Source organism: Rossellomorea aquimaris TF-12, assembly GCF_001648555.1.
Classification (GTDB): domain Bacteria; phylum Bacillota; class Bacilli; order Bacillales; family Bacillaceae_B; genus Rossellomorea; species Rossellomorea aquimaris.
Genome location: NZ_LQXM01000002.1, coordinates 1 through 164707 on the forward strand (window position 1 = coordinate 1; position 164707 = coordinate 164707).

Below are 164707 nucleotides of genomic sequence, written 5' to 3' on the forward strand. Positions count from 1 at the left end.
CTAGACATCTAGAAAAGCGAAGGCGGCTGGTTCAGAGGCGACAAGCACTTCCTAGAACTCTCAAAAGCGTACTTTGCCATATGGTAGGTTTAGGAAGTGACCTCGAGTCTCTGGCGCCGTAGCTATACAAATATAAAACGGAGCTGACCAGTGATCCAGCCCGACAAAGAACTCAATGAATAACTAGTTATATAGGAGGTAAGAGATATGGCAGAGAATCGTCATGAAGAATTAGGGCTTTCCAATGAGAAAGTATTAGAAATGTATGAAACAATGCTACTTGCAAGAAAGATTGATGAGCGTATGTGGTTACTAAATCGTTCAGGGAAAATTCCTTTCGTTATATCTTGTCAAGGACAAGAAGCTGCTCAAATAGGAGCTGCCTTTGCATTGGATAAAGAAAAGGATTATGTTCTTCCATACTATCGAGATATGGGTGTAGTGTTAACGTTTGGAATGACTGCAAAAGAATTAATGCTATCTGGCTTTGCTAAGTCGGAAGATCCAAACTCTGGTGGTCGTCAAATGCCTGGACACTTTGGTCAAAAGAAAAATAATATCGTAACGGGTTCTTCTCCAGTTACAACTCAAGTTCCTCATGCTGTTGGGATTGCACTGGCTGGGAAAATGGAGAAAAAAGATTTAGTTACTTTCGTAACATTTGGTGAAGGGTCTTCAAACCAAGGGGACTTCCATGAAGGCGCTAACTTTGCAGGTGTACATAAACTTCCTGTTATTTTCATGTGTGAAAACAACAAATACGCTATATCAGTTCCAATTGAAAAACAATTGGCGTGTGAAAATGTATCTGACCGTGCCATTGGTTATGGTATGCCAGGAGTTACCGTTGATGGTAATGACCCATTAGAAGTATACAAAGCTGTAAAAGAAGCTGCAGACCGTGGACGTCGTGGTGAAGGCCCTACGCTTGTCGAAACAGTATCTTACCGATTAACTCCTCACTCCTCTGATGACGATGACAGAAGCTATCGCTCTCCAGATGAAGTGGCTAAAGCGAAAACAAACGATCCAATTATTACATTTGGGGCTTACTTGAAAGAAACAGGTGTAATGAATGATGAGATTGAAAAAGAAATCAATGATCGTATCATGAAGCAAGTAAATGAAGCAACGGACTATGCAGAAAATGCTCCATATGCTGAAGCAGAATCAGCAATGAAGTATGTTTATGCAGAAGAGAAGTAAGGGGGAATAAAAAATGCCAGTAATTTCATATATTGACGCCGTAACAATGGCTATGAGAGAAGAAATGGAACGTGACGAAAAAGTATTTGTCCTTGGGGAAGATGTTGGTAAAAAGGGTGGCGTATTTAAAGCGACACATGGGTTGTATGACCAATTCGGTGAAGACCGTGTAATCGATACACCACTAGCTGAGTCTGCTATTGCAGGTGTTGGAATTGGTGCAGCAATGTATGGAATGAGACCTATTGCTGAAATGCAATTTGCTGATTTCATTATGCCCGCTGTTAACCAAATCATCTCAGAGGCATCTCGTATCCGCTATCGTTCTAACAATGATTGGAGCTGTCCGATGGTAATTCGTGCTCCCTACGGTGGTGGAGTTCACGGCGCTCTTTATCATTCTCAATCAGTAGAAGCTGTGTTTGCGAATCAACCTGGATTGAAAATTGTCATGCCTTCTACTCCTTATGATGTAAAGGGATTACTGAAAGCGGCGATTCGTGACGACGATCCTGTAATGTTCTTTGAACATAAACGTGCTTATCGTTTAATTAAAGGTGAAGTTCCTGAAGATGATTACACTCTGCCAATAGGAAAAGCAGATGTGAAGCGTGAAGGTGAAGATATTACTGTCATCACTTATGGACTGTGCGTCCACTTTGCTCTTCAAGCAGCAGAGAAGCTTGCTCAAGATGGAATTGAAGCTCATATCTTAGATTTACGTACAATTTATCCTTTAGATAAAGAAGCAATCATTGAAGCTGCTTCTAAAACAGGTAAAGTTCTTCTTGTTACTGAAGACAATAAAGAAGGAAGCATCATGGGAGAGGTTTCTGCCATTATTGCAGAACATTGCTTATTTGACCTGGATGCACCAATCAAGCGTCTTGCTGGTCCAGACATCCCTGCAATGCCTTATGCACCAACAATGGAGAAATATTTCATGATTAATCCAGACAAGGTAGAAAAAGCAATGCGTGAGCTGGCAGAATTTTAATCATAAGAATACTATTAATCGTAACGTAAGGAGGGGTCCTCATTGGGTATTGAAAATATGAAAATGCCTCAGCTAGGGGAAAGTGTTACAGAAGGTACAATTAGTAAATGGTTAGTGTCACCTGGTGATACTGTAAATAAATATGATCCAATTGCAGAAGTACAAACAGATAAGGTAAATGCAGAAGTTCCTTCTTCCTTTACTGGAACGATAAAAGAGTTAATCGCCGAGGAAGGGGATACTCTAGAAGTTGGAGAAATCATTTGTTCGATTGAAATTGAAGGTGGAGGCTCTGCACCTCAAGAGGAAGCTCCGAAAGAAGAGAGTAAAAAAGAATCAAGTAAACAACCAGAATCAACTCAAAAACCTGCTAAATCACCAAGCAAGGATAGCGGCAATAAGGCAAGATATTCTCCTGCTGTGTTAAAGCTATCTCAAGAACATGATATCGACCTAAATCAGGTTGAAGGTACTGGAAACGAAGGTCGTATCACTAGAAAAGATCTGAAAAAGATTATCGAATCTGGAAATATTCCTAAAGCTGGAGATGCTCCGGTAGAAAAAGCGGAAGCAGAAGCACCTCAAGCGCCTGCTCAGGATCAAGTCCCATCACAACCTGCTGCAGCAAGTAAGCAAGCTGCACCAAGCGTTCCTGTTGCACCGGGAGACATTGAAATTCCAGTTTCAGGAATTCGTAAAGCCATTGCTGCTAACATGGTGAGAAGTAAGCACGAAGCTCCTCATGCATGGACGATGATGGAAATTGATGTAACCAACCTAGTTGATTATAGAAATTCTCTTAAAACAGAGTTCAAACAGCGTGAAGGTTTCAATCTGACATTCTTTGCTTTCTTTGTAAAAGCAGTAGCTCAAGCTTTGAAGGAATATCCTCAAATTAACTCTATGTGGGCTGGAGACAAAATCGTTCAGAAGAAAGATATTAATCTTTCCATTGCTGTTGCAACAGACGATGCTTTGTATGTTCCAGTCATTAAAAATGCAGATGAAAAAACGATTAAGGGTATCGCTCGTGAAATTACAGAACTTGCTGGAAAAGTACGAAGTGGTAAACTAACTTCCCAGGATATGCAGGGGGGTACATTCACTGTAAACAACACTGGATCATTTGGATCAGTTCAATCCATGGGTATTATCAATTACCCTCAAGCAGCGATTCTTCAAGTGGAGTCTATTGTTAAACGTCCAGTTGTGATGAATAATGGAATGATTGCCGTTCGTGACATGGTAAATCTATGTATGTCACTTGACCATCGTGTATTAGACGGACTAGTTTGTGGAAGATTCCTTCAACGAGTAAAAGAGATATTAGAAAACACATCAAAAGAAACGACTTCAGTGTATTAATAATTTAATGATAAGGACTAACCAGCTGGTTAGTCCTTATTTCTTGTGATTCTGTTCAGCGGTGCTTATTCGAAAGGGAACTGGAATGCAAAACTCATATTAATCCCACTTATTCGGTTGAGAGTTTTCCTACTCATTGAAGAAGCGCCATTTTTTTTATATACTAAAATAGTATTAGTAGAAAAATTTCGAATTTTCATCACTTAGAAAATCAGGTTAATAAGTAGGGGATGGATAAGGTTTTTAAAGAGTTTTGTAAACGATTACAAAGTAAATGATAAAGGGAAAGAGGGGTATTATGAAACTTAGTGAAATGAAGAATCAATCATTTAATACTAAATCGCTAGAAGAATGGCAGGAAGTAGCAAAAGCTGCCTTAAAAGGGAAAACCTTAGATAGTTTACATACACATACTTATGAAGGTATTGAATTAAAGCCTTTATACACAAAGAACGATTCACCTTTAAATGATCGAATTCGTTCTTATATTCCAAATGTAGAATCAAAGATAGAAGGAACATCGTGGTTTATTGCACAACCCCTAAAAGGAATTTCATGGGGTGATTTAACAGATAAAGTGAGGGATTCACTTTCAAGGGGACAGAATTGTTTTTCTTTTTCAACTCAAACGTTACCGATTAACGAAGAATTCGATCAATTTTTCACAGAGCTAACCGATTCTGAAACACCCATCTTTTCTATTGAAAAAAGTTCTTCAACTTTAATCAATCGTATTTCCGCTCTATCAAAGAAGCATCAAAACATTCGAGATATTAAAGGTGTAGTAGGATTTGATTCTATTTCTGAGCAAGCGTTTCTTCATGAAAACCTTTCATTTGATAAGTACTTGGGTAGTGTGGAAGAAGCAAAAGACAATATACCTGGGGTGAAAACGATTGTCGTTAACACTGCTCCTTATCATAATAACGGAGCGAACGCCGTTCAAGAACTTGCTTACGCTCTGAGTGAAGGTGTTTCTTATATTGAAAGACTGATAGCAAAAGGATGGGTTATAGATGAAATTGCTGAAAAAATGCACTTTCACTTTTCAGTAGGCAGCCATTTCTTTATGGAAGTATCAAAGATTAGAGCGTTTAAGAAATTGTGGCAGGAGATTTTATCTTCCTATGGGTTAGCAAATGAAGTTGTTTCTCGTTCAATCAGCACAAGTGCAGAAACATCCAAATTCAATAAATCTACCCTTGATTCATATGTCAATATGCTACGTTCAGGTGGCGAAGCATTTTCGGCTATTCTATCAGGTGTTGATTATCTTGTTGTCCTGCCTTTTAACGATGTAAGTGGTGAAACGAATGCACTTTCTGAAAGGGTTGCCCGCAATACGCAGCTTATCCTTGCAGAAGAAGCACATTTAAATAAAGTGGTGGATCCTAGTGGTGGTTCTTATTATGTAGAATGGTTATCTGAAGAAATCGGTAAGAAAGCTTGGAAGGAGTTTCAAGAAATCGATGCAAAAGGCGGTATTTTAGCTGAGTTAGAAAATGGATCGATTCAAGAAAGGGTTAGAGAAGTAAAAGAAGCTCGAATCCATGATTTGTCTACGAGAAAGCAGTCTATGATTGGAACAAATATCTATGCAAACCTTGGAGATCGGATTCCAACTCCCCATACTTCTGAGCGTATGTCACTACCATTTGAAAAGCTAAGGTATAGAGCTCAAAGATTAACTGAAAATGGCTCAAAACCTGTAGCTGGAATAATTGGACTGGGATTACTAAAGTCACACAAACCACGTGCTGATTTTGTAAGTGGTTTTCTAGCTACGGGTGGAATTCAATCAACTATTAGTCCAGAGTGCTTTTCAAAGGAGGATGTTCTTCAGTTTGTGGAAGAAACAAAACTTCCTTATTACATTGTTTGCGGGAAAGATGAAGCATATGATGAACTTGTTCCAATGATAGTAGAAAGTATTAAGAATATAGATTCCAAAATCGTTATTGATTTGGCCGGGAAAGTCAAAGAATCATCTTCGAAACATTTTAAGGAACTTGGACTAAACGGATCTGTTTACGCGAAGCAAAATATTTTAGAAAAATTAGAGGAGCTCTTAACCATTTGGGAGGAGGGAAAAGACCATGACAAAGCCTAATTGGCAAAATATTGACCCTTATTCAAACAAAGGATCAGTACAGAATAACATTCTATCTGGAACCACGTATGAAACCAATGAGAAACTAAAGATTAAATCGCTATATGCAGAGGAAGATTCAAAAAATATCTCCCATGGAGAAGATCTACCGGGTTTGCCTCCGTATACACGAGGTCCATATCCAACTATGTATGTCAATCGCCCTTGGACAGTCAGGCAATATGCTGGATTTTCTACTGCGGAAGAGAGCAATGCTTTCTATAGAAGAAATTTAAGTATGGGACAAAAAGGCTTATCTGTCGCATTTGATTTGGCCACTCATCGTGGCTATGACTCGGATCATCCACGAGTGGTAGGAGATGTAGGAAAAGCAGGTGTAGCCATCGACTCAATATTAGATATGAAGATTCTTTTTGATGGAATACCTTTAGACCAAATGTCTGTTTCCATGACAATGAACGGTGCAGTTTTGCCAATATTGGCTTTTTATATCGTCACTGCTGAAGAACAAGGAGTTTCAAAAGAAAAGCTTTCAGGAACAATTCAAAATGATATTTTAAAAGAGTATATGGTACGTAACACATATATTTATCCTCCAGAAACATCAATGAAGATCATTGCGGATATATTCGAGTATACATCCAAGTATATGCCGAAATTTAATAGTATCAGTATTTCAGGATATCATATGCAGGAAGCGGGAGCTCCTGCGGACATAGAGTTAGCTTATACATTAGCGGATGGACTTGAGTATGTAAGAACGGGGCTTCAGGCAGGGATTGATATCGACTCCTTTGCACCAAGACTCTCATTTTTCTGGGCAATCGGTATGAATTATTTTATGGAAGTAGCAAAAATGAGGGCAGCTAGAAGAATTTGGGCTAAAATGATGAAAACGTTTGACCCTAAAAACCCTAAATCAATGGCGTTGAGAACTCATTCTCAAACGTCTGGTTGGAGCTTAACAGAGCAGGATCCTTATAATAACGTCATTCGTACATTATTAGAAGCCCATGCTGCTGCAATGGGGCATACGCAATCTCTTCATACGAATGCCCTGGATGAGGCGATCGCCTTGCCAACGGATTTTTCAGCACGTATTGCTCGAAATACTCAGTTGTACCTTCAAGATGAGACAGGGATTACGAAGGTGATCGATCCATGGGCTGGCTCTCATTATGTAGAATCGTTAACAAATCAATTGATGGATAAAGCATGGAAGCATATTGAAGAAATCGAAGAGCTTGGTGGTATGACGAAAGCGATTGAAACAGGCTTACCGAAGATGCGAATTGAAGAAGCGGCTGCGAGAAGACAAGCGATGATTGACTCAGGAGAAGAATCAATCATTGGTGTAAATAAATATCGTCTGGAAAAGGAAGACCCTATTGATACATTAGATATTGACAATACTGTCGTAAGACAAAAACAATTGGAGCGAATTCAAAAGCTGAAGGAAGAAAGAAATGAAGAGGTCGTAGTAGAAGCACTGCATGCACTTACTCTTGCAGCTGAGACCGGTGAAAGAAATCTCCTTGAAAAAGCTGTGGACGCAGCAAGAGCTCGTGCGACACTTGGTGAAATTTCAGATGCGATTGAAAAGGTATCTGGTCGCCACAAAGCAACGATTAGAAGTATAAGCGGAGTGTATAGCTCGAATTTCTCCAATGAACAAGAAATCACGATCGTGAAGGAAATGACTGAGGAGTTTTTAGAGAATGAAGGGAGAAGACCTCGGATTCTCATTGCCAAAATGGGCCAGGATGGTCATGATCGCGGAGCGAAGGTTATCAGCACAGCATTTGCCGATCTAGGATTTGATGTGGATATCGGTCCCTTATTCCAAACACCGGAAGAAACGGCTCTTCAAGCAGTGGAAAATGATGTCCATGTGATTGGTGTTAGCTCATTAGCAGCCGGTCATAAAACCCTGCTTCCACAATTAGTAGCTGAATTAAAGAAACTGGGAAGAGAAGATATACTAGTCGTAATTGGTGGAGTTATCCCTGCTAAAGACTATGATTTCCTATTAACGAATGGAGCTTCGGCTGTATTTGGTCCAGGCACGATTATTCCAGTAGCAGCTCAAAAAGTGATTCAAGAGATTTATGAAGTGCTTGGTTACGAGGAAGTGACTGAATAATGACTGGATATGATTCGGGAGGAAAGCGGCGATTTGTGAAGAAGAGAAAGGATCCCATTTCGATTTCCGAATTAAAAGAAGGGATTCTTAAAGGAGAACGTAGTTTTTTAGCAAAAGCGATTACGTTGATTGAAAGCAATGCCGAGGAGCACTATAAAGCTGGACAACAGTTATTACAAGAGTTATTGCCTTATACAGGGAACAGCTTACGTCTGGGAATAACAGGTGTCCCAGGAGCTGGAAAAAGCACGTTCATTGAGGAATTTGGAGAGATGTTATGCAAGGAGGGACATCATGTAGCTGTCCTGGCCATTGATCCTAGCTCATCCATATCTGGTGGAAGTATATTGGGTGATAAAACAAGAATGGAGCAATTATCAAAGAATCCTAAAGCCTTTGTGAGACCTTCTCCTACTGCCGGAACATTAGGGGGAGTTCATCGTAAAACGAATGAAACCTTACTCTTATGTGAAGCAGCAGGATACGACTTAATCATCATTGAGACAGTTGGAGTCGGTCAGAGCGAAGTGATGGTCAGACAAATGGTGGACTTCTTCCTCCTTCTTGTAATTACAGGAGCAGGAGATGAGCTCCAAGGCATGAAAAAAGGAATCATGGAGCTCGCTGATGCGTTACTGGTGAATAAAGCAGATGGGGAAAATAAGCATCTTGCTGAAAAAACAAAGAGAGAATTGAATCAAATTTTACATTTTCTTATCCCGGCCACGAAGGGTTGGGGTTCAAAAGCATACACCTGTTCGGCTTTGAAAAATGAAGGTTTACAAGAAATGTGGGAAGTCATTAAAGAGTTTGAAACAATGACAAAAAAAAATGGTGTGTTTGAAGAAAGAAGAAACCTTCAAAAACAGGAATGGTTTCATACGATGTTAAAAGAAAGAGTCCTATCAGACTTCTTTTACCATCAAAACATCAAATCAACCCTGCCTCTTTTTGAAGAGAAAGTGAAGTCAGAAGATACTACGACTACTCAAGCGATAGAAGAATTGCTAAAGTTATATAAAGGAAGCATGGATTAACGATTACTTTAGATTATTTTAATTGAAAGATACAGTTAAAAATTGTTATGATGGTGATACACATCAAACTTATGATGCGAGAAAGATTGAATCAGAAATTTTATAGTAGTAAAAAGGAGAGTACAATCATGGATATAGATTTCAATTTATTTATGAACGATATCGTACGCCAAGCTCGTCAGGAAATCGAGACAGCGGGATACACTCAATTAACAACGGAAGAAGAAGTAGACCAAGCTTTCACTAAACCAGGAACAACTCTTGTGATGATTAATTCCGTTTGTGGATGTGCAGGAGGAATTGCTCGTCCGGCTGCTGCCCATGCTATCCATTATGATAAGAGACCAGACCAATTAGTAACTGTATTTGCTGGACAAGATAAAGAAGCGACAGCGAAAGCTCGTAGTTACTTTACTGGTTATCCACCATCCTCTCCATCCTTTGCCCTTTTAAAAGATGGAAAGCTTTTGACAATGGTTGAACGACATGAAATTGAAGGTCATGATCCAATGTCTGTTGTAAATAAAATTCAATCCTATTTCGATCAGTATTGTGAAGAAGTATAAGTAGATTTTAGAAAAAGCCTGCCAGAAATCATGGCAGGCTTTTTTTTTAGGCTCTTTTAAGAAAAGAGAATTCTTTTTTATAACGAGATATAGAATATACATAAATATGAATAAATAATTATAATAACTCATAAAATTTTCAGAAAATATAAACATTAATGAATAATTATAAAAAGTATTGAATAAAAATTAATTCGTGCTAGAATACGAATATAGTAATTAATATACAAAAATAATTATATTTATACAATTTGAGGAGGAACAAACTATGAAAAAGCTATTATTTATGTTACTACTATCTCTTGTTTCAATTAGTTTAATTGCTTGTGGTTCGAATGAAGAAAAGGCCGAAACGGCATCAGGAGAGTCTACTAAATTAATCATGGGTACTTCAGCAGATTACAAGCCTTTTGAATATGTCGATACTGCAAACAGTGATGAAATTATTGGATACGATATTGATTTAGCGAATATGTTGGCAGATGAACTTGGTTATAGCATTGAAGTGAAGGATATGGAATTCAGTGGACTAATCTCCGCACTAAAAACAGGTCAGGTAGATTTTGTCCTCTCTGCAATGACACCTACTCCTGAACGTGAAAAAAATGTGGACTTTAGTGACACATATTACACGGCGAAAGATATGATCATTTCAACGAAAGAGAGCGGTATAAAAAGTGAAAAGGATTTAAACGGAAAAACAGTTGGGGTTCAATTAGGATCTATTCAACAGGATGCAGCAGAAGAACTTACAACATCGATTGATCTAAAAGTGGAAACACGAGATCGTATTCCTGAATTAATCCAAGATCTCCAAAATGGTAGATTCGATGCTATCATCATTGAGAACACCGTAGCAGATGGTTATTTAACAAAAAATAAAGAGCTACAAGGAAACACCATGAAAGTCAAAGAAGAGGAAACGGGATCTGCCGTTGCTTTTCCAAAGAATAGTGAGCTTACAAAAGAATTTAATGACGCCTTGAAAAAGTTAGAAGAGAATGGTGAATTAGACAAACTGGCAGAAAAATGGTTTGACGGAGAACAATCATAAACGAGATTGAAAGAGAGGCTAACCTACTTTTCGGTTAGCCTTTTGATTTAAAAAGCTAAATGGGCAGTCTTATAGCTTTTATGATTTATTTGGAGGAGATACAATGCCACTTGATTTTGAACAATTAATTCCTTCCATCCCTTTTATATTGGAAGGATTGAAGGTCACACTAAAAATTGTAGGTTTATCAGGTATTTTTGGATTTATATTTGGAATATTACTAGCACTCTGTAAAATTAGCTCTATTAAACCTTTAACATTTATAGCAGACATATATACGTCTATTTTTAGAGGGACACCTTTAGTTCTTCAATTAATGATTATTTTTTATGGTTCTCCACAACTTTTTGGTACTCAAATTGAACCCTATTCAGCAGCTATATTAGCCTTTTCCCTTAATTCAGCCGCTTATATTTCTGAGATTATTCGTGCTGGAATTAATGCAGTGGATAAAGGGCAAAGGGAAGCTGCCATGGCATTAGGTGTACCCTATGGAAAGATGATGAAAGATATCATTTTACCTCAAGGAATAAAAAACATCTTACCTGCACTAATGAATGAGTTTATAACATTAACAAAAGAATCAGCCATTGTGACAGTAATCGGAGCAGCCGATGTAATGAGAAGATCTTATATGGTAGGAAGTGATTTATATTCATTCTTTGAACCACTACTTTTTGCTGGACTCATTTATTATGTTCTTGTGATGATCTTAACGATATTAGGAAAGGTACTGGAAGGGAGATTGAGAGGAAATGATTAGAGGAGAAAATATTACAAAATCGTTTGGTCAACTACAAGTCTTAAAGGGGATTGATCTCTCCGTTATAAAAGGAGAGGTTTTAGCTGTCATTGGTCCTTCTGGGTCTGGAAAATCAACTCTATTAAGGTGTTTGAATTATTTAGAACAACCAAGCTCCGGGAATATTACGTTTGAAGGTGTTGCTGTAAAAGGAAAAAACATTCAGAAGGTTAGACAAGATGTAGGAATGGTTTTTCAACATTTTCATCTATTTCCTCATATGACAACATTGGAAAATGTCATTTATGCTCCCATAAAAGTAAAAGGAATGGAGCGGGGCAAAGCTGAATCGTTAGGAATCGAACTTCTAACGAAAGTAGGACTAAAGGAAAAATGTAACGAATATCCTAATCGTTTGTCAGGTGGACAAAAACAGCGTGTAGCTATTGCCAGGGCTCTTGCAATGGAACCAAAAGTGATGCTATTTGATGAGCCAACATCTGCATTGGATCCGGAAATGGTAAAAGAAGTCCTAGAAGTCATGAAATCTTTAGCTCATTCAGGTATGACCATGATGATTGTGACCCATGAAATGGGCTTCGCAAGAGAAGTAGCGGATCGAGTGCTATTTATGGATGAAGGTAAAATTGTAGAAGAAGGAAAACCAGCACAATTTTTCTCTCATCCCCAAAGTGAACGAGCAAAAGAATTTCTTGAGAAGATACTTTAATAAGAGACATTGATTAAGTATTGTAGATTTTTTCACTACGTTGATTGAATCAAAAAGTAATCATAGCTTAATGAAAAAGGGGGATTAACGTAATTTATCGTTAACCCTTCTTTTTTTTGTATAGTAGGAAATGTGGTATTCTAAAAAGGGTATGAAAAGAGAAGAGTTAGGAGAAAGATGAAATGTTTCGAATCGGGTATCGAACGTTAAAGACAGGGGTCGGCACAGCCGTCGCGATTAGCCTTGCACAATGGTTACAGCTGGATAACTTTGTATCAGCAGGAATCTTAACCATCCTTTGTATTCAAAATACAAAAAAGAAATCGATTAATGCTTCTTGGAGCCGATTCATAGCTTGTGTAATTGCTATGGTACTCTCTGCAGGTTTCTTTGAATTTCTAGCCTATCAGCCTGCGATCATTGGTTTACTTCTACTTGTGTTTATTCCAATTACCGTAGCATTAAATATTAAAGAAGGGATTGTCACAAGCTCAGTTATTATTTTACATATTTACTCTGCAGGCAATGTAACGGCAGGTGTTTTTCAAAATGAATTAGGAATTATTGTAATTGGTATAGGAATTGCTTTGATTATGAATTTATATATGCCGAGTGTTGAAAACAAACTGATCGAGTATCAAGAAGAGATAGAGAAGAATTTTTATAAAATATTTTGTGAGATGACAAATTATTTGAAAACAAATGACAGTCATTGGGACGGGAAAGAAATAACGGAAACAGAAGAATTACTGAAAAAAGCAAAGACATTGGCTTTTAAAGATGTTGAAAATCATTTTTTACGTCATGAAAACTTATATTATCTTTACTTTAAAATGAGAGAAAAGCAGTTTGAAATTCTTCAGCGAATTCTTCCTATTGCAGCTTCTATTTCCTTAACTATTGAACAGGGAAACAGAATAGCTGAATTCCTTGAAGAGCTAAGTGAACATATTCATCCGGGTAATACAGCTCTGTTCTATCTGAAAAAGTTGTATGATATGAAGGTTGAATTTGAACAAATGGAATTACCGAAAACCCGTGAAGAGTTTGAAACACGTGCTGCCCTCTATCAATTTGTTCAAGAAATGGAACAATATTTACTATTGAAAAGTTCCTTCAAGGGGATAAAGAAGAATGAGAATGAAGAAAGAGAAGTAAACTACACCTAAGATTAAATAAAGGGTGATGGTATGCGTTTACTTCTTGCAATTCTATTAGTTGCATCTCCCATTTGGCCTTTAGGAAGAAATCCTCTCCCTGGAGATCCATTTATTATTGTAAATAAAGGGAATAATCAATTGTCCTATATTGATCAAGGAATGATTCAACAAACGTTTCCAATTGCAACAGGGAAAACGACGGAATTAACTCCTGAAGGTATATTTACAGTGACGGTAAAAGCCAAGAATCCATATTATCGTAAAAAGAATATTCCTGGTGGTGACCCAAGAAACCCACTAGGAACGAGGTGGATTGGCTTTGATGCCAAGGGGACAGACGGAAGGATATATGGTATCCACGGTACAAATCAACCATCCAGTATAGGAAAATACATTTCCAATGGCTGTATTAGAATGCAAAATAAAAATGTAGAATACCTCTTCGATAAGGCTCCAATTGGAACAAAGGTATTAGTAGTAAAAACAACTAAAAGCTTTGGTGAGATAGGAAAAGAATACGGAGCATTAAAATGATTATGTTATTACAAAGGTTTTTTGATTTGCAGCATGAGTATTAAATTGATAAATACGCAGAAATTGATTACTGATTCATTAAAAGAAGTTATTCTCGTTCTTTTAGATTAGATTAACAAACTCACACAAAGTTGATTTTCGATGCAGCTCACCGCCCGCCCATCAGAAAGCGAGCATCCTGCAGCGGAAATTAACTACTACTTTTTTCCGAAACACAAGAGCGAACTTTAAAATAAAAAGAATCTCCTTTGTCTTGACAATCGACAAAGGAGATTCTTTTTATTTTTATAATAGAAAAGTCAGGCCAGCTAGAAGTGTTGATGCCAGCATTGCAAATAACATAATAAACACGATAATTTTACGAATATTTTTATTACCCATAGTACCTCTCCATTTCTAATTCATAGCACTCAGCTTATTTTCTCCTATTTTATCTTGATTAATAAGAGAATACAACCATTCCACCTAAGAAAACGCTTTAATAATTCCCCACATTAGGAGGGATTTCGACAACATTTATAGAATGGTATAAGGTGTAGAACATTTCGACAACAGGGGGATGATTTTAATGAAGAAAGTAGACCATATAGGAATAGCCGTATCATCAATAGAAAATGTTCTTCCATTTTATAATGATACACTTGGGTTGAAGCTAGTAAAAGTTGAACATGTTGAGACTCAAGGTGTCAAGGTTGCTTTTTTGGATGGAGGAAATATTAAGTTAGAATTACTAGAACCCTTACATACTCAAAGTCCAATTGCGACTTTTATTGAGAAAAAAGGGGAAGGCATTCATCATATAGCATTTGGTGTAGAAGGAATTGAAGAGCGAATTCATGAATTGCAAACAAAAGGCGTTCAAATGATTAATGAGACACCTAAACCTGGAGCAGGAGGAGCAGAAGTTGCCTTTTTACATCCTAAATCTGCACATGGTGTACTCTATGAGCTTTGTGATAAAACGAACATCAAGGGGGATAAGTCATAATGGATATTTATGAAAAAATAAATGAGCTTTACGATCGAAGAAGAGAAGTAGAACTCGGTGGTGGAGATGAAAAAATCAATAAACAACATGAAAAAGGAAAACTAACTGCAAGGGAAAGAATTGATTTATTAGTAGATCAAGGCAGCTTTGTTGAACTCAATCCCTTTATCGAACACCGTTGCTCGGACTTTGGACTTGAAGGGGTAAATGGACCAGGAGACGGGGTCGTTACTGGTTACGGGAAAGTAAATGGCAACCCCATTTACTTATTTTCACAAGACTTTACTGTGTTTGGTGGGGCTCTTGGAGAAATGCATGCAAAGAAGATCTCCCACGTAATGGACTTAGCTGTGAAAAACGGGGCTCCATTTATTGGTTTAAATGATTCGGGTGGTGCAAGGATTCAAGAAGGTGTCGTTTCATTAGATGGGTATGGTCATATCTTCTATCGAAATTCTATCTACTCAGGGGTTATCCCGCAAATTTCTGTTATTATGGGGCCATGTGCCGGTGGAGCAGTCTATTCCCCTGCCATTACAGATTTTGTTTTTATGGTAGATGATACAAGTCAGATGTTTATTACTGGACCAAAAGTAATTGAAACCGTTACGGGAGAAAAAATCAGTTCAGAAGACTTAGGTGGAGCGAAAGTACATAACTCAATCAGTGGAAATGCTCATTTTAGAGGGAAAACAGAAGAAGAAGTTCTGATGGAAGTGCGAAGATTATTAAGCTACTTGCCACAAAATAACGAGGAAAAACCTCCTCGATTAGAAGTAAATGAGGAAGACGATTATCGTGAGAATTTAACAGATCTTATTCCTTTTGATGCGATTCGTCCATATGATGTACGTATTGTTATCAATGAAATTGTGGATGAGGGAAGCTTCCTCGAGGTTCAAAAGGAATTTGCTAAAAACATTGTGGTGGGATTGGCACGAATCAAGGGAGAAGTCGTTGGACTGGTTTGTAATCAACCAAAGTTCATGGCTGGAGGATTAGATATTGATTCCTCAGATAAAGCCGCTCGATTCATCCGTTTTTGTGATTCCTTTAATATTCCCCTTATCACATTTGAAGACGTAACAGGGTTCTTCCCAGGTATTAAGCAAGAGCACGGTGGAATTATTCGTCACGGGGCAAAAATCCTTTATGCATATTCGGAAGCAACTGTCCCTAAAATGACGGTGATTCTAAGAAAAGCATATGGCGGTGCCTATGTTGCTCTTAATAGTAAATCGATTGGTGCAGACTTGGTATTTGCATGGCCAAACGCTGAAATTGCGGTAATGGGTCCTCAAGGAGCAGCCAATATTATTTTTGCAAGGGAAATCGCTAACAGTGATCATCCTGAAGAGCTTCGAGAACAAAAGATTGAAGAATATAGAGAGAAGTTTGCTAATCCATACGTGGCTGCTTCAAGAGGAATGGTTGATGATGTGATCGATCCTCGCGAAACGAGAATCAAGCTTATTCAAGGGTTAGAGATGATGAGAAACAAGAAGGAAGATAGACCAAGTAAGAAGCACGGAAATATTCCGTTGTAAGTGGTCTGGTTTGTCCGACTAACCTATTCACGCTATACTATAAGAGTGAATACATACTTTTGGAGGTCACTACTATGATTAATAAAGAGCGCTTACTTAATGAATTTTTAGAATTGGTACAAATCGACTCTGAAACAAGAGAAGAAACAGAAATTGCAAAAGTGTTAAAGCGAAAATTCACTGATCTTGGAGTAGAGGTTTTTGAAGATGACACGATGGGTGAAACGGGCCATGGTGCTGGAAACCTCATTTGTACTTTGAAAGGAAATAAAGAAGGCGTAGATACCATTTACTTTACTTCTCACATGGATACAGTTGTTCCAGCTAAAGGTGTAAAACCGACATTGAAAGAGGACGGCTTTATTTATTCTGATGGTACAACAATCTTAGGTGCAGATGATAAAGCTGGTCTTGCCACGATGCTTGAAGCTGTCCAAGTAATTAAAGAAAACCAGATTTCACATGGAGACATTCAATTTATTATTACTGTTGGGGAAGAGTCAGGATTAGTAGGAGCGAAAGCATTAGATTCCTCTCTTGTAAAAGCTAAATACGGCTTTGCATTAGATAGTGATGGAGAAGTCGGAAATATTATTGTTGCTGCTCCAACTCAAGCAAAAATTAAAGCAACCATTTATGGAAAAACAGCTCATGCAGGAGTTGCTCCAGAAAAAGGTGTTTCTGCTATTACTATTGCGGCTAAAGCCATTTCTAAAATGCCACTTGGTCGAATTGATGAAGAGACAACAGCCAATATTGGTCGTTTTGAAGGCGGTAAAGCAACAAATATCGTTTGCGAGCAGGTAGACATTTTGGCAGAAGCCCGTTCCCTTGTACCTGAAAAAATGGAAGCTCAAGTGGAAAAAATGAAAGCAGCCTTCATGACTGTTGCTGAAGAAATGGGTGGTAAGGCTGAAATTGATGTACAAATTATGTATCCAGGCTTCAAATTTAAAGACGGCGATGAAGTTGTAGAAGTAGCAAAACGTGCTGCGAAGAAAATTGGTCGTCCGAGTGAGCTCCGTACTAGCGGGGGTGGAAGTGACGCTAATGTTATCGCCGGATTTGGAGTACCAACTGTAAATTTAGCTGTTGGATATGAAGAAATTCATACTAAGAGTGAAAGAATGCCTGTTGAAGAATTAAATAAATTATCTGAAATGGTTGTAGCGATCATTCAAGATGTAGCAGGAGAATAATGTAACGTGTCCATCAACAAATGTTGATGGGCATTTCTTTTAAGTTGACACGTTTTCTATTTACCTAAGCATTCTCTAATATGGTACATTAGTTATATACATAATTGAAGTTCGAGAGGGGAAGTCATAAAAATGGCAAAAGTAGTTATTTTTCATGCAGGAAAAGAGGAGTATGCTTTACCAATTGAACACGTAGTTTCCATAGAAAAGCTGGACGAAGTAAGCCCAATTCCACATTTACCAAATTTCGTGTTAGGTATTGTGAAGGTTAGAGGAGAGTTAATTCCTGTTCTTGATTTAGCTACCATACTGTACAATAAACCTTCGAATGTGGAAACAGGACAGTTCCTCCTTGTCATCCACACAGATACTCTGCAGGTCGGGTTAGTTGTAGAAGAAGCGAAAGAAATTCTGGAAGTACCAGACCATGCAGTGAAAGATGTTGGTTTGCTTGCTTATTCTAAAACAAAATATTTCTCTGGTGTGATTAATTTAGAAAACAGATTGATTACGACCATCGACCCAGATGTTTTAGTAGAAAGCTTAGAAGGTATGAAAGAAATAAAGAAATATGTTAACGAACAGAAGGCACACCAAAACTAGACATAGAAAGTCGCGGGTAGTATGAACTCACATTATCCCAAAAATGGACGAGTAATTCTTCATGTTGATATGAATAGCTTTTATGCCTCAGTAGAAATGGCTTATGATCCGTCTCTAAGAGGTAAACCTTTAGCTATTGCAGGAAATCCACAGGAAAGAAGAGGCATTATTGTAACTTGTAGCTATGAAGCAAGGAGCTATGGAGTGAAAACAACAATGCCTCTTTGGGAAGCAAAAAAACTTTGTCCTAAACTGGTTATCATGTCACCGAATTTTGACCGTTACCGTGCTGCTTCCAAAGGAATTTTCACTATCTTACGACAATACTCCGATCTTGTTGAGCCCGTCTCTATTGATGAAGGCTATGTAGATATTACGGATTCATTTGAAAAAGGTACACCCTTAGAAATTGCCTCAGCCATACAAGCCCAAATCAAAGGACAGCTTGATCTACCATGTAGCATTGGAGTTGCCCCCAATAAATTTTTAGCTAAAACAGCCTCTGATATGAAAAAACCTATGGGTATCACAGTACTAAGAAAGCGAGATATTCCTGAAAAGCTTTGGCCACTCCCCGTCATAGAAATGCACGGAATTGGAGAAAAAACCGCCGAAAAATTGAATAGTATAGGAATTTCTACTTGTTATGATCTTGCTCATGGGAACGACATTCAAATAAAATCCAAAATAGGAATAAACGGTTTACGCTTAAAGGAGAGAGCCAATGGGGTCGATCGACGTAACGTAGACCCAGAATCTATCTATGACTATAAAAGTGTAGGGAATTCTACCACTCTCCCAAAGGATACAACGAATCAAAACGAGTTACTTTCCATCATTAAAACACTATGCGCAAAAGTCTCCACTAGACTCCAACAAAAACAAGTGTTAGGAACCACTGTTCAAATTATCATTAAAAATAAGTTCAGAAAGACTATTACCCGTAGCAAAAAAATGGAAAACCCTCTGTATAAAAAAGAAGAACTATTTCAAATCGCTAAAGAATTATTTTTAAAGCACTGGGACGGAGACCCTGTAAGACTCCTGGGAGTGACTGCCCAAGAGATAGTAGAAAAAAGTGAAGCTACGGAACAATTAGATTTGTTTTCATATGAAGTGAAAGCCAAAAATGAGCCACTATATAATGTTTTAAACCAATTGCAAGATAAGTTTGGGAAGGATTCAATTTCAAAAGGTTTCCAAGGTAAAAAGAATAGAAAAAATGCAACTTATGATCCTAAAAATGACACAAGCTTTAATAAGGATTTTTTAAGAGAATGATAAAAAGTGAAAAGGGACAAGTTAATCAAGTACCTAAAGAAACTGTTTTGTTTGCAACGCATTCGTATTCTTGTTAGATTAAAATAGATTTTAAAGTACAGAATTAACAAACGAAAGGACGTTGGTTAAATGTCTAAGCAAGAAATTGGTGTAATTGGATTAGCCGTAATGGGAAAAAACCTGGCATGGAATATTGAAAGCAGAGGGTATTCTGTTAGTGTATTTAATCGATCAAGAGAAAAAACGGATGAAATGATAAATGAATCTAAAGGGAAAAAGGTAGTTCCTACATATACAATTGAAGAATTTGTTCAATCTATAGAAAAACCTCGTAAGATTTTATTAATGGTGAAAGCAGGAAACGCTACAGACGCTACCATTGATCAATTAAAGCCATTTTTAGAAAAAGGAGATATCCTTATTGATGGCGGAAATACATTCTTTGAAGATACTCGCCGTCGAAATCATGAATTAAGTGAGTTAGGTATTCACTTCATAGGGACAGGAGTATCAGGTGGAGAAGAAGGAGCCTTAACAGGTCCATCCATTATGCCTGGAGGACAAAAAGAAGCCTATGAACTTGTCTCTCCAATCTTAAAAGATATTGCAGCCAAAGTAGATGGAGAACCGTGTACAACTTATATCGGTCCTGATGGTGCTGGTCACTATGTAAAAATGGTGCACAACGGTATAGAATACGGAGATATGCAACTCATTGCAGAATCCTATTTTCTAATGAAGAATGTTCTCGGATTCAGTGCAGAAGAATTGCATGAGGTTTTTGCAGAGTGGAATAAAGGCGAGCTTGATAGTTATTTAATTGAAATCACTGCTGACATCTTTACTAAAAAAGATGACGAAACAGGTAAGCCTATGGTAGATGTTATCCTTGACAAAGCCGGCCAAAAAGGAACTGGGAAATGGACAAGTCAAAGTGCTTTAGATTTAGGCGTGTCTTTACCGATTATTACTGAATCAGTCTTTGCCCGCTTTATTTCTGCTATTAAGGATGAACGTGTTAAGGCTAGTAATATGCTTAAAGGTCCAGACACAGAACCTTTTGCAGGAGATAAAAAAGCTATTGTTGAATCAATAAGAAAAGCATTATACATGAGTAAAATCTGTTCATATGCACAAGGGTTTGCTCAAATGCGCTCAGCATCTGATGAGTATAAATGGGATCTCCAATATGGAGATATTGCCATGATCTTCAGAGGCGGCTGTATTATCCGTGCTCAGTTCCTGCAAAAAATAAAAGAAGCATACGATCGGGAGCCAATGCTAAATAACTTACTCTTAGATACGTACTTCAAAGAAATTGTAGAAAGCTATCAATATGCTCTTCGTGAAGTGATTAGTGTAGCTGTTCAGAACGGTGTTCCAGTACCGGGATTCTCAGCCGCTTTATCCTATTACGATAGCTACCGGACAGAAACACTACCTGCCAATCTCATTCAAGCTCAACGAGACTACTTCGGTGCACATACTTATGAGCGTGTAGACAAGGAAGGTATTTTCCATACTGAATGGATGAAATAAAAATAATGTAATTCCCCCTGCTCCATATGTGAGTAGGGGGGTTTTTATATAGAATAAAAGGTGGATGTTTATTGATGCATCAAGCAATTAAGGTTATTTGTTTGACATTGAATTCAACCTGTAATATATTAATTGACGAGTCAACTATTGACCCATCAATTAAATAAGAGAAAGGTGATGCTTTGTCTCATTCGTGTCGTGAAGAAGAAAAGATAATCGTTCAATTGAACAATATATATAAGCAAATGAGCCCAAAGTTTGAGCGCTGTACGGGGATTAGTCAGTCACGCTTAGATCTTTTGCATAAATTGTTTGAAGTAGAAGAAATCAGTCAGACTGCCCTTCAAAGACAAGTCAATATTGACAGTGCGGCTGTGACAAGACATCTTAAACAGCTCGAAGGAAAAGGCATGGTATCCCGCCGTAAAAATCCTGATGACAACCGATTCACATTTGTTCGATTAACAAATGAAGGTCGTAAGAAGATAGAAGCTTACCGTGAAGAGAAAGAAATTTTTATTTCTAAGGTTTTTAAAAGCTTTACGAAAGAAGAACGTTCAGTATTATCGGAGATGCTAAACCGCATTCAGGATAATGTACAGGATATTGAAAATTAGGTATTGAACTACAACTATAGACAACACAAAAAAGGAGAATGCAATATGAATCAAACAAAAATCAATGACTTTCACGAAATTATTACAGGTCGCCGTTCGATCCGTAACTATGACCCAAATGTAAAGATCAGTAAAGAAGAAATGACTGAAATACTTAAGGAGGCAACTCTTGCACCATCTTCTGTTAACCTACAACCTTGGCGCTTTGTTGTCATCGATAGCCCAGAAGGAAAAGAAACGCTTGCACCTCTTGCTAAGTTCAATCAAACTCAAGTGCAAACCTCTTCAGCTGTGATTGCTGTTTTCGCGGACATGAACAGTCTTGATTATGCAGATGAAATTTATAATAAAGCTGTGGAAGAAGGATATATGCCTGCTGAAGTAAGAGATAGACAGCTTCCTGGAATTAAAGGGATATTAGAAAGCATGCCAGTTGAGCAGCTAAGAGAAATGAACCTGATTGATGGTGGATTAGTTTCTATGCAATTAATGCTAGCAGCTCGAGCACACGGATACGATACAAATCCAATTGGTGGGTATGAAAAGGATCAAATTGCTGAAGCGTATGGAATGGACAAGAAACGCTACTACCCAGTAATGCTCATATCAATCGGGAAAGCAGCGGAAGCAGGTTATAAATCAGTTCGTTTACCAATTGAAACGATTGCTGAGTGGAAATAAAATTTTAGAAATGAGGAATAGTCGCAATGATCATTATTCATGCAGGTTTTCATATTAATCCAGTTAAAGAAGAAGCATTTCTAAATGAGGTTCACTCATTAATAGCTGCTTCGAGAGCAGAAGAAGGAAATATTTCTTATGATCTTATGAAAGATACAGAAAAAGACAATGTTTACACCATGGTCGAAGTATGGAAGGATGAAGCTGCTGTTGAGAGTCATAATACAAGCGAGCACTTTTCCTCATTTGTAAGGAAAGCACCTGAGTATTTAGCAGCACCATTAGATGTGAAGACTTATGAAGGAAACAAGTTGGAAAAATAAATAGTTTAAAGGCTCATTATTTTTTATTGGAGAAATATCAAATGAAATCGAGTGTGAAACCGTAAAGGTTCACACTCGATTTTTTTGTTAATAAAAGTATAAGGGTCTGGATCGGTGAAATTTAATACGATTTACAGAAGTGTGATTTCATTTAAAGTTTATGTAAGAAAATACGCTAAAAAGGTAAATTATGTTAAAATTATTGATGGTAGATTAATAAAATTAAAGGGGTATCACAATAGGAGGGGATGATTTTTGAGTAAAGAAATTGTTTTCATTATCTTTCTTCCTTTTTCATGACCTGGCTATTTTCCTTGTTTTATTCAGGCATAGATGCCTGGTAGACAGTATATAAAGTAACTGAAAGGGACGAGGGCTTACTCATTGTAAAACTTTCTTTTATGAAGGTAGTGATAGGAGCTGTAGTATCATTTTTATTTTTCATTTAACACTTTTCTTTAAACAACAGTAATACAAAAAATATTAAACTAATGGGAAGCTTTTCTTGAAAAAAGATGTGTGTTATACCCGTTTTTATTTATCTATAGGGGGAACTGTTGTGAAGTATAATATCGGTTTAATACTTTATTTTATATTCGCCATGTCTACTGGATTTGTGATCAACCAGCTTTCGGTTATTCACTCTGACTTTTCACAGATTGAAACATTTGTATGGCTTTCATCATTCTTGATACTAACATTTTTCTTTAAATCAACTCGAGAGATTATCACTCCGTTAATAGATTTCAAGGTTTTAAAGAAACCATCCTCTTACTTTTATATTATTATGACACTAATCCTGTCATATACCTTACAAACGGTTTGTTTACACTACGAGATACTATTAGATGAAAATCTGGTGAATAGTTACAAGTATAGTCTATTAATAGGTGAAGATATTGTAGGAGTAATAGACAGCACGCTATTCACTCCAATTTGGGAAGAAATATTTTTTAGAGGAGTTCTGTTATTCCTATTTTTAAAATTCCTAAAACCCTCTATGGCAATAATGTTATCTTCTGCAATTTTCTCATTGTTTCATCCTATGTATTGGATCATTACTTTTCTTTCAGGGATTCTTCTAGGAGTAACCACATATAAAACGAGATCATTGATTCCATCAATAATAACTCATTCTATATGGAATCTATATACATCAAAGCTGTTTTTATATTTCTAATCTATTTGATTGAATTTTCTGTACATATGAAACTTTTTAACTTTATTTACGTAGAAATAATAAGAGGTGATGTTAAATGAACAAACTTATTGTAGGATCACTAATCTCTTCTATGGCAATTGCTTTCATCGTTTGGATAGGGAGTATGGTCTTTTCTTTTTCATATGGGGAATGGAGCTTTTTTATTGGTCTTGGATTATCTGTTGTGCTTTTCTTTTTTAACAGTAGTGGAGGAGCTTTATCAAAAGGAGCCACTTTGGAAGCAAGTGAGGCTGGATGGAAAATTCAAAAAGACAATGAATTAAAAGCAAATGTCGGAGTCTTCTTTTATGGGTCGGTTCTTTTTACGGTAATCAGTTTTATTGTCATGATGATTGCTTATTTATGATATCTTTCATTTAAAAAGCGTGAGTTGAAGATTGGTTTACTAATCTTCAGCTTTTCATTCTATATAGAGGAATAATTGTAAAAATTCAAATGAAATTGTACGTCAATTAATAAAGGAGATACATATTATGCAGAAGTTAAGTTTGGGAGTTATGGCCATTGGGTTTATTGCAGCAATAATCCTTAATTTCACATATAGCCATGATGCTACAAAGTTATGTGCCTGGTTAGGTACGGTTTTAGGAATATGTTTACTGTATATACATAGTAAAAAGGAAAAACATAAAAGAAACTTTATATTTTTTCTAGTGTGCTTCTTATTCTCTTTAACCGGTGTCTTCTTTATATAAGAAAAGTAGTTAAGTTCCTGATATTGTTGAGGATAGCTGAATGAATAACGATCTTTTCTCTTATGGAGAACACTTTAAGGTGGGATAAAATGAATATTGAAATACAAGATGATCTTTTCATTGAAGATATAGAGGGAGTGAAGGAAGTATATCACTCAGTAGGATGGATGAAGCACACGAATGATGTGATTAAGCAGGTTTTTGATGCAAGTAATGTCAAAGTGATTGTTAAATCTAATAATCGTATCGTGGGAATTGGAAGAGCGATTTCAGACGGAGTATTTAATGCAGCCATTTATGATATAGTCGTGCATAAAGAATTTCAAAAAGCAGGTATTGCCAAATATATATTAAATCATTTACTAGGAGAACTCAGCAATGTTTCCTGTGTTCACTTGATCTCCACTTCTGGTAACGAAGGATTTTACAGGAAACTGGGATTTAGAAAAGTGAAAACCGGTATGGCAAGATATTTAAGTAGTGGTCTCCATGATGAATACCTTGAATAGTAAATTAGTAATAAAAGAGGGAGTGATTAATAATGAAGCGGATATTCATCATTGTACTTGGCTTAATCTTGATTGCATGTTCCAATCAAAAAACGTTTGAGCTTCCAGTAGAGGAATATCCGAAAACATTCACTCAAGAGGTAAATGAACTACCAAAAGAAAACCAAGAAAAAATGAAAGTTCCTACCAAATTTCCATTTAAGGTAGAATATAAGAATTTTTCTAAAGATCAAATGAGAAATGGAAAGGTTCTCTTAACGGCTGTTGATTTTTCTCATGTTGATGCAAAGCATAAAGATAGGATAAATATTCATTTTACAACAATGCATACTGAAAACTTAGAAACAAATATTGATACTAATCAAATGATTGATTTAAACGATGAGATAAAAGCGAAAATCAAAAAAGATGAGGATCATTCAAAGATTATCGAGTGGACGGATAAAGACAATATTACTCATAATTTAGGTATGATGACTTCCGATTACCATGAGCCTATCAGCCTTCAGCAGTTAGTAATAATGGCGAATTCATTGATGAAAGTGTCTTTAAACAAATAATAAATGTCATAGAACGTAAGGTTCCTCCGATTCAAATAGAAAGATAGTTTGTATGATTTTGTATGATAATCGATTGATTTATTCACAGGGGTTATCAGAAATAGGATGGAGGCTCCCCTTTTTTGAAATGAATGATTAAGCGAACTGGTATTAAGTAAAAGAATAAAAGCGGATGAATCATTTGTGAAAACGTAAACGGAGGTAATATGAAAAGAAAAATAATCATTTTGGCAATGGCATTCCTTATTTGTACCTTCATTTATTCAATGTTCAATAACGGATTTTCAGAAATTGAAAGTATTGTAATACAAAAATATGATGAACCATTTGAAAAAGAAATGCAAACAGTAGATAAAGAAGAGATCGGGACTGTTAGTGGAATACTAAATCGTTCAAACCATATTGTGTTTACGCGATACGAGTTTGCAAGTGAACCAGAATATAAGATTCAATTAATCTACCTAGACAAAACCAGAGAAGAATTATATTTTCACGAAAATTTCTCCAATAATACAACATTGATCGCGAGTAACCTGGGTGAATATTACAAAATTAATAATAAACAAACCAAGATAATTTTAGACCTATTATTAAAGGAAAAATAACGATTGAAGAATGTGAAAGGCTCAGAGTTAACTCAGAGCCTTTCTGACTTTACTTTTAAATCAAGTTAAACGTGGGTGTGGACTTCTGTTCCAATCAACTTACTATTTAAATCCACAATAGGAGTTTCTTTTTCTAAAATGGATTCGTTGCCCACTGAAGAGATTGTTTAATAAAGATACGCGGGTGTAATTTTAGTTGAGAAACCATGTACTCAGCCAAATCTTCAGGCTGCATGTATTTTTCTTTGTCTACCTCATCGAGATTGTCCCCAAAGGTTAGGTTCGTTGCAACAAGACTAGGGTTAAGTGTCATTACCCGGATGTTGTTTTTACGAACTTCCTGCATCAATGCTTCTGTCATGCCTTGAATGGCAAATTTAGATCCACTGTATGCTGTACTTTTTGCTGTACCTTTTAACCCGCTGCTGGAGGATATATTGATAATATCACCTCGGTTTTTCTTGATTAACTGAGGCAACACGGCATGTGTAACATGATATGTTCCGAAAACATTCACTTCAAAGGTTTTCTTCCATTCTTCCGGTTCCATTTCTAAAAATAATCCGTACTTTCCGATTCCTGCATTATTAATCAAAATATCTGCTGGTCCAAGTTCAAATTCTAGTTTTGAAATAGCCTCATTCACTTGTTCCATATCTGAGATGTCAGTGACAGCCACACTCGCATTGACTCCCATTGCCCTTGCTTCAAGTGCAACTTCTTCCAGGGCACTCTTTGAACGGGCTATTAAGCCAACATGAACGCCTTCCTTGGCAAGCTCTAATGCTACTGCTTTTCCGATACCCCGAGAAGCACCAGTTATATAAGCGGTTTTTCCATTAATCGATTGTGCCATCATTCTTCACCCTTTCCATTCCTAATTCTATCGTAAGTGTAAGGTTATAGAGAGAGAGAAGCAAATGTTAGCGTTGAAACTTACTCACTCGGCTGAAATGAATTGAAACAAAGTATACGAAAAAGAGCTAACAAAAATTAATGATTGAGTTAATGGTAGAAATTTGAAATAATTGGTATTTAGATGAAGACAATGAAAAAAGTAGTTTAATAGTTTGGGAGATATCATCAACGTATCCCATTCATGTAAATGAAAATGGAAGTACATATAGTATCAAACTCTGAGGGGAACGGCATAGACTCCTGCGGTAATATGGACGTGCCGAGCCCCCAAAAGCTAGCTGCAAGCGGAGCAGTTCCCCTCGCCATCTTGCGCAGACTCGTTAACAGAGAGTTAGGGGATCATTGTTTTAAAACAACAATCTTTGTGAAAATAGCAAAATAAACTAGACAAATGAGGTGTCTGGATGAATAGGTTCGTGATTATAACAGTCGGTAAAACCCATAGCGGAAAAACAACATTTGCAAAAAAATTAGAAAAACAGCTGTGTAACTCTATTGTCATTGACCAGGATAACCATGCTGAATTTATCAATACCTTTTACAAAAAGCTACTTCCAAAGCATGGACCTAATACAATCAAATAGGCTGTCACTCAAACCATTGTTGATTATGCAGTAAAAGAGACAGACCATCATCTCATTATTTGCAATTCTAATAGAAATCGTAGAGGTCGTTTGAAGCTTTTAGACCAATTTTACAGCAAAGGATTTATCAGTATCCTCGTTCATTTTGATGTTCCAGATCATATTCTTAAAGCCCGAATAGCCAACAGTAACCGAAGTACAGCTGTATTTAGGACTGCATCTACTTTTGATGAAGTTCTTATTCGACAACAGGATGAGTCTTATAAAGAGAACGTGATAGACCCTGTGGCAGGGGAAGCGGACCATTTATTTGTTATTAAAAAGGAAGATGATGTTGAGTCTGTTATGCAGGAAATCATTAATATAGCTCATTGTGTTCAGAAGTAACTTAATGTAAAAATAATGTACCCCAGCTTTCATGGGCAGAAGGGGAGCTCCTCACTGCTTGAATCCAATCAATTTTTTTAGAAAATCACTTTGAAAATGGAGCATGTTTATGGAAAAGAATGAACAAACACAAATAGAAAAATTGCTTTTAATTTTATCAAAATCCTGGTCTACAGAATCAAGCTCAAAATGGAGTCATAATAACCCCGCAAAAGGACAATGCGGAGTAACTACCTTAGTGATTAATGATATTTTGGGTGGGGAAATACGGAAAACAAAGCTGTCTGCCGGATGGCATTTTTATAATATTATTAATGGTAGTCGATATGATTTTACAGCATCGCAATTTAACGAAAACATAAAGTATATGGATATCCTTTCAACCAGAGAAGAAGCTTTTTCAGATACTAATCAAAAACAATATGTTTATTTAAAAGAAAGTGTACAAAAGAAATACAAAATGAACGAAAATAATGATAGAAATAAATCACATCAAGGAGTAAAATATAAAAATCAGTATAAAAACAACTGATAATAGACATTTAGAAATAGAATCACAGTCCACTAGCTTTAAAATTCTTATTATTCACAAGATTAAAAATAAAAGGTAGAGGGAAGTTAAAAATGGATACAAATGAATTATCGATTAAAGAACAAACTATTTTTCATCACACGGGTAATAAAATTAAAACGGACGATCGAGAAGTGAACATCATTGCTAGATTTGAAGAGCCACTCATCGTCATTTTAGGAAACGTGTTAAGCCATGAAGAATGTGATGAACTTATAAGATTGTCTAAAGAACGTATGCTCCGTTCAAAAATTGGAAATACGCGTGAAGTTGATGACCTTAGATCAAGTAGTAGTATGTTTTTTAATGAAGGCGAACATGATGTTGTTGATAGGATTGAAAGAAGAATATCTCAAATTATGAATATACCTGTTGAACATGGAGAAGGTATTCAAATCCTGAATTATAAAGTTGGACAAGAGTATAAAGCTCATTTTGATTTTTTCTCTGCATCCGTTAAGCCAGTGAGTAACCCCAGAATTAGTACACTCGTCTTGTACTTAAATGATGTTGAAGAAGGTGGGGAAACGTTCTTTCCGAAACTGAATTTATCAGTGTCTCCACAAAAGGGAATGGCAGTTTATTTCGAATATTTTTATGATGATCAAACCCTAAATGAGTTAACGTTACATGGTGGTGCACCAGTTATAATAGGAGATAAATGGGCAGCAACACAATGGATGAGAAGAAAAAAATTTAAATAATATAGGGTAGTAAAGCTAAGAAGCATATCTTTCAGAAGGTAGGCTTCCTTTTTTGTTGGAATTAAGTGGAGTACTTAGTGAATGGTGGAATTTTTGAAACTTATATTCAACTAAACCCGTATGTATAGATAATAAGGTTGAAAATAACTAAACGAACAGGAGGATGACGAAATGGAAATGTTCGGTCTATTTGGAATTATCATTTCTTTCTTACCTTTTATTCTAGCAATTCTAGTGATTAGATGGATTTTTTACATTAAAAAAAATTCTGATGAACTTGTAAGGCAAAATAATGAAATGATCGCTTTACTGAAACGAAATAGATCATAATCATCGATAAGAACATATGAAACCGCAAATGTTAGTAAATATTTGGAGGATGGATGGTCTTACACGGGATTCATTCTATTTTTAAACCCAATGGAACAATTGGAACAACATGAAAATAAATATTTCTCTTTATAATTAAAGTATTAAATTAAATGGATTAATATGGTAATATTGGTTCGGATAGAGTTGTATGGTTCTAGCCTTTTTTTAAAACTCTCATATCTATTCTTTAATCGATTCTACAAAATCCGTACACTATAAATTTTTGGAATATTAAATTATTAGTATATCTTTTTTAAAAAGGAAGGAAGGCAGATATGATTACAGCAGAAACAGATCCTTTTTTGGTCAGTAAAATGAGAGAAAAGGACACTGAATCAATTATAAGTTGGTTTCAACAACATCAAAAATCCTTATATATTCTCGGAATGATGTATTTGAGGACGAATAAGGAAATAGAGGATGTTTTTTATCGTTCCATAGTAAAAATATATGATGAAAGGAAACATGTAAAAAAAGAAACCTCTTTTGATTCTTGGGTTACCTCCATTTTTATTACGATTTGTCGAGAGTATTCTAGTGATAAAAAGCCGAGTTTACTAGCTTTAAAGAAAGATGAAGAGCATCAGAACATATTTTATGCTTTAGACCAATTAGAAGCTCAACAAAAAGAAGCGATTGTATTAGCGTACCTATCAGAATTTTCGTTGGAGGAAGCAGCAAAGGTTCTTCAAATTTCAATGGATACTGTAAAAACTCAATTGTTTTCTGGTATTCAGCTGCTTAAAGAAAAAATGAAATATGATGAAATTTTGGTAGGCTGTAAGGAATATCATCCTTTTTATATCGATTATTTAAGGAGAACAATCGATAGAACACAGAAGGTTGAATTTGAGATGCATATTTATCATTGTCACGGTTGTCAAGATGATTTGGCCACTTTTCAGGAGGTAACCTTACGCCTAAGAGAAGTGCACGATGACATTAGTCTACCACCTCAATTCCTGGAAAAAGTAAAGGACAGAGTAGTTGAAACAGAAATGAAGCGGGCAAAGAAAAACAAGAAGAGAAAATCCATCGGTCTTGCATTTGCTAGCATCTTAACGTTAATGATCTGTACAGGATTTGTGACCAATAGCTTTTCAAATGTTTACTATTCATGGGTGGACTGGCGTAATCAAGAAGATGAGCAATTGCGTTTCTTTCTTCAAAATGAATTAGGAGAACGACTTAATTTGGAAGAGGTAAGCAATGGGGTGAAGGTAAGGATTAAAAGTGCCATCGCCGATGATGTTCAGACGCTGATATATTATGAAATAGAAGATACAAATGAAGATAATCGATACATGATGAGTCAATATGAAGGTTTAGAAATAGAAAATGAGATTTACGTGATGAGTAGAATAGCGCAACCTAGATACTCCCCTCCAGTGGACCAAAAAAAGGTACATAATGAAGCCAAAAATATTTATAAGGGAACAATCAGTCTCTTACCAATTGCAGAAGATAGGGACACAATCCAATTAAACCTTTCACGTCTTCAAAAATTGCCTCAGGATTTACAAAATGGGGGACCTTATGGGGAGGTTGAATTTGCTGAAGGGGAGTGGAGTTTTGATATTCCTGTAACCAAACACCCTTCAATTGAACATGAATTGGATATGGAAACTAAAATAGATGGAATTCCCATCAGATTTGAAAAACTGACCATTGCCCCAACCGTTACGCTCCTTCAATATAGCTTTCAAAGTATGGAAGCAAAGAAGAGAATTGAAATGATTAACTTTGATAGTCTTGAAACAAATAATAAAAAAGTAGAAGCTGATTTATTTGGAGGAAATAGGTATATGGATTCTTTCCAAGAAGATTGGAGGTCCCTCCAGGCCAGCTTTGAAACTTTATATTTAGAAGAGCCAGAAGAAGTTAAAGTGCGATTTGGATCTATTCATTTAACAATTGAGGACCATAAAACGATCGAGGTTAATCCTTCTAAGGATTACCCACAAACGTTTGAATATGTTGGAAATACCATTTCCATTGACAAGGTACTTACAGGGAGTCCGGGGAAAATAGTCCTAACCCATGATGTGTCCAAAGATCGTGTGTATGAATCTGTCCATTTTCAAGTAATAAACAATGACAATCAGGAAATTGTCTCAATTGGGATAAGTGGCGGAGATGGAGTGTTGATGGACAAAAACGGAAAAAAATATAAAATCGGAGAAATTCAATATCCTTTTGATCAAATTGAGCATCCGCGCTATTTTGAAACAAAACAAGAAATAGAATTATATAATGATACTACTGGAGAAGATGTCATTCCTAAGAAGCTTGAAATCCGAGGCTATAATACAACAAAGTATGTGGATGATACGGTAAATATTTTATTAGATTAATAGGTATAGATGACAATTTAGTTTCTTGATGAACGACGAACTTCTTTTTTTAAGCGAGATTCTAATTAATACGATTGAGTTTCTATGAGTTGTGGTCGTATTGTTCTGATTTCAAGTAATTTGATAGTACGAAGAAAGATGTTAATAGTTGATCTTTAATCTTGGAGGGTAATAAATGAATTTGGAGCTAAGGGAAATAGATGTTGATAATTGGAATGAGTGCGTACAATTATCAGTATCTGATCATCAAAAGGGGTTTGTAGCAGATAACTGTTACTCATTATTGCAGTCGAAATTTACTGATGGGCTATACCCACTTTCTATGATCAAGGGTCAATGATTGGATTTTTAATGTATGGTGTAGATTCAGAAACAAATCGAATGGAAATGAGTCGATTAATGATAGATCAACACTTTCAGGGGAGAGGTTATGGAAAGCAAGCTACAAAACAACTCTTAGAACATATCATCAATACATACGGTGGAATTGAATTTTACACCAGTGCAGAACCGGAAAACGTTAATGCAATAAAGTTATATGAAAGCCTGGGTTTTAAAAAAACGGGTGAAATAATGTGGGATGAGGTTGTATTGAAAATCCAACTATAGCATTAACAATTAAGTGAAGGGTTATGAGGAATATATTTGAGGTTGTAGTCGTATTAAATCTATACATATTGAATATAACCTTCATCCATTCGAAACTAAAGATCAAATAGCTGCAAAGTAATGGTAATGACTTGGGCATGATCGTTGAATATTTTGCGGAGGTTGTAACAAATGGAATTTAAAATAATTGAAGCACTTAATATAGATCAAATAAAACAACTAACTGAAATGTTTCAATTGGAATGGTGGACGAAGGGACGGAAATTTGAAGAGGTCCAATGTATGATAGACCATTCCGATGTTATTGTAGCTTTTGTTAAAGACAAAGAGCTAATAGCATTTGCACGTGTACTGACTGATTTCGTATATAAAGCATTCATTTTTGATGTTATGGTAAAGCCTTCATACCGTGATGCCGATTTAGGTAAGAAATTAATGTATCTAATGATAAACCACTCAAAATTAGTGAATGTACAGCATTTTGAGTTATATTGTCGACCTGAAATGAAACCATTTTATGAAAAGTGGGGGTTTACTAATGATTTAGGTGAGCTGTGTTTTATGAGACGTGGATAGCTCGTCGTTCTATTCATTTTAAGGGGTGCAAACATCTTCAGTAAGTAGACCTTGCAGATGAAAGGAGATTAAAGTGAAGTATCAATTAATGGCAGTTTCAATTTTCTCACTGGCAATAGCGATTGTCATTGGCAGTTGGTTCGTATCAAAAGAATTAAATCGAAATGTACAAGTGGTTATGGATAAAGGGGTAGATGAAGAAATAACCCAAGAAAAACAATTATTAACTCAGTCTGAATTAGGAAGCTACCTAGGGGTTACTGATGAGGAATTACAGATGATCCTTCCCCGTATAGACGAGAATATTACAACAAGTTCAATCCCATATATAAAAATTGGAACGGAATTTTATTTCCCTGTAAAAGCAATTGATAAATGGTTGCTGGAAACAGAAGCAATCATGTTCTCACGCTAATAGAATGTGGGCTCTCTTGTTCTAGAATATTAAGAAGGAAAACACCTCCATTTGTAGAATAATTAATGAAGAAAGATTCCATTAAGTCTATCGATCCAAAAATAGAATAAGAGGAGTGAATAGCATTGATTAATAAACTTGGACAAATTATGGTATATGTGAATAACCAGGATGAAGCAGTGAAATTTTGGACAGAAATAGTAGGGTTCAAAGTTATTTCTGAAGAGGAGAACGGTCATGGTATGAGATGGATCGAAATTGCTCCATCTCAGGATGTTGAAACGAGTATTATTCTTCACAACAAAGAATTAATAGCCAAAATGCAACCCGAATTAAATCTTGGCACCCCGTCCTTAATGTTCTTCTCTGAAAATCTTGACCAATTATATAAACATTTACTTGATAAAAATGTCACTGTTGGAGAAATTGTCAATATGCCTTCAGGGAGAGTGTTTAACTTCGCAGATAGAGAAGAGAACTATTTTGCAGTCATGGAGAAAAGTAAATAACAACTGTTTCAGAAATCATTTGGCCGGTTTCAATAGAAATCGGCTTTTTGATTGGAAGTCACCGAATTCCAGGAGGAAGAATTGATGTATCTAGACCATCCAATAGCAAATGGTAGTACTGCAAAGGTTTATCTTCATGAAAATAGGATTATTAAAGTATTTAAGGACTATTTACCGGATTCGGAAGCAAAAAATGAAGCGTACAAACAAAAGTATGCTTATTCGTGTGGACTCTCAGTGCCAGAAATAGTAGATGTCACGAAAATTGAGGGGAAGCAAGCTATAATAATGGAATATATTAAGGGAAGAACAATTGGAAATCTCGTATCTGAAAATATGGATCAAGCAGAACACTATATGAATATATCCATTGATATACAACTGAAAATACATAGGATTGAAGCTGATCATTCGATTGAGCCTATGTCAGAAAAATTATGTAGACAAATAGAATCTGTCCCTAATCTGGATAGTAAACGTAAGTCTACTTTATTAGATAAAATGAGTTCGATGACAGTCGAGAAAAGGCTCTGTCATGGAGATTTTCATTTATTCAATTTAATCTTATCAGATGAGGGTGTCACAATTATAGATTGGGTTGATTCAAGTGAAGGTGATGTCCGGGCTGATGTATATCGCACGTATCTTTTGTATTCTCAGTTTTCCTTAGAATTGGCCGAGATGTATCTTCGTCTTTATTGTAAAAAAAGCGGTTTGTCCAAAGATGATATTTTTCAATGGGCTCCCATTATCGCTGCAGCAAGATTGTCTGAGAGGGTACCATCAGAAAATACTGAACGTCTCATGGAGATTGTAGATCATTATTTACCTATTTGATATATTGTGGCTAGACTTTGGAGTAGGAAAATAAGGGGTTTAATTAGAATGTAGGAATTGGCAGTGTAATAATCTTCATCCTGCTAACATTGCAACAATAATGAGTGACAAACCAGAACTGATTAGAAGAGACATGATCCAATGTTTCTTTTCAGTCATAAGAAAGAGTATATTTAAAACCGAACTTATACCCATCGTAACTAAAAAAACAAACATTATCATAATTAGTTCCATCTGAACCAACCCTCCTTTATTTGGAAAATAGCCTTCTATGTTAATCTACCATAATTAGTAAAACTTTTCTCCTAGTTTACTAACTTTATTTATTTTCTAATCCAAAGCTGCTGTGAAAAGGTGATATTACTAAAAAATGTATTCGATCCCTCACTAATGAAAAAAATAGAGTATTCAATAATAACTAATATGATATTTATTGTATTTATATGGTAATGTTAGTGGCGAAGGCAACGCACTTTTAATATCTTTCATCTTTATTACTGTTGGACTATTCCTTATAGTAATTAAAAGGAAAACTTAATCTATTATGTAGTCGCTTATTGGACAATTTTCAATGCAGAATGGAGGACAAAATGAAATTCTATGTTGCATCAAGCTTTAAAAATATCGAATTAGTTCGGTATGTAAGTGAACAGTTGAAAAATAGAGGCCATATCCATACATACGATTGGACGATGAATGAAAGGGCCACAACATTTGACGCCTTAAAAGAAATAGGGCAAAAAGAAAAAGAAGCAGTGATAGAAGCTGATGTCATAATCGTTTTATTTCCTGCGGGAAAAGGAAGTCATATTGAATTAGGTATTGCCATTGGGCATGGCAAAAGAATTTACCTTTATTCACCGGAAGAAGAAGTAAATAACATCGAAACCACCAGCACCTTTTATCATTTGCCAGAAGTTGAAAAGTGTTGTGGAACAATTGATGAACTCATAAAACTTGTTTCATCAACAGAGTAAGGGGAAAATAGTCAAATAAAAACACCAACCCTGATCAACAGCTGTTGGTGTTTTTTTTATGCTTTAGATTAATTAATATACTTTATCTCCATTAAAAATAGAATTCTTAACTACCACATAATCCACGTGACGAATAGCGTCAAGGTTTGTACCACCTGCATAAGAAATAGAGGATTGAAGATCTTGTTCCATTTCAATTAGGGTATCCTTTAGAGAACCTTTATGTTCTACAAACATTTTCTTTCCTTCTACATTCTTCTTTTCACCTTTTTGGAATTCAGAAGCAGAACCAAAGTATTCTTTGTAGAGCTTTCCGTCTCTTTCAGTTGTTTCCCCTGGTGATTCTTCGTGCCCTGCAAATAGGGAACCAATCATGACCATTGTTGCTCCGAACCTTACAGATTTCGCTACATCACCATGGGTACGAATGCCTCCGTCAGCAATTATTGGTTTGCTGGCTGCTTTTGCACACCATCTTAAAGCAGCTAGTTGCCAGCCGCCGGTACCGAATCCGGTTTTAATTTTTGTGATGCATACCTTACCTGGGCCAATTCCAACTTTCGTTGCATCTGCACCAGCATGTTCTAATTCTCTTACGGCTTCTGGAGTTCCGACATTTCCTGCAATAACGAAGCTTGTAGGTAGGTGTTTTTTTATGAATTTGATCATTTCGATTACGGCATTGGAATGACCGTGGGCAATATCAATTGTAATGTATTCAGGTATAATTTGTTCCTCAGCTAATTGCTGAATGAATGAGTATTCTTCTTCTTTCACTCCGACACTAATCGATGCGAATAGTCCACGTGAATGCATATCTTTTGTGAAAGCCAATCTTTTTTGTGGTTCAAAACGATGCATTACATAGAAATATCCATTCTCAGCTAAGTAAATAGCAATCTTTTCATCTATAATCGTCTGCATATTTGCTGGGACAACAGGTAATTTAAACGTTCGTTCCCCTAAAGTTACACTTGTATCACACTCTGAACGACTGTTTACCACACATTTTGCAGGAATTAATTGAATATCTTCGTAATCAAATACATTTTCCATATATAACACCCCTAAAAGCGAATATTTAAATTAAGTTTTTGTTTATCGTTCGTACATTAGCTAATTTACATCATTTTACTGCGGTTGTCAAAAGGTTTATGTTCATATTAGGAAATTGTATAAAATCCAACAGGGGACTATGACAAAAAAAGCCGCTCTCTATTTTGAGAGCGGCTTTCTATCATGCTTTATCCAATCAATTCATCAAATAGTAACACGCGTGCTGGTGAAGCATCGGTGTTTTCAATTTTTAAGGGAGCAGCTACCATGAAATATTGTCCGGCTTCAATTTCTTTTAATTGAAGTCCTTCCATAATAATCACATCACTACCCATCAAACTACGGTGTGTTGGATGACCTTCTTGGGCTCTTTCGATTCCAAGAGCGTCAATTCCAACACCAGAGATGCCTTTTTCAGCTAAATAGGATGCTGCATCTTCTGCTACATAAATAAAATTGAAGTTGAATTCAGTATCCCATGAATTTTTCGTTTTAAATAAAATAAAATCATTTTTTTCAATATCTAAATCTTTAATATCTTGAAAACTTATTTTTTCATCCACATCTGTTAAATCAAATACCTTTACAGGACGTACAAGTTTCTCAATTTGAATCGTCTCGATAGTATCGCCATCGTTGATCATGTGAAGGGGAGCATCTACATGGGTTCCCGTGTGAACATCCATGGTAATACGAGACTCCGTTACATGTCCATTTGTGCTTGTTTCAATAGTTGGTTGTTTTTCTGGTTTGTTTTTGTATACGGGCATGCCGTTAAAGATTGTTGCTGTTACGTCATAAATTTTCATATTTTCACACCTCTTTTAGCATTGGTCTACGTCTAGATTTGTAATTGGCCACCAATAGAATCCATCTTTTGCAAGTAAATTATCAGCGGCTTTTGGTCCCATCGAGCCTGATTCATAGTTAGGGAATTGTTCATCACGTGTGTGCTCCCAAACCTCAGAAATCTTATCAACGAAAGCCCAAGATAATTTCACTTCATCCCAGTGAGTAAAGTTTGTAGCATCCCCACGCATACAGTCAAATAGGAGCTTCTCGTATGCCTCTGGAGTATTCATTCCATCGACACTATTATTAGCAAAGTTTAACTTAACAGGTGTTGTTTCAATATTTTGACCTGACTTTTTAGCATTGAGATGAAGGGTTATACCTTCTTCTGGCTGAATATGAATCACTAACAGGTTAGGTGCTAGAGGTTTGTCCATATTGTAATAAAGATTCATTGGAATGTCCTTAAATTGAATCACAATTTTTGTTGATTTTGCACCCATTCTTTTACCGGTACGAATGTAGAAAGGAACACCTGCCCAACGGAAATTATCAATCATAAGCTTACCAGCAACGAACGTCTCCGTATTGGAGCGATCATCTACATTTTCAGCCTCGCGATAACCACTTACCTCTTGGTTATTGGATGTACCAGGACCATATTGGCCTCTGACAAAGTAATCCTTCACTTCATCTCGTTCGAATGGTCTTAAAGAACGAAGAACGCGTACCTTTTCACTTCGAATCTCATCCGTTGTTAGTTTAATTGGTGGTTCCATAGCTAATAGAGCGACCATTTGGAGCATATGATTTTGAACCATATCCCTTAGGGCTCCACTCTTTTCATAATAGCGTCCACGATCTTCTACACCTAAATCTTCAGATGACGTTACTTGGATATTTGAAATGTATCGATTGTTCCATAACGGTTCAAATAAGGCGTTGGCAAAACGAATGACTTCAATATTTTGGACCATTTCTTTTCCGAGATAGTGGTCTATACGGTATATCTGATCTTCTGAGAATGATTCACGTATCTGACTATTTAATTTCTCTGCAGAAGGAAGATCGTGTCCAAACGGTTTTTCAATTACAAGGCGTTGAAACCCTTCCGTTTCAGTAACCCCTTGATTTTTTAATTGCTCAGTAATGGTTCCAAAAAACTCTGGCGCCATAGCCAAATAAAATATTCGATTTCCTTCAAGGTTGTAACTCTCATCTAATTCGTCACAGCGTTGTTTTAATTCCTTGTACGAATCACTATTGGATACATCGTTTGGTTGGTAATAGAAGTGAGAAACAAATTCATCAATGTTTTCATTTTCTCCAATGGCGTTATGTACGGACGTTTTAACATGCTCTTGAAATTCTTCATTTGACCAGTTCCGGCGAGCGACACCGACTACGGCAAATCGCTTTGAGATTTTCCCTTTGCGGAATAAATGATAAAGAGATGGATACAGCTTTCTTTTGGCTAAATCACCTGTTGCACCAAAAATGGTAATAAGAGACGATGGTGTATTTGAATTATTCAATGTCATGACCTCACTTTATCTTTGTTGCCTAGCTTGTAATACCTGTGTTTCTTCTTATTTAATATCCTTTACAATTATCTAATTTTAAAGATTTATAAGCCATTTAGCAAATTATTTGCAATCAGAAAGAGAATGCGACCTGAAATAAATTTTATGAAATATCCATATGTAAATATTTCATAAAATGATTGTATATGGTTTTATTTCTCGATATGATGAAGGTATCTTTAACCTTTTTTACTAACTTAAGGGGGAAAATGGATGATTGCCTTAAAAAACGTAAGTAAACAGTATCAAAGTGGTGAAATCATCGTTAAAGCATTAAAATCAGTTTCACTAGAATTGCCCCAAGGGTCCATATCCGTCATATTAGGTCCTTCCGGTTCTGGAAAATCGACCTTGGTTAATGTCATAGGGGGCATAGATACAATTGATTCGGGAGAAATGACTATTTTTTCTCAATCCCTTCATCACTTTTCTGTTAAGGAATTAACAAACTATCGTCGTCATTATGTTGGCTTTATTTTTCAATCTTATAACTTAATCCCTACATTAACTGTAAAAGAAAATGTAGAAGTAGGCTCAGAAATTAGTGATTCTCCGTTAGATATCAACGAAGTGTTAGAACGGGTAGGTATGATAGATAAACAGGGTAAGTACCCTCATCAGCTGAGTGGTGGAGAACAACAAAGGGTGGCCATTGCTCGGGCTCTAGTGAAAAATCCAAAATTGCTTCTTTGTGATGAACCTACGGGTGCATTGGATGAAGAAACCGGTAAAAATATACTACAATTACTTCAAGAAATTAATGTGAAATTTAAAACCACCATTCTTCTCATTACGCACAATCCTGGAATTGGTGAAATGGCAAATTGGGTCGTGAAGATGAAAAGTGGAGAAGTGGTCGCCCTTGAAGAAAATAAAACACCGCTCTCTGCTGAGCAGGTGAAATGGGTATGAAAAAGCTTTCTAAAAGCGTGTTTAAAGAAATGAAAAATAGTAAGCTGCAATTTGGTGGCGCAATTTTTCTTATTTTTTTAGGGGTTATGCTTTTTATAATGCTCCGCTCCTCTATTACCTCCATTGAGAAGAGCAATCTCACCTTTGCAGAAGATTATGTTCAGGAGGATTTTCAATTTTATACAAGTGAGAAGCTTACAAATGAGAAAATAACGCTCATCGAGGAGAAGCATCAAGTCGAAATGGAGAGGCGTCTAACGAGTGACGTTGAGTTGGATGATGGTAAAAAAACTCTTCGTCTTTTTAATGAAACGACTACGGTAGATAAAGCCTATGTTGAAAAAGGGCAACTTCCAAAAGAGAAAAATGAGGTGGCCATTTCAGATATTTTTGCACGTAAGAACAGTATGGAAATTGGAGATACCATACTGTTGAACGGAGAGGATAAAGAGATATCAGGTTTTATATACTTACCAGATTATATTTATCCCCTTAAAAATGAACGTGAGATCGTCAATAATGCCACAGATTTCGGCTATGGTATTTTGACTGAAGATGTATTTGAAGGGTTAGAAGATTCCGCATCCTATTACATTGGCAAGTGGAATAAAAGAGGAAGCGTTTCAGACTTAAAAGAGTCCATTTCCAAAGAGGCTCCTGTTTTAAAATGGTTGAATAGTAGTGATAATCCTAGAATTTCTTATATTAATACAGAGATTAAAGGAACCAAGTCCTTTTCAACTGTTCTTCCTTTGTTCATAGGGGTTATTTCACTTATGATGGTCGTTATTCTATTAAAACGACGTTTAGATTCTGAAAAGAAGCAAATTGGAACTCAGCTTTCACTGGGATATTTTCCAAGAGAAATTACGAAGGCGTATTTATTTTATCCTTTGTTTGTCGGGTTGTTCGGTTCCATTTTAGGTGTCATCGCAGGTGGGCTATTATCTGTGCCCATTACGAAGTTGTACACAGAATTTTTTAATGTTCCGATTATTAAACAGTTCGGAACAGACTTTATTTCGGTCCTTTTAGCAATCCTGGTTCCAACCATTTTCCTTCTTGTTACAGGTTATATTGTGATCACCAAACAAGTGTCCAAAATTCCCATTCACCTTTTAAAACCTCAGCAAATTGGAGCCTTAGAAAATAAGACGAGAACGTTTCGTTTTCAACCTAAGTCATTCCGAGCTCGTTTTCGTTTGAAAATGGTAGTAAATAATCTTGGAAGAGTGTTTTATTTAGCAATCGGTATTGTGTTTTCCACCATTCTATTAATGTATGGATTTGTAAGTATGAATTCTATGGATACATTAATGGAAGAGACATATAAGGAAGGGCTTCAATATGATTATGGCGTTTACTATCAAGGTTTGAAAACATCTGAAGCGACTGAAAACGTATTTACTTTTTCTGAAACAAATGCGGTACATGAGGGTGAAGAAGAAAAAGTTCAACTGTATGGAATCGAATCTTCTAACTCCACAATATCCTTACAGAATGAAAAAGGAGAGAACTTGATTCCAAACCTACAAGATGGAATTATCATCAACAAGGTTCTGTCTTATATATTCAACTTGAATGAAGGGGATCCGATTACCCTTAAGCTTTCTACGAATGATGAGTCGCGAACCTTTGAAATTGTCGGCGTTGCAGAATTATATACGGGTTCATTAGCCTACATGGACCGCCACACCTTGAATGAATGGAACGACTATCCTGAAAATAGTTATCTCGGGGAGTGGACTTCAGATAAGCCGGTAAAAATGGATAATATCTTTATGATAGAAAATAAGAAAGAGATGATGGAGTCTCTTGAGTCTTTAATGGGTCCAGTGAGATATTCGATTTTCATTATGTCGGGTCTTTCTTTCGTCATAGGACTGGTGATCATCACTCTAATTACCAATCTGATTGTGGAGGAGAATACGAATTCCATTTCATTATTAAAAGTCATTGGATATGATGATAAAACGATTTCTAAATGGATGATCAATATTTATACCCCTGTTGTGATCATCGCATATTGTGTTGGTGTGCCTTTAGCCATCATTAGTATCGACACATTGTTAAAATCATTAGCGTCAGAGACAAATTATGTACTGCCCGTAACCATTAATATACCTCTTTTCTTTATAGGATTTGGGATTATTCTTTCTTCTTATTTAGTGTCAGTTTCCTTATCAAAGAGAAAACTGAAAAAGGTTTCACTGCAGGAAGTATTAAAGCGTCAAGATGCTTAAGTGTATGCTATGATAGAGGCAACATTGTCGTATTAGGAGTGGGTGAAAATGGAATTGTTATTTCTGGGAACGGGTGCAGGTGTCCCTGCTAAACTCCGCAATGTCACCAGTATTGCGTTGAAATTATTAGAAGAACGAGGTGCTGTATGGCTTTTCGATTGTGGAGAAGCTACGCAGCATCAAATTTTACATACTAGCTTGAAACCGAGAAGAATAGAAAAAATCTTTATTACCCATTTACATGGTGATCACATTTATGGTCTTCCCGGACTATTAGGTAGTCGTTCCTTTCAAGGAGGAAATTCTCCTTTAACCGTCTATGGACCAAAAGGAATAAAGGAATATATCGAGGTTTCACTTTCTCTAAGCCGAACTCATCTTCAATATTCCCTAAGCATTGTTGAAATCGAAGAGGGTATTATTTTTGAAGATGAAGAATTTAAAGTAGAGGCAAAAGAACTTGAACATGCGATTCCGACATTCGGGTACAGAGTTGTAGAAAAGGATAAGCCAGGTGTCCTTGAGGTAAATGAATTGCAGGCAATCGGGCTACCACCAGGACCGGTTTATAAAAAGTTGAAATTAGGACAAACAGTTCTTCTTGAAGACGGCAGAGAAATCAATGGGAAGGATTTTATCGGCCCCTCTATTCCGGGTAGAGTTGTGACGATTCTAGGTGATACTCGTACCTGTCAAAATGCAATCAAGCTGGGAGAAGGCGCCGATGTCATGATCCATGAAGCAACGTTTAATAAAGAGCAGGAACAAATGGCTCATGAATATTACCATTCAACTACGAAGCAAGCAGGGGAAACGGCATTAGCCGCAAATGCTAAAGTCCTTTTTTTAACACATATTTCTTCAAGGTTTGCAAAAGAGTCCTGGAATGAATTGCGAGATGAAGCCCGCCAAGTGTTTCCTGAGACATTCATTGCAAAGGATTTTATGGAATATAGCATTTCTGTTAAGAAGTAGTGGAGGGAAGTACATGAAAAACATTTACATCGTACGACATGCAAAAGCAGAAGGTCAGCCTTTTCAGTCACCTTTAACGGATATTGGAATGGAGCAGGCAATACACCTGGCTTCTTTCTTAGAAAACCGTTCGATTCAAGCCGTTTACTCTAGCCCGTTTGTAAGGGCAATTGAAACTATAGCACCCTTTGCCAAGCGAGCGGGCCTGACTATTCGAGAAGATGATCGGTTAGGAGAAAGGGTCCTCAGTGATCAGGATTTTCCTGACTGGTTGGAAAAGTTAAAGAAGAGCTTTGAAGATTTCTCCTTATCATTACCTGGTGGAGAATCCAATCAAAAGGCGATGGAGCGAGCTCAGTCCTTTGTTGATGATGTCTTAACAAAAGAAGAAGACAACATTGTATGTGTTAGTCATGGGAATTTAACGACATTATTGTTGAGGTTGTTTGATGACAAGTATGGGTATGAAGAATTATTTGCTCTTTCAAATCCTGACGTTTATTTGGTAACAGTGGAGCAAAGCCAAGCTTCGGTTCAACGAATTTGGAAATAAAGGGGAGTGCGTATGCAGATAACATTTGACCTTATATATAAAGAAGGAAAAGAAGGACATGTAGTAGCAGAAAATAATCTCTATCAACACATTCATTTTCCAGAAATGTTAACAAGGTATGATAGTAATTTTCTTGAATTTAATAAACAGCCATCCCTTTCTGAATTTAAAGAAGCCGCTCATTTTTTAAGAGAATTCCATAAATCAAAAGGGCAAAAACATGTAAAATTCTATTTTCCACAGGATGTTAAACCCTCTCAGGAATTAATGGACTTTTTTGCACGTGAAAAATTTGAAGTGGGGTTTAATGAATTATATAGTATTGCACCTGATCAATTTCCACCTTTAGAAGATAATCCTGATATAGAAATTAAGGTAGTGTCTGATCAAGATCTTGATGCTTACCTTGAATTCCAGTACCAACAGGATTTAGAATTTGGAGAGGAATTTGCTCAACAAAAGATTGATTTACATAAACGACACTTTCAAGATGAGAATTTTATTCAACTTCTAGCCTATTATCGTGGAACCCCAGCAGGGTCAGTCGATGTTATTATTAAATCGGACACAGCGGAAATAGATGGGCTGATGGTTCAAGAATCTTTTCAAAAGAAGGGCATAGGGAGTAAATTGCAAGAACGTGTGATGAAAAAATTTCCTAATAAAACAGTGATTCTGTTAGCTGATGGAGAAGACACACCTAGACTTATGTATCAAAGACAAAACTACCGTTATGGTGGTTTCAAGTATGAAGTTCAGAAAGTGTATGAATAAGTGAATGAGGGGGGAATGCCAAGGCATTCCCCCTCATTTTTTTGTCCAGTGCTTCTTAGTCCTTACCAACCTCTTTGATATTGCTTGGGAGCTTCCAGTTCTACTCCTAACTCCTTCGCAGCAGTTCTAGGCCAATATGGGTCTCGAAGTAATTCACGTGCAAGTAAAACGAGATCAGCACGCTCGTTTTGAAGGATTTCTTCTGCTTGAATCCCTGTAGTAATCAGCCCGACTGCTCCTGTGTCAATATCGGCATCTCTCTTGATGGTCTCGGCAAGCTTTACCTGGTAGCCAGGGAATACAGGGATTTGTGCCGGCACAACTGCACCGGAGCTAACATCAATTAAATCAATTCCTTGTTCCTTCATCCATTTTCCGAATACTACATAATCTTCAACATCAAGACCTTCTTCATGATAATCTTTGGCAGAGACACGTACAAGTAATGGTCCTTCCCATACTTGTTGAATACCGTTAATGATTTCACGAAGGAAACGGTAGCGGTTCTCAGGAGACCCACCATATTCGTCCGTGCGTTTATTAGAAAGGGGAGAGAGGAATTCGTTAATGAGATATCCATGGGCTCCGTGAATTTCAATCACATCAAATCCTGCTTCCCTGGCTCTTTCTGCACCTTTAATGAATGCCTTAATGGTTTCATTAATATCATTCTTTGTCATTTCAACAGGTGTTTTCATGTCTTTATTAAATGGAATGGCAGATGGAGCAATAATATCACCTTCTAGAACAGCTTTCCTTCCTGCATGAGCCAGCTGAATACCTGTCTTCGCACCTTGTTCTTTCATTAATCCTACTAATTCTTTTAATCCTTCCACATGCTCATCATCCCAAATTCCTAAGTCCTGAGGAGAGATTCTTCCTTGGGGTGTAACGGCAGTTGCTTCCTGAATAATCAGCCCGACTCCACCAACAGCACGGCTCGTATAATGAGTGCGATGCCAATTTTCAACTTTCCCATCATTGTTATGGGAAGAGTACATGCACATAGGTGCCATAACAATTCGATTTTTCAGTTCAACATTTTTAAGGGTATATGGTTGAAAAAGCTTTGTATTCATCTTTCATCACCTTTCATCAAGGGTTATTTATTTCGGGTTTCTAAATAGTAATTCACAATGATTATAACAACACCTATTTTTCCAGGAAAGAAATGTGCTTCTATTTGTTTTTTTGCTTTAACTCTTTCAATGGATAAACCGTTCCCCGCCATTCGATTCCACCACGTTTGAAGGTTAAAATCGTGGCTCGGCCAATTGAATAGATAAATAGGAGAGCTGTGAGTGGTAATGAAAGAAAGAGAAAAGGAGACTCATTTGTCATGTGTTTAATGACCTTTTGATACGCCAATAAAATCATAAGAATAATAGCAGCACTCACCATCTGAATTCTCCAATCCCATGAGAAAATCGTGATAAAAGGGAGGACAGTGGAGCAGAAAACCCCAATAATGGAAAACAAGACGAGTAAGATGGAGTAATGGAGTCCTGCAAATGTATTTTTTTCTAAACCGTTAAAAGCATCTTTCAATGATTGATACCACTCAACTTCCAATGAATCCAGAGCTGTTAGAAAGAATTGTTTTTTGTGGTGTTTCTTTATTTGCACTCCAAGCTGCAAGTCATCATCAGGCATGTGCTTAATCCCTTTGTGGGTACCGATTTCTTCATAAGCCGTCCGTGAGATAAGGTTAAAAGCACCAATGCCCATTCCCGTTTTTGATGTATGGTCGTTTGCTTTCCAGGGGCGTTTATAGAAGGAGAAGCCGAATAAGAAAAAGGCAACAAAGCTTTTTAACCAAAATGTCCGTGATTTAATATGGGGTGCTAGAGTAAGATGATCCAATTCCCGTGACAGAAGAAAGGATACGGCTTTAGAAACGATCGTCGAATCTTTAAAGATGACATCAGCATCAGTGAAAAGGATAAGTTCTCCATGGGCGTGCTGATATCCTTTGTATAGAGCCTGATTTTTTCCTAGCCATCCTTTCTCCAATGAGTCTATATGGAGCGTGTTTATTCGTTTATCCATGCTCGCCAATTCTTCTAGTTTATCTGGTGTCCCGTCAGTTGAACGGTCATTTACTAATATCCATTCAAGATTGTGATAATCCTGTTGAAGTTGAGATCTGATACTGGCTGAAATGGTTTTCTCTTCATTTCTAGCTGGGACAATAATCGTTAGTAACGGACCTTTCTGTACGATTGCGTAATCATGAATGGAGGAGAGTGTAGAAATCTCTCTCCACACGTCAATGGATATAAACAACCAGACACCAAGTACCATACAAAGTAAAATGAATAGGTGAATCATAGGTACGACCTTCTTTTTTTGTTTCGATTGTACCAATGAAACAAGCAAATAGCGAGAAAAGGTAGGTTATTTAGGTGAGTTCATATTTAAAGGGATTGTGTGTTAATTTCTTTTCCAAGATTCTCAGAACGCGTTTTCGCCGAATAAATACATTGCAAAAAGGCTTCCCTAACGTGATATTCTTCCAATGCTGCAATACCTGCTTCTGTCGTACCACCTGGACTTGTAACATTTCTCCTTAATTCCTGTGCATTTAAGCCGGATTTTTCTAGCATCTCACTTGCCCCTGCAATCGTTTGAGAGATTAAATCCTTAGCCAGTTCCTGTTGCAGTCCTAACTCCACTGCAGCCTTTTCAAGTAATTCTGCCACAAAATAGATATAGGCAGGACCACTTCCAGATAGAGCAGTAATTAAGTCTAATTGCTTTTCCTCCACCTCCACTGCTATCCCAACGGATTGAAATAATTTCATTGTCCACTCCTTCTGAGAGTGCGTCAGGTGACGATTGAACGATACAGCGGTAGCTGATTTCCCCATGGATGCACTCGTATTAGGCATAGCTCTAACGATGGCTCCATTAAATGCAAGCTTATCACTTAAATGTTGTATGGTGATCCCTGCTAAAACAGAAATGACCAACGTGTGAGTGGTCAAATAAGGACGAATGGTTGCCACTGCACCGTGAAAGTCTTTTGGTTTCATTGCCAGGATCACGACATCATATGAAGCTTCATGCTCCACCTTATTAACTCCGAATTCATGCACGAATTCCTCTAAACCCTGGCGATTCGAACGGTTTGTCACATACACCTTCTCTTGCCTCAATACTTCTGCTGCTAGTGACCCTTTCATTAATGCATGCGCCATTGAACCTGCACCCATAAACAATGTCTTCATGAAGTCACTCCTCCTTATCCTATATAAAAAAGCAGACCCTCTCATCCATAAAGGACGAAAGGGTCTGCTTCCGCGGTACCACCTTGTTTCGTTCACGAACATTCAAATGCCAATGAACACACTCAACTCCAGATAACGCTGGAAACGTTCTGATTTAAGACGCTCAAAAGGTAGGTTCATAAATAGAGAGGATGACAGTGCCTTTCAGCCTAATGGAGCACTATTCTCTAACATCATCTATCTATTACTAGTCTTCTTCATCGCTTTCTATATATAGTGAATGTAATGTTCAGTTGAAAAAATAATATTATAGGTGATTATCATAAAAAAGTGGCTTGTCTGTCAAGGTTTTTTTCAGTATTTTCAAAAGATATTAAAAATGACAAGTGATAGGAAAAAATGTACACTGTAAAATGAAGCATCATTCATTTTGAGAAACGAATGTCTTGGTTGAAGACCTTATTATAGTAGAATGTGGTGAAAATATGTTAGAAAATAATATCGCAAAGATTACGCTATCTACTCCATTTGCTGTTGGAGATGTAAATATTTATTTAGTGAAAGGTGAAGCGCTAACGTTGGTAGACGTGGGTCCATTGACAAATACTGCATGGATTCAATTAACGGAGGAATTAGCTTCTTTAGGATATAAACCCGAAGACATTGAACAAATTGTCCTCACCCATCATCACCCAGATCATGCTGGCTTACTTGATCGTTTTCCTTCTTCTGTAAAAGTATATGGGCATAAATATAATCGCTTTTGGCTACATCGAGATAATTATTTTCACGATGTATACGATCGCTTTTTTTGAAGTTAGCTATTGAGTCAGGATTACCTCAAGAGTTTCTTTCTGCCATTCCTAAATTTAAAACTCCTTTAAAATTCATGGGTGATAGAAAGCTAGATGTATCAATAGGAGAAGGAGATGCTATTCCTGGGCTAGAGGAGTGGAACATTATCGAAACCCTGGGTCATGCACAAAGTCATTTGTCTTTTTATCGAGAACGTGATGGTGTATTGATTGCCGGAGATCATATCCTTGCTCATATTTCACCCAATCCTCTTATTGAACCACCATTTGATGGAGAAGAAGAACGGACAAAGCCTTTACTTCAATACAATGCTTCTTTAAGCAAGCTCCAGGACATCCCTATCTCACGTGCTTATACAGGTCATGGAGAGGATATTTCGGATGTTCATGCCCTTATTCCTAAGAGGTTAAGGAAACAAGATGAAAGGGCCCAATCTGTTTTACATATGATAAAAGGAAATCGATTTACTGTATTAGAGATTTGCCAAAAGCTGTTTCCTTCTGTTTATAAAAAAGAACTGGGTCTTACCTTGTCTGAGACGATAGGTCAATTAGATTATTTAGAATCCCTTGATTTAATAAAAAAGGAAAAGACTGATGGGGTATATTATTACTTTGTCTAACCGGAGGTGTGGAAATGAATAAACGAGTTAAAGGAAAAAACATAATCATTACAGGAGCATCTGGTGGAATTGGGGAGCAGATGGCAATCAAAGTTGCTGAAAATGGAGGAAACCTTGCTTTGATTGCTCGCCGTGTTCAGTTATTAGAGGGATTAAAGGAAAAATTGATGACTACATTCAAGGTTAAAGTAGAAGTGTATCCTTTGGATGTAACAGATTATGCTGAAATCCCTCGTGTATTCTCTACCATTTTGGAAGACTTCGGTGAAGTACATGCCATCATTAATAATGCGGGCTACGGCATATTCCAGGAAGCTCATGAAACGTCATTTAGTGATGTAAAAGGAATGATTGAAGTGAATGTACTTGGTCTTATGGCATGTACGGGCGAAATACTTCCTTATATGCGTAAACAAGGCTTTGGGCATATCCTGAATATTGCCTCTCAAGCGGGTAAATTTGCCTCGCCTAAATCAAGCGTTTATTCTGCTTCTAAGCATGCTGTTCTAGGCTATACGAATAGTCTTCGGATGGAAGCCGCCAGGTATGGCGTAGCGGTTACAGCCGTAAACCCTGGTCCTATTGCTACGGATTTCTTTTCCATTGCCGATGAGTCAGGTACATATGCAAAAAATGTGGAAAAATTTATGCTTCAACCTGATAAAGTAGCAGAAAAAGTCATAAATGCGCTTTTCACAAATACAAGAGAGATCAATTTACCTCGTTGGATGAATGCGGGAAGTGTTGTTTATCAATTATTTCCTTCACTCATTGAAAAAGTAGGAAATAAACTTTTTTTCAAAAAATAATGAAACTAACGAATACTTCCAATCGTCTAATATTATAAGGGGGGGAGTCTATGAAAAAATGTCTCACTATTCTTTTACTGTGTCTTTTACCATTAGTCACTGGCTGTGACCTTTCAACGCCTGTACAAGATTCTGAGCCAAATGAACGATTCATAGGCTTTGTTACCCAAATTGAAAGCAATGAAGTACTCATAAATGATGTTTGGTTTTCCTTTAACGATGGAACAGTGTTTAGTACGGATAAAGACAAAAAAATACATAGTGTTGATATAGAGGTTGGACAGAAAATTCAAGTGAATTTTGACGGGGAAATGGAAGAATCCTTTCCTGGCAAAGCTTTTGCAAATGAAATGGTTTTCTTAACAGATGCTCAAAGTGAAAAGGAAGGGAATGCGGTTAAATTAGTCGTAAAAGACCCCCGTTTCTCACAAGTAGCCATTCAATCCATGGAGAAAAACCCCACTGGAATGTATTCTTTACGTTTTAAGGAATTAACCATTAACAGAGATGTGCATGTATTAGTGAATCTTAATGACGAGAGAGTTATTGTTCCGATTCATACGTCAACAAAATAAAGGATTACGAAAGAGTTGGTTACCGTTATGTGAATGACTCTTTTTAAGGTGCGTATTTGTATAATGACGTTCCATTATAAATGGTTTTAGGAGGTAGTATGAATACTTTTGTATATATGGTAAGGCACGGTGACTCTCCAAAAGGAGGAGAAGAAAAAACGAGAGGATTGACTGTTAAAGGAAAGCATGATGCTCTAGTTATTGCAAATGTATTACGAGACGAAGATATTGATGTTGTCATCTCCAGCCCATACAATCGCTCAATCCTAACCGTACAAAATCTAGCAGAACAAATTGGACAAGAAGTTATTGTATTTGAAAACCTTAAAGAAAGAATTTTTCATGTTGAAGAACAGAGGATATCTGATAAGGATTTATACCCTTTATTAAAGGAATCATTTACCGATCCCGACTTTTCTTTATCCGGAGCTGAATCTAATTCCACCTGTCAGAAACGAGCAATAAAAGTATTAAAAGAATTATTGATAAACTACCAAGGACAAAAAGTTGTATTGGGGACTCATGGAGCTGTTATGACTTTAATGATGGGGTATTATGATAGGAAGTATGATTTGAATTTTTTACATAGCATATCTAAACCAGATATTTATAGGATGGAGTTTAATGAGCAGGTTTTAGTGGATGTGAAAAGGCTTTGGGAACCATCATAGTATGTGTTTTAACCTAATGCTTCTCTTATTAACCTGTAAATGATGGAGGGTAAACGATGTTTTCAAAAGGTAAAATCCTTTTAGTTTCCTTAGTATTATTCGTTTTTTCCTGTACTACTTGGCTTATCGGTCATTCTTTTGCTGCACCAGATGAAATGGATAGAGGCACTTCTGTTGCGATAATAGGTTTTCTGGGAACCATGTTCTTTCTCTTCACCACCATATCTTTGTCTTTCATTATGTTGATTTCAAAGTTGAAAAATAATAAAACGTATATTCGTTAGGTTTAAAGGGGCTTTTCTGTAAAAAGGGAAGCTTCTTTTTTTATTTCCCAAGCACCTTTTCTTCAAAAACAGAAACTCCTCCTCAATCTACATAGATTTAATCTACAGGGAATTCATATACGATATCTTCAACGATCTGGTGAATTGATGAATTCGGTTCTTCTTTAGAACGAGTTTCGATTTCCTCAACTAATGTTCATAATCCCAGTAATTAAGAGGATGTTCATTGAAGGAACATCTTTTCAATCATCGCTTTTCCATTTTGACACTTCATGGTGATTATACCGAACAAAATAAGGGTATGCATCACTGAACGGAAAATGTTTCTGTTTTTCTAGCCTATAAGGCTAAAAATTCTATTAAGTGAAAAACTATTTTTATCGATTGCAAAAAGGATGTGGAAATATGATAGGGATTTTGTTAGCCCTAATCCCCGCAGTAGCTTGGGGAAGTCTTGTGTTCGTCAGTGTAAAACTAGGAGGAAATGCTTACAGTCAAACAGTTGGAATTACAATTGGTTCCCTACTGTTTGCCATTGGCGTTTTCTTCATTAAATCCCCGGAGTTAACGCTTTTTGTTTGGGGTATCGGCTTTATTTCCGGAGTCTTCTGGGCTGTCGGCCAAGTGAATCAGTTAGCAAGCGTAAAATTTATTGGTGTTGCTAAAACAGTTCCTATCTCTACAGGAATGCAACTGATCGGTACAACACTCTTTGGGGTTTTAGTGTTTAAGGAATGGACTACAACCTTAACCATTCTAATCGGAAGTGGGGCCGTTTTTGCTCTTATTATTGGTGTAGTACTAACCTCATTTTCGCAAAAATCTGCTGGTGATGATCAGTCTCAACTAAAAAAAGGTCTATTCACTTTATTTATTTCAAGTTGTGGATACATAGCTTATGTCGTTATTTTAAGGTGGTTTAACATCGACGGATGGGAAGCCATTTTACCACAAGCAATCGGAATGTTTATCGGAGCGGTTGTGATCACCTTCAGGCATAAGCCTTTTACAAAATATACGGTTCGAAATATATTAACGGGCCTGATGTGGGCGTCGGGTAATTTAGGATTATTACTTGCTCTCCCGAGAATTGGGGTAGCAACCAGCTTCTCCTTATCTCAAACAGGTATTGTCATTTCCACCCTCGGAGGATTGTTTTTCTTAGGAGAAAAGAAATCGAAAAAACAAATTTTCCTCGTGATCCTGGGGTGTGTTCTCATTATTATTGGTGGTGTTCTTCTAGGTTTTACAAAAAGTTAAGGAGGAATATAGGATGTATACTGATCTGACAGGTAAGGTTGTTATCATTACTGGTGCCGCTACTGGGATTGGAAAGGCCATCGCAACTCGATTGGCTAATGAAGGATGTAAAGTGGTAATTAACTATTTTAAAAAAGAAGAAAATCCAGAGGCGATTGTAAAAGAGATTGAACAAGCAGGAGGGCACGCTTCCATTATTCAAGGGGATGTTTCGAAAGAAGAAGACGTGAAAGCATTTGTCCAATTTGCTCATGACACGTATGGAAGCCTTGATATTTATGTGAATAATGCAGGGGTCGAAAATGAAGTTCCTTCTGAAAATTTGTCTATTGAAGACTGGCAAACGGTCATAAATACTAATTTAACCGGTACCTTTCTCGGTTGTCGAGAAGCTGCCAAGTACATGTTAGATCATAATATCAAAGGATCCATCATTAATATTTCTTCTGTTCATGAAATTATTCCCTGGCCACACTTTGTCCATTATGCAGCCAGTAAGGGTGGGGTTAAATTATTAATGGAAAGTCTTGCTTTAGAGTTCGCTCCCGATGGAATTCGAGTAAATAATATTGCACCAGGGGCCATCGATACACCTATTAATGCTGAAAAATTTTCTGATCCTGAAAAGAAAAAGGGAGTGGAAAAGCTGATTCCAATCGGGTATATCGGAGAACCTGAGCAAGTGGCATCCTGCGCTGCATTCTTAGCTTCAGAGCAGGCAAGCTATGTAACCGGTACAACCTTAGTTGTGGACGGGGGAATGACCAAGTATCCAGGCTTTCAAGCTGGAAAAGGATGAAAAACAGGAAGGAGAAGCGGTCACTTCTCCTTCCTGTTTTTTTATTTCTTGGATGAAATGTGCGAAAAGCGGGGGTGAATGTGCGAAAACACTCTACTAATGTGCGAATTTACCTAGATAATGTGCAAAATTGTGAACAACGAGGAAATATCGCTAAATTTTTCTTGTGCGTCCTTCTAAATGGTCTGATTTATGGAGCGATTGGGCCACTTTTCATCAGAATTGGGCCAAATCGTGAATTCTCTTCTCAATCTTTGTCCATTTTGGCTTGTCTTTTCCTTTTCTTATTATTCACTCCGTTACCAATAATTTAAGTTGAAAGCGAACGTATATTCGTATACAATCATAGATATACTATATAAGAACATTTGTTCTATTTATACGGTGATGGAGGAGGATTGAATGACTGTCGATTACAGTGTGCTGCCACACCATAAGATTTTATGCATCGATATGAAGAGCTTTTATGCTAGCTGTTCGGCTGTCATGCTGGGACTAGACCCTCTTGAATGTCATTTAGCAGTTGTGGGGGATAAAGACCGTAAAGGAAGCATTGTATTGGCGGCCTCCCCTAAGATGAAAAAAGATTTTGGCATTAAGACAGGGTCCAGGATGTTTGAAATCCCTAATGATTCTCGAATTCAATTAGTAGAACCAAAAATGGCTACGTACGTCCGGATTTCAACTGAGATTACTCGGTTATTTCATCGCTATGTTCCAAAGGATGCCATTCATACTTACAGTGTAGATGAAAGCTTCATTAAGATTGATGGGGCCACCAATCTATGGGGGGACGCTACAACAATTGCTCATAAAATAAAAGATGATATGGAGAGGGAGTTTCAGCTTCCTTGTGCTATAGGAATTGGTCCTAATATGCTTTTATCAAAATTGTGCTTAGATCTTGAAGCAAAGAAAAAAGGAGTTTGTGAGTGGACTTACGAGGATATACCTGAAAAACTTTGGCCGCTCTCACCCCTAAGTGAAATGTGGGGGATTGGTCGACGCATTGAAAAGACCCTTAATCGAATGGGGATTTTCTCCGTTGGACAATTGGCGAAATATGATTTAGAGAAGCTTGAAGATAAGTTTGGAGTGATGGGAAATCAGCTATACCATCATGCGTGGGGAGTAGATTTATCCGAAATAGGTGCCCCTATCATGGATGGGCAAATTAGCTTTGGAAAGGGTCAAATTCTTCTGCGGGACTATAAAGAAAGAAAAGAAATTAAGCACGTTATATTGGAAATGTGTGAAGAAGTGGCCAGGCGGGCTCGTACCCATAAGAAAGCAGGAAGAACCGTTAGCTTTGGAATAGGATACAGTCAAGAAGAGTTTGGAGGAGGGTTTCATCGTTCAAGAACAATGGAGGAACCTACGAACATTACCATGGATTTGTATCGTGTATGTCTCGAATTATTTGAAGAGAATTACAACGGTAGGACAGTACGGAAAATTTCTATCGCCCTCTCGAATGTTGTGGACGACGAGACGTTACAAATTTCATTGTTTGATCCTAAACGTTGGGAAAAAAGAGAATTAGGATATGTGGTAGATCGAATTCGAAATAAATATGGATCGGCAGCTTTACTTCGCGCAGTCTCGTATACAGAAGCAGGAACAGCAAAGCATCGTGCTCGTCTTGTAGGCGGCCACAAATCGTAACAGCCCTGACTTCAATTTAGGAGGTGAAGAATGTGATTCGTGATCGAGGAAGAATAAAGTGGACATCTATGATGTTACCAGAGCATGTAAAATTATTGCGAGATTGGGCTAAAGAAGATACTTATGAAAAGAGAAAGGAACTCGATGAACAGGAGCTGGAGATGTTAAATGATGTGGTGTCAGAAGCCATGGAATTTGGTAAGCTAGTCTCCATTACCTATTACGTAAAACACCGCCATCAGTTATTCATTGGAACGGTGCATCATGTTGATGCCTTAGAAGAAAAGCTACACGTAGTGGATCGCTTTCAGGAAGCGCAATATATTCCACTATCGAGCGTAACCGATATTCACTTTTTTGAATGAATTTGAAAAGAGACTTCCCTTTTGGAAGTCTCTTTTCGTCATGTGTTATTCTTCGTCTAGAACCTTTTCAGCGCGTACACACGATTCGAATTTACCTTTATGTGAAGCATCACAAAACGGCATTTTAGTCGATAGACCGCAGCGGCAAAGAGTGAACACTTGCTTTGTCGGAAATACATTTCCATCTGCATCAACTAATTCTACATCTCCACTAACGCGAAAAGAACCATTATCATTTACTTTAATTTGAGCTTTTGTCATGAAAACCCACCCTTTCTAAATACATACAAAAGATTCCCCACTTTGATAGTAAAGTGAAAAAGAGAAAAATGCAATATTCTAAAGGAAACAGGTGAAATATGATAGGATAAAGTGGAGGAGGCTGAACAATGAAAATAGAAATAACAAATGAAGCAATGCAAAAAATAATAGATAAAATTGATCATCAAGAAGGGTATTTAAAGTTAAAATATGACACAGAAGGCTGCGGTTGTGTAGTCAGTGGTATCCCGACGTTATGGTATGTGAAAAAGCCAGATGAAGGTGAAGATATCGAAATAGAAACGAATTCTTACCCTATTCTAGTTGAAAAATCCAAAACAGTATTTCTTGATGAGGAATTGAAAATTGATTTCTCAACAGCAAGCAACACATTTCAATTAAAAAGCCCTGGACAAATCATAAATGGAAGAATGAACTTTGTCCTGTTCCCCAATGAATAAAATAATAGGCCCTGAAGAAGTAAAGTCTTATGTTTATGCTTTTTCAGGGCCAAATTATCTTTTAAAACACCAACCTGTATTTGTAATGCACCATTAACAGAATTAAGCGGTATAGAATTCACTCAACAATGTGTCAAATAATCGAGCTACCTCCACCCCATCCTTCCAGCAGTCAACCCCATCCTCTAAACACCAACAGGCAGATAGAATTGAGTGACAATATCCATACGAAATCAACCGCTCATATGAAAGAGAAAGAAGAGAAGCCATGGTTTTAACTCGAAATTCCAGAAGCTTTAATGGCTGAGGATGCTCTTTCCAATAGTTTAAGAGAAATTGAATGCAATCGTATTCTCGTTCACCGAGTACGCCCTTAGGATCGATAACGGTCCACCCTAAAGAATCAGAGTAAAGAATATTGTGATGGTGGAGGTCCCCATGTAGTAAATACAGATCAGAAGCGGAGGAAAATAATATTGAATACAAGTCCTCAGCCTTTGATACCATTTCTGGTGGCAAAGGACCCGTGTCACCATTGTACTGCCTTCGGAGCCGATCGATCCCATAAGACCACGCTTGAACAGTAGGGTAAGGGTGGTCACTGGACGGCTTATGCCATAATTGTTGAGCGACATAGGCAAACATCTTTACCTCTTCTTCTTCACTTTTTAACGTATGCAGGTGAGTGCCAGGCTGCAGATGTTCTAAGAGAATCCAGCCTTCTTCTCGGTTGGAGTCCAAGACCTTAACCATTCCTCTGCCTTGGAAATCTTGAAGGGCATGAAACTCATTTGAGAAATCCTTATTGGGATAGCCCACTTTTAAAACGGCAGGTTGATTTGAGTTAACTAGAACAGGCACAACAAAGTTATAGCTAAGGGAAAAGGGTTTGCCATAGGTTAAATGAAGACGGACTTTTAAAGAACCTAACAATTCTTCGACATTAGAGACCCAGTCAAGTCCTGAATTGCCGTACATCGTTTGCATCTTCTTTCGAAAGTCTTCGGGTATCATAAAGATTTCTCCTTTTCTTTAAAGACCCATTCATTTAAAAAACGTTGAATGACCTCTTCATATTGTTCAGGGTTATCATTATATGACTGAGCATGAGACCCTTTAAAGTCTAGAAATAATTCTTTTGCCCCTTGCTTCTTATTAAATAAATCCATTGTCATTTGAGGTAAGATAAAGTCATCATCTGAGCTGTGAATAAACAAAATGGGCTTTTGAATATTTTGGATCACTGAGAGGGGTGATAAATCCTTCAAAGTATAGCCCTGACGAAGCTTTAACGTACGATTGACAAGTGGCAAAAGAAATTTTGCGGGCATTTTCAATTCTAGGCTCATTCGATAGCTGAGCTGCTCACCGAAATCGGAAAACGGGCAATCAGCAATATAGAAATCGGCGCGATCTTCTACACTCCCTGCGTACAAAAGGAGAGTGGCAGCACCCATGGATTCACCATGTATACCAAAGAAAAGATCATCACCAACGCGGTGAATTAATTCGTCAACTACCGCCTTTAAGTCATACTTCTCAAAGTACCCATAGCTTGTTGTCTTTCCTCCGGACTCCCCATGACGTCTATGATCATATATCACCGCATTGAAGCCTTTTTTAATAAAGAGATTCATATATTTAATAGAGTTGTATTTATTTTCAGTTACTCCATGTGAAAAAATCATGTATTTATTATGAGGGTATGGAGTGACAAAAACAGCATGAATGTCATACCCGTAAGGAGAGGGAATGAGGACCTCATGTTTAGGAAGGGAAGCATAATCTTCTTCGATTAAGCGAATAGCCTCCACTTCTCTGGAACGAATAAATTCCTCGTCTTTTTTGGTAAGTACATAACTCGATTAGTGATGTAAAAGCCTAATCCACCTAAACCAAGTGTAGAGAGTAAACTAGTTAGGAAAAGTCTTTTTTTCATGGAGATCACCTCTGAAATAGTCTAGATTAATTGTAGCACGATAAGGAAAAAAGAGGAATTTACTGATTGGTGTAGAGGAAGATCTTCAAAGAAAAAGAGTGTCCCATAATAAAGGACACCCTCTAAAAAATTATGATTTAGCATTCTGTCCCTTGGTAGGGTGAATAGCTTTTTTTAGCTCTTCAGCAGCCATTGGATTTGAAACAGTGTCTGAACTTTTCTTTCCCTTTTGGCTAAATCCTTTTTCACGTTTTTGACTCATTCTGCTCAACTCCTTGAAATGCATTTAGCATTAGAGTGTACAAAAGAGATATGGGTTATACGCCAGATATTATTTGTTTAGTTCATACAAACGATAATATCCACTTTCAATGGGACGACTCGTATAAGGTTTAATTACATCAATGGCTTGAGCTAGCTTCTCCAGGTTCACTCCTGTTGAAATGCCAAGCTCCTCCACCATAAATACCACATCCTCTGTGGCGACATTACCAGTAGCACCAGGCGCAAAAGGACATCCCCCAAGTCCACCAGCCGAGGTATCAAAGCGATCAATCCCTGCTTGTAAAGAAGCGAAAATATTGGCTAATGCCATTTTTCTCGTGTCATGGAAATGTGCAGTTAACAGAACATCAGGCAGCTCTGTTCTTAATAAGGAAAAGAGGGTGAAAGCTTCTAAAGGATTGGCGCGTCCAATCGTATCTGCCACACTTAACTCATCTACTCCTAAATGAACAAATTTCTTACAAAGGTCTAAAGTATCTTCAGGTGAAACTTTTCCTTCATAAGGACAGTAAAAGGCAGTAGAAATACAGGCCCTGACAAAATATCCACGCTCTTTTAATTGTAGGATAAGAGGGGTTAAACCTTCTAATGCCTCTTGGGTTGATTTGTTAATGTTTTTTTGATTAAAGGTATTGCTAACGCCGACAAATACGGCTACTGATTGACAATCTGTTTCATACACTCGCTCTATCCCTTTTTTGTTAGGGGCTAAGACAATATCTCGTGAATCGATTGTTAAGCAAGAATCGACAATATCGCTGGCATCCTGCATTTGTGGAACCCATTTAGGAGATACAAAGGATGTTAGCTCCATCTCTTTTACCCCTGATTCTTTCAGCTTAAAAATAAACTCCTTTTTTACATCAGTAGGAACAAAATTCTTTTCATTTTGCAACCCATCTCTGGGACCAACTTCAATTATGGTTATGTTATTAGGTAAATTCATCATTTCGCCTCCCCTTCTTTATTGTAGGAAGATTCCGACTTATAAAGCAACAAAAAATTTTTTGACAAAATTAGAGGATTTTAAACGCTTACATAGAAAGAGTAAAAGTGGAACAGATTTTTCAAACTCCTCTTTATTGCAAGAGGATACAGGCAAATCAATCAGTCAGAAGAGAAAGGGAGGAAGAAAAATGTCGAATGAAGTCGTCATTGTTAGCGCAGTACGTACTGCTATTGGAAGCTTTAATGGCTCTTTAAAAGATATTTCAGCACCGGAACTTGGAGCGATTGTCATTAAAGATGCACTCGAAAAGGCTGGTTTAAAATCAACGGATGTGGATGAAGTGATTATGGGTAACGTCTTACAAGCAGGATTAGGACAAAATCCAGCTCGCCAAGCATCCATTAAAGCAGGGCTTCCGGAAAATGTGCCCGCTATGACTATTAACAAAGTATGTGGATCAGGATTAAAAACAGTTCACCTAGCGACGCAGGCAATTCTTGCAGGGGATGCGGATGTTATTGTTGCAGGTGGTATGGAAAATATGAGTCAGGCTCCATATTTATTACAAGGAGCAAGAAGTGGATATAAAATGGGAGATCAAAAAGTAGTCGATAGTATGATTTCCGATGGATTATGGTGTGCATTTAACGATTATCATATGGGAGTAACAGCAGAAAACCTATGCGACCGATATTCCCTTACACGTGAAGAGCAAGACGAATTTGCAGCTTGGAGTCAACAAAAAGCAAGCACAGCGATTGAAGAAGGCAGGTTCACCGATGAAATCGTACCTGTTCAAATCCCTCAAAGAAAAGGGGATCCAGTGTTCTTTAGTCAAGATGAATTCCCTCGTAAAGGGTCCACTGCCGAAAAGCTCTCTGGTCTTAGAGCCGCATTTAAAAAGGATGGTAGTGTAACAGCTGGAAATGCATCAGGAATTAATGATGGTGCAGCTGCAGTTGTCGTTATGTCAAGGAAGAAGGCGGATGAGCTTGGCATAACACCACTTGTCACCATTAAAGGGAATGCTAACGCAGGTGTTGATCCAAGTGTAATGGGAATTGGACCTGTACAAGCAGTGAAGAAAGTGTTGGAAAAAACAAAGTTAACGATGGAAGATATGCATTTAATTGAAGCAAATGAGGCATTTGCTGCACAATCCTTAGCGGTAGATAAAGAGCTTGGATTTAACAAAGATTTATTAAATGTAAATGGTGGAGCGATTGCACTTGGTCACCCGATTGGAGCAAGTGGCACCCGAATTCTTGTTACGCTGATTCATGAAATGAAAAAGCGACAAGTACAAAATGGTTTAGCCACTTTGTGTATCGGTGGAGGACAAGGAGTAGCAACGGTTGTCGAGCTACATAAATAATCATATTAAAAGTAAGAACTGAGGAGGGTAATCAATGAAGCAAGTGTTTACTTCATACGCAGAAGCAGTAGCAGATATTCATGATGGAGCCACTCTTATGGTGGGGGGATTTGGTTTATGCGGAATTCCTGAAAAGCTAATCCTTGCCCTTGTAGATAAAGGTGTAAAAAACCTTACTGTGATCTCAAATAACTGTGGTGTAGATGACTGGGGATTGGGTTTATTACTGAAAAATAAGCAAATTGATAAAATGATTGGGTCTTATGTGGGAGAAAATAAAGAGTTTGAAAGACAAGTATTATCAGGTGAACTTGAAGTAGAGCTGGTTCCTCAAGGAACGCTGGCAGAAAAAATTCGTGCTGGAGGAGCAGGGATTCCTGCCTTTTATACACCTGCAGGAGTCGGCACGCCCATTGCTGAAGGAAAAGAAACTCGTACCTTTAATGATAAAGAATATTTATTAGAAGAGGCATTTACAGCCGATTTTTCTCTTGTAAGAGCGCAGAGGGCAGATAAAATGGGGAACTTAGTTTACAACAAAACTGCTCAAAACTTTAACCCTATGATTGCAGCTGCTGGAAAAGTAACAATTGCTGAGGTAGAAGAACTTGTTGAAATTGGAGAAATCAATCCAAATGAAGTCCAAACACCAAGCATTTATGTACAGCGATTAATCCAAGCTGATCAAGAAAAACGTATTGAAAGAAGAACGGTGAAACAAGCTTAGAGGGGAGAGTGCAAAGGATATGGATCGTGCTAAAATGCGTGAAAGAATAGCAAGAAGAGCAGAAAAAGAAATAGAAGATGGTTTTTATGTGAATTTAGGAATTGGCATGCCTACATTAGTAGCCAACTATATTACGGAAAACAAGCAGGTTGTCCTGCAATCGGAAAATGGCCTACTTGGAATTGGACCATATCCAACTGAAGAGGAAGTAGATGCAGATCTGATTAATGCAGGTAAAGAGACGGTTACTGCGATTCCAGGCTCTGCCTACTTTGATAGCTCAGAGTCATTCGCTATGATTCGTGGAGGACATATTAACATCGCTATTTTAGGTGGTATGGAAGTAGCTGAAAACGGTGATCTTGCAAACTGGATGATTCCAGGAAAGATGATAAAAGGAATGGGCGGAGCAATGGACTTAGTTCATGGTGCTCAACGTATCATTGTCATCATGGAGCATGTTAATAAAAATGGGGATAGTAAGATTCTTAAAGAATGCACACTACCCCTTACTGGAAAAGGTGTCGTTCACCGTATCATAACAGACCGTGCTGTTATGGATGTAACGGAAGAAGGACTACTGCTTCGTGAAGTAGCAAATGGATTTTCAGTTGAGGATATTGTATCTTCCACAGAAGCTGCACTAAAAGTCAGTGAAGATGTAGTATTAGACGCGTATTAAATAGAGGCAAAAACCATAAGTCGTCATAAAGATGAAAGCAGGTTAATAGGACCTCCATAATTGAACTAGTCAAAAGGGAAGAACATCTACCTTTTGACTAGTTTTTTATTGGTAGTCCCTATTTTTGTCATTCAATTTATTTTAGATGAGAAAGACAGTTCCAAGACCAACTTTTGGTTCCCTCGCATCTAAGTGTCGAATTCAGTATATGATTCCTGATTATCCAATTGAGCCGTCAAAAACATTGACTAACTGTTCAATTGAAAGTTTTTTATTATAGTAATTTAAAATAGGACAAGATATATTCTCGGTAGGTTATAACGATAAACATTAACTAATAACTGATGTTTGAGCTATGCTGAGAAGCATTTTGTGTGTTTGTTATCCATATTATTAGGCCATAAGAATGTAGAATCACAGAGTGGAATGTAGCGGAAGGCACTTGACTCCTGCGGGTGATAGAGGCTCGACTTCCTCCCCGCGGAAAGCGAGCATCCTGCAGTGGAAATCAACTACTAATGTCTCCTCCAAAAAAGCAACAATCTTTAAAGGAATAGCAATTCAAAACATGATCATTTCCTTTTCTCAAAAAAAACCAACAGTAAATGCTAACAGAGTCTTTGACTAACAGACAAAAAAGATTTATAACTAATGACAGATAGGAGGAATCGTACATGTCTAAAAAGAAAAAACAGGAAGCTGAATTAACGCTGAAAAACTCCATTAATGAAAACATTTTTCAACAATTAAAGAATAAAAAGGAGGAACTGGAAAAAGAAGAAGCGGTTAAAAAAGAGGAAGAACGTGTGAAGAAAGCAGAAGAGAAAAGGATAAGAGAAAAAATAAGAGCTTTGAAGAATTGTTGAATGAAAGCAATATGAATTGGAAGAATTACAAAGAGTAATGAGAGAAGTGAAAGTAGTACCTCATCAAACCCATTGGAATGAATTGTTTCATAGAGAAAAAGAACTTTTGCAAACAATACTTCCAAAGGAAGCAATCATTCATCATATTGGATCAACGTCTGTTTCGGGTCTTTCAGCAAAACCAATTATCGATATCCTGGTAGAAGTATCTTCTTTAGATGAGATAGATGGAATGCAAAACTTCTTTCAAAGATTAGGATATATAGGAAAAGGTGAACATGGGATTCCTAACCGCCGCTTTTTTTTGAAAGATCATGAAGGCAGAAGAATAGTGAATCTACATATTTTTCTTAAGGATACTCATGAAGTCACCAGGCACTTAGCTGTGCGGGATTATTTAAAAAACATGAATTAGAAGCAAGGAAATACGGAGAGTTAAAGGAAGCGGTGGCAAAATTAAATCCTCACGATATTGAAGGATATATTCAAGGGAAAGATACTTACGTCAAACAACTTGAAAAAAGAGCGTTGGATTGGCATGAAAAGAATAGGAGTGAGTAGAAAAATATCCTGCTCGCTCCTATTCTTTTTAGTCTCTATGCTGTTCGTAATGGGAGGGTTTTGTTAATTGTTTTAATAGATCTACCTCTTCTTTGGAGAGAGGAGGATTATTTACAGCTTGTAAATTTTCTTCAAGCTGCGCAATCGAGCTTGCCCCAGGAATAACCGAAGCGACTGATGGATGTGATAAATTAAATTGCAAAGCGAGCTCATTCATACTTCGCTTATCTCCTAATTTTTCATGAATGGAATCAATGGTCTCTTCAAGCTCCTGATAGGAATAGTTCAGATAACCATTTTCTTTGATTTTTGAAGAGGCTTTTGCAAGCATTTTCTCTGATAGAAGTCCTTTCCCTAAAGGACCACGAGTAACGATACTCACATTATGCTCTTTTAATAACTCCATCCACTCTTCAGGTCGACGATCTAGCAGGTTGTATTGCATCATGACACTTACAATAGAAGATTCCTTGAGGAATTGTTTTATCACATTAGGTCGAATGGAGGATATTCCATAAAAACGAATAAGACCTTCGTCTTTTAACTCTTCGAAGGCTTCGATTGTTTCGTCAAAATGATCTTCTATTGTACCACCATGAAGCTGATAAAGATCTAAATAGTCCACGTTTAAGCGAGACAGGCTATCTTTTACAGCAGATTTAATGTACTTTTTTGAAGGATCCCAACGCCACCCATCTTCTACATCATTCCAACGATTTCCGACTTTAGTAGCAAGAATGATATCGTCACGAACCTCTCGGATAGCTTTTCCAACGATTTCTTCATTTTTTCCGAAATCATATAAATCAGCGGTATCAAGATAATTAACCCCATTTTCTAAAGCATGTTGAACGATTTTCTTCGCTTCTTCCTCATTCGTCCCAAGGGACATACAGCCTAGCCCCATTTTCGATACGAATAAATCGGAGTTTCCTAATCGTCTTTTTTCCATTGTATCCGTCCTTTCGAATTAAACCTTACTATCTTATATTAACGAAAGGTTGAATAACTAAACAAAAGAAACGAATTTTGAAAAAGAAATCTTATGTCTTTCTTTGTTGAATTGAATCAATCCATTGCTTGACTGTTTCAAAAGATTGATTATATTCCTTAAGCTTCTCTCTAATTTCCCATGCTTTCCCTATTAGGATTATTCGATCATTTTTCGTTATTATTTTCAAAATGAAGTTCACCTCGTTCTTCATATCAAATATGGTAGAATGTATGATGAAAAGATCAATGAAAGAACAAGGAGAGTCGAATAAATGAAGAAATTTGAAGAACTAACCGTTAAATCCGAAACGATTTATGAAGGGAAAATCATTGATCTGTACATTGATGAAGTGAAGCTTCCCAATGGAAAGACATCTAAAAGAGAGATTATCAAGCATCCAGGTGCTGTTGCAGTCATTGCATTGACATCAGAAGATAAAATCGTAATGGTAGAGCAGTATAGAAAAGCCCTGGAAAAATCGATTATTGAAATTCCGGCTGGGAAACTCGAGCCAGGGGAAGAACCAATGAAAACAGCTCTTCGGGAATTAGAAGAGGAAACAGGATATGGGTCTGAAAACCTGGAACATCTAATTTCTTTTTATACGTCTCCCGGGTTTGCAGATGAGCTGGTTCATCTGTTTGTAGCAAAAGACATTTATCAAATAGAAGAATCAAGAGAAACCGATGAGGATGAATTTGTAGAGTTAGTAGAAGTAAACGTAGAAGAAGCTTTGGGATTAATTAAAGAACAAAGAATATACGACGCAAAAACAGCATATGCCGTTCAATATCTTCAATTGCAAAAGTTAATGAAATAATAAAAACAGCTAATCCTTTTAGGGATTAGCTGTTTTTATGACTCCAATCATTCGGAATAACAGCATAAATACAAGTGTTACGTTTTTTTCCCTCTTCATTCACAGCCACATGTTGTAAAACTGCTTCTAATACATACCCTAATTTTTCAGGCACTTTTCTGGAAGGGGTATTTTCCTCATCACAACGAATTTCAATTCGTTGACAAGAAAGTGTGTGTAAGGCAAAAGAGGTAAGTGCTTCAACAGCCTCTGTAATATAGCCTTTTTTTGTATGATGACTATGAAGCCAGTACCCAATTTCAACCTTGGGAATCTCCCAGTCTATTCGATGAAAACCTGAAGAACCTACGAATTCCCTTGTTTCTTTTAGATAGATATGGAGGCGAATGTCTGTTTTTTTGATGAAATCTCCATAAGAGTCCCTTATTCCGGCTTCGACTTCTTGAACTGATTGTTCTTTCCTGGCAAATGGAAGCCATGACTTTAACTCATTTCTTGATTTTTCAATAGCGTCATGTACTTCGATTCCATCACCAGGCTTACATGGTCTTATGATCAGTCTAGCTGTTTCAATATATTCCGGAAACTCTATTAAGCTAATTGGTTTCATCTTATCCCTCCATTATTTTGACGTATGGTTATTAGTTTCCATGATTATACATTTCTGTGTTTGAGAATTCAATAGAATAATAGAATCTGCTGAATACAAGAGTAACCTGCATAAATAAGCCTCCCCTCTCATATAGATTAGTAATTGATACTCTAGGAGGAGCACTGTGATGCGCAAAAAAATTTCAAATTCAAATCCACTCGTACAACATGTACAAGCACATTCCTCAATCTACTTATTTATTATTACCTTGTTTTTAATGGGGGTCATATTCGGTGCCATTGTAGTTAATTCATTATCCTTTGCACAAAAGGAAGATTTGTATTTCTATTTGAGTAAATTCTTTAGTGAAATGGAAGATGGAAGAATGACTTCCTCAGAAGAATTGTTTAGACAAAGCTTTCTTCACAATGTAAAATACCTTGGATTGATGTGGATACTAGGTATTTCAATCATTGGACTTCCCTTAATATTTGTTCTGTTATTTATGAAGGGAGTAGTAGTAGGATTTTCAGTTGGATTTTTAGTAAATCAAATGGAATGGAGCGGTTTTTTGCTGTCATTTGTTAGTGTGTTACCGCAAAACATCATTATTATCCCGGCTTTTATCTTTATTGGAGCCGTTAGTGCCAGCTTTTCCTTAACTCTTATTCGTAAAATCTTTATGAAGCATGGACCATCCATACAATTTCAGATGATTCCGTTCTTATCTAGATATGTGATATTTCTAGTCTTGGCTATCGGAATTGTAACGATTGCCTCTAGCATTGAAGCGTATCTGTCTCCTTATTTAATGAAAACGGTAATTTCAAATTTTAAATAATTATTCTCATTTAATAATCGTTATACTTGTTTGATTATAATAATTTTATTTTGCTTATTCTTCCCTTTTTGATATAATAATATAGACATTGACGAGGGAGGGAAGGAAGATGGAAAGCCGTATTGAACGAATAAAAAACAACTTCATTCAGCAAGTTACAAGCTTACCCCACAACGTGAGGCAACTGTAAGAGTGTTGTTGGAACATGAAGAAGATCACCTCAGTGCCGAAGATGTATACCTCCTCGTTAAGGAAAAGTCTCCGGAAATAGGACTAGCAACCGTATATCGTACACTTGAATTGTTATCTGAATTAAAAATTGTTGATAAAATTAATTTTGGCGATGGTGTATCACGTTATGATCTTCGACAAGAAGGGGCAGCTCACTTTCATCATCATTTAGTGTGTATTGAATGTGGAGCAGTCGACGAAATTCAAGAAGATCTATTAGAAGACGTAGAGAATATTGTAGAGCGAGATTGGAAATTTAAAATAAAAGATCATCGACTAACCTTTCATGGTATCTGTTCTAGATGTCAGAAAGACTCTGATGATACAGAAGAATAATATAATGAAGAAAAGCCTTTAAAGACGCAATCGTTGTTTCATGATGAAACAGCATATACATATCTTTGGGGCTTTTTTTCATACCTGTTCATAAATATTTAGATATTCTGCTTTCATAAGGTATAAAACAGTTTAAAATCGTCATAGCTTGTATTAAGAGATATAAAGACTGTTAAAGTACTAATGAATATGGAGGCCTTCTAGTTATGAAGAACGGAATTCGAATCATATGGCATACGCTTAAGGTGTTTATTTTATTTACTGGTTCAACGATCTTGTTTTACTATGGTATTATGTGGATAAGTGAAGAATACGAAGGGTATCACAGATATGATGAACCAGAAGGGGCAGCAGTAAAGGTTTATTCATCCATAACGAATGAAGAGAGCAACTGGTATGATCGATTATTATTTTTTTATATGAACGGGGAGTAATGCAGTGTGGAAGACCATATTCAAGATTTTATGCACTTTTTAAAAGTTGAAAAAGGACTGGCGAATAATACGATAGAATCATATCAAAGAGATTTGAAAAATTATGTACTCTATCTCACCAAGGTTGAAAATGTTTCGAACATCAATGATGTTTCCAGAGTCAATATTGTACAATTTTTAGGCTATTTGAAAAAACAGGGAAAGTCTTCAAAGACGATTGCTAGACATGTTGCTTCAATCCGTTCTATCCACCAATTTTTACTAAGGGAGAAAGCGACGGACCAAGACCCTACTGTTCATATTGAGACACCTAAAACCGAAAGAACTCTCCCTAAAATTCTTAGTATTGCTGAGGTAGAAGCATTATTAGAAGCCCCAGATGAATCTTCACCGTTAGGCTTGAGAGATAAAGCAATGCTTGAACTTCTTTATGCTACTGGTATTCGAGTCAGTGAATTAATCACTCTTAAATTAGATGATGTTCATTTGACCATGGGATTTGTAAGATGTATCGGGAAAGGAAACAAAGAGCGTATTATCCCGATAGGACAGACAGCCATGAATGTTCTAGGAAAGTATTTAGAAGAAGGAAGACTTTCCTTAAGGTCAAAAAAATATAAAGATGATCACCTTTTTCTCAATCATCACGGCAAAGGGCTCACAAGGCAAGGATTCTGGAAAAACCTTAAAGCACTTGCGAGGAAAGGGAACATTGAAAAAGATCTAACACCTCATATTCTTAGGCATTCATTTGCTACTCATTTATTAGAGAATGGTGCAGATTTAAGGGCAGTCCAAGAAATGCTTGGACATGCTGATATTTCAACAACTCAAATTTATACCCATGTAACCAAAACAAGATTAAAAGATGTTTACTCACAATTTCATCCTAGAGCGTAACAAAAAGAGATTTCTTAAAGAATTTATGACACTTTAAGGGATCTCTCTTGTTTTTTTATGTAGGGAAAAGTAAAATATAGATGTCAGACTTCTGACGTGATGGTAAATTGGACTTATCTATAAAAGAAAAGGGTATGATACGATTATCGTCTGAAAATGAAACCGTTTTTCTTAAAAATGAAACCGTATTAATAGGAGGTTTACAATGAGTAACTATACATATAAACGTGTGCATTTAGTAGTAATGGATTCGGTAGGGATTGGAGAAGCTCCAGATGCTGAACTGTTTAATGATAAAGGTACTGATACCTTAGGACACATTGCTGAACGTATGAATGGGTTGAATATGCCCAATATGGCGAAGCTGGGACTTTCAAATATTAAGGAAGTAAAAGGTATTGAAAAAGCTGAAAAACCACTTGCATACTTTACTAAGATGCAAGAGTCTTCTGTTGGAAAAGATACAATGACAGGACATTGGGAGATAATGGGCCTACATATTGATACTCCATTTAAAACCTATCCAGATGGTTTTCCTGAAAAGTTAATACAAAAGTTAGAGGCTGAAACAGGAAGAACAATTATTGGAAACAAACCAGCCAGCGGCACAGAGATTATCGAAGAACTAGGGAAGGAACATATGGAAACGGGAGCATTAATTGTTTATACATCTGCAGATCCTGTTCTTCAAATTGCGGCTCATGAAGACATTATCCCTATTGAAGAGCAGTATAAAATTTGTGAAATTGCCCGTGAGATTACAAAGGATGAAGAATTCTTAGTGGGTCGTGTCATTGCTCGTCCATTTGTGGGAGAGCCAGGAGAATTCAAACGTACTTCTAATCGTCATGATTATGCATTAAAGCCTTTTAATCGTACAGTGATGAACGAGCTAAAGGATTCTGGATTTGATGTCATTGCTATCGGGAAAATTGCGGACATCTATAACGGAGAGGGAGTTACAAAGTCCATTCGTACTAAGCATAATATGGACGGAATGGATGGACTAATCAATACATTTGATGAGTCATTCACAGGATTAAGCTTTTTAAACCTTGTCGATTTTGATGCGTTATACGGTCACCGTCGTGATCCTGAAGGCTATGGCAAGGCACTAGAAGAATTTGATGCTCGTTTACCAGAAGTATTTGAGAAAATGACAGAAGATGATCTTCTCATTATTACAGCCGATCATGGTAATGATCCTACAGCTCCAGGAACAGATCATACGAGGGAATATGTTCCTCTAATTGTTTACTCTAAACGCTTTGATCAAGGAGAAGAATTACCAATAAGCGAAACCTTCGCTGATATTGGGGCGACTGTTGCCGATAACTTTAATGTTAATATGCCAAAGTTCGGTAAAAGCTTTTTATCTCGTTTAAAATAATGATATTTGGAAGAATTAGGATAAGGGGAAGAGGTGGTGTTCATGAAAATGGAACGATCTCTCTTTTCTGTTGATTTTGAAACCAAGAACAAAAGGAGCAATCTAAATGAATTACGAAAAAATTCAAAATGCAGCCAATCACTTGAAAAATCAATATACTGGACAACCGAAAGTAGGGTTAATTCTAGGGTCTGGTTTAGGAGTATTAGCTGATGAAATTCAAAATTCGGTTAAAATTCCGTATAAAGAAATACCTGATTTTCCAGTATCAACTGTAACGGGTCACGCTGGTCAGCTTGTATTTGGTCAATTAGCAGGACAAGAAGTGGTCGCTATGCAAGGACGTTTTCATTATTATGAAGGGTATGGATTTGATAAAGTCACATTCCCTGTCCGTGTAATGAAGGAATTGGGCGTGGAAATTCTAATTGTGACAAATGCCGCCGGTGGAGTGAACGAAAATTTCCAAGCAGGCGACTTGATGTTAATTTCTGACCATATTAATAATATGGGAGGCAATCCATTAATAGGAGCAAATGATTCCCGTTTGGGACCAAGGTTCCCGGATATGTCTGAAGCTTACTGTAAACAATTGCGCCAAAGTGCGAAAGAGATTGCAGAATCACTTTCTCTAAAAGTCCAAGAAGGGGTTTATGTAGGGAATACAGGTCCTACATATGAAACACCTGCTGAGGTGCGTCTTGCACGCACACTTGGAGGAGATGCTGTTGGGATGTCTACTGTGCCTGAAGTCATCGTAGCTCGCCATGCAGGTATGAAAGTTCTGGGAATATCATGTATCTCTAATATGGCAGCTGGTATTTTAGATCAACCTCTTTCCCACGATGAAGTAATCGAAACGACTGAAATGGTACGTGCTAATTTCTTATCATATGTAAAAGCAATTGTGAAATCTCTTTAAACAGTCTCTCTTCAACAAAAAAGAGAGTGACGGGAACGGAAAGTAAGGACTTTGATTGGCAGACCTATATAAACAAATATATTAAAGTTGGTGAAAACAATGAGAATGGTTGACTTAATAGAAAAGAAACGTGAAGGTAACGAATTAACAACGGAAGAAATCAGATTTATTGTGGAAGGGTACACGGATGGAACGATTCCAGATTATCAAGTAAGTGCTCTAACAATGGCGATTTTCTTTAAAGATATGAGCGACAGAGAGCGTGCAGATTTAACAATGGCTATGGTCGAGTCTGGGGATCAGATTGATCTATCTGCTATCGAAGGAATCAAAGTGGATAAACACTCAACAGGAGGAGTAGGCGATACGACAACATTGGTCCTTGGGCCACTAGTTGCTTCAGTAGGAGTGCCTGTTGCGAAGATGAGTGGTAGAGGGTTAGGGCACACTGGAGGCACAATTGATAAACTTGAAGCGGTTGAAGGATTTCATGTGGAAATTGAAAATGATGAATTCATTCGACTGGTTAACAAGAATAAATTGGCTGTTATCGGACAAAGTGGGAATCTAACGCCAGCGGATAAAAAGTTATATTCATTAAGAGATGTAACCGCAACAGTTAATAGTATTCCTCTTATTGCCAGCTCCATTATGAGCAAGAAAATTGCTGCAGGTGCTGATGCAATTGTTCTTGATGTGAAAACTGGTGCCGGAGCTTTCATGAAAACATTAGATGACTCTAAAGACCTTGCAAAAGCAATGGTGAATATCGGGAATAACGTTGGAAGAAAGACAATGGCTGTTATATCCGATATGAGCCAACCACTTGGTTTTGCCATTGGGAATGCTTTAGAGGTAAAAGAAGCAATCGATACGTTAAAAGGCGAAGGTCCAGAAGACTTAACAGAATTGTGCTTAACTTTAGGAAGTCACATGGTCTACCTTGCGGACAAGGCTACTTCTCAAGAAGAGGCAAGAGACATGCTACAAAAAGCAATCCAAGATGGGTCAGCCTTAGAAAACTTTAAGGTATTCCTTGAATCACAGGGTGGAGATGCTTCAGTTGTAGATGATCCATCTAAACTTCCTCAAGCAAAATTCAAGGTGGAGCTTGAGGCAAAAGAAGACGGATATGTATCAGAAATAGTTGCAGATGCTGTTGGCACAGCTGCAATGTGGTTAGGTGCAGGAAGAGCGACAAAAGATTCTGTTATTGACTTAGCAGTTGGATTAGAACTGCGTAAGAAAATTGGAGATTCTGTAAAAGTTGGAGAGTCTATCGTAACGATTTACAGCAATCAGGAAAACCTGGAGGATGTAAAGAATAAACTTTACGAAAGTATTGAGATAAGCAGTGAAAAAGTGGATGCTCCTATCCTCATTCATACAGAAATCACAAACTAATATTCGAAAGCCCTTGCCTGGAGGATTCTCTAGGCAAGGGCTTTTTTATGTGGCCATTTTTAAATGACTCTTTTTCTAAAATAACATCAATCTTTAAGAAAAGAGCCTAAATTTTTGTATTTATTTGTATAAAATTGGTCATGATGGAAAAAATGGGTCTATGAGTATTGAATTAAACAAGATTTGATTGGAGGACGGTATGATGAAACGTTGTGTGTATATATTAATGGCATTTTTTCTCTTAACCTCTTTATTTCCTTCTATGATGTTCGCTGAGGAAAAGAAATCTGAGCTTGCTGAAGTAGCGAAATCTGCCATTCTAATTGAAAGAGATACTGGTACGGTGCTGTATGAGAAAAATAGTCATGAAAAGCTGGCACCGGCATCCATGACAAAAATTATGACCATGCTATTAATTATGGAAGCCCTTGAAAAGGGTCAAATTAAATGGGACGACAAAGTTCGAACAAGTGAATACGCAGCTTCAATGGGAGGTTCGCAAATTTTCCTTGAGCCAGGAGAAACAATGACCGTAGAACAAATGCTTAAAGGGATTGCGATTGGATCAGCAAATGATGCTTCTGTAGCAATGGCAGAACATATTGCAGGAAGTGAAGAAAACTTTGTTAACAATATGAATAAGAAGTTAAAAGAACTTGGGTTAAAAGATACACAGTTTAAAAATACAACTGGTCTGCCTTCAAAAGAGCATTACAGTTCCGCTCATGATATGTCTATGATGGCAAAAGAACTTTTAAAATATAATGACATCACAAAATTCACGGGAAGTTATGAGTCTTACTTACGTGAAGACACCGATAAAAAGTTTTGGCTCGTAAATACCAATAAACTAGTACGTTTTTATGACGGTGTAGATGGATTGAAAACGGGTTTCACAAATGAAGCGAAATATTGCTTAACAGCTACGGCAAAGAAAGACAATATGAGAGTCATTGCAGTAGTATTTGGAGCTCCAACTCCAAAGGAACGAAATAATGAAGTAAGTAAGATGCTTGATTATGCCTTTAATCAGTATCAAACAAAGCCTTTATACAAAAAAGGGGATTCAATCGAGAAAGTAAAGGTTTCAAAAGGGAAATCGAATAAAGTTGAAGCTGTAACGGATGAGCCAGTATCTATATTGACTCATAAAGGAGAAAAATTGGATGGGGTAACGAAAGTCATTACTTTATCAAAAGACCTGAAAGCCCCAGTCAAAAAGGGAGATAAAGTTGGAACATTGACGGTTATGAATAAAGGAGAAAAAATGTTAGAAACGCCACTAGTAGCTAAGAAGGATATGGAAAGTGCAAGCTGGTGGGAGTTATACAAAAAATCCTTTGGATTGTTTACAAAGACAAATAAGTAAATGCAAATTATGACGAATTCCTTCTAGTTTTGTCATGGAGAAGGAATTTAATATAGCGATAGCGAAATGACTCACTATACGACAGAGAAGGAGGCTTTCTGATAGTGAGTCTTGCTATTAACTTAGAAGTTAAAAAAGATGTCTTGTGCATAAGATTAAGTGGAGAGTTAGATCATCACACTGCCGATGATCTGAGGGAAAAAGCTTCTACCCTAATTGAACGAGAGAATATCAAGCATATTATCATGAATTTAGAGGAACTAAGCTTTATGGACAGTTCAGGCTTGGGTGTAATTTTAGGTCGATATAAGCAGATTAAGCAAAAGCATGGAGAAATGGTTGTATGTGCGATATCCCCATCTGTAAACCGATTATTTGAAATGTCAGGATTGTTTAAGATTATTCGTCTTGAGCCATCGGAAGAAAACGCATTACAAAGATTGGGGGTCGCATAAAATGAGAAATGAAATGAATATCCAGTTTAGTTCTTTAAGTCAAAACGAGTCTTTTGCAAGAGTGACGGTTGCTTCTTTTATCGCTCAATTAGATCCTAATATGGATGAATTAACAGAAATCAAAACAGTTGTTTCAGAAGCTGTGACAAATGCTATTATTCACGGGTATGACAACAAGCCTAATGGAGTTGTGTATATTTCCGTCATATTGGAGGAAGATGGATTTATCGATATGACCATACGTGATGAAGGCATTGGCATTGGCGATGTGGAGGAAGCGCGTCAGCCATTATATACCTCTAAGCCTGAATTAGAACGTTCTGGAATGGGTTTTACCATAATGGAAAATTTCATGGATGAGGTAGAAGTGTCATCACACCCTGGTACAGGCACTACGGTAAGACTGAAGAAGCACTTGACCAATAGTAAAGCGCTATGCAATTAAGGAGTCGTGCCTATGGATGTCGAAGTGAAAAAGGATAAAGAACAGCCCTTTTTGAAAGATCATGAAGTCAAAGCCCTCATTAAACAAAGTCATGAGGGAGACCAAAGTGCTAGAGACTTAATCGTTCAAAAAAATATGCGATTAGTTTGGTCAGTTGTTCAACGATTCCTCAATAGAGGCTATGAACCAGATGATCTTTTTCAAATAGGCTGTATCGGGTTGCTGAAATCAGTGGATAAGTTTGATTTAAGCTATGACGTAAAGTTCTCTACCTATGCTGTTCCTATGATTATTGGAGAAATTCAGCGTTTTATTAGAGATGATGGAACGGTAAAGGTAAGTCGTTCTCTAAAGGAAATGGGGAATAAGATTCGCAAAGCGAAAGATGAATTATCAAAGAAATTCGGTCGAGTACCAACTGTTAGTGAGTTAGCAGAGCACCTTGAATACTCTATCGAGGAAGTGATTATGGCGCAAGAAGCGAGTCGTACTCCTTCATCGATTCACGAAACAGTCTACGAAAATGATGGAGATCCCATCACACTATTAGATCAGATTGCTGATAACACAGATCATAAATGGTTTGACAAAATTGCTTTAAAGGAAGCGATTAGGGAATTAGATGATCGTGAACGATTGATTGTTTATTTGAGATATTATAAAGATCAAACACAGTCTGAAGTGGCAGATCGATTAGGAATATCTCAAGTACAGGTATCCCGACTTGAAAAGAAAATTTTGCAAACCATGAAAGAACAAATGTACACAGAGTAGATATAATCCTGGTGTTTTTGTGTTTCTTAAACGGAAGAAACATAGAAGCATTAGGGTTATTTTTGTTTATGTAAACACCTGTTGCAAAAATCCCACAATTTGAAGTAAATCAGCCATTACATAAATTAATTCCGTTAATACATACTATTGGTACGAGGGGAAAATCATGTTTTCAGGAAGTGATTTCGCATGGAAGGAATTGTGTACATTCGATTACGGAACCGTGTTCAAGTGAAAGAAGAAAGCTTAGTGAAACTCCATCAACTTGCACAAATTATTGCACCCGAATACGTTTTAGAAGAATTGAAGCAAATTCCTATTCATCAAGTGACCGCCAAGGATAAAAATATTATCGTTATCGATGTTATGAAAGTAATAAACAGTATTTTAAACAAAAAACCCCAACTAGATATTCAAACAATTGGACCGACACAAAGTATTATTGAGGTTATTTATAAGAAAAAGGCCGTCTCCTTTCCTTTGTTCATATGTGTCTGGCTGCTTTTATTTATAGGAGCCGCCATGGCTATTATGAATTTTCACGAGGATGTCAGTATGCGTGAGGTTCATCAACGATTGTATCACTTTGTAACTGGGGAAGAGGACCCCCATCCCTTGCTCTTTCAAGTACCTTATTCATTTGGATTAGGACTAGGAATGATTTTATTTTTTAATCATGTTTTTCGAAAAAGACTTAATGAAGAACCTAGCCCTTTGGAGGTTGAAATGTTTAAATACCAGCAGGATTTAGACCAATATGTCATACTCCATGAAAATAAAGAAAGTATGAAACATATAGATGACAATTAGTGTATTACTAACGGCATTTATTGGTTTTGCAGGTGGGTTAGCTGTAGGTTCTGGATTTGTCGCTTTCTTAACTGTTTTAGGAATCATTCCAAGATTGACTCAATTAACGAAAACGATGAAAATGATTCATTTTTATGAACTTGCAGTTGTGACAGGAGCGCTGGTAGGGGGTTTCATTAGCCTAAATGAAGTAACTCTTCATTTCACTCCATTTATCTTGGTCCCTCTTGGTTTAGCTAGTGGCATTTTTGTAGGACTTCTGGCGGCAGCCCTTACTGAAGTATTAAATGTGTTTCCTATACTAGCAAAACGGATAGGAATCGAAGGGAAGATCGTTGTTTTAATAATGGCAATTGTTTTAGGGAAAATATTCGGCTCACTCTTTCATTGGATTTTCTTAGTGCATCTATAATAGATAGGCAGGGGTTACGATGGTCAAAAAAAGAAAGGTGATATTAATTACAGATGGGGATGAATATGCCAAACGCGCAATAGAGCGAGTCGCGAAGTCCTATGGCGGGCGTTGTATATCAAGCTCAAAGGGAAACCCATCTGTATTAACTGGATCAGAAGTAGTAAAGCTAATTAAAAAAGCAAAGAACGACCCCGTCTTTGTAATGTTTGATGATAGTGGATTCTTGGGTGAAGGAGCAGGGGAAAGAGCCTTAAAGCATGTGGCCAATCATCCCGATATTGACGTATTAGGGATTATAGCGGTGGCTAGTAAAACAAGACAAGCTGAATGGACAAGGATAGACGTTTGTGTCGATAAATTTGGAAATTTAACACCGTATGGGGTAGACAAATTTGGAGTGCCTGAGCTTGAAATGGGCAGATTAAATGGTGACACTGTTTATTGTTTAGATGAACTAAATGTACCTATCATTGTTGGAATCGGCGACATAGGAAAAATGGCAAAGCGAGATCATTACTCACAAGGAGCTCCCATTACAAAAAAAGCAGTTGAAATCATCTTAGAAAGGAGCGGATACAATGCATCAAAAACCTGAAAATACGCCAATATCAAAGGATTTATCAGTCACTGAAGAATACATGAAAAATCATGTAGGGCTAAAAACAAGTTTCGATATTGGTGTTAGAAAGCTAATGATATTAAAAAAGGGAGTTCAAATTTATTACATCAATGGATTAACTGATGCCGCTTATATCATACAGATTGTCGAAGAACTTGTAGAGATTAATGATCATGAGAGAGCGACAAGTCGATTGTACGAAATTGTTTACAACCGTCTCGTTCATCAATCCGTAGAGCCTGTTAAAACCATTGAAGAAGCAGTAGATGAAGTATTGTCAGGTTTGATAGCAGTATTTGTTGAAGGGTATCAAGAGGCAATTATTGTTGATGTTCGAAGTTATCCAGGAAGGCAGCCATCGGAACCAGATACTGAAAAAGTAGTAAGAGGATCACGTGATGGATATGTAGAAAATATTATTGTCAATACAGCCTTGACAAGAAGAAGGATACGAGATCCTAGACTCCGTTTTGAAATTTTTCGGATTGGGGAGAGATCGAAAACAGATATATCTATTGCCTATATTGACGATGTTGCCAATCCCAGTCTCATTGAAGTAATAAAAAAAGAGCTGAAGAGTATTAAGATTGATGGTTTAACAATGGCAGACAAAACGGTAGAAGAATTTTTAGTAAAGCAAGGCTATAACCCATATCCATTAGTAAGGTACACAGAAAGAGCAGACGTAGCAGCTACACATTTATTGGAGGGACACGTCCTAATCTTTGTAGATACGTCGCCAAGTGTCATCATTACACCCACTACTTATTTCCACCACCTTCAACATGCAGAGGAATATCGTCAGTCACCTGCAGTTGGAACTTTTGTAAGGTGGACACGGTTTATGGGAGTTCTGGCTTCACTTTTTTTACTTCCATTATGGTATTTATTCGTTTTAGACCCGTCGTTATTACCTGAAATGATAAAATTTGTAGGACCTAATGAACAAACCAATATTCCAGTCATTGTGCAGTTGTTTATTGCGGATTTCGGGGTTGAAATGTTCAGGGTCGCGGCCATTCATACTCCAACGCCTCTGTCCACTGCAATGGGTCTTATCGCAGCTGTATTAATTGGACAGATAGCCATCGATGTAGGGTTGTTTCAGCCCGAGGTCATTCTGTATGTAGCTGTTGCTTCGATTGGAACGTTCGCAACACCAAGTTATGAATTAAGTGCTGCAAATAAGATTTCAAGACTCTTTTTACTAATAGCCGTTGCCCTCTTCCATATTCCTGGACTGATGATTGGGAGCACACTTTATATTTTATTTGTGACTAGCATTAAGTCACTGAATACACCGTACCTATGGCCGTTAATGCCGTTTAGTCCGACGGATTTTGTGCAAATTCTCATTCGTCGATCTATGCCTGGTGCAAAAATAAGACCTAGTATTGTTCAGCCACGAAATAAATACAAGCAGCCTGCAAAATCTTAGAATATTGCAACACCTCTCATTCTGTGTTAAATTACTTTTAATTACTAAAGGAATAAAGAGGGGAATGAGGGTTTTCATGCATCTTCATGGATCAACAAAAATTAATGCTACAGGACATTTAACTATAGGTGGGGTAGATACTGTAGAACTTGCAGAACAGTATGGTACCCCACTTTATGTATATGATATTTCGTTAATAAGAGAGCGAGCTAAAGGGTTTAAAGAAACCTTTGAAACTCTTGGTGTAAAGGCGGAAGTTGCCTATGCAAGTAAAGCATTCTCAAGTATTGCTATATTTGAATTGATGAAGGAAGAAGGTCTCTCTCTTGATGTAGTTTCTGGAGGAGAGTTGTATACAGCCCTTAAAGCGAATTTCCCTCCAGAGAGAATACATTTTAATGGTAATAATAAATCCATTGAAGAATTAAACATGGCCGTTGAAAACAAAATTGGCTGTATTGTGGTAGATAATTTTTATGAATTGGATCTTATTAAAGAAATTTCTCAACGGATAAATCAGCCTACTAAAGTTTTGCTAAGAGTTACTCCTGGAATTGAAGCTCATACACATGATTATATATTAACTGGCCAGGAAGATTCCAAATTCGGTTTTGATTTAGGTAACGGCCAAGCTGAAAAAGCGATGAAGATGGCAATGGAAGCAGAAACAATCGACTTATTAGGGTTGCATTGTCATATTGGCTCTCAAATTTTTGAAACTACGGGCTTTATTTTAGCTTCTAAAAAAATCATGGAGAAGATTGCTGATTGGAAAGCGCGCTATCAATTCATCCCGAAAGTAATTAACTTAGGAGGAGGATTTGGGATTCGCTATACAAAAGAGGATGACCCCATTCCACCTTCTCAATATGTAGAAGAAATGATTTCGGCAGTGAAAGAGGAAGCGCTGAGACTTCATTTGGAAATGCCTGAAATTTGGATTGAGCCTGGACGTTCCCTTGTAGGGGATGCTGGAACAAGCCTTTATAAACTAGGTTCACGAAAAGAAGTGCCAAATATTAGAAAATATTTAGCTATCGATGGTGGAATGAGCGATAACATCAGACCAGCACTTTATAATGCAAAATATGAAGCAGTCCTTGCCAATAAAGCAAATGACAATCCTGAAGAGACTGTTTCAATTGCAGGTAAATGCTGTGAATCCGGGGACATGTTGATTTGGGACCTTCCTCTTCCCCAGTCTGTGGCCGGTGATATTCTAGCTGTTTTTTGTACAGGTGCCTATGGTTATTCTATGGCGAATAATTACAATCGAATTCGTAGACCAGCCGTGATTTTTGTGGAGGATGGCGAATCCAGACTCGCTGTAAGAAGAGAAACATATGAAGACATTATCGCTCTGGATGTACCTCTAATGAAATAATCTAAAGTGGCCAGACGAGTTTATTCGTCTGGCCCTCTTTCACGGCTTTTTATATTTCATACTTTAATAAATTTATATTTTACTATACAATAACAATGACTATTAAAGGTGAATATAGTGTAAGTAAAGGAGCTCGTAATGAAGATTAGCAATGTAAAACTATTCTTGTTTTTATTAGTATTCGGTCTGCTTTGGGGAATAATTTACTGGCTCTTCCTAGCAGGGAACTGATCCCTTAAGTTGATTAATAATAGTAAATTTAGTAAGATAGATAAACGTTCTGAATGATCGACAGCTACAACCAAATCGTACACATCTTATTTGTGGTAATTGATTGTTAAAGGCCGACAATAGATACAAGTGCCTTAAATTGAAATAAAATTTCTAGTTTTTGTCTATAATGTTGGTAAAAGGTTTAGGCATAAAACGTAACGAGGGGTAAATATGTTAATTCGGTATAAAAAGGCGTTTGAGAAGATTGCAATGGGGTTATTATCTTTCATGCCAAATGAAAAGGATTTGAAAAAGCTTCAACAAACAATGAAGCAATACGAAACTGAAGATAATTGGCAGCTTTTTTTATGGAAAGAAGAGGACATAGTTGGTTTAATAGGGGTATTTAAAACAGATACCACTTTGGAAATACAGCATATATCAGTCAACCCTTCCCACCGCCACGAAGGAATTGGGAAATCGATGGTAAAGCACTTAAGGGATATGTTCTCAGAACATACAGTAAAACCAAACTCTGAAACCGCATCATTTTTTGGAAAGTGTGATGAAGAAGAAGTCATTTGAAAGTGATGCAAAAAGGAGACTAGCCCATCTTGCTCAAACAGTAGATTTGAGATGGTTTAGTCTCCTTTTCTTTTTCGTAATGCATTCTTACGTTCCAAAATAACCGGAGTTCGGTCCCGAAGAGAATGCCTGTGAATGAGTTGTTTGTTGGATAAATCACTGGGAGAGCACCATGTGAACCCTTTTTGTGAGCATAGTGATTGAGCTTGATTTAACAGTGATGAATCTGTGATGGGTAGGTTAAGGCTTACATAGGGCTTATTAGATGCAAGACGTTCCTTAAGGTCACCAAGCAAATCTTGAAGTTTGGCTCCATCTAATCCTAACTGCTCTAGTTCACTCACATTATTATTGATGTTCTTTAATGCTTTATCGAGAGTTCTCGACGCCCCCGGTAAATTGTTTCTTCGGTAGTGATAAAGACTTACAGCAATCTGTATCAATCCTACCCAATGAGATGCGCGGTTTTTTGGATCAACTTCCTTCCAATATTCTTCTAGTACTTCATGGCATTCAAAGTAATCACGGCTTCCATGAAAGTAGATTAAATAAAGTAAATAAGGTTGTGGGTAATTCATCCTTAACCTCCTTTGCTATTAAAGTGTAGCATATTCTATACACACCCCAAAACAGTTAGTCTGTTGACCATCTAATACAAAAAATGTATTGGAGATTAGAGTGTCAATCTACTATACTATTAAGTAGCTACTCGAGGATGACTGCAATTAGAAATTTGGTGATAAAGTGGAATACAATGTTAAAATAGACGCTTTCGAAGGTCCTCTCGATCTTCTTCTGCATCTAATAAATTCGTTAGAGATTGATATATATGATATTCCGATGGCTCAAATTACTGAGCAATATTTATTATATGTACATACGATGAAGGATTTGCAATTAGACGTTGCAAGTGAATATTTGGTAATGGCTGCAACCCTTTTAGCAATTAAAAGTAAAATGCTTCTTCCAAAACACGATGAAGCTCTCTTAGATGATGATATTGAATTTGAAGACGATCCCCGAGATGAACTAGTAGAAAGACTGATTGAATACCGTAAATTTAAAGAGGCTGCCAATGAATTAAAGCAACGTGAAGAGGAAAGAGGACAATTTTATACAAAGGCTCCTAGTGACCTGTCTGAGTATACTGAAGAAGTAGATACAAAAAGTAATGAAATCCAAGTCTCCCTATACGATATGCTAGGTGCCTTTCATAAATTACTTAGACGTAAAAAACTCCAAAAGCCTGTTCAAACCAGAATAACAAGACAAGAAATATCCATCGAGACAAGAATGCAAGATATTCTCAATACTCTACACAAAATAGAGGGACGGACCTCATTTACAACTCTTTTTCAAGCAGAAAATAAGGAACATCTGGTTGTCACCTTTTTAGCTGTTTTAGAATTGATGAAGAGGAAGCAATTAATTGTAAGTCAAGAAACAAATTTCACAGAAATTTTCGTTGAATCATCGAAGGAGGTAGGGCTTGTTGAACATCATTAATTGGAAAGGGATACTAGAAAGTTTACTTTTTGCAGCAGGAGATGAAGGCCTTTCATTAAAACAAGTCTGCTCAGTCCTTGAAATTGAAGAAAGTAAAGCACTAGAAATTCTTGAAGAACTGAAGCAAGACTATGAAAGAATAGAAGAAAGAGGCATATACATGATTGAACTAGCTGGAACGTATCAGCTAGTGACAAAAAAATGTAATGCTGATTATTTAAAAAAGCTAGTAGAGTCACCTAATGTCAGCTCCTTATCTCAAGCGGCGTTAGAAACTTTAGCGATTATTGCCTATAAACAGCCCATAACGAGAATGGAAATTGAGCAAATTAGAGGGGTGAAAACAGAGCGCCCTATCCAGACTCTCATGGCAAAAGGCTTAGTTAAAGAAGTTGGAAGGGCTGAAGGAACCGGGCGTGCCTATCTGTTCGGAACAACAAAAGAATTCTTAGACTACTTTGGTTTAAATAATGTCGATGAACTTCCTCCTCTTCCAGAAAATATTCAAGATGAATTTATGCAGGACGAAGCAGATCTGTTTTTTGAAAAATTTCAAGAAACAATAGAGGCGAAGGAATAAAATAGTGTAATATTAGTAAATATAGGTAAATAGGCAGGGGCTACTTCTTATTCCCTGCCTCACTTATGAGTGGTTATTTCAGAAAATTCAATTAATCAAGCGCTGGGTAGGATTAGAGATGGAGGGGACTAAATGTGCAATCTTCTAATTAAATCTCAAGTTCAAGAAGTTCAAATTTTTCTCGAGGAAGAGGTAGATAGAATTGAAGGATATTTGAATGCAACGACTATTACAAGTCTATTATTAGAAAAACAGGGAGATCGCGCCTATTTTGAAGGGTTGCTTTCAAATTTAAGGAGACTACTTGTTTTTTGTGAGGAAGGACTTGATAAGTGTATCATTGTGTTACAAAGCGAGCCTTTCATGAAAAATCTAGCAGAGAAAACGCTCTATAAAATCTATCATCAATGCATAGAAGAGTTTTTTTCACCTCGTTACGACTTGTGGTTTGAAGATAGTAGAGCTGCATACTTAGAGTCCAATTCCATTCGATTCCGTCAAGAGCCCCCAAAAAGCTTTGCTCACCTAATAAATCAAGTAGAGATAGAGTTTCGTAGTATGCGTGAAGAACTGGAATACTACGAAACAGATTACAAAAGAAAAACGCTTCTTTCTAAAGGGTCATAAATTAATAAAACAACACTGAAAAGAAACTCTTTTTCAGTGTTGTTTTTTTGTACATGCATCTTAGAGGACATTGTGGATACTGTTCCAATCAACAGTTCAGTTGATCTCAGTAATAATAGAGCCAAGGTTACGTTTTATATAAGGCTCTTTTCGTAAACTTTGTTTTTTTAAAAAAAAGGAAAGAAGTGGTTGATTGCAGCGAGAGGTTCTCGCTTTCCCCCTCAGCATCTTGCGAATACTGGTTGACAGAGCCATTAAGAGACTCATGTTATAAACAACAACCTTTGCAAAAAGAACCTATATAAAAGTATGGAATGTTTTCCTTTTCAATCATAATACACCTTGTCCTGCATACACTTGTACAAATACTTATCGAAGAATTAAAGGAGTAGATGGCTGTGAATTCAAAGAGAAGGAAATTTTACATATATTATTTACTTGTGTTCACTTTGTTATTCGGTGTGGTATCAAAAGAAGTTCAAGCATCCCCTTCAGTTAGTTCAGAGCGAGCTATTCTAATGGATCAAGAAACGGGGAGAGTTCTATTTGAAAAAGACGCACATACCAAAAGCAGAATAGCGAGCATCACAAAAATAATGACAGCCATCCTTGCGATTGAGTCAGGAAAGATGGAGGAAGAAGTAACTATATCGAATAATGCAGCAGGGACTGAAGGGTCATCTCTATTTCTTAAGGCAGGAGAAAAAGTAAAATTAGAGGATTTAGTATATGGACTTATGCTACGTTCCGGGAATGATTCAGCTGTTGCTATTGCCGAATATGTAGGTGGAAGTCTTGAGGGTTTTTCTTATCTAATGAATAAAAAAGCAAGTGAAATTGGGATGAAGAATTCTCACTTTTCAAATCCTCATGGCTTGGACGACCATGAAGATCATTATTCAACGGCTTATGATATGGCTATATTGACAAGGTATTCTATGGAGAATGAATTATTTCAAAAGATATCTGGAACAAAGGTTCATACCTCTCCTAACCCGGAAGAGAAATGGGATCGAAAATGGAAAAACAAAAACAGATTGTTAACGGAGCTCTACAAACATAGTACGGGTGGAAAAACAGGGTATACAAAATTGGCGAAAAGAACTCTTGTTTCAACAGCTTCAAAGGATGGAGAGCATTTAATTGCTGTAACACTAAACGGTCCTGATGATTGGAATGATCATATCGGAATGTTTGAATATGGATTTAAACAATATGATTATAAAATTGTATTGGAAGAAGGGACAATTGATAAAATAAAAAACAGCATTTATAAAGATCATGCGTACCTCAAAAGGGAAGCAGTATTAATGTTAAAGGATGATGAAGTTGAAAACGTGAAGGTAGAATATAAAATGTTAAAACCGAAAAAAAAATGGTTGAAAAATGAGCACGTTCCAGAAGTGGTAGGGAATGCTGTAATCTATTTAGATGGTGAAAAAATAGAGACATTGCCAATCTTCTTTAAAGTAGAGAAGGAAGAAGAGGAACCAAGCTGGTGGGAATTCTGGGCCTATTCATTTCAATCTATCTTAGGGGTAGAGGGGAATGGTTAATCTAATCTGGGTAGGAATGACCTTAATTGGATTACTATTTGCCATCGTCAATGGAAGAATGGAGGAAATCAACGAGGCGATATTCAACTCAGCAAATGAAGCTGTAACACTTTGCATAGGATTAGTCAGTGTACTGGTGTTTTGGTTAGGTATTATGAGGATAGCCCAAGAGGCTGGATTATTAGATAAACTTGCCAAGTTATTTAGGCCATTTGTAAAACGGTTATTTCCTGAAGTGCCTAATGACCACCCTGCCATGGGGTATATTTTATCAAATATGATGGCGAATATGTTCGGACTTGGAAATGCCGCTACCCCTTTAGGAATAAAAGCAATGGAACAATTAAAAGAGTTGAACGGGGGAAAAGATTCAGCGAGTCGTTCGATGATTACCTTTTTAGCTATTAATACATCCAGCCTGACGATTATTCCAACGACAGTCATAGCGATTCGAATGAAATATGATTCTGCTTCTCCCACTGAAATCGTGGGACCAACTCTAATTGCCACATTATTATCAACGATCGGTGCAATTATCATAGATAGATATTTTCATTATAGGCGTTCTCGACGAGAGGTGAAGTAGATGCAGTGGATTTCAACTATTTCTTTATGGTTAATCCCAATAATGATTGGATTTATATTAGTCTATGGAACGTTTAAAAAGGTTCCTACTTACGAGGTGTTTGTAGAAGGTGGAAAAGAAGGGATTAAAATCGCTGTCTCCATTATCCCTTTTCTAATCGGGATGCTTGTAGCAATCACTGTCTTTCGAGAATCCGGTGCCTTAGAATTTTTTGTGAATCTTATTAGACCAGGATTGATCGCATTGGGTATTCCGCCTGAAATCGTTCCCTTGGCTATTATCCGACCTATTTCAGGTACTGCTGCATTAGGGATGATGAGTGATATTGTCGCTGCCTATGGACCGGATTCTTTTATTGGGAGGCTCGCATCTACTCTCCAAGGAAGTACAGATACAACTTTGTATGTTTTAACAGTTTACTTCGGAGCAGTAGGAATTCGCAAAATGGGGGATGCCTTGAAAGTAGGGTTATTAGCGGACCTTGTAGGAATTGCGGCAGCAATCATGATTGTGACAATTATGTTCTCCTAACTTCATTTGGCATAAAGAAAACGGCTATAATAGGCTGTTTTTTCTTTATGCCTTTCTATTTTGTCTGGATTATGTAATAATTCATGAAGACAAATGTATTGAAACTTAAATGAGGTGAAAGACCGTGGAACGTTTACAAAAAGTAATTGCTCATAGTGGCGTAGCTTCTAGACGTAAGGCAGAGCAATTAATAATAGAAGGTAAAGTAAAAGTAAATGGAAAAGTTATAAAGGAATTAGGAACAAAGGTTTCGAATTCAGATAAAATTGAAGTAACAGGTGTTCAAATTGAACGAGAAAACAAAGTGTATTACATGCTATACAAACCAAGAGGTGTCATTTCGGCTGTATCTGATGATAAAAACCGTCCTGTTGTAACAGAATTCTTTCCGGAAATCCAAGAGCGAATTTATCCTGTAGGACGCTTAGATTATGACACGTCAGGTATTCTAATTCTAACAAACGACGGTGAATTTGCTAACTTGCTTATGCACCCTAGTAATGAAATAGAGAAAACCTACGTAGCTAGGTTAAAGGGAATTCCTTCAAAATTTAAGATTAGAGAACTTGAAAAAGGGATCAAATTAGAGGATGGGATGACCGCTCCTGCTAAAGTTAAAATGTTAAGTATGGATAAAAAACAAGAAAAAGCGATTGTTGAAATAAGCATTCATGAAGGAAGAAACCGCCAAGTGCGTAGAATGTTTGAAGCGATTGGACATCCTGTACAGAAGCTGAAAAGAGAAAGATTTGCTTTCTTGACCTTACATGGATTAAATGCAGGAGAAGGAAGAGAATTAACTCCCCATGAAGTGAAACAACTTCGTGCCCTTGCAGAAACCGGTAACTTGAAATAAAACTTAATAGCTAAAGTGTCACACATCCTTCATATAATTTACACTATCTCTAAAGTGATAAATGGTATAATGGGAATGGAATTTTACCCCGAAAAGATGAATGGGATATTTCCTTTCTTATCATGCAGGTATGGACATAAAATACTGCAGGGACTGATCTTCTAAGAAATATCTTATGAAATCAGGCCCTTTGCTCATGTTAAGAGAGGATTTTTCCCATCTTTCTAGATCGATTTTTATTTGGGAGGCATAATGAAATGGATAAGAAGAAACGCAGATTGCTTATTCGTACGATTATTTTAATTGTACTTACTTCTGCGGTTGCATATACGTTATATGCTAACTTTACGAAGGATGAACGAGGAAAATTAAAGGTAGGAGACCAGGCACCTGATTTTGTTTTACAGGACATGGAAGGAAATGAGCATAAGTTGTCAGATTATAAAGGACAAGGTGTGTTCTTAAATTTCTGGGGGACCTGGTGCAAACCTTGTGAAAAAGAAATGCCTTATATGAATAATCAATATAAAAAATATAAGAATCAAGGTGTCCAGGTTTTAGCAATCAATGTTGGGGAATCGAATTTCCTCATTAACCGTTTTGTTTCTAAGCATAACTTAACGTTTCCCATATTAGTTGATAAAGAAGATCAAGTCCAACACGCATATGGAATTGATCCTTTACCGACGACTCTTTTAATTAACCCCGAAGGTGAAATAGAAAAAATCATTACTGGTACTATGACTGAAAATGATATAAAAGAAGACATGGAAAGCATCAAACCTTAAATGAGCGTTCGCTTAACCTGACATAAGGAGTTTTAGCATGAAAGAAATCAAATGTGAGTGTGGTCATGTAAACCCTAATGGTACAATCCTCTGTGAGTCCTGTGGACGTGCCTTAACGGAAGAAGCTCGATCAGAAAAGCTTCATGATATGCGTTACGAGGGTAGTGCAAGACGTTCTCAAACATATAATAAATCAATTATTGATAAAATATGGAACTTTTTCTCCTCTGTAAAAGTAGGGGTATGGTTAATTGTTTTGACGTTAATAGCATCGGCAGTCGGAACCATATTGCCACAAGAACAGTATATTCCGTCTGCTCAACCGGCGAGTGAATATTATAAGGACGTATACGGTTTCTTCGGTGAATTGTATTACGTTTTAGGGTTTCATGACTTATATAGCTCCTGGTGGTATTTACTTTTAATTGCTTCTATTGGAGTTTCATTAGTCATTTGTAGCTTAGACAGGGTTATTCCACTTTATCGAGCATTAAAGAATCAACGTGTATCCAGACACGAAGGGTTTTTAATGCGCCAAAGAATATTTGGAAAGACTGACATAACAGATATCGATCAACCCTTAAGTGAGATAAAGAAAAAATTAAGTGCAAAAAAATATAAAATCAGAGAAGAAAATGGGAACATCCTGGCAGAAAAAAATCGTTTCTCACGATGGGGCCCATATGTTAACCATATTGGATTAATTATCTTTCTTATCGGGGGAATGCTCCGATTTGTCCCAGGAATGTACCTGGATGAAACCGTCTGGATTCGAGAAGGGGAAACGAGAGCTGTCCCTGGAACTGATCAGGAATATTACTTAGAAAATAAAGATTTCACTTTGGAAACGTATGATAAAGATACTGATAAAGAAGTGTTTGGACAAGCAATTGACAAAGCCGGCACAATAGCGAAAAATTTTCAGTCAGATGTGATCCTTCATAAAGTCCCTGGTGAAGGCTTGCCAGGACAAACAACAGAACGAAAAAAAGTAAAGGAAGAGTCAATAAAAGTAAACCACCCACTTAAGTTTGACCATTTTGCTGTTTATCAAACAAGCTATAAATTAGATGAGTTTAAATCTATGTCATTTACTTTGGATAATAAACAATCGGGAGAAACATTTGGTGAGTTTACCATCGACTTGTTTGATCCACAAGATTCGTATACATTCGAAGATGGTTACAAAGTTGAATTAATGGGATATTATCCGGACTTCTCAGGGTTTAATGAGGCGGGAGAACCTCAAACAAAATCTCCTCTTCCGAATAACCCGGCCTTTTTAATTAAAATGTTTTCACCTGAAAAACCAGAAGGTGAAATTAGCTTTGTAGGGATTAAAAAAAATCTTGAACCTCTAGGTGAGAATCAATATAAGTTGTCATTTGCTGGAGTGGATACAAGGGATGTCTCTGCTCTAACTGTGCACAAAGATTTAACATTATGGATATTGGCAGTCGGTGGAGCCATCTTCATGATAGGGGTAATACAAGGTGCCTACTGGCATCATCGTAGAATTTGGATTAGACGCAGCGAGGGTGGAGTAATGGTCGCTGGTCATACGAATAAAAATTGGCACGGATTGAAAAATGAGATTAAATTTGTTTTAGAAGACACAGGAATAAACGAGCCTGAAGATCAACAACAAAAAGATGAAGTGGGGAGGAATGAAGATGACAACAACATCAATGGCTGAATGGAGTAGTAATCTGCTCTATATTTCTTTTATTATGTATTTAGTCGCAACGTTGTTTTTTGGAGGAAGTATTCGTCAAAAGAATACGACTGAGACAAATCAACAAAAATGGGGGTATATTGGAATTATCCTTACGATTATAGGTTTTGTTGCTCAAATTGGTTATTTTTTCTTAAGATGGGGAGCGGCAGGCCATGCACCTGTAAGTAATCTATTTGAATTTACCACCTTCTTCGGAATGATGCTTGTCGGAGCATTCATTATCATTTACTTTATGTATAAGTCGACTGTTCTTGGAGTCATTGCCTTGCCTTTCGCTTTACTGGTCATTGCGTATGCAAGTATGTTCCCTAAAGAAATCAATCCTCTTATACCAGCATTACAAAGTGATTGGTTAAAGATTCATGTAACAACAGTTTCAGCTGGAGAGGCAATATTATCAATTAGCTTTGTTGCGGGACTCATTTATTTATTGAAATCTGTTAATCATGTTAAGGGTAGCAAACAATCATTTTGGCTAGAAACAGTGATGTATGGGATGATAGTTGTATTAGGTTTTGTTGTTGCTTCAACAACATTTACCTTAACGAACTATGAAGCCCAGTTCCAATATGTAGACCAAAAAGGAGCTGAGGCAATTTCTGAGTATACATTACCAGCCATTGTCGGACCCAATGAAGGCGAATTATTAACAGGAGATGGCATGGAACCACTTGTAGAAATGCCGGCCTTAATAAATGCGAAAAAATTAAATTCGGTTATTTGGTCATTTCTTGTGGGCACAGGGATATATCTTCTCTTACGTTTAATTTTAAGAAAGCGTATTGCTGCAAAATTGCAACCATTAGTAAAAAACGTTAACTTGGATTTAATGGATGAAATTGGATATCGTTCAGTATTAATCGGTTTCCCTGTCTTTACTCTTGGTGGAATCATTTTTGCTATGATATGGGCTCAAATCGCATGGACTAGATTCTGGGGCTGGGATCCTAAAGAAGTGTGGGCTTTAATTACATTTTTATTTTATGCAGCCTTTCTTCATCTTCGTCTCTCTAAAGGATGGCATGGGGAAAAATCTGCCTGGTTAGCAGTCGTAGGTGTAGCGATTATTTTATTCAACCTAGTGGCGGTTAATTTAATCATTGCTGGTTTACATTCATATGCTTAAAGAAATATTTTAAAGAGGAGGCTGACATTCATGAGAGTAAAATTCTCTTTGAGTCAGCTTCTTTTTTCGTTTAAAATATAGGATAATATGTTTTACATAGACAAAAGGGGGATTTTTTGTGGAAGAGAATATTCGAATTCTAGTAGTAGATGATGAAGACCGTATTCGAAGACTTATAAAGATGTATCTTGAAAGAGAGAACTATGAAATTGATGAAGCGGAAAATGGAGAAGTTGCCTTAGAAATGGCACTTGAAAATAATTACGATTGTATCCTGTTAGATATTATGATGCCTGGCATGGATGGTATCGAAGTGTGTAAGAACCTTAGAGAGAAAAAATCTACCCCTGTAATCATGTTGACTGCCAAAGGGGAAGAAGTGAATAGAGTTCAAGGATTTGAAGTAGGAACGGATGATTATATCGTAAAGCCTTTTTCTCCAAGAGAAGTAGTCTTGAGAGTGAAAGCACTTTTAAGACGCTCATCAAAGGCAAGTTTAATACCAGCTGATTCTAAAGCAAAGGACCTGATTGTGTATCCTCATCTAACCATCGATAATGATGCCCATCGAGTAACGGCGGATGGAAAGGATGTTAACTTAACACCTAAAGAATACGAGCTACTCTATTTCCTTGCTAAAGCGCCAGATAAAGTGTTTGATCGTGAACATTTACTAAAAGAAGTATGGCACTATGAATTCTTCGGAGATTTAAGAACTGTTGATACGCATGTGAAACGCTTGAGAGAAAAATTAAATAAGGTTTCTGAACTAGCTGCCAAAATGATTGTAACGGTATGGGGAGTTGGGTACAAATTCGAGGTAACGAATGAATGAGGCTTTGGCGTAGTGTCGTAGGGAAGCTTTGGCTCACCATCTTACTATTGGTTTCATTTGTATTGTTTATCCTAACAATCCTTTTATTAGAGTTCTTTCAAAACTATCACGTAAATGAAGTGGAAAAAGAATTAACCAATACAGCCGAAAAAGTAGCCAGAATAATAGAAAATCATAAAGACTTAAATTTAGGAATGGAGCTTGGGAAGGAGATCATTGATGAACCAGTCAATATTATGATTTCTCTTGAACAAGATGAATCACTCTATTCAAATGATTCCTCAAGCAATCAATATAACATACGTGAGTACATACTTAATGACAAACAATTACAATCAGTAAAATCGGATGGAAAGACAGTTAAGAAAGAACTTGAATTTTCTTCAGACTTTTCGTCCAATCGTTATGAAAATATCATTATTATTGGTACTCCCTTAAAGGTTAATGAGAAGGATGGGGCTGTCTATTTATATCAATCACTCGGTGTGATTAAGGATACGACACGTCAAACAACAAAACTTATTTTGTTGGCTGCCGGAATTGCCATCATTCTCACAACCATATTTGCATTTTTCCTCTCTACAAGAATTACAGCACCACTAAGAAAAATGAGAGAAGCGGCTTTTGAAGTGGCTAAAGGAAAATTCGATACCAAAGTACCAATTTTGACAAAAGATGAAATTGGTGAGCTTGCTACTGGATTTAATCAAATGGGAAGACAACTCAAATTCCATATTAATGCGTTAAGTCAGGAAAAAGAGCAGCTTTCCAGTATCCTAAGCAGTATGGCAGATGGGGTTATCACCTTTAACCGTGATGGCACCATATTGATTACAAATCCTCCAGCGGATCGTTTTCTCCAGCATTGGTATTACGAACAAAGCGAAGCAACGGAAGAAGCCATCCCCACAACGGTGAAAGAATTACTTCAAAGTGTAGTAGTGACCGAAATGGAGCAAACGGATGAATTGAGCTTACAGGGTAGATCCTATGTTGTTATCGTCAGTCCTCTATACAACAATAACACTATTAGAGGAGCAGTGGCCGTTGTACGTGACATGACGGAGGAAAGAAGGCTGGACAAGCTTCGTAAGGACTTTATCGCGAATGTTTCCCATGAGCTTCGCACCCCCATTTCGATGCTACAAGGATACAGCGAAGCTATTGTAGATGATATCGCTGAATCAGAAGAAGAGAAAAAGGAAATAGCTCGTATCATTTATGACGAATCTTTAAGAATGGGACGCCTGGTGAATGATCTCCTTGATTTAGCGAGAATGGAAGCAGAGCAAATTACTCTTAATAAAGATGTGGTAACAGTCATGCCTTTTACAGAAAGAGTAACGAATAAATTTATCGGCTTAGCTAAGGAAAAGAAAGTAAATATTTATTTTGAAACAAATGTTGGAATTAATAGAGAAATTCTTATGGATCCTGATCGAATCGAACAAGTATTGACAAACCTTATTGATAATGCTTTACGACATACTCCTCAAGGAGGAGAGGTTACCGTTTCTTTATCCGAAAGCAATGATGGGTATCTGTTTAATGTTAAAGATACTGGTTCTGGTATACCTGATGAGGATTTACCTTTTGTATTCGAGCGCTTCTATAAAGCAGATAAGGCAAGGACTAGAGGGAAGTCAGGTACTGGTCTAGGTTTGGCGATTGCGAAGAATATTATCGACTCTCATAAAGGACATATTCAGGTTCAAAGCAAGCTTGATCAAGGAACAACCTTTACCTTTTTTCTTCCTTATCAGGCATAAATCGTGTTTTTACTACGATTCTAAAGAAAAATGATGAACTGTGACGATAAATCTTGTTACATGGGGAACAATCGTTCATTGTAAGTCAACAGATGTAACCTTAGAAGTATGAAATAGGTTAATCTGTTGACTTTTTTTATGCCATAAAGGTCTATCTTTTTTACCAAAATAATACTATATTGTTACTGTGTAACTTTTTAAACTTACATAACGACTAATATTTTGACGGGGAGGAAACCAAATGAACTCCGTTTTTGAGGAATTATACAAGAAGTATCACCAGGATGTATATCAGTTTTTGATATATATGGTTCAAAATAGGCAACAAGCTGAAGATTTAGTTCAAGAAGTGTATATCAGGGTTTTAAAATCATACAAAAATTTTGAAGGTAAGAGCTCTGAAAAAACATGGCTTTTTTCAATCGCAAAAAATGTTGCAATAGATCATTTTAGAAAACAAAAAAACTGGAAAAATCGTATTATGGAGAAATTTGATTGGAACCGAAATGATTTAAGGGATGATGAAGCCTTAATTGAAGAGATTGCCATTGCAAATGAAGATATTCGGGTATTATACCAATGTCTTAAACGTTGTTCCACGGATTATCGTATGGTGATTATTATGAGATATTTACAAGAACTTTCTATTTCAGAAACGTCAGAAGTATTAGGATGGTCTGAAAGCAAAGTGAAAACGACCCAGCATAGAGCAATAAAGTGGCTACGGATCGAAATGAACCAAATGCTGCCAAAGGAGGACCAAGACCTTGAAACAATCCGATTGGAAAGATCGTGAGATTGAAGACCTCATTAGAAAGCTCCCTAAAGTAAAAGACAATCAAAGTCCAGAGTATCTATATTCAAAAATAAAGGTGAGAAAGCAAAAAAGTTTTACCGTTTTAAGACGTTTCATACCTACATTTGCACTCATTGCAGCATTATTTATTATTGTCTTACTTTCTCCCTCCATCCTAAATCAGTCGAATGATAGTAGCTCTGGAGCAAATAAAACAGCAGATCATTCTAGTGAAGATAGAGCTGAGGAAGCAGAGATGTCTAAATCCCTTTATTCAGATGCTAAAGATACAACCTCCGCAAATGACACTCAATTAAGTATGTCAGAGGAGCAACCAGTAATGACACCTCAAGCACCCGATAGACTGTCCCTTTTTCAAGAAGACTTGACAGGGAAAGAATACTATACATTCGGTCTGATATCTAAGGATGCCATTCCCGTTCCGGTTACTGTTGTTACTAATAAAGAACCATCTTTTACTTCATTGGAACAGTTCGAAAAAATGTCTAAAAACCTACCTCAGGCTGAATGGGGCATGGATGAATACCTTCCTTTCAAAGGTGAATTTAGGGAAGGTGATAGCGAAAATGAGGTTGTATTTACTATAGCTGAAAATCATTCTTATAGTGGTAGTAGCGCAATAGAGTATGCCTTTTATCATTCGCTCCTTTATTCTTTTCGATATAAGGATGTAACGAAGATTCAAATAGTAAATAAAGATGGTAGTGTCCCTCAATTTAGTACAATGGGAGAATTGTCTACCATAGACCTGACTAATACAATACATTCTCCTTACTACCTATATACTCCTAACGGTAAAGATCGTTATCTGGTACAGGATAACATAGATAGAGGTAATGTTTCAGAAGCCATTAATGCAATGAAAAACCCTGATTCAAGTCTGTTTCAAACGGTGATTCCTGAAAACATTAACATGAGTATCACAGAATCTAATGAGTATGTAACCATTGAATTTCAAGAAGAATTAAACATGAATTCTTTAGATGCTCAATCAGCTTTGGAAATGATTGAAGGTTTACTGTTAACTGCTAAAAGTTCTGGTTATAATCAAGTTTTATTTGAAAATATTAAGGAAAAAACCTGGAATGGATTCAATTTTGAAGGACCTATTACAGCACCCGTTAGTCCAAACGTAAAAGATATTGAGGAATAATAAGTAGTAAAGCTGCCATGTGGAAAATGGCAGCTTTTTTATGTCATTCGCCACGTTTATTTGCGAAATCCACAATATATCAAGTGAATTTTAAAATAAATTTTGTAATTTCAACTATATCGAGTGAAATTTTAATTATATTTGCGAGCTATTGATTGATCGCCACATATCTATAAATCATCTCTGTCTCATAATCTTGTCATATTTATCTTAAAGTTAGGCAAACTAGTGAAAGGAAAATTATCTCAAACTCATATTATGGGGAGTTTGTACATATAATGGAAAGTGCAGAGTGTCTTACTCTGAAAACGGTATTTGTATCAGAGATGATAGGTGTACAAGCCGTATTAATTTTAACTTTACAGTCTTTGATTAGCAAAAAGAATAAGGAGGACAAGCATGATTTTAGATTATGTTAGAAGGATAATTATTGTTATAGTATTGGCCTTATGCATTAGTGTGATTTTTCTTGCGGGAAAAGAAGCAAAAGCAGAAGAGAATAGACAGGCGATTGATACAACAGGGTGGACATTTCCAGTTGAGGGGATTATTACAGACGCTTACGGGACTAGGGCAGGTACACATAAAGGGGTGGATATTGGGGGTGAGATTGGTACCCCCGTGTATTCTGTTGATAAAGGAAGGGTAATCAAGTCGTATTACTCACCTAGCTATGGAAATGTGGTGTTTGTTAGACATGACAACGGATATGAAACGGTCTATGCTCATCTTGAGAAAAGGTTAGTAGAAGTTGATCAAGACATTGATCAAGGGGAACAAATTGGACTTCTAGGAAATACAGGAAGGTCCACGGGTGCCCATCTTCATTTTGAAGTACATAATGGTGAATGGACAATTGAAAAAGAGCATGCATTTGATCCTTTTCTTATATATGGATATGGTGAAATTGGCCAATTGGTTTTTGCCAATACAACCGATCCTTATCAAACAGTGGTTGTTTCTGGAGATATTCATGAACATAAAAAATTAAGTGTGGATACGTTGGAAATTGAGCAGGTTGAACAAATTCATACAGTCAGTAAAGCAGAAACTTTATGGGCTATTTCGGAAAATTATCATGTAGCTGTTGAAGACCTAATGAAAAGAAATGAATTGAATAATACAATCGTAATCGAAAACCAAAAGTTGATTATTCCTAAAAAATCAAATTCAGATTACATTGTTAAAAAAGGTGACACACTATATTCCATTGCAAAGGCACATAGCTTAGAAATATCTACTTTACTGGAATGGAATGGGCTGGAATTGGATAAGCCTATTTTCCCTCAACAAGTGTTGAAGCTCCAAGGGGGATAAGAGTTTAAGGTGATTGATTCATTAGGTTAATATAATATTTAGCTCGAATTCAAAACATTTTTCTTCACATAATGATTCTCCTTATGTATAATGAAAATGTATAAAAAAATAATGATTCATCTTCGGGGCAGGGTGAAATTCCCTACCGGCGGTAATGAAACGAGTTTTTCTAAGCCCGCGAGCCTTTTTGGCAGGATTTGGTGTGATTCCAAAGCCGACAGTATAGTCTGGATGGGAGAAGATGAAGGTTTTAGCCAAGACGTTTTAATTTTGGGAAGTTAGACGTTTATTTGGGTATGCCTTACACTCTCCTAGATCGTATTTATCTAGGAGTTTTTTAATGCTACGCAAGGCTAGACTATCTTCTAAAGAGATGAATCTCCTAAAAGGAGAGAGGTTTATGAAGAAAATGAATACACGTATGTTTGTAACAGTCGGCATGTTAAGTGCTATTTCTTATGTATTAATGCTTTTTAACTTCCCAATTCCGCCATTTCCACAATTTTTAATGGTTGATTTTAGTGATGTTCCTGCTTTGATTGCCACCATAACATTAGGCCCAGTTGCAGGAATATTAGTTGAATTATTTAAAAATGTAATTGATTATGTTTTAACAGGGAGCGATACAGGGATACCGATAGGGCATGCAGCTAACTTTGCTGCCGGCGTTCTACTCATCCTTCCTACCTATTATATTTATTCACGTTTTCAATCAAAGAAAGGCTTATTGATTGGCCTTATTACAGGTACAGTTGTAATGAGTGTTAGTATGGGGATACTCAATTACTTTATTTTCTTACCTGCTTATAAATATTTTATGAATTTTGAGCTTCCTGCAGAAATTATTGTTACGGGAATTATACCATTTAACATATTAAAAGGAATTCTCGTATCCGTTGTTTTCATCTTATTGTTTGTTCGTTTGCAAGGATGGTTAGCTAGACAAACATCAATAAATAAAGCTGCATAATATATATAATGAAATCCAATTGGTACAAATACCAATTGGATTTTTTTATGGTGAATAAGAAAAAGCGATTGGACATTAGCCAATCGCTCGATACTTACTATTCAAATTTAAGCGCATCTCCATCAAATGGTTCGTCAGCTACTTTAATGGAATCAGTAGGGCACCCTTCAAATGCATCTACCATGTCATCTTCTAAAACATCAGGAACCTCTACTGTTCCTTGATTATCATCTAACGTCACAAATGCAATACCTTCATCATCATAGTCATAGATATCTGGAGCAGCCGCTCCACATGCACCACAGGCAATGCAAGTATCTTTATCAACGATTGTATACTTTGGCAAAGAAAAAACCTCCCGAATCAATATTCTATATAATTAATCATTATACATAGCGATAATTAGTGAAAAAATCACTCAACTTATATTTTATATAGGATTGTATAACATTTCAATAGTTAGGTACTTTCTTTTCTTTATTTTTATCCTATCTGTGTAAATCAAAACATCGATTCCGGACAAATTCATGGTACAATATTTGACAATAACCTACAAACTAAGGAGTAAGATAAGTGAAATATCTTAATTATGTTATTTTGTACTGCTTAGAGAAGGTACATGAAGAACGGTCAATATATTCGGTCTTTCATATCTTAAAAGGGAAAAAATCTTCTCAATCGATCCAGGATACTCATCTATTCGAATTGCAGCCTTTTTTTCTGTCATTACCAAAGCTAAAACGGGAATTTTTTAACGAGAAAGTAAAAGAACTTGTATCAGAAGGTTATTTGCACATATCAGAAAATGAAATAGGAACTCTAACTTTAAAAGGTGAAAAAATATTGAAAAGTGAACTACAGACGGCCTTTTTTCCTAAAGATATGAATGGGCTTCTATTTGGTGATCAATGTCAATTGTTTTGGAAAAGGTTAAGTTTACTCGTTCAAGTTCTTTCAAATGTAAAAAACAAGGAATCCATTTATTATCCAGTACAACGCTCTAGAGGGGTGCAAGACTGGGTGAAAAGATTTTTAAGAGCTCATAGCAGTGAAGAAAATATTTCTCTTACGATATATAAGGAATTGAAACAAGTCCTGAATTTACAATTAGGAAAGGATGATCCCTCAATCTTTGTTCATCGTTTAACTGGATTTGAAGACTATGGATGGACGGAATCACAAGTTGCAGAAAAATTGAAGATGCATGAAGAAGAATATCGTTTTCGATTTCTCAACTTTATACACGGAATACTTGTTGAACTGACAAAGCACCCGGAGACGTATCCAATATTGTATTCCATGAGTATAAAAAGTGATCAAACAGAAAGCCTGACGATTTCTACAGCTAAAACATTTGATCTTCTCAATCGTGGTTTTAGCTTAGAGGAAATTGCAAGGATTCGTAACCTGAAGCAAAACACGATAGAAGACCATGTAATTGAAATACTATTAACGAAGGAAAAAATTAATACTGAGAAATTTATTAAAAAAGAAGATATTCATGAAGTAAATAAAGTAATGGATTCTTTAGAAACAAAACGATTAAAAGCCATTAAAGAAAAGATACCGGAGCTATCCTATTTTCAAATAAGAGTTGCTATAACAAAGGCAGGTGATAGGAATGAATCTTAAAGAAACACTTAAATCTCATTTTGGCTACACCTCATTTAGAGCGGGACAAGAAGAGGTTATCACATCTGTCTTAAACAGAAAGAACACATTAGCCATGCTCCCAACAGGTACGGGAAAGTCATTATGTTATCAACTACCTGGATACTTGATGGAAGGGACGATCCTTATTGTTTCTCCTTTGCTTTCCTTAATGCAGGATCAAGTGGAACAAATGAAGGTGAATGGTGAAAAACGGGTAATTGCCCTAAACTCATTCCTGCCATTTCAAGAGAAATTGAGAGCAATGGAGCAAATTCACTTGTATAAGTTCATTTTTATTTCACCTGAAATGTTAGTAAGGGAACACACTTTGCAGACTATTCGAATGTTAGATATTTCATTATTAGTAATCGATGAAGCTCATTGTATTTCCCAATGGGGTCCAGACTTCAGACCTGATTATTTGAAACTAGGTGAAATTAAAGGCATTTTAAATAATCCTACAACCTTGGCTTTAACTGCCACTGCAACGCAAGAAGTAAGGGAGGATATAAAACGGGTCTTAAAAATAGAAGATGCTTATGAAAAGGTATACTCAGTTGATAGAGGGAATATTTCATTATTTGTGGCACAAGAAAAAAATCATCAAGGAAAATTAGAAACCCTTCTAAAGTTTGCAAAAGAATGGCAGGGTGCGGGAATTATCTATTTCACCAGTAAAAGAATGGCGGAGGAAGTTTCTTATTGGTTAGGTAATAATGGTGTGTCGGGTGTTGCTCATTATCACGGTGGTATGGAGCAAGAAGATCGGATATTGATACAGCAACAATTCTTATCAGGTAAACTTCGGGTTATTTGTGCTACCTCGGCCTTTGGAATGGGTGTCAACAAAGAAAATGTCCGATTTGTTATTCACTTCCACTTTCCGTCTAGTATAGAAGCCTTTCTTCAGGAGATGGGTAGAGGAGGAAGAGATGGTGAAAAAAGTATATCTTTAGTACTCTATACAGAACAGGATTTTTCTTTGCCAACACAACTTATTGAAGGTGAACTACCAGACGATTTTCAAGTAGAGAATTATGTTGAAAAACTGAAAACATTATCACCGAAAGAACTTATCGAATCGTTACAACTTACAGAAATTCAATTTCGCTTCATGGATTTTTATTGTAATCGACTTGCTTTAAATGATAAAAATAAGGTAGAACAAAATAGATTAATAGAAAAAATCAAACAAGTAAGAGACGATCGTTTACAATACAAGAAGGAAAAACTTCGATCCATGATTGAATGGTTACTTTCCCATTCATGCAGAAGACAATGGTTACTTCATTATTTTAAAGAGCCAATATTAAAGAAACCAGCATTCTGTTGTGATAACTGTGGATATACTTTATCAGGGTTCAATGATTTGATGTCACAAAAAGAACTAAATCATGATTACATTCAATGGTCAACTTGGGAAAAAAGATTAGAAAAACTATTATTGGGATAAGTGGTAATGATATGAAGAAACAAGGCGACATAATTAAACAACTTACTAAAAAAGAATTAACATTTCATTTGTATTTTACGCAAATTTTACTATTAACGATTTCCTTTGTTTTAGGTATATTTTTATATGATGAATGGACTGAGTTTTGGGGACAGTTTTATTTTTCGCAGGAAATATTGACTATCGGAATGACAAGTGGTTTGCTTGTAGTGTTGTTAGACATATTCTTAATGAGGATTTTACCTGTAAAATATTATGACGATGGTGGGGTTAATGAGCAAATATTTACAAATAGAAACACTCTCGAAATTGCTCTGTTAGCACTTATCATTAGCGTTAGTGAAGAAATTTTATTTAGAGGAGTAATCCAATTTCATTTTGGGATTATTTTGTCCAGTCTTATCTTTGCAATTATCCACATTAGGTATTGGGCTCATTGGTTCTTAATGATAAATGTCATCATACTTAGTTTTTGGATCGGTTGTGTCTATGAATATACTAATAATATCGTTGTAACGATTGTCATGCACTTTGTTATTGATTTTTTATTAGGATTATATATGCGTTCAAAGGCTGGACAAGTAAGTAAAGAAGGGATGTCTCATGAGTAAAGACCCATATAGAGATCAAGCAGCGAAACTTAAGCAGAAGATTGAAAGAGTTCAAGATGACGTAACACCTAAGAAGAGAGAACCATTACCTCCTAGGGGTGAGCTGCATAGAGAAAAGAAGAAAAAAAATAAATGGAAAATAAAATACCCAATGATTAGCATGTTGCTCTTATTTTTTATTCTGCTGCCATTAACCGTTTTTAGCATTTATTCTTACTTCGATAGCAGAACTGGCCCTTTACTTGCGTTGACTGGAGAAAACAAAGGACTTGAAGAAGTTCAATATGACGAGAGTAATGATCAAGAAGAGAATGAGCTTTCAAGTTCTGAGGAGAGTGACTCTTCCCCTACAACGACTGTAGAAAAGGAAGAAGATGTGACGACTCCTTCAAATGGTACAGAGAAGAAGCAGGAAGATTTAAAACAACCAGATAAAGGTTCATCCAGTACGAATCAAGGTAAAGATGGTGGCGAACAACCGAAAGATGATGCGCAACCTGAACCCGAAGAGAAACAAACACAAAACATTGTATATCATAAAGTTCAACCACAGGAAACACTTTTTCGCATTGCTATGAAATATTATCATTCTCAGGCTGGAATTGAGAAGATTAGACAAAGGAATAATATACAAGACAATGAGATTCAAACAGGTCAAGTATTAGAAATTCCATTAGATTAATAAAAACTCACCTCTTAGACACATTCGGAGGTGAGTTTTTTGTGCAATCTTTATTGACACCCCTTAACAATATTGAATATAAATCTTTACACTACTTTATTAGTGTAATTACAAAAGTAAAATATAATAAAAGTAAATATAAAGTGAAATGGGGTTGAATGAATGGAAAGAATGATTACTCGCTTTCAAAAAGTAGACCATCTGTTGTTTTATAAAATCAATGGGAGTAAACAACTTTATCGATCATTCTTTGGATTCGTTACACACTTGGGTGGAGCTAGATTTACAATAGGAATAATGCTTCTATTGTTATTACTAAGTATTCAGCAACCTTTATTGAATCAAACGTCCTTAGTGGCTGGTTTTTCCTTAATCTTTAGTCATGTCGTCATGTCAATAATAAAGAAGATGGTGAAACGAATTCGTCCATATCTTACTTTGCCAAATGCCATGGTTCACGGATATGCCTTTAAGGATCATTCGTTCCCCTCTGGACATTCAACGGCGATTTTTTCAATCACAACTCCATTTATGATTCAGTATCCATCGTCTATCTTGATTCTTTTACCAATAAGTTGGGTAGTGGCATATTCACGTGTGGTATTAGGTGTTCATTATCCCTCAGATGTTGTTGCGGGTGCACTGCTTGCGATTATCACTACAATTGGTGTCACCTTTATGATTTAGATGTAGCTTTGGTTTAGAGTGATCTAATACTGTATAAGGGGGAAATGAGAAATGCGAGTTGCCTTATTTTCAGATACGTATTATCCACAAGTCAATGGAGTTGCAAGAACGTTAAAGCGATTAACAAATCACTTTGAAAAAAGAAACATTGAATATAAAGTGTTTACACCCGATATACAAGAGAATAGGGAATCATACCCTAATGTATATTCTTTCACCAGTTTTCCTTTTCTTTTTTATCCAGAATGCAGAACAGCCATTGCAAATCCAAAAACCATTCAAAAACAATTAAAAGATTTTTCACCCACTATTATTCATGTGACTACACCTCTTACCATGGGTTTGTATGGAATTAGAGGAGCAAAAAAAATGAATATCCCCTTAGTTTCTTCTTATCATACTCATTTTGACTTATACCTTGACTATTATAAAATGACGTGGATTTCATCTCTTCTGTGGAAATACATGAAATGGTTCTACTCTCAGTCCGATAGAATCTTTGTCCCTTCACCTGAAACGCGAGATCATCTCCTTAACCAAGGATTTTCTGATCTATCCATTTGGGGTAGAGGGGTTGATTGCCAAGGATATTCTCCTACAAAACAAAGCAATCGGCTTAGAAAAATGTATAACATATCTAAAAAGTATATTTTTCTATATGTTGGTCGATTAGCACCCGAAAAAGACTTAGAAACCCTCGGAAAAATAATAAAAAATCTTTCACCCTCCATTAAAAACAAGGTTCAATGGGTCATAGTGGGGGACGGACCTATGAAGAATGACTTAATGGACAAAACAAAAGAAGACAAAGTCATTTTTACCGGTTATGTAACAGGGGATGACCTGGCAGAAATATATGCTTCGTCTGATTTGTTTGTATTTCCATCTGCTTCAGAAACGTTTGGTAATGTTATTTTGGAAGCTTATGCTTCAGGTTTACCAGCAGTGGTGGCAGATCAAGGCGGGGTAACCAACCTTGTAGAGCATGGAAAAACAGGAATGATTTCTAAAGCTCATCAGTATGAATCTTTTATTGAAAATATCGAAGAACTTCTCAAAAATGAAAGTGTATTTAAACAAATGAGTATGAACGCTCTTCATTTGGCTGAAAAACAATCCTGGGATAAGATTTTTGATGAATTAATTTTTGACTATGAAGATGTTTGTTCCACAGGGTTAGAACAGCAAATGTGGGGGTGAGCTCATTTGATAAGAATCAATGGATAAGGATCTTTTCAGGTCCTTTTTTTGTTTCCTAGTCTATTTAAATGGACAAGTTCATAAAATATTTGGGAAGGGAGGAGGAGTAAGATGCACAAAGTAATAAATGAGATTGGGGACTGGACAGACCTTGCTACGAAACAAATGTTACACAATTTAATAGATCGAAAACAAAAATTTGATAAAGCTAAAACAATGCATATGTATACTCTTTATCTAACTATATTTCTATCATTTTTCTTTCTATATTATTTATCGAAATATGTACTTGCACCATATTCCTATTCTTTCTCTGCTATGCTTTCTGTCTTTGTTTCGAATTCTCTTCATTTATATATATTATTAATAGTAGTAGCTCTTTTCGGTGCTACGAAAGTACTGTATGAAAAAAAAGAGAAAAAAGAAAGTGAATACCACGCATTACGGTGTGAGGTTATTGATCGAAGTAAAGATTTATGGAAAGAGGATGCCTGGAGGATGAGACATAAGGTTTTTGAGAAAATGAAAACTGAGCATGATATTAATCTATTTCATGGAAGTAAATAATAGTGCAAATCAGTTTGCCGATCTTAAACATAGAATAAGACCATCGAAACAATGGAGTATTCATACTCATAAATGTTTCGATGGTCCCAACTATTCAAAGTAAGCTATTTTTTAGTAAAATTGCTTTTTATCCCTTTCGTCCTTTAATATTTCAACAGCTTCTCTAAAGCGTTGAGAGTGAATAATTTCCCGTTCTCTAAGAAAGCGGAGACCGTCATTTAAATCAGGGTCATCACTCATGTTTATAATCCATTGATACGTTGCCCTTGCTTTTTCCTCTGCTGCGATATCTTCGTATAAATCAGCTATTGGATCCCCTTTTGCCGCAATATAAGAAGTCGTAAAAGGAACTCCGGCTGCGTTTTGATAGAAAATGGCATTATCATGGTTTACATAATGAGGATCTAATCCTGCCTCCTTCATCTGTTGGGGGGTAGCATCTTTTATTAATTTATAAACCATTGTCGCAATCATTTCTAAATGGGCAAACTCCTCTGTACCAATATCGGTTAATAGACCTATTACTTTATCAGGAATACTGTATCGTTGATTAAGATAGCGGAGTGCAGCTGCTAATTCCCCATCCGCCCCACCATATTGTTCAATTAAGAATTTTGCTAGTTTTGGATTACAAGTACTAACTCTTACGGGGTACTGTAGCTTCTTTTCGTAAACCCACATAACGTTTCTCCCCACCTTTTTATGAATGAATTATACCTGCCAGGGCCATGGAGCGTCTTTCCAATCCCAAGGGTAATTTGAATAACTGTATCCATAATGTGTTAAAGGTCCAAATTCTTTTTCGAATTTCTTTTTAATTTGTTTTCTGGTTTTGATATACATATTGTATTGAGAGATAGCGTCATAGTCGTCTGGGTGCGTATCGAGGTAAAGGGTAAGGTCTACTATGACAAAATCAACGGCTTGTAACTCCTCCATGATTTCATAATAATGAGCTGGAAGTTGATTCATGGTCATTATTCTCCCTTCATTTTTTCATAAGGGCTGTAGTAGGGGTCATAAAACACTTTCCATAGTGTCCCCTTCCGTAAAGCTTCACTTGGTGAGTATTGTTCTAAATTAGGTGGCTGAAATCCCAGATATAGATTAGGAGGTGTAGAATATACTTTTCGTGTAATGGGCTTACAAGGGTCAAATGGACTTACATAAGGATAATAAGCTTTATAAAAATCGTGCACACAAATCCCTCCTGAATAGAAAAACCTTCGTAACAACATATGAGAATGAATAGAGGAAAATGTTAATAAATTTATTTCCCTAAAATAAAAAGGGATACGGAATGAAAGTGTTGAATGTTATAAAGTGTAGGATATTAATAAAGAGGTGGTTCAAATGTTTGTAAAAAGTGCCATGATTCCGAAGCACAAATGTTATGTGGTGAATGAAAACGATTCGATTGAAAAAACATTAGAAGTATTAGAGCATCATAAAATCGATGGAGTTCCAGTTCTTTCAAATGAAGAGTATGTAGGAGTTTTAACTCGTTACAACATCTATCAAAGCTTCTTCCTTTCTGGAATGGAAAAAGATACTTTTCTAAAAGAGAAGAAGGCGAAGGATATTGCAACCTATCAAGAAAAATATTTGACGGATAGTGATGTATTTGAAAATACACTGGTAGAGTTGAAAGATTTCCCTATTCTATCAGTAGTCGATGATAATAAAAAATTTCTGGGATTAATTACTCGATATGATGTTTTAGATCAATTCAGAAGTGCTTTTGGTATGGATCAAAAAGGAATTCGAATCGCCTTTACCTCTGTTGAAACAGAGGGAAGAATTGCTCGACTTGGAGATATTATTCAACAATACTCCGAATCAGTCATTTCAATGGTAACCTTTGATGAATCTGATAAGTTATTAAGAAGAATTGTCTTGAAGGTGGAAAAGAAAGACAATATGGATAAATTTATTAACAAATTAGAAAAATCAGGATTTAGAATTCTTCACATCCAAGAAGATGAATAAGTAAATTCCATCACAATGAATCAACACGGTAAGATAAATTTCCTGTATGAAACGAAATCCCTCTCATAAGATTTATGGGAGGGATTTTTTTGATTAATTATTTCATTAAACTGATAGTTTCATTTCTAATGGGGTACTTATTTATTAAATGGTTTCCTAATGTAGAAGAGAATTCAGAAATAATTATACAATTAGTTTTAAACCCTGTTCAATTTTTTGCTGCTTCAACAGCCTTTATGATTGGGCTTATGATACAAGGCAGCTTACTAAAGATAGAAGTGTATTCCATCTTTCTATTGATGAGCGGGAAAATACATAAAGGGTTGTATATTATACCTATTCACGTGGCGATGATTTATTTGTTAACGTTTTTTGGAATATGGCAAGCGATGATTTTTTCCATTTCAGCTGTTATTTATGGTATCATTTCTATAGATTTTCACCGTCAAGGAGGCCGTCATGCTTGAATTTATCAGTGTAATGTTTCTAGGGGGAGGGATTCTCCTCCTTTTTATGTTTTATGAAGCTCATAGGAATGTGGTGAAAATAGAGAATGTAAAGCTTCCTGCATTTCCAAAAAAATCACCACCATTATCAATATTTTTTATTTCTGATATACATAAGAGAAAAGTCTCAGACAAAATCATTGATAAAGTAAAGGTAAAAGCAAATATGGTTATTATAGGGGGCGACCTTCTCGAGAAGGGAGTTTCATGGTCAAAAATAGAAGAGAATTTGGATAAGCTTTTATCAATTGGTACGGTTTACTTTATTTGGGGGAACAATGATTATGAAGTGAACGGAGCGAAGCTTAAAGAAATGTTTACAAAGAAGGGAGTCATAGAAATCATCAATGACTCTATTCAGCTCCCAAACAGCATTAATTTAATTGGAGTAGACGATGCAAGTCTAAAAAGGGCTGATTTTGCTAGAGCAATAAAAGAGGTAAACCCTAAAGACTTTAACATATTAATTAGTCACGATCCAAGACTGGTAAATCAAGTCAGAATAGAGCACGGTATTGATATTACGATGAGTGGTCATACTCATGGTGGACAGATTCGATTATTTGGTTGGGGATTGTATAAGAAAGGAAGTATTGAAAAACTTCCTCAAACGGTTTTATTAGTAAGCAATGGATACGGAACGACTGCATTACCATTAAGGTTAGGTGCACGAGCAGAAACACACTTAATCACACTTAATGCTGATTAAATGCACAACTGTTATTCATTACCTATACAAATTTTACACAAATACGTTTCTCGATTATAATTTTGGAGAATAGAGTGTTATTTGGGGGACTATTAATGAGCAATGATAATAAGGTTGAAGGCAAATATAATATAAAGGCTGTGTCAACAATTCTTGGTATACAGCCGGGAACGTTAAGGGCATGGGAAAGAAGATATAACATTATTGCTCCGGTGAGGAATGAATCTGGCCATCGCCTTTATACAGAAAAACATCTTAATATATTAAAGTGGTTAGTAGAGAAGGTTAATCAAGGTTTTACCATCAGTCAAGCAGTCGCTCTGTTGGACAAACAAGAAATAGAAGACAATGAAATGACGACTTCTGAACAAAAAGACCGAACAAAAAATATTTCAGATGATCTTATGAAAGCATTACTTAGTTTTGATGAATCAAAAGCTCATGAAATTATTAATCATTCTTTTACAATTTATACAATTGATAAAGTCGTAATTGATATTTTGGGTGGGTTACTTGTAGAGATAGGAAACCTTTGGGAAAATGGTGAAATCTCAACTGCCCACGAACATTTTGCTACTTCGATTCTAAGATCCCGCATAGGGATTATTATGCATTCATTTCCACACAATGGTATCCTGCCTAAAGTAGTGGCAGTATGCGGACCAGGTGAATGGCATGAACTTGGTTTATTAATCTTTACTCTTTATGTTAGAAGAAAGGGGTTCGAAGTGATTTATTTAGGGTCGAGTATAAAAGAAAATGATATCGATATCGTTTTAGATGAAATTGACCCTAAATTTCTATTTTTCTCCTGTACAATGAGAGAAAACATTGAACACTTACTTTCTTTAGTCTCTTCATTAAAAGAAGAAAGAGATGGATTAGAGATAGGGATTGGCGGTTTTGCTGTTGACCAGTTATCTAAAGAAAAGAAAGAGGAGTACTTTGAACACATTGTTGGACAAACGAAACCAGAGTGGGAACTATGGTTAAAAAGTAAAATATAGCACCTGCATGCACTGATTTGTGCCCCCTACATAATATGATGATAAATCGTCACTCTCATGGGGGGGTACAAATAATGAAGCTAGAAAGAATTTCAGATAATAAAATAAAGTTTTCCATTGGTGTAGAAGAACTGGAACAAAAAGGACTCTTTGAACAGGACCAGTGGAAAGATTCATATATTTGGCATGATCTTTTTGAAGAAATGCTTGATGAAGTACAAGGGAAATTTGGAATCGAAACTCAAATGGAAATCACAGTTGAAATTGAATCCTTTGATGAAAAAGAAATTTGCATGATTCTCACTCTAGAGAGCGATGAAGAATTTTTTGATTGGGAGCATGATGTTGAATCCATTTCACCACAAAAAGAACTGGATATATTAATTCAATTTAGTGAGTTTGACCCTGTAGTTGAACTATTAAAAAGATTAAGCCATTCACTTAATATTAAAGATGATTCCATCTCAATAGAACTTTATTCGTATGATGGTCATTATTATCTCCTCTTTGAAGATTTGATTGAAAAGGACTTTCTTCTCATTGACCCGTTCTCCTTTGAATATGGGGATAAACCAAGAAATACTAAATATGTTTTAAAGGAATACGGGCACCCAATCCTAATAAAAAACACCTTAAGTCAAATTCTTTTATATTTTTAATTCACCTTTCTATAACCCCTTCAAACAAAACTTTTAAGCCTATATTCTTAAATTAAGCATAGATCAAACAAAACGTTTCCTACTTACCCCTATAAAGAAATAAAAATAGTCAGACGAAATTATTATAAAATAGGTACAAAATAGTCTAAGTGGTACCAAAAAAAGAAGGGTGTGCCTTTTAGGGACCGCTTAGAACCCCTCTCTGTGAGATTCATGGTACATCGTTTTTTTATAAATGACAGCGTTTTCAAAAAAGTTTAGTTTTTTTTATTTTCTTTCTTTGCAAGAGGAAACCAAACGTGTATACTATGTCTTGAAAGCGGACAAGATTTTACGATTTACAGTGAAATATACTGGGAGGTTTACATAAATGGTAGCCGAAAAGGGGAAAGAAAATCATCAAACATCAGATAAACATGATGTGTTGAAATCTACGCAAACGGTTATTCACCTTGCGCTTGATAAATTAGGTTATCCTGAAGAAGTTTTTGAATTGTTGAAAGAACCTGTAAGAATGTTAACCGTTAAAATACCCGTGAGAATGGACGACGGTAAAGTTAAGGTATTTACAGGTTACCGTTCCCAACATAATGACGCAGTTGGGCCCACAAAAGGTGGAATTCGTTTTCATCCTAATGTGACAGAAAAGGAAGTAAAAGCACTCTCTATATGGATGAGTTTAAAATGCGGAATTGTTGATTTGCCGTATGGTGGTGGTAAAGGTGGAATCATTTGTGATCCACGGGATATGTCTTTCAGAGAATTAGAACGATTAAGTAGAGGTTATGTTCGTGCCATTAGTCAAATTGTAGGTCCATCTAAAGATATTCCAGCTCCAGATGTTTTTACCAACTCTCAAATAATGGCTTGGATGATGGATGAATATAGTCGAATAGATGAATATAATTCACCAGGATTTATCACAGGTAAGCCACTTGTTCTTGGAGGGTCCCACGGTAGGGAAACGGCAACTGCCAAAGGTGTGACGATTTGTATACGAGAAGCTGCAAAGAAAAAAGGAATAAAGCTTGAAGGAGCAAGAGTCGTTGTTCAAGGGTTTGGAAACGCAGGTAGCTTCCTAGCAAAATTCATGCATGATGCTGGTGCAAAAGTAATTGGAATTTCGGATGCCTATGGCGGTTTACATGATGTAGATGGCTTAGACATAGATTATTTACTTGATCGAAGAGACAGCTTCGGTACTGTAACGAAATTATTCAATAACACAATTTCAAATCAAGAATTATTAGAGCTTGATTGTGATATCTTAGTCCCGGCAGCCATTGAGAATCAAATTACTGAAGATAATGCACACAATATCAGGGCGAGTATCGTAGTTGAAGCTGCTAATGGACCAACTACATTAGATGCTACTAAAATCCTTACAGAAAGAGGGGTTTTATTGGTACCAGATGTTCTTGCTTCATCTGGAGGAGTTACCGTTTCATACTTCGAATGGGTACAAAACAACCAAGGATACTATTGGTCTGAAGAAGAAGTGGAAGAGAAGCTTGAAAAAATACTCATTAATTCATTTAACAACGTTTATGATACGGCTCAATCAAGAAGAGTAGATATGAGACTTGCTGCTTACATGGTAGGAGTAAGGAAAATGGCAGAGGCTTGCCGCTTCAGAGGTTGGATCTAAGAACTCCTTTAAGAATAACTGTGTTTGGACTGATTAACATAGACAAAAGCGAGAATTTTGTCAATGTGTTTAATAGTAATACAATTTACGAAAAAAGCTTCATAAATAAGCAATGGGAGAGACTAACGGTCTCTCTCATTTTATATTTTAGGCTCTTTTCGTAAACTTTGTTACTTTTATTTCAGAAGATGCTCACTTCCCAGTTCATGGGCGCAGAGTATCCTCTGCTGACGTCGGCTGAAAACGGAGCGTTGACAGAGCCTTAGGTGAAATTATGTTATAATACAACAATCTTTGCGAAAAGAGGCTTATATAAGGGATTACTTTTGACCAATAATTAAAATTATTCCATAATAATTGGTGGGAGATAATTCGAAGTTCTGAAGAAAACTAACTATATCATCTTTCAGATAGAGTAATTTGAAGGAGTGTCCAAATTTGAAAACTGAAGATTGTATTATTGTAGGTGGAGGCCCTTGTGGGTTGTCAGCTGCTATAAGTTTAAAGGATCAAGGAATAGATCCTTTAATTATTGAAAAAGGCAATATTGTAAATGCTATTTATCATTACCCTACTCACCAAACTTTTTTCTCTTCAAGTGAGAAATTAGAAATCGGTGATGTTCCTTTTGTTATTGAGGAACATAAGCCTCGTCGTAATCAGGCTCTTGTTTATTATCGTGAGGTAGCAAAAAGAAAAAAATTAAGGATTAATCGTTTTGAGCTGGTTCAAAACGTAGAAAAAAGTGAACAGGGTTTTATTATTTCTACCTCAAAGGAAACATACCAAGCGAAACATGTAATCATTGCAACTGGTTATTATGATTCTCCAAATTACTTGAACATTCCAGGTGAAAAAGAAGAAAAGGTATTTCATTACTTTAAAGAAGCACATCCCTTTTTTGACACCGATGTTGTTGTAATAGGTGGAAAGAATTCAGCAGTCGATGCTGCCTTAGAATTAAATAAAGCAGGAGCAAGAGTAACGGTGATTTATCGTGGAAGTGAATACTCAAAAAGTGTAAAGCCATGGATACTTCCTAATTTCGATGCATTAGTTCGAAGTGGTGAGATAAATATGGAATTTAATTCGTGTGTTCAAGAAATAAAGGAACAGTCTGTAATCTATGATACTCAAGGAGAACAAAAGGAGATATACAATGATTTTGTTTTTGCTATGACAGGGTATCATCCAGATCACGGTTTTCTTACTAAGATGGGAATTAGCATTGATGATGAAACAGGAAGACCATCCTTTAATCCTGACACTATGGAGACGAATGTGAATGGAGTATACATCGCAGGAGTTATAGCAGCAGGAAATAATGCCAATGAAATATTTATTGAAAACGGGAGATTACATGGAGGATTAATAGCAAGCTCTATTGTAGGTAAAGATTGATCATAAAGTAACTTCATGAATATTTTTCATATCTATAATTTACAAAACGACTCGCGGATTTCACGAGTCGTTTTAGGATATTTTTGCTAACTTTGTTGCCTATCTAACAAAGTCATTAGTTTTTAAATATCTTCTCAAGTTCGTGGAAATCGTTGGTTTGAGAAAGAGCAACCATCAATTTTATACGGGCTTTCTGTCCATTAAGGCCGTTAGAAAAAATGACTCCCTTTTCCTTTAATTGTTTTCCTCCACCACTATAACCATAAATATCTTGAACAATCCCGTTAAAGCATCTTGAAACAAGCACAACGGGAATATTTGCAGATAACAATTCATTTATACCATGGACGGCTTCAGGTGGAAGATTCCCTTGTCCAAGTGCCTCTATAATCACACCATCAAATTGTAAATCCTTAATTGCAATTAACAGGCCCGAGTCCATCCCAGCATATGCTTTGATTAAAGTAACTCGTTTTGAGATATCGCAAACTTGATAGCTCTCAGAGGAAGTAGGTTGGTGGTGAAAAAGTACGCCTCTTTTTGTAACAATTCCAATTGGTCCATATTGCGGGCTTTGGAAGGTAGAAACGTTGCTTGTGTGTGTTTTGTTACGTTTTTTGCTGAATGAATTTCATCATTTAATACAACTAATACACCTTTATTCTTTGATTTACTATCTGCTGCTACACGAACAGATGATATAAGATTATACAATCCATCTGCTCCAATTTCGTTACTCGATCTCATGGCCCCTGTAACGACAATAGAAATAGGTAAGGATATGGTAAGATCTAAGAAATAAGCTGTTTCTTCTAAAGTATCTGTTCCATGTGTAATAACTGCCCCGTCAAACGCCTTTTCCTTGTACTTCTCTTCTATTAGTTCTTTAAGTTGGTACATATGCTGTTCAGTAATGTGGGGAGAAGGTAGGTGAAATGCTTCCTCTACTGTGATATTAGCTAAGTTTGAAACAATGGAAGTTTGAACGGATAAAGGATTTTCTTTCCCTGGAATCACTTCTCCTGTACTAACATCCTCCATCATAGAAATCGTTCCACCTGTATGTATTACTAAAATATTTTTTTTCATATGGGCATTCCTCCTGTCAAATAAAATGTTATTTCCAATCTTACTTTAACATGATACGATTAAGAAAACCGAAAGAAAAGAGGACTTTTTATGCTGGTGATTTTATCAGCGGGTATAGCACCAGGATTAGCGTTGCTGAGTTATTTTTATTTGCGCGACGAATATGAATCAGAACCGATTACATTAGTGTTTAAGACATTTATTTATGGAACTATCATAACCTTCCCTATTATGTTCCTTCAATATGTATTGGGAGTTGAAGGGTTCATTCCATCAAATTTGGCCAATGCATATATTTCCTCAGGATTACTTGAAGAGTTTTTCAAATGGTTTATTTTGATGTTTGCAATTTTTCAGCACGTTAATTTCAATGACCCTTATGATGGTATTGTCTATGGTGCAAGTGTGTCTTTAGGCTTTGCTACAGTGGAAAACATATTATATTTAGTAGCAAATGGCGTTGAGTATGCATTTGGTAGAGCATTGCTTCCTGTTTCAAGTCATGCCTTATTTGGAGTTATTATGGGTTATTACTTAGGAAAAGCCAAATTTTCTTTAAAAGAAGAAAAACGAAAGTGGTTATTGATTTCCCTTTTTATTCCGATCTTTTTACACGGAACATATAATTATATTTTTCTTGCTGAAAAAAATTGGATCTATTATATGATTCCCTTCATGTTCTTTCTATGGTGGCTTGGTTTGAAAAAAGTAAAACATGCACATCGACTAACAGAAAAACAATACAACAATCAATTATATAAAGAAAAGGTTCAATAAAAGACGTTCTCAAATTGAGGACGTCTTTTTTTCTTATAACGCTTGTATAAAATGGGAGTCTCTACAAAAACTAGAGTTAATGTTAATTGAAGATATGGAGGTTAAAGCATTATGAATAGTCGCTTCAAAATATCTATTACTTCAGTCGTCATGGTGCTTATGTGTTCTCTTTTAATGATTTCATCAGAAGGAGAGAAGGCAGACGCTTTTTCAAACCAAGTCATTCAGCATGGTGCAACTGGTGAAGATGTAATAGAGCTACAAGCAAGGTTACAGTATATAGGGTACTACAATGGGGATATTGATGGAGTCTTTGGTTGGGGGACATATTGGGCTTTAAGAAACTTCCAATATGAATTTGGTCTAGAAATTGACGGTTTAGCAGGTCAAGAGACAAAAAATAAACTAGTGAAAGCTTCAAAGTATAATAAACAATTTGTCAAAGAACAGATCCAAAAAGGGAAAAACTTTAGTCATTACGGAGGTACTAATCTTAACAAACAAGCTGAGGGAGGCGGAGGAAAAGGGACTAGTGCTAAGCAGCCACAACAACAGCAAAAGCAAACCCCTTCCAAACCAACAGCGGTGAATACACCAAATGGCTTTTCTCAAAACGACATCCAATTAATGGCGAATGCTGTTTATGGTGAAGCACGAGGTGAACCATACGAAGGTCAAGTTGCAGTTGCAGCAGTTATTTTAAATCGAGTAGATAGCTCAGCATTTCCAAACACAGCTGCAGGAGTAATATTTGAACCTGGTGCGTTTACTGCTGTTGCAGATGGGCAAATTTGGCTGACACCAAACGAAAAGGCGAAGGAAGCTGTGTTGGATGCTATCAATGGTTGGGATCCATCCTCTAGTGCCATTTATTATTTTAATCCTGCAACAGCTACAAGTAAATGGATTTGGTCCCGTCCACAAATAAAGAAAATAGGAAAGCACATATTCTGTAATTAATGAGGTGAAGTAAAGTGCTACGTGTAATTCTAATCACTGTACTCGTTCTGGGCGTTGCAGGTACAGCCTTTTGGGGGTATCAAGAACACCAGGAGAAAAATGCGGTATTAATAAATGCTGAAAATAATTACCAGCGTGCGTTTCATGAATTAACTTACCAGATGGATCTTCTCCACGATAAAATAGGTTCGACTTTAGCAATGAACTCACGGAAATCTCTATCTCCTGCTCTTGCAGATGTATGGAGACTGACTTCCCAAGCTCATAGTGACGTTGGTCAACTTCCTTTGACCCTTTTACCATTTAATAAAACGGAGGAGTTTTTAAGCAATATCGGAGATTTCAGCTACCGAGTAGCCGTGAGGGACCTTGATAAAAATCCACTATCTGAAAAAGAATACAAATCATTAGAAGGATTATATAAACAAAGTGCCGATATACAGAAAGAGTTAAGAAGGGTTCAATATTTAGTTATTAAGAATAACTTAAGATGGATGGACGTGGAACTGGCTCTAGCATCAGGAAAAGAGCAGTCAGACAATACAATCATTGATGGATTTAAGACGGTTGAAAAAAATGTCTCTGGATACGATGAAGCAAATTTCGGAAACACCACTTTTGTAAATACAGAGAAAAAAGATGATAATTTCAAAAAGCTACAAGGTAAAGCAATTTCTAAAAAAGAAGCCGTTGAAGTGTTAAGAAAATATTCAGGTTTGAAGGAAACCAAGAATGCCAAGGTAGCTAAAAGTGGAAAAGGTTCTAATTACGAATTTTATAGTGTGTCAATTGGCAACGGAAAAACTGAAGCGAGTATGGATATAACTAAAAAGGGAGGATATCCTATTTGGTACATTCATAATCGAGAAGTGAAAGATACGAAAATTAGTTTAAATAAAGCTGCTGAGAAAGCTACTCAATTTTTAAAAGAAAATAAATTTGAGAAATTAGAGCTGTTTGAAAGTGCTCAATATAATAATATTGGAATCTTCACGTATGTAACGATTGTAGATGAAACAAGGATATATCCTGATTCTGTGAAAATAAAAGTAGCTTTAGACAACGGACAAATCATTGGATTTGCTGCAGAAGAATATTTGAAAAATAATCATGAACGAGAATTGCCGAAGCCTTCCATTACCAAAGAAGAAGCAAGAGCCACAACAAACCCAAATCTTAAAGTCATGGAAGAGAGAAAGGCTGTCATCGTAAATGACTTAAATGAAGAAGTACTCTGTTTTGAGTTCCTGGGTATGCTAGGTAAAGATACGTATCGAATCTTTATAAATGCAAAAACCGGAGAAGAAGAAAAAGTAGAAAGACTTAAAAATGCAGAACCAATATATGAAGAAGTAGTATAATTATTTTATGAGGGACGGACCTCCATTTGGAGGTCCGTCCCTCATTTGTTGTTTAAATTCAGAAAAGAATGAAAATGTATAAAAAAGTATGGAAAGGTAGATTGTCACATGCCATAATAAGGGTACACATAATGGAAGTAAGAAAGTGAGAGTTTTGGACTATGATTAAAGCTGGAATGACGTTGCAATTAGAGCCTTTACATAATGAGAAATTTGAAAAATATAAATGTAGAGTGGTGGAGTTAGGGCAAAATGGTATCTATATTGATTATCCGATCCATACAAAAACAGAAAAGACTGTTTTTTTAATAGATGGCACTCAGCTTAAAGCCAGTTTTATCTACAATGATCAGACAGTACTTATGTTTGAAACGGAGGTTCTTGGGAGGAAACTATCAAAGATTCCGATGATTCACATCCATTATCCTGGCGAAAACGAATTAGTAAAAATTCAACGCAGGCAATTTGTACGTGTAGATGCCAACGCTGATATTTCGTTGAAATTTAATAACCAATATCACCCCACCATCACCGAAGACATTAGTGCAGGAGGCTGTGCTGCCATAGTGAATAAGGAAATGAAGATTGAGGGTGGAACAAAACTGACGACGATCATAGTACTTCCAATGCAAAATGGTGAATGTCATTACGCTGAAATAGAAGGAAGAGTGATTCGTGTATGGGAGAAAGATGCAAGAAGTATTGCAAGTATTGAGTTTGACAAACTAACGGAAAGTCAACGACAGCTTATCCTTAGATATTGCTTCGAAAGACAATTAGAGTTAAGGAAAAAGGGACTTCTTGAATAAAAACAGTAAATTGACACATACTTTTTCTATGTAAAGAAAAAGGGTGAGCAGATGAAATTGGTAGAACGTATCCTTATTAAACTAGCGATTATTCATTTTATTTTATTATTGGGAATTCAAGTGCTATTTCATGAGTTCAATTTCCTTCCTGTATTTCATAAAATAATATTTTATGAAGGGGTAGAAAAAATGGAATATAGTGATATTGTTGAAACATTATCAAAGGGAAAAGCGGGTGATTAGACCTGCTTTTTTTATAGGTTTGCTATGTGATTTTTTACATTAGTTGATTGAAAGGAAATCGCTTGCAATGTTTAACAAAGTTTTTAGAATAAAGATTTTTTAAACGTTCTTTTTGATTTATGTTAAAATAATGGAGAAATAATTAGGAATATAAGTAGGTGGATTTTTTGGAAAAATTAAGAATCGCAATAGACGGCCCTGCTGCTGCAGGTAAAAGTACAGTGGCAAAAATTGTAGCAGAGAAATTATCTTATCTTTATATAGATACTGGAGCGATGTATCGTTCCCTAACATATAAAGCTTTGAAAATGAATGTAGACGTTCATAATGAACAGGAGCTAACGAAGTTGTTAGCAAATACAACAATTGAATTGGAACCATCAGAAAATGGACAGTTAGTATATGTAGATGGAGAAAATGTAACAGATGAGATTCGTCAATCTTCTGTTACCAACTCTGTATCTCATATTGCAGTCCATTCTTTAGTGAGAGAGGAAATGGTTCATAGACAACAACAGTTAGCAAGAGAAGGAGCTGTTGTAATGGATGGAAGAGATATAGGTACCCATGTTATACCTGATGCTGAAATCAAAGTCTTTCTACTAGCCAGTGTTGATGAACGAGCTCAAAGAAGACATGAAGAAAATGTTACTAAAGGGTACCCATCAGACTTAGAACAACTCAAGAAAGAGATTGCACTAAGAGATAAGATTGATTCTGAAAGAGAAGTGGCCCCTTTGAAAAAAGCAATAGATGCCATTGAGATTGATACCACATCCTTGTCGATTTCAGAAGTAGTGAGCCAAATTATGTTGCTAGTAGAAAGGAAGGGTTAACGTGAACTTGTATTCCTTTGCTAAAAGCTTAGTAAAAACGGTTCTTACCCCCCTTTATCGAATAGAAGTTGTTGGTTTAGAGCATTTTCCTAAAGACGGTGGGGTTTTATTATGTGCAAATCACATTGATAATTTAGACCCTCCAGTAGTAGGTATTACTGCTCCAAGACCTGTTTCTTTTATGGCGAAAGAAGAGATATTTAGTGCACCAGTACTTGGTAAGATTCTGCCTGGACTTCGCGCTTTTCCAGTTAAAAGGGGAATGAGTGATCGAGAGGCCCTGCGTAAGGGATTGAACGTCCTTAAACAGGGTGATGTTTTGGGACTGTTTCCAGAGGGTACTAGAAGTAAAACAGGGAAGATTGGAAAGGGATTAGCCGGTGCAGGATTTTTTGCTCTTCGATCCAATGCTTATGTTGTTCCTTGTGCCATTATTGGACCTTACAAGCCATTTAAAAAACTAAAGGTTGTTTACGGTCCCCCTATTCCCATGGATGAAGTAAGAGAACAGAAGTTAAATGCAGAAAAAACAACTGAAATTATCATGGGTGAAATTGAAAAACTAATAAATGAGCATGTTTAATATGAGCTTTCTTGCTTGACAAAAAGCTTTATTTATTAGAAGTTAGTAGAAAGAATATTATAAATTTTCGATTTATGGATTTAAAATTTTTGTAGTCATGGATTAAGGAGGAGTACATAATGGAAGACATGAATGGAATTGAAGTGAAAAATCTCGAAATTGGTGAAAAAGTTAAAGGAACAGTCACTAAGGTCGAAGAGAAACAAGTCCTTGTTGATGTTCAAGATAGCAAAGTGGATGGCATCATTCCAATTAGTGAACTCTCAAGCCTTCATATTGAAAAAGCTTCTGATGTAGTCAGTGAAGGAGATGTACTTGAGTTAATCGTGACGAAAGTGGAAGAAGAGCTATTGGTTCTTTCAAAACGTAAAGTAGATGCTGAAAAAGCATGGGAAGAAATGAAAGTCCGTTTTGAAAATGGAGACATTTTTGAAGCAGAAGTAAAAGATGTTGTAAAAGGTGGATTAGTTGTAGATCTTGGGGTTAGAGGATTTGTTCCTGCTTCCTTAGTAGAAGACTACTATGTTGAAGATTTCTCTGATTATAAAGATAAATCTTTAAGCTTTAAGATTGTCGAATTAGACCAAGAGAAAAATCGACTTATTTTATCTCACCGAGCAGTTGTAGAGGCGGAAAAACAACAACAAAAGAAAAAGTTATTAACAGATATAAAGTCAGGGGCTGTCCTTGAGGGTACAGTTCAGCGTATTACCGATTTTGGAGCATTTGTAGATATCGGAGGAGTAGATGGTTTAGTTCACATCTCACAACTTTCTCATGAGCATGTTGAGAAACCTTCAGATGTCGTAACAGAAGGACAAAAAGTAAATGTCAAAGTCCTTAGTGTTGATCGAGATAATGAAAGAATTTCTCTATCTATTAAAGAAACTTTACCTGGACCTTGGAGCAATATTTCAGAAAAGGCTCCAAAGGGAAGCGTGCTTGATGGAGTTGTAAAACGTTTAGTGTCCTATGGTGCATTTGTTGAAGTTCTTCCAGGAGTAGAAGGACTCGTTCATATCTCACAAATATCCCATAGCCATATTGGTACCCCTCATGAAGTATTAAAAGAGAACCAAGAGGTAAAAGTAAAAGTATTGGATGTCAACGAAGACGAACAACGCTTATCCTTAAGTATAAAAGCTCTGGAAGAAAAGGAAGAAGAAGTGACCGACTACGAAATGCCAGAAGAAAACACTGGATTCCAGTTAGGTGAAATGATCGGAGACAAACTAAAAGATCTTAAATGATGGTGATGGACAGTGACGAGAGCTCAAAGAAAACAAGACCACATTAACTATGCACTATCAACAGGTCAACAACGAAAAACGGGTTTTGATGATGTTACTTTTGTCCACCATAGCTTACCTAATATAGCGGTAGATGATGTTAATCTGCATACTCAAATTGGCGAACTTAATTGGAGTTCGCCAATTTTTATCAATGCTATGACTGGTGGCGGTGGAAAATCCACTTCTAAAATAAATGAAGAACTGGCTATATTGGCAAGAGAAACAGGTATGGCCATTGCGGTTGGTTCTCAAATGTCTGCATTGAAGGATTCAAATGAGCGTCATACATATGAAGTGGTTAGAAAAACGAATCAGAACGGAATCGTTTTTGGAAACCTTGGAAGTGAGGCAACTGTTCAGCAAGCAAAAGATGCTGTTGAAATGATAGAAGCAAATGCCTTGCAAATTCACCTTAATGTGATTCAAGAATTAACGATGCCAGAAGGGGATCGTAATTTTAGGGGTGCTTTGGAAAGGATTCAACAAATTGCTAATGGGATATCCGTTCCTGTCATCGTTAAGGAAACAGGCTTTGGAATTAGCAAGGAAGTGGCCGCATCTCTATCACATTCGAATATTGCAGCAATTGATGTTGGTGGATTTGGGGGAACGAACTTCTCTAAAATTGAGAATAAACGAAGAAGCAGGATGTTAGGATTTTTTGATGATTGGGGAATCCCAACAGCAGTATCCATCGTTGAATGTCATTCTTCCACCTCCTTGCCAATCCTTGCTTCTGGAGGTGTTCAAAGCAGCTTAGACATTGTGAAATCCTTAAGCTTAGGTGCTTCGGCCGTGGGGATGGCAGGAGTTATCTTGAAAACACTTCTTGATTCTGGACTGGATAGTACAATTGAAGAAGTAAACGAAATTCAATCAGATCTTAAATTTTTAATGTGCGCTTTAGGTTGCAAAAATCTGAGCGAGCTTCATCATGTACCAGTGGTATTGTCAGGAAATGTCTATCATTGGTTGGAGCTAAGAGGCTTGAATCCTAAAGAGCTCAGCAATCGTAATAAACAATGATTTTTAAAAAATTTCATATCTTTTAAGGAGACGAATTCTTATAGAATTCGTCTTTTTTATTGCTTTCTAATTTAATGATGCTGATACATATAGAGATAAGTACAAAATCTACAAAAAGAATGATCACTCATCACCAAAGCATGCATCATCATCAAATCAAACCAAACCATTCACATCCAGTAATTGTTCCTCGAACCAAACAAAATAATCCACTCCCCCTTAAGGAAGTGGACTTCACTTATTTATTCTCGCAAATTCATACCCATCGCATGAAGAGTTAATCCTACCTTATCTTTGTTTGTTTCTTGCTTCTTCCGGGCTTTGTAGCCCTGTTGATCCTTTATAATGCAAAGCTTGATCTCGATCAGATTCCACCTGTTTGCTTTGTTTTAATTTCTTTTCTTGTCGATCTTTACCCATTATCAACACCTCCTTCCTTTATTTTTTCTATAAGTTTTTTATTCATGCATGAATGAGATACATAAAGATTTTCCATAATGTAGATAATAAGAGGGAGTGAAACAATGTGGATGGAATTTACTATTTATGGTTCCTTTGGGGATGTTGGACATACTCAACCTTTATTATGAGTAAAAAAGACACGTTTAGATTTTATATTTCATTTTTAAGCCTGGTGTTAATCATCGTTTTTCCATATGGTGTAACGATATATTCAATGAGAATAGCAGTACCTGTACTTGTGATAATTATTGGTTGTTTTATTTATATACGTTCGCTGAGAGTAAGAGATAAATTATATTTGTTTATCACCTTATTAACAATCGGACTGACTAACTCAGGTTTAGGACTCATATCCATTTACGATCCTATTTTAATGTTTTTGGATACTGGAATAGTTGTAGCCTTTTCTTCTGTAATATTAAGTTTTCTTTTTTATCCGTCTCATTCAATGAAATACAGAGTGAGTGCTGTCGTGTTAGGCTGTATTGCCGGTGATTTTCTCTTGTGTTTTTCGTTAAATAAAATTGGTTTTTTATATTCAGTAGGTAATGGGAATTTTTTAGATTCTCTAACAATTTCTCTTTTCACTCTTATTGTCATTAAGGTATTGAATGATATCAACCATGTGGTCAATATGAAATTACAAACCAAAGGGGAAATGAATAATATATGAATGAATATGTGTACCCGGTTATTTTTGGTGTGATGGTGGGAACGTTAACTAGAATTTATATGCTTCGCACAGATTATCGCCAATACCCTACTTACTTACATGGTAAAATAATACACATCGCATTAGGGTTTATCGCTGCTGGATTAGGTACGATTGCAATACCCGCATTATTGGAAGAGAATTTCACAGCGATTACGTTTTTGACTGTTGCAGCTTCTCAATTTCGTGATGTTCGAAATATGGAAAGGAATACGTTAACAGAACTAGATGCTTATGAGCTTGTTCCAAGAGGCGCAACTTACATAGAAGGGATAGCCATTGCATTTGAAAGTCGAAATTATTTGGTCATTTTTTCTTCGCTCCTTGCGACTATTGCTTTTATTGTTTTCAATTTTTATGTTGCCTTAGTCATTGGGCTTATCTCTATGCTCATTTCTCATAAATTAATGGCTGGTGGTCGACTTCAGGACATAGTCGATATTGAGTATGTTGAGCCTCATTTTGATGGGGCAGGGCTTTATGTCGATAATATCTATATTATGAATATCGGTTTGAAAGTCAGACAAGAAGAGATTTTAAAGTATGGTATGGGCTTTGTTCTTTCTCCTAAATCATTTGATGCAAGGTCTACTATCGCAAACCTGGGGCAACGACAGGCCATTCTTCATGACATTTCCACATCCTTAGGCATTTTTAAAGATTCAGGAACTCCAGCTCTAACTCCTCTCGCTAAAAGAGATCTAGATGATGGTCGCATTGGTGTATTTGTCCTTCCACAAAGGAAGGATATCGAAAAAGCCATTGCCATTTTAGGTCAAGTGCCTACATTGGAGAATGCGATTAGAATGCCTTCAGAATCAAAAGCTAATAAGAAGGGGAGTAAGTTAGAATGAGCACAACAATCCAGAAATTCATTCTTGCAGCTGTTACTACTTCACCTGAAAGAGTACCAAGTGGGACTGCCGTATTTCATTGTAAAAGTGATTCGGAATTACAAAAGATATGTGCTAATTTAGAAGCCATTTTAGATGGTATTGCCCATGAATTAGATGAAGGACTGTTTATCATTGTGAAACATTGATTGCTAGATTATTCTTTTATTGATAAAATAGTAAAGTTAGGGGACTGTCCCATAAGGAAATAAGACCTTAAGGGCCAGTCTTTCTTATTCATAGTACTTGACATCAAGAATTGAAAAGGCTTAAAAGAGGAAATGTAAGAAAAGTAAAAAGTTTCTTACAGAAAGGGTGAAAAACGTGTCAAAACCAGTCGTAGCCATCGTAGGGCGTCCAAACGTAGGAAAGTCCACGATTTTTAATAGAATTGTTGGAGAAAGAATATCAATAGTTGAAGATGTTCCAGGAGTTACAAGAGATCGAATATATAGTTCAGCTGAATGGTTAACGCATGAGTTTAATATGATCGACACAGGTGGTATAGAATTAGGTAATGAACCATTTTTAGATCAAATTAGACAGCAGGCAGAAATTGCCATCGATGAAGCAGACGTCATTGTATTCTTAACGAATGGTCGTGAAGGTGTCACTGCTGCAGACGAGATTGTTGCTAAAATTTTATACAGATCAAAAAAACCGGTAGTGTTAGGCGTTAATAAAGTGGATAATCCTGAAATGAGAGAAATGATTTATGACTTTTACTCATTAGGTTTTGGAGAACCATACCCAATTTCGGGATCTCACGGGCTTGGTTTAGGAGATCTGCTAGATGACGTGGTTAGACATTTTAAAAAGGATGAAGAAGACGATTATGCTGAAGATGTTATTAAGTTCTCTCTCATCGGTCGACCAAACGTAGGAAAGTCTTCACTCGTTAACGCATTACTGGGTGAAGATAGAGTTATCGTAAGTAATGTAGCAGGTACAACAAGAGATGCAGTGGATTCATCTTACTCCTTTGAAGGACAAGATTATGTCATTATTGATACTGCAGGTATGAGAAAAAGGGGAAAAGTATACGAAACAACGGAGAAATATAGTGTACTTAGAGCCCTTAGAGCCATTGAACGCTCAGACGTCGTCTTAGTGGTTATTGATGGGGAAGAGGGAATTATTGAACAAGATAAGAAAATTGCTGGATACGCTCATGAGGCTGGTCGAGCAGTAGTGATCGTAGTGAATAAATGGGACGCTGTTGAAAAAGATGAAAAAACCATGAATAAATGGGAACAGAACATTCGTGACCATTTTCAATTTTTAGACTATGCTCCCATCGTATTTCTTTCAGCAATAACGAAAAAGAGAATTCACACATTACTGCCAGTCATTAATATAGCTAGTGAAAATCATGCATTACGTGTTCAATCCAGTGTACTAAATGAAGTAGTGATGGATGCAGTTGCCATGAATCCTACTCCAACAGATAATGGTAAGAGGTTAAGAATTTATTACGCTACACAGGTTGCTGTTAAGCCGCCAACCTTTGTTGTATTTGTAAATGATCCAGAATTAATGCACTTTTCGTATGAGCGTTTCTTAGAAAATAGAATACGTGATGCATTTGGATTTGAAGGTACTCCTATTCGTATTATCGCTCGTGCTAGAAAATAATTAGGTAGGTGTGAAATGTTGAAAAAATCCCAAAAGATTACGGTAATTGGAGCAGGTAGTTGGGGGACAGCACTTTCAATGGTCCTTGCAGATAATGGGCTTGAGGTAAGGTTATGGGGTCATAAAGAAGATCAAATCAATGAAATTAACCAACACCATACAAATCAAAAGTATTTAAAAGAAGTGGAACTCCCAGAGTCTATTATTGGGTATTCTAACCTTCAACAATCTATTGAGGAAATCGATACCATTATTCTAGCTGTTCCAACGAAAGCAATTCGACCAGTATTACGTCAAATACAAGAAGTTCAAAGTACTCCTTTAACCATTGTTCATGTTAGTAAAGGAATTGAACCGGATTCTCTATTAAGAATATCTGAAATGATTGAAGATGAGATGGAGTCAAAAAACTTACATGCAGTTGTTGTGCTTTCAGGACCAAGTCATGCGGAGGAAGTGAGCTTGAGACACCCAACTACTGTAACGGTATCCTCGAAGGATATGAAGGCTGCTGAGTCGGTTCAGGATATGTTTATGAATCAAAACTTTAGAGTTTACACGAATCCTGATTTACTTGGGGTAGAGATTGGCGGAGCTTTAAAAAATATTATTGCTCTAGCTGCGGGAATAACTGATGGACTTGGTTATGGCGATAATGCAAAAGCTGCCCTTATAACTAGAGGTCTAGCAGAAATCGCTCGTTTAGGAACTAAAATGGGGGCAAATCCTCTTACCTTCTCAGGGTTAACAGGAATAGGCGACCTTATTGTTACTTGTACAAGTGTTCATTCAAGAAACTGGAGAGCAGGTAATATGCTTGGTAAAGGTCGTAATCTTGAAGAGGTGCTCGATAACATGGGAATGGTTGTAGAGGGTGTTCGCACAACAAAAGCAGCTCATCAGCTGGCTGAGAAATATGAAGTGAAAATGCCGATTACGGATGCTTTGTATGAAGTGTTATTTAATAATGTAGAAGCAAAAGAAGCCGTTGATCATTTAATGGCACGTGTTAAAACCAATGAAATGGAAGACCTGGTGAATATATTAGGTGAACGTTTCATAGAAGAAGAATAAAATCCATCTATTATAGGCATTCGAGGATGCGGATAGCAGCTCTGTTGCATACACTGTGATGAATATATACAGCTTTGCCTATAGATGGGTAGGTCTCATTTATGAGCATCTCACCTGTTTTAAAACCAACTTGTAAAGTTGGTATTAAAACAGGTGAGTGCTCTTCTTTTATGTAGGTTCATTTCTTGAAGCTTGTTGCTACCTTGTATAGGAGAAGTTGACCTTCGCTTGCAGTAGGGAATGCGGTGAGCATCCTCGTCGGTGTGCTTCATCATTTAAGCAAACCTTGTTGACAAAGCCATTGACTGAACTCTTATTAAAAAGACAACAACCTTTGTGAATAGTGCCTTTATGTAGCTGTTATTTGCAGTTTATAACATTTTATTGAACAAAGAATCTTCCCTATTCTTTTAGAAAAAACTTATGATATAATACATTCGATAACAGGAGGGATGTTTCTTGAATTCGATGATGAAAATGTGGATCTCATTTGGTTCTATGGGGTTCATGTTCTTTGCGATTTTAACCATTTATTTCAGTCGATATAAAATCAAACAAAAATTTTTACGATTTATCACTGCTTTCGTGGCGTACATATTAATGATTGCCGGTGGTTTGATGATGATCTATATTGTATTTAGTGGGCCTACCAATTAAAGAGGCTCTACAAGTGAAAGGACGTTTTAGATTGAAGCGCTTTGGATTAATGGCAATACTTCTTATTTCAACAATGACGATACTGTCTGGATGCTTATACCCTGAGCAAAAACTAAATCAGAATCAAATTCCTTACGATACTCAGGTGAAAACTGTTCAGGAAGCAGTGGATCAGTACAAAAATAACAATAATGGATTACTTCCTATAAAAACAAAAGATCAAGACACTCCTATCTATCAAAAGTATCCCATAGACTTCAGAAAGCTTAGTCCTCAATTTCTGGCAGAAATTCCTGGAAACGCATTTGAAAACGGTGGTGTCTTTCAATACGTTCTAACAGATGTAGAGGAAAACCCCACAGTAAACATTTTCGATTTGCGTATGGCTGAAAAGATAAGAGAAGTAAGAATTAGAATACAGGCACAAGGATACCCTCCATTTAAAGAAGAAATATCTAAAAATGTATATACTCTGAATTACAAGGAGTTAGGATATGATGGAGAAGTGTACGTCAATAGCCCTTATTCTAATAAAAATCTTCCCTTAGTCATCAATGGTAACGGGGATATTTTTGTTGACTACTCTATGGACTTATATGAAAAAATTCAAACAGCAGAAAATATGCCCGAACCAGGCGAAGATATTAGGGGATTACTCACGAAAGACTCTGTTTTTGTACCAGCATATTCTTTACCATATACCATTAATGAAAAATCTGAACCTGTCTTTATGACAAAATAGGCATAACCCTTTTCTTACAAAATATATTGTAGGGGAAGGGTTATTATTTTTATGTCATTTTTTATAAAGGGTTTACTTTAATACAAATGATCATAAATGCTAAGACATAATAAATTTCATTTTTTTATCATAAGGAGGTAAAAAAAACATATTAATAGTCATAAGTCATTAGGACAACATCATAAATATAGAATGTGAGACAGAATACACGGATGAAACATCCCTGGAATATAAGATGGGAGGGAATCTCTTGGAAAGAGTCGATCTATTTAAGGACATTGCCGAAAGAACTGGCGGAGATATCTATTTAGGTGTGGTAGGAGCAGTACGAACGGGGAAATCTACTTTCATAAAAAAGTTCATGGAATTAGTAGTCCTTCCTAATATTGCTAGTGAGTCAGAGAGAGCTAGAGCACAGGATGAGCTTCCTCAGAGTGCAGCTGGAAGAACCATTATGACAACAGAACCAAAGTTTGTACCGAATCAAGCCATCTCAGTTCATGTAGATGAAGGCCTAGAGGTTAATGTGAGATTGGTGGACTGTGTAGGTTATACTGTACCAGGAGCTAAAGGATATGAGGATGAGAATGGTCCTAGAATGATTAATACACCTTGGTACGAAGAGCCTATACCGTTTCACGAGGCAGCTGAAATTGGTACTCGAAAAGTTATCCAGGAACACTCTACGATTGGTGTAGTCGTGACCACTGATGGTTCTATTGGGGAAATCGGAAGAGGAGACTATATTCAGGCAGAAGAACGTGTAATTGAAGAGTTAAAAGAAGTAGGAAAACCATTTATTATGGTGATTAACTCAGCTAGGCCCCATGCCCCTGAAACGGAAGACCTAAGAGTGAAGCTCCAGGATAAATATGATATTCCTGTTCTTGCTATGAGTGTTGAAAGTATGAGAGATTCAGATGTATTAAATGTACTTCGAGAAGCATTATTTGAATTCCCGGTGCTGGAAGTGAATGTAAACCTTCCTAGTTGGGTTATGGTGCTGAAAGAAGAGCATTGGTTACGTCAAAATTATCAAGAAGCAGTGAAGGAAACAGTAAAGGATATTAAACGATTAAGAGATGTCGATCGAGTTGTACATTACTTTAGTGAGTTTGATCACATCGAAAGGGCAGGACTGGCAGGAATTGATATGGGGCAAGGTATAGCAGAAATTGATTTATATGCTCCGGATGAACTATACGATGAAGTATTAAAAGAGATTGTAGGGGTAGAAATTCGTGGGAAAGATCACTTATTAGAATTAATGCAAGACTTTGCTCATGCCAAGGCTGAATATGACCAAATCTCTGATGCTCTAAGAATGGTTAAGCAAACGGGTTATGGTATTGCCGCACCGTCACTTAATGATATGAGCTTAGATGAACCTGAAATCATAAGACAAGGAGCAAGATTTGGGGTCAGTTTAAAAGCTGTAGCTCCTTCTATTCACATGATAAAGGTAGATGTACAATCAAAATTTGAACCGATCATAGGTACTGAAAAACAAAGTGAAGAGCTGGTTCGCTATTTAATGCAAGATTTCGAAGATGACCCACTATCCATTTGGAATTCAGATATATTCGGCCGAAGCTTAAGCTCAATTGTTAGAGAAGGCATACAGGCAAAGTTATCATTAATGCCGGAGAATGCTAGATATAAGTTGAAAGATACGTTAGAAAGAATCATTAATGAAGGTTCTGGTGGATTAATCGCCATTATCTTATAAGATAACAAGAAACACAAAAAGACTCTCCTCACAGGGAGTCTTTTTGTGTTTCCCATCCCTTTTGAGAGGGTGCATCCTCAAGCTACTCTAATTTACAGAGGCCCATAAAAAGTATTTCTACTATACAGGGTAATAGTAAAGATGCCGTTAAATTGACTCAATGTTGGAGATTTCTTTAAATATTATCTAGAAAAAATGTTTAGGGAAATGTATGTTTGGGAAGTAAGGTAGAGTAACTGTTAAATAAAATGATGCTTTTTTTGTAGGATCGGTGATAAAGTGATAGATTGTATTTAAGGTGAAAATCATGAAAATAAGGTGAATTTAGTCAATTTTTATCGTAAATAAGAAAAGATTCCCATTATTTCTTGAATAATTGTTGCTAAGGACAATCTATTGTGATAATCTTTTAACAGAATTGTTGTTGATTATTGATTCAACAACGTTTTCAAGCGATTTTTCTTTACATAATGTATAGAATCCGCTAAAGTTGTTTACTAATGATAATAAAGTAAATGAATCATGACTGAGACATTTCCTTGGGAGGAGGTGAATGGCATGAACAAGACAGAACTAATTAATGCTGTTGCAGAAGCTGCTGAGTTATCTAAGAAGGACGCTACAAAAGCGGTTGACGCTGTTTTTGATACAATTCAAAACTCACTTGCAAACGGTGATAAAGTACAATTAATTGGATTCGGTAACTTTGAAGTACGTGAGCGTGCAGCCCGTAAAGGTCGCAACCCACAAACTGGAGAAGAAATCGAAATCTCAGCTAGCAAAGTACCTGCTTTCAAACCAGGTAAAGCGCTTAAAGAAGCTGTAAAATAATTACATACTTTGATGAGCGTAAGAAAGGTCGCATGAAGATGCGGCCTTTTTTTCTTTTTTATAGTATGGTTGAGCCAGCTTTATTTTATGTAAAAAATTTGTGATTTTTATCGGATCTTTATATTTTCTAAACTTCTAAAGCACTAGTCTTTGATGACTTTATAGGCTTATGCTAATATTAACAATGTTACTATTTCTTTAAGTTATTTTAGGAGGACAACATAATGGCAGAAGTCAATCATGCCCAATTAGAGGAAGCAGTTCGGTTAATTTTAGAGGCAATTGGAGAAAATCCTAATAGAGAAGGTTTATTAGATACTCCAAAACGAGTTGCGAAAATGTATGCAGAGGTATTTTCAGGGTTGGATCATGATCCGAAAGAATACTTTGAAACTATATTTAGTGAAGATCATGAAGAGTTGGTACTTGTAAAGGATATTCCTTTTTACTCCATGTGTGAGCATCATCTCGTTCCTTTTTACGGAAAGGCACACGTAGCATATATTCCACGTAACGGAAGGGTTACAGGTCTAAGTAAACTTGCAAGAGCAGTAGAGTCTGTTGCGAAAAGACCGCAGCTTCAAGAAAGAATTACTTCAACAGTTGCTGATTCTATCATGGAGACATTGGAACCTTATGGTGTGATGGTAGTAGTGGAAGCTGAACATATGTGCATGACCATGAGAGGCGTGAAGAAGCCAGGGTCAAGTACGATAACAACTTCCGTAAGAGGAACATTTAAAGAGGACTCTCAAGCTCGAAACGAAGTTCTTTCTTTCATAAAGAATTAAGAAAGTAGGAGTGATCGAAGATGAATTCAAATGAATATGTGGTCATAAAAGCGACTGAAGATGGTGTGAACGTAATCGGATTAACGAGAGGTACAGACACACGATTCCATCACTCTGAAAAGCTTGATAAAGGGGAAGTGATGATTGCGCAATTTACTGATCATACTTCTGCCATCAAAGTAAGAGGTAAAGCGACAATCATGACTAGTTACGGTGAGGTTGAAAGCGAAAACAAGAAATGATTACAGGATGAGGGGTAGACAATGAAGATGATTCTTCCTAGTCGTCCCCTTTGTTATCAATTCAGATGACAAGAGAGACCCGGTAATACCTCCTCTAAATCAATCTTCGTAGATGGTCGTTCCTCCCATATCGTCAGAACAAGATGTAAAGACCCAGGGAAAGACTGATTCCCTATAAAAGCACTTTTTATGGTATAATATCTAATGCTGAAATTTTTAGACTGATACATAGTAGAAATGGGGATAAAAGGGTATGAAATTCATTGATTGTAACCATCAAGCGAATATCATTCATCAATACATAGATGAGCAGCTACACCACTCGTACTTAAAGGAGTATATCGATCAACCGACCATCGACCGTGATCGTATATTTTTTTTACTCCTTCCATTTATGAATGAGGGACGGACCTTCAATAAAGAAATTGTACAGTGGATTTCTACTGCTATGTTATTGCAGATAGCCCTTGATACCCATGAGAAGGTTACACTATCTCAACATGATTCATTAAAAGAAAGACAACTCACTGTTCTTGCCGGAGTGTACTTTAGTAGTCTTTATTATAAAATTCTTGCAGATACAGATGATGTTGACCTCATTTCTACACTGGCTAGAGCCATTAAAGAAATTAATGAAAGCAAAATATCTATATATAAAGAAGAATATAAGAATCTTGATGAATTATTGTTTAGTTTAAAAACAAGAGAGTCAGCAATCGTCTCTAACTTTTTTTCCTTTTTTCATGAGGACAATTGGGTTGAGGTTGTAGAGCAAGCACTCCTTTATAAAAAGCTTGTTCAAGAGCGAGATGGCTTACAAAGGAATCAAGATACTACCTTTTTAAAAGCTTTATCGTCGTTAATGCTGCATTCATCCAAGAGTCAATCTACCCCCTTAACGAATACGAACGAGGAGTACCAACTCTTAGAAACGACCATTGATGAGTTAATTGAAAAAACAAAAAAGACCATCCATTCACATTTGGAAAATAAAGAACCACTTTCACCATATTTTAAAAAGTTTATAGTGGAGTTACTGCCATATGCTAATCTACAACCATTGACGAAACTATATGCGGAAGAAGGGTAAAAGAATGAACGAGTCAAAAGAACAAAGAGTACACGGTGTTTTTGAAAAAATATATTCTAATTATGATAAAATGAACTCGGTCATTAGCTTCCAACAGCATAAGAAATGGCGAAAAGAGACAATGAAGTATATGGATGTCCGCCAAGGATCTGATGCATTAGATGTTTGTTGTGGGACTGCTGATTGGACTCTGGCCATTGGTGAGGAAGTTGGGGACACTGGCAAAGTGTTTGGCTTGGATTTCAGCCAAAATATGCTTTCTATCGGAAAAGAGAAAGTAAAAGAATCCCCCTTGAATAATATTGAGCTCATTCATGGGAATGCCATGGAGTTACCCTTTGAGGATAATACGTTTGATTATGTAACGATCGGATTCGGTTTACGTAATGTTCCGGACTATCTGCATGTCTTAAAAGAAATGAACCGGGTATTAAAACCTGGCGGTATGGCTGTTTGTCTTGAAACTTCTCAGCCAACAATGGTTGGTTTCAGACAGCTTTACTATATGTATTTCCGCTTTGTTATGCCTATATTTGGAAGAGTGTTCGCTAAGAGCTTCTCAGAGTATTCTTGGCTACAAGAGTCAGCAAGAGACTTCCCAGGTATGAAAGAATTAGCCAACATGTTTGAAGAAGCAGGCTTCAAGGATATACATGTGAAACCATACAGTGGTGGGGTCGCTGCCATGCATGCAGGTTATAAAAAAGCAAGTAAATCGTAAATTAGTAAACTAGGTGGAAAAACTATGAAGCTAAACAGAATGTATTCGTTTCTGAAGACGGATATAGATGAAATTGAAAAGGAACTGGAAGTTGCAATCGAATCTGAATCCCAACTTCTTCAAGAGGCGTCCCTTCATCTTCTGCAAGCAGGGGGAAAAAGAATTCGTCCTGTGTTTGTCCTGCTTTCAGCAAAATTTGGACAATATGATATCAATAGTGTGAAAAATGTTGCTGTTGCACTCGAGCTCATTCATATGGCATCCCTTGTTCATGATGATGTAATTGATGATGCTGAGTTAAGAAGAGGGAAACCAACAATTAAAGCCCAGTGGGATAACCGGATTGCTATGTATACAGGTGATTATATATTTGCAAGAGCTCTTGAGTATATGACAATTGTTAAAGCACCTGAAGCCCATCAAATTTTGTCCCAAACGATTGTAGAGGTTTGTAAGGGTGAAATTGCACAAATTAAAGATAAGTATCGTTTTGATCAAAATTTACGTGACTATCTGTTAAGAATTAAGCGCAAAACGGCTTTACTTATTGCTGTTAGCTGTCAGCTTGGTGCCATTGCTGCTGGGGCCACTGAAGAAGTACATAAACGATTATTTAGATTCGGCTATAATGTTGGAATGAGCTTTCAGATTACCGATGATATATTGGATCTCACAGCAAGCGAAGAAGAGCTGGGTAAGCCTGCTGGAAGTGACTTGTGGCAAGGGAACATAACCCTTCCGATTCTTTATGCTATGGAGGATTCGGAATTAAAGAAGAAAATTGAAAGGGTCACAGAACATACTTCTTCAGACGAAATGAAATCCATTATATCTGCTATTGTTGCTTCAGATGCAATAGAACGTTCTCACCGTATTAGTAAGCTTTATTTAGATCGGGCATTGAAAGACTTGGATGCTCTTCCTTATAACCGTGTGAAGAAAACGTTAAAGAATATTGCAAACTTTATTGGAAAAAGAAAATATTAAGAAAATTTAAAATGGAAACGTTGCCAAAATCCCTAATCAGTGTTACTATTTTTCGTGGGACGTCCTCGGACAGACTATACATACATAATTAGGAGTGGGGAAGATGGAAAAGACTTTTTTAATGGTAAAGCCAGACGGAGTACAAAGAGGGTTAATCGGTGATGTTGTATCACGTTTTGAAAAAAAGGGCTTTCAATTAGTTGGAGCTAAGCTTATGAGTATTTCTACTGAGCTTGCAGAAGAGCATTATGGTGAGCACAAAGAGAGACCATTCTTTGGAGAACTAGTTGACTTTATTACTTCTGGTCCTGTATTTGCAATGGTTTGGCAAGGTGAAAATGTTATCTCAACAGCACGTGGAATGATGGGAGCAACAAATCCTAAGGACGCTGCTACTGGGACAATCCGTGGGGACTTTGGTTTAACAGTAGGGAAAAATATTATTCACGGTTCGGATTCTTCTGAAAGCGCTGTTAGAGAAATTGGCTTATTCTTCAAAGAAGAAGAGCTTGTTGAATATTCTAAATTAATGAATGAGTGGATTTACTAATCCATCCTTATAATATGAAAAAGAAGGCAAGTCGACAAAATCGACTTGTCTTTTTTGTATAATAAACTAATTTTCATTTAACAATTTCAGCCTTTGTTCGATATATTCAATATAAACATATAAACCGTTTCATATGCAGAGAGAGTGGATACCATGTCAAAGGATTATCTGGATTTTATTGATGGAATAAAAAGAAAAACAGGAATTGATTTGTCTCTATACAAAGAGGCACAAATGAAGCGAAGACTAACAGCTTTATATGAAAAGAAAGGCTACGGGAGTTTTCAAGAATTTCTTAAGTTTATTAACCAAGATGCTGAAGAGATGGAAGGGTTTCTAGATCGGATGACAATTAATGTTTCTGAGTTTTATAGAAATTATAAGAGGTGGCAGGTTTTAGAAGAGAAAATACTACCTAGGCTTTTAAAAGGAAACAGAACCCTTAAAGTTTGGAGTGCTGCTTGCTCAACAGGTGAAGAACCTTATACCTTAGCCATGATGTTATCGAAATACATACCTTCGTCTCAAATTTCAATTCTTGCAACGGATATTGATAGAAATGCAATTCAGCGAGCGAAAAATGGTGTTTACCCTGAACGCTCCTTAAATGAAGTACCAATTGATATGAAAGAAAAATTTTTCTCTCAAGAAGGTTCATTATTTAGGGTGACAGAAGAAGTGAAAAGAACTGTTACCTTTAAAAATCAAAATTTATTAGCTGATCGGTTTGAAGATAACTTCGACTTGATTGTTTGCCGGAATGTATTGATTTATTTTACTGAAGAGGCAAAGGATTTGCTTTATAAAAAATTTAATTCTTCTTTAAAAAAAGATGGAGTGTTTTTTGTAGGGAGTACAGAGCAAATCTTTAATCCGGGTCAATATGGGTTTGAAACAGAAGATACGTTTTTTTATAAAAAAATATAATGTCTAAAAACGATGGGGGTCAATCGCAAATACACTTTGCTACCCATCGTTTTTTTAGTTTGGCTGTTCCCGCAAAGATTGTTGTTCAATAACCTGTCTTTTGAAAATTCTGTCCACCATCTATAAGGATAAAAGTGACAGAGCTAAATAAAAACAAAAAGCAAAAGTAATTCTACTATACAAGATAAAATCGATCACTCCACAATTGAAAAATGCAGGTTTCTTCACTTGAAAGGTATTTATATTAGTCTATATTTAGTAACTAATGGTTAGAAAGCTGATTTTCGCTGCAATCAACCATCACTTTCTCATCTAAAATAGCAACAATCTTTACGAAAACAGTCATTAGTTAAAAAGGTGTATGAACAGCATTTTTTTAAAATCCGAAAAAAGAGTTAGTATCTTCAAAATTTTTAAATTCAGGTACTATGAAAAAATGTAATTTCTATGTTATATTGATACATAATTCTTTAACGAGTTGAAGGGGGAAAGTAAATGAGATACTTAACATCAGGTGAATCACATGGACTACAATTAACGACAATTATTGAAGGCTTACCGGCGGGAATGCCATTAGAGTCTGAGGATATAAATGAAGATTTAGCAAGAAGACAGAAAGGTTATGGCCGTGGCCGAAGAATGCAAATAGAAAAAGACCGTGCCCAAATCGTAGGCGGGGTCAGACATGGATATACTCTAGGCTCTCCACTTGGATTGGTTGTAGAGAATAAGGATTGGACTCATTGGACAAAGGTAATGGGAATTGAACCTTTAGAACTGGGTGAAGCAGAAGAGGTAAAGAGAAAAATCTCTAGGCCGAGACCAGGTCATGCTGACTTGGTTGGTGGAATGAAATACGGACATAGGGACCTTAGAAATGTTTTGGAAAGGTCTTCTGCAAGAGAAACAACCGTAAGGGTAGCAGCAGGTGCAGTGGCAAAGAAATTATTAAAGCTTCTTGGAATTGATGTCGTTGGACATGTGCTAGAAATCGGTGGTATTAAAGCAGAGAAAGTACAATATGATTCTGTTGACCAGCTGAAAAAGAATACAGAAGAATCTCCCGTTCGGTGTCTTGATGAAGATGCGGCTCAGCGTATGATGAACTTAATAGATGAAGCAAAGTCGAATGGAGATTCTATTGGAGGAGTAGTAGAAGTTATTGTCGAGGGGATGCCTCCTGGTGTTGGCAGTTATGTTCACTATGACCGTAAGCTTGATGCAAAGATTGCCATGGCAGTGATGAGTATAAATGCTTTTAAGGGTGTCGAATTTGGTCTGGGGTTTGAAATGGCTCGAAAACCTGGAAGTGAAGTTCATGACGAAATAGCGTGGAGTGAAGAGGAAGGCTACTTCCGCAAGACGAATCGATTAGGCGGCTTCGAAGGTGGAATGACGACTGGAATGCCAATCCATGTCAAAGGAGTCATGAAGCCTATCCCAACCCTTTATAAACCTTTACAGAGCGTTGATATCGAAACGAAGGAGCCTTTTAAAGCGAGTATTGAAAGATCTGATAGCTGCGCTGTTCCTTCAGCTAGTGTTGTAGCAGAAGCTGTGGTTGCTTGGGAACTTGCATCGGCTTTGGTGGAGCAATTTCATAGCGATCAATTTGAAAAACTAAAGGAAGCAATTGATATTCAACGTCAAGACTCAAAGGAGTTTTAATGATATGAAACAGGTGACCATTCAAACTCCTTCCAAGACTTACCCTGTGAAGATTGGGGAAGAAATGACGAATGAAATCGTGATGTTCATTAAGAAACGTTTTCCGAAAGTATCCAACGTGTGGATTATTGCAGATGAAGAAGTGTTTACACTTCATGGAACCTCTCTTGCAGTAACTTTAAAAGATTTTTTTAAATTGACCATTTACAAAGCTCCTAAAGGTGAATACGCCAAAAGCTTTCGTGTTTATGAAGAGGCAATTACCCATGGCTTAGAACATAAAGTAGATCGTCACTCACTTGTATTAGCGTTTGGAGGAGGAGCGATTGGTGACCTTGCTGGATTCGTAGCATCCACGTACATGAGAGGGATACCCTTTATTGGAGTACCAACCACAATATTGGCTCATGATAGTGCTGTTGGAGGAAAAGTAGCGATCAATCACCCTTTAGGGAAAAATATGGTGGGCCAGTTTTATCAGCCTGAAGGTGTGTTTTTTGATTTGAATTATTTTAAAACCCTTCCGGAAAAAGAAGTTTTATCTGGCTTTGCAGAGGTGATTAAACACGCTTTTCTATCAAGTTCATCATTTTTAGAAGAGATCATGAGCTCGTTTCATTCTGTGAATAATCTAGACAAGAAATTTCTTATTGACTGTTTAGTTAAGGGCATAGAGGTGAAAGGAGATATTGTATCCAAGGATGAAAGAGAATCAAATATTCGTGCCTTTTTGAACTTTGGCCATACGTACGGACATGCTGTTGAAAGCTCAAGTGGCTATGGAAATAGGACTCATGGTGAATCAGTCATGATCGGAATGATTTATGCTTTATACTTAAGTAAGATCTATTATAATCTATCCTTTAATCTGAGCACCTTTATTACTTGGATCAAGTCGATTGGTTATGATTTAAAAGTTCCAGATTCAATCTCTTTTGAGGTTCTCTACCAAGGAATGCAGCATGATAAGAAGTCTCAAGACGGGGTGCCTGTATTTGTCTTATTGAGAAGTATTGGTGAACCTGAGATGGTCAAGGTTTCGAAGGAAGATCTGATTAAGGCGGATGGATTTATTAGACAAATAACATAATCTTAAAGGCTCTGAGAAGAATAGAGTTGCAAGTGCAAGGAATAAAAAAGGAGTGTGAGTAGAATGATTAGGGGAATTCGTGGTGCAACCACAGTAGATGTGGATAGTGAAAAAGAAATTCTCCATTCAACTAATGAGCTTCTTAAAGAAATGATTTTACATAATAAAATCAAAGCAGAGGAAGTAGCTTCTGTATTTATCTCGGCTACGAATGATTTAACCAGTTCTTTTCCTGCTAAGGCATTACGGAAATTTGATGAATGGAAGTATGTTCCTGTAATGTGTATGCAAGAGCTCGATGTACCTAATGGTTTATCTCGTTGTATTAGAATTATGATTCATTATAATACGTCAACACCCCAACGGGAAATTCAACATATTTATATGAAAAGGGCCATTAGCCTAAGGCCTGACTTAAAAGAAGAGTAACATTTTTCCATTGTGTTAAATAACCTTCTTATGAAAGATGATTGAAAGGAAGTTTTATGATGAAGTGGAAACCCCAGATCGAATCTCTTAAAGCATATCAACCCGGAAAAACTATGGAGGATGTACAAAAGCTTTATAAGCTTGAGAAAGTGGTGAAGCTAGCTTCAAATGAAAATCCCTTTGGGTGTTCAGCAAATGTACAAAAGTACTTACAAGAAACAGCTTTATCTCAAGCAATCTATCCTGATGGATATGCTAAGGATTTACGATTAAAAGTAGCGGAGCATCTTTCAGTTGAACCAACTCAATTAATATTCGGAAATGGTTCCGATGAAGTAATAGAAATGATCGCTAGGGCTCTACTGGATAGTGGTAATAATACAGTAATGGCAACACCGACATTTCCACAATATAAACATAACGCAATTGTAGAAGGGGCAGAAGTTAGAGAAGTACCACTTGACTTAAAAGGAAAACATCAGTTAGGCAGAATGCTGAAAGAGATAGATGACTCTACATCGGTTGTATGGCTCTGCTCTCCGAACAATCCAACTGGTGAATATATTCGACACAATGAGTTAGTTTCATTCCTTAATTCTGTTCCTCCTCACGTGTTGGTTGTATTAGATGAAGCCTATTTTGAATATGTCGTGGCTGAAGATTATTATGATTCATTAGAATTACTAAAGTCTTATCCTCAACTACTAATTACTAGAACTTTTTCAAAGGCCTATGGTCTAGCAGGCTTCAGGGTAGGATATGGAATCGGAAGCCATGAAGTAATAAGTAAGCTTGAGCCTATACGCGAACCATTTAATAATAATTCTTTAGGTCAAGGTGCTGCTGCGTCGGCTATTGAAGATCAAGCATTTATCAAAGAATGTAGTGAGCAGAATCGAGAGGGGCTTAATCAGTACTATCGTTTTTGTGAAGAGAATCAATTGCACTACATTCCATCACAAGCAAATTTTATACTCATTGACTTTGGTGTTAATGGTGATGAGGTATTTACATTTCTAATGAGTAAAGGTTTTATTGTAAGGTCTGGACAGGCTCTAGGATATCCGAACTCTGTTAGAGTAACTGTGGGATCCCAAGAACAAAACGAGGAAGTAATAGAAAAAATGAAAGAGTTTCTTAAAGAGTTAAAAAAAACAAAATGACTTAGGAAGTAGTCGGAAGGGAATCACGTCGTGAACCCTTTCCGACTTTTTTCAAACTACACGAGGTGGAGGAAAATGGAAGGAACTGTTTTAGTAGTCGGCATGGGGTTAATAGGAGGATCATTAGCTCTTTGTATAAAAGGTGAACACCCAAACTCGAAAATCATCGGGCATGACATCAATCATAAAGAATTAAGGTTAGCGAAAACAATGGGTGTTATTGATGAAATGTCCATCTCATTACAGCATGCAGCAGAACAAGCTGATCTTATCATTATTTCAACACCCGTTTTTCAAACGGAAAATATAGTAAAACAGCTTCAAGGGTTTACTCTTAAAAAAGATGCAATCATTACAGACACAGGAAGCACAAAGGAACAAATCATGAATGCATCCAGCATTTTAACCGAAAAGGGTCTATTTTTTATTGGTGGGCATCCTATGGCCGGTTCTCATAAGAGTGGAGTGACAGCTAGTAAACAAATTCTTTTTGAGAATGCATTTTATTTATTAACACCTAGTAATAACGCAAGCGAAGAAAACGTTAATGCTCTTATGAATTGGTTAAAGGGAACAAAGGCTAAATTCATATTGGTAGATCCACGAGAGCATGATGAAATAACAGGAACCATCAGTCACTTCCCACATATCATAGCAGCTTCTCTTGTACATCAAGCTAAGGAGTCTTCCGAAGAACACCCGTATATTCGAAGGCTTGCAGCTGGAGGATTTCGTGATATTACACGAATTGCATCCTCAAATCCAACCATGTGGAAAGACATCACAATCCAAAATCGCTCTGTCCTATTAAACATTTTAGGGCAATGGAAAGTTGAAATGGAAAAAGTAATTTCAATGATCGAAGACAACAATACACATAAAATATTTGAATATTTTAGTGAAGCAAAGCGTTTTCGAGATGACCTTCCTATATTATCTAAAGGTGCGATTCCGTCTTTTTATGATTTATTTGTTGATGTTCCTGATTATCCTGGTGTTATTTCGGAAGTTACTGCTTACCTTGCGCAAGAAAAAATAAGCTTGACCAATATTAGAATTTTAGAAACAAGAGAAGATCTATATGGAGTTCTTGTCATTAGTTTTCAAACATTTGAGGATAGAGAACAAGCGATAGAGTGCTTGAAGACAAATACAAATTATGAATTATTCTTAGGGTAGAGGGTGAAAAGGATGGCAGATAGAAGATTAGCAAAGCCTAAAAACGGGCTCAATGGCGAATTACATGTCCCTGGTGATAAATCGATTTCCCACCGTGCAGTGATGTTCGGTTCCATTGCAGAAGGAAAGACAACGATACATAATTTCCTAATGGGGGAAGATTGTCTAAGTACAATTTCATGTTTTCGAAAGTTGGGGGTCGACATTTCTCTAATGGAAGATGAAGTTATTATTAACGGGAAAGGCTGGAGTGGTCTAATAGAGCCGAAGGAAATACTTGATGTGGGGAATTCCGGAACAACAACGCGTTTGATCATGGGTATTTTAGCAGGCAGACCCTTTCATTCGGTTCTGATTGGAGATGAATCCATAGCCCGTCGTCCTATGAAAAGAGTGACGGATCCTTTAAAGCTATTTGGAACTCATATCGACGGACGTAATGGAGGGGACTTTACTCCGTTAACTATACGTGGGGGAAGTCTAAAAGGAATACAGTACGAGCTTCCAATAGCGAGTGCACAGGTGAAATCTGCCATTGTTTTAGCGGGATTACAGGCTGAGGGGCGTACAGAAATTATTGAGCCTCAAAAAACAAGAAACCATACAGAGAAAATGATCGTTGAGTTTGGTGGAAGTGTTGAGAGAGAAGAGAAGACGATAAAAGTATTAGGCGGTCAAAGTCTAAAGGGAACGGAAGTGTTTGTTCCTGGAGATATTTCTTCGGCAGCATTTTTTATGGTTGCAGCAGCCATCGTACCAGGCAGCAATGTAATTCTTAAAAACGTAGGATTAAATGAAACAAGAATAGGGATCATTGAAGTTTTGGAGAAAATGGGAGCAACGATTGAAGTATTGGAACATTCGAAACAAGGTGAACCAATAGGTGACATTCACATAGTGACCTCTGAGTTAAAAGGAATTGAAATTGCAGGTGACCTTATTCCTTCGCTAATCGATGAAATTCCGGTTATTGCTCTACTTGCCACTCAAGCAATTGGAACAACAACCATTAAAAACGCAGAGGAATTAAAGGTGAAAGAAACAAACCGGATTGATGCTATCGTAGCTGAATTAAAAAAACTGGGTGCTTCCATTAGAGCGACCGACGACGGAATGATCATTGAAGGGAAAACTTCCTTAAACGGAGGTAATGTTCATTCATGGGGAGATCATCGAATTGGTATGACACTCGCTATTGCATCTTTAATTACAAAAACAGATGTGTATTTAGAAAATGCCGAAGCAATAAACATCTCATATCCTCAGTTCTTTAAAGATCTTGAACAGCTTTTAATTAGCAAGTAATACATTATCATTAAAACGGGAGGTGTATTCACCTCCCGTTTTAATGATTTCCAGTCATTTATACTGTCCTTCCTTCATAGCTTGTCTATAAAGGAAGGTGATTAAAGTGAATGCGTTTGTGATAGATAAAGCAAATTTGGTTAAAGATTCTAAAATTGTACAATCATCTATTTTAATTGAAAACAATAAGATCTCTGCTATGAAGGACAGCTTTACCTATTATGCTTTTATGAAAATGAGAGTAGACCCATTTATTATGACTCCTGTTCATGTAATGTGTGATTTGGAGTTACCTCTTAAGCAAGAGTTTTCGTCCTTAAAAAATTATTTTATAAATGAGTTTATTTCAAAAGGTTGTACAACCATTCTCACCTCTTTTTCACTTCAATATGAATACCAGTTTCTTGAGAAGCTTAAAGAAAAACGAACCTCTTTGCTAAATAGTCCCCTTGATTACACATTAGGTATTTCTGTACCAGCTGACCTTATCACTCAAAACACGGTAAAACTTTGTAAAGATCATAAAATACCAATTATCTGGGTAGCATTAGATAACATAGAACAATTGAAAAAAATAAAATGGGGATGGATTAAAGGACTTTTGTATAATTACCCCATTACTTTTGTCCCCTTTTTTACGACAAATATAGACAAAAAACTAAAAATGAAGCATCTTAAAATATGGCAAAAAATGATGAAAAACGAGAGGATTCAACATTTTTCGGATGAAATCCAACAAAAGACTCCACTTCCTATGGAACAATTGAAAAAAATTGGGATATATCCTCATAGAGGAAATTTTATCGTAGGTGGAGAAATAAGTTATAACCTCTATATGAGGAAAGAAAACTCATCTAATGAAGAGCACTCTACGTTTAAATATGAAGATCATGTGCTAAAATGTACCATGAATAAAGGAAAATGTTTTTATTCATTCAATCAAGGATATTTTTATCCTGGAGTCGGGGAAGAAATAATCATCCATACTCCTGGATATTTTATTTAATATTATGCGAAGGAAAGAAAGGAATTGTATATGTCATACGGTGAACAAATGATCACTTCTTTAGAAGAAGGGAACTTAGAAGAAGCAAAAAAGCAATATGAACAGGTATTAAAGTTTGGATCCCATGAAGATAAATTCAGTTTAGCTGAAGAATTACATCAACTTGGCTTTCTTGAAGAAGCAAAAGAATTATATGAAAACCTACTTCAATACTATCCTGGCGAAGGGGAGTTGTTGGTTGAAGTGGCAGAAGTATTAGTAGAAATGGATCAAGAGGAAGAAGCGATTAACAATCTTGCTCTCATAGAGGAAGATGACCCTACTTACCCCAGAGCTTTATTACTATTAGCCGACTTGTATCAAATGCAAGGGTTATTTGAAGTTAGCGAACAAAAATTGATACAAGCCAAAAAAATCTTACCAGAAGAACCCGTTATTGATTTTGGTTTAGGTGAATTATATGCGGAAACGGGCAGGTTTTTAGAAGCTATCAGACATTATGACACCCTAATTAAAAACGGAATAACTGAATTAGGTGGGACAAATGTCCATCAAAGACTCGCAGAAGCATATAGTGTAGGGGGAGCCTTTGAAGAGGCGTTAACACATTATGAAAAAGCTCTCGAAAAAAACTTAGAAATTAATACCCTTTTTGGCTATGCATTTACTGCTTTTCAAGCAGGGTTTTATGAAAAGGCAATTGAAAAATTTGTTTCTGTTAAAGAGCTGGATCCAGAATATCACTCAGTTTATTTGCTGTTAGCAAAATCTTATGAGCATGATGAACAATTACAAGAAAGCCTTGAAACTATTCAAGAAGGGGTAAAACAGGACGAGTTTAACAAGGAATTGAACCTCTTTGGAGGGAAAATTTCTTTAAAGCTTGGTTTAGAAGAGGAAGCAGAGAAGTTTCTAAGGGAGGCTTTAGCTCTAGATCCAGGATATGTTGAGGCGGCCTTACTTATTAATAAATTATTTTTTACGCAAGATCGATACGAAGATGTGTTAGAAATTGCTCAGATGCTTACTGTTGAAGGGGAAGAGGAACCTCAAGTGAATTGGGACCTGGCAAAAGCTTATGAGGGTCTTGAAGAATATAATTATGCATTAAAACAATACCGTATTGCATATAATTACTTTAAGAATCAGCAACAGTTTTTAATAGAATACGGTCAATTTTTAGTAGAGGAAGGACTTAGAGGTGAAGCGATCGAAGTTTATAAACATCTCATTAAAATGGATCCTTCAAATGATGAATGGCAAGAGCTAATTGAAAGATTACAAGACTAATCGATTTTTTGTTTGAGCGAAAAGGATAGTAAATAATTATTCAATCTAATGGGTTTGTCATTGGAATAAAGTTAAATCAAATAGGATTTCGCAGAGGAGGGAAAACCATGACCACCCCTGTATCTGTCAACGAGAAGAAAGAATTTATACGCTGGTTTTTAAACCGATATCAGTTAAAGAGAAGAGAATGTGTCTGGATATTAAATTACTTGATGAGCCATGATCAATTGATGAAAAAGGTTCATTTTGTTGAAGAGTCCCAATACTGTCCAAGAGGCTTAGTCATGTCGACTCATTGTGTTGAGGATGTACCGTTTCGTTTTTATAAAGAAAATATTATGACAACGGATGCAGAGAAATCATTCCATGATATTCGATTAAATAAAGATGAAGATATCTACATTCAATTAAATTTTAGTAAAGCGAATTCAAGTTATCAATTTGCAGCAGTTCTTGAAGAAAATCCGTTTATGCCGAAATATCTGTTAATAAATGAAAAAGACAGAATTGTGGCTGAGCAATTTTTACGACAAAGTCTACAAACATTTCAGAAAGACCGTATTTTGAAAGCTATTGATGATGCCCTTGATTCGGGTGATAAAAAAACCTTTAAAAATTAACCAAACAATTGAATAGTTTAAAATAAATTCAAGTGAAGAGATAAAAAAGTCTCTTCGCTTTTTTTTGAATTCTTTTATTCTTGAGACCTAGTTATACTTTGATCTCCTGGGTAGCCTGCAATTGGGTGTCGCATGATACGATTCCCAATTATCCAATTGACCCATAACAAAAACCATGATTTATTGTTCAATCGTAGGTACCGAGAATTTATTTAAAAAACATACGTCAACATACAAAATTAGGACAGGGGTATACTACAAATTAAGGAATATAACTTTTAATCCTAAGCAGGAAAGTGATAAGATGGATGGAAAGGAATGCTAGAATAACAAAGTGAGGGTTTTAAATGAATTGGAATGTTAAAGACATAGAGGTTTTTGAATCAGAAAAAGCTTACATAGATACAGCCGTAATACCAGTTGTCCCTATTGACTTTGGAAACAATATTAGAATTTCAGGTGCACAGTCTGAATTTATTTCCTTACTAACCTTTCACCTTGAAAGACAATTCAAAGGAAGAATGATGATTGTACCTCCATATTCTTATTTGATGTCAGTATCTAGAGAATCAGAGGTTGAAGAATTATCTAGATGGGAGAAAGAATTGAAAGAAAGTGGTGTAAAACATACCTTCTTTCTAACAGCAGATAGTGAGTGGAAAAAGGTAGAGAACCAACTTGAAGAAAGCTTGATTTGGGTACCTTCAATTCCATTGGAACACTTGGACGAAAACTATAAGCATTCAATCATGGAAGACCAGGTAAAACAGCTTTTAAATGTGATTGTTCAAAAATGGCAAAAAAATTCATAAAAACTTCACATTGTGTCCATCATTTAGATTATAGAGTTATTGACCTTGATTAAAGTTTAATATATCATAGTTATGTCCTAGTTTTATATTTGTGCGAAATATGTCCGATGGACTTACCTTACGATAGAGGGGGGAAAAGGATGAGCAAACATCGTGTATCCAGACGTCAATTCCTTAACTATACACTTACGGGTGTAGGCGGTTTCATGGCAGCAGGAATGCTAATGCCAATGGTTCGATTCGCTGTCGATCCAGTTTTGAAAACGGAAGCAGCTGGAGATTTTAAAGCAACTAAGCAAAAAATCTCTGAACTAAAAAATGAACCAGTTCGTGTCGATTTTTCTTATGAACAAAAAGATGCGTGGTACACATCAGAAGTAACACAAACTGCTTGGGTATACAAGAATGAAGAAGGGAACATTGTTGCGCTTTCACCAGTATGTAAACATCTTGGATGTACAGTAAACTGGGCGGGAGACAAAAATAACCCAGATAAGTTCTATTGCCCTTGTCATGGTGGATTGTATAAGAAAAACGGTAAAAACATACCGGGAACTCCACCGACAGCACCGTTGGATACTTATCCAACAAAAGAAAAAGATGGTATTTTATACCTTGGACAACCTGAACCAAATAAATATGTTAAGTAAGGGGGCGTAATCTGTGCTGAACAAGATCTATGATTGGGTTGACGAGCGTTTAGACATTACGCCTTTGTGGCGCGACATAGCGGATCACGAAGTACCTGAACATGTAAACCCGGCGCATCATTTCTCAGCGTTTGTCTACTGTTTTGGTGGTTTAACTTTCTTCGTAACCGTTATTCAAATTTTATCTGGTATGTTCTTGACAATGTACTATGTTCCAGATATTAAAAACGCTTGGGAATCTGTGTATTATTTACAAAATGAAGTAGCATTTGGACAAATTGTCCGTGGGATGCATCACTGGGGGGCTAGTTTAGTTATCGTAATGATGTTTTTACATACACTACGTGTATTCTTCCAAGGTGCATACAAAAAACCTCGTGAATTAAACTGGGTTGTAGGAGTACTTATTTTCTTCGTTATGTTAGGGCTTGGTTTCACTGGTTATCTATTACCATGGGATATGAAAGCGTTATTCGCAACGAAGGTAGGTCTTGAAATTGCGGGTGCGACTCCATTTATTGGAGATCAAGTGAAGATGTTGTTAGCTGGAGATGCTACAATCGTTGGTGCACAAACATTAACTCGTTTCTTCGCTATTCATGTATTCTTCTTACCTGCTGCATTACTTGGATTAATGGGAGCTCACTTCTTGATGATCCGTAAGCAAGGTATTTCTGGACCACTATAAGATACGATTGAATTTAACCTAATTAAAAGGAGGGGGACACTATGCATCGAGGAAAAGGGATGAAGTTTGTAGGGGACTCACGAGTTCCGGCAGACAGAAAGCCGAATATACCTAAGGATTATTCGGAGTTCCCTGGTAAAACAGAAGCCTTCTGGCCAAACTTCTTATTAAAAGAGTGGTTAGTTGGAGCTGTTTTCCTAATCGGTTATTTATGCTTAACGGTTGCACATCCGTCTCCGTTAGAGCGTATCGCCGATCCAACAGATACTGGATATATTCCATTGCCTGACTGGTATTTCTTATTCTTATACCAATTACTTAAGTACACATATGCATCTGGACCTTACAACGTTATTGGAGCATTTATCATTCCTGGAATTGCTTTTGGAGCACTTCTTCTGGCTCCATTTATTGATAGAGGACCTGAACGTCGTCCTACTAAACGTCCATTTGCAACAGGATTTATGTTACTTGCACTTGCAGCTACATACTTCCTGACTTGGGAATCTGTTGCGACTCATGACTGGGAAGCAGCTAAAGAACAAGGGAAAATTGTTGCTGAAGCAGAAATTGATAAAGAATCTGAAGGATATAAAATCTATTCAGATGAAAAGAATAGCTGTATTACTTGTCACGGTGAAAACATGACAGGGGGAGCTGCAGCTCCATCATTAGTTGGAACTGGGTTAGAACCAGATGCAATTAAAGATATTGCTAAAAATGGTAAACCACCAGGTATGCCTTCTGGTTTATTCAAAGGGACAGATGAAGAGTTAGATAAACTAGCTGAATTTATCTCTGGTTTAAAAGCAGAATAACAGTTAAAAAAGAGCCGGCTAAAGTTGGCTCTTTTTTTCTACAAAAAATGTATTTATATTCTTTTTAGAGAGGATTAGAAAAATGCACTGGGTTTTTCCTGTTTTAAAATATAAACCATTTTTATGGCTCTTACTTTTCGTGAATTTGCTCGGTACTATTTACGGGTATATCTGGTATCTTCCTCAACTAAGAAATACTCCTTCACAATTTTTAATCTTTGTTCCTGACAGCCCAACTGCTAGTCTATTTTTTGCTTTGTATTAATTGCCTTTCTATTGAACCGGAATTGGCCTATTTTTGAAGTTTTGGCTATTATCACTTTATTTAAATATGGAGTTTGGGCCGTTGTCATGAATTTGTTAACATTATGGGTATCGGGTGATCTCCCGTGGGAAGGGTATATGTTAATGGTGTCTCATGGTGCTATGGCTGTACAAGGAATATTATATTCCTCTTATTACAAGGTTAAGATGTGGCATCTAGTAGTGGGGGCTGTTTGGACAATCCATAATGACATTATTGACTATGTTTATATGCAGTTTCCAGTTTACTCCAGGCTATATGAGTACATACAGAATATAGGATACTTTACCTTTTGGCTCAGTCTTATATCAATTGCAATCGCATACTTTTATACTCAAAAAACGACTAGAAAGCAAATTTCATTATCGTAGTAAATAATTTTGGTCTACTCTTGTCCAACTACTCATAAACTTTATTAGTAGTTTTAGGGGGGACAAGTATGAAATTAGTACGCTTTTTTGTAACAATAATATTTTTTTTATTATTCTTAATGCCTCAACCATTATTTGCAGCAGAGTCGTCGTCTCCATTAAACAAGCTTGATGAAATGGCTGAATTAACATTACAAATGACGAAAGCAGGTAGATTTGAAGAAGCTAAAATGCTTTTAAACGATTTTTCCAATGAATTTACTACCGTAAACGCACAACAATCCTTTTCAATGGATGAACTTAGGATTCTTACGATCTCACACAATCTTGCCTTAGAGAGTATCAATAACTCGACTGGTGATCTAGAGCAGAAGGTGAATGCAGTAACGAAGTTTCGTCTCGTCATGGATGCTTTGTATAGTCAATACCAACCATTGTGGGTGGAGATGGAAGATCCTTTAATGGAAGCTTATAGTGGCGTAAAGCTGGCTGTTGAAGAAGGGAATGTAGAAAAATACCATACAACACTAAATGTGTTTTTATCAAAATATAATATAATTGAGCCAAGTATAAAACTTGACGTTCCTGTGGAAAGAGCTCAAGCGTTAGATGCCAGAATTTCTTACTTGGATCATTATCGTCAAAAAGTTTTAGAAAGCACGGAAGCTATGGCAGAACTATCTTCCTTAGAAACTGATTTGGAGAAGCTGTTTAATAATATGACAGAGGATGAAGCTGATCCATCTCTTTGGTGGGTGATCATATCCACTGGAAGTATCATTGTATCTACATTATCTTATGTAGGTTGGAGAAAGTATAAAGGAGAAAGTGAAGCGAAGAAGTCCGAACGTCAAAAAAATTGACAGAACATTTATATCACTATAAAATTTAGGTATCTAAACATCTGGAGGTTATTGTGATAATGGCAGGATTTTTAATTTACTTTTTACTCATTGCTCTTATTCCTATTGGAGCTCAAATGCGTGTAAAGAGTACCTTTAAGAAATACTCGAAAGTTGCCACCACATCCGGTATGACTGGAAGAGAAATGGCTAGAAGAATATTAGACGAAAACGGTTTACACAATGTTAAGGTAGTAGAAGGAAGAGGATTTCTAAGTGACCACTATAATCCAATAACAAAAACGGTTGCTCTGTCACCTGACAACTATCACGGACACTCAGTAGCAGGAGCAGCGGTTGCTGCCCACGAAGTCGGACACGCAATCCAAGATGCTGAGAGTTATGCCTTTCTTCGATTCCGTCACGCATTAGTTCCCGTAGCGAATATTGGTTCAAATATGTCGTGGGTTTTCTTATTGATTGGAATGTTTACTCAATTAACGGGTATGTTCCTATTAGGTATAATTTTAATGGCAGCTGGAGTCGTATTCCAGTTAATTACCCTCCCTGTTGAGTTTAATGCTTCTTCAAGAGCGATGAATCAAATTGTATCACTGGGATTGATTCGTAACGAAGAAGAAAGACATGCTCGCAAAGTGTTAAATGCCGCAGCGATGACGTATGTAGCTGCTGCAGCCGTTGCAGTAATTGAATTACTACGATTAGTATTAATCTTTACTGGTATGAATGGTGACGATTAATGAATTAAACAAAAAAGCTAGACTACAATAAGTAGTCTAGCTTTTTTTATGCTGACCAAATCTTACCGGTCGGTACCGCTTTTCTAGTCGTGCAATGGTTTTTTGTTTGCGTCTAGTGTGAATCCTTCACCTAATACATCGTGGACAACAGTGACAGAAACGAATGCATGTGGGTCAACTGAAGTGATGATGTTTTTTAGGCGTACAATCTCATTTTTCCCCACTACACAATACAGAACTTCACGATTTTGTTTAGTAAAGGATCCGTGTCCTCTTAATACAGTGACGCCACGGTCCATTTTTTCATTGATTCTCTGAGCAATATCTTCATGATATTCAGAGATGATCATGGCTCCTCTTGCAGAATAAGCACCTTCCTGCATGAAATCAATGACTCTTGCACCTACAAACACTGCAACCAAAGTATACATGGCTTCGCGATATTGAAGGTATGTTATTAGGGAGGCAGTAATGACGATTGCATCAAACATGAACATGGTTTTTCCCATGCTCCAACCTATGTATTTGTGAGCCAGTCGAGCAAGTATATCGACTCCACCAGTTGTCCCGCCAAACCTGAAAATAATTCCGAGCCCAATGCCGATAAACACGCCAGCGAATAAAGCTGCAAGAAAAAGATCACCTTCGAGATTTATTTGCATCTGATATCGCTGGAAAATCCACAGAAACACTGATAGACCAACTGTACCTATGATAGTATAATAAAATGCTCTTTTTCCAAGTAACTTCCATCCGATGATAAATAAAGGAATATTTAGGACAAGATTTGAATAGGAAGGATCAATATGAAAAAGGAAATAAAGAATTAATGTAATACCTGTAAATCCACCTTCAGCTAGTTCATTTTGAATATTAAAATGTACTAAACCGAAAGCAAAAATGGCTGAACCCAGTAGAATGAAAAATATATTTTTTAATCTTAATTCTACCATCTTTTAACCCCTCCTTTTTGTTGAATTACCTTGTTGTCAGAGACATTATATAAGAAGAAAGGGAAACTAGCAATCTAAGGTGAAGAATACCTCGTAGGATTGAACGTAATATTTGTAAAAGTGGATAGATTTAGCTAACATGATAGAAGATAATGATGGAGTGTGACTTCTTATGAATAATGATAAAACAATGAAGCAATTGCAGGCTGAAGTCGATCAATACATAGGACAATTTAAAGAAGGCTATTTTAGCCCACTGGCGATGATGGCAAGATTAACGGAAGAGTTAGGTGAACTTGCAAGAGAAGTGAACCATTACTATGGGGAAAAACCTAAAAAAAGTACAGAAAAAGAGAAAACGATAGAGGAAGAGCTAGGTGATGTTTTGTTTGTAGTGATTTGCTTAGCGAATTCTTTAGATATAAGCTTAGAAGAAGCCCATAATCGAGTGATGAATAAATTTAATACTAGAGATAAAGATCGATGGACTAGAATAGAAAGAGGAGAATAAAATGAAGAAAATCACTGTAACGATCGCAGGACCAAGAGGCAGAATGGGAAGAGAAGCAGTACAACTAGTAAAAGAAACAGATCATTTCTCATTAATCAGTGTAATTGATCATAAAAACGATGTGAATATGGATGTTCCTGTCTATACTGATATTGAACAATGTTTTAAAGACAAAGCTCCAGACGTTTTAATTGACTTAACCACCCCTGAGGTTGGATATTTACATACGAAAACTTCTTTAGAATATGGTGTGAGACCCGTTGTTGGAACAACAGGGTTTTCACATGATGAACTACAAGAGTTAAGAGAGTTGGCACAGTCAAAAAACTTAGGTTGCATTATTGCACCTAACTTTGCAATTGGTGCTGTTCTCATGATGAAATTCTCACAAATGGCTGCCAAGTATTTTAATGATGTAGAAATCATTGAGCTTCATCATGACCAAAAATTAGATGCACCATCGGGGACAGCAGTAAAAACAGCAGAAATGATAAAAGAAGTTCGTACAGAGAAGCAGCAAGGACATCCAAGTGAAAAAGAAACCCATGAAGGGGCAAGAGGAGCAAATATAGACGGAATGCACATTCATAGTGTGAGACTTCCAGGGTTGATTGCTCATCAACAAGTTATGTTTGGTGCTGAGGGTCAAACATTGACGATTAGACATGATTCTTTTAACAGAGGAAGTTTTATGTCAGGTGTTAAGGTATCTGTCGAAACGGTCATGAACCTAGAAACACTAGTTTATGGTTTAGAGAATATTTTAGATTAAAGGGTGATGGCCATGAATATTGCATTAATTGCTCACGATAAGAAAAAAGACGATTTAATTCGCTTTGCATTAGCCTATAAGCCAATTATTGAGAAACATTCATTATTTGCAACAGGAACTACTGGAAAACGAATCAGCGAAGAAGTGGGCTTGTCCATTCATCGTTTTCGTTCCGGTCCTTTAGGTGGAGACCAAGAAATTGGAGCATATATTGCAAATAATAAAATGGATTTAATTTTATTCTTTCGAGACCCATTAACAGCTCAGCCTCATGAACCTGATGTTACGGCACTTATTAGACTCTGTGATGTATACTCAGTACCTTTGGCTACGAATATGGGAACTGCTGAAGTATTGGTGAAAGGCTTAGCTCGAGGGGATATAGAATGGAGAAGTATTGTAAGAGGTAAGGAGGAGTAACCATGGAGCCAGAACATATTGACATACTTGCTTTTGGTGCTCATTCAGATGATGTTGAAATAGGTATGGGTGGTACAATAGCCAAATATGCATCAGAAGGAAAGAAAATTGTTATCTGTGACATTACCCAGGCTGAGTTATCGTCTAATGGGTCAGTTCCTTTAAGGAAAAAAGAAGCGAAGAAAGCAGCTCAATTATTAGGTGTATTGGAGCGAGAAACTCTGGACATTCCTGACAGAGGGATTTACATAACAGATGAGAATATTTTAAAAGTGGTATCGATAATTAGAAAATATAAACCTAAAGTGATTTTCGCTCCATTTGATCAGGATCGGCATCCAGATCATGGAAATGCTTCGAAATTGGTGAAAGAAGCTTTTTTTTCAGCTGGAATTAGAAAAGTTGAAGACAGAAGCTCTCACCATAAGGCAAAGAATCTTTATTTTTATATGATTAATGGGTTCCATAAACCTGATTTTGTTATTAATATTGAAAATCATATTCATACAAAACTCTTAAGCTTGCAAGCCTACGAAAGTCAATTCACCAAGGGGGAAGGCAATGTTTCCACCCCGTTAACGGAAGGGTATTTAGAGGCTGTTGAAGCAAGGGAAAGAATGATGGGAAAAGATGCAGGTATACACTATGCAGAAGGATTCTTCTCCTATAATACACTTATTCTTCATCAAGATTTGTTAGGAGATTAAAGATGAAATTGAAAATTGGAATTACATGCTATCCTACTGTAGGTGGATCTGGAGTAGTAGCAACAGAACTAGGTAAATTATTAGCAGAAAAAGGTCATGAAATACATTTTATTACATCAAGCATTCCATTTAGATTAAATAAAATGTACCACAATATTTATTTTCATCAGGTTGAAGTTAGTCAATATTCTGTATTTCAATATCCCCCTTATGATATTGCTCTTGCAAATAAAATGGCAGAGGTTATTGAAAGAGAGAATTTAGATATCCTGCACGTTCATTATGCAATTCCACATGCTGTATGTGCCATATTAGGAAAACAAATGGCAGGGAAGAATGTGAAGATTGTAACTACCCTACATGGTACTGATATTACGGTACTCGGTTACGACCCATCTTTAACAGGAGCAATTCGATTTGGTATTGAAAAATCTGATGTGGTTACAGCTGTATCTTCTGCGTTGGTAGAACAGACGCAAGAGCTTATACAGCCAGATAAAGAAATAAAAACGGTTTATAATTTTATTGACGAACGGGTATATCGTGCCGTTGACTCCCAACACTTAAAGAGTGAATATGGCATTACTCAAGAAGAAAAAGTCATTATTCATGTTTCAAATTTTCGCAGCGTAAAGAGGGTAACAGATGTAGTTGCTTCATTCCATATAATCCAAAAACAGCTTCCTTCTAAACTACTCCTTGTCGGAGATGGACCAGAAATGACGATTATCTGCAAACAGGTAAGAGATCTGGGGTTAGAAAATAAAGTATTGTTCCTAGGAAAGCAGGATAATCTTGAAGAATTGTATTCCTTAAGTGATATAAAGCTTTTAGTTTCAGAAAAAGAAAGCTTTGGTTTAGTAGCATTAGAAGCAATGGCTTGTGGAGTACCAAGCATTGGTACCAATGTTGGAGGGATTCCAGAGGTGATTGAAGACGGGGTTAATGGCTACATTTGTGAAGTAGGAAACGTAGAACAAATCGCTACAAAGGCCTTAACTCTTCTAAAAGACGAAACGTTACACAGAACTTTTTCTCAGAATGCTCTTGAAACGGCAAGAACTAAGTTTCATTCTAGTAAAATTTTAGAACAATACGAACAAGTATATCGAGGTTTATTCTAATTTTTAATGGAGATGTGATTTGAAACTCTTTATTAATGTAAGCAGGTGTGGTTAATAATGTTACCTAAAATGTTTCAACAGGCAATACCTGTTCTTGAAAAAATCGAACGGGCAGGGTATGAAGCATATTTTGTCGGAGGTTCTGTCAGAGATTATTACTTAAATAGACCGATTAATGATGTAGATATTGCAACCTCCGCACTCCCCGAGGAATTAAAAAAAATATTCAGGAAAACGGTTGATGTAGGAATCGAGCACGGGACGATACTGGTGATGGATCAAGATTCAGAATATGAAATTACCACCTTTCGCACAGAATCTACCTACAAGGATTTCAGAAGACCAGATAAGGTAGAGTTTATCCGCTCTTTAAATGGTGACCTGGAGCGTCGTGATTTCACAATGAATAGCATGGCTATGAACGTAAAAGGTATGATCATAGACCCGTATAACGGAAAAAGGGATATCGACGATAGAATCATTCGAACAGTAGGCCCTCCTAAGCAAAGGTTTTCAGAGGATGCATTAAGAATGATGAGGGGAATTCGGTTTGTCAGTCAATTAGGCTTTGCTCTTGAAGAGTCTACTTTAAAAGCTTTATCTGAAAATGTTCCACTCCTTTCTCATATTGCAACTGAAAGAAAAACAATGGAATTTGAAAAAATTCTTAGTGCACCCTTTAAGAAGGAAGCTGTTTCTTTGTTAATTCAGACAGGCATTTACAAAGAATTACCTGAATTAATTCGCTACCCTGAGGCATTGGAGTGTTTCACTGAAACTTCAAATATTCATCAATTGAATAAGGAACAAGCCTGGTTACTACTATTATCCTTTATGGCTGAAACGAATGTACAAGCCTTTTTGAAAAAATGGAGACTTCCATCAAAAATGATAAAAAATCGTAGCAAAGAAATTCAAATATTAAAACGCAGAGAGAGTTCTGGTTGGACCAAGAGTTTACTTTATAATGCCGGGTTAGAAGCTGCACTAAACGTTGAAAAAGTATATTGCTGTATTCACAACCTTACATTTTCTTCCTTAATTACCCTCGAAGAGAACTATGATCGATTACCGATAAAATCAAAGGGAGAGATTGCTGTAAGTGGGAAAGATTTAATGGAATGGGCTAAACAAAAGGAAGGTCCATGGATAAAGGAAGAATTAAATAGAATTGAATCAGCTATCATAAACGGAATCATAATCAATGAAAAAGAACCTATACGGAGGTGGCTTAAGGAATGCAATCAGCAATAAGAAAAAAGTTATTAGAAGCTTTCTCTCATTCGGAAGATGAATTCTTATCTGGACAATCATTAGCTGATATTGTAGGTTGTTCCAGAACAGCCATCTGGAAGCATATTGAAGAACTTCGAAAAGAAGGTTTTATTCTCGAAGCAGTTAGAAGAAAAGGCTATCGTATACTTGAAACACCTGATAGTGTAACTGAAAATAAAATTCGATTAGGGTTACAAACTAAAACATTAGGTCAAGTCATTCATTACGAGGAATCAGTTAAAAGCACCCAAAAAATTGCCCATGTTCTAGCAGGTGATGGAGCCCAAGAAGGGACTATGGTTATTGCGGATGAACAAACGGCTGGAAGAGGCAGGCTAATGAGGGAATGGCACTCTTCTAAGGGGACAGGTATATGGATGAGTCTCATATTAAAGCCTCTCCTGCCCCCTCAAAAAGCTCCTCAGTTCACTTTGATTACTGCAGTAGCTGTCGTTCAAGCCATAGAAGAGGTCTCAGATTTGCATCCACAAATAAAGTGGCCGAATGATATTCTCATAAACGGCAAAAAAGTAACAGGGATCTTAACTGAGTTGCAAGCGGAATCAGATAAAATAAATTCCATTATTATAGGCATCGGAATGAATGTGAATCATACACAAAAACATTTTCCTGATGAACTGCAGACCATTGCTACGTCATTGGCTATTGAACAAGGAAACCAGCTTTCTAGGTCAGAGTTAGTTCAGAATATTTTAGAACGAATGGAGGTCCTCTATGACCTCTATATGAAAGAAGGCTTCACTCCAATCAAGCTGTTGTGGGAAAGCTATGCTATAAGTATTGGAAAAAAAATAATTGCTAGGACGATAAATGGAAATATTGAAGGCAGGGCACTTGGAATTACTGATGAGGGTGTTTTAAAGATAGAAGACACTTCAGGTGTTGTCCATCAAATATATTCTGCTGATATTGAAGTGAATGTATAGTCTGGCTTTTTTTCTATAAGAGATGGAAGAAGAACTAAAACTCTTTCTTCCATCTCTTTTTTTATGGTATAATTTCAGTGGGCAGTATCCTAGGAACTGCACCTGTAAACTGAATGTTTGATAAAATTTAAAATTCTGCCTTGATCCAAATTGGACTGGGACAGAGGGTCGAAACAATGATTCTAAACACTTATGATCCTTCTGTCATTATTTCAGAAGGTTTTTTTATTGCATAAATGAAAGTGCTTTCATTCTGTTTCGTCACCTCTGACTGAAAAGAAGGAGGAACACATGAAACAAACAACAGATTTTCTTAAAATGAAGAAAAAGTCAGAAAAAATTTCAATGCTTACCGCTTATGATTTTCCGAGTGCGAAGTTGGCTGAAGAGGCTGAAGTGGACTTGATTTTAGTAGGTGACTCTTTAGGTATGGTCGTATTAGGTTATGATTCAACTGTACCAGTTACGGTAGACGATATGATTCACCATACTAAAGCAGTAAAAAGAGGAGCTCAACATACATTTATCGTCACAGATATGCCTTTTATGACCTATCATCTGTCTACGGATGAAACCTTAAAGACTGCTACGGAAATTCTCCAAAAAAGTGGAGCACATGCTGTAAAGGTAGAAGGTGCAGGCAAAGTGATTGATCGAATTCAATCATTAACAGCCGCAGGTATCCCTGTTATGGCACATTTAGGATTAACTCCCCAATCAGTAGGAGTTTTAGGTGGATATAAAGTTCAAGGGAAAACCGCTGAATCAGCAAAAAAGCTCCTTGATGATGCCAAAAAATGTGAAGAAGCAGGGGCATTTGCACTTGTATTAGAGTGTGTTCCCAAACAATTAGCCAAAGAGGTTTCTGAAGCCTTAACGATTCCGACAATCGGCATAGGTGCTGGAATAGACACGGATGGTCAGGTTTTAGTTTTTCACGATTTAGTAACTTACGGAGTGAACCGGGTTCCTAAGTTTGTAAAACAGTATAGCAATGTGTCTGAAACGATCTTAAGCAGTATCAAGAGTTATCACGAAGAAGTAAAACAAGGACAATTTCCCTCTGAAGAACACTCTTTTACAATGAGTGATGAAGAATTACAATCTCTATATGGTGGTATAGGTAAATGAAAATTGCAACAAAAATAGAAGATATACAAGAACAAATTACTCTGCTTAAGCAATCAAGTTCTTCAATCGGGTTTGTCCCTACTATGGGATATCTACACGAGGGGCATTTAACCCTCGTGTCAGAGGCAAGAAAGAATAATGAAGTAGTAGTCATGAGTATTTTTGTGAATCCATTACAATTTGGTCCGAATGAAGATTTTGATCGTTATCCACGTGATTATGAAAGAGACATAGAGTTAGCAAGAAACAATGGGGTAGACATACTTTTCTTACCTGAAACGGGTGAGATGTATAGCAGAGATCTATCTACTCGAATGAGTGTAATCGAGAGGGTAAATGTCCTTTGTGGTAGAAAGCGAGAAGGTCATTTTGATGGGGTAGTCACAGTACTAACGAAGCTTTTTCATCTTATTCAGCCAACAAGAGCTTATTTTGGATTGAAAGATGCCCAGCAGATAGCGGTTGTTGAAGGTTTAGTGAAAGACTATTTCTTTCCGGTTGAAATCATTCGAGTACCAACCGTCCGAGAAAAAGACGGACTAGCAAAAAGCTCCAGAAATGTATATTTATCAGAGAAAGAAAGAGTTGAAGCACCTGCCCTCCATCAAAGTCTATTAAAGGCAAAAAATAGTATACAAGCAGGGTTAAGGGATCCTCAACAGATTATCAGTATGGTCTCTGAAACAATAAACAATGAAACATCAGGGATCGTAGATTATGTGGAAATATATTCTTTTCCAGGTTTGAAGGAGTTAGACACCTTAGATGGGGAAATCATTATAGCTTTAGCTGTTCAATTTGAAAAAGCCAGATTAATCGATAATCAGATCATCACCGTTAATGCAAAGGAGAATAAGAATGTTTAGAACAATGATGAGTGGGAAAATTCATAGAGCAAGAGTGACGGAAGCAAATTTAGATTATGTAGGAAGTATTACGATCGATGAAGATATTTTAGAACAAGTAGGGATGATGGCAAACGAGAAGGTTCAAATCGTAAACAACAATAACGGTGCCCGTCTTGAAACCTATATTATCCCTGGAGAAAGAGGAAGTGGAGTAATTTGTCTAAACGGCGCAGCGGCAAGACTCGTTCAAAAAGGGGATGTCGTCATAATCATTTCATACAAACTTGTGGCTGAAGAATATGTTCATGATCATGTACCTAAAGTAGCAATCATGGATGAAAACAACCAGATTGTTGAAATGATTGGAACAGAACCTGAAGCGACTATTTATTAAACATATCCAATTTTTTATGTGGTTGAACACTGTCTCATTGACAGTGAAGGCAAGTGCGTAAATGAACAAAACTGATTAAATGAGCATACAAAAAAAGCGAGATGCAATTTCATGCGTCTTGCTTTTTTGATTGGCTGTTTTTCGTATGTTGTGTCTATTCATTTATTATTCAGTCAGAATAAAGAAGCACAGTGTAGGTTGGAGCGGAAAGGAACGTTCAAGTTCTGTTTCTACCACTCATCAAAAACACGAGTTATTTTTCTAAAGTTATGCTAATGGGGAAGGCCCCTAAGAAGAGCAGCAAACCACCTTCCCATCGATCTATATTATATAGGCACAACTTAGACGAAATCGCCTTTTTTAATTATTGGAAGGTATTTTGTTCTTTCTAGCTCTTCTAAATTGTATTATGGTACACTTATTTAGAAATCATAAAGAATAAGAGAGAATATTGAAGGATTTAAATTAAAGGCAGTGAAAATATGTTACCTTTTAAACTTGTAGTAATAGACCTAGAAACGACTGGAAATTCCCCTAAAAAAGGGGAAAAAATAATACAATTATCGGCGGTGATCATTGAAGGTGGAAAAATCATTGACCAATTTACATCCTTTGTATGCCCAGGTAAGACTATTCCTCCCTTTATCGAGGAATTGACGGGAATCAATGATGAAATGGTAAAAGATGCTCCTGCTTTTCATGAGATCGCTCCAAAAATATTAGAGATTTTGAATAATGGTGTATTTGTAGCTCATAATGTTCAATTTGATTTGTCTTTTCTTCAGGGAGAATTAGAGGAAGCAGGTTATAATCCATTTTCAGGTCCTGCATTTGACACGGTTGAATTAGCGAAAATTGTACTACCTTCAGCAGATAGCTTTAAATTAACGGAGCTCTCATCTTCATTATCGTTAAGTCATGTAAAGCCTCATCAGGCTGATAGTGACGCATATGTAACAGCAGAACTTATTCTCTATTTTATTCAAGAGCTAACGAACTTACCTCTCGTTACGTTAGAAAAGCTTCAACAGCTCTCAAACTATTTGAAAAGTGATCTTTCTTTGTTATTCGATGAGATTGTGAACGAAAAGCAAAAACATGTTGAGGATTTACCAATAGCATTAGAAGTTTATAGAGGCATTGCTCTTCGTAAAAAACATTCATTTTCTCAAAAAAGAGAAAGCCATCATGATTTAGATTATGAGTTGGATGTTGAGGGAATGCTGGGTAAACATGTTCCTTTTTACGAGAAAAGAGAACAACAAATTGAAATGATGATGGAAATCCAACGTGCCTTTGAGCAATCACAACACATTGTAATTGAAGCAGGTACGGGAGTAGGAAAATCATTAGGCTATCTGTGGCCGTCAGTTATGTTTGCCCTCAGACGGAACGAAAGAATCGTAATCAGTACGTTTACCATTCAATTACAAGAACAATTGCTGAATAAAGAAATCAAATTACTTGAAAAAATTAGTCCTGTACCTTTCAAAACCGTATTGTTAAAGGGAAAAAATCATTACATAAATTTGTTTAAATTTGAACAGTCCTTACGTGAAACTGAAACTCAATATGATGTCGTACTGACTAAAATGCAAATTCTTGTATGGCTAACAAAGACGGAGTCTGGGGATTTGGATGAACTAAATTTAACCTCGGGTGGACAATTATTTTGGAATCGACTTCGCCATGATGGTTGGCATTTACCACATAATAAGGATCCCTGGGTAAACAAGGACTTCTATTTGTATGCAAGAAAGAATGCTCAAGAAGCTGATATCATACTTACAAATCATTCAATGCTCCTTACAGATATTGCAAAGGAGAGGAGTATGCTTCCAAGCTTTGATTATTTAGTGATTGACGAAGCCCATCATTTAGAGAAATCCGCACGACAGCATCTTGGGATCATGATGGATTATCTATCCATTAAATTTAGTACATCTCAATTGGGAACTCTTGATCAGAAACAGTTATATTACAAACTAAATGAGTTTGTTGAAAAATATTCCGTTGAAAACAAAACACATTCTTTTGAGCTGGACTCTTCGATTCATCAATTTTATATTGATTTGGAAGAAGCGATAGCCGTTCTGACGAGTATATTTTATAAAAAAGCAAAAAAGAGAACAGGTGCTCAAAAGATTCAACTAAGGATTTCAGAAGAAATCAGAAGAAGCAGTTTTTGGCAGCCTGTACAAATGGCCATGGAAAGAGTCATCTCTGGTATGAAGTTAATAGAAAAAGAATTTTATGGCATATTAGACACCATCAAGGATAAAAAAATAAAGATTCAAGATAAGGAAAAAGCATTATTAGAGGAATTTTACAGCTTTTTAGAAGAGTGGAAAGAATTACGCTTGAATTTCCACTACATTTTCCTAGGAGAGATAAACAACCATGTTTTTTGGCTTGATGGAGACACAAGGTCCTTACCTAACAGCTTAACTCTTCAGGCTCAACCTATTTCAGTTGACGAAAAGTTGCAGATGGAGATTTTCAACAAGAAGAAAAGTGTTGTTTTAACTTCAGCTACTTTAACAGTAAGCGGTTCATTTAAATACTTCTTAAATGAAGTGGGACTAGTTGACCGGAATGTAAAACATTTACAATTAACTTCACCATTTAATTATAATGAGATCTCTAGGCTTTTTGTCCCGAATGATGTGCCTGAAATTCAGCAGGTTCACAACGACGAATATGTTGAATCCATTAGCTCTCATCTCATTGGAGTTGCCCAAGCTACAAAAGGAAGAATGCTTATTTTGTTTACTTCATATGACATGTTAAGGAAAACATACGAACTGATGAAAGAGAGTGGTTTACTAGAGGAGTATGTACTAATGGCTCAGGGGATAACCTCTGGAAGTAGAACTCGATTAACAAAGAACTTTCAGCGATTCGATAAAGCCATTCTTTTTGGAACGAGTAGCTTTTGGGAAGGGGTAGACATTCCTGGTGAGGATCTATCTTGTCTTGCATTGGTAAGGTTACCTTTTACTCCACCAGATGAGCCGGTCACTCAAGCGAAATCAGAAATACTTAAGTCACAGGGGAAAAACCCTTTTTCATCACATTCATTACCTGAAGCGATTATTCGCTTTAAACAAGGAGTAGGCAGGCTTATTAGAAGAAGCAGTGACCGGGGAATCGTAATCGTATATGACCGAAGAGTCGTCACAACAAAATACGGTAATGCATTTTTAAAATCAATTCCTTCCATGCAAGTGAAAGAAGGGAATTTATTAGAATTGATACAATGGATTGATGATTGGCTTTAACTCTAAAAACTTAAGTGATAAATTTTTTCTCTTTAACACAACCTAATGAAGGTAGATGTGAATACTGGAGGAAAATGTTATGAGAGTGGTCATTTCAACAATACTCATTTTTTTCATAGTAATTTCAAGCACTATGGGTATGAAAATACCTCAAGTTAATTTGAATGTGTCCCATGATGAATATGCCATTACCTTTCTCCCTTTAAAAAGAGGGGAAGTAGCTATGCTTCATTTGGGGTCTGGAGAAAATTATTTAATTAATACTGGCCCAATGGCAGAATATGATCAATTGCTATATTACTTAAAACAGATCAATATTAGTACATTTTCTGGCATTATAATCACTGAAGATCGAGAATATCATCCCGATTCAATTTTGAAGTTGAATAAAATTTTTTCAATCAATAATGTCATAATGGCATCTTCATTAGCAAAATCAATAAAGCAAAATGATGGAATAAAGGTTACACCTATACTGGAAAATCAGTCATTTTCATTATCAAATGAGTTATCAATTGAAGTGATACATGAAGGAAACGAAGTGAGAGAAGGATTGGATTTTTCTATTACATTTTTTCATCATCGATTTCTTTGGCTAAGCTCCCAGTCGTTGCACTCCGAAAATGTACTGTTAAAAAAGAAATTGGGGAGTGTAAATATCGTTAAGATACCTATCCATTCTAAAACAGAGAGCATTTCGAATCGACTATTAATGCATATCGATCCCCAGACTGCTGTGCTTTATCGTTCGAAAGAAAAACTATTGAATGGTGACACATTGGAAGCCATAAATGAAGCCTGGATTGATCTATATCTAACTGGTCAACACGGGTTAATTTCAATTAAATTTAATCAAAGTAATTATGAAGTGATTACGTTTGATCAAGAAGATGTATTTAATAAAGAGACATTTTCTAATTAACTTCCCAACCATTTGGCTGACAACTTGTCAGTCTTTTCTATGAAGGAAATAATCTTTAGTTTTTGAGTTTCAACCTACCAAAAACAGCATCATTGTTGTTATAATGTGTATAGTGTTTAGGATGGTCACCTTATATATTCAACGTAGCATTGTCGGGTTTGGCTCGTAGGAAAGGGAGGAATAAGATGGACAGTAAGATTGAGATACTATCTACAGTTCGTATTGACTATACGGACAATTTATATAAAATAGTAGATGCATTAAATAGAACATTAAAAAAAGATGATTATATGTTTGGTTTGGCGTTAGATCCGGAAGATCAAAATCAAGCAATTTTAACAATTTATCGTACATAAAGAGTGATTTAAATGAAAAAATGGCTAACAATTATTACTATTTTACTGCTTATTGTTTTTGTGTCAGCCTCAGTTATTCTTTACAAAGTAGCCCGATCACCTTTGAATAAAGATATGGAACAAGCAATGGAGAGAGTGAAGGAAGAAACTTCAATAGTAAATGTAGAAAATACCAGTTTTTATAATGGCTCAAAACCTTACGTTGTTATTACTGGTAAGGATGATAAAGGTGAAAAG

185 protein-coding genes, 6 pseudogenes and 1 riboswitch are annotated in these 164707 nt (G+C 36.6%); of the genes and pseudogenes, 163 read left to right on the forward strand and 28 right to left on the reverse strand.

Annotated elements, in window-relative coordinates:
- The first annotated feature begins 207 nt into the window (after window positions 1-207).
- From IQI_RS00115 to IQI_RS00170, 12 genes are all read left to right on the forward strand, one after another.
- Window positions 208-1206, forward strand: coding sequence for a thiamine pyrophosphate-dependent dehydrogenase E1 component subunit alpha (locus IQI_RS00115; RefSeq protein WP_064090898.1), 999 nt, complete (start codon window positions 208-210; stop codon window positions 1204-1206).
- 13 nt (window positions 1207-1219) lie between these two features.
- Complete coding sequence (locus IQI_RS00120) at window positions 1220-2203, forward strand: alpha-ketoacid dehydrogenase subunit beta (protein ID WP_064090899.1); 984 nt, start codon at window positions 1220-1222, stop codon at window positions 2201-2203.
- A 42-nt stretch (window positions 2204-2245) separates the two neighbouring features.
- Window positions 2246-3568, forward strand: a complete 1323-nt coding sequence (locus tag IQI_RS00125) for a dihydrolipoamide acetyltransferase family protein (RefSeq protein ID WP_064090900.1) — start codon at window positions 2246-2248, stop codon at window positions 3566-3568.
- Between the two features lie 298 nt (window positions 3569-3866).
- On the forward strand, window positions 3867-5678 hold the full coding sequence (locus tag IQI_RS00130; RefSeq protein WP_064090901.1) for a methylmalonyl-CoA mutase family protein: 1812 nt from the start codon (window positions 3867-3869) through the stop codon (window positions 5676-5678).
- The gene (gene scpA, locus IQI_RS00135; RefSeq protein ID WP_082892539.1) at window positions 5665-7821 is read left to right on the forward strand and encodes a methylmalonyl-CoA mutase; all 2157 of its coding nucleotides are present in this window, start codon (window positions 5665-5667) and stop codon (window positions 7819-7821) included. The genes IQI_RS00130 and scpA overlap by 14 nt, the downstream gene beginning before the upstream one ends.
- Entirely contained in the window at window positions 7821-8858 is a 1038-nt protein-coding gene (gene meaB, locus IQI_RS00140; protein WP_064090902.1) for a methylmalonyl Co-A mutase-associated GTPase MeaB, read from the forward strand. The genes scpA and meaB overlap by 1 nt, the downstream gene beginning before the upstream one ends.
- A gap of 128 nt (window positions 8859-8986) precedes the next feature.
- Window positions 8987-9424 (forward strand): BrxA/BrxB family bacilliredoxin, encoded by a 438-nt coding sequence (locus tag IQI_RS00145; protein ID WP_064090903.1) that lies wholly within the window; start codon window positions 8987-8989, stop codon window positions 9422-9424.
- 268 nt (window positions 9425-9692) lie between these two features.
- Window positions 9693-10478 carry a transporter substrate-binding domain-containing protein gene (locus IQI_RS00150; RefSeq protein WP_064090904.1) on the forward strand — a complete coding sequence of 262 codons (786 nt, stop codon included), beginning with the start codon at window positions 9693-9695 and terminating at the stop codon, window positions 10476-10478.
- 103 nt (window positions 10479-10581) lie between these two features.
- Window positions 10582-11241 (forward strand): amino acid ABC transporter permease, encoded by a 660-nt coding sequence (locus IQI_RS00155; protein WP_064090905.1) that lies wholly within the window; start codon window positions 10582-10584, stop codon window positions 11239-11241.
- Window positions 11234-11950: an amino acid ABC transporter ATP-binding protein gene (locus IQI_RS00160; RefSeq protein ID WP_064090906.1), complete on the forward strand. Its 717-nt coding sequence runs from the start codon at window positions 11234-11236 to the stop codon at window positions 11948-11950. The genes IQI_RS00155 and IQI_RS00160 overlap by 8 nt, the downstream gene beginning before the upstream one ends.
- 182 nt (window positions 11951-12132) lie before the next feature.
- Window positions 12133-13119 carry an aromatic acid exporter family protein gene (locus IQI_RS00165; RefSeq protein ID WP_064090907.1) on the forward strand — a complete coding sequence of 329 codons (987 nt, stop codon included), beginning with the start codon at window positions 12133-12135 and terminating at the stop codon, window positions 13117-13119.
- A 21-nt stretch (window positions 13120-13140) separates the two neighbouring features.
- Entirely contained in the window at window positions 13141-13644 is a 504-nt protein-coding gene (locus IQI_RS00170; protein ID WP_064090908.1) for a L,D-transpeptidase, read from the forward strand.
- A gap of 285 nt (window positions 13645-13929) precedes the next feature.
- On the opposite strand, the gene prli42 is transcribed toward IQI_RS00170, so the two are convergent.
- On the reverse strand, window positions 13930-14025 hold the full coding sequence (prli42, locus tag IQI_RS21115; RefSeq protein WP_156509805.1) for a stressosome-associated protein Prli42: 96 nt from the start codon (window positions 14023-14025) through the stop codon (window positions 13930-13932).
- Window positions 14026-14212: 187 nt separating this feature from the next.
- Between prli42 and mce the strand changes: the two genes are divergently transcribed.
- From mce to IQI_RS00245, 15 genes are all read left to right on the forward strand, one after another.
- On the forward strand, window positions 14213-14632 hold the full coding sequence (gene mce / locus IQI_RS00175; RefSeq protein WP_064090909.1) for a methylmalonyl-CoA epimerase: 420 nt from the start codon (window positions 14213-14215) through the stop codon (window positions 14630-14632).
- Window positions 14632-16179, forward strand: coding sequence for an acyl-CoA carboxylase subunit beta (locus IQI_RS00180; protein ID WP_064090910.1), 1548 nt, complete (start codon window positions 14632-14634; stop codon window positions 16177-16179). Before mce ends, IQI_RS00180 begins: the two co-directional genes overlap by 1 nt.
- A 74-nt stretch (window positions 16180-16253) precedes the next feature.
- Window positions 16254-17378, forward strand: coding sequence for a tripeptidase T (locus IQI_RS00185; protein WP_064090911.1), 1125 nt, complete (start codon window positions 16254-16256; stop codon window positions 17376-17378).
- 132 nt (window positions 17379-17510) lie between these two features.
- Complete coding sequence (locus tag IQI_RS00190; RefSeq protein ID WP_082892540.1) at window positions 17511-17981, forward strand: chemotaxis protein CheW; 471 nt, start codon at window positions 17511-17513, stop codon at window positions 17979-17981.
- Between the two features lie 21 nt (window positions 17982-18002).
- Window positions 18003-19262: a DNA polymerase IV gene (locus IQI_RS00195; protein WP_064090913.1), complete on the forward strand. Its 1260-nt coding sequence runs from the start codon at window positions 18003-18005 to the stop codon at window positions 19260-19262.
- A gap of 129 nt (window positions 19263-19391) precedes the next feature.
- Window positions 19392-20801 carry an NADP-dependent phosphogluconate dehydrogenase gene (gndA, locus tag IQI_RS00200; RefSeq protein WP_064090914.1) on the forward strand — a complete coding sequence of 470 codons (1410 nt, stop codon included), beginning with the start codon at window positions 19392-19394 and terminating at the stop codon, window positions 20799-20801.
- Between the two features lie 182 nt (window positions 20802-20983).
- Entirely contained in the window at window positions 20984-21418 is a 435-nt protein-coding gene (locus tag IQI_RS00205) for a MarR family winged helix-turn-helix transcriptional regulator (RefSeq protein ID WP_064090915.1), read from the forward strand.
- Between the two features lie 45 nt (window positions 21419-21463).
- A complete protein-coding gene (locus IQI_RS00210; RefSeq protein WP_064090916.1) occupies window positions 21464-22099 on the forward strand; it encodes a nitroreductase family protein in 636 nt (211 codons plus the stop codon).
- Between the two features lie 26 nt (window positions 22100-22125).
- A complete protein-coding gene (locus tag IQI_RS00215; RefSeq protein ID WP_064090917.1) occupies window positions 22126-22422 on the forward strand; it encodes a putative quinol monooxygenase in 297 nt (98 codons plus the stop codon).
- Window positions 22423-22981: 559 nt separating this feature from the next.
- Window positions 22982-23602 carry a CPBP family intramembrane glutamic endopeptidase gene (locus IQI_RS00220; RefSeq protein ID WP_064090918.1) on the forward strand — a complete coding sequence of 207 codons (621 nt, stop codon included), beginning with the start codon at window positions 22982-22984 and terminating at the stop codon, window positions 23600-23602.
- A 76-nt stretch (window positions 23603-23678) separates the two neighbouring features.
- Window positions 23679-23990, forward strand: coding sequence for a hypothetical protein (locus tag IQI_RS00225; protein ID WP_064090919.1), 312 nt, complete (start codon window positions 23679-23681; stop codon window positions 23988-23990).
- 127 nt (window positions 23991-24117) lie between these two features.
- On the forward strand, window positions 24118-24339 hold the full coding sequence (locus IQI_RS00230; protein WP_064090920.1) for a hypothetical protein: 222 nt from the start codon (window positions 24118-24120) through the stop codon (window positions 24337-24339).
- 89 nt (window positions 24340-24428) lie between these two features.
- Window positions 24429-24848: a GNAT family N-acetyltransferase gene (locus tag IQI_RS00235; RefSeq protein ID WP_064090921.1), complete on the forward strand. Its 420-nt coding sequence runs from the start codon at window positions 24429-24431 to the stop codon at window positions 24846-24848.
- Between the two features lie 32 nt (window positions 24849-24880).
- Complete coding sequence (locus IQI_RS00240; RefSeq protein ID WP_064090922.1) at window positions 24881-25408, forward strand: hypothetical protein; 528 nt, start codon at window positions 24881-24883, stop codon at window positions 25406-25408.
- Between the two features lie 206 nt (window positions 25409-25614).
- The gene (locus tag IQI_RS00245) at window positions 25615-26013 is read left to right on the forward strand and encodes a hypothetical protein (RefSeq protein WP_064090923.1); all 399 of its coding nucleotides are present in this window, start codon (window positions 25615-25617) and stop codon (window positions 26011-26013) included.
- A 133-nt stretch (window positions 26014-26146) separates the two neighbouring features.
- Here the strand turns inward: IQI_RS00245 and IQI_RS00250 are convergent, their stop codons facing one another.
- A complete protein-coding gene (locus IQI_RS00250; protein ID WP_064090924.1) occupies window positions 26147-26869 on the reverse strand; it encodes a 3-ketoacyl-ACP reductase in 723 nt (240 codons plus the stop codon).
- 466 nt (window positions 26870-27335) lie between these two features.
- Between IQI_RS00250 and IQI_RS00260 the strand changes: the two are divergent.
- From IQI_RS00260 to IQI_RS00300, 11 genes and pseudogenes are all read left to right on the forward strand, one after another.
- Window positions 27336-27902: pseudogene (locus tag IQI_RS00260) on the forward strand (ATP-binding protein).
- Window positions 27903-28011: 109 nt separating this feature from the next.
- Window positions 28012-28434, forward strand: a complete 423-nt coding sequence (locus tag IQI_RS00265) for a YunG family protein (protein WP_231893363.1) — start codon at window positions 28012-28014, stop codon at window positions 28432-28434.
- A gap of 92 nt (window positions 28435-28526) precedes the next feature.
- The gene (locus IQI_RS00270) at window positions 28527-29177 is read left to right on the forward strand and encodes a 2OG-Fe(II) oxygenase (protein WP_064090926.1); all 651 of its coding nucleotides are present in this window, start codon (window positions 28527-28529) and stop codon (window positions 29175-29177) included.
- 171 nt (window positions 29178-29348) lie between these two features.
- A complete protein-coding gene (locus IQI_RS20455; protein WP_156509806.1) occupies window positions 29349-29507 on the forward strand; it encodes a hypothetical protein in 159 nt (52 codons plus the stop codon).
- A gap of 317 nt (window positions 29508-29824) precedes the next feature.
- The gene (locus IQI_RS00275; RefSeq protein ID WP_064090927.1) at window positions 29825-31903 is read left to right on the forward strand and encodes a sigma-70 family RNA polymerase sigma factor; all 2079 of its coding nucleotides are present in this window, start codon (window positions 29825-29827) and stop codon (window positions 31901-31903) included.
- 175 nt (window positions 31904-32078) lie between these two features.
- Complete coding sequence (locus IQI_RS20460) at window positions 32079-32243, forward strand: hypothetical protein (RefSeq protein ID WP_156509807.1); 165 nt, start codon at window positions 32079-32081, stop codon at window positions 32241-32243.
- Window positions 32240-32512: a GNAT family N-acetyltransferase gene (locus IQI_RS20165; RefSeq protein WP_082892541.1), complete on the forward strand. Its 273-nt coding sequence runs from the start codon at window positions 32240-32242 to the stop codon at window positions 32510-32512. The genes IQI_RS20460 and IQI_RS20165 overlap by 4 nt, the downstream gene beginning before the upstream one ends.
- A 171-nt stretch (window positions 32513-32683) precedes the next feature.
- A complete protein-coding gene (locus tag IQI_RS00285; protein ID WP_064090928.1) occupies window positions 32684-33088 on the forward strand; it encodes a GNAT family N-acetyltransferase in 405 nt (134 codons plus the stop codon).
- Window positions 33089-33161: 73 nt separating this feature from the next.
- Complete coding sequence (locus tag IQI_RS00290; RefSeq protein WP_064090929.1) at window positions 33162-33503, forward strand: hypothetical protein; 342 nt, start codon at window positions 33162-33164, stop codon at window positions 33501-33503.
- A 125-nt stretch (window positions 33504-33628) separates the two neighbouring features.
- Entirely contained in the window at window positions 33629-34012 is a 384-nt protein-coding gene (locus IQI_RS00295; protein WP_064090930.1) for a VOC family protein, read from the forward strand.
- Between the two features lie 84 nt (window positions 34013-34096).
- Complete coding sequence (locus tag IQI_RS00300; protein ID WP_064090931.1) at window positions 34097-34849, forward strand: aminoglycoside phosphotransferase family protein; 753 nt, start codon at window positions 34097-34099, stop codon at window positions 34847-34849.
- 75 nt (window positions 34850-34924) lie between these two features.
- On the opposite strand, the gene IQI_RS20765 is transcribed toward IQI_RS00300, so the two are convergent.
- Window positions 34925-35083, reverse strand: coding sequence for a hypothetical protein (locus IQI_RS20765; protein WP_197489689.1), 159 nt, complete (start codon window positions 35081-35083; stop codon window positions 34925-34927).
- Window positions 35084-35439: 356 nt separating this feature from the next.
- On the opposite strand from IQI_RS20765, the gene IQI_RS00305 reads away from it, so the two are divergent.
- Window positions 35440-35826, forward strand: a complete 387-nt coding sequence (locus tag IQI_RS00305) for a TIR domain-containing protein (RefSeq protein ID WP_064090932.1) — start codon at window positions 35440-35442, stop codon at window positions 35824-35826.
- 72 nt (window positions 35827-35898) lie between these two features.
- Here IQI_RS00305 and guaC read toward each other — a convergent pair whose 3' ends face one another.
- From guaC to zwf, 3 genes are all read right to left on the reverse strand, one after another.
- Complete coding sequence (gene guaC / locus IQI_RS00310) at window positions 35899-36882, reverse strand: GMP reductase (RefSeq protein WP_064090933.1); 984 nt, start codon at window positions 36880-36882, stop codon at window positions 35899-35901.
- A gap of 188 nt (window positions 36883-37070) precedes the next feature.
- Window positions 37071-37691 carry a cyclase family protein gene (locus tag IQI_RS00315; RefSeq protein WP_064090934.1) on the reverse strand — a complete coding sequence of 207 codons (621 nt, stop codon included), beginning with the start codon at window positions 37689-37691 and terminating at the stop codon, window positions 37071-37073.
- A gap of 15 nt (window positions 37692-37706) precedes the next feature.
- A complete protein-coding gene (gene zwf / locus IQI_RS00320; protein WP_156509808.1) occupies window positions 37707-39209 on the reverse strand; it encodes a glucose-6-phosphate dehydrogenase in 1503 nt (500 codons plus the stop codon).
- Window positions 39210-39470: 261 nt separating this feature from the next.
- Here zwf and IQI_RS00325 point away from each other — a divergent pair, with 261 nt between their 5' ends.
- Genes IQI_RS00325 through IQI_RS00345 form a run of 5 tightly spaced genes read left to right on the forward strand, consistent with a single transcriptional unit; the run spans window position 39471 to window position 44714 of the window.
- Window positions 39471-40169, forward strand: coding sequence for an ABC transporter ATP-binding protein (locus IQI_RS00325; protein ID WP_064090936.1), 699 nt, complete (start codon window positions 39471-39473; stop codon window positions 40167-40169).
- On the forward strand, window positions 40166-42412 hold the full coding sequence (locus IQI_RS00330; RefSeq protein ID WP_064090937.1) for an ABC transporter permease: 2247 nt from the start codon (window positions 40166-40168) through the stop codon (window positions 42410-42412). The genes IQI_RS00325 and IQI_RS00330 overlap by 4 nt, the downstream gene beginning before the upstream one ends.
- A 48-nt stretch (window positions 42413-42460) precedes the next feature.
- Window positions 42461-43387, forward strand: a complete 927-nt coding sequence (gene rnz, locus IQI_RS00335) for a ribonuclease Z (RefSeq protein ID WP_064090938.1) — start codon at window positions 42461-42463, stop codon at window positions 43385-43387.
- A gap of 13 nt (window positions 43388-43400) precedes the next feature.
- Window positions 43401-43940: a histidine phosphatase family protein gene (locus tag IQI_RS00340; RefSeq protein ID WP_064090939.1), complete on the forward strand. Its 540-nt coding sequence runs from the start codon at window positions 43401-43403 to the stop codon at window positions 43938-43940.
- A gap of 12 nt (window positions 43941-43952) precedes the next feature.
- Window positions 43953-44714: a GNAT family N-acetyltransferase gene (locus IQI_RS00345; RefSeq protein WP_064090940.1), complete on the forward strand. Its 762-nt coding sequence runs from the start codon at window positions 43953-43955 to the stop codon at window positions 44712-44714.
- Between the two features lie 62 nt (window positions 44715-44776).
- Here the strand turns inward: IQI_RS00345 and namA are convergent, their stop codons facing one another.
- The 3 genes from namA to proC form a co-directional block, all read right to left on the reverse strand.
- The gene (namA, locus tag IQI_RS00350) at window positions 44777-45793 is read right to left on the reverse strand and encodes an NADPH dehydrogenase NamA (protein WP_064090941.1); all 1017 of its coding nucleotides are present in this window, start codon (window positions 45791-45793) and stop codon (window positions 44777-44779) included.
- Between the two features lie 100 nt (window positions 45794-45893).
- Entirely contained in the window at window positions 45894-47045 is a 1152-nt protein-coding gene (locus tag IQI_RS00355) for a glycosyltransferase (RefSeq protein WP_064090942.1), read from the reverse strand.
- An 86-nt stretch (window positions 47046-47131) separates the two neighbouring features.
- Window positions 47132-47944, reverse strand: coding sequence for a pyrroline-5-carboxylate reductase (gene proC / locus IQI_RS00360; RefSeq protein ID WP_064090943.1), 813 nt, complete (start codon window positions 47942-47944; stop codon window positions 47132-47134).
- 485 nt (window positions 47945-48429) lie between these two features.
- On the opposite strand from proC, the gene IQI_RS21235 reads away from it, so the two are divergent.
- From IQI_RS21235 to IQI_RS00385, 6 genes are all read left to right on the forward strand, one after another.
- Entirely contained in the window at window positions 48430-48759 is a 330-nt protein-coding gene (locus tag IQI_RS21235; RefSeq protein WP_328585717.1) for an MBL fold metallo-hydrolase, read from the forward strand.
- A complete protein-coding gene (locus tag IQI_RS00365) occupies window positions 48756-49382 on the forward strand; it encodes an MBL fold metallo-hydrolase (RefSeq protein ID WP_328585718.1) in 627 nt (208 codons plus the stop codon). Before IQI_RS21235 ends, IQI_RS00365 begins: the two co-directional genes overlap by 4 nt.
- A gap of 14 nt (window positions 49383-49396) precedes the next feature.
- Window positions 49397-50191: an SDR family NAD(P)-dependent oxidoreductase gene (locus IQI_RS00370; protein ID WP_064090944.1), complete on the forward strand. Its 795-nt coding sequence runs from the start codon at window positions 49397-49399 to the stop codon at window positions 50189-50191.
- Window positions 50192-50241: 50 nt separating this feature from the next.
- Window positions 50242-50766 carry a DUF3221 domain-containing protein gene (locus tag IQI_RS00375; protein ID WP_064090945.1) on the forward strand — a complete coding sequence of 175 codons (525 nt, stop codon included), beginning with the start codon at window positions 50242-50244 and terminating at the stop codon, window positions 50764-50766.
- A gap of 98 nt (window positions 50767-50864) precedes the next feature.
- The gene (locus IQI_RS00380) at window positions 50865-51437 is read left to right on the forward strand and encodes a histidine phosphatase family protein (RefSeq protein ID WP_064090946.1); all 573 of its coding nucleotides are present in this window, start codon (window positions 50865-50867) and stop codon (window positions 51435-51437) included.
- 56 nt (window positions 51438-51493) lie between these two features.
- Entirely contained in the window at window positions 51494-51721 is a 228-nt protein-coding gene (locus IQI_RS00385; RefSeq protein ID WP_064090947.1) for a hypothetical protein, read from the forward strand.
- A gap of 97 nt (window positions 51722-51818) precedes the next feature.
- Here the strand turns inward: IQI_RS00385 and IQI_RS21290 are convergent, their stop codons facing one another.
- Window positions 51819-51902 carry a hypothetical protein gene (locus IQI_RS21290; protein WP_408006801.1) on the reverse strand — a complete coding sequence of 28 codons (84 nt, stop codon included), beginning with the start codon at window positions 51900-51902 and terminating at the stop codon, window positions 51819-51821.
- Window positions 51903-52129: 227 nt separating this feature from the next.
- Between IQI_RS21290 and IQI_RS00390 the strand changes: the two genes are divergently transcribed.
- The 4 genes from IQI_RS00390 to IQI_RS00405 all read left to right on the forward strand — a co-directional run bounded on the left by IQI_RS00390 (window position 52130) and on the right by IQI_RS00405 (window position 55810).
- Complete coding sequence (locus tag IQI_RS00390; protein WP_064091057.1) at window positions 52130-52981, forward strand: GRP family sugar transporter; 852 nt, start codon at window positions 52130-52132, stop codon at window positions 52979-52981.
- 13 nt (window positions 52982-52994) lie between these two features.
- Window positions 52995-53780: a glucose-1-dehydrogenase gene (locus IQI_RS00395; protein WP_064090948.1), complete on the forward strand. Its 786-nt coding sequence runs from the start codon at window positions 52995-52997 to the stop codon at window positions 53778-53780.
- 402 nt (window positions 53781-54182) lie between these two features.
- On the forward strand, window positions 54183-55445 hold the full coding sequence (locus IQI_RS00400) for a Y-family DNA polymerase (protein ID WP_064090949.1): 1263 nt from the start codon (window positions 54183-54185) through the stop codon (window positions 55443-55445).
- Window positions 55446-55477: 32 nt separating this feature from the next.
- Window positions 55478-55810, forward strand: coding sequence for a YolD-like family protein (locus IQI_RS00405; protein WP_064090950.1), 333 nt, complete (start codon window positions 55478-55480; stop codon window positions 55808-55810).
- Window positions 55811-55855: 45 nt separating this feature from the next.
- On the opposite strand, the gene IQI_RS00410 is transcribed toward IQI_RS00405, so the two are convergent.
- Window positions 55856-56071: a CDGSH iron-sulfur domain-containing protein gene (locus IQI_RS00410; protein ID WP_064090951.1), complete on the reverse strand. Its 216-nt coding sequence runs from the start codon at window positions 56069-56071 to the stop codon at window positions 55856-55858.
- A gap of 128 nt (window positions 56072-56199) precedes the next feature.
- Between IQI_RS00410 and IQI_RS00415 the strand changes: the two genes are divergently transcribed.
- Entirely contained in the window at window positions 56200-56532 is a 333-nt protein-coding gene (locus IQI_RS00415; RefSeq protein ID WP_064090952.1) for an iron-sulfur cluster biosynthesis family protein, read from the forward strand.
- Window positions 56533-56634: 102 nt separating this feature from the next.
- Here IQI_RS00415 and IQI_RS00420 read toward each other — a convergent pair whose 3' ends face one another.
- The 5 genes from IQI_RS00420 to IQI_RS00430 all read right to left on the reverse strand — a co-directional run bounded on the left by IQI_RS00420 (window position 56635) and on the right by IQI_RS00430 (window position 59702).
- On the reverse strand, window positions 56635-57546 hold the full coding sequence (locus tag IQI_RS00420; RefSeq protein ID WP_064090953.1) for an aminoglycoside phosphotransferase family protein: 912 nt from the start codon (window positions 57544-57546) through the stop codon (window positions 56635-56637).
- Window positions 57543-58346: an alpha/beta hydrolase gene (locus IQI_RS00425; RefSeq protein WP_328585719.1), complete on the reverse strand. Its 804-nt coding sequence runs from the start codon at window positions 58344-58346 to the stop codon at window positions 57543-57545. The genes IQI_RS00420 and IQI_RS00425 overlap by 4 nt, the downstream gene beginning before the upstream one ends.
- Window positions 58328-58471: a hypothetical protein gene (locus IQI_RS21240; RefSeq protein WP_328585720.1), complete on the reverse strand. Its 144-nt coding sequence runs from the start codon at window positions 58469-58471 to the stop codon at window positions 58328-58330. Before IQI_RS21240 ends, IQI_RS00425 begins: the two co-directional genes overlap by 19 nt.
- Before the next feature lie 130 nt (window positions 58472-58601).
- The gene (locus IQI_RS21120) at window positions 58602-58733 is read right to left on the reverse strand and encodes a hypothetical protein (RefSeq protein ID WP_268874466.1); all 132 of its coding nucleotides are present in this window, start codon (window positions 58731-58733) and stop codon (window positions 58602-58604) included.
- 69 nt (window positions 58734-58802) lie between these two features.
- The gene (locus tag IQI_RS00430) at window positions 58803-59702 is read right to left on the reverse strand and encodes a hydroxymethylglutaryl-CoA lyase (protein WP_064090954.1); all 900 of its coding nucleotides are present in this window, start codon (window positions 59700-59702) and stop codon (window positions 58803-58805) included.
- A gap of 190 nt (window positions 59703-59892) precedes the next feature.
- On the opposite strand from IQI_RS00430, the gene IQI_RS00435 reads away from it, so the two are divergent.
- The 5 genes and pseudogenes from IQI_RS00435 (at window position 59893) to IQI_RS00455 (ending at window position 63916) form a co-directional block, all read left to right on the forward strand.
- On the forward strand, window positions 59893-61080 hold the full coding sequence (locus tag IQI_RS00435) for an acetyl-CoA C-acetyltransferase (protein WP_064091058.1): 1188 nt from the start codon (window positions 59893-59895) through the stop codon (window positions 61078-61080).
- A 34-nt stretch (window positions 61081-61114) separates the two neighbouring features.
- Window positions 61115-61807, forward strand: coding sequence for a CoA transferase subunit A (locus IQI_RS00440; protein WP_064090955.1), 693 nt, complete (start codon window positions 61115-61117; stop codon window positions 61805-61807).
- Between the two features lie 19 nt (window positions 61808-61826).
- Window positions 61827-62489 carry a CoA transferase subunit B gene (locus tag IQI_RS00445; RefSeq protein ID WP_064090956.1) on the forward strand — a complete coding sequence of 221 codons (663 nt, stop codon included), beginning with the start codon at window positions 61827-61829 and terminating at the stop codon, window positions 62487-62489.
- 674 nt (window positions 62490-63163) lie between these two features.
- Window positions 63164-63393 (forward strand): annotated as a pseudogene (locus IQI_RS00450) (DUF3886 domain-containing protein).
- A pseudogene (locus tag IQI_RS00455) lies at window positions 63393-63916 on the forward strand (GrpB family protein). The pseudogenes IQI_RS00450 and IQI_RS00455 overlap by 1 nt, the downstream one beginning before the upstream one ends.
- Before the next feature lie 28 nt (window positions 63917-63944).
- On the opposite strand, the gene IQI_RS00460 reads toward IQI_RS00455, so the two are convergent.
- Complete coding sequence (locus IQI_RS00460; protein ID WP_064090957.1) at window positions 63945-64868, reverse strand: aldo/keto reductase; 924 nt, start codon at window positions 64866-64868, stop codon at window positions 63945-63947.
- A 91-nt stretch (window positions 64869-64959) separates the two neighbouring features.
- Complete coding sequence (gene mciZ, locus IQI_RS20175) at window positions 64960-65097, reverse strand: Z-ring formation inhibitor MciZ (RefSeq protein WP_231893365.1); 138 nt, start codon at window positions 65095-65097, stop codon at window positions 64960-64962.
- An 84-nt stretch (window positions 65098-65181) separates the two neighbouring features.
- On the opposite strand from mciZ, the gene IQI_RS00465 reads away from it, so the two are divergent.
- On the forward strand, window positions 65182-65730 hold the full coding sequence (locus tag IQI_RS00465; protein WP_064090958.1) for an NUDIX domain-containing protein: 549 nt from the start codon (window positions 65182-65184) through the stop codon (window positions 65728-65730).
- Window positions 65731-65755: 25 nt separating this feature from the next.
- On the opposite strand, the gene IQI_RS00470 is transcribed toward IQI_RS00465, so the two are convergent.
- The gene (locus tag IQI_RS00470) at window positions 65756-66340 is read right to left on the reverse strand and encodes a GNAT family N-acetyltransferase (protein WP_064090959.1); all 585 of its coding nucleotides are present in this window, start codon (window positions 66338-66340) and stop codon (window positions 65756-65758) included.
- A 169-nt stretch (window positions 66341-66509) separates the two neighbouring features.
- Here IQI_RS00470 and spoIIM point away from each other — a divergent pair, with 169 nt between their 5' ends.
- From spoIIM to IQI_RS00555, 17 genes and pseudogenes are all read left to right on the forward strand, one after another.
- Complete coding sequence (gene spoIIM / locus IQI_RS00475; RefSeq protein ID WP_064090960.1) at window positions 66510-67163, forward strand: stage II sporulation protein M; 654 nt, start codon at window positions 66510-66512, stop codon at window positions 67161-67163.
- Between the two features lie 109 nt (window positions 67164-67272).
- A pseudogene (gene fur, locus IQI_RS00480) lies at window positions 67273-67730 on the forward strand (ferric iron uptake transcriptional regulator).
- A gap of 206 nt (window positions 67731-67936) precedes the next feature.
- Window positions 67937-68164, forward strand: a complete 228-nt coding sequence (locus tag IQI_RS00485) for a YqzK family protein (RefSeq protein ID WP_064090961.1) — start codon at window positions 67937-67939, stop codon at window positions 68162-68164.
- 6 nt (window positions 68165-68170) lie between these two features.
- On the forward strand, window positions 68171-69064 hold the full coding sequence (gene xerD / locus IQI_RS00490; protein WP_064090962.1) for a site-specific tyrosine recombinase XerD: 894 nt from the start codon (window positions 68171-68173) through the stop codon (window positions 69062-69064).
- Between the two features lie 205 nt (window positions 69065-69269).
- Window positions 69270-70454, forward strand: coding sequence for a phosphopentomutase (gene deoB, locus IQI_RS00495; protein ID WP_064090963.1), 1185 nt, complete (start codon window positions 69270-69272; stop codon window positions 70452-70454).
- A 106-nt stretch (window positions 70455-70560) separates the two neighbouring features.
- Window positions 70561-71376, forward strand: coding sequence for a purine-nucleoside phosphorylase (locus IQI_RS00500; protein ID WP_064090964.1), 816 nt, complete (start codon window positions 70561-70563; stop codon window positions 71374-71376).
- A 99-nt stretch (window positions 71377-71475) separates the two neighbouring features.
- On the forward strand, window positions 71476-72780 hold the full coding sequence (locus IQI_RS00505; RefSeq protein ID WP_064090965.1) for a pyrimidine-nucleoside phosphorylase: 1305 nt from the start codon (window positions 71476-71478) through the stop codon (window positions 72778-72780).
- Between the two features lie 202 nt (window positions 72781-72982).
- Window positions 72983-74149 carry a D-alanyl-D-alanine carboxypeptidase family protein gene (locus IQI_RS00510; protein ID WP_064090966.1) on the forward strand — a complete coding sequence of 389 codons (1167 nt, stop codon included), beginning with the start codon at window positions 72983-72985 and terminating at the stop codon, window positions 74147-74149.
- A gap of 104 nt (window positions 74150-74253) precedes the next feature.
- Window positions 74254-74604: an anti-sigma F factor antagonist gene (spoIIAA, locus tag IQI_RS00515; RefSeq protein ID WP_064090967.1), complete on the forward strand. Its 351-nt coding sequence runs from the start codon at window positions 74254-74256 to the stop codon at window positions 74602-74604.
- A 1-nt stretch (window position 74605) separates the two neighbouring features.
- Complete coding sequence (spoIIAB, locus tag IQI_RS00520) at window positions 74606-75049, forward strand: anti-sigma F factor (protein WP_064090968.1); 444 nt, start codon at window positions 74606-74608, stop codon at window positions 75047-75049.
- A 12-nt stretch (window positions 75050-75061) separates the two neighbouring features.
- Window positions 75062-75823, forward strand: a complete 762-nt coding sequence (gene sigF / locus IQI_RS00525) for an RNA polymerase sporulation sigma factor SigF (RefSeq protein WP_064090969.1) — start codon at window positions 75062-75064, stop codon at window positions 75821-75823.
- A gap of 189 nt (window positions 75824-76012) precedes the next feature.
- On the forward strand, window positions 76013-76633 hold the full coding sequence (locus tag IQI_RS00530) for a stage V sporulation protein AA (protein WP_064090970.1): 621 nt from the start codon (window positions 76013-76015) through the stop codon (window positions 76631-76633).
- Window positions 76623-77045 carry a stage V sporulation protein AB gene (locus tag IQI_RS00535; RefSeq protein ID WP_064090971.1) on the forward strand — a complete coding sequence of 141 codons (423 nt, stop codon included), beginning with the start codon at window positions 76623-76625 and terminating at the stop codon, window positions 77043-77045. Before IQI_RS00530 ends, IQI_RS00535 begins: the two co-directional genes overlap by 11 nt.
- Before the next feature lie 19 nt (window positions 77046-77064).
- Window positions 77065-77643, forward strand: a complete 579-nt coding sequence (locus tag IQI_RS00540) for a stage V sporulation protein AE (protein ID WP_064090972.1) — start codon at window positions 77065-77067, stop codon at window positions 77641-77643.
- On the forward strand, window positions 77627-79105 hold the full coding sequence (locus IQI_RS00545) for a spore germination protein (RefSeq protein ID WP_064090973.1): 1479 nt from the start codon (window positions 77627-77629) through the stop codon (window positions 79103-79105). Before IQI_RS00540 ends, IQI_RS00545 begins: the two co-directional genes overlap by 17 nt.
- Before the next feature lie 76 nt (window positions 79106-79181).
- Window positions 79182-80489: a diaminopimelate decarboxylase gene (lysA, locus tag IQI_RS00550; RefSeq protein WP_064090974.1), complete on the forward strand. Its 1308-nt coding sequence runs from the start codon at window positions 79182-79184 to the stop codon at window positions 80487-80489.
- Between the two features lie 444 nt (window positions 80490-80933).
- Window positions 80934-81287: a GNAT family N-acetyltransferase gene (locus IQI_RS00555; RefSeq protein WP_064090975.1), complete on the forward strand. Its 354-nt coding sequence runs from the start codon at window positions 80934-80936 to the stop codon at window positions 81285-81287.
- Window positions 81288-81343: 56 nt separating this feature from the next.
- Here IQI_RS00555 and IQI_RS00560 read toward each other — a convergent pair whose 3' ends face one another.
- Window positions 81344-81865 (reverse strand): DUF309 domain-containing protein, encoded by a 522-nt coding sequence (locus tag IQI_RS00560; RefSeq protein ID WP_064090976.1) that lies wholly within the window; start codon window positions 81863-81865, stop codon window positions 81344-81346.
- A 166-nt stretch (window positions 81866-82031) separates the two neighbouring features.
- On the opposite strand from IQI_RS00560, the gene IQI_RS00565 reads away from it, so the two are divergent.
- The 16 genes from IQI_RS00565 (at window position 82032) to IQI_RS00640 (ending at window position 98042) form a co-directional block, all read left to right on the forward strand.
- Window positions 82032-82793, forward strand: coding sequence for a segregation/condensation protein A (locus tag IQI_RS00565; RefSeq protein ID WP_064090977.1), 762 nt, complete (start codon window positions 82032-82034; stop codon window positions 82791-82793).
- Window positions 82780-83373, forward strand: a complete 594-nt coding sequence (gene scpB / locus IQI_RS00570) for an SMC-Scp complex subunit ScpB (protein ID WP_064090978.1) — start codon at window positions 82780-82782, stop codon at window positions 83371-83373. Before IQI_RS00565 ends, scpB begins: the two co-directional genes overlap by 14 nt.
- Before the next feature lie 132 nt (window positions 83374-83505).
- Complete coding sequence (locus tag IQI_RS00575) at window positions 83506-84000, forward strand: DUF3907 family protein (protein WP_064090979.1); 495 nt, start codon at window positions 83506-83508, stop codon at window positions 83998-84000.
- A 392-nt stretch (window positions 84001-84392) separates the two neighbouring features.
- Window positions 84393-85556 carry a D-alanyl-D-alanine carboxypeptidase family protein gene (locus tag IQI_RS00580; RefSeq protein WP_064090980.1) on the forward strand — a complete coding sequence of 388 codons (1164 nt, stop codon included), beginning with the start codon at window positions 84393-84395 and terminating at the stop codon, window positions 85554-85556.
- Window positions 85549-86142 carry a nucleoside recognition domain-containing protein gene (locus tag IQI_RS00585; RefSeq protein WP_064090981.1) on the forward strand — a complete coding sequence of 198 codons (594 nt, stop codon included), beginning with the start codon at window positions 85549-85551 and terminating at the stop codon, window positions 86140-86142. Before IQI_RS00580 ends, IQI_RS00585 begins: the two co-directional genes overlap by 8 nt.
- The gene (locus IQI_RS00590; RefSeq protein ID WP_064090982.1) at window positions 86143-86673 is read left to right on the forward strand and encodes a spore maturation protein; all 531 of its coding nucleotides are present in this window, start codon (window positions 86143-86145) and stop codon (window positions 86671-86673) included.
- Between the two features lie 124 nt (window positions 86674-86797).
- Entirely contained in the window at window positions 86798-87529 is a 732-nt protein-coding gene (locus IQI_RS00595) for a pseudouridine synthase (protein ID WP_064090983.1), read from the forward strand.
- Window positions 87530-87786: 257 nt separating this feature from the next.
- Entirely contained in the window at window positions 87787-88317 is a 531-nt protein-coding gene (gene resA / locus IQI_RS00600; protein ID WP_064090984.1) for a thiol-disulfide oxidoreductase ResA, read from the forward strand.
- Window positions 88318-88354: 37 nt separating this feature from the next.
- Entirely contained in the window at window positions 88355-90013 is a 1659-nt protein-coding gene (resB, locus tag IQI_RS00605; protein ID WP_064090985.1) for a cytochrome c biogenesis protein ResB, read from the forward strand.
- Entirely contained in the window at window positions 90006-91181 is a 1176-nt protein-coding gene (gene ccsB, locus IQI_RS00610) for a c-type cytochrome biogenesis protein CcsB (RefSeq protein ID WP_064091059.1), read from the forward strand. The genes resB and ccsB overlap by 8 nt, the downstream gene beginning before the upstream one ends.
- A gap of 118 nt (window positions 91182-91299) precedes the next feature.
- Window positions 91300-92016, forward strand: a complete 717-nt coding sequence (locus tag IQI_RS00615) for a response regulator transcription factor (protein WP_064090986.1) — start codon at window positions 91300-91302, stop codon at window positions 92014-92016.
- Window positions 92013-93785, forward strand: coding sequence for an ATP-binding protein (locus IQI_RS00620; protein WP_064090987.1), 1773 nt, complete (start codon window positions 92013-92015; stop codon window positions 93783-93785). Before IQI_RS00615 ends, IQI_RS00620 begins: the two co-directional genes overlap by 4 nt.
- A gap of 241 nt (window positions 93786-94026) precedes the next feature.
- Window positions 94027-94581 carry an RNA polymerase sigma factor SigX gene (gene sigX, locus IQI_RS00625; protein WP_064090988.1) on the forward strand — a complete coding sequence of 185 codons (555 nt, stop codon included), beginning with the start codon at window positions 94027-94029 and terminating at the stop codon, window positions 94579-94581.
- Window positions 94553-95755, forward strand: coding sequence for a hypothetical protein (locus IQI_RS00630; protein WP_064090989.1), 1203 nt, complete (start codon window positions 94553-94555; stop codon window positions 95753-95755). Before sigX ends, IQI_RS00630 begins: the two co-directional genes overlap by 29 nt.
- A 399-nt stretch (window positions 95756-96154) precedes the next feature.
- A complete protein-coding gene (locus tag IQI_RS00635) occupies window positions 96155-97072 on the forward strand; it encodes a M23 family metallopeptidase (protein ID WP_082892546.1) in 918 nt (305 codons plus the stop codon).
- A 114-nt stretch (window positions 97073-97186) separates the two neighbouring features.
- A riboswitch (FMN riboswitch) is annotated at window positions 97187-97319 on the forward strand.
- A 153-nt stretch (window positions 97320-97472) separates the two neighbouring features.
- A complete protein-coding gene (locus tag IQI_RS00640) occupies window positions 97473-98042 on the forward strand; it encodes an ECF transporter S component (protein ID WP_064090990.1) in 570 nt (189 codons plus the stop codon).
- A gap of 97 nt (window positions 98043-98139) precedes the next feature.
- Here IQI_RS00640 and IQI_RS00645 read toward each other — a convergent pair whose 3' ends face one another.
- Window positions 98140-98388 carry a ferredoxin gene (locus IQI_RS00645; RefSeq protein ID WP_048005917.1) on the reverse strand — a complete coding sequence of 83 codons (249 nt, stop codon included), beginning with the start codon at window positions 98386-98388 and terminating at the stop codon, window positions 98140-98142.
- Between the two features lie 227 nt (window positions 98389-98615).
- Here IQI_RS00645 and IQI_RS00650 point away from each other — a divergent pair, with 227 nt between their 5' ends.
- The 7 genes from IQI_RS00650 (at window position 98616) to IQI_RS00680 (ending at window position 104895) form a co-directional block, all read left to right on the forward strand.
- Complete coding sequence (locus tag IQI_RS00650; RefSeq protein ID WP_064090991.1) at window positions 98616-99674, forward strand: helix-turn-helix domain-containing protein; 1059 nt, start codon at window positions 98616-98618, stop codon at window positions 99672-99674.
- Complete coding sequence (locus tag IQI_RS00655; RefSeq protein ID WP_064090992.1) at window positions 99664-101148, forward strand: RecQ family ATP-dependent DNA helicase; 1485 nt, start codon at window positions 99664-99666, stop codon at window positions 101146-101148. The genes IQI_RS00650 and IQI_RS00655 overlap by 11 nt, the downstream gene beginning before the upstream one ends.
- Window positions 101149-101159: 11 nt before the next feature.
- Window positions 101160-101759: a CPBP family intramembrane glutamic endopeptidase gene (locus IQI_RS00660; RefSeq protein WP_064091061.1), complete on the forward strand. Its 600-nt coding sequence runs from the start codon at window positions 101160-101162 to the stop codon at window positions 101757-101759.
- A complete protein-coding gene (locus tag IQI_RS00665) occupies window positions 101752-102441 on the forward strand; it encodes a LysM peptidoglycan-binding domain-containing protein (protein WP_064090993.1) in 690 nt (229 codons plus the stop codon). The genes IQI_RS00660 and IQI_RS00665 overlap by 8 nt, the downstream gene beginning before the upstream one ends.
- A gap of 162 nt (window positions 102442-102603) precedes the next feature.
- The gene (locus IQI_RS00670; protein WP_064090994.1) at window positions 102604-103128 is read left to right on the forward strand and encodes a phosphatase PAP2 family protein; all 525 of its coding nucleotides are present in this window, start codon (window positions 102604-102606) and stop codon (window positions 103126-103128) included.
- Between the two features lie 51 nt (window positions 103129-103179).
- Window positions 103180-104328 carry a glycosyltransferase family 4 protein gene (locus IQI_RS00675; protein WP_064090995.1) on the forward strand — a complete coding sequence of 383 codons (1149 nt, stop codon included), beginning with the start codon at window positions 103180-103182 and terminating at the stop codon, window positions 104326-104328.
- A gap of 111 nt (window positions 104329-104439) precedes the next feature.
- Complete coding sequence (locus IQI_RS00680) at window positions 104440-104895, forward strand: DUF2663 family protein (protein ID WP_064090996.1); 456 nt, start codon at window positions 104440-104442, stop codon at window positions 104893-104895.
- 111 nt (window positions 104896-105006) lie between these two features.
- On the opposite strand, the gene IQI_RS00685 is transcribed toward IQI_RS00680, so the two are convergent.
- From IQI_RS00685 to IQI_RS00695, 3 genes are read right to left on the reverse strand one after another with little or no spacing between them, the layout of a single operon-like run.
- Window positions 105007-105576, reverse strand: a complete 570-nt coding sequence (locus IQI_RS00685) for a manganese catalase family protein (protein WP_064090997.1) — start codon at window positions 105574-105576, stop codon at window positions 105007-105009.
- 30 nt (window positions 105577-105606) lie between these two features.
- The gene (locus tag IQI_RS00690; protein ID WP_064090998.1) at window positions 105607-105867 is read right to left on the reverse strand and encodes a spore coat protein CotJB; all 261 of its coding nucleotides are present in this window, start codon (window positions 105865-105867) and stop codon (window positions 105607-105609) included.
- Between the two features lie 5 nt (window positions 105868-105872).
- On the reverse strand, window positions 105873-106094 hold the full coding sequence (locus IQI_RS00695) for a spore coat associated protein CotJA (protein ID WP_156509810.1): 222 nt from the start codon (window positions 106092-106094) through the stop codon (window positions 105873-105875).
- Window positions 106095-106248: 154 nt separating this feature from the next.
- Here IQI_RS00695 and IQI_RS00700 point away from each other — a divergent pair, with 154 nt between their 5' ends.
- The 7 genes from IQI_RS00700 (at window position 106249) to IQI_RS00730 (ending at window position 112814) form a co-directional block, all read left to right on the forward strand.
- A complete protein-coding gene (locus IQI_RS00700; RefSeq protein WP_064091000.1) occupies window positions 106249-106884 on the forward strand; it encodes a CBS domain-containing protein in 636 nt (211 codons plus the stop codon).
- Window positions 106885-106973: 89 nt separating this feature from the next.
- On the forward strand, window positions 106974-107351 hold the full coding sequence (locus tag IQI_RS00705) for a hypothetical protein (RefSeq protein ID WP_064091001.1): 378 nt from the start codon (window positions 106974-106976) through the stop codon (window positions 107349-107351).
- Window positions 107344-108099 (forward strand): metallophosphoesterase, encoded by a 756-nt coding sequence (locus IQI_RS00710; protein ID WP_064091002.1) that lies wholly within the window; start codon window positions 107344-107346, stop codon window positions 108097-108099. The genes IQI_RS00705 and IQI_RS00710 overlap by 8 nt, the downstream gene beginning before the upstream one ends.
- Window positions 108100-108194: 95 nt before the next feature.
- The gene (locus tag IQI_RS00715) at window positions 108195-109106 is read left to right on the forward strand and encodes a MerR family transcriptional regulator (RefSeq protein ID WP_064091003.1); all 912 of its coding nucleotides are present in this window, start codon (window positions 108195-108197) and stop codon (window positions 109104-109106) included.
- Window positions 109107-109180: 74 nt separating this feature from the next.
- The gene (locus IQI_RS00720) at window positions 109181-109765 is read left to right on the forward strand and encodes an adaptor protein MecA (RefSeq protein ID WP_064091004.1); all 585 of its coding nucleotides are present in this window, start codon (window positions 109181-109183) and stop codon (window positions 109763-109765) included.
- Window positions 109766-110135: 370 nt separating this feature from the next.
- Window positions 110136-111413 (forward strand): Glu/Leu/Phe/Val family dehydrogenase, encoded by a 1278-nt coding sequence (locus IQI_RS00725; RefSeq protein ID WP_064091005.1) that lies wholly within the window; start codon window positions 110136-110138, stop codon window positions 111411-111413.
- A 438-nt stretch (window positions 111414-111851) separates the two neighbouring features.
- Window positions 111852-112814, forward strand: coding sequence for a YpdA family putative bacillithiol disulfide reductase (locus IQI_RS00730; RefSeq protein ID WP_064091006.1), 963 nt, complete (start codon window positions 111852-111854; stop codon window positions 112812-112814).
- A 115-nt stretch (window positions 112815-112929) separates the two neighbouring features.
- On the opposite strand, the gene IQI_RS20990 is transcribed toward IQI_RS00730, so the two are convergent.
- Together IQI_RS20990 and IQI_RS20995 are read right to left on the reverse strand one after the other, a co-directional pair.
- Entirely contained in the window at window positions 112930-113256 is a 327-nt protein-coding gene (locus IQI_RS20990) for an L-asparaginase family protein (RefSeq protein ID WP_082892548.1), read from the reverse strand.
- Window positions 113257-113273: 17 nt separating this feature from the next.
- On the reverse strand, window positions 113274-113903 hold the full coding sequence (locus tag IQI_RS20995; protein ID WP_082892549.1) for an asparaginase domain-containing protein: 630 nt from the start codon (window positions 113901-113903) through the stop codon (window positions 113274-113276).
- A 90-nt stretch (window positions 113904-113993) separates the two neighbouring features.
- Between IQI_RS20995 and prsW the strand changes: the two genes are divergently transcribed.
- From prsW to fni, 9 genes are all read left to right on the forward strand, one after another.
- On the forward strand, window positions 113994-114680 hold the full coding sequence (gene prsW, locus IQI_RS00740; protein WP_064091007.1) for a glutamic-type intramembrane protease PrsW: 687 nt from the start codon (window positions 113994-113996) through the stop codon (window positions 114678-114680).
- Window positions 114681-114830: 150 nt separating this feature from the next.
- Window positions 114831-115640: a spore cortex-lytic enzyme gene (gene sleB, locus IQI_RS00745; RefSeq protein ID WP_064091062.1), complete on the forward strand. Its 810-nt coding sequence runs from the start codon at window positions 114831-114833 to the stop codon at window positions 115638-115640.
- A 14-nt stretch (window positions 115641-115654) separates the two neighbouring features.
- Window positions 115655-117001 (forward strand): germination protein YpeB, encoded by a 1347-nt coding sequence (gene ypeB / locus IQI_RS00750; RefSeq protein ID WP_064091008.1) that lies wholly within the window; start codon window positions 115655-115657, stop codon window positions 116999-117001.
- A 161-nt stretch (window positions 117002-117162) separates the two neighbouring features.
- Window positions 117163-117810 carry a flagellar brake protein gene (locus IQI_RS00755; RefSeq protein ID WP_064091009.1) on the forward strand — a complete coding sequence of 216 codons (648 nt, stop codon included), beginning with the start codon at window positions 117163-117165 and terminating at the stop codon, window positions 117808-117810.
- Between the two features lie 51 nt (window positions 117811-117861).
- Entirely contained in the window at window positions 117862-118053 is a 192-nt protein-coding gene (locus IQI_RS00760) for a YpfB family protein (RefSeq protein ID WP_064091010.1), read from the forward strand.
- 167 nt (window positions 118054-118220) lie between these two features.
- A complete protein-coding gene (cmk, locus tag IQI_RS00765; protein WP_064091011.1) occupies window positions 118221-118889 on the forward strand; it encodes a (d)CMP kinase in 669 nt (222 codons plus the stop codon).
- Between the two features lies 1 nt (window position 118890).
- Window positions 118891-119472 (forward strand): lysophospholipid acyltransferase family protein, encoded by a 582-nt coding sequence (locus tag IQI_RS00770; RefSeq protein WP_064091012.1) that lies wholly within the window; start codon window positions 118891-118893, stop codon window positions 119470-119472.
- A gap of 116 nt (window positions 119473-119588) precedes the next feature.
- Window positions 119589-120722 carry a 30S ribosomal protein S1 gene (rpsA, locus tag IQI_RS00775; protein WP_064091013.1) on the forward strand — a complete coding sequence of 378 codons (1134 nt, stop codon included), beginning with the start codon at window positions 119589-119591 and terminating at the stop codon, window positions 120720-120722.
- A 12-nt stretch (window positions 120723-120734) separates the two neighbouring features.
- Window positions 120735-121790 carry a type 2 isopentenyl-diphosphate Delta-isomerase gene (gene fni, locus IQI_RS00780; RefSeq protein WP_064091014.1) on the forward strand — a complete coding sequence of 352 codons (1056 nt, stop codon included), beginning with the start codon at window positions 120735-120737 and terminating at the stop codon, window positions 121788-121790.
- A gap of 288 nt (window positions 121791-122078) precedes the next feature.
- On the opposite strand, the gene IQI_RS20100 is transcribed toward fni, so the two are convergent.
- Window positions 122079-122210, reverse strand: a complete 132-nt coding sequence (locus tag IQI_RS20100; RefSeq protein ID WP_064498960.1) for a YpzI family protein — start codon at window positions 122208-122210, stop codon at window positions 122079-122081.
- A 106-nt stretch (window positions 122211-122316) separates the two neighbouring features.
- Here IQI_RS20100 and IQI_RS00785 point away from each other — a divergent pair, with 106 nt between their 5' ends.
- From IQI_RS00785 to IQI_RS00940, 32 genes and pseudogenes are all read left to right on the forward strand, one after another.
- Window positions 122317-122925 (forward strand): YphA family membrane protein, encoded by a 609-nt coding sequence (locus tag IQI_RS00785; RefSeq protein ID WP_064091015.1) that lies wholly within the window; start codon window positions 122317-122319, stop codon window positions 122923-122925.
- Complete coding sequence (locus IQI_RS00790; protein WP_064091016.1) at window positions 122922-123818, forward strand: YIEGIA family protein; 897 nt, start codon at window positions 122922-122924, stop codon at window positions 123816-123818. Before IQI_RS00785 ends, IQI_RS00790 begins: the two co-directional genes overlap by 4 nt.
- Window positions 123815-124006, forward strand: coding sequence for a capping complex subunit for YIEGIA (locus IQI_RS00795; protein ID WP_064091017.1), 192 nt, complete (start codon window positions 123815-123817; stop codon window positions 124004-124006). The genes IQI_RS00790 and IQI_RS00795 overlap by 4 nt, the downstream gene beginning before the upstream one ends.
- A 175-nt stretch (window positions 124007-124181) precedes the next feature.
- Complete coding sequence (gene der / locus IQI_RS00800; protein ID WP_064091018.1) at window positions 124182-125492, forward strand: ribosome biogenesis GTPase Der; 1311 nt, start codon at window positions 124182-124184, stop codon at window positions 125490-125492.
- A gap of 15 nt (window positions 125493-125507) precedes the next feature.
- Complete coding sequence (locus IQI_RS00805) at window positions 125508-126566, forward strand: NAD(P)H-dependent glycerol-3-phosphate dehydrogenase (RefSeq protein WP_064091019.1); 1059 nt, start codon at window positions 125508-125510, stop codon at window positions 126564-126566.
- A 468-nt stretch (window positions 126567-127034) separates the two neighbouring features.
- Entirely contained in the window at window positions 127035-127223 is a 189-nt protein-coding gene (locus tag IQI_RS00810; protein ID WP_064091063.1) for a DUF2768 domain-containing protein, read from the forward strand.
- Between the two features lie 49 nt (window positions 127224-127272).
- Window positions 127273-127965 (forward strand): hypothetical protein, encoded by a 693-nt coding sequence (locus tag IQI_RS00815; protein ID WP_197489692.1) that lies wholly within the window; start codon window positions 127273-127275, stop codon window positions 127963-127965.
- Window positions 127966-128215: 250 nt separating this feature from the next.
- Window positions 128216-129694: a stage IV sporulation protein A gene (gene spoIVA / locus IQI_RS00820; protein WP_064091020.1), complete on the forward strand. Its 1479-nt coding sequence runs from the start codon at window positions 128216-128218 to the stop codon at window positions 129692-129694.
- A 558-nt stretch (window positions 129695-130252) separates the two neighbouring features.
- Window positions 130253-130525, forward strand: coding sequence for an HU family DNA-binding protein (locus tag IQI_RS00825; protein ID WP_034758336.1), 273 nt, complete (start codon window positions 130253-130255; stop codon window positions 130523-130525).
- A gap of 224 nt (window positions 130526-130749) precedes the next feature.
- On the forward strand, window positions 130750-131316 hold the full coding sequence (folE, locus tag IQI_RS00830; RefSeq protein WP_064091021.1) for a GTP cyclohydrolase I FolE: 567 nt from the start codon (window positions 130750-130752) through the stop codon (window positions 131314-131316).
- A gap of 20 nt (window positions 131317-131336) precedes the next feature.
- Window positions 131337-131558 (forward strand): trp RNA-binding attenuation protein MtrB, encoded by a 222-nt coding sequence (mtrB, locus tag IQI_RS00835; RefSeq protein ID WP_064091022.1) that lies wholly within the window; start codon window positions 131337-131339, stop codon window positions 131556-131558.
- 253 nt (window positions 131559-131811) lie between these two features.
- Window positions 131812-132648: a heptaprenyl diphosphate synthase component 1 gene (locus IQI_RS00840; RefSeq protein WP_064091023.1), complete on the forward strand. Its 837-nt coding sequence runs from the start codon at window positions 131812-131814 to the stop codon at window positions 132646-132648.
- Between the two features lie 4 nt (window positions 132649-132652).
- Window positions 132653-133369, forward strand: a complete 717-nt coding sequence (locus IQI_RS00845; protein WP_064091024.1) for a demethylmenaquinone methyltransferase — start codon at window positions 132653-132655, stop codon at window positions 133367-133369.
- A gap of 24 nt (window positions 133370-133393) precedes the next feature.
- Window positions 133394-134356: a heptaprenyl diphosphate synthase component II gene (gene hepT, locus IQI_RS00850; RefSeq protein ID WP_064091025.1), complete on the forward strand. Its 963-nt coding sequence runs from the start codon at window positions 133394-133396 to the stop codon at window positions 134354-134356.
- A 103-nt stretch (window positions 134357-134459) separates the two neighbouring features.
- Complete coding sequence (gene ndk, locus IQI_RS00855) at window positions 134460-134906, forward strand: nucleoside-diphosphate kinase (RefSeq protein ID WP_064091026.1); 447 nt, start codon at window positions 134460-134462, stop codon at window positions 134904-134906.
- A 153-nt stretch (window positions 134907-135059) separates the two neighbouring features.
- Window positions 135060-135833, forward strand: coding sequence for a CheR family methyltransferase (locus IQI_RS00860; protein ID WP_064091027.1), 774 nt, complete (start codon window positions 135060-135062; stop codon window positions 135831-135833).
- 495 nt (window positions 135834-136328) lie between these two features.
- The gene (gene aroC / locus IQI_RS00865) at window positions 136329-137501 is read left to right on the forward strand and encodes a chorismate synthase (protein ID WP_064091028.1); all 1173 of its coding nucleotides are present in this window, start codon (window positions 136329-136331) and stop codon (window positions 137499-137501) included.
- Between the two features lie 4 nt (window positions 137502-137505).
- On the forward strand, window positions 137506-138591 hold the full coding sequence (gene aroB / locus IQI_RS00870; RefSeq protein WP_064091029.1) for a 3-dehydroquinate synthase: 1086 nt from the start codon (window positions 137506-137508) through the stop codon (window positions 138589-138591).
- Window positions 138592-138654: 63 nt separating this feature from the next.
- Window positions 138655-139020 (forward strand): chorismate mutase, encoded by a 366-nt coding sequence (gene aroH, locus IQI_RS00875; protein WP_064091030.1) that lies wholly within the window; start codon window positions 138655-138657, stop codon window positions 139018-139020.
- Between the two features lie 59 nt (window positions 139021-139079).
- Window positions 139080-140183, forward strand: a complete 1104-nt coding sequence (hisC, locus tag IQI_RS00880) for a histidinol-phosphate transaminase (RefSeq protein WP_064091031.1) — start codon at window positions 139080-139082, stop codon at window positions 140181-140183.
- A 75-nt stretch (window positions 140184-140258) separates the two neighbouring features.
- A complete protein-coding gene (locus IQI_RS00885) occupies window positions 140259-141362 on the forward strand; it encodes a prephenate dehydrogenase (protein ID WP_064091032.1) in 1104 nt (367 codons plus the stop codon).
- Between the two features lie 12 nt (window positions 141363-141374).
- Window positions 141375-142667 carry a 3-phosphoshikimate 1-carboxyvinyltransferase gene (gene aroA, locus IQI_RS00890; RefSeq protein WP_064091033.1) on the forward strand — a complete coding sequence of 431 codons (1293 nt, stop codon included), beginning with the start codon at window positions 141375-141377 and terminating at the stop codon, window positions 142665-142667.
- Between the two features lie 106 nt (window positions 142668-142773).
- Window positions 142774-143673, forward strand: a complete 900-nt coding sequence (locus tag IQI_RS00895) for a hypothetical protein (protein WP_064091034.1) — start codon at window positions 142774-142776, stop codon at window positions 143671-143673.
- A 30-nt stretch (window positions 143674-143703) separates the two neighbouring features.
- Window positions 143704-144963, forward strand: coding sequence for a tetratricopeptide repeat protein (locus IQI_RS00900; RefSeq protein WP_064091035.1), 1260 nt, complete (start codon window positions 143704-143706; stop codon window positions 144961-144963).
- A gap of 107 nt (window positions 144964-145070) precedes the next feature.
- Window positions 145071-145609 (forward strand): annotated as a pseudogene (locus tag IQI_RS00905) (ReoY family proteolytic degradation factor).
- Between the two features lie 321 nt (window positions 145610-145930).
- A complete protein-coding gene (locus tag IQI_RS00910; protein ID WP_064091037.1) occupies window positions 145931-146395 on the forward strand; it encodes a YpiF family protein in 465 nt (154 codons plus the stop codon).
- A 140-nt stretch (window positions 146396-146535) separates the two neighbouring features.
- Window positions 146536-147045 (forward strand): QcrA and Rieske domain-containing protein, encoded by a 510-nt coding sequence (locus IQI_RS00915; protein WP_064091038.1) that lies wholly within the window; start codon window positions 146536-146538, stop codon window positions 147043-147045.
- Between the two features lie 13 nt (window positions 147046-147058).
- Window positions 147059-147733, forward strand: coding sequence for a menaquinol-cytochrome c reductase cytochrome b subunit (gene qcrB, locus IQI_RS00920; protein ID WP_064091039.1), 675 nt, complete (start codon window positions 147059-147061; stop codon window positions 147731-147733).
- Window positions 147734-147774: 41 nt separating this feature from the next.
- Window positions 147775-148551: a menaquinol-cytochrome c reductase cytochrome b/c subunit gene (locus IQI_RS00925; protein ID WP_064091040.1), complete on the forward strand. Its 777-nt coding sequence runs from the start codon at window positions 147775-147777 to the stop codon at window positions 148549-148551.
- A gap of 82 nt (window positions 148552-148633) precedes the next feature.
- Window positions 148634-149226: pseudogene (lhaT, locus tag IQI_RS00930) on the forward strand (lipoprotein heptaprenylglyceryl N-acetyltransferase LhaT).
- A 68-nt stretch (window positions 149227-149294) separates the two neighbouring features.
- A complete protein-coding gene (ypjB, locus tag IQI_RS00935; protein WP_064091041.1) occupies window positions 149295-150089 on the forward strand; it encodes a sporulation protein YpjB in 795 nt (264 codons plus the stop codon).
- Between the two features lie 59 nt (window positions 150090-150148).
- A complete protein-coding gene (locus IQI_RS00940; protein ID WP_064091042.1) occupies window positions 150149-150829 on the forward strand; it encodes a zinc metallopeptidase in 681 nt (226 codons plus the stop codon).
- Between the two features lie 83 nt (window positions 150830-150912).
- Here the strand turns inward: IQI_RS00940 and IQI_RS00945 are convergent, their stop codons facing one another.
- Window positions 150913-151782: a YitT family protein gene (locus tag IQI_RS00945; protein ID WP_064091043.1), complete on the reverse strand. Its 870-nt coding sequence runs from the start codon at window positions 151780-151782 to the stop codon at window positions 150913-150915.
- A gap of 172 nt (window positions 151783-151954) precedes the next feature.
- On the opposite strand from IQI_RS00945, the gene IQI_RS00950 reads away from it, so the two are divergent.
- From IQI_RS00950 to IQI_RS01010, 14 genes are all read left to right on the forward strand, one after another.
- A complete protein-coding gene (locus IQI_RS00950) occupies window positions 151955-152293 on the forward strand; it encodes a nucleotide pyrophosphohydrolase (RefSeq protein WP_064091044.1) in 339 nt (112 codons plus the stop codon).
- 1 nt (window position 152294) lies between these two features.
- Entirely contained in the window at window positions 152295-153065 is a 771-nt protein-coding gene (gene dapB / locus IQI_RS00955; protein WP_064091045.1) for a 4-hydroxy-tetrahydrodipicolinate reductase, read from the forward strand.
- A gap of 12 nt (window positions 153066-153077) precedes the next feature.
- Window positions 153078-153485: a methylglyoxal synthase gene (gene mgsA, locus IQI_RS00960; RefSeq protein WP_064091046.1), complete on the forward strand. Its 408-nt coding sequence runs from the start codon at window positions 153078-153080 to the stop codon at window positions 153483-153485.
- A gap of 2 nt (window positions 153486-153487) precedes the next feature.
- A complete protein-coding gene (bshB1, locus tag IQI_RS00965) occupies window positions 153488-154192 on the forward strand; it encodes a bacillithiol biosynthesis deacetylase BshB1 (RefSeq protein ID WP_064091047.1) in 705 nt (234 codons plus the stop codon).
- 2 nt (window positions 154193-154194) lie between these two features.
- Window positions 154195-155316 (forward strand): N-acetyl-alpha-D-glucosaminyl L-malate synthase BshA, encoded by a 1122-nt coding sequence (gene bshA / locus IQI_RS00970; protein WP_064091048.1) that lies wholly within the window; start codon window positions 154195-154197, stop codon window positions 155314-155316.
- Window positions 155317-155373: 57 nt separating this feature from the next.
- Window positions 155374-156570, forward strand: a complete 1197-nt coding sequence (locus tag IQI_RS00975) for a CCA tRNA nucleotidyltransferase (RefSeq protein WP_064091049.1) — start codon at window positions 155374-155376, stop codon at window positions 156568-156570.
- On the forward strand, window positions 156555-157538 hold the full coding sequence (locus tag IQI_RS00980) for a biotin--[acetyl-CoA-carboxylase] ligase (RefSeq protein WP_064091050.1): 984 nt from the start codon (window positions 156555-156557) through the stop codon (window positions 157536-157538). The genes IQI_RS00975 and IQI_RS00980 overlap by 16 nt, the downstream gene beginning before the upstream one ends.
- Before the next feature lie 291 nt (window positions 157539-157829).
- Window positions 157830-158669 carry a 3-methyl-2-oxobutanoate hydroxymethyltransferase gene (gene panB / locus IQI_RS00985; RefSeq protein ID WP_064091051.1) on the forward strand — a complete coding sequence of 280 codons (840 nt, stop codon included), beginning with the start codon at window positions 157830-157832 and terminating at the stop codon, window positions 158667-158669.
- Window positions 158666-159535: a pantoate--beta-alanine ligase gene (panC, locus tag IQI_RS00990; RefSeq protein ID WP_064091052.1), complete on the forward strand. Its 870-nt coding sequence runs from the start codon at window positions 158666-158668 to the stop codon at window positions 159533-159535. The genes panB and panC overlap by 4 nt, the downstream gene beginning before the upstream one ends.
- Entirely contained in the window at window positions 159528-159911 is a 384-nt protein-coding gene (gene panD / locus IQI_RS00995; RefSeq protein WP_064091053.1) for an aspartate 1-decarboxylase, read from the forward strand. Before panC ends, panD begins: the two co-directional genes overlap by 8 nt.
- 482 nt (window positions 159912-160393) lie before the next feature.
- Window positions 160394-163192 carry an ATP-dependent DNA helicase DinG gene (gene dinG / locus IQI_RS01000; RefSeq protein ID WP_064091054.1) on the forward strand — a complete coding sequence of 933 codons (2799 nt, stop codon included), beginning with the start codon at window positions 160394-160396 and terminating at the stop codon, window positions 163190-163192.
- A 79-nt stretch (window positions 163193-163271) separates the two neighbouring features.
- A complete protein-coding gene (locus IQI_RS01005; protein WP_064091055.1) occupies window positions 163272-164114 on the forward strand; it encodes a ComEC/Rec2 family competence protein in 843 nt (280 codons plus the stop codon).
- 185 nt (window positions 164115-164299) lie between these two features.
- Window positions 164300-164470, forward strand: a complete 171-nt coding sequence (locus tag IQI_RS20105) for a YpmA family protein (RefSeq protein ID WP_064498961.1) — start codon at window positions 164300-164302, stop codon at window positions 164468-164470.
- Between the two features lie 12 nt (window positions 164471-164482).
- Window positions 164483-164707 (forward strand): cell wall elongation regulator TseB-like domain-containing protein (locus IQI_RS01010; RefSeq protein WP_197489691.1); only part of this gene is annotated, 225 nt, incomplete at its 3' end.

Coding starts and splice junctions, on each gene's coding strand:
- IQI_RS00115 (WP_064090898.1), top strand. CDS start 208: ATGGCAGAGAATCGTCATGAAGAATTAGGGCTTTCCAATGAGAAAGTA.
- IQI_RS00120 (WP_064090899.1), top strand. CDS start 1,220: ATGCCAGTAATTTCATATATTGACGCCGTAACAATGGCTATGAGAGAA.
- IQI_RS00130 (WP_064090901.1), top strand. CDS start 3,867: ATGAAACTTAGTGAAATGAAGAATCAATCATTTAATACTAAATCGCTA.
- scpA (WP_082892539.1), top strand. CDS start 5,665: ATGACAAAGCCTAATTGGCAAAATATTGACCCTTATTCAAACAAAGGA.
- meaB (WP_064090902.1), top strand. CDS start 7,821: ATGACTGGATATGATTCGGGAGGAAAGCGGCGATTTGTGAAGAAGAGA.
- IQI_RS00145 (WP_064090903.1), top strand. CDS start 8,987: ATGGATATAGATTTCAATTTATTTATGAACGATATCGTACGCCAAGCT.
- IQI_RS00150 (WP_064090904.1), top strand. CDS start 9,693: ATGAAAAAGCTATTATTTATGTTACTACTATCTCTTGTTTCAATTAGT.
- IQI_RS00155 (WP_064090905.1), top strand. CDS start 10,582: ATGCCACTTGATTTTGAACAATTAATTCCTTCCATCCCTTTTATATTG.
- IQI_RS00160 (WP_064090906.1), top strand. CDS start 11,234: ATGATTAGAGGAGAAAATATTACAAAATCGTTTGGTCAACTACAAGTC.
- IQI_RS00165 (WP_064090907.1), top strand. CDS start 12,133: ATGTTTCGAATCGGGTATCGAACGTTAAAGACAGGGGTCGGCACAGCC.
- IQI_RS00170 (WP_064090908.1), top strand. CDS start 13,141: ATGCGTTTACTTCTTGCAATTCTATTAGTTGCATCTCCCATTTGGCCT.
- prli42 (WP_156509805.1), bottom strand. CDS start 14,025: ATGGGTAATAAAAATATTCGTAAAATTATCGTGTTTATTATGTTATTT.
- mce (WP_064090909.1), top strand. CDS start 14,213: ATGAAGAAAGTAGACCATATAGGAATAGCCGTATCATCAATAGAAAAT.
- IQI_RS00180 (WP_064090910.1), top strand. CDS start 14,632: ATGGATATTTATGAAAAAATAAATGAGCTTTACGATCGAAGAAGAGAA.
- IQI_RS00185 (WP_064090911.1), top strand. CDS start 16,254: ATGATTAATAAAGAGCGCTTACTTAATGAATTTTTAGAATTGGTACAA.
- IQI_RS00190 (WP_082892540.1), top strand. CDS start 17,511: ATGGCAAAAGTAGTTATTTTTCATGCAGGAAAAGAGGAGTATGCTTTA.
- IQI_RS00195 (WP_064090913.1), top strand. CDS start 18,003: ATGAACTCACATTATCCCAAAAATGGACGAGTAATTCTTCATGTTGAT.
- gndA (WP_064090914.1), top strand. CDS start 19,392: ATGTCTAAGCAAGAAATTGGTGTAATTGGATTAGCCGTAATGGGAAAA.
- IQI_RS00210 (WP_064090916.1), top strand. CDS start 21,464: ATGAATCAAACAAAAATCAATGACTTTCACGAAATTATTACAGGTCGC.
- IQI_RS00215 (WP_064090917.1), top strand. CDS start 22,126: ATGATCATTATTCATGCAGGTTTTCATATTAATCCAGTTAAAGAAGAA.
- IQI_RS00225 (WP_064090919.1), top strand. CDS start 23,679: ATGAACAAACTTATTGTAGGATCACTAATCTCTTCTATGGCAATTGCT.
- IQI_RS00230 (WP_064090920.1), top strand. CDS start 24,118: ATGCAGAAGTTAAGTTTGGGAGTTATGGCCATTGGGTTTATTGCAGCA.
- IQI_RS00235 (WP_064090921.1), top strand. CDS start 24,429: ATGAATATTGAAATACAAGATGATCTTTTCATTGAAGATATAGAGGGA.
- IQI_RS00240 (WP_064090922.1), top strand. CDS start 24,881: ATGAAGCGGATATTCATCATTGTACTTGGCTTAATCTTGATTGCATGT.
- IQI_RS00245 (WP_064090923.1), top strand. CDS start 25,615: ATGAAAAGAAAAATAATCATTTTGGCAATGGCATTCCTTATTTGTACC.
- IQI_RS00250 (WP_064090924.1), bottom strand. CDS start 26,869: ATGGCACAATCGATTAATGGAAAAACCGCTTATATAACTGGTGCTTCT.
- IQI_RS00265 (WP_231893363.1), top strand. CDS start 28,012: ATGGAAAAGAATGAACAAACACAAATAGAAAAATTGCTTTTAATTTTA.
- IQI_RS00270 (WP_064090926.1), top strand. CDS start 28,527: ATGGATACAAATGAATTATCGATTAAAGAACAAACTATTTTTCATCAC.
- IQI_RS20455 (WP_156509806.1), top strand. CDS start 29,349: ATGGAAATGTTCGGTCTATTTGGAATTATCATTTCTTTCTTACCTTTT.
- IQI_RS00275 (WP_064090927.1), top strand. CDS start 29,825: ATGATTACAGCAGAAACAGATCCTTTTTTGGTCAGTAAAATGAGAGAA.
- IQI_RS20460 (WP_156509807.1), top strand. CDS start 32,079: ATGAATTTGGAGCTAAGGGAAATAGATGTTGATAATTGGAATGAGTGC.
- IQI_RS20165 (WP_082892541.1), top strand. CDS start 32,240: ATGATTGGATTTTTAATGTATGGTGTAGATTCAGAAACAAATCGAATG.
- IQI_RS00285 (WP_064090928.1), top strand. CDS start 32,684: ATGGAATTTAAAATAATTGAAGCACTTAATATAGATCAAATAAAACAA.
- IQI_RS00300 (WP_064090931.1), top strand. CDS start 34,097: ATGTATCTAGACCATCCAATAGCAAATGGTAGTACTGCAAAGGTTTAT.
- IQI_RS20765 (WP_197489689.1), bottom strand. CDS start 35,083: ATGGAACTAATTATGATAATGTTTGTTTTTTTAGTTACGATGGGTATA.
- IQI_RS00305 (WP_064090932.1), top strand. CDS start 35,440: ATGAAATTCTATGTTGCATCAAGCTTTAAAAATATCGAATTAGTTCGG.
- guaC (WP_064090933.1), bottom strand. CDS start 36,882: ATGGAAAATGTATTTGATTACGAAGATATTCAATTAATTCCTGCAAAA.
- IQI_RS00315 (WP_064090934.1), bottom strand. CDS start 37,691: ATGAAAATTTATGACGTAACAGCAACAATCTTTAACGGCATGCCCGTA.
- IQI_RS00325 (WP_064090936.1), top strand. CDS start 39,471: ATGATTGCCTTAAAAAACGTAAGTAAACAGTATCAAAGTGGTGAAATC.
- IQI_RS00330 (WP_064090937.1), top strand. CDS start 40,166: ATGAAAAAGCTTTCTAAAAGCGTGTTTAAAGAAATGAAAAATAGTAAG.
- rnz (WP_064090938.1), top strand. CDS start 42,461: ATGGAATTGTTATTTCTGGGAACGGGTGCAGGTGTCCCTGCTAAACTC.
- IQI_RS00340 (WP_064090939.1), top strand. CDS start 43,401: ATGAAAAACATTTACATCGTACGACATGCAAAAGCAGAAGGTCAGCCT.
- IQI_RS00345 (WP_064090940.1), top strand. CDS start 43,953: ATGCAGATAACATTTGACCTTATATATAAAGAAGGAAAAGAAGGACAT.
- namA (WP_064090941.1), bottom strand. CDS start 45,793: ATGAATACAAAGCTTTTTCAACCATATACCCTTAAAAATGTTGAACTG.
- IQI_RS00355 (WP_064090942.1), bottom strand. CDS start 47,045: ATGATTCACCTATTCATTTTACTTTGTATGGTACTTGGTGTCTGGTTG.
- proC (WP_064090943.1), bottom strand. CDS start 47,944: ATGAAGACATTGTTTATGGGTGCAGGTTCAATGGCGCATGCATTAATG.
- IQI_RS21235 (WP_328585717.1), top strand. CDS start 48,430: ATGTTAGAAAATAATATCGCAAAGATTACGCTATCTACTCCATTTGCT.
- IQI_RS00370 (WP_064090944.1), top strand. CDS start 49,397: ATGAATAAACGAGTTAAAGGAAAAAACATAATCATTACAGGAGCATCT.
- IQI_RS00375 (WP_064090945.1), top strand. CDS start 50,242: ATGAAAAAATGTCTCACTATTCTTTTACTGTGTCTTTTACCATTAGTC.
- IQI_RS00380 (WP_064090946.1), top strand. CDS start 50,865: ATGAATACTTTTGTATATATGGTAAGGCACGGTGACTCTCCAAAAGGA.
- IQI_RS00385 (WP_064090947.1), top strand. CDS start 51,494: ATGTTTTCAAAAGGTAAAATCCTTTTAGTTTCCTTAGTATTATTCGTT.
- IQI_RS00395 (WP_064090948.1), top strand. CDS start 52,995: ATGTATACTGATCTGACAGGTAAGGTTGTTATCATTACTGGTGCCGCT.
- IQI_RS00400 (WP_064090949.1), top strand. CDS start 54,183: ATGACTGTCGATTACAGTGTGCTGCCACACCATAAGATTTTATGCATC.
- IQI_RS00410 (WP_064090951.1), bottom strand. CDS start 56,071: ATGACAAAAGCTCAAATTAAAGTAAATGATAATGGTTCTTTTCGCGTT.
- IQI_RS00415 (WP_064090952.1), top strand. CDS start 56,200: ATGAAAATAGAAATAACAAATGAAGCAATGCAAAAAATAATAGATAAA.
- IQI_RS00420 (WP_064090953.1), bottom strand. CDS start 57,546: ATGATACCCGAAGACTTTCGAAAGAAGATGCAAACGATGTACGGCAAT.
- IQI_RS21240 (WP_328585720.1), bottom strand. CDS start 58,471: ATGAAAAAAAGACTTTTCCTAACTAGTTTACTCTCTACACTTGGTTTA.
- IQI_RS21120 (WP_268874466.1), bottom strand. CDS start 58,733: ATGAGTCAAAAACGTGAAAAAGGATTTAGCCAAAAGGGAAAGAAAAGT.
- IQI_RS00430 (WP_064090954.1), bottom strand. CDS start 59,702: ATGAATTTACCTAATAACATAACCATAATTGAAGTTGGTCCCAGAGAT.
- IQI_RS00435 (WP_064091058.1), top strand. CDS start 59,893: ATGTCGAATGAAGTCGTCATTGTTAGCGCAGTACGTACTGCTATTGGA.
- IQI_RS00440 (WP_064090955.1), top strand. CDS start 61,115: ATGAAGCAAGTGTTTACTTCATACGCAGAAGCAGTAGCAGATATTCAT.
- IQI_RS00445 (WP_064090956.1), top strand. CDS start 61,827: ATGGATCGTGCTAAAATGCGTGAAAGAATAGCAAGAAGAGCAGAAAAA.
- IQI_RS00460 (WP_064090957.1), bottom strand. CDS start 64,868: ATGGAAAAAAGACGATTAGGAAACTCCGATTTATTCGTATCGAAAATG.
- IQI_RS00465 (WP_064090958.1), top strand. CDS start 65,182: ATGAAGAAATTTGAAGAACTAACCGTTAAATCCGAAACGATTTATGAA.
- IQI_RS00470 (WP_064090959.1), bottom strand. CDS start 66,340: ATGAAACCAATTAGCTTAATAGAGTTTCCGGAATATATTGAAACAGCT.
- spoIIM (WP_064090960.1), top strand. CDS start 66,510: ATGCGCAAAAAAATTTCAAATTCAAATCCACTCGTACAACATGTACAA.
- IQI_RS00485 (WP_064090961.1), top strand. CDS start 67,937: ATGAAGAACGGAATTCGAATCATATGGCATACGCTTAAGGTGTTTATT.
- deoB (WP_064090963.1), top strand. CDS start 69,270: ATGAGTAACTATACATATAAACGTGTGCATTTAGTAGTAATGGATTCG.
- IQI_RS00500 (WP_064090964.1), top strand. CDS start 70,561: ATGAATTACGAAAAAATTCAAAATGCAGCCAATCACTTGAAAAATCAA.
- IQI_RS00505 (WP_064090965.1), top strand. CDS start 71,476: ATGAGAATGGTTGACTTAATAGAAAAGAAACGTGAAGGTAACGAATTA.
- IQI_RS00510 (WP_064090966.1), top strand. CDS start 72,983: ATGAAACGTTGTGTGTATATATTAATGGCATTTTTTCTCTTAACCTCT.
- spoIIAB (WP_064090968.1), top strand. CDS start 74,606: ATGAGAAATGAAATGAATATCCAGTTTAGTTCTTTAAGTCAAAACGAG.
- sigF (WP_064090969.1), top strand. CDS start 75,062: ATGGATGTCGAAGTGAAAAAGGATAAAGAACAGCCCTTTTTGAAAGAT.
- IQI_RS00530 (WP_064090970.1), top strand. CDS start 76,013: ATGGAAGGAATTGTGTACATTCGATTACGGAACCGTGTTCAAGTGAAA.
- IQI_RS00535 (WP_064090971.1), top strand. CDS start 76,623: ATGACAATTAGTGTATTACTAACGGCATTTATTGGTTTTGCAGGTGGG.
- IQI_RS00540 (WP_064090972.1), top strand. CDS start 77,065: ATGGTCAAAAAAAGAAAGGTGATATTAATTACAGATGGGGATGAATAT.
- IQI_RS00545 (WP_064090973.1), top strand. CDS start 77,627: ATGCATCAAAAACCTGAAAATACGCCAATATCAAAGGATTTATCAGTC.
- lysA (WP_064090974.1), top strand. CDS start 79,182: ATGCATCTTCATGGATCAACAAAAATTAATGCTACAGGACATTTAACT.
- IQI_RS00555 (WP_064090975.1), top strand. CDS start 80,934: ATGTTAATTCGGTATAAAAAGGCGTTTGAGAAGATTGCAATGGGGTTA.
- IQI_RS00560 (WP_064090976.1), bottom strand. CDS start 81,865: ATGAATTACCCACAACCTTATTTACTTTATTTAATCTACTTTCATGGA.
- IQI_RS00575 (WP_064090979.1), top strand. CDS start 83,506: ATGTGCAATCTTCTAATTAAATCTCAAGTTCAAGAAGTTCAAATTTTT.
- IQI_RS00580 (WP_064090980.1), top strand. CDS start 84,393: ATGGCTGTGAATTCAAAGAGAAGGAAATTTTACATATATTATTTACTT.
- IQI_RS00585 (WP_064090981.1), top strand. CDS start 85,549: ATGGTTAATCTAATCTGGGTAGGAATGACCTTAATTGGATTACTATTT.
- IQI_RS00590 (WP_064090982.1), top strand. CDS start 86,143: ATGCAGTGGATTTCAACTATTTCTTTATGGTTAATCCCAATAATGATT.
- resA (WP_064090984.1), top strand. CDS start 87,787: ATGGATAAGAAGAAACGCAGATTGCTTATTCGTACGATTATTTTAATT.
- resB (WP_064090985.1), top strand. CDS start 88,355: ATGAAAGAAATCAAATGTGAGTGTGGTCATGTAAACCCTAATGGTACA.
- ccsB (WP_064091059.1), top strand. CDS start 90,006: ATGGCTGAATGGAGTAGTAATCTGCTCTATATTTCTTTTATTATGTAT.
- IQI_RS00620 (WP_064090987.1), top strand. CDS start 92,013: ATGAGGCTTTGGCGTAGTGTCGTAGGGAAGCTTTGGCTCACCATCTTA.
- sigX (WP_064090988.1), top strand. CDS start 94,027: ATGAACTCCGTTTTTGAGGAATTATACAAGAAGTATCACCAGGATGTA.
- IQI_RS00635 (WP_082892546.1), top strand. CDS start 96,155: ATGATTTTAGATTATGTTAGAAGGATAATTATTGTTATAGTATTGGCC.
- IQI_RS00640 (WP_064090990.1), top strand. CDS start 97,473: ATGAAGAAAATGAATACACGTATGTTTGTAACAGTCGGCATGTTAAGT.
- IQI_RS00655 (WP_064090992.1), top strand. CDS start 99,664: ATGAATCTTAAAGAAACACTTAAATCTCATTTTGGCTACACCTCATTT.
- IQI_RS00660 (WP_064091061.1), top strand. CDS start 101,160: ATGAAGAAACAAGGCGACATAATTAAACAACTTACTAAAAAAGAATTA.
- IQI_RS00665 (WP_064090993.1), top strand. CDS start 101,752: ATGAGTAAAGACCCATATAGAGATCAAGCAGCGAAACTTAAGCAGAAG.
- IQI_RS00670 (WP_064090994.1), top strand. CDS start 102,604: ATGGAAAGAATGATTACTCGCTTTCAAAAAGTAGACCATCTGTTGTTT.
- IQI_RS00675 (WP_064090995.1), top strand. CDS start 103,180: ATGCGAGTTGCCTTATTTTCAGATACGTATTATCCACAAGTCAATGGA.
- IQI_RS00680 (WP_064090996.1), top strand. CDS start 104,440: ATGCACAAAGTAATAAATGAGATTGGGGACTGGACAGACCTTGCTACG.
- IQI_RS00685 (WP_064090997.1), bottom strand. CDS start 105,576: ATGTGGGTTTACGAAAAGAAGCTACAGTACCCCGTAAGAGTTAGTACT.
- IQI_RS00690 (WP_064090998.1), bottom strand. CDS start 105,867: ATGAATCAACTTCCAGCTCATTATTATGAAATCATGGAGGAGTTACAA.
- IQI_RS00700 (WP_064091000.1), top strand. CDS start 106,249: ATGTTTGTAAAAAGTGCCATGATTCCGAAGCACAAATGTTATGTGGTG.
- IQI_RS00710 (WP_064091002.1), top strand. CDS start 107,344: ATGCTTGAATTTATCAGTGTAATGTTTCTAGGGGGAGGGATTCTCCTC.
- IQI_RS00715 (WP_064091003.1), top strand. CDS start 108,195: ATGAGCAATGATAATAAGGTTGAAGGCAAATATAATATAAAGGCTGTG.
- IQI_RS00720 (WP_064091004.1), top strand. CDS start 109,181: ATGAAGCTAGAAAGAATTTCAGATAATAAAATAAAGTTTTCCATTGGT.
- IQI_RS00725 (WP_064091005.1), top strand. CDS start 110,136: ATGGTAGCCGAAAAGGGGAAAGAAAATCATCAAACATCAGATAAACAT.
- IQI_RS20990 (WP_082892548.1), bottom strand. CDS start 113,256: ATGGACTCGGGCCTGTTAATTGCAATTAAGGATTTACAATTTGATGGT.
- IQI_RS20995 (WP_082892549.1), bottom strand. CDS start 113,903: ATGAAAAAAAATATTTTAGTAATACATACAGGTGGAACGATTTCTATG.
- prsW (WP_064091007.1), top strand. CDS start 113,994: ATGCTGGTGATTTTATCAGCGGGTATAGCACCAGGATTAGCGTTGCTG.
- sleB (WP_064091062.1), top strand. CDS start 114,831: ATGGTGCTTATGTGTTCTCTTTTAATGATTTCATCAGAAGGAGAGAAG.
- IQI_RS00755 (WP_064091009.1), top strand. CDS start 117,163: ATGATTAAAGCTGGAATGACGTTGCAATTAGAGCCTTTACATAATGAG.
- IQI_RS00760 (WP_064091010.1), top strand. CDS start 117,862: ATGAAATTGGTAGAACGTATCCTTATTAAACTAGCGATTATTCATTTT.
- IQI_RS20100 (WP_064498960.1), bottom strand. CDS start 122,210: ATGGGTAAAGATCGACAAGAAAAGAAATTAAAACAAAGCAAACAGGTG.
- IQI_RS00790 (WP_064091016.1), top strand. CDS start 122,922: ATGAATGAATATGTGTACCCGGTTATTTTTGGTGTGATGGTGGGAACG.
- IQI_RS00795 (WP_064091017.1), top strand. CDS start 123,815: ATGAGCACAACAATCCAGAAATTCATTCTTGCAGCTGTTACTACTTCA.
- IQI_RS00805 (WP_064091019.1), top strand. CDS start 125,508: ATGTTGAAAAAATCCCAAAAGATTACGGTAATTGGAGCAGGTAGTTGG.
- IQI_RS00810 (WP_064091063.1), top strand. CDS start 127,035: ATGATGAAAATGTGGATCTCATTTGGTTCTATGGGGTTCATGTTCTTT.
- IQI_RS00815 (WP_197489692.1), top strand. CDS start 127,273: ATGGCAATACTTCTTATTTCAACAATGACGATACTGTCTGGATGCTTA.
- IQI_RS00825 (WP_034758336.1), top strand. CDS start 130,253: ATGAACAAGACAGAACTAATTAATGCTGTTGCAGAAGCTGCTGAGTTA.
- folE (WP_064091021.1), top strand. CDS start 130,750: ATGGCAGAAGTCAATCATGCCCAATTAGAGGAAGCAGTTCGGTTAATT.
- mtrB (WP_064091022.1), top strand. CDS start 131,337: ATGAATTCAAATGAATATGTGGTCATAAAAGCGACTGAAGATGGTGTG.
- IQI_RS00840 (WP_064091023.1), top strand. CDS start 131,812: ATGAAATTCATTGATTGTAACCATCAAGCGAATATCATTCATCAATAC.
- IQI_RS00845 (WP_064091024.1), top strand. CDS start 132,653: ATGAACGAGTCAAAAGAACAAAGAGTACACGGTGTTTTTGAAAAAATA.
- hepT (WP_064091025.1), top strand. CDS start 133,394: ATGAAGCTAAACAGAATGTATTCGTTTCTGAAGACGGATATAGATGAA.
- ndk (WP_064091026.1), top strand. CDS start 134,460: ATGGAAAAGACTTTTTTAATGGTAAAGCCAGACGGAGTACAAAGAGGG.
- IQI_RS00860 (WP_064091027.1), top strand. CDS start 135,060: ATGTCAAAGGATTATCTGGATTTTATTGATGGAATAAAAAGAAAAACA.
- aroC (WP_064091028.1), top strand. CDS start 136,329: ATGAGATACTTAACATCAGGTGAATCACATGGACTACAATTAACGACA.
- aroB (WP_064091029.1), top strand. CDS start 137,506: ATGAAACAGGTGACCATTCAAACTCCTTCCAAGACTTACCCTGTGAAG.
- aroH (WP_064091030.1), top strand. CDS start 138,655: ATGATTAGGGGAATTCGTGGTGCAACCACAGTAGATGTGGATAGTGAA.
- hisC (WP_064091031.1), top strand. CDS start 139,080: ATGAAGTGGAAACCCCAGATCGAATCTCTTAAAGCATATCAACCCGGA.
- IQI_RS00885 (WP_064091032.1), top strand. CDS start 140,259: ATGGAAGGAACTGTTTTAGTAGTCGGCATGGGGTTAATAGGAGGATCA.
- aroA (WP_064091033.1), top strand. CDS start 141,375: ATGGCAGATAGAAGATTAGCAAAGCCTAAAAACGGGCTCAATGGCGAA.
- IQI_RS00900 (WP_064091035.1), top strand. CDS start 143,704: ATGTCATACGGTGAACAAATGATCACTTCTTTAGAAGAAGGGAACTTA.
- IQI_RS00910 (WP_064091037.1), top strand. CDS start 145,931: ATGAATTGGAATGTTAAAGACATAGAGGTTTTTGAATCAGAAAAAGCT.
- IQI_RS00915 (WP_064091038.1), top strand. CDS start 146,536: ATGAGCAAACATCGTGTATCCAGACGTCAATTCCTTAACTATACACTT.
- IQI_RS00925 (WP_064091040.1), top strand. CDS start 147,775: ATGCATCGAGGAAAAGGGATGAAGTTTGTAGGGGACTCACGAGTTCCG.
- ypjB (WP_064091041.1), top strand. CDS start 149,295: ATGAAATTAGTACGCTTTTTTGTAACAATAATATTTTTTTTATTATTC.
- IQI_RS00940 (WP_064091042.1), top strand. CDS start 150,149: ATGGCAGGATTTTTAATTTACTTTTTACTCATTGCTCTTATTCCTATT.
- IQI_RS00945 (WP_064091043.1), bottom strand. CDS start 151,782: ATGGTAGAATTAAGATTAAAAAATATATTTTTCATTCTACTGGGTTCA.
- IQI_RS00950 (WP_064091044.1), top strand. CDS start 151,955: ATGAATAATGATAAAACAATGAAGCAATTGCAGGCTGAAGTCGATCAA.
- dapB (WP_064091045.1), top strand. CDS start 152,295: ATGAAGAAAATCACTGTAACGATCGCAGGACCAAGAGGCAGAATGGGA.
- mgsA (WP_064091046.1), top strand. CDS start 153,078: ATGAATATTGCATTAATTGCTCACGATAAGAAAAAAGACGATTTAATT.
- bshB1 (WP_064091047.1), top strand. CDS start 153,488: ATGGAGCCAGAACATATTGACATACTTGCTTTTGGTGCTCATTCAGAT.
- bshA (WP_064091048.1), top strand. CDS start 154,195: ATGAAATTGAAAATTGGAATTACATGCTATCCTACTGTAGGTGGATCT.
- IQI_RS00975 (WP_064091049.1), top strand. CDS start 155,374: ATGTTACCTAAAATGTTTCAACAGGCAATACCTGTTCTTGAAAAAATC.
- IQI_RS00980 (WP_064091050.1), top strand. CDS start 156,555: ATGCAATCAGCAATAAGAAAAAAGTTATTAGAAGCTTTCTCTCATTCG.
- panB (WP_064091051.1), top strand. CDS start 157,830: ATGAAACAAACAACAGATTTTCTTAAAATGAAGAAAAAGTCAGAAAAA.
- panC (WP_064091052.1), top strand. CDS start 158,666: ATGAAAATTGCAACAAAAATAGAAGATATACAAGAACAAATTACTCTG.
- panD (WP_064091053.1), top strand. CDS start 159,528: ATGTTTAGAACAATGATGAGTGGGAAAATTCATAGAGCAAGAGTGACG.
- dinG (WP_064091054.1), top strand. CDS start 160,394: ATGTTACCTTTTAAACTTGTAGTAATAGACCTAGAAACGACTGGAAAT.
- IQI_RS01005 (WP_064091055.1), top strand. CDS start 163,272: ATGAGAGTGGTCATTTCAACAATACTCATTTTTTTCATAGTAATTTCA.
- IQI_RS20105 (WP_064498961.1), top strand. CDS start 164,300: ATGGACAGTAAGATTGAGATACTATCTACAGTTCGTATTGACTATACG.